Source organism: Sphingomonas cavernae, from assembly GCF_003590775.1.
GTDB classification, from domain to species: Bacteria; Pseudomonadota; Alphaproteobacteria; order Sphingomonadales; family Sphingomonadaceae; genus Sphingobium_A; species Sphingobium_A cavernae.
The window spans coordinates 627,059-853,195 of record NZ_QYUM01000003.1; the positions used below are offsets into that span (position 1 = coordinate 627,059).

The following is a 226,137-nucleotide window of genomic DNA, read 5'->3' on the forward strand; positions in this document are numbered from 1 at the left end:
GTAATATTCGATGATCGTGCGCGGGAGCTGCGTGCCTTCCTCGATGCCGAGGCGCTTGGTCAGCGAGCCCGCGGCGACGTTACGCACCACCACCTCGATCGGAACGATCTCGACCTGGCGGATGAGCTGCTCGCGCATGTTGAGGCGACGGATGAAGTGCGTGGGAATGCCGATATTGCCGAGCAGCGTGAAGATATGCTCGGAAATCCGGTTGTTGAGCACGCCCTTGCCGCTGATCGTGCCCTTCTTCTGCGCGTTGAACGCAGTGGCGTCGTCCTTGAAATACTGGATGAGCGTTCCGGGCTCAGGCCCCTCATAGAGGATCTTGGCCTTGCCCTCATAGATCTGGCGGCGGCGTGCCATCTACACATACCCCTGAAAGTCGATGCCCCGGCAGCGCAAAGATAGGGTGCGCATGCCGGGGCGGGAAGAGGGCTGCGCCTATAACCGAATCACCGGGCATAGGCAATTGATGGACTCAGGCCTGGGCAGCGGCTGCAGCATCACGCCTTGCCGATCGTCGTACCCGGAGGTCCAACCGGACAATCGACTGACTTTGTGATAGGATAGCCGCTCTGAATGCCTCGGGCGACGGGCCCAGGAGGAGCAGGAACGATGCCGAGGGCATCGCGATCCGATTTACACCGCCGTTACGGCCATTGGTTGGCGATCCTGTTGGTTGCATTGGCCGTGGTTTTCTGCGTGCCCGCTGCGGGGCAGCCGCGGGGCGGCCCCGCGATCGTGCTGCATCTCGATGGCGTGATTGGTCCGGCGAGCGCGGACTATCTCGCGCGCGCGCTGGGCAGGGCGGCCGAACGCAAGGCGCCGCTGGTGATCGTGCGGATGGACACGCCGGGCGGGCTCGACACCTCGATGCGCGCGATGATCCGCGACATTCTCGCCTCGCCTGTGCCCGTCGTGATCTATGTCAGCCCGAGCGGCGCGCGCGCGGCGAGCGCGGGCGCTTTCCTGCTCTATGCGAGCCATGTCGCGGCAATGGCGCCGGGCACCAATGTTGGCGCGGCGACCCCAGTGCAAATCGGCGGCGTGCCGACGCCCGGTGAAGAGCAGCCGAAGCCCGCGGCTGACGACAAGGCGAAGGACAAGGCCAGCACCTCGCGCAGCGCGATGGATGCCAAGGCTATCAACGATGCCGCCGCCTATATCCGCTCGCTCGCAGAGCTGCGCGGCCGCAATGCGGACTGGGCCGAAAAGGCGGTGCGTGAGGCCGCGAGCCTGTCCGCCAGTGCCGCGCTCAGGGAACGCGTGATCGATATCGAGGCGAAGAGCGTCCAGGATCTTCTCGCGCAGCTCCACGGTCGCACCGTCAGCGCTGCTGGAAACACCGTCACGCTCGCCACGCACGGCCTTGGCATAGAGGAGGTCCGGCCCGACTGGCGCACCGAATTGTTGAGCGCGATCACCAACCCCAATGTCGCGCTGATCCTGATGATGGTCGGCATTTACGGGCTGATCTTCGAGTTCATGAATCCCGGCTTTTTCGCGCCCGGCACGATCGGCGCGATCTGCCTGCTGACCGGGCTTTATGCTTTGGCTGCGCTCCCCGTGAACTTCGCAGGGCTTGCGCTCATCGCGCTCGGCATCGGGCTGCTGATCGCCGAGATGTATGTCGCCTCGTTCGGGACGCTGGGGCTGGGAGGGGTGGTTGCGATCGCACTGGGCGCGACAATCCTCATCGATACCGATGTTCCGGGCTTCCGGATCTCATGGTCTTCCATTGCCGCGATTACTGTCGCGAGCCTGCTCTTCGTGCTGTTGGTCGCGCGGCTCGCGCTGCTTTCGCGCGGCGCGCGAGTGGTGAGCGGACGCGAGGAGATGGTCGGCGTGCGCGGCGTCGTCGACGACTGGAAGGGCGGCGAAGGCCATGTGTTCGCGCATGGTGAGCGCTGGCGGGCGAGTGGCACTGCGCGGCTTGGCAAGGGGCAGGGCGTCCGCGTCACCTCTCTCGACGGGCTGACGCTCCATGTCGAGCCCGATCCACCGCCGACCGGAGGATAGCAAGATGATCCCGCAAATCGCCTTCTACCTGCCGCTGATCGTTCTATTGCTGCTGTTCCTCGCCTCCGCGATCAAGGTGCTGCGCGAATATGAGCGCGGCGTGATCTTCACACTGGGCCGCTTTACGGGGGTCAAGGGCCCCGGACTCATCCTGCTCGTGCCGATGGTCCAGCAGATGGTGCGCACCGATCTGCGCGTGGTGGTGTTCGACGTGCCGCCGCAGGACGTGATCAGCCACGACAATGTCTCCGTGCGCGTCAATGCGGTCATCTATTTCCGCATCATGGATCCCGAGCGCGCGATCATTCAGGTCGAGGATTTCCTCGGAGCGACCAGCCAGCTTGCGCAGACGACGCTGCGTTCGGTGCTCGGCAAGCATGAACTCGACACGATGCTCGCCGAGCGCGACCGGCTCAACAGCGATATCCAGGAGATACTGGATACGCGCACCGATCCCTGGGGGATCAAGGTCGCCAATGTCGAGATCAAGGATGTCGACATCAACGAGACGATGGTCCGCGCGATCGCAAGGCAAGCCGAAGCCGAACGCGAACGCCGCGCCAAGGTCATCAATGCGGAAGGGGAACAGCAGGCCGCCGCCAAGCTGCTCGAGGCGGCCGTAATCCTGTCGAAGCGCCCCGAGGCGATGCAGCTTCGCTACCTCAGCAGCCTCAATGTGATCGCCGCCGAGAAGAATTCGACGATCGTCTTCCCGTTCCCGATTGAGTTCGGGCGGTTCCTGAAAGGGCGAGGCGAGGAGGGCAAGGGGTAAGGCGCGCCGCGCCCGCCCGATGATGGTTGCGTCCCGGGCGCGTACCAACTAGGCCGTTCCTGCGTTGGCGTCAGCGGATCGGGAAGCGGCTGTGCAGAACCTCTCGGCGCGTCTGGCGCGTGGAAGTATGTGGATCAGCGCGTCGCGCGGTCTTGTCGGTGCGCTGGGCTTCCTGTCGACGATCGTGCTGGCGCGGCTGCTGTTGCCATCCGATTTCGGGCTGGTGGCACTCGGCATGACGATGCTGCTGATCCTGCAATCGTTCACCAACCTCTCGCTCGCGCAAGCGCTCGTCCATCACCGCAAACCCGACCGCGACCACTTCCACACCGCCTGGACGCTCAACATGCTGCGGGGGCTGCTGCTCGGCGGCTTGTTCGCGGCAGCGGGCCCGGCGGCGGCTGTGTTCTATGGCGATGCAAGGCTTGCCAACATCATGTACGCGCTCGCCTTCAGCATCTTCCTGAGCGGCCTCGCCAATCCACGACGGATCATGCTCCAAAAGGAGCTGATCTTCTGGCAGGACTTCGTGCTCAACGTCTCGCAGAAGCTGATCGGCGTGATCGTCGGGGTCGCGGTGGCGGTGATCTACAAAAGCTATTGGGCGCTGGTCGCGGGAACGATCGCGGGCCAGTTGGCGCAGGTGATCATCTCCTACACAGTGCTGCCCTTCCTACCGCGACCTACGCTGAAGCATGCGCGAGAACTCTGGTCGTTCTCGGCCTGGCTCGCGCTCAGTCAAGCGATCAACACGATCAACTGGCGCTTCGATCAGTTGCTGGTCGGCAAGTTTCTGGGGAGCGCGGCGCTCGGATATTACACCGTCGGTAGCAACCTCTCGACAACACCGACGCGCGAGGCGACGCTGCCGCTGACCCAGACGCTGTTTCCCGCGTTCACCAAATTCGCGCATGATCGGGAGCGCCTGCGCCGCGCCTATCAGCGCGCGCAGGCCGTCGTGACCGCGATCGCATTGCCGATGGGCGTCGGTATGGCGATGATCGCTGAACCGCTCGTGCTGCTGGCCATGGGCGAAAAATGGCTGCCCGTCGTCCCCGTGATAGAGACTCTGGCCGCAATCATCGCGGTGCAGACACTCGGGTCGCAGGTCGTGCCGCTCGGCATGTCGCTCGGTGCGACCAGGCTGCTGTTCGTCCGCGACACGCAGTCGTTCTTCGTGCGCGTACCATTGATCATGGCCGGCATGTATTTCGCGGGGCTTCAAGGCGTGATCTATGCGCGCGTGCTCACCGGCTTGATCGCGACCATGATCAACATGCGCATGGTCAGACGGCTGATCGCGCTGCCGGTCCGGGCGCAGCTCGCTGCCAATCTGCGCTGCTTCGTCGCGGTGATCGTGATGAGCGCCGCGCTTTGGGCGGTCGGGCGCTTCTTCGTGCACGATCGAAGCCCGGTCCAACTCGTAGCGGAGATCGCGGTGCTGGTGCTGGTCGGCGGTCTCAGCTATGTCGCGGCCACATTCGCGCTATGGTTGGTGGCGGGAAGACCCGATGGTCCAGAGCGCGAGATCCAGCAACTTGTCGGCACCGGGCTCAGCAAGCTATTCACCGGAACCCGGGGATGACGCGCCGCGCGATTTCATCTCGGCTCGGCGGCGCTTCGACCAGCGTGAGCCGAAAAGGCGCGTCTTTACCCGCTTGACCAGATTGAGCAGATAGTTCCACGCAATCGCGAACTGCATGGCCCGGCCCCAGGGGGCGATGCCTCCCTTCGCCTTCGAAAAGTTCAAGATGTCCTGCAACTGAAAGACCTGCATCGCATTGCGTGCGCGCAAGGAAAGGATTTGCCGGATTGTCGGCTCTCCGGCCAGCGAAGGTGGGAGTGTCAGCCCCACGGCCTTGAAGTTGAGCTTGGTCCGCACGCATTTTTCGCACCGTCCGCAATTTGCGGTCGACGATGCGTTCTGCCAGCAGACCCTCAGGTTGGCCAGGGATTCGGGCCATTCCCCGATCCCCTGAACCTTTGCGGTCCTGCCAAATCCGCTGCCATCCAGAACGATTTCGAAGTCTCGGGATGAGAGCATCGCGAAGGTGATCGGGTTCGACCCCCAGGGAAGGCCGAGATGGGCATAGTCTTCACCGGAGCCGATCAGGGCGGTGCCAAATGAGCCTTGCCAGTGGCGGAGGCAGGTCGACAGGCCCGCCCCGAATTCCATCTGCCAGACCGTTGAGGCAACGTCCCGCCAGTTGGTCCGCATCTTGACCAGCGGCACATTGACCGATGCCATCGTATCTGCAGCAGCGGCGAAAGCGTCCTCATATTGTTGCTCGTTCGCCAGCGGAATATCGAGCCCGTGGACGAACAGCGCCGCGCCCAGCTCGCGAGTGTTTCTGGACGCCTGCCCGGTAATGTGGCGCCAGATCGTAAACGAGCTGTCGACACCGCCCGAGCAGGCGGCAATCGCGAGACGAGGAAATCGAACGCCATTTGGCGTGTCGGGGCATTCAGCGTCGGCACTTATCCTTACCGCTTTGTAGAGGTCGGGCCGCCACAGCGTCCAGCAGACGACGAACTCTTCGAGACTGGCCAACAGCGACCGCGAGACCGGTCCCTCGATGTGCAAGTCCCGGCCGGCCTCCATGGCCTTGAAGATGAGGGCGGTCGCGGCGAGGTCGTGGCGTCCGAGCGGTTCCGGCAGCGCCGCCGGCGGCCCCTCAATCTCCCACCAGATCTCGGTCTGGTCGAACGAAGCAATGCGCCGCACCCGCTGCGGGGAACGCACCTCGGCAAGTCTGGCGTTGATCCTCTCCATAGGTGCGGTTCACCAGGAAGTTCGTCTGACGTTCACAAGCGGACAGAGCATCGAATCGTCGCTGCACCACGATCGCGCCAACATGCGGCATCTCTATGACGATGGAACGGGCTGTGGATCATGCACGGTATTTCCCGATGCGCTGGCCGGAAGCGGTTGATCCCGGTCAGCGGGGTGATCATATTACCCGACACCAGCCGGGTCCGTTTGATCTGCCGTCGCAACGGCCAAGGATGGTTTGGTGGTCCCCGACTTTCGACGTGCGCGGGGAAAGAGCATCTGCTTGGTCCGCTTTCCCGCATTGAGCACAACGTTCCACGCGATCGAGACCTGCACCGCGCGTGCCCAGCCGGGCAGGGCGTTTCCGCGCATTCGGCAATGGTCGACGATGTCCTGAAGCTGGTCCACCTTGACGGCGTTGCTTGCGCGCAGCGTCGCGATCTGCGTCAGCGTCGGCTCGCCTGCGAGCAAGGGCGGCAAATCCAGTCCCAGCGCGCGAAAGTTGAGCTTGGTCCGCACGCATTTTTCGCACCGCCCGCAATTCGCGCTTTCGGATGCGTTTTGCCAGCATACGCGCAGGTTGGACAGCGCTTCGGGCCAATCGCTGATCGCTTCCAGCTTGGCCGTTCGCCCGAAGCCGCCGCCGTCCCAGACCACCTCGAATTCGGGCGATGAGAGCATCGCAAAGGTGATCGGATTCGATCCCCACGGAAAGACGAGATGGGCATAGTCCTCTCCCGATCCGATCAGCGCTGAATCATATGTTCCCTGCCATTGGCGCAGGCACGACGATAGCCCCGCGCCGAAATCCATCTGCCACGTCCTTGATCCCAGCTCGCGCCAGTTGGTCCGCATCTTGACGAGCGGCAGATCGATCGAGCGTAGCGTGTCGGCGGCGCTGGCGAAGGCATCGTCGAACTCAGCCTGTCGTGCCAGGGGAATGTCGAGCCCATGGACGAAGAGCGCGGCGCCAAGCTTGCGACTGCTGCGGTTCGCGCGTGCTTTGAAATGGCGCCAGATCGTGAACGAGCCGTCGACACCTCCCGAACAGGCGGAGATCGCGGTCTGCGGATGGCTGACGCTTGGCGCGTCATCGAGTTCGGTGTCGGCGCTCACACTGACCGGGGCATAGAGATCGGGACGCCAGAGCACCCAGCAAACCACGAGTTCCTCAAGAGCCGCCAGCAGCGATCGCGAAACCGGACCCTCGATGTGCAGATTGCGCCCCGTCTCCATCGCCTTGAAAATCAGTGCGGTGGCCGCGACGTCGTGACGCACCAGCGGACCGGGAAGGACGTTCTCGGGCCCCTCGATGTCCCACCAGATACTGGAATGATCGAAATATGCGGTTCTGCGCACCATCCCGGGTGAACGGCTTTCAGTGAGCCTTACGCGCAAACTCTCCATGGCCTCAGCCTCGTCTCGACAGCCGCCGGTGTCCATAACATGAAGCAACTCGCGCGATCTGTCGAAACTTTTGCGCATGGCTGAGCAAAGTGCGGCTCGGCGCTTGCCTTCATCACCATCGGGCTTATCGCTTGGCGGCTGAACATGGGAGGACAGGCATGGCCACAGCGGCGATAGACTTGCACGATCTCGACCAGATTTTCGATGCCTTTTACGCGTCGGTCTCAGGGCCGCCCGGCGGTCAGGACTGGTCCTTGTCCGAAGCGTTGTTTCATCCCGATGCGCGCATGGTGCGCACGCGGCTCGACGAGCATGGTAAGCCGATTGCGCTCACCTTCGATCTCGACTCCTATCGCGCCAATGCTTCGGCATTGCTTGCCAATATGGCGTTCTACGAGATGGAAATCGCGCGCAAGGTCTTCCGCTTCGGCAACATAGCGCAGGTTTTCTCGGCCTATGAGGCGCGCCCCGCGCCCGACTCCACCGATCTGATCAAGCGTGGGCTCAACATGCTCCACCTCTATGACGATGGCAGTCGCTGGTGGATCATGCACTGCATCTGGGACGACGAGCGCGAGGGACTGGAACTGCCGCCCGAACTGCGCGGGCGTGGCTGACCTTCAGAAAGTCGTCGATGCGATCGCCGCCGAGATGGCGGCGGTTGAGGAGCGCGGCAAAGCTGCCGACTATATTCCGGCGCTCGCTCGTGTCGAGCCGAGTAGCTTCGGCATCGCGGTCGTCACCGCTGACGGCCGCCGCTTCATGGCGGGCGAGGCCGAGACGTCCTTTTCGATCCAGAGCATTTCCAAGGTGTTCATGCTGACGCTCGCGCTCGGCAAGCTTGGCGATGCGCTTTGGCGTCGCGTGGGGCGCGAACCCTCGGGCTCGGCGTTCAATTCGATCGTCCAGCTCGAATTCGAGCACGGCATCCCGCGCAACCCCTTCATCAATGCAGGCGCGATCGTGGTCGCCGACGCGGTGCTGGAACGCGGCCAGCCACTGAGCGTGATCGGAGAGCTGCTGCGTTTCGTGCGCTTCCTCGCCGAAGACGAAGCGGTCGAGATCGACATCGAAGTGTCCGGATCCGAGGCCGATACGGGCTTCCGCAACCTCGCGCTTGCCAATTACATGAAGGCGTTCGGCAACCTCAACAACGCCGTCCACGACGTGCTCAATGTCTATTTCAACCAGTGCGCGCTCGCGCTGAGCTGTCGCCAGCTTGCCATGGCGGGGCGTTATCTCGCCGCCGACGGCGTGCATCCCGGCACCGGGCGGCATGTTATCTCGGCCGCCCGTGCGCGCCGGATCACCGCACTCATGCTCACCTGCGGCCATTATGACGGCTCGGGCGAGTTCGCCTTCCGCGTCGGCATTCCGGGCAAATCGGGTGTCGGCGGCGGCATCCTTGGCATCGTGCCGGGCAAGGCCTCGATCGCGGTCTGGTCGCCCGGCCTCAACGAACGCGGCAATTCTCTCCTCGGCAGCCGCGCCCTCGAACGCCTCGCCGAGGCGACCGGCTGGTCTGTGTTTAACGGGGGACTGTCGGCCTAGAAGGGCCGCTCGCCGATTACGTTGCCCGTGGCTGCGTAACGGCAGACCAGATATTCGTCCTCGGCGTTTTTGGCGATCGCGCAACCGACGCTGCCGGTGTCGCGCCACATGATCTGCGTGTAATGGCCGACGTCCGCGAGGTCGCCGGTCCTGCTGTTGTTCGGGAAGGTCCCGGGTTTGAAGTTCCGCTTTTCCTCGATCCAATGGCCGACCATCGTTTCGGGCGCAAAGGCGCCGCGCGTGCCCATCCACAGGTTTTCGCCCTGGGCATCGGGATCGTCGGAGAATTCCTCGTAATGATCGAACCTGCCGCTCGCGGCCAGGTGACGTGCCCATGCCGCCGCGTCGGCGGCAAGCCCTGCGTCCCAGCGCATTGCGGGAAGTCCCTCCGTCGCGCGTTCGGCGTTGTGCGTGTAGAGTAGTCGCTGTTCAAGGCTGGGAAGCGACGCGCCGGCCAGAACACCCGCTGACGCCATCAACGCCGCGATCCGTACCCCCCGGTACAGCCTGTTTCGCCGAAACATGATTCCGTCCGTCTGTTCGCTTCAGAGCGGATCAGCATTGACGAATGTCAGTGACGAAGAGGTTTGAGGGTGTGGTGAACCCGGCGATAACTATAGCGCGCACGCCATGGGGGTGCCGGGCGGGCGATGTAAGGGGCATGCCCGCCCGGCGGGGGCGTCAGTTGGGGCGCGGCTTGTTCTCGCTGCGCTGCCATGGCGCATCGTAGAGCCGTGCGGTCAGGCGCCGGAAGACAAGCGCGGTGTCTGCGAACAGCGCTGCGGCCTGTTCGGAAAGGATGTGATGATGGTCGGCCCACAGGCGACCTTCGAATTCGTCGCGCAACATGGCTATGCTCCAATTTGCTTTGGGGTGCGGTTCGTTCTCGCACCGCCTGAATGCCCGATCGCGGGGGTGGGCGCCAACAAATGCTTGCCTCAAGTTGATAAGTTTGCCTTATGATAGAGGTCATGCGAAAACTGCCACCACTCGCCGCGGTCAGGGTGTTTGAAGCTGCTGCCCGTCATGGAAATTTCACAAAAGCCGCCGAGGAGCTCGGGATGACCCAGGCGGCGGTCAGTTATCAGGTGAAATTATTGGAAGAGCGGATCGGAACTTCGCTGTTCCACCGCGTCAAGCGCCAGGTGCTGCTGACCGAAACGGGCAAGCGCATCGCGCCGCTGATCTCGAGCGCGTTCGATGGCATCGACGACGCCTTCGCGATCGCACGCACCGACAATGAGTCGGTGTTGACGATAAGCTGTTCCAACACCTTCGCGCAGAACTGGCTCGCGCTGAGACTCGGCGCTTTCCAGATGCAGCGCCCGGGGCTCGCGGTTCGGCTTCATACCGACGATCATGTCGTCGACTTCGCGCGCGACGAGGTCGATGTGGCCATCCGCAACAGCGCCACGCCCTGGCCGGGTCTGGTCTCACATTTTCTGATGCGCGTGCCGATCGCGCCGCTCGCCAGCCCCGAATTCCTCGCCCGCCATCCGCCGGTCCGCGCGCCCGCTGACATCCTGGCGCTGCCACGGCTGTCGTCCGACGATATCTGGTGGGGGCGCTGGGCCGAGCAGACGGGCGCGGGCGCAGCGGTTGAAGCACCGCGCACCGCGCTACGGCTGGATTCGCAATTGCTCGAGGGCAACGCCGCGATCGCAGGGCATGGCGTCGCGATCCTCAATTTCGCGCTCTGGCGCAATGAGCTGCGAAGCGGCCGTCTCGTTCAGCCGCTGCCAGATCTCGCCTGGGGGCGGGGCATGTACTGGCTGGTCTATCCACCGCACAAGCGCAACGCGCCCAAGATCAAGGCTTTCCGCGCATGGATCGAGGCGGAGATGCGCGTCGACGCGGCCGATGATCTGCACGGCATCTTCACCCCGCCGGCTGACCTGGTCGCCGACGCCTGATCTGAGCATCCGGGCCGCGCCTGATGACGGCGTTTCTGCGCACGAGTGGATTGCGCGGTGACTCCAGCCTGCTATCCCAGCGCATATGGCCACTGAATTCACCGACCCGTTCGACCAGACTGTTGACCATCCTTTCGATAGCGCGCTCTCCGAACGCTATCTCGTCTACGCTCTCTCGACGATCACCGCGCGGTCTCTTCCCGATGTCCGCGACGGCTTGAAGCCCGTCCACCGCCGCCTGCTCTGGGCGATGCGGCTGCTGCGGCTCGATCCCGCTTCGGGCTACAAGAAATGCGCGCGCGTCGTCGGCGACGTGATCGGCAAATACCACCCGCATGGCGACCAGTCGGTCTATGACGCGATGGTCCGTCTCGCGCAGACCTTCTCGCTGCGCTACCCGCTCGTCGACGGACAAGGCAATTTCGGCAATATCGACGGCGATAACGCCGCCGCTTATCGCTACACCGAGGCGCGGTTGACGCCGGTTGCCATCGACCTGATGGCGGGGCTCGACGAGGGCACGGTCGACTACCGCCCGACCTATAATGGCGAGGATGAAGAGCCTGAGGTGATGCCCGGGCTCTTCCCCAATCTGCTCGCCAATGGCGCGAGCGGGATCGCGGTGGGCATGGCGACCAACATCCCTCCGCACAACGCTGCCGAACTCATCGACGCGGCGATGCTGCTGATCGACCAGCCCGCGGCCGAAAATGCGCAACTGCTCGAATATGTGAAGGGCCCCGATTTTCCCACGGGCGGCATCGTGGTCGACAGTGCGTCGGCCATTGCTGATGCCTATGCGACGGGCCGCGGCGGCTTTCGCGTGCGCTCACGTTGGGAAAAGCAGGACGAGGGCAGGGGCACCTGGGTCGCGGTCGTCACCGAGATTCCGTATCAGGTTCAGAAATCCAAGCTGATCGAGCAGATCGCGCAGCTTATCAACGACAAGAAGCTTCCGATTCTCGCCGACATTCGCGACGAATCGGACGAGGAGATCCGCATCGTCCTCGAACCGCGCAGCCGCACGGTGGAGCCTGAGATGCTGATGGAAAGCCTGTTCCGGCTGACCGAGCTCGAAACCCGCATTTCCCTCAACCTCAACGTGCTCGATGCCAGCCGCACGCCGCGTGTGATGAGCCTGAAGGACGTGCTCACCCACTGGCTCGAGCACCAGATCGATGTCCTCGTCCGCCGTTCGCAGCATCGTTTGGCGAAGATCGACGACCGCGTCGAATTGCTCGACGGCTATCTGATCGCCTATCTCAACCTCGATCGCGTCATCGAGATCATCCGCACCGAAGACGAGCCCAAGCCCGTGATGATGGCCGAATTCGGTCTGAATGACCGCCAGGCCGAGGCGATCCTCAACATGCGGCTGCGTTCTTTGCGCAGGCTCGAGGAAATGGAGATCAAGAAGGAGCGCGAGGCACTGGACGCCGAGCGCAAGACGCTCGCCGCGCTGATCGAAAGCCCCGCGCGCCAGCGCACGCATCTTAAGCGCGATCTTGGCAAGCTGCGCGAGCGCTATGGCCCCGAAACCGCGCTCGGCCGTCGTCGGACGCTGATCGAAGAAGCCGCGCCCGCGCGCGAAATCCCGCTCGAGGCGATGGTCGAGCGCGAACCGATCACCGTCATCATGTCGCAGCGCGGCTGGATCCGTGCGATGAAGGGGCATATCGACCTTTCCTCCGCCGACGCGCTCAAGTTCAAGGAAGGCGATGGCCCAGCACACGCCTTTCATGCGCAGACCACCGACAAGATCCTGCTCGCCGCCGACAATGGCCGATTCTACACGCTTGCCGCCGACAAGCTTCCGGGCGGACGCGGCTTTGGCGAACCAGTACGGCTGATGATCGACATGGAGAATGAAACCGGCATCATCGTCGTGCTGCCAGGAACGCCGGGCGGCAAGCTGTTGGTGGCGTCCTCGGATGGCCGCGGCTTCGTGGCGGCGGTCGCCGATGCGGTCGCGGAAACACGCAAGGGCAAGCAGCTCGTCAACGTCAGGCCAGGCGCGAAGCTGAAAATTGTCCGGCCAATTCCGGCGAATGCGGATTATGTCGCGGCGATCGGCGAGAATCGCAAGCTCGTGGTCTTTCCGCTGGGAGAGCTTCCCGAGATGGGCCGGGGACAGGGCGTGGCGCTTCAGCGCTACCGTGATGGCGGATTATCCGACGCAGTTGCCTTCCGATTCGAGGACGGCCTGAGCTGGGCGATGGGCGGTGAAACCGGACGGACGCGGACCGAGGCGGATTTGACACCCTGGAGGGTGGCGCGCGGCGCCGCCGGGCGGATGCCGCCGACCGGATTCCCTCGCGACAATCGGTTCGACTGACGGCGTTTTCGACCTCGATTTTACAGTAAATTTACCTTCCGCGGCGTAACCCGGTCGGCGCATGGGCGTCGCGATCGATCGAAACAGGCTCAAGCCTTCCGGAAGGGAGAGCGGGAAACCGCCTCTCACGACGCTACGCCTGTCGGTTTCCGAGCATCTTCCCGCCTTTGTCGAGGCGCGCCAGCACTACCTCGATGCCTTGCCGATTGCGGCTGCAGTCGTGGGCGTCGGGCCGCGCGGTCGCTTCGTCGAATGCAGCAACGCAGCCTTCCAGCAATTGAGCAGGCCGGTGACGGGCAAGGCACGCTCGGGCGAGACGCTGCTCGATCGCAATGCGCTGGGCGATCGGGTCTTCGAGTTTCTGATCAGTGGCGACGCGCATAGCGACTTCGACTGGCAGGATGGCGACATGATCGCTGGCCGTCATTTCGCGGTTCGGCTGGCGCGACTCGCCGAAACCGATGTCTCGGGCGCGCGCTGCATGCTGAGCTTGCTCGACCGTACCGCCGAACTGCAGACTGAACAAAACCTGCGGCGCGAAATGCTGTCCGACAGCCTGACCGGCCTGCCCAACCGTGCGGGCTTCACCGAACTGCTCGAACAGGCGTCAGCGGACCCTGAACAGCATTTTGCGGTGCTGATTGTCGACCTCGTTCGCTTCAGCCGGATCAACGAGTGTGTCGGGCCGATGGCGGGTGACGAACTCATCATCACCGTGGCGCGACGGCTGGTGCAGGCGCTGCGCGCAGGCGACAGGCTGGCGCGGATCGGTGGCGACGAATTTGGTATCCTCATCCGGATCGTCGACGGCCCGGGCGATGCGCTGCATATCGCGCGACGCGTCCAGGACGTGCTGTCGGCGCCTTTTCGCCTCACCGACCTTGAAATCCGCGTCGAATGTTCGATCGGCTGCGCGCTGATGAACGAAAGCGTGGGTGACGTTGAAAAGCTCGTCCGCCACGCCCAGTTCGCGCTCAAGCGCGCCAAGGAGACGGGAAAGACCGAAATATATCAGCCCACCGCGTTCAACATGGCGCGCAGGCGTTTCAGCCTGGAAACGGAGTTGCGTCGCGCGGTGGAGGGCAATCGGCTGCATCTCGCCTTTCAGCCACTGATCGATCTTTCAAATGACCGCGTCGCCGGTTTCGAAGCGCTCGCGCGCTGGCAGGACGAGGAACATGGCGAGATTTCGCCGACCGATTTCATCCCTGTCGCGGAGGAATCGGGGCTTATCGTGCCGCTCGGACGCTGGGCGCTCGATGCAGCGGCACGAACGCTTGCCGGCTGGGATCTGCGCGCAGGTGGGCCGCTGCCGGTCAAGGTCAGCGTCAACCTTTCCGCTATCCAGCTAGCGCGCGACGATGTCGCGTCGGCAGTAGCCTCCGCGCTCGGGAGCGCTGGTATTGAAGGTTCGCGCTTCACGCTCGAGCTCACCGAAAGCGCGGTCATCGCCGATCCCGAGCGCGCGGTGCGCGTGCTCGATGCGCTCAAGGAACTCGACACGTCGATCGCGGTCGACGATTTCGGCACGGGCTATTCCAGTCTTGCCTATCTGCAGCGCCTGCCGCTCGACATTCTCAAGATCGACCGAAGCTTCATCACGGGTATGCTCGAGGACAAGAACAAGGTCGCGATTGTCCGCGCCATCCTTTCGCTGGCCGATGCGCTCGGGCTCAAGACGACCGCCGAAGGCGTCGAATCGATCGAACTGTCGCGCACGCTTGCCGCGCTGGGGTGCGCGATGGGGCAGGGCTTTCACTATTCGGGACCGCTCGATGGCGATGCGGCCTACACCTATTTGCGCGAACGCAACGCCTGAGCCACGACATCATCGGCGATCGCCGATATGCGCGCTGCGTCGGGGAAGTCCTCGTCTATCCAGCGACGCTCTACCTCCTGCAACGCTTTCGCGACAACGGGACCCGCCACCAGCCCACGCGCCACAAGCGTGCCGCCGCCGATCGGCATCCGGGGCCGTTCCGCCGTGTTGACCAGCTTCACCTGGGCGACGATCTCGTCGGCGGGAAGTTGCGAAAGCAGCAGCCGGTCCGTCGCTGAAACCGCCCCCCAGCGATAAAGGAGTTCGCGCGGCCTGCATTCATCCGCGCCGAGCGCAATTCCGATCCGTTTGCGCTGCGCGTTCGAGAGCTTCAATCGCGCGGCGATCGCATCGGCCTTGTCCGCATTTGCGGGAACCAGCGCAATCAGTCGACGCAGCGCATCGGACGCAATGGCCGCCTCGCGCTCGTTGCTGATCAGGCTTTTTAGGCGGACAAGCGAGTCCGGTCCGATCTCGGGAATGATCGCGCTGAATATGTCGGCCTCGATCATCAGCGCGATCGTCGGCGCGGGATCGGGAAGTCCAAGCAGTTTCAACAATTCGTCAGCAATGCGCTCGCGCGAAAGCGCCATCAGATCGCGCGCGCGCGCGCGGCAGGCGGCAAGCGCCGACGTGTCGGGCGCGCCCGTGCCAAAGCGTGCATGGAAGCGGAAGAAACGCAGGATGCGCAGATGATCCTCGGCGATCCGTGTCAGCGCGTCGCCGATAAAGCGGATGCGCCCCGCGGCAAGGTCTTCGGCGCCGCCGAAATAGTCGAAGATCTCGCCGCTCGCCGGGTCGGCATAGAGCGCGTTGATCGTGAAGTCGCGCCGTGCGGCGTCCTCGCGCCAGTCATCCGAAAAGGCGACGGTGGCGCGGCGACCATCGGTCGAAACGTCGCGGCGCAGCGTCGTCACCTCGATCGGGCCGCCGGGCAGAATCGCGGTCACCGTGCCGTGGTCTATCCCCGTTGGCACCACCTTGATCCGGGCGGCGCGCATCCGCTGCATCGCCTGATCGGGGCGCATGCGCGTCGCAATGTCGACGTCCTGCACTTCGTGCCCGAGCAGCGTGTCGCGCACTGCGCCACCGACGAAACGCGCTTGGCCATCGTCCGCATCGAGCGCGTCGAGCAGTGGGACCATACCTTCACGGTGTTGCCATTGCGCGTCGGGAAGAATCAGTCCGCCCAAATGATCCTCCGCGCCAGGTTGACGATCATTGCGGCAGTCGCGCCCCAGATGCGCCGGCCCTCATAGTTGATCTCGTAATAATGCCGCTCGCGCCCCTGCCATTCGACCGCCTGTTCCATATGGTTGGCGGGTTCGAGCAGGAAGGAAAGCGGAACTTCGAACCATTCAGTTACCTCCGCCGAATTGGCCACGAGCGGAAGGTCGGGCGGCACGACGCCGATGACGGGCGTGACCTGATAGCCGGTGATCGTCCGATAACGGTCGATTGTGCCGATCACCGTCACCACATCGGGAGGCAGGGCGATTTCCTCCTCCGCCTCGCGCAGCGCCGCATCTATCGCGCCATTGTCGCCGGGATCTATCCGGCCGCCCGGAAAGGCGATCTGACCGGCATGGCTGCGCATCGTCTCGGGCCGCTGCGTCAGGATCACGCCGGGATCGGCACGATCGGTGACCGCGATCAGCACGGCTGCGGGCACCAGCACCTCGTTCGTACCGATCAGCGCGTCGCGATCGTCCCCCATCAAAAGGATCGGCGAATCGGTGTGGCCGCGCGCCAGCGCATGGCGCAGCTTTTCGGCAAGGATCATGGCGCGGGCTCCAGTGGGAAGAAGGCGCCGTTGCTCCACAGACCCGGCGGTTCGGAGCCATTGGTCAGCGCAAGATTGGCGAGTTCGTACCAGACGGACCGAGCGAGCAGCGCCTCGAGTCCACCGCGCACGCTCAGATAGGGGTGCGGGCCATCGGCCGTTGCCGCGAAGCGGACCGGATGATCGCGGCCGGCCAGGACGATATCGCCGGTGTTCAGCCGAAAGCCCAGCATTGCGTCGCGGCCTGCGCCATCGATTTTCACCTCGACTGCGACAAACGGGGCATCCTCGACTTCGATGTCGAGCTTTTCAACGGGGGTGACGAGCACATAGCCGCCATCGGGCTCGCGCCGCAAAATGCTCGAAAACAATCGCACCATCGCCGGACGGCCGATCGGTGAGCCTTGATGAAACCAGGTGCCGTCGCGCGCGATCCGCATCTCGCTGTCGCCGCAATGCGTCGGGTTCCAGCTCGCGACCGGCGGTAACCGACGTTCGTCAGCCAGCTTCGCGACCTCGGCGAGCGACAGGCGGGTGAGGTCGTCGGGGGGCGGGAGCATCGGCATGGTCGGCTTCGATTAGGCGAAGCTGCGCCCGAGCGCAAAGCGCATCATGCGGGTCGTGGCACGATCCGTCCGGTACGCGGTACGGCGCTGCCGTTCCGGGCGAGCGCGAGCAGCCGATGGCGCTCTACGGGGCCGTCGATCACCCATTCGCGCGTTTCTTCGGCGGAGAAGCCGAAGAAACGGCCATAATATTCGGGGTCGCCAATCATCATCAGCGCGGGGAAATCCCCCGTCTCCCAAGCGGCGAGCGTCGCGCGCATCAACGCCTTGCCGATCCCGCCCTGCTGAACCTCGGGCTCGACCGCGACGGGGCCCAGCATCACCAGCGGATCTACGGTGCCGTCTTCGCGCGCGATCATCACGGGCCAGCACTGAATCGAGCCGAGCAGGCCGCCATCATCACCCACAACCGCGAAACTCAGTTCCTCGATCACGTGCGTCCCCGCGCGCAACCGATAGGCGGTGCGCCCGAACCGGTCGGCTCCAAAGGCGTCGTCGAGCAATTTTTCCACCGCCACATCAGGAATGCGCTGCAGTGGCACGATCTCTGCCACAGGCTGTTCCTTTCCGAGTGCGTGATGGACCTTGGGCGCGAGGCGCTTTAGCGGTTTCGCCGCTGATGAAAAGCGCGAATCGGATGGCCGAGCGCGCGACGCGGAAGAGAGTTGATGGAAGACACGCTTCAATTGCAGGTGCTCGATCTCGAAGTGCCCGTCCTCACGGGCATCTATTCGGAGGAAACGCATCTGCCGCAGCCGCTGCGTATCTCGGTGCGTGTGGACCTCGATTGTCCCGCGCGCTTCGATCCCGACACGCCGCTGACTGCGTCCAAGAACTATATGGATCTGAAGCATGCCGCGATGACGGCGCTGCCCCAGGGCGTGCACTTCACGCTGGTCGAAGCGGTCGCCGAGCATATTTGCGACACGCTGTTCATTCAGGATGCGCGCGTGCGGCGCGTGCGCGTGGACATCGTCAAGATCGCGATCGCCGAGGGCAATGAATCGATCGGCATTTCGCTGACGAGGCACCGCAAGTGAAGCTCGCGCTGGTCACCGGCGGTTGCCACCGGGTCGGTGCCGCCATCTCGGCGCGGCTGGCCGAGGCGGGCTGGGCCATCGCACTGCACGGCCGTCACGCGGCCGAGCCCGATGCGCCGCTGCTGGCGCGGCTGGAGCGATCGGGCAGCGCGTGGCATGGCTTCGCCGCAGATCTGGCGGATCAAAACCAGCTCGCCGCGCTCGTCGGACAAGTGATCGATCACTTTGGTGCGGCGCCGACGTTGCTCGTCAACAATGCCTCGATTTTTGGCGACGACGATGTCGCCACCATGACGCTCGACACGCTAACCGCGCATTTCACCGTCAATACCGCTGCACCCGCGTTGCTCGCACGCGAGGTCGCGGCGCGCGCCGCCGAGGGCGAACCGGCGGTCATCATCAACATCCTCGACCAGCGGATCCGTCATCCCGGCGGCGATCAGGCGAGCTACACGATATCCAAGCTGGCGCTTGCGGGCGCGACCGAGATGCTTGCACGCGCGCTCGCGCCCCACGCCCGGGTTTGCGGTGTCGCGCCAGGACTGACCTTGCCCACCGACGATTATCTGCCCGCGCAAATGACGGCGATCCGGGCCGAGATGCCGCTCGGGCTACTGCCCGACCCGGACGATATTGCCGACGCCGTGCTCTATCTGGCGCGCGCGCGCGCGACCACGGGGCAGGTGATCTATGTCGACGGCGGCGCCAATCTCGCCGCGTTCGAACGCGACTTCATCTATCTGGGCGCAGAGGAAGGCTGAGCCGCGCGCGTGCGAACGCAGCGGCCAAGGCCTTCGCGGACGAGGCGATAATCGGCTTGAGCGATTTCGGCCTGTGTTGCGTCGAGCGACTCGAGATTCTGCGCGGGCAACCGGGCGGGCAGCGAACAGGCCAGGCGGTACCAGAGCAGCGTACCGGGCTGGGGCGGGCGCGCCGCCTCATCAACGATCTCGCCGAGCGCAACCGCCCAGCGTGGCGCCTGACCCGGCCGGCGCAGCACGATGACTGAAATCGGATCCCCCGTTTGCGTGCTGAGGAAGATCTGCGTCTCGCCTTCGCCCGGAAGCGTGCCTGCGGTGTGGAACGCGCCGCCGACTCCCGTAATTCTGGGCGGCGAATCGGGTGCAGTAAGCTCGGTGAGAATCGCGCGGAGCTGCGCATCCGTCGATTCGCTCCACGCCAACTGCGCGTCGGGTGCGACGAGCTGAAGGCTTCCGGCTTGTCCGGACACGGGGCGCGCAAGCAGCAAGACCCTTGATTTCTTCAGCTTTGGCGCCCGCCCGCGGGCATCGAGCGGAACGTCGGCCACATAGCTGATTTTTGCCGGACTGCCTCCGGCGCCGCGAATCAGCGCCAGCACATCGGCCTCGACATAGAAACGCGCTTTGCTGGCGGGCAGGTTGGTAGCTTGCGCGCCTTCGAGACGAATCGCATCACGGATGCGGGCATCGAGCACCACGGGCGCCGCATCGGCCAGGTCCGCCAGATCGGCATAGCTGTATTGTGGCGATGCAGCAACCGGTTGAGCGGTTGAATTTGCGGGAAAAACCGCGGCGGTAGCGGCCAACGCCGCGACAAGTTTCCATATTGTCATAAAGGCTCCATAACCCGTCTCTAGAGGCTTTGGCGACGTGTGTCTTAACCCAAGATGGAGCGCCTGTCGGGGCACTGGGGCCGGCGGGGAAACAAAGCAATTGCGTCGGCACAAGTGTGGCGATAGAGACACAGTTCTGCCTTAAGATACAATAAATCGTGGCAGAGCGGGTCACAGGCGATTCCGACGCAGGAGGTCGGAGGCGCGCTCCGCTCCGTTATGTGAATAGAGGGAGTATCGTTTCTGAATGGCTTATGCTGATAGATCGCAAGGTTCGAGCCGCACGATCGCGATCGTTATCGTCGCGCTTCTGCACGCGGTACTCGGATACGCCTTCGTCACCGGACTGGCCTATAACGTGGTCAAGAAGGCGGCTGAGGATCTGAACGTCTTCGACGTCGAGGATGAACCGCCTCCACCCGAGGAAGAGCCGCCGCCACCGCCGCCGGACAAGCCCATTGAACCACCGCCGGTCGTGTCACCTCCGCCGATCGTGCAGACCAATGTGGCTCCGCCCCCGATCATCCAGACCCAGGCAGTCGCCCCGCCGGTGTTCACCCCGGCACCCGTCGCTGCTCCGCCACCACCGCCGCCGGCTCCGCCGCGCGTCGCCAAGAAGGCCGAGCAACGTGGCGGTTCGATTTCGGACGCCGACTATCCGCCCGCAGCGGTGCGTGCGGGTGACGCCGGAACGACGACCGTGCGTTTCACGGTGGGTGCAGACGGGCGTGTCAGTGCTTGCGATGTGACAGGGTCGAGTGGCTCATCCATTCTGGACGCCGAAACCTGCAAGCTCATCCTGCGTCGCTTCCGTTACCGTCCTGCTGAAGATGCAGGTGGTGCCAAGATTGCCGAGACCAAGACCCAGCGCGTCACCTGGCGCCTGCCCAAGGATTGATCCCGGACAATTGTGCCATCCGCGTTTTTGCAGTCTTAATTTGAGAGGAAAGTAACCCCAATGTTTATTCAATTCGCAGCAGCCGCGGCCGGAGCCGCCCCCGCCGCCCACGCCGGTGAAAACCCTTACGGCCTGATGGCCGCGCTCGAGCAGGGCGGTACCATTGCATGGGCCGTGTTCCTGATCCTCTGCGCGATGTCGGTCTTCTCGTTCTACATCATGTTCACCAAGCTGTTCGAACAGCAGAAGATCATCAACCAGTCGAAGCGCGTTCGTTCGAGCTTCTGGAACAACCCCAGCCTGAAGGAAGGCGCTGCCAAGCTCGAGAAGAACTCGGCCTACAAGCAGATCGTCGACGACGGCCTCATCGCGATGGACCAGCACAACAAGCTGACCGACCCTGTCGAAGCGCATGACTGGCTCCACGGCTCGCTGCAGCGCAGCCAGAACGCGATCAACTCGAAGCTCGGCACGGGCCTCGCGTTCCTCGCGACGGTCGGCGCGACCGCACCGTTCATCGGTCTGTTCGGTACGGTTATCGGCATCTACCGCGCGCTCATCAAGATCGGTGCGTCGGGTCAGGCGTCGATCGACGTCGTCGCCGGTCCGGTCGGTGAAGCGCTGATCATGACCGCGCTCGGTCTGGCCGTCGCCGTTCCCGCGGTGCTTGCCTATAACTGGCTGCAGCGCCGCAACAAGTCGATCGCCGAAGACCTCGCTGCCTTCTCGAACGACGTACACGGCTACATGGTCTCGAACGGTGCGGTGAAGCCGGCCGTCGTTGGCCGCCCCGCCCCGGCCGCGAAGCCCGCGACCGCCACGGCTGGCGCTGCCACCAAGGCCTGATTACGGATATGGAGCGGCGGCCTGTCGGGTCGCCGTTCCGTCTTCCGATGACTTTTTCGGCGGCGCATGGCGCCATGCCGGAAGCATAGCAGGATAGGATCCGAATACATGGCAATCAGTGCTGGACCCAGTGGGGGCGATAGTGACACCCCTATGTCGGACATCAACACGACGCCGCTCGTGGATGTCATGCTGGTGCTCCTCATCATCTTCCTGATCGCGGTTCCGGTCGTGATCCAGACGGTTGACCTCAAGCTTCCCGAGGTTCGCCACGACCCGACGACCACCAAGCCGGAGAACGTCTCGCTCTCCGTCAAGGCCGGACCGGCGGGCGAATGCGAGGTTTACTGGAATCTCACCCCGGTCAGCTCGCAGGAATTGCTCGATCGTGCAGTTGCGAAGCTGAAAGCGGAGATCGACAAGAAGGGCGGTCTGGAAAACTTCACCGCAGAGGACATGCCCGAGGCGCATATCCGCGGCGACGTGAACACGCCCTACCGCTGCATTGGCGGTACGATCTTCACGATGCAGATGGCCGGTTTTTCGCGCGTTGGATTTATTTCCGAGCCGCCGGCGGGCAGCTTCGTTGCCCAGCGTCTGTAATCAGAAGAGTTTGAGGAGTTAGCTGAAATGGCAATGAGCGGCGGCAAGGACGATGGCGAGCCGATGATGGAAATGAACACGACGCCGTTGATCGACGTCATGCTCGTTCTCCTCATCATGTTCATCATCACCATCCCCATCCAGACCCATGCGGTGAAGGTCGATCTTCCGGTTGACGATCCAAATGCGCGGCAGAATCCGCCGCCGATCCAGCCGGACAAGAACAAGATCTCGATCGATCCGGCAGGGGTCATCATGTGGAACGGCAGCCCGATCGACAAGGTCACGCTGCGTCAGTATCTGGATCGCACCAAGGTCATGGAACCCGAGCCCGAGCTGCACTTCCAGCCCGATGCGCAGGCCCGTTATGACGTGGTCGATCAGGTTCTGGCGATCATCAAGAAATCCGAAGTGACCAAGATGGGTTTCGTCGGCAACGAGCAGTACCGTACCTGGTAAATTTTTGCTGGTTGAATGAAGAATTTAAGGGCGGGCCCGTTGGGTCCGCCCTTTTTCTTTGGGTGCATGCTCGGATTAGGGGCGGGCGCGCAAGCTCGCCAGCGCAGGCGTCGCCAGCCTTATGGCCCGGCTCATCCTCCCAGCAGCGTGTAGGCCAGGATCCATATGCCGTAGACCATCAGTCCCGCGAGGATGACGGCGAGCGCGACGAGGTCGGCCTGCAGATAGTCCGAACTCTTCATAAAAACTCTTTCTTCACTGTTACGCATTACGGATCGGTCTGAAGCTCCGGGAACCGTGCGCCAATTCCCGGACGCGAGCCACCGAAAAGGGTACGGCAACGCGTGCCTCGGACCGATGCGAGGCGGCCTCCAATAGACAGTGAAATGGTTAACGACTCGTTAGCAATTTGGCGCAACTCGTCGCATTGGGGCTTCCGACTGACTTGAGCCGCGTCACGACGTCAGGCGGCGAGCCCCTCGAACTGGAGCCGCGCGAGCCGGGCATAGAGTCCACCGTCGGCGCTCAGCGTGTCGTGATTGCCTTGCTCGACGATGCGGCCATGTTCCATCACGACGATGCGATCGGCGGCGCGAACGGTCGCGAGTCGGTGCGCAATGACGAGCGTGGTGCGGCCGCGCATCAGCGCATCCAGCGCCTGCTGCACGAGCCTTTCTGACTCGGCATCGAGCGCGGAGGTCGCCTCGTCGAGCAGCAGGACGGGCGCATCGCGGAGGATGGCGCGCGCGATCGCGAGCCTCTGACGCTGACCGCCTGACAGCCGCGCGCCGCCTTCGCCCATGAAGGTATCCAGACCTTGCGGCAGTCTGTGCAGGAACTCCGCGGCATTGGCGGCCTCGGCCGCGGCCCAGAGATCATCGTCGCTCGCGTCCCAGTTGCCGTAGCGCAGGTTGTCGCGCGCCGAGGCCGCGAAGATCACGGTTTCCTGAGGCACCATCGCGATCCGCTCGCGGATTTCGGCAGGATCGGCGTCGGGGAGCGCTACGCCGTCGAGGCGCACAACACCCCGGTCGGGGTCATAGAAGCGCTGGATGAGCTGAAATAACGTCGACTTGCCCGCGCCCGACGGACCGACCACCGCGACCGTCTCACCCGGCGAAACAGCCAGCGAGAAGTCCTCGAGCGCACTCGTTTCGCGCCGCGTGGGATAGTGGAATGTGACATGTTCAAAGGCGAGTTCGCCCCGCGGCGGTAGCGGAAGCGCGCGGGGCTGCGCGGGGGCGGCGATCGCGGGCTTCTCGGCAAGCAGCTCGGACAGGCGACCCGCGGCGCCCGCGCCGCGCAGCAGATCCCCATAAACCTCGGTCAACGAGCCGAAGGCGCCCGCCACAATCCCGCCGGTGAGCACAAAGGCAGCGATCGTGCCGCCGCTCATCCGCCCGGCTGCGACGTCGAGCGCGCCCTGCCACATGACCAGGGTGATCGCGCTGAAGATCAGGCCGATCACCGCTGCCGTCATGATCGCGCGGACGAGAATGCGACGGCGCGCGGTGTCGAATACGCGCTCCACGGCGGTGCTGAATCGCGTGCTCTCGCGCTGCTGTTGTCCAAACGCCTGGACGATCTTCATCGCGCCCAGTACCTCACTGACCATCGCGCCGACGTCGGCGACGCGATCCTGGCTGCTGCGCGATATCGTCCGGACGCGGCGACCCAGCACGACGATGGGCAGGATCACCACGGGGATGCCGATCAGCATCATGCCCGTCAGTTTCGCGGACAGCGTGAACAGATAGATGATGCCGCCAACCGCCATGACCAGATTGCGGAGCGCAACCGAAATGGTAGTTCCGACGAGCTGCTCGATGATCGTGGTGTCCGCGGTCAGGCGCGATGCGATCTCGGAGGGGCGATTCTCTTCGAAGAAGCTGGGCGAGAGACGCAAGAGGTTCCGCTGCACGTCGCGGCGCAGGTCTGCGACCACGCGTTCTCCAAGCCATGACACGAAATAGAAACGCAGCGCGGTCGCCATGGCCAGCACCGCGACGATCAGCAGCAGATACTGGAACCAGCGCCCGATATCGCCGCCGCCGATCGTGAAACCGCGGTCGATGATCAGCCGGAAGCTGCCGGGAATCGCTAAGGTAGCGGATGCTGCGATGAGCATCGCGAGCGCGGCCGCGACGATCCGCCACGGATAGCGGAGCGCGATCGCCCAGACCATGGAAAGGCTGCCGAGCTTGCGCCCGGTAGTGCTTGCTTGCTGCGTCTCGCTCGCCATGCGGCCGCGCCTAGCAGTTGCGTGCAAAACGCTCAATCGCATGCTTTGGTGTTTCGCATTGCAGCGAAAATGATTTAGACGGTTTTGTGACAAAGAGGATGCCCGGCACAGACACGGGAAGCAGCGGGAACACATGCTCTACAACGCTTATGAAATGCAGCGCTCGCTGCTCGCGGGCGCCAGCGCCTTTGCCAATCTTGGCGCGGAATTCCTTCAGAATCCCGTCAATCCCTTCGCCTATTTCGGCGGCGGGCCTATCGTGGCTTCAGCGCTTGACGTGTTTGCGCATGCAGCGGCTCCGCGTGGCAAACCCGCATTTGGACTTGTCCAGACTGAAATCGACGGCCGCAAGGTGGTGGTGACCGAGGAGATCGTCCTTCAAAAGCCCTTTGGCCAGTTGAAGCGCTTCGTGCGCGACGGAGTGGAGGGCGGCCCGAAGCTGCTCATCGTCGCACCGATGTCGGGGCACTATGCCACGCTGTTGCGCGGCACGGTGGAGCGTATGTTGCCGGGGCACGACGTCTACATCACCGATTGGCGCGACGCGAAGCTGGTTCCCCTGCGTGAGGGACGCTTCGATCTCGACGATTATATCGATTATATCGTCTCCTTTCTCGAACATATCGGTCCGGGCGCTCACATGCTCGCGGTGTGCCAGCCCTCAGTGCCTTGCTATGCGGCGGCCGCGCTGATGGCGAAGGACGAACATCCCTGCCGGCCGAAGACGCTGACGATGATGGGCGGCCCGATCGACACGCGAGAAGCGCCGACCGCAGTCAACAAGCTGTCGACCGAACGGCCGCATAGCTGGTTCGAACAGAATGTCATCGCAACCGTGCCGATGCACTATCCCGGTGCCGGACGCGCCGTCTATCCAGGCTTCCTGCAGCTCGCGGGCTTCATGTCGATGAATCTCGGCGATCACATGACGAGCCATTGGGAGATGTTCAAGCATCTCGTCGTGGGCGATGACGACAGCGCCGATGCAACCAAGCGGTTCTACGACGAATATCGCGCGGTCTGCGACATGACCGCCGAATTCTACCTCCAGACCGTCGATGCGGTATTTCAGCGACATCTGTTGCCGCGCGGCCAGTTCCACCATCGTGGCAAGCGCATCGATCCCGGCGCGATCAAGGACATTGCCATCCTGGCGATAGAAGGCGAGCGCGACGACATTTCGGGCGTGGGGCAGACAAAAGCGGCGCTTACGCTTGCCGAAAAGCTGCCAGCCAAATTCAAGAAATACCATCTCGCAGCGGAAGTCGGCCATTACGGCATCTTCAACGGCAGCAAGTGGCGCACCAGGATTGCGCCGGTTGTAGAGGCGTGGATCGCGAAGTTCGATTGATGTGATGCGCGGACTTCGGTTCGCAACTGCCATCAAGGCGCACCAACGCGATCGAATGGCGTGATTCATCGAGCCGTGCCCAGAAGAAAAATGACGCGCCGTGGCCAGATCTCAGGGATCGATCCTCAAAGGTCGACATTCCGTTGGCGTCGCGGCTGATCAGATTTTTCCAATAAAATGGCTTATTTTCAGCCGATATCGCTCAAATTGAGTACGATATAATAGCGCCTCATATATCGAGATTTTCCGAGGAAATTTTGAGAATATCTCGCTGCCGTTGAATATTATTTCAGAAACCTTATATTGCTTTTGCTTACGCCGTTCACGGCGAGTCTTGTTCTTCCCTTTTTGCCTGGTTTTCCGCGGTTGCGGTCACTGCATGGAAGGGAAGTTTGTGGCGCGAAGCTAGCGCTTCCTTCCGTTGGCTCCCTTGTTGGTGCGCGCCTTGGTGCGCGGCGCCGTGCTGCGTGAGCGTGTCACGTATTGCAGGCGAACACGCCTGCCAGAGGATTTATGAATACCCAAATGATCGTTTCGAGCCGACCGCGGCTCTCACCTGCCTTCGCCTCCGTCCACGCGGCACCGCCGCCGAACGGGCGAATGCTTCCCTCCCCGTTGTCGGGAAGGGAACTGAAGAAAATCGTCGCCGACTTGCTCGGCTGACACACGCGCCAGGCAACACTTCAGTTGCCTGGCTCATTATTATCGCTGCCAAGGATATCGCCCATGTCGACCCCGCCGATCCGCCCCTTCCTGATAAACAAAGACGAGGATGGCCATTTTCGGTTGACCGTGCGCGATACGCGCTACAACTCGCAAGGCTATCCGATCGTGACCGCGACGCGGCACGACGAAATGTTCAAGAGCGCGGCGGCAGCCAGGGCCTATGCGCGCGAGAACTTCGGTGCTGAGGCCGGGCAGTTTGCAGCAAAATAGGGCCAAAGCTCGAAATTGCGCCATTTTTGTGAAGTAATCAGCAAAGTTTGAGCGAATTTATGCGACAGGTCAGCGGTATCATGCTAGGCCTTAGCTATCGCGCGAGCATTGCCTGCAAGCCTTCGCGCGGCTGAGAGACGCTGCGCGCTCCCGCTTGTTCCGCCCGGAGAGCGACAGTGGAAGACCTCAATTTCTTATATTATCGCCAACAGGTCGCGCTGATGCACGCGCGTTCTGCGGACGATCCTTACAATCGCCGCGCGCAGGAAAGACTCGCGCGCGCTTATGGCGACCGCATCGCGCGGTTTCGTCGTGCGGGAAGCCGCGGCCTCGCCGCAGCCTGAACCAGCTTCCCCCCATACCGGCTGGGACCGGACGGTATGAGGGGCGATCGAGATTCCGGTTCCAGCAATCCGTTGAACCCGTCTTCGCGGCGGCACAACGGCGATACCCAAGGAAATAGCATCATGCCCATCGGCACAGTCAAATTCTTCAACACCGACAAGGGCTATGGCTTCATAGCGCCCGAGGATGGCGGCACCGACGCTTTCGTCCATATCACGGCGGTGGAAGCTGCCGGCATGCGCACGCTCGATAAGGACCAGCGCGTGTCGTATGAACTGGAAGCAGACAAGCGCGGCAAGATGTCCGCGACAAAGCTCGCATCGGCCTGAGGGAACCCCCTTTGGGGGAAGAAGGCATGCGTGTCGGGCGCGACCCCTGCGCGCATGCCTTCGTCCTACCCCGCGCCCTCGACGATTGCGGGAATAACTTATGTCGATGATGCTGCGCGCTCAATTTTGTCGCGAACAGGCCGATCAGGCGCAAGCTGACGCCGAAGCGGCCTCGCTGGACAATGTCCGGCAGCAATGTCTGCGATCCATGCAGGTCTGGCAGCGGCTCGCCGACCAGGCCGAGCGAGTCCACGCCGAACGCCTGGTTCGCGAAGAAGCCACACGCTGCTCCAAGGCAGATTAGCCGACGCCTCCAGCGCCTGATCCCGCGACGACGCTGAATGTGCGAAGGCCGGGACGCTTCCGCACCCCGGCCCGTAGTCGTATCGCACAGTAACCGGCCTTGTCGCCGGTACGGATCATAGCACTTCGAAAAGGCCCGCCGCGCCCATGCCGCCGCCGATGCACATGGTGACGACGACGTGCTTGGCGCCGCGACGCTTGCCTTCGATCAGCGCATGGCCGGTCATGCGCGCGCCCGACATGCCATAAGGGTGGCCGATCGAGATTGCGCCGCCATTGACGTTCAGCAGCTCGTTGGGGATGCCCAGCTTGTCGCGGCAATAGAGCACCTGCACCGCGAACGCCTCGTTCAGCTCCCACAGTCCGATATCGTCCATCTTGAGGTTGAAGCGCTCAAGCAGCCTGGGGATCGCGAAGACGGGACCGATGCCCATCTCGTCGGGCTCGGTGCCCGCAACCGCCATGCCGACATAACGGCCGAGCGGGGTCAGCCCCTTCTTCTCGGCGAGCTTCGCCTCCATCACCACGCTTGCCGACGAGCCGTCCGAAAGCTGGCTGGCATTGCCCGCCGTGATGTTCATGTCGGGCCCGAGCACGGGCTGTAGCGACTTCAGACCCTCGATCGTCGTATCGGCTCGGTTTCCCTCGTCCTTGGCGAGCGTGACTTCCTTGTAGGAGACTTCCTTGGTCTCCTTGTTGACGACTGCCATGTTCGCCGTCACCGGCACGATCTCGTCATCGAACTTGCCCGCGGCCTGCGCGGCTGCAGTGCGCTGCTGCGACTGCAGCGCATATTCGTCCTGCGCGTCGCGGCTGATGCCATAGCGCTTGGCCACCACCTCGGCGGTCTGGAGCATCGGCATGTAGATGTCCTTGTGCATCGCCACCAGCTCCGGGTCGGGGGCCACGCGCATCTGGGGGGTCTGGACGAGCGAGATCGATTCGACGCCGCCGCCGATGACGATATCCATGTTGTCGGTGATCACCTGCTTGGCCGCGGTAGCGATCGCCATCAGGCCCGAGGCGCACTGGCGGTCGACCGACATGCCCGCGACGGAAACGGGGAGCCCGGCGCGCAGCAGCGAAGTGCGAGCGATATTGCCCGCCTGATGCCCCTGCTGGAGCGCGGAGCCGAAGATCACGTCGTCGACCTCGGCGGGGGCTATCCCTGCGCGCTCGACCGCGGCCTTGATCGAATGGCTCGCCAGCGTGGGCGAGGGCAGGTTGTTGAACGCGCCGCGATAGGCGCGGCCGATCGGGGTGCGGGCGGTGGAAACGATGACTGCGTCACGCATTGGGGGCTCCTATATGGTTACCCTCTCCCGCACCCGCGGGAGAGGAGCGAGACTTGGCCCGGTTTTCCGGGCCTAGTCGCAGCGGTGAGGGGCATTGTTGGGAAGATAGTAAGAAGAAGACCCTCACCCAACCCTCTCCCGCGAAAGTGGGAGAGGGCTTAGATGGTCACACGAAAAACTGGCTGATCCACTCGGCGATCAGTGCGGGCTTGTCTTCGCCCTCGATCTCGACGGTGAACTCGACGGTTTGCTGGAACTGGCCGGGTCGCTTCTCTTCAATATCGAGCAGCTTGAAATGACCGCGCACGCGCTTGCCCGAGCGGACGGGCGCAAGGAAACGAACTTTGTTCCCCCCATAGTTGACGCCCATCTTTACGCCCTCCGCGCGCGGTGCGTCGGATTTTTCGAACAGCAGCGGGAAAAGCGAAAGCGTCAGGAAGCCATGCGCGATCGTGCCGCCAAAGGGCGTCAGCTTCGCCTTGTCGGGATCGATATGGATGAATTGATGATCGCCCGTCGCGTCGGCGAACTTGTCGATCATCGCCTGGTCGACCGTCACCCATTCGGAGGCGCCGATGACCTCCCCCTTTTTCGCCATCAATTCCGCAACGGGAACGTGCTTCATCCTCTTCCCTTTCATTCGCATCGGGAGCATAGGCGCGCGTAACTTTATTGCGCGCCGTAATCGCCCTGACCCGGAAAATACGGCGCTAAAAGCCGGAGAGTCAAAAGCGATGGATTCCGCAACGTCACCTTTCATTCCTGCCATGCGCGCGCTGCACCGCGCCCCCGAGCCCGAGGTTCTGGCGGCGCTGCTGAAGGACGCGACGCTCGACTCGGCCACGCGCGCCGGCGTCCTCGTTCGCGCCGGCGGGCTGCTTGCAGACCTGCGCGCCGCGCAGAATGACGGCTGGGTGAACCAGTTTCTCCAGGAGTATCGCTTGAACACCTCCGAAGGCGTTGCGCTGCTGTCGCTCGCGGAGGCGTTTCTGCGCGTGCCCGATCCGGAGACCGCGGATGCGCTGATCGCCGACAAGCTCGGCGATGCCGACTGGCGCGCGCACGCGGGCAAATCCAATTCGAAGCTCGTCAATTCGGCGACCTGGGGTCTCGTCGTGGGACGCGCGCTGGTGAGCGAGAGCGAGAAGTCGGGCGTTCTCAAGCGCCTGATCGCGCGTGCGGGCGAGCCCTTTGTCCGTCAGGCGGTGGGCGCAGCGATGCGCATGATGGGCGAGATCTTCGTCATGGGCCGCACGATCGAGGAAGCGACGAAGCGCATGGCCAAGCCCGAGAACAAGGGCTTCACCGCGAGCTTCGACATGCTCGGTGAAGCCGCGCGCACCTTCCCCGATGCCGACAACTATTTTACCGCCTATGAACAGGCGATCATCGCGGTGGGCAAGGACCCCGGGGCAGGCCATTCGATTTCGGTCAAGCTTTCGGCGCTGCACCCGCGTTACGAGGTCGCGCAATGGGAACGGTCGGTTTCTGCGCTGACCGAAATGCTCGAGGCGCTGGCGGTTTCTGCCGCGAACAAGGGCATTGCGCTCACGGTCGACGCCGAGGAATCCGAGCGGCTCGAGATGAGCCTCGACATCATCGGTGCGGTCGCGGCGCTCCCCGCGCTCAAGGGCTGGGACGGCTTCGGCATGGCGGTGCAAGCCTATTCGAAGCGCGCGCGTCCCGTGATCGCCTGGGCCAACGAGCTCGGGCGGCTGGTGAATGTCCGCCTCGTCAAGGGCGCCTATTGGGACAGCGAGATCAAGCGCACGCAGGAGGCGGGACTTTCCGATTACCCATTGTTCACGCGCAAGGCTGCGACCGACGTGTCCTATCTCGCCTGCGCGAAGGACATGCTGGCGGCGAAGAACATCCACCCCGCCTTTGCCAGCCACAATGCGCTGACTGTGGCGACGATCCTCGAATGGGCGGGCGACAGCCGCGATTTCGAGTTCCAGCGGCTCCACGGCATGGGCGAAGGGCTTTACGAGCGGCTGGTGCGCGAACAGGGCTATCACTGCCGCATATATGCGCCCGTCGGCGGCCATCGGGACCTGCTCGCCTATCTCGTGCGCCGTCTGCTCGAGAACGGCGCGAATTCAAGCTTCGTCCATCAGCTCGCCGACGAGCATCTGAGCGACGCCGAACTGCTTGCCGATCCTGCCGAGAAGATCGCGAAGGTTGGGGGCACGCGCCACCCCTCGATCCCGCTGCCCATCGACCTGTTCGGCGCGGACCGCCGGAACAGCACTGGCATCGACCTTCAGGATCCGCCGCTGCTTGAAGAGGTGGTGAAGACCGTCTCGAAGTTGCCGTTCACCCCCGGCAAGGCTGTCGCACCCGATGTTGGCGCTGCGGTCGAACGTGCGCAGGCCGCCTTTCCAGCCTGGGCTGCGACCCCGGTCGACGAACGCGCGGCGTGCCTTGAGCGTCTCGCCGATCTGCTCGAGGCACAGCGCGGCGAACTGATGGCGATCGCGGTGCAGGAAGCGAAGAAGACGATCCCCGACGCGCTTGGCGAGGTGCGCGAGGCCGTCGATTTCTGTCGCTATTATGCGGCCCGTGCGCGCGATGGGCTGATGCCCATCGAACTCCCCGGACCCACGGGTGAGCGCAATGTGCTCCGCATGGAGGGCAAGGGCGTCTGGGCGACGATCGCGCCGTGGAATTTTCCGCTCGCGATCTTCCTTGGCCAGACCGTTGCCGCGCTCGTCGCGGGAAACACCGTGATTGCCAAGCCCGCGCCGCAGACGCCCGCGATCGCTGGCTGGGCGGTTGGGCTCGCGCAGGAAGCGGGAATCCCCGACGATGCGCTGATTCTGCTTCCGGGCGGCCCCGAAGTCGGCGCCGCCATCGTCGCCGATCCGCGCGTTGCGGGCATCGCCTTCACCGGATCGACCGCGACCGCGAAGAAAATCGCGCGCAGCCTGCTCGATGACGATGCGCGACCGCTGGTGCCGCTGATCGCCGAGACGGGCGGGATCAACGCGATGATCGTCGATTCGACCGCGCTGCCCGAACAGGTCGTGCAGGACGTCGTAACCTCCGCCTTCCGCTCGGCGGGCCAGCGCTGCTCGGCGCTCCGCGTGCTGCTCTTACAGGAGGAGATCGCCGAACGGACGCTGGAAATGCTCTCGGGCGCGATGGACTCGCTCATCGTCGGTGATCCGGCCGATCCGCGTACCGATGTCGGACCTGTCATCGATGGGTCGGCCTTCACCCGGTTGATGGACTATCGCCAGACGATGCGCGCGCATTGGGTGAAGACTGTCGATGCGCCGACGGAAGGCTTCTTCGTGCCTCCGACGGTCATCCGCCTCAATGATCTGTCAGAACTCAACCAGGAATGGTTCGGCCCGCTGCTCCATGTCGCCACCTGGAAGGCGGGCGAGCTGGAGGAGACGGTTGCGCGCGTCAATGCCAAGGGTTTCGGTCTGACGATGGGGCTGCACAGCCGCATTGCGCGCGCCGCCGAGACCGTCGAGGCGCTGTCGCGCGTGGGCAATCTCTACGTCAACCGGTCGATGATCGGCGCGATTGTGGGCAGCCAGCCCTTTGGCGGCGAAGGGCTTTCGGGCACCGGCCCGAAAGCCGGCGGTCCGCACTATCTTCATCGTTTCACGGCGGAGCGCGTCACCTCGACCGACACGACCTCGGCGGGCGGCAATGCGACGCTGCTGTCGCTCGACGATATGGGAATTTGAGAGCAGGGGAGACGATAGGTTCGTATCCCGCAACGCTGTTCGCCCCACAGCTAAAACCGGCTGCTCAACCCTGCTTGGCGGCCGCCCAGAGTTCTTCGGTGGGCTTGGGCGGCGGGGCGATGGTCGCCGGGTTTGCAAAGACGATCTTCTCCTTGTCGAAGCGGCTGAGAAGCGCCATGCACGCGGCGTTGCGCGTGGCGAAGGCGGTCTCGAAATCGCCGGAGAGGACGTCGAACTGCGCCTCGAATTCGAGGCCGTTGACGCCGAAACCCGTCATCCCGCAGCGAAGGAAATGACATTTCTTCAACCCCTCGATCTCCTCGCGCGCAATGTCGGGGATTCGCGAGCAGTCATCGGCGGGTGTGGAGTAGACCACGCCGAAGGTCAGCGTGTAGCGGCGGCGATGGAGCCGCGTCATGTTGTGCAACTCCTTGTTGAGCAGGTTGGCGTTTGAGACCACGATCTCCTCGCCGCTGACGGCGCGGATCCGTGTGGTCTTGAGCCCGATCGATTCCACTGTCCCGCCCCCGGTCGAATCCCACTTGATCGCGTCGCCGCGGCGAAAAGGCTTGTCGAACAGGATCGATAGCGCGGCGAACAGATCCTCGAACACGCCTTTGGCGGCCATGCCGATCGCTATGCCGCCAATGCCCAGCCCCGCGACAAGGCCGGTAATATTGACGCCCAGATTGTCGAGCACGACGACGCCCGCGATCGCGAAAACCGCGAAGCTCACGAGCAGCCGGATGATTCCCATGGCGTTGCCGATCGCCTCGCCATGATAATCGTCGCTGCCCGCGCGGCGCTCGATCATGCCAAGCACGATTTCGCGCGCCCATACCGCGAACTGGAGCACAGCCGAGATGGTGAACAGGAATGCGATCGTGCGGAACACCAGCGGCGGCGCCTCGGCATAGCCCGCCACCAGCCGGGCGGCGACCATTACCATGAAGAAGGTGCTCGTCTTCGAAACCGCGCGGCCGACGATCGTACGCCAGCCCGTGTGATCCTCCTTGCGACACAGTCTCACGCCCACACGCCGGATGAACAGCAATCCGAAGACGATGCCGACCGCAATGCCCGAAGCGATGAGCACTTCGACGCTGTGATTGGAGATCCACGCGATGCTGTCGTCCCAGAACTGCACCAGTGTCCGGCTTGATTCCACGTCGGCAAGGATCGGCTCGGCACCGTTGGCGGTCGAAGTCATCAGCATTCCTTGTCAGGCCGCAATCGCGGATTTCGCCGATTTCGCGTGAGGACTGTCGAGCCAGTCGATCAGCCCGCGTTCGGCGCGGCTGAGATACCGGGTGGCGCGGGGGAGATGCAAGGGGAGAGGGCTCGTCTTGCCGGCGAGGTCCATCAGCGCGGGATGAACATAGGATTTTCGCGCGATAGCAGGCGTGTTGCCGAGCGCCGCGGCGACTGGCTCGAGCAATTCTGTCACGCTGATGGGCGCAGCGGTGGCATGCAACGCCTCGAAGGCAAGCACGCTCGCTCCCCAGGTACGGAAATGCTTGGCGGAGAAGTCGTCGCCCATCGCCTCGCGGATATAGGCGTTGACGTCGGTGGAGCTGACGGGTTGGGGAGTTCCGGTATCGTCGAGATACTGGAACAGATGCTGTCCCGGCAGATCTTGGCAGCGTTTGACGAAGCGTGCAAGCGACCCATCGGTCACCCTGAGCACGCGGTTCTTGCCCGATTTGGCACGATAGCTGAGATGCAGCGTCTGGCCGCGCACCTCGGCATGGCGCGTCCGAAGGGTCGTCGCGCCGAAGCTGCGATTGGCCTTTACATAGGCTTCGTTGCCGACCCTGACGCGGCCGAGATCGAGCAGCCGCACGACGGCGGCGATCGCGCGTTCCCTGACAAGCCCTCCGCGGCGCAGATCGGATTCGACGCGCGCGCGGATCAGCGGCAGCGCGCGCCCGAAATCCGCGCAGCGATCATATTTCGCGCTTTCCTGCTGCGCGCGGAAATCAGGGTGATAGCGATATTGCTTTCGCCCTTTCTGGTCATAGCCGATCGCCTGAATATGGCCGTCGGCGGACGGGCAGTACCAGGCATCATTATAGGCGGGGGGCAGTGCGATCGCATTGAGCCGGTCGATCTCGTAGCGGTCGGTAATCCGGTCGCCCTTGGGATCGAAATAGGCCCAGGCACGTCCGCGTCGACGGCGCGTGATACCGGGCAGGCTGTCATCGACATAACAGAGTTTCGGCACGCCAAATCCTTCAATCCCAATGCGATCTGAACCCGCAGCGGACGGGGTTCGTTCCGAAATGGTCAGGCGTGGGCGGCGCTTCGAGTGCCCGAAGCAAGGTGATTGAGCGCGCGCTGGGCGGGTTTTTCGACCCAGCGATACAGCAGCGCGGAAGCGAGCAACACGAGCGAGAGATAGAGCGCGAGCAGAGCCGGCGCGATCCGCGCGGGATCTTCGACGAACGCGAGCTTGAACAGGATAAAGAGCGGGAAATGCGCGAGATAGGTGGCATAGCTTATTTCGCCCAGCCAGACGAACGGACGCGCCCGAAGCGGATTGCGGCGCGCGTCGTCGCCAAAAGCAAGCAGCGCGAGCAGCGCCGCGAGCATCAGCGGTACGATGAAGGTTTCAGCCAGCCCTGCGGTCCAGCCCGCAATCGCGATCGCCAGTGCGCCGGCCGCGATCGGAGCCGCGCGCCGATCGCCGCGCCAGCGCTGCCAGAGCGCGCACAGCATCGTGCCCATGGTGAATTCGATCAGGCAGCGCCAAAGGCCTAGGCGGGGAATGTCGTCGCCGAGCCCCGGTGTGTCGATGACGCGCCAGGCCAGTCCAGCCAACGCGACGATCGCGGCAATGAGCGTTATCGACCCTGCCTTGCGCCAGTCCACACTCCACGCCAGCACAGGGAAGAGCAGATAGGCCGCGAATTCGCAACTGATCGACCATGCGGGGTGGTTCCAGCTCAGCGTGTCCGTCAGGCCCCAATTTTGCAGCATCGCGATATGCAGCGGCAGCTCGGCAAGCGGATAGGCCGTGTCGTCCGCGCGGTGCGTCGCGATCAGCGCCAGCGCGAAGGCGACCAGACCCGCGAGGATGACGATGTGGAGCGGCCAGACGCGCGCGATCCTGCGCCAGTAGAAGCGTGGCGCGGCGCTCAGCGCGCGGTCGCGCATCGCGTCTGCATAGTTGAGCCACAGCACGAAGCCCGAGAGCATGAAGAACAGGTCGACCGCCAGATAACCTTTGGCGAGAACCGCCATCACCGCCTCGGGCGCATAGCCGCCCATACCCGAACGGACATGATAAAAGACGACGAACCACGCCGCGAGCCCGCGGATGCCGGTAAGACTATCGAGCGCGGTGGGGCGGGTGTTCATGCCGCTGCCGGCGCCGGCGTGCGGCGCTGGCCCCCCATTGGCCGGAACGCCTGGTCCTTCGCTCGGCGGCCCGCATATGTGTCCAGTCCGATCTGGAGCGCGATCATCATCAGCGCGAAAGGCTGGATCGCGATCGCGATGAACAGCGCGCCGACCATGTAAATGGCCTGCCCGTTCTGCAGCGCGGTCGCCATCGACGCGATCCAGCGTTGGTCGGGATCGGCGTTGCGATAGCGGCGGCGCAGCACCTCCATCCGCCAAAGCCCGCCGAGCTGGATGGTCAGCCAGATCAACAGACCCGGATATCCCTGTTCGCCCAGCATCTCGAAATAGGCGCTGTGATACGCGCGCGCCTGATCATATTCGATCGTTCTGGTGACATCCTTCACCGCGCCGACGGTCTGCATCTCTACCTTCTCGACCCGCAGGTTGTTGCCGCGAAAGGCATCGAAGCCGCCACCCATCGGATGATCCTTGGCGTAGTCCCACGTCCATTTCCATACGGCGACGCGCGACGAGGCGGAGCTGTCGGCCTGATATTCGCCGATCGTGCCCATGCGCTGCGTGAAGCTTTGCGGGAGGAAGGGGAGCGCGAGCATGGCCGCGCCACCCATCAGCCCCAGATAGAGCAGCCGCCGCTTCGCGTCGCGCAGCAGCAGCACCGCGAGCACGCCGATGCAAACCAGCCCGGTGCGCGCCTCGGTGCCGATCGGGATCAGCAGGCACGCGAAGATAAGCGCAAAGCCGAACAGCCGCACGCGCCAGTCGGGCGGAAACACCGTCCCGAACTTCATCAGGTGAAGGATCAGCGGGATAATCGCGATCGCGATCGCCGAAATGGTGCTGCTTTCGTATAGCCCGGCATTGTTGCTGACCATCAGGTTCAGGACGCCATAGCCGCCGCCGGAACCGAGCGTCTTGATCCCGCCGACGATGATGATCGAGGCCGCGCACAGCACCATGTAGAGCGCCAGCGCCTCGATTCTGAGCCGCGTCGTCAGCGTCAATGGCAGGAAGATCGCGAAGGCCAGCGCCTTCCACACCCATTCCCATTTGAATGCCGCCTCGACGGGGAAGTCGGCGCCGATCGTCGTCATCCAGCAATAGAGAAGCAGCAGCAGCAGCAGCCCCTGCCGCGGCGCGATGCGCGCGTTGCGCTTGTCGTCGACAAGCGCCCAGGACAGCATCGCGAGCGCCGCCGCGATCATCGACACGGGCACCGAATTGAGCAGCCAATAGGTCAGCCGTTGCGGCGCGACGATATCGACATAGGCATAGGCGAGAACGAACAAGAAGGGCCGCCGGAAACCGGTCGCGAACAGCGCCATGAGGAAGGCGACGAAGACGAGATCACGCACCCGGGCCTCCACGGGGTCGGGGCGTATCGCCGTCAGCCTCATCCTCGCGATCGAGATCGGCGCGGAATATCAGCCGCCAGGCTGCGAGCAGCAGTAGTCCGTGCGTCAGCGCGAGAGAGAAATTGTCGATCACGTGCGCAGGATTAGCTGCGCCGAGTTGACGTCGCGTTAAGCCTCTTCATGGCATTGTCGAAGCGACCGGATCAAATTGGGGGACCCGAACGCGGTGCGCATCCTGCACATCCTCGATCACAGCCTGCCGCTCCACAGCGGCTATACCTTTCGTACGCGCGCCATCCTGAAGGCGCAGCTTGCGTGCGGCTGGGAGGTGGCGGGGCTTACCGGCGCCAGGCATTCCGCGCCTGTGGAAGATGACCCGGAAGAGGTTGACGGACTGCTATTCTTCCGCACGCCAAACCCGCCCCGGGGGCCGAGCCCCTTGCGCGAATGGCGCGAAATCCAGGCGCTCGCGGCGCGGCTAGAGAAGGTCGTGGGCGAATGGCAGCCGGATCAGCTTCACGTACATTCCCCCGTGCTGAATGCGCTTGCCGCGCAACGCGTCGCGCGGCGGCACGGCCTTCCTCTGGTCTATGAGATCCGCGCCTTCTGGGAGGACGCGGCGGTGGGCAACGGTACGAGCAGCGAGGGTTCGCCGCGCTATTGGCTGACGCGCCAGCTCGAGACCCGCGCGGCGACCGCCGCAGATGCCGTCGCGGTGATTTGCGAGGGGTTGCGGCACGATCTGATCGAGCGCGGGGTCGCGCCTGACAAGATCATCGTGTCACCCAACGGCGTCGATCTCGATCTGTTCGGCGATCCGCCGCCGCCCGACCTCGAGCTCAAGCGTTCGCTCGGGCTTGATGGTGCGGAGGTCGTCGGGTTCATCGGCAGCTTCTACGACTATGAAGGGCTCGATGATCTGATCGCGGCGATGCCGCTGCTCGTCACCGAGCGCCCCGCGGCGCACCTGCTGCTCGTCGGCGGCGGGCCGATGGAGGATGCATTGCGCGCACAGCGGGCGGTGTCGAGCGTGGCCGATCGCATCCATTTCGTCGGCCGCGTCCCGCATCACGAGGTCGAGCGCTATTACAGCCTGACCGATATCCTCGCCTATCCGCGAAAGGCGATGCGGCTGACTGAACTGGTGACGCCGCTGAAGCCGCTCGAGGCAATGGCGCAGCGCCGTCTGGTCGCAGCATCGGATGTCGGCGGGCACCGCGAACTGATCGAGCACGGCGTCACCGGAACGCTGTTTCCGCCCGGCGACCCCGCCGCGATGGCGGCGGCGCTCGCGGACATGTTCGCCGATCGTGCGGGCTGGGAATTCCGCCGCGAGACGGCGCGCGCGTTCGTTGAGCGCGATCGTAACTGGTCGTCAAACATTTCGCGTTATCTTCCCGTTTACCAGAAGCTCACCGGGCTCGCGCTCTGAAGGATAAGGCCATGGCATCCGTCGCGTTCAAATTGGGCAAGGCCCTGCCTGTTCCATTCCTTATGGCGGTGTTCGCGGGGTCGGCGGTGGCCACGGCCATCCTGTTCCTGCCCATCACTCTGTTAGAGACGATCGTGGTCGCGTCTGGCCTGCCCAAGCTGGTTCCTGCCGCCGCAGCGCCGCTGGGCGTCACTGCGCGCGCCCTGTGCGCCATTGGCGGGGCCGCTGTCGCGATGATGCTGACCGCGGGTGGGCTGACTATCGTTGACCGCGTAGCGCGCGCATTGCCACGCCGCGCACGGCCCGAACCGCTGGTGGTCGAGGAATTTGCGCCACGCCGCCGCGTCCTTGCGAACGTCGAGGAGACGGAGCCGCGCCGTCCGATCTTCGCCGAGAGCGATCTTGGCGGATCCTTCGACGTCCCGGCCTCCGCGGCGCTCATCGAAGCGTCCGAAGAACCCTATGAGCTTGTCGAGCCCGTCGTCGAGGAACAGGCCGATCTTCTCGATCTGTCTCCTATCGCACGCGCTATGTGGCAGGTGCCGCCGCGGCTGCCCAATATCGCGATCGAGATCGAGGACGCGCCAGCATTGGACGAAGCGGACCAGGGAGAGTTCGCAGAATTCGCGCCTCTCGAGGATGAGCCCGCCGATGCGCCGTTGTCCGAACCCGTTTCCGTATTTGGTGCGCCGACGCCTGAGGCCGAAGATCGCAACTCGCTCAGTCTGACCGAACTGCTCCACCGACTGGAAACGGGGTTGGAACGCAAGCGTCGCACGGTCGCCGCAGTTCCCGTATCCGAGCCGCGCCCGGCTGTCCGAGCCGGCTCGATCAGCGATATGGACGAGGCACTGCGCGATGCGCTGGGCACACTGCGGCGGATGAGCGCAAACAGCCGCTGACGCGGCTCAGGCCGCCTCCACCGTTAACGCCTCGATCTCGAAACATCCGGGCGTACCACCCGAAGGCACGAAGCCGATATCTGCCAGAATATGCCCGGGCAATGGCATGTCGGCTTCTCCAAGCGCAGCGCCCGCCCGACTGAGCCGGTCTCGCATATCGTCGGTGGCATCCTCGATCGCGAAACCAAACTGGTGCCGCGCCCCGGAAAATGTGGCGCTCGCCCAGCGCTCGCTACGACTTGAGCATAGCAGCAGGGCGAGCCCATGGGCGTCGAAATAGGCGCGCAGCCGACGCGAGAGTATGTCATGCGCGTCCCTCATGCGCCTGTTCCCGTATCGGTGGCGTCCATGTAGCGCACAACGCGCGCGGTCAGCCGCGCGCCCGGTTCGCGGCCATTGCGCAGATCGTGAACGAGCCGCGGGTCCCGGACCGCCTCGCGCCCGAAGCGCGTGGCAGGGATGTCGTGTCGCCGCAAATGCCTCTCGATCCGCCTGAGCAGGTGCATGCCTTGCCTCCATAAGAGAATCAGTCTGTGATGTTCTCTTTTTGTTCCGTCATTTCCTACTTGTCTAGGAATTTTCCTATCGTTAGAATGTAAATATGGATCCGGCAGAAATCCGAGCTAATCTCGAAGGGGTTATCCGCGACCGAGGAGAGGATTTTGCCTCTTTGTCGCGTATGATCGGCCGCAATCCGGCCTATATCCAGCAATTCATCAAGCGCGGCGTTCCCAAGAAGCTCGACGAGGATGACCGGCGCCTTCTCGCGGAATATTTCGGGATTGATGAGGCGATATTGGGTGGTCCGGCGCGGGGGCGTGCCTCGCCATCGAAATCGACGCTGCGCGATGCCCCCGATCTGATCCTCGTCCCCCGGCTCGACGTCGGCGCTTCGGCGGGGCCGGGCGCGCTCGGCGCGGACGACCGGGTGCGGGTCAACCTGGCATTTCAGTCGGGGTGGCTGCGTGCGCTGATCGGCGGCAATCCCACGGGGCTTTCGATGATCGCGGTCGAGGGCGATTCGATGGCGCCCACGCTTGCCGATGGTGACGAGATTCTGGTCGATCGCAGCGATGCGGTCGAACGTCTGCGTGATGGCATCTATGTGCTGCGCATCGAAGACGCGCTGATCGTCAAGCGGCTGGCGGTCAATCCGTCGGGACGGCGGTTCACGATCCGCAGCGACAATCCCGCCTATCCCGATTGGGTTGATTGCAACCCTGACAATGTGGCGGTGATCGGACGGGTCGTCTGGGCGGGGCGCAAAATCACCTAATCAGGCTCTCAAACGATCAAGGTCTAGCGGCGGCGCTTGTCCCAAAGCCATGTCGCGACCGCGATCGCGACGCCGAGGCCGACGCCGCCGAGAAATCCCATCGAAGGCTGGCCGGCGACCGCGCCGATGACGACGCCGAGAATCGCGCAAAGCGCGATGGCTGCGCCGCCCGCAAGCGGCGTGGAAGAGGGTTTCTGCGTCATGTCGACGCCCCTTGCCACGTCCCGGCGCGGCACACCAGCCGTCCCGATGCGGGGCGGATGTCCCGAAACGGCATTGGGATAATGCATCGTTGACCATCACATGGCGCGGTTCGATTGGACGCGGCCAAATGGCACGGCTCTTGATGGAGAGTTCCCACGGGTAGTTGAGCGGGGGACACTGGGAATGGCGCCATATGTCGCGGATCGGGCATGTTATGACGAGGCGGTCGGCCTGATGGCGCGCTTCGGCGACGATGCGGGGTTCGAGGCCGCTGCGCGCGCGGACGTGAGCCGCGATCGCGGCAATGTGCGCAATTTTTGCCGTTGGCGACAGATTGAACGATTGATCGTGCATCTGTCGCGAGAGGACGCTCCCGCCGTCGTTCACTGAAATCGTGATCAATCGTGGTTTTTGTGGCCTGATCGCATTCGCCATATGCCAACGGCGCTGGCGGGACCCGGAAAGTCCCGCTAACTAAGGCGCATGCGTCTCAACTTTCTGCAGCCTTGCGCCCAAGCTTCTGCGCTGGTTGCGCTTATCATGTGCGGCGAGATGCAGCCCCTCCATGCGCAGCAAGAGGTGCAGACGCAGGAGCCGATGTTCGATCCCGAGGCGCCGATGGCGGACATGCCCGATTTCGGCGTCGAATGGCCCGATCTCGAAAAAATGCCCGAGCTTTCCGAGGATGAAGCGCTCGAAACACCCGGAGCGCCCGGAACATCTGAAGTGCCCGCCGCCGTCGATATTGCCGGCGAGCGGCGTTACGGCGTGCGCGTCGACGGGCTCGACAAGATTGAATCCCATCTGATGCATGCCCGCTTCAAGGAACTCTCGACGCTCGAACAGGGAAAGGGCAAGCCCGCCAACGCCGCGCAGATCGACAGGCGTGCGCGCGAGGATGAAGAACTGCTCGAAACGTTGATGCGTTCCTCTGGCTATTACGATGCGCGCGTAGACACCAAGGTCGAGGTCGAGGCCAATGGGCATGTTCTCGTCGTCCTTACCGTCGAACCTGGAGAGGTCTATCGCTTTACGGATGTCGACGTCCGCGGCATCGATCAGGCGGGCGACAAGGCGGAGGCGCTGCGCGACGCGTTCAAGGTCACCGAGAACGATCCCGTTGATGCGGACAAGGTGCTGGCGGGCGAAGCGGCGCTGCGCCAGAAGATCGGCCGCGAGGGCTTTCCTTTTGCCAAGGTCAGCGAACCGGAAGTTGTGGTCGACCATGAGGACCGCACCGCGACGCTCGTCCTCAATGTCGAGCCCGGCGCGCCGCGCAAGTTCGGCAAGGTCACCGTCGCCAATGACGACGTGTTCAGTGCGCGCCACATCCAGCGGATCGGCCGATTCAAACCCGGCGATCCATACGACTCCGCCGACATTGACGATCTGCGTCGCGCGTTGATCGCGACGGGGCTCGTCTCCTCGGCCAAGGTTCAGCCGGTTCCCGGCGCGACTCCCGACACCGTCGACGTCGCCGTCGCGATCGAGCCCGCGCCGCCCCGGACGATCGCGGGCGAGCTTGGCTATGGCACGGGCGAGGGTGCGCGCCTCGAGGCGAGCTGGCAGCACCGCAATTTCCTCAAGCCCGAGGGCGCGGTGACGGTGCGCGGCGTCGTGGGAACGCAGGAACAACTGATCAGCGTCCAGTTCCGCCGCAACAACTTCATGAAGCGTGACCGCGTGCTCAACGCCCAGGTCGCCGCACAGCATGAGGAGCGCGACGCATATGAGGCGCGAACCTTCACGATCTCGGGCAATATCGAGCGGCAGAGCAACCTCGTCTTTCAAAAGAAATGGACCTGGTCGATCGGCGCCGAGATGCTCGCTTCCGACGAACGCGATACCGTCGGTCCCGATGCGACACCCCGCCGCCGGACCTTCTTCATCGGCGCCTTGCCCGGAACATTGGGCTATGACAGCACCGACAATCTGCTGGACCCGACCAAGGGCTTTCGTCTCAGCGGCCGCGTCTCCCCGGAACTGTCATTCCAGGATGGCACATTCGGCTATGTGAAGACGCAGATCGACGGGAGTATCTATCATCCGGTCAGCGACAGGATCGTGCTTGCCGGCAGGACGCGGCTTGGCACGATCTACGGCGTCGAAAGCGATCGGATCGCACCGTCGCGGCGCTTCTATGCAGGCGGCGGCGGGTCCGTGCGCGGCTATGGATATCAGTCGATCGGTCCACGCGACGGCAACAATGATCCGATCGGCGGCAAAAGCCTCATAGAATTCTCGCTCGAGGCGCGTGTGCGCTTCGGCAATTTCGGGGTCGTGCCCTTCGTCGATGCGGGTAACATCAGCACAGGTACGCTTCCCGATATTGGCAAATTGCGCGTCGGCGCGGGGATCGGCGCGCGCTATTACACCAGTTTCGGTCCCATTCGCATTGACGTGGGCACACCGCTCAACCCGCAGCCGGGGGACGCCAAAATCGCTGTCTATGTGTCGCTGGGGCAGGCCTTTTGATGGCGGAGGAGGCACCCCCCGTTGCGCGGCGCAATCCCATGGGACGCGCGCTGGCATGGCTGCTGGGGGGCGTCTTCACGCTGGGGCTGCTCGTGCTGGTCGCGCTTTGGGCGATCGACACGAGCCCCGGCCACCGCTTCATCATCGACCGCATCGAACGGCTGGCGCCGCAATCGGGGCTCAAGATCAGGATCGGGCGGATCGACGGATCGATCTACAACCGCGCGCGCCTGCGCGACGTGCGCGTCTATGATTCAGAAGGGTTGCTTTTCGACTCTCCCGATATCCGGCTTCACTGGACTCCGATCGCCTGGCTCAGGAACACGCTCGACATCACCAGCGCCACCGCGCCGCTCGCGACGCTGCACAAGGCGCCAAAGTTCAGGCCGCCGGAGAAGCCGGGTCCGATTTTGCCGGGCTTCGATATCCGTGTTGGCGAACTGCGCATCGACCGGCTGAGGATCGAGCCCGCGATCGCAGGCCAGCGTCGGATCGGGCGATTGGCGGGATCGGCGGACATCCGTTCGGGGCGCGCCAAGGTCAATCTCGACGCGCTCGTCGAAGGAGGCGGGGACAGCCTGAAGCTGGTTCTCGACGCCGAACCCGATCGCGACCGCTTCGACGTGGACTTCGATCTCAACACCCCCGCACGCGGCGTGTTTGCCAAATTGCTCGGTACCGACCGACCCATTCGGGCCGCGATCAAGGGTGACGGTCGGTGGAAGAGCTGGAAGGGCACCGCGCGCGTCGACATGTCGGCCAAGCGCATCGTCGATCTTGACCTGGGCGTGGACGACGGCGTTTACACGCTCGCCGGCACGCTCGTTCCCGCGGCGGTCAATCAGGGCAAGCTTGCGCGGCTGACCGCACCGCGGATCGCGGTTGCCGGGCGCGGCACGCTCGCGGAGCGTCGCCTCGATATGGAGCTGGCGCTGCGCGCGCGCGCTCTGCTGGTGAAGGCTGACGGCGTGGTCGATCTCGGCCGCTCGTCGCTCGACGACATGCGCGTGACCGCCGATCTGCTCCAGCCCAGGGCGCTGTTCCCCAACATGACGGGACGCGGCATCAAACTTCAGACGCTGTTCGATGGCCCGTTCGCCACCGCCCGCTTTGAATATCTGCTGACCGCGCCGCACGTCGCTTTTGACCAGACCGGGTTCGAGCAGGTCCGCGCCGCGGGCAAGGGCAGGTTGTCCAAATCGCCCATCACGCTTCCGGTCAGGCTCACCGCGCGCCGCGTGACGGGCGTGGGCGATGTGGCTGGCGGCATTCTCGCCAATCTTTCGGTCGACGGCATATTGAAGGTGACGGCGCAGACCGTGACCGGCGACGCGCTCCAGCTCCGTTCGGACAAGCTCCGGAGCAAGATCTCGGTCTTCCTCGATCTTGTCACGGGACGCTATGATGTCAGCCTGACGGGTCAGCTCAACCGCTACCTGATCCCGGGGCTGGGCATCGTCGACGTCAAGGCCGATTTCAAGGTCGTTCCCGGGCCAGGGGGCAAGGGCACGCGCATCGTCGGCAAGGGGCAGGCCTGGGTTCGCCGCTTCGACAACGCGTTCCTGCGCGGGTTGGCGGGCGGCTTGCCGGTCATCACCACCGCGCTCGAGCGCGGGCCCGACGGCATCCTGTACTTCCGCGGACTGAAGCTGACCGCACCCGCAATCAGCCTGACGGGCAGTGGCGTGCGCCGCCGTGACGGCACCTTCCATTTCGAGGGAAGCGGCCGACAGCGGCAATATGGCGCGTTCAAGCTGAAGCTCGATGGACAGATCGACCGGCCAAAGCTCGATATCGTGCTCGCGCGGCCGATGGATGCGCTTGGCCTCAGCGACGTCCACCTCACGCTCGATCCAACCAGGGAGGGCTTTGCCTATCAGGCGGCAGGCGGCTCGACGCTCGGGCCTTTCACCAGCAATGGCGCCATCCTGTTACCCCAGGGTCAGCCCGCAACGATCGCGATCGCAGACCTCAAGGTCTCGGGCACTACCGCCAAGGGGCAGCTCAGAAGCCTTCCGGGCGGGTTTGACGGGCGGCTCGACATTGCGGGGGGCGGGCTTTCCGGCAGCCTCGCCTTTGCGCCTGTCGGCGATGTCCAGCAAATCGTCGCGGATCTGACCGCCAGCGGCGCACGCTTCGAAGGGCCGCCGGAGATCGCGATCCGTCGTGGCCGTGTACAGGCGACGATGCTGCTCGATCCTGCCGGCACCGCGATCGACGCCGATTTCGACCTGAGAGGCTTCCGCCGCGGCACGATCCACTTGTCACGACTTCAGGGCACCGCAAAGCTCAAGGCCGGCGTGGGGCAGGTTCGCGCACTGGTCCGTGGCGCGCGCGGCCGCGCCTTCGACTTGCAGTTGGTTGCCGATATTTCAGCCGATCAATACCGCCTCACCGGTGAGGGCACGATCGACCAGCGGCCCGTCAAACTCTCGGGTCCTGCGGTGCTCACGCGCGAGGGCGATGGCTGGCGGCTTGCGCCCACCGGCGTCAGCTTCAGCGGCGGCGCGGTCAAGGTCGCAGGGCGGTTCGGCGGCGGGACCAACGAGGTCGATGCCGCGCTTGAGCGTATGCCGCTTTCGGTGCTCGACATGATTTGGCCCGACCTTGGTCTGAGTGGCGTCGCGACGGGCAAGCTCAACTACCGTCAGGAAGGCGATTCCAGCCAACCGTCGGGTCGCGCCGACCTGCGGCTGCGCGGGCTCAGTCGCTCCGGGCTCGTCCTCTCTTCCAAGCCCATCGACATGGGCGTCACCGCGGTTCTCGACGGCACCAAGCTCGCGGCGCGTGCGGTTGTCGCCAGCGATGGCAAGACAATCGGCCGCGCGCAGGCGCGGATCGCGCCGCTTGCGGGCGGGGGCGATCTGATGACGCGGCTCCAGAACGCCCCGCTCTTCGCGCAGGTGCGCTATAACGGCCCGGCGGACACGCTCTGGCGCCTGACCGGGGTCGAGATTTTCGACCTGTCCGGCCCCGTCGCGATCGGCGGCGATGTCACCGGCCGCCTCGCCGACCCCGTGATCCGCGGATCGGTGCGGACCGAGAATGCGCGGCTCGAAAGTGCGGTCACGGGCACGTTGCTGACCAATCTGAAAGCCAGTGGCCGCTTCAACGGTTCGCAACTGGTTGTCGATCAGATGAGCGCGACCGCGGGACAAGGCGGGTCGATCACCGGGCGCGGACGCTTCAACCTCGCCGCTGCCGAGGGGTTCGGTATTGATCTTGCGCTCACTGCCAAGGATGCGGTGCTGCTCAATCGCGACGATATTGGCGCGACGGTCACGGGGCCGATCACGATCCGCTCCGACGGCCGGGGTGGCGTGATTTCGGGCGATGTCGATGTCGTCAAAAGCCGTTTCGTCCTCGGCCGTGCTTCGGCGGCGCAAGCGATTCCACGCCTCAAGGTGGTCGAGCTCAACCGTGCGGGCGAGGAGATAGAACGCCCGCAGGCGGCAGTGCCCTGGCGGCTCGATATCAAGGCCAATGCGCGCAACCGGCTGGTGGTGACGGGGCTTGGTCTCGACAGCGAGTGGCGCGCCGATCTGGATATCGGCGGTACCGTCGAGGCCCCCGCAATCGTTGGCCGCGCCGACCTGGTTCGCGGCGGCTATGAATTTGCGGGACGTCGTTTCGACCTGTCACGCGGCACGATACGCTTCAGTGGCAACACACCCGTCGATCCGACGCTTGATATCCTCGCGGAGGCCAACGTCCAGGGGCTCAGCGCGACCATCCGCGTCACCGGCACCGGCCAACGCCCCGAGATCGCTTTCAGGAGCATTCCGGCGATGCCCGAGGACGAGCTGCTGTCGCGGCTATTGTTCGGCACGTCGATCACCAACCTGTCCGCGCCTGAGGCGCTCCAGCTCGCAGCCGCGGTGGCGGCGCTGCAAGGCGGGGGTGACGGGCTCAACCCGATCAACGCGGTTCGTCAGGCGGCGGGGCTCGACCGGCTGCGCATCCTTCCGGCGGATACGACGACGGGGCAGGGGACTTCGGTCGCTGCGGGCAAATATCTGACGCGTCGCACCTATGTCGAGGTGATCACCGACGGGCAGGGTTATTCGGCGACGCGCGTCGAATTCCAGATCACGCGCTGGTTGTCGATCCTTGGCGCAATCTCCACAATAGGACGCGAGAGCGTGAACGTTCGCATCTCGAAGGATTACTAAGCCAGGGCACTTTCCGGAGAAGTGGGAACCGGTTTTCCGATCAGGAAGCGCCCAAGACAGAAAGCAAGGAGCGAGTATGCGTACCCCTGAAGCCGTCTCGGCGATGTTGTGTCCCGTGTGCAAGGTTGGCCTGGCCATGAGCGACCGGCAGGGCATCGAGATTGATTACTGCCCCCAATGCCGCGGCATCTGGCTCGATCGTGGCGAACTCGACAAGATCATCGAGCGTAGCGCGGGGGATGCGGCGCCCGCGCCACAGCGCCAGGCCGCGCCGCAACAATCGCCCCCTCCCTCGCAGCAAGCGCCGTGGGGCGGGCACGACCGCTATTCGGACGACCGCTTCCATGGCGGCTATCAGGACAAGCGTCACTATAAGAAGCGTAAATCCTGGCTCGAAGAAATATTCGACTGATAAAAAAGGCGGCGGTCCATCGGGTCCGCCGCCTTATATTTTCTTCGGTTCGGACGATCAGGCGGGGATGCCGCTGATCGCCTTCACTTCCATGAAGTCCTTGAGCCCGAACAGCCCGCCTTCGCGGCCATTGCCCGATTGCTTGTAGCCGCCGAACGGAGCGCCCGGCGCGGGCCCCCAGCTATTCACCGCGACCATGCCCGCGCGCAGCTTTGGCGCGACCGCCGCGGCCTTTGCCGGATCGCCGGTGATGACTGCGGACAGGCCGTAATCGGTGTCGTTCGCGATCGCGACCGCCTCGTCGAGATCGGAATAGCTCATCACCGTGGCGACCGGTCCGAAGATCTCTTCCTGCGCGATCCGCATGTCAGGAGTGACCCCGGAGAACACGGTCGGCTTGATGTAATAGCCGCGATTGACGTTGCTGGGCAGGCCGGTGCCCCCTGTCTCAAGCGTCGCCCCCTCGTCGATCGCCGACTGGATCAGCCCCTGGATCTTCTCGAACTGCGCCTTGTTCACCACCGGTCCGATATGGCCACCCTCGGCGAGCGGATCGCCCACCTGCGTATTGTCGAACATCGCCTTGATGAGGCCCGTCGCCTCCGGCACCTGATCCTTCTGGACGAGGATACGCGTGGGCGCGATGCAGCTTTGCCCGGTGTTGACGAGCACGCCCATCGCGGTTCCCGGCAGCGTGGCGGGAAGATCGGAGCCAGGCAGGACGATGTTGGGCGATTTGCCGCCGAGTTCCTGGTGCACGCGCTTGACGGTATCCGCCGCCGCCTTGGCGACGAGGATGCCCGCGCGTGTCGAGCCGGTGAAGCTCACCATCTCGATGCCGGGGTGCGCGGAGATCGCTGCGCCCACACCCGGGCCGTCGCCCTGAACGAGGTTGAAGACGCCCGGCGGAACGCCCGCCGCGTCAAGGATCTCGGCGAAGATCGCGGCGTTGCCTGGGCATTCCTCGGAGGGCTTGAGCACCATCGTGTTGCCCGCGGCGAGTGCCGGGGCGACCTTGAGCGCGATCTGGTTAAGCGGCCAGTTCCACGGCGTGATCATGCCGACGACGCCGACGGGCTCATAGACCACGGTGTTCGCGCCGTGCTGCTCGCTGAACTGGAAATCCTTGAGCGCCGCGATCGTGCCCATGAAACCGCCGATTCCGGCGCCAACCTGCGCGCTTGACGCGAAGCTGACGGGGGCGCCCATTTCGTTCGCCATCGATTGCGCCAGATCGGGAACGCGCTTCTTGTATTCCTCGACGATGCGTCCGAGCAGCGCCAGGCGCTCTTCGCGCGTTGTCTGGCTGAACGTCTCGAACGCCTTGCGCGCAGCCTTGACCGCGGCGTCGACATCCGCCGTGGTGCCCAGCGTGATCTCGGTACAGGATTCCTCGGTCGAGGGGCTGATCACCTCATGGCGCTTGCCCCCGATACTCTCGACCCATTTTCCGTCGATATAGTGCTTGAGGTAGCTGTCCATGATGGCCTCTCCGATCTGGTATGAATGCGTTTCAATCTGAGACCTGCTGGCCGGAAATCAAGCCCGAATTCGAAATTCGACTGTTTCCTGGGGTGAACAGAAAGGCGGATAGCAAAAGGGCCCGGCGATTTCCCGCCGGGCCCCTACTGTCCGTTTCGATCGTGCGATCAGGCGGAATAGTACATGTCGTATTCGACCGGGCTGGGGGTCATTTCCCAGCGCGCGACTTCGCCCCACTTGATGTCGATATAGGCTTCGATCTGATCGCGGGTGAACACGTCGCCCTTGAGGAGGAAGTCCATGTCGGCGGTCAGCGAGTCGAGCGCCTCACGGAGCGAACCGCAGACGGTCGGAACCTCGGCCAGTTCCGCGGGCGGCAGGTCGTACAGGTTCTTGTCCATCGCCTCGCCGGGATGGATCTTGTTCTGGATGCCGTCGAGGCCCGCCATCAGCAGTGCCGCGTAGCAAAGGTACGGGTTGGCGAGAGCGTCAGGGAAGCGGAATTCGACGCGCTTCGCCTTGCTGCCCGTGCCGTACGGAATTCGGCACGATGCCGAGCGGTTGCGGCTCGAATAGGCGAGCAGCACAGGTGCTTCATAGCCCGGCACCAGACGCTTGTAGCTGTTGGTGGTCGGGTTGGTGAAGGCGTTCAATGCCTTGGCGTGCTTGATGACGCCGCCGATGAAATAGAGGCACATGTCCGAAAGACCGGCATAGCCGTCGCCCGCGAAGAGGGGCTTGCCCTTTTCCCAGATCGACATGTGCGTGTGCATGCCCGAACCATTATCTTCCTTGATCGGCTTGGGCATGAAGGTAGCGGTCTTGCCATAAGCCTGCGCGACCTGGTGCACGACATACTTGTAGATCTGCATGCGGTCGGCGGTCTCGACGAGCGTGCCGAAGGTGACGCCGAGCTCGTGCTGGCTGGCCGCAACCTCATGGTGGTGCTTGTCGCAGGGCAGGCCCATTTCGATCATGGTGCTGACCATCTCGGCGCGGATGTCGACTGCGCTGTCCACGGGTGCCACGGGGAAATAGCCGCCCTTGGCGCGCGGACGGTGGCCCAGATTGCCCGTCTCGTACTTGGTGCCGGTGTTGGTGGGCAGCTCGATGTCGTCGATCCGGTAATAGCTGGTGTTGTAGCTGTTCTCGAAACGGACGTCGTCGAACATGAAGAACTCGGCTTCGGGGCCGACATAGATGGTGTCGCCGATACCGGTGGCCTTCAGATAGGCCTCGGCGCGCTTCGAGGTCGAGCGCGGGTCGCGCGCATAGAGCTCGCCAGTGCCGGGCTCGACGATGTCGCAGAACACGATCAGCATCGGGGTTGCCGAGAAGGGATCGGTGTAAACCGCGTTCAGGTCGGGCTTCAGGATCATGTCCGACTCGTTGATCGCCTTCCAGCCCTCAATCGACGAACCGTCGAACATCAGGCCCTCGGTCAGCTCATCCTCGCCGATCACGCCCGCGCACATGGTCAGGTGCTGCCACTTGCCCTTGGGATCGGTGAAGCGAAGATCGACCCACTCGATCTCCTCGTCCTTGATTTTCTTCAGAACGTCAGCGGCAGAATTCGCCATTATATTCGCCTTCTCTATCAGAGCGCTCCGGCGAAGGCCGGAGCACAGTTTAACTCAATGGCTGGACCCTGGCTTTCGCCGGGGCACGAAACTAAATTGCGTCGGCATCCCTTTCGCCGGTGCGGATGCGCAGCGCGGTCTCGACGGGGATAACGAAGATCTTGCCGTCGCCGATGCGCCCGGTCTGCGCAGCGGCGGCGATCGCCTCCACAACACGATCGGCGAGCCCGTCCTCGACGACTACCTCGAGCTTCACCTTGGGAAGAAAGTCGACGACATATTCGGCGCCGCGATACAGTTCGGTATGCCCCTTCTGCCGCCCGAAGCCCTTGGCCTCGGTCACGGTGATGCCGGATACGCCAACCTCGTGGAGCGCCTCTTTCACTTCATCAAGCTTGAACGGCTTGATGATGGCTTCGATCTTCTTCATCGGCGCTCTTGGACCTCCCCGTGCTGAACGCTTGCCGCGCGTCTTTCAATAAGCGTGCCAGTCGGCGAGTCGCAAGAAGCTGCCGAAAACTATTTCGCAGATGCACAAAAATTGCCGAAATAAGCGGCAGCGCAATTCATTTTGCCTAAATTCTGTGCATGATTGGGCGGGGGTAGCCGCTTCGGAAAATCATGATGCGCGTATTTGCACGGCCCTGTGTCGTTAAACCGGCATCGCTCGCCGAATCCGCACGCTAGAAGGCGCAGCTTCCCGACTTTATTCTAAGGATACTCTGTGCGTTTGCTCATGCTTCCCGTCGTCGCAGCGCTTGCGGCCTGCAGCCAATCGCCCTCGGGCAACGCCTCCAGTGCCGGCGAGGGCACCAGCGCGGACGCCGCCGCCAGCCAGCCACCCATGGATGCAACCGGCGTGCCCCAGTTCCGCACCGGTCTTTGGGAGGTCACGGACTATGAATCCGACGGCACGACCGCCAAGCGGCTTCGTTGTATCGGCCAGGAGGTCGAGGAGGATCTGCGCACGATGTTCGGCACCGCTTCGACGCCGGAATGCGTCAAGACGCGCAGCAGCGGGCCGCAGGGGCTCACCGTAAAGGGGCTTTGCCGTCAGCCCGGCGGAACCGAGACCGAGGCCGAGGTCACGCTTTCGGGAAGCGCGATCGATTTCGACATGAAGCTGGGCCTCTATTCGATCGTGAACGGCAAGCGCCATGGCGACCTGTCGCAAAGCAAGGGGCGGTGGATGGGCGAGTGTCCTGCGGGCATGAAGCCAGGCGACGAGAGCGAGGCAGGTTAGGTCGATTGGACCTCGCAACGCCGGGCAGCGGGCCCAATCAACTATGAACGCACAGCGCCGCCTCCGGTGACGCGCATATCTTTGGGCAGCCGTCGCAGAACGAACCCGTGGTCCCCTTGCTGACTGGATCGGAAACCGTTCTGCGCAAACCGCGATAGGCGGGTCCGTTCCAGATCTCGGCGAGCGGCCGGTCGAAGACGTTGCCGAGCGAACGCGAATCTGCGCCGGGCGCATACTGCCTGCCTGCGCGCCGGAGGCAGCACGGCAGGACCTCGCCATCATAGCGGATGACGGTACTGCTATAGGGCCAATGGCAACGTGGCAGCAGTTGCGCGCCGAGCGGCGACCCCGTACCGGTCGCTTCGGGGTCATCGTCGACCACATTATAGAGTTCGCCCCGTGCATTCCGGTGCACCCCGCGATAGGTCATGAACTTGTCGGCGCCCGGCTCAGCGGCGATCTGCCGCACCTTTTCGAGCTCGCCCGGCGGGTGGTGTGCGAAGCGCAGATGCTGAATCTCGACGAAAGGATGTTCGAGCCCGCGTTCGCGCTTGCTCGCTTCGACCATGGCAAGATTGGACAGGACATGCGCGAGATTGCCGCGGATGCGTGTTGCGCCATAGCTTTCCTGCGTGGCGCCATCGACCGCCACGGTCAGATGGCTCAGGCCCGAATCCACGAGGCGGTCGATTCGTGCGCGCGTGAAATTATAGCTGAAGCGCGTTGTGATATGGACGGCGATGCCGGCCCGCCGCGCGATTGCGATCATCGCGTAGAGGTCGGGATGGATCAGCGATGGCGCCCGCCCTCCCATGCAGGAATGCAATCCGGGATTTCGTACATGATATGCCTTCGTGGCGGCATAACCTGATTGGGTTAGCGGCGCGTTATTTGCGGCGTTGCGGGGGCGGCGAGAGCGGGACGCGTCGCCTCGATGGCAGCAGTGTTCTTCGCCGCCCAGTTGGCCTGGTCGATGACATAGAGCCGGATCAGATCGGCCCTGGGTGCGTCGAGCACCTTGGCAAAGCTCGCCATGCCGTTGTCCTTCAGCATCCCGTCGATCACCACGCCCTTCCACGTTTCGGTATCGGCGAGCACGCCCGAATGCCGCAGGTCGGGCGTCACGCCCCCCGAAACCACGCTGTCGCCGTGGCAGACCTGGCAGAAGCGCCCATAGAGCGCCTTGCCCTGCGCTATCTGCGCGGGGTTGCCGGTGGAGGGCGGGGGCGTGAGCGTGCGTTCGCCCTGTGCGGGAAGCGCCGGAAGCACGCCCTTGCCGCCGAGCTTGAGGACGATCAGCCGTGATACATTGGGCACGCGGTTATACGCGCCGCCCGCATAGCCAGCGGTCAGCGGCCATGCGCCGCCGCGCCCGGTGGTGAAGGCGACATATTGCTCGCCCTTGACGAGGAAGGTCGATGCGCCCGCCATCACCCCCGACTGGACGGGCAGACTCCAGAGCTGCTTGCCCGTGTCGGCGGCATAGGCGCGGAACTCGCCGAGCGCGGTGCCCTGAAACACCAGATTGCCCGCGGTCGCCATCGTGCCGCCGTTCCAGGGCGTCGTATAATCGGCGCGCCATTTCTCCTTGCCCGTCACCGGATCGAAGGCGACGAGCGCGCCCTTCGTCGCGGCGATCGCGCCCTTGATGAAGGCGGCGTCGCGCGGCATCCCGCCCTCGGACATGTTGGCGCCCGTGTTGAATCCGATCGGATAGGGCGCTGCGTCCTCGGGGGTCAGCGGCGGCAGATAGGCAAAGCCGATGTCCTGCGCCGGGATATAGACCAGCCCCGTCTTCGGGCTGTAGCTCATCGGCTGCCAGCTATGCGCGCCGATCGGGGCGGGGGAAGCGAGGAACGGCTTGCCAGTCTGGTAGAAGCGCGCTGCCGGATTTTCCTTCGGCCGCCCCGTCGCCATGTCATAGCCCGTCGCCCAGTTGATGTTCTTCACGAACGGATTGGCGCCGATCAGCTTGCCGCTCACCCGATCGATCACGAAGAAGAAGCCGTTCTTCGGCGCCTGCATCAGCGCCTTTACCACCCTGTCGCCGATCTTGAGGTCGGCAAGGATGATCGGCTGCGTCGCGGTATAGTCCCAGCTTTCGCCGGGCGTTTCCTGATAATGCCAGAGATATTCGCCCGTCTCGGGCTTCAGCGCGACGATCGAGGACAGGAACAGATTGTCGCCTATCCCCTGCGACCTGACGCCGTGGTTCCACGGATTGCCGTTGCCCACGCCCAGATAAAGCTGATCGAGCTCGGCGTCATAGACGATCGCGTCCCACACGGTCCCGCCGCCGCCCGATTGCTTCCACTGGCCATCGGCAGACCAGGTTTTGGTGGCGGTCTTCAGCACTGCATCCGATGGCTCGCCATCGGGCTGCCCTTGCGCATTGGGCACCGTATAGAAACGCCACTTCTTCGCGCCATTGTTGACGTCATAGGCGGTGACATAGCCCCGCACGCCGAATTCGGCGCCGCCATTTCCGATGAGCACCATGTTCTTCACGACGCGCGGCGCGCCCGTGATGGTGTAAGGCTTTGCCGGGTCGGTGGTCTGCGTGCTCCACAGTTGCGCACCAGTGATCGCATCGAGCGCGATCAGCCGCCCGTCGATCGTCCCGACGAACAGCTTGCCCTTCCACACGGCCACGCCGCGATTGACGACGTCGCAGCATGCCTCGACACCCTTTTCCCTTGGGACTTTGGGATCATATTCCCAGAGCTTCTTTCCCGTTGCAGCGTCATAGGCGAAGACCTTGGACCATGGGCCGGTCAGGTACATCGTGCCGTCGACCACGACGGGCGTCGCTTCCTGCCCGCGCGCGTCGGGCAGATCAGCAAACCAGGCGATGCCAAGCTGTTCGACATTGCTATCGTTGATCCGGGTCAGCGGGCTGTAGCGTTGCTCGTTGTAATTATAGCCCACGGCCGGCCAGTCGCTGCCGTCGCCCCCGCTGGTCAGATAGGCCGCGTCGATCTTGGCGGCGCCGATCGGGCTCGCCTCGGTCTGATTGTTCTGCGGGGATTTCGAACACGCCGCCAGAGCGCACGCCGCAACCAAGCCGAGCCAAAGTCGCATGTTTTTCCTCCCCGATCCGATGCTTTGCGGATTCTGAGGGAGCAGTCTGCGGGAAAAACAACTCAGTGTCATCCCCGCGAAAGCGGGGATCCAGAGGAGGTTACAAGAAGAAGCTGGATCCCCGCTTTCGCGGGGATGACAGAAAGGTGGCAAGCGGGATCAATAAGGCGGGCGATCCAGGCCCTTGGGGCTCTTGGTGAAGATCTCGCAGCCGGTCTCGGTGATGCCGATCGAATGCTCGAACTGTGCCGAAAGCGTCCGGTCGCGCGTCACTGCGGTCCAGCCATCGTCGAGCATCTTCACGCCGGGCTTGCCGATGTTGATCATCGGCTCGATCGTGAAGAACATGCCGGGCTTGAGCTCGGGGCCGGTGCCCGGGCGTCCGGCGTGGACGACTTCGGGCGCATCATGAAAGAGCTGGCCCAGCCCGTGTCCGCAGAAATCACGCACCACGCCATAGCGGTGCTTTTCGGCAAAGCTCTGGATCGCGTGCGCAACGTCGCCCATCGTGTTGCCGGGCCTTGCCTGCTCGATGCCCAGCATCATGCATTCATAGGTGACGTCGACGAGCCGCTTCGCCTTGATCCCGACATCGCCGACCAGGAACATGCGGCTGGTATCCCCGTGCCAGCCATCGACGATGACGGTCACGTCGATATTGGCGATGTCGCCGTCCTTGAGCGCGCGGTCGCCCGGGATGCCGTGGCAGACGACATGGTTGAGCGAGATGCAGCAGCTATGCGTGAAGCCGCGATAGCCGAGCGTCGCGGGAATGCCGCCGCCGCGCAGCATATGCTCGCGTACGATATCGTCGAGTTCGCCCGTGGTGACGCCAGGCACGACATGCGGCACTAACGCGTCGAGCACCTCGGCCGCCAGCCGTCCTGCCTTGCGCATCCCCTCGAAACCCTCGGCGTCGTGGAGCTTGATGGCGTGGGAGCGCGTGCGCGCGCTGGCTTCGCTGGCGAGAACATATTCGGTCATGGTTGTCGATATAGTCCGGTCGCCACGATTTTGCGAGCCTGAGGAACCCCAATCCAACTCCGTCATGCCAGCGCAGGCTGGCATCTCCTTCAGAATGAGGCGCGATCCGGTTGGCAGGTGCCAGCATTCGCTGGCATGACGGGGGAGAGGTGGTGGGGTTGGCTACCGCAAAAACGGTTCCAGCGTGCTCCACTGGTCCGATACCGCCCTGCGTCCCGCCTCGATCGCGGCGCGGATCTTTGCGGGCTTGAACTCGAGCGTGTCGGAAACCTCGCGCGGCGGCTCGATGATGCGTATCGGCGAAAAGCGGTAACGCGAAAGCTGGAGGTCGATCGGCGCCAGCACGCGCGCGGCCGCGGCGCCGGTCAAACCTTCGCGGGCGAGCGCGCGCACCTGCGCCTCGCGCGCAGCGATCAGGTCATTGATCAGCATTGCATTGCCGGTATCGTTAACCGAAACCTCGGACTGGAGGATGTCGACCGCGCGCAGCCCGATTTCGATCAGGTTGCCGAAAGTGCGCGGCCGGCCGGGGACGGGTGTGGGCGAGGCGCGTACGACCAGCACCGCGCGCGGATTGAGTTCCATCGCCGCATCGAGCGGCGTGACGTTGCGGACGCCGCCATCGACCCATTGTTCGTCGCGGCCCTGCGCGTCGCGCGTCTTCAGCGGCTGGAAGAACAAGGGCATCGCCGCGCTCGCATAGACCCAGTTGGCGATCCCGGGCACGCTCTCGTTGATGCTGCGGAACTGCCCGGTGCCGAGGTTGACCACACCGAGCAGCAGCTTGCGGCCAGCGGCGGACAGCTTGGCCTCATCGGCGAACATGCGGATGCGCGCACGGATGGGCGTCGCGTCATAGATCGAATCGGCTCCCAGCAAGCCGCCGACCACGCCCAGTGGCCTCTCCTTGTAGACGTCGTCATTGCCGCGCAGCGCCAGCCATGCTGCAAGCAGGCCCGGGACGTCATCCTGCGCGCCGCCCAATGCCTGGATCGCGCCCGTCGAAACCCCCGCGAATATGTCGAAACGAACCCGGCGCTTGGTCACGAGTTCGTCGAGCACGCCCACCTGGAACGCCCCCTTGGCGCCACCGCCACTCAACACGATCGCGAGTCCGCCAGCCATTGCAGCAGCTTACAACATCACGGCTGCAAAGTCTTCTGCCCGCTTCATATCCCCGAAGCGTGATGATAGGGGAGGATGCATGATTGCAGAACGCATCTGGACCGCCGGCCTCGTCATCATCGGCGACGAGATCCTGTCGGGCCGGACGCAGGACAAAAATGTCAGCCAGATCGCGCTTTGGCTCAATCTTCAGGGAATCCGCCTCACTGAGGTCCGCATCGTGGCGGATCGGACCGAGGAGATCGTGGAGGCGGTCAACACGCTCCGCGCGCGCAACGACTATCTGTTCACCACGGGCGGGATCGGCCCGACGCATGACGACATCACCGTCGACGCGATCGCCGAGGCGCTGGGCATCGGGGTAGAGATCCATCCCAAGGCGCGCGCGGTCCTCGAAGGCTATTATGCGACGCGCGGTGGCCTCAACGAGGGCAGGCTGCGCATGGCACGCGTGCCCGCGGGCGCCGATCTGATCGAGAACCGGATGTCGGGCGCCCCGGGCATTCGCATCGGCAACGTCTTCATCATGGCGGGCGTGCCGCACATCACCGCGATGATGCTCGATGCGCTGTCGGGCACGCTTGAGGGCGGCAAGCCGCTGCTGTCGGAAACGGTTGGCTGCTGGGTACCCGAAAGCGAGGTCGCCGAACTTCTGGCGACGACCGAGAAGCGTCACGATGGTTGCCAGATCGGCAGCTATCCCTTTTTCCGCGATGGTCGCGCGGGCGCCAATTTCGTGATCCGCTCGACCGATGCCGCAGCGCTCGCGGCCTGCGCAGCCGATCTGGCGGCGACGCTAGCGCTTGTCGGACGCGATCCCGTTCCCGGCGGGATCTGACACCGCTTGGCGTGCATCCTGCTTGGCTGGGAACTGGGCGCAAATCGCGGCCATGTCGTGCGCCTCGCGGAGATCGCCGCGCGGCTGATGGCGGACGGGCATAGCGTCCATGCCGCACTCCAGAATGTCGATGGCGCAGTCGACATACTGCCTGACGGCGTCGTGCTGTGGCAGGGACCGGTCTGGCCAAGGCTGCTCGTCAACGTCTCGCGGCTGACGGGCCCGCCCGTCGCGACGATGGCCGACATATTGGCGCGGCTCGGGCTTGATCGTTCAGAGAGTCTGGCGGGCCTGATCCATGCCTGGGACTCGCTTTTGCGCGCGATCGATCCCGATATCGTCATCGCCGACTTCGCGCCCGCCTTGCTCTGCGCGGCGGCGGGCCGCGTCCCGGCTATCGCGGTTGGCACAAGCTTCGAACGCGTGCCCGGCAGTCTCGCCGCTTTCCCCAGCCTGACGGGGGAGCGGCCGGTATTTGACGAGAGCGCGCTTCTCGACGCAACCAACCACGCGCTTCGCGCCACGGGTCGCGCACCGATCGCGGCGCTGCCGCAGCTCTTCCGCGCGGATCGCTCGCTGGTGGCGTCGTTTCGCGAGATCGACGTCTACGCCGATGCCCGAACCGAAAGTCCGGTTGCGCCGTCGATCGGATCGGGCGCGCCGGCCTTGTCCGATGGCAAGGGCGAAGAGGTCTTCGTCTACGGCTTCGAGGCGATGATGGCCGACGCAGCTTTGTGGGACGGGCTTGCAAAATCGGGCCTGCCCGTTCGTGTTCACGTCCCGCGCGCCACGCCTGCGCTCAGCGAAAGGCTGACCGCGCTTGGTTTTGCGTTCGAGCCCGAACCGCTCCCTTTCGACCGGATTGCGCGCGACAGCCGCATACTCGTCTCGCATGGGGGGCACGGTTTTGTCAGCGCGGCGCTGCTTTGCGGGTTACCGCAGGTGGTGACGCATTATGATCTCGAAAAGCGCGGCTATGCCGATTGCGTGGTGAAGCTCGGGCTGGGTGGGCAGGTGCCGCTGCTCGCGATCCGCGCCGAACCCTTCGCCGAAAGCCTCAGGCGTCTTTATGCCGACGACGCGCTTGCGGCGCGCGCCCGCGCCGCCGCCCCCGGCTTCCATGCGCAGATGGACAGACTGATCGACGAAGAGGTCGCTTCGGCGGTCGCCGAACTTAGACCTTGATCGTTTCAGGTTGAATCGACCTGAAACGTGAATCAAGGTCTCAACCGTTTGAATAGAGCCTGATTCACGGCATCGGCGGAAGCACGAAGTGCTTCCACCTCAACCGATCAGGCTCTGGCCCTTGAGTTTGAGCGGCAGCCCCGCTGCCAGGAACACCGCCTCGTCCACCACCTCGGCGATGCGCTGATTGATCCGCCCCGCCACGTCGCGAAAGCGCCGTGCGAGCGCATTGTCGGGGACGATGCCGAGCCCGACCTCGTTGGACACCAGAATTACCGGACCTGCCGCCGCCGTCAGTGCATCGACAAGTCGCCCGGTTTCCTGCTCCGCATCGCGCTCGGCGAACATCAGATTTGATGCCCAGAGCGTGAGGCAGTCGACGAGGAGGACCGTGTCGGACGCCGCATGCGCACGAACGGCCTCCGCAAGCTGCAGCGGCACCTCGATCGTCGTCCAGCGCGCGCCGCGATCGGCGCGGTGACGCGCGATACGGTCGGCCATCTCCTCATCCTGCGCTTCGCACGTCGCGATATAGACGAGCTTGAGGTCGAGCGCTTCGGCGCGCGCCTGCGCATGGCGGCTCTTGCCCGATCGGGCACCGCCGAGCACGAGCAGCGTGCGGGAGGGGTGAGGCGCTGCCATATCGCGGACCGAACTCCTTTAGGGCTTGCCTGTCGCGTGGTGATCGCGAACAGGGGCGCTATGGCGCAAAGCACCATTCAGGACAACGATATCGCCGCATGGTGCGTGCATGGCGGCCGGCTGGCCGAAGCCGCTGCGGCATTTCCCGAAGCGCCCCGGCCTTGGATCGATCTGTCGACAGGGATTAACCCGCATGGGTGGGATGCTGCAAGGGCAGGCCCGATCGACTGGCGCAGCTTGCCCGAAGATGCCGCGCTGCAAGCGCTCGAAACCGCCGCCGCCGCGCATTTTGGTGCGCCCCCTGATCATGTTTGTGCGGTGCCGGGCACCGAACTCGGGTTGAGGGAGCTGGCGACGCTTGGTTTGCCCGGGCCAGTACGTCATGTCGCGCCGGGCTACGGCACGCACGCCTTCCTGGCGCGCGATGGCGCAATTATGGCCGAGGCGCTGGCGGGTGAAGCCGATCGCGGCGGCACCATAGTCCTCGCCAACCCCAACAATCCCGATGGCCGGATCTGGCGCGTTGAGACGTTGTTCGACGCCGCGTCGCGGCTGGCGGCACTGGGCGGGTTGCTGATTGTCGACGAGGCCTTCGCCGATGTCGATCCCGCGATCGGCCTGTTGCCTGTGTTGCCCGAAGATCTGCGTGCCCAGGTCATCGTTCTCCGTTCATTCGGCAAGTTTTTCGGCCTCGCCGGGCTTCGTCTCGGCTTCGTCTGCGCCGCGCCTGCGCGGCTTGCCGCATTGCGCGACCGGCTGGGGAGCTGGCCGGTATCCTCCGCTGCGATCGCGATCGGCAGTGCGGCCTACCGCGACGCTGCGTGGATCGCCGCCACGCGCACGCGCCTTCGCGAGGACGGTGCAAGGCTCGACGCGCTGCTCGTCGCGCACGGTCTTTCCGTCCGCGGCGGCTGTCCGCTGTTCCGGCTCGCCGAAACGGCTGATGCCCGCGCGCTGTTCGCAAGGCTCATACGCAATGGCATCCTGACCCGCCCCTTCGAACATGCATCCGATTGGTTGCGTCTTGGCCTTCCTGGCGACGCTGATGCCTGGGCGCGCGTAGAGACCGTATTGCGGCATGGTTGAACCCGTCGCGATCGCCGCGCTAGCGATAGAATCTGCGACGGGCTATCCCGACCCGCTTTATCGCGGCATCGGGCATCCGGTCGGCTTGTTTGCACGCATAATCAATGCGTTGGAGACGCGCTGGAACCAACCCGATCGTCCTGAGCGCCAGCGCCGCCGGCTCGGCATTGCTGCGACGATGCTTCTCGTAATAGGCGCCTTCACTGGCGCGTTGGTCCTCGAACAGATACTCTGGAGCTGGCTCGGCCAATGGGGTTGGATCGGTGTCGCGATCGCTGCGGTCCCCGGCCTCGCGCAGCGCAGCCTGCACCAGCATGTCGCGGCGGTCGCCCAGGCGCTGGCCGCGGGCGATCTCGATGCTGCGCGCCACAAGGTCGCCATGATCGTCGGCCGCGATACCGCCCAGCTCGATGAAAGCGGCATCGCGCGCGCCGGGATCGAAAGCCTGGCCGAGAGCTTCTGCGATGGCGTCGTTGCGCCGGCTTTCTGGCTGATGCTGCTCGGCCTGCCCGGACTCTATGCCTACAAGGCGATCAACACCGCCGACAGCCTGATCGGGCACAAGGAGGAGCGCTGGCGCGCCTATGGCTGGGCGGCCGCGCGGCTCGACGACATTGCCAACTGGATCCCGGCTCGACTCGCGGGCGTGCTGATCTGTCTCGCGGGACGCGGTGGCTGGAACACCATGCGCCGCGACGCGCGCCTCCACGCCTCGCCCAACGCGGGCTGGCCCGAGGCGGCGATGGCTGGCGTGCTTGATGTCAGGCTCGGCGGGCCCGTCTCCTATGACGGCGTGGCGCACGACAAGCCCTGGCTGGGTAACGGCCGCGGCGAGGTGAGCGCGGAGGACATAACCGAGGCATTGTCGGTCTATCGCCACGCCTGCCTGCTGCTTTGGGTGATTGCGGGAGCATATGCATGGGCACTTTGATGCTGCAGGGGACGGGTTCGGACGTCGGCAAGTCGGTGCTCGTCGCGGGGCTCTGTCGCGCACTCGTCAATCGCGGGCTGTCGGTGCGTCCTTTCAAGCCGCAGAACATGTCGAACAACGCGGCGGTCACCGCCGATGGCGGCGAGATCGGGCGAGCGCAGGCGACGCAGGCGCTCGCGTGCAAGGTCCCCGCTACCATCGACATAAACCCCGTCCTCCTGAAGCCGCAGGCCGATCGCACGTCGCAGCTTATCGTGCACGGCAAGGTCCGCGGCACGCTCGGCTCATCCAATTTTCGAGAGGCACGGCGCAGCCTGCTGGGCGAGGTGCTCGAAAGCTACGAACGTCTGCGGGGCCAGTGCGACATCGTCGTTGTGGAGGGCGCGGGCTCACCCGCCGAGATCAACCTGCGCGCCGGAGACATCGCCAATATGGGCTTCGCGCGCGCGGCGGACGTGCCCGTGGTGCTGATCGGCGACATCGACCGCGGCGGCGTGATCGCTGCGATTGCGGGCACGCGCGCGGTGATCGATCCCGAGGACGCCGCAATGATCCGCGGCTTCATCATCAACAAGTTCCGCGGCGACCCCGCGCTGTTCGAGGACGGCTATCGCTCGATCGAACAGCTTTCGGGGTGGCGGGGCTTCGGCGTCGTGCCCTGGCTCACGCCCGCCGCGCGACTCCCAAGCGAAGATGCGGTCATCCTCGAAAAACGATTGGCCATAGGTGAGGGGCGCGTCGTCATCGCCTGTCCGATCCTGCCGCGCATCTCCAACTTCGATGATCTCGATCCTTTGAAGCTCGAGCCGGGCGTCGAACTGGTAATGGTCCCGCCGGGCCAGCCTATCCCTGCGGAAGCGCGGCTGGTGGTTCTTCCGGGGTCCAAGGCGACGATCGCCGATCTCGCCGCGATGCGTGAACAGGGTTGGGATATCGATCTTCTTGCGCATGTTCGGCGCGGCGGGCACGTGCTCGGCATGTGTGGCGGCTACCAGATGCTGGGCAGGCAGATCGCTGATCCTCACGGCATCGAGGGCGCGTGTGGCACGGTCGCGGGGCTCGGGCTGCTCGATATTGAAACCGAGCTTACCCCTGTCAAGGCACTTCGCCACGTTGCGGGCGAGGCGCTGGGTGCGCCGTTTGACGGCTATGAAATGCATATGGGTGAGAGTAGCGGCGCGGATTGCGCGCGCCCGCTCGTTCGCTTTGCCGATGGTCGCAGCGACGGCGCGATCAGCGCGAACGGGCGCGTCGCCGGCACCTATGTTCACGGCCTGCTGTCGCAGCCCGAACAGCGCCGCGCCTGGCTTGGGCGGATCGGTGTCGAAGCGTCGGGCGCGGATTACGCGGCATCGGTCGACAGCGCGCTCGACGAGATCGCCGCCATGCTTGAGATGCATCTCGATATCGATGCGCTCATAGCAGTGTCAGGATAAGCGCGAGCAGCAGCCCCGTTTCGACAAGCTCGATTCCCGCGCCGTGGCAATCACCGCTGATGCCACCCAGCCGCAACTGCAGCCAGAATCCGAAATGCGCCATCAGCAGCGGCGCCGCGATCAGTGCGGGACAGAACACCGTGGCGCCCGCAAGGACCGCGCCCCATCCGATCAGGTCGCGCGCACGGATCGCTTTGGTAAAATGCGCGCCCAGCCCCTCCTGGAGCGGGGTCAGCCAGTGTGCCCAGGCGAGCGGCCCAATCCGCGCCGCAAAAGGGATCAGCGCGAGCGCGATCCACGCGCCCTTCTCGATCACGGCGTGGAGCAGAACGAGCTTGGCGATGAGCTGAAGCCCGATCGCGACAACGCCGAAACTGCCGATGTGCGGATCGGACATGACCGTGAGCAGTCGGGCGCGGTCGCGGTGCGCGGCACCGAGTGCATCGGTCAAATCGGCAAGCCCGTCGATGTGCAGCGCGCCCGTGATGCCCACCCAGACGATCAAACCGGCCAGTGCCCCCGTCCAGGGATCCACGCGAGCGCCCAGCCACGCTGCGCCCGCCACGATCACGCCGATGAGGACCCCGACCAGCGGAAACCAGCGCATCGACTGCGCCAGGCGTTCGATGCTGAACGCGCCCATTTGCGGCACGGGCAACCGGGTCAGGAATCCGATGGCAATGAAGAACCCCGTCATGGCCACAGTCCGATGATCTGCGCCTGACGTAGCGTGCCCGGCCATATCCGCAGCGACAGCACGGACGCATAGGGCAGATCGAACGCCCAGAGCTGTGCCTGCCCGAATCCGAACAGCACTGCCAATGTCGCGCGCATCGCGCCGCCATGCGTGACGACGAGCGTGTCTTCATGGATATCGTCGATCGCCGCGGCAATGCGCGTCGTGAGCGTGGACCAACGTTCGCCACCGGGTGGCGCGTGCATGTCGGGATCGTTCCAGAAACGTCCGAGCGCATCGCCGTCGACGTCCGCGCTCGACAGCCCGTCCCAGTCTCCGAAGTCGATTTCGCGCCAGCGCGGATCCAGCGTCACGGTCATCCCGCCGCGCCGCGCGATCGCATCGGCTGCGGCCGCGGCACGCCGGAGCGGCGAGCTCACCAGCCGCGCGAAATCGAGCTCTTCAGTCTGGTCGAGGCAGGCCGCAACGCCTTCGGCCGTCTCGGCACAATCGGTCCGCCCCAGCATCCTGCCGGTAAGCGCGGGCGCGCCATGTCGCAGGAGGTGGAGCGTAAAGCCGGTCATTGCCCCCCGGATACACCAGCCTCGGCAAAAGTCGCCATCCCCGCGTGCGCGGCCAGCGCGGACCGGACGATCTGCGCCGCCACCGCGGCGCCGCTGCCTTCGCCCAGCCGCATCGACAGGCGCAGCAGTGGTTCCAGCCGCAGCCGGTCAAGCAACGCGTGATGCCCCTGTTCCATCGAGCAATGGCCGGCGAGACAATGCTCGGTGATGGCGGCATTGGCCGCCGCCAGCGGTGCCACGGCCGCGCAGGTGATAAACCCGTCGAGAATGACGGGAACGCGCTTGAGCCGAGCGGCGAGCACTGCGCCCGCAATCGCGGCAATCTCGCGTCCACCGAGACGGCGCAGCGTCTCGAACGCGGTGTTAGGCGCGCCCGCGTGCCGCGCCAGACCGGCATCGACCACGCGCACTTTTCGTGCCAGCCCTTCGAAATCGATGCCCGTGCCGGTGCCGACCCAGTAGCGTCCCGTGCCGCCGAAGCTGCGCGCCGTGAGCGCCGCGGCGGGGGTGGTGTTGCCGATCCCCATCTCGCCGACGACGAGCAGATCCAGCCCGTCCTCGACCGCCGCCGCACCCGCCGACAGCGCTTCCAGGCATTCGGTCTCACTCATCGCGGGGCCTGTGGTGAAATCGGCGGTGGGCCGATCGAGTGCGAGCGGAACGACGGTGAGTTCGAGCCCCGCCGCGGTCGAGAGGGCGTTGATCGCGGCGCCGCCGCGCTCGAAATTGCGCACCATCTCGATCGTCACCTCGGGCGGGAAGGCGCTGACGCCGTGGTCCGTGATGCCGTGGTTGCCCGCGAAGATTGCGACGCGGCCACGCTCGATCGCCGGACGTTCCCGCGCCTGCCAGCCCGCGAAGAAGATCGCGATCTCTTCCAGCCTTCCGAGCGATCCCTCTGGTTTGGTCAATTGCGCCTGGCGCCAGGTCGCTGCCGCGGTGGCGCGCATGTCGGCCGAGGGGAGCGATGCGAGCGCGTCGTCGAAGGACTGGATGGTCGGGAAAAACGTCATGCGGCAACAAATCCTGCAGGAGGCACGCGAACGATGAAATGGCCCTTCACGCCTTCGGGCCAGAGCGCATAGGCGACCTCGCCTTCGGCGCTCGCGGCATGGAGGAGCGCATAGTCGAGCACGGCGCGCGCCGCTGCTTCATCGGGTGTGAAGCGGCCGAGCACATAGCCGATCTTGTCGGGCGCCCGGATATGCAGCGTACAGAACTGGCTGCACGCAAAGAGGCACGGCATGTCCTCGATCGCGATTCCCGCATAGCGCGGATTCGACGCGGCGACGCTTCTCAGCGCCGCCGCCATCGCTTCACCACCGGTGCGTCCCTCCGCGTCCTCCCAGGATTCCGCGGAGTGACGGCAGGTGTTGCACACCACGATCGCGGGGCCTTGGGGTACGGGCTTCAGCACCAGCGCATTCTCCTAAAAGCGTGTGCGGAGGCCCGCATAGACGCTGCGACCGAGCGTGCCATAGTTGCGCACGGTCTCATATTCCTCGTCGAACAGGTTCTCGACGCGGCCGAACAGGCTGACATTTTCGCTCAGCTCATATTCGGCGCGCAGATCGACGAGCGTATAGGCGTCGAGCACGAAGGTGTTCGATGCATTGTCATAGGACTTGCCCGACCAGCGCACTGCTACCCCCGTCGACAGCCCGAACGCCCAGTCATAGTCGGCGGTGAGGTTCGCGGTTTCGCGCGGACGGCGCGGCAACCAGTTGCCGAAATTGGGGCCGGCGACGCGGTTCTCGGCCTCGATCCAGCTATAGTTGCCCGAAAGCGTGAAGCGCGTGCCGATGCGCGCTGCTGCGGCCAGTTCGACCCCCTGCGCGTGGGTGCGCGCTGTATTGGCGTAGTAGCCGAAGCGCGAGAGCCCGGTGGCGGGATTGACGCAGAGCGGGTCGCCCGTCGTGCCGAAGCACGAGAAGAAGTCGATCTGGTTGGTCGTGTCGCGGTCGAACCAGGTCGCACCGAGCGTCAGCGCGTCGTCGAACAGATGTTGCTCGACACCCACTTCCCAGCCCTCGGCTTCTTCGGGGTTGAGTGTTGTGTTCCCGTATTCGGAGAAGAGCTGGTAGAGCGAGGGTGCCTTGAAGGCCTCGCCATAGTTCGCGCGCAGGATGGTCCCGGTCTCCAGCGCCCAGACCGCGCCCGCCTGGAACAGCGTTTCGCCGCCATAGGTCTTGTGGTCGTCATGACGCACGCCGCCGGTCAGCGTCAGGCCCGAGATGGGCTCGACCGAAAGCTGGCCGTAGAAGCTCGTGATCTCGGCCTTCCCTTGCGTCACGGGGGAGAAGGGCGGGGATTCGCTGGAGAAACGCGAGCGTTCATTTTCAGCGCCGAAGATCGCGGTCCAGCCCTGCGCGATGTCGACGGTACCCTGATATTCGATGCGCTCGTTGCGGCCCTCGGCGTCGAACGTGTGATCCGTGAATCCGCCGGGATTGTAATTGTCGCGCTTGGTGTCGGTATAGCCATAGGCGATGCGGTTGCGGAAACGGCCGTCGAACAGCGCGACGTTGAGGCCCGCATAGCCGACGAACTCCTTGGTGACGCCATATTCGGGACTGTCGGTGTTGAAGCCGTCGAACTCGTTGCGTCCGCGCGTCCAGTAGCCGCGAAGGTCGAGGCTGACATCGTCCGTAATCGTCACCGTCGCGCGGCCGTTCAGCCCGACATTGCGATAGCCGTCGGCTTCGGTGCCGGGCGCATAGGCCGAGATGCCGTCGGTGGTGAAGGTGTGGCCGCCCACGCGCCACGCGACCGGGCCGGTGATGCCGCCAACGCCGGCGCGCGCGTTCACCGTCTCGCGCGATCCCGCCTCGATGTCGGCGCTGGCTTCCAGCGGCGCGTCGGGTGTCGCAGTGACGATGTTGACCACGCCGCCGATCGCCTGGCTGCCCCACAGGATCGACTGCGGCCCGCGCAGGATTTCGATCCGGTCGATATCGCCGACGAGCAGATTGGCGAAATTATAGCCGCCGCCGGTGGAGGAGGGATCGTTGAGCTTGACGCCGTCGATGACGACGACGGTGTGATCGGTCTCGGCGCCGCGAATGCGCAGCGAGGTCGTGGTGCCATAGCCGCCGTTGCGCGAAAAGCTGATGCCGGGTGTGCGGATCAGCAACTCCGTCACGCCGATATCCTGCGACTGGTCGATCGCCTCCTTGGTCAGCACCGTGATCGACGATGCGATCTTGTCGGCCTCGGTCGGCGTCCGCGTCGCCGTAACGACAATCGCGTCGCCGGGAAGCGTGGTCGCGTCGGGCGCGGGTGCCGCAAGCGCGGGCGTCGCGGCGAGCAGGGCGGTGGTAGAGAGAAACACGGTCTTCAACATCGGTCAGGAACCCCTTTTTGACACGGTCCGCCGTGCCTCCCAAGGGAGCGATCGATGCTCTGATCCAGACGCCCGATCGCACCCGTGCAAGGCACGGCCACGATGTCGTCACTCGGGTTCTTGACCCGCCCGTACGGCGCACCCTGGCCGGACGAAGGACGACTGCGTCAGGCAGGTCTCCTGGCTCGCGGGTCAGCGCCGTTTCGCGTCGCCTTCTCGGGGGCTGGCCCCAATGGCATGTGACGCGATGGCTCGCCGCTTACAGTTGCAGGGGCAGCCGGGGTTTCGAACCCCGTTCCCTTTTCATCCCCGTTGCCGGGGAACCTGTCGCGGAGCGGCGCATAGGCGGGGGCGTGACGGGGGTCAAGTATATTGGGTTGGCGCTTGTGTTCCCACTTTTCCCTTGAATTATGAAATAAAAATGCGTGATAGTGAAGCAATGTTACGCGAAGCCCATGGGTAGTGAAGCTGGATTGACAGTGTCTAAGATCCTTGCACCAGCGCTCCCGGCGACAAGCCACCGTTACGCGTAGTGCGCCGAAGAGCATCGTCGATCGGGTGCGTGTAGGACAGCTTTTTGTGTCCCGCTGAAATGTCCGTGAAGGTTCGGGCCGCGGATCTCGAGCCGGGGCTGTCAGGCGCTGGGCTGCGGCGTCCCCCTGCAGGCGCTCGCCAACAGGGCCCGCAAGGCTGTAACGGCGTTAGCGACCTGGCCCGGGTCCATGGCCTCGAGATATCTGGCTCGATCGGCCTCGCATTTTTCTCGAATCCCCGCCTTTCCTTCGGCGTCGAATCCCGGCATCCAAGCCTCGGCTGCCTCCCACGCTCGAATATAGGCTTCGGCGCCATACCAGAGCGGGTCCATCTCTTCTTTGGTCAAGCCAAGGACTCGCATTTCCTCGACGAAATCCGGAATCATGCCGATGTGGACCACGCCGTCGACGCCCACGTCATAGCCTGGCTGGTTGGGGCGGCCGTCCCAGGGGGTAGTCGCTTTGTCGAACGGGACTCCGAGGGAAAGGGGCGAAGTGGAGGTGAAGGGATAGCTCAACCTCGGCTCGCTGGAAGATTCCGCGTAGCAGCTCCCATAGACAGGCGGCGTCTCGATGAGCAGATAGCTGAAATCGCCGCCGGTCACCGTTTGATTGGTGCGAAGGAAGCGTCCCCGGGCAAAGACGGGAACGGGCGCGCCGAAATCGGTGCCGATGCCGATGCCTGCGAAAGCCGGCTTGCCATTGATCAAGCGTCCTCCCCGCAGCTTCTCGACGAGAAACCTATAGGTCTGAATGAAGGTTTCGGTGGTTCCGCCGCATTTGTGGGGTGCCACGGTGGCGCCCTCCGGCCAGGTGATCTCGCTCACGGTACGGGTGGCCGGCGGCAGCCGCGGGGCGAAGGCTCCGCCGGTTCGGATCATCGCATCGATATCCTCTTCGCGGAGCTGCCCCTCGTTATTTTCATTACACTCCGTCCGGTCGCCGCAGGTGAACAGGCGCGTGGCGCCGGAATGGCTGGAAACAAGCGGGTAAGCGCCGGCGAGGAGGCTGTTGTCCGCAGTCCCGAGCATTTCCCGCCTCGCCTTGTACGAGACGTGATCCGCATCGATCACGGCGCCATGCGCGGCCATGACCTTCGTAAGTTCCTGGCCCTCTGGACTGAGGCCGCGCGCGTTACACTTGCCGCCGTCATAGCGAAAAAGAGTTGGGCAGGGCTGACGCGTGTTGGGAGGTCGGATTCCGGCGATGACCCGGTTCACCTCCGGTAGCTTGTCTGCAACAGTAGCGCCGGGATAGGCTCCGCTCGGATTTCCTTCAGAGTGGAGGAGGTCGATCCCGAGCGCGGTGCCGCCGGCGATGCCGTCGATATTGTGCGTGAGATAAAAGTGGCGGGCGCCCAGTTGCCAATAGCGCTCAAACAGCGCGAGCGCCTTGTGCGTGGATTGCTTCCCGAATTTGCTCAAATCCTCGTCAGCAGCGGCGTGCCCCGAGAATTGCTCCTGGGTCAGATAGCCAGAGTCGCAATTGTTGCGATAGGCCTTCTCCGTGCCGGTGTCGCTGGGCACCATCCGAACACTCGGCACCTGCGATGAGGACTCGATCCTGCAGCCGAATGCGTTCGCCGCCTCAATCCCCAGCACTACCGCGAGCTTCCCCTTCGTGATGGCATCGCGTGCCTCCTTCGGAGTCGTGACGATGCGGTACCATCCGAGGCCGGCTCCGCCAGCTTCGGTGTCGATCGCGTCTTGAAGGGCTTTCGCCGCCTGGATCTGGGCCTCGATCGCGCGGCGGTCCGACGGACAATTCTCGGTCAATCCGCCCGCTTCGCACAGAAACTCCGAGCTCACCGCGAACATGACGACGAGGCGCAGGCCATATTGCCACGCGCGCTTGAGATTGTCGGTGTCGACCCGCTGGCTGGCCTGACTCGTACCCGTGGGGTTGCAATGCCCTCGCTGGAACTGCTCGCTCGCGTCCTTGAACATGGCCAGACGCACGAGGTCCTGGACCGCCAGTGAATTGCCGAACGGCAAGGGTGGCAGGCAGGGCGCGGTTGGGTCGTTCGTGTGATTGAATGCGGTGCCGCCGAAGCCCATGAAGCCGAACTGGTGGAGGTGGTAGTCGGCGAGACCCATCAGCGGTGGGTCTTCTACCTTTGCGGTCTTTTTCTCGTCGCAGCCTGCGCAAAGTACGGCAGTCAGCAGTATGCCAACTTGCAAGCGAGATTTGAGAGACTGTCCTTTCATCCCAAACATCCCCTCTTCATCCGGAGTTGCGTTGGTCAAGAACTCGGCGTGACTATCTCATATTTGTTCGCAAGCAGCAACGACCGGGTGCGTGTAGGGCAGGCATTTTTGTTGTCGCAAACGGGCGGTGGGTTTGCGAATTCAAGCAGCGATCAGGCTGAAGCTGTTATTTCGCGCTGGCCGATGCGCGAAAATGTGCGCGGTCCCAGGTCGATCCGGATGGGCTTCAGCCGTTCCCAGAGCTGGTCCGGCTTCTCGCCGACGACGAAGACCCTGGTACTGATCAGCGGGGCCCGCTCTGCGTCCCGCACGGTAATGTGAAAGCGCGCGAGCGGCACGAAAAGGCGGGCATCGCCACTGCGAACGGGCAGGATGGCGGCGATCGGGATTAGCAGCTCGCTCGTCAGCGATACGGTGTCGCCAGGGACAAGCGAATCGAAGTGATGCTGCGGCTCGACCATTTCGCCGCCGAACAGGAGCTGTTCGCCGGGGCTGAGCGAGGCATGGGCCGAGATGATGTCGCACGCGATGCTGACCGGCCCAACGGGCGCATCGGTGACGTTCGTAAGCGACAACCGATAGGACAGCCTCGCGTTGACCAGCGCCATGCTCAAGCTCTTGGGTTCGAACACGAGATCGATCTGGCCGGACATGGTCGGTGGCTGCGAGGCGTCCGCCTGAAATATCGGCTCCGGTATTGTCTCTGCGAGCAGCGGCGCGTCTTCGGCTTGCCCTATGTCTTCGCTGTCGCCCGGGTTCCGCCTTCGACGCAGGCTGAATCCGATGCCCGCCAGTAGCAACCCCAGAAGCGTTCCGCCCAGGATCCACCAGATCCAGGATGGCGTGCGTGTTGAAACCGGCTCTGTGGTTGGGCGGACCTGCGTCGGCGCAGCGGAAGGGACTGGAGGCGGTTCGGGGGCGACCGTTTCCAGGTTTTGGTCGGACGGAGCCGGCGGCGGCAGGCCGCCCGGAGCGGCTTGCATGGCCGGTGTGCGCTCGCTCGCTGCCGTTGGGGTGGGCGAGGGGGTATCCGCCGGCCTGCCGGGCGATCCGGGAATGACAATCGCGGGGGGCGCAACCCGGGGCGCAACCTGGCGTGGAGCCGGGGACGGTGCAGGATCGGGTTGCGGCGTTGGCGTCGGGGTGCCCGCAACCGGCACCGGCAGTTCGTCGACCGGCCCGGCTACGGGAGGGGGAGGTTGAGTGTCATTGCCGGGTGCAAGCTGGAAGTCGTTGATCGATCCGGTCGATTGCGCGGGCGCCTGCGCGTGCAGCGCAAACGTCATGGTCAGCAGAACCGCCGCCTTCGTCATTCCGTGTAGAGAATTTTTTTGCCGTGCCATCGATGTTCTTGAACCGCTTGCCTGCGTAGCCTGAACCGTCAGTGAACTCCGCTGCACAAACGATGAGACGGCACCCGCACGCGACGGGGCGAGGCATCCTCCACAGGCAATGATCAGGTTGGGTCGAAAACTGACCTAAACCGTTAGATCCATCGGCACGATCAGCCGGTGCCCGTTGACCGAACCCGTCCAGGCACGCACGCCGTAGACGCGTTCGAGCAGCGCTCCGGTCAGCACGCTGTCTGCGTCACCATCGGCGGCGAGCTGTCCCTGGTCGATCAGCAGCAAGCGGTCGCAGTAGCGCGCGGCCATGGTGAGATCGTGGAGAACCGCGATGACCAGCGCGCCGGCATGGGCCTGCGCTGCGAGCAGCTCCATCACCTGGAGCTGGTGGCCGGGATCGAGCGCGGCGAGCGGTTCGTCGGCGATGAGAACATCGGCCTCGACCGCGAGTGCGCGCGCGAGCAGAACGCGGGCGCGTTCACCACCCGAGAGTTCGAGCGCATTGCGATGGGCGAGCATCGTGACGTCGGCGCATTCCATCGCGCGTTCGATCGCTTGCGTGTCTGCGGGCGTCAGCCGCGAGAAGGGCGCGAGGTGAGGGAGGCGGCCGAGCCCGACCAGCCGCTCGACGGTGAGCGGCCAATGCAGTGTCTGGCCCTGCGGGAGATAGGCGATGCGCCGCGCGATCGCGTCTCGCGACATCGTCGTCACATCGGTGCCGTCGAGCGCAATGCTGCCTCCCGTCGGCTCGACGAGATGGAGGATCGCGCGCGCCAGCGTGGATTTGCCCGCGCCGTTGGGGCCGATGATGCCGATGAGTTGCCCGCCCTTGAGTTCGGCGTCGATGCCGTGGAGCACCGCGCGCTTGCCCAGAGCAACGCGCAGATCGGAGATGGAGAGGGTCACCATAGCCGGCGCTCCCTTGCGAGATGGAAGAGGAAGACGGGGACGCCCAGAAAGGCGGTCACGACGCCGAGCTTGAGCTCGTTGGTCGTGGGGATGATGCGCACAAGGATGTCCGCCATCGCGAGCAGCGCCGCGCCGCCGAGCGCCGCGGGTAACAGCACTGCACTGGGACTGCGATCGGTCAGCGGCCGGACGAGGTGGGGCACGATCAGGCCGATGAAGCCGATCGAACCCGACACCGCGACCGCGCCGCCGACTCCGATGGCGACGCCGACGAGCAACCGCAGTCGTGTCCGTTTGAGCGACACGCCAAGCGCGCGCGCGCCGTCTTCGCCGAGGGTCAGCGCGTCGAGCGCGCGGCAGTTCCAGAGCAGCAGCGCAAGGCCAACGATCACGCAAGGCAGCGCGATCCAGACATGCTGGAACGACCGGTCCTCAAGCGCGCCAAGGAGCCAGTTGGTGATCTCCATCGCGGCGAAGGGATTGGGCGACATATTGAGCGCAAGGCTGACCCCCGAGGTCGCCAGCGTGCTGATCGCAATGCCCGCAAGGATCAGCGTCAGCGGGCTTTCCGAACGTCCCGAAAAAGCGAAGAGCGCGACCAGCGAGGCAAGCGCGCCGAGGATCGCGAACAAGGGCAGGATCGCGGCGTGAAGCTGGGCGAAGCCGAAATAGAGCGCGATCACCGCGCCCAGCGATGCGCTGGTCGATGCACCGATCACCGAGGGTTCGGCGAGCGGATTGCGCAAATAGCCCTGCAGCGCCGCGCCCGCGCCGCCCAGCATCGCGCCGACGATCAGCGCGAGCAGCATGCGCGGCAGGCGCAGCTCGAACAGAATTGTCGTGGCGATGCGATCGCCGCTGCCCGTGGCGGCAGCGATCATGCGCGACAGCGGCAGACCGGCGGGCCCGATCGCGAGCGAGATCAAGCCCGCAACCAGCGCCAGAAGCGCCAGGGTGCTGAGAAGCAGGGCGCGGTTCATGTGCACGCCCCCAATTCCTCCCCGAGCTCGGCTCGGGGAGGGGGACCATGCGAAGCATGGTGGAGGGGTATAGCTCCGTGCTTGCCCCTCCACCGCCGTTCCGGCGGTCCCCCTCCCCAAGCAAGCTTGGGGAGGAACTTGAAACTGCGCCCATTTCGCGTCACGAGGGCGCCATGTTCGAAACGATCGCCAGCTTCTTCGCCTCGGTCCTCGCGACGCTCGGCCTTGCGACCGCGCCCGCCGTTGAGACCACGCCGCGCCGCGTTGTGTCGCTCAACCTGTGCGCCGATCAGTACATTATGGCGCTCGCCGATCCCGGACAGATCACAGCGCTGACGCACAATGCGCGCGACCCCGAGATGTCGTATCAGGCGCGGCTGGCGCAGCGTTTTCCGATCAGCCGCGGCAGCGCCGAGGAGGTGCTCGCGCTTGAGCCTGACCTGATCATCGCCAGCCCCTATCAACGGCACGACACGCTCGCGCTGCTCAAGGGGCGCAACGTCGCGTTTCTCGATCTGCCGCCCGCCGAAAGCTGGCCGCAGATCGTCGAACAGGTTCGGCAGGTCGCAAAGGCGCTGGGGCATCCCGAACGCGGCCAGGCGCTGATCCGCCGCATGGAATCCGAGATGGTGGCGCCCGCGATCAGCCCGGCGCACCGCCCGGTCGCTGCCTATTACCAGCGCCGTGGCTATATGACGGGCACGGGCACGCTGGTCGACGAGATGATGCAGCGCACGGGCCTCACCAATCTTGCGGCGACGCTCGACAAGCCGTCGCTCGCCCGCCTCTCGCTCGAGGAGATGGTGGCAGCTCGTCCCGACTATCTGATCGTCGAGAGCGCGACCGAGACCGTCGCGGATCAGGGCACCGAAATGCTGCATCATGCCGCCATCGCCGATATCCCGCGCATCAGCCTGCCCCAGGCGCTGACGGTGTGCGGTGGCCCTTCCTATCCGGAGGCGGTGCGGCGGCTTCGCGAACAACTGGGCGTTCGGCGCGCCGGCTAGCCTCGGATACTTTTCTCCGTTCGTCCCGAGCGAAGTCGAGGGACGTAATGGCCCGCACGCGCGTGTCTCGACTTCGCTCGACACGAACGGGTGAGAGCCGGGAGACTCGTATTTCACCACCACTAGAACTCGATCCCCGCCTGCGCCTTGATCCCGGCGCGGAAGGGGTGCTTGACCTGCGCCATTTCGGTGACGAGATCGGCCGCCTCGATCAACGCATCGGGCGCGTTGCGGCCCGTGATCACGAAATGCGTCATCTCGAGCTTGGCGGCGATCGCCTCGAGCACCTCTTCGGTCGGCAGATAGTCGTAGCGCAGCACTATGTTGAGTTCGTCGGCGATGACGAGGCCATAGGCCGGATCGTTCAGCATCCGCTTCACTTCGTCCCAGGCGGTGCGCGCAACCTTGGTGTCGCGGGCGCGGTCCTGCGTGTCCCAGGTAAAGCCTTCGCCCATCGGCTTGAACTCGATCTGCTCCGGAAAGGCGTCGAACACCGCCTTCTCGCCCGTCTTCATCGCACCCTTGATGAACTGGACGACGCCCACCTTCATCCCGTGCCCCATCGCGCGGACGGCGAGACCGAGCGCGGCGGTGGTCTTGCCCTTGCCGGGGCCGGTGTGGACGATGACGAGACCCTTTTCGCCGGTCTTGCTGGCGACGATCTTGCGGTGCGCGGCCTGCACCTTCTTCATCTTTTCCTTGTGGCGGATTTCCGCCTCTGCATCGCTCATAGTCGGTCACTCCCTGTGCTCTGGAGCACTTCCCGGAAAAAATCAGGAACCGGTTTTTCGGCCGGGAAGTGCTCAAGCTATTTAACAGAGAGCCTTTCTTGTCCTGCGGGGCGGTTCCGCCTCGCCGGGAAAGGCTCCCGTCGCCCAGACGGAATTCCGTGCCCCGGCCAGTCCCTGGGCCAAAGCAAGAGCGACACGCACCGGCAGGTCTCCTGGCTCGCGGGTCGCTGCGTGAAGGACGCCTTCCCGGGAATGTCGACCCCAGTGGCTGCCCGTCGGGAAAACCCTTCGGACATGTCCATCGCGCTCGCCGCTTACAGTTGCAGGGACAGCCGCGGATTTACACCGCATTCCCTATTATGCCCATGACGGGCACCGACGCGTCGCGGCCGGCATATCGCAAGCGCAGCCAAAGGCAAATGCGAAAGCGTGTCGGCGCGAAAGCGTGTTGGTCGTCCGATCGGCTCCGTCCGTCGCGTGCAGCGCTCGGGAACATTGTCAGCGGACGCGCGTCGTTATTCTACTATCCGGGAAACCGAGAGAGCGTGGGATGATGAAAGTCTACAACACGACGCGTCTGGCGTTTCAGACCGCGCCGGTGAGTTTGAGCCGTTGGAAAAGCGTGAGCGCCACCTTTGAACAGGCGATCGCGGAGCTTCATGGTTTCGAGCACGAGTTTCTGGAGCCCGCGCGCCGAGCCTTCACGGCGGTGCGGGACAAATGGCCGGGCGATTCCGAAATGCGCAAGGGATCGCTGGCGCAGATGCAGATCGAGAAGGCGCGCGCAATCTTCGAGCCCGTCAAGCTCAGGCACGATCAGCTCGTGGGTGTGGTCAACGACGCCGTCGACGACATGCTGGCGACCCCCGCGCCCTCGATCGCCGCGATGACGACGAAGCTGCGCATCGCGGTGGAAGGCGAATGCAAGGGGCGTCGCAGCGCCGACGAAAATCTGCGGCTGCTGCTTTCCGATGCGCAACGCCTGAGCGGCGAGGCGACAGGCTGAGCGCGCCAGGTTTATTCCGGTTCGGATCGAGTCATAGAGTGTCGCCCCAGCGAAAGCTGGGGCCCAGACGATATCGGGGAATCGCGCACAGGGTTTCGACACCCTTCATCGACATCGCTTGGGCCCCAGCCTACGCTGGGGCGACAGCTCGTGGTCCGATGTAAATCGGAAGCAGTCTAAAGGATTTTACGGCAAGGGTGGAGCGGGTGAAGGGAATCGAACCCTCGTCGTAAGCATGGGAAGCTTCTGCTCTGCCATTGAGCTACACCCGCAAACGCCTGAAAAGCTGTTCTTACCTGCGTCGATCCCGTGGCACGCGGATAGTCCGATCATCGGAACATCGCCGGGATGTCCGGTTGATAGTGATGAGCTGCGCGCGAGGCAAGCGGTGTTGCATCGGATCGCCAGCTAGCCTGGGGATCGCCAGATAGCCTGGCCGAATACTCCGTCTGGCGTATGGCGAAGCATTTTCATTCCGTTATAGAAATGAACAGGGCCAAAGTGGGTCGCCGGTAAGGTCGTCGTGCAGCAGGCATGGCGGCCTTATTGGCGCGTGGTGCAGGATTGGCCGGCCGAGGCTGCGCCGGCTCAATTGTAGAAGATATGGGTGCCCAGTTGCACGGCGCGCGTCAGGCGACGACCCCAGGACGGCGCGACATAATTGGCATGATACCAGAGCACGTTGGATGCGATCTTCTGGACCAGATTCTTGCGCGCAATGTCCGCAATCGCGAGCGCCTTGTGCCAGGCGTCGCTGCTCTTGTCGATCGGCGGGAATTTGCCGCCCCGGATGAAGGAGAATTGCGCGGGCTGGGTTACGACGTCGCAGATCTTCGGCGGATAGCGCCCCGAGGCTGCACGATTGAGTACGACCTGCGCGACCGCCAACTGCCCCTCGAGCGGCTCGCTGCGCGCCTCGAAATAGACGGCGCCCGCGAGGCATTCCTGTTCGGCATCCTGGTTGCCGTAGTTCACGAAGGCGATCACCAGATCGCGCAGCGAAAGGCTCCGGGCGGAAGTGGCCGCGGCCGGGCGCGCGGCGGGTACTGGCGCGGGCGAGGGCGATATGGCCGGCGCGGCTTGCGTGAACGCTACCGGTGGCGGTGCAACCGGCGTTACCGACGCTGCAGCAGGAACGGCGAGCAGGGTCGAAAGGAACAGGAACGCCGCGGCACAGCCGCCGACGCGAAACGCGTTGAACATCGGGTCTCAAATCTGTGCGGTCGGCTTCGTGGGCGCGCGAACATGAGCGCCGTTGATTGCCCCCCGACTAGCGCGCGGTCCGTCTCTGACCCGCAACCTTGCGCTTGCCTAATATCGTCGAGCAGGGGAATGGGAGTCCGGCCGCAGCGAGTCAATCAAGGCGACGTTGATCAACGGCGAATGGTTAACGTGGCGGGGCGGGATGAAGCCGGCTGCAGAGACTTGTCCGGACTTTGCCCCGAATCATGGCGTGTGTGCGTGGTAGTGGGGGCGTTGGCGCTCGCTCAGGCACGAGCGCTAAGAAAAAGGGCGGCGCCAGCGGCACCGCCCTTTGACTGTTCCGTATGTCCGAGCGAATTAACGCTTCGAGAACTGGAAGCTCCGGCGGGCCTTCGCCTTGCCGTATTTCTTGCGCTCGACGGTACGGCTGTCGCGGGTCAGGAAGCCAGCCGTCTTGACCGCGCCGCGCAGCGCGGGCTCGAACTTCGAGAGCGCCTGTGCGATGCCGTGCTTGACCGCGCCGGCCTGACCCGAAAGCCCGCCGCCCTTGACGGTGCAGACGACGTCATACTGACCTTCACGGTCGGAGACGCCGAAGGGCTGGTTGATGACGAGACGCAGCGTGGGACGCGCGAAATAGACTTCCTGATCGCGGCCATTGACCGTGATCTTGCCGGTGCCGGGCTTCAGCCAGACGCGGGCGACGGCATCCTTGCGGCGGCCGGTGGCGTAAGCGCGGCCCTGCGCGTCGACTTCCTTCTCGCGCAGCGGCGCGGAGGGCTGGACGGGCGCGGCGACAAAGCCTTCAGCGGCGATCGCGGCTTCGGCCACGGTGCCCTCGGCGATTTCCTTCAGGTCGGAAAGCGATTGACGGGTATCGGACATTATGCGCCCACCTTGTTCTTGCGGTTCATGGCAGCGACGTCGAGCACGGTCGGGTTCAGACCCTCATGCGGATGCTCGGCGCCCGAATAGATGCGCAGGTTGCGCATCTGCTGGCGGCCCAGCGGGCCGCGCGGGATCATGCGCTCGACAGCCTTTTCAAGCACGCGCTCGGGGAAACGACCCTCGAGCACCTTGCCTGCGGTGATCGACTTGATGCCGCCCGCATAGCCGGTATGCTTGTAATAGACCTTGTCCTGCAGCTTCTTGCCGGTGAAGCGCACCTTGTCCGCGTTGATCACGATGACATTGTCACCGCAATCGACGTGCGGGGTGAAGCTCGTCTTGGTCTTGCCGCGGAGAACATTGGCGATGATCGACGCGAGGCGACCGACCACCAGGCCGTCGGCATCGATCAGATGCCATTTCTTTTCCACCTCAGCCGGCTTGATCGACTTGGTGGTCTTCATCAGCGCCTTCATGGTGCTTGACCTCATGCTATGAAAACAAACGAACCGCCCGTGTGACGGGGCGGTGCGAACTGCGGCCTAATGACGCGGGAGGCGCGTGAAGTCAAGCGAAACCGCGGGATTGCAAACGGGTATTATGATACCATGAAGATTATCGCGCGAGCTTTACGTCGATCCTGGCGTCGGGTTCGGCGCTGGCTGCGCGATCGACGGCGCCTACCCATTCGCGCATGCTCGAATCGAGCAGCAGACCCGTGGCGCGGTCGACGCGGAGTTCGCCTTCGCTGGTCAGGAACGCCGAGTCCGCAATCTGTTTTCGCGTGCGAATGGCGTAGGTGAGCGCGCCGGTGTCGACCGCCCTGAGCATGGCGGACGCTGACTGGCGGGCGTCGCCGCTTTCGATGGCGCCGCCCGGCGCAACGGGCGGCAGCGCATAGCCGACGAGCCGCAGCGGGCTTTCCATCAGCTTGGCGGCGCGCGCCTCGGCGGGCAATGCCGCAATTCCGGCGAGCACGCGCTCTATGTCGCGGGCGACGGCAGGGTCGAGCGTGCTGTCTGCCTTAAGCGCTTCGATCGCCGCGAGCAGCCGGCTCCACGTTCCGGCCTCGTCGAGCAGCCCGAGCGGCTTGCCATCTGTTGACAGCAGGAGCGCGATCTCGAGCCCGACAAAGGGTCGGAAGGCTGCATCGAACCGCTGGGCGATTGGAGCGGGCGCCTTTGCCGTGGCGGACTGCATGATGACTTTCATGCGGTAGCCGCCTGCGTCCCGCGTGAAGCGTACGCGCTGATCGAGCGTGAAGACGAGCGCGAGCCCCTGCCGTTGCCGCGTTTCGACGACCTCGTAGCGAATCTCGCGATCGAGCGGCGGTTGGAAGCTGGCGGCGACGGGCTGAGCGATAACGGGGCAGGGAAGCAGGGCGAGCGCCAGTGCGACAGTCCTGCGCTTCATCATCGCTATTCCCCCGTCGCTGCTTCCACCCAGTCCGAATAGCTATCCAGCGCATGCGCGATTGGCCAGACGGTTATCGCAGGCGTGTCGTAGCTGTGGAGATCGGCGATGCGCGCAACGAGCGCTTCTGCGCCCGCAGCCGAGGTCTTGAAGAGCGCGGGAATTTCTTCGGCGCTTTCGATCGCGCCTTGCCAGCGATAGATCGACCGGCAGGGCGCGAGGATGTTGACGCAGGCGGCCAGTCGTTCCCCGATCACCGTCGCGCCGATCCGTTCGGCCTCTTCCTGCGATCCGAAGACCGCATAGACGGTGACGATCGCGCTCACCCGGTCCGACGTCCCAATGTGAAGGCGGCGGCGGTGGCGGAGATCACGAGCAGCGCGCCAACCGCCTGATGCGCAGTGGCGACCATGATGTTGACCCCGGTCAGCAGCGTGGCGATGCCGAGCGCGATCTGCACGACGACGAGCATCGTGAGGTTGGCCATCGCAGCCGACATTCCAGCCTTGCGGCAGCGCAGACCGAGCACGATGAGCACGGCGCCTGTGATCCAGGCGAACCAGCGGTGTACGAACTGGACGACGATGGGGTTGTCGACGAGATTGCGCAGCCAGGGATCGAGCATCGGCGTGGCGGCGGGAAACCATTCCTCGCCCATTTTCGGCCAGCTCGAAAAGGCGAAGCCGGCGTTGAGTCCGGCGGTGAAGGCGCCCAGCAGGAGCTGGAGGAAGAGCACGGTCAGGGCAAAGGCGGCAAAGCCGGTAAGACGTGCGGGTCGTGCCTGCGGATTTCGCGCGAGTGCAGCGAGGTCGAGCCCGGTCCAGGTGAGGCCGCCCAATATGGTGAATGCGGTCAACAGATGGACCGCAAGCCGGATATGACTGACATCGGTACGCTCGACGAGGCCGGAGGACACCATCCACCAGCCTATCGCGCCCTGAAACCCGCCCAGAGCGAGCAGCGCGGTGAGGCGCGGACCATAGCCTTTCGGAATGGCGCGCTTCCACCAGAACCACAGCATCGGCAGGGCAAAGGCGAGCCCGATGATCCGGCCGAGCAGGCGATGGATATACTCCCAGAAGAAGATCTGCTTGAATTCGCTCAGGCTCATCCCCCGATTGATTTCCTGATATTCGGGGATGCGCTTGTACGCGTCGAACTCGGCTTGCCACGCCTCATGGGTGAGCGGCGGGATCGTTCCGCTGATCGGCTTCCACTCGGTGATCGACAATCCCGATTCGGTGAGGCGCGTGACGCCGCCGACAACGACGATCATGAACACGAGCGCGGCGACACAGGCGAGCCAGCGCGCCAATTTGGCCGGCTGCGGCGCCGGCGTTGCGGGACGGGCGAACGACATGGCCCGCGCCTATGCCGTGGCGCGCGCGGTGGCACAAGGGTGGCGCAGCGCTTTGCGGACGCCGATTTGGGGTTGGATACGCCGCCGCCACAATGTGCATTTGGTAAAACTGGCACTGTAATCAGCACCTGCGCGATTTGGGGATGCCCCTTTCAACACGACTTAAGGGTATTTGGGGGTGGAAGACGGGGATTCCCCCGATGGATGAGGCTTTTGGGGCTCGCTAGGCTGGCGATGACGGCTGCGGCCGTTTCACGGCAAGAGGGCGACAGTGTGAGAACGGCATCCCGCAAGCGATCGTGTCCATCGGCGGTTTTCACCACCTGCTTCGCATGGGCGCTGACGGGCGCCGTTTCATCGGCGTTCGCTCAGGAAACGCCTCCCCCCGACAAGCAGGACTTTCCACCGACGTCCGTGGCCGCAGGGCAGGCCTCGGCGCCGACACCTGGCCCCGATACACAGGCCATGCCGGCCGCGACGCCGGCCTCTCAGGTCCAGGGGCCGCCTGCCGGCGCTGAAGCGCCCACCCAACCTCACAAGAAGAAATTCTTCGATCGCTTCTTCGACGAGGAGGATGGAAAGTTCGATTTCTCCAACATCCTCGCCAAGGGCGGCTTCCTGCCAGTTCCGATCATCATTACCGAACCCGCCGTTGATGGTGGCTTCGGTCTGGCTGCAACATTCATCACCGTACCGCGCGACCATCCCAAGCGGATGACGCGTCGTGTCGTGGGGGCGATGAAGACCGGCAACGGTTCCTATGGCTATGGCTATTTCCAGTCCGGAACCGCATTCGACGGGCGGATGAGCTACAAGTTCGGCGTGGGCCGGGGCAAGGTGACGCTCGACACCTTCCCGGCCTTCGCGCCGCAAGGCATCGAATATAGCAGCAAATATGATTACGGCATTCTGGGATCGGCGCTGTGGCATTTGGGCGACGAGCGCTTTTCCATCGGACCGCTCATCGATTTCCGCAAGCTCAGCACCAAGCTCGACATTGCTGGGCTGCCCGACGATTTCGCCGATCATTTCAACAACACGCTGCACACCGGCGCACTGGGCCTGGGGTTTCACTTCGACGACCGCGACAATCCGCTCACCCCGACCAAGGGCTCGAACGCCTATATCGAAGGCAAGTTCAACCGCACGGCGTTCGGCAGCGACCGCAACTATGAGGTCTATGACGTCGAAGCCTATACCTTCGACAAGATCTCGCCCAAATTGCGCATCGGCCTGAAGCTCGAACTCGATGCCATTCGCGGCGACTTCCCGATTTTTTATGCGCCGGCGATCGACATACGCGGCGTGCAGGCGATGGAGTATCAGGGCATGAACGTCCTGAACACGGAAGTCGAAGTGACGTGGCAACTGAGCCCCCGCTGGTCGCTTCTTGCCTTTGGCGGCATGGGCGCGACGGATGCGGGCAGCTCACGGATCTATGCTGACTCGGGCACGATTTTCGGCGGTGGGGCCGGGTTCCGCTACCGCATCGCGCGAAAGCTCGGGCTCGATGCGGGGATCGATGTCGCCTACGGCCCGGGAGGCGCGACATTCTATATTCAATTCGGCCACGCCTGGTCCTTCGGGATGGACTAAAGGCCGTTGAGATTCACCGTGAGTTGATGGCAGCCTCCGTTCGGTGAGGCGCGTGATCCCGCCGACAACGACGATCATGAGCACGGTGACACAGGCGAGCCAGCGCGCCAATCTGGCCGGCTGTGACGCCGGCGTTGCGGGACGGGGTCGGGTTATCAGGCGGCCGCGCGAGTTCGGCGAAGCCAGGCGGTGGCCGGAAAGAGTTCAGGGCCCATCGGTCGAGAAGGCAGGGCCGCGGGAGAAATCGGCCGGTGGTTGTGGCTTGACGGACAGAAGCGAAGTTTCTTGGTCGTCGCCAAAGACCTCCAGGCTGTTTCCGCTGCCGGGCTGTGGCAGCGTTCCTCCATCGATCCATGCGGAATCCTGATACCGGTTGGCATAGATGGTGGTGCTGCCATATTCGCTGCTGCCGCCACTCATGTTGAACGTCACGCGAAGGTGATTGTCGTCGCCCGGTGTAAATCGAGGCGCCCCCGGCGCAGCGGGGGAACCCGATACTGCGCCGACCAAAACCAGGTCGGCGGCCAGGCTTGTGATGCCCAGATATGTGAGCTCGAGGTCGGCGCAATTAAAATTCACCGTCCCCATGCCGGGGGGATCGGATGGCCGCCACCCACCGGCCGCCCGAATGCCGACGGCAAAGCCGCTGATGGAATCTCGATATGATTTAAGGGTCAGCGTGTTGCCGTTTGTGAACGGCGCCACGAAGCTGGCAAATGGCGCGTTCGAGCCGCCATGAAGCAGCCAGCCGGTTGGCGCCGCCGCCGCTGTGCCGTCCGATTGGTACATGTTGCGGTCCGAAAAGATGACTGTTTCCGAACCGACAACCGGGTACGGCCGGCTGACCCCGCCGTTCGCATCCAGACCGCCCCCGATCATATTGCGGGACAATCGAACAATCACGCGGGCCCGCGGGGCGAAATTGATCGCAAAGACGCCCGAGCCGTTGCCCGGCGAGCGAATCACTGACCGCGTCATTTGGACGGACACGACCGCCCCTTCATGCGGCGCTGGCGGGCTCGCATCGAGCGGATTGAGAGTAAGGACAACCAGACCGCGCCCGGTGGGGCCAGCGGCCGGGCCGGTAATAAGGGCGCCAGACGAATTGGGATTGATCAGTTCGCAACGGTCGATGGTCGCCGAGATTCTGTCGTTCGTGGCGGTCGAGATCACAGCGACGAGATTCCCTTTGCGCCCGGCGACATCGCTGATGGTAAGACCCGTAATCCGCGAGCCATTGCCGAGCCTGAGGATGTCACCTTCCCAGCCCGGCGACGCCTGCAATTTGGATTGCGGCGAGCCTGGCCACCAATTGGAGGCAGCATAAATGGCTTGCATCCTGCCCTCACCCTCGAGGGTGGCGCCGTCGGGCACGACCAAGGGCTCGGTAACATTATAGTCGCCGGCCTTGACCTTGATCGTCGCGCCCTGATTGGCGGGTACGAGCGCACCTTTCAATTCAGTGTAATTTTGCACGACGATCGTGGTCATGCCCCCCTCCCAAGTAGCATCGCAGATCTCGCCTCGAACATAGCATAGTTCAAAGGCATGGCTACCCAATGAAGGCGAGCGCCCCGGTTATGCATCGATGGGCGGGTAACGCTCGAAAATGGGGAGACTATGCATATCCGCCATCCAGCCAATGCGTTCGGCGACCTGGATCTGGGCCGATGGCGGTCCAAGCGCGTCGGGATCGTCGAGCGTCGCCGACTGGATGTCGATCATGCCCGGGAAGATCGCGTCGTTGGTATAAAACAGCCCCGTTCCGCACGCCGTGCAGAAATGACGCCGGCCATCTTCGGACGAAGCGTAAATCCGGGGCTCTCCGCGCGTCACGTTTACCGCATCCGCGGCGAACAGCGCCCAGCCGACGAGTGGCGCGCCCGCCGATCGCCTGCAGTCGGTGCAATGGCACAAGGCATTATGTGCGGGCGTGCCCGACACCTGATAGCGAACCGCTCCGCAATGACAGCCACCTTCAAGCATTGCATCTCTCCCGAATCACTTGATCTCGCAGCATCATAGCGATGTCTCTGCCCGTTGATGACAGCAGCATGGTTTTGCCAAATGTTATGTTGTAACTTACAACGGTCCGTGCCAAAGGCGGTGCGTTCGAACTGGAGTCGTAAGTGGATAACCTCGTATCGCGTGCTGGATTGCTCGATCGGCTGGCCATTGGCCTGTCGGGTCTGTGCGTCGTCCACTGCATCGCGAGCGCGGTTCTGGTGGCGCTGGTTGCATCGGCGGGCGGGCTGCTGGTCGATCACCGGATCCACGAGACGGGGCTGATCATCGCGATCGGGCTCGGCATTATCGCGCTGGGCACCGGAATCTGGCGGCACGGTTTCATGATGCCGTCCGCGGTCGGCGCGCTTGGACTGGGCGTGATGGCAGGGGCGCTTACGCTGTCGCACAACGCCGGCGAGGTGATTTATACCATCCTCGGCGTCGGTATCCTCGCGCTCGGACATGATCTGAACCGTCGCGCGACGCTTTAACCGCGGCTTGCCGTGCGCGGACCAAGCGCCTAAATTCGCCTCATGGCACAGCATCATCACCACGAGCATGAAGGCATCGCACTTGCCGATGCCGCGAAGACCGCGTTCGAGAAATCGGGCGAGCAATGGACCGATATGCGCGCCAGCGTGTTCGATGCGCTTTCGGGCTTCGTCAAGCCGGCGTCGGCTTATGACATTGCGGAGGCCGTATCAAACGCGCAGGGGCGGCGGGTTGCCGCCAACAGCGTCTACAGGATCCTCGACCTGTTCGTGACCGCCAACCTCGCCCGGCGCGTTGAGAGCGTGAACGCCTATGTGGCCAACGCGCATCCCGATTGTCTGCACGATTGCATCTTCCTGGTCTGCGACAATTGCGGACAGGCGACGCATATCGACGATGACAGCCTGTCGGCGGGCGTGCGCACCGCCGCGCGCAAGGCGGGCTTTTCGCCCGAACGCCCCGTGATCGAGGTCCATGGCCGGTGTTCCGATTGCGAGTAATCAGCCGCGGCTGCACCGTTTCTGCACCGTAACCTGACCACGGTTCCGTTCGACAGTCGCGCGCGCGGACGCTAAAGCTGCGGCTTGAAAGAGGGAATATATGTCCGATTCACCCGCGACGCCGTTGCTTGATACCGTCGCCACGCCTGCCGATCTTCGCACGCTCAAGCCTGCCCAGCTTCGCCAGCTTGCGGACGAACTGCGCGCGGAAACCATTTCGGCGGTGGGCACGACGGGCGGGCACCTGGGATCCGGCCTTGGCGTCGTCGAGCTGACGACCGCGATTCACTATGTCTTCAACACACCCGACGACCGGCTGATCTGGGACGTCGGCCACCAATGCTATCCGCACAAGATCCTGACCGGGCGGCGCGACCGCATCCGCACCCTGCGTATGGGTGGCGGTCTTTCGGGTTTCACCAAGCGCTCGGAGAGCGAATTCGACCCCTTTGGCGCTGCGCACAGCTCGACCTCGATTTCCGCAGCGCTGGGCTTTGCGGTCGCCAACAAGCTGGCTGACCGGCCGGGCAAGGCGATTGCGGTGATCGGCGACGGCGCGATGTCGGCGGGCATGGCGTACGAGGCGATGAACAATGCCGAGCAGGCGGGCAACCGGCTGGTCGTCATCCTCAACGACAATGACATGTCGATCGCGCCGCCAGTGGGCGGGCTTTCAGCCTATCTGTCGCGCATCGTCTCGAGCCGCGAGTTCCTGGGGCTACGCGATCTTGCGCGCCGCGTCGCGCGCAGGCTGCCGCGGCCGCTCCACGCAGCCGCGCGCAAGACCGACGAGTTCGCGCGCGGCATGGCGATGGGCGGCACGCTCTTCGAAGAGCTGGGTTTCTATTATGTCGGCCCGATCGACGGCCACAATCTCGATCAGCTCATCCCGGTACTCGAGAATGTCCGTGATACCGAGGAGGGGCCGATCCTCGTCCATGTCGTGACGCAAAAGGGCAAGGGCTATGCGCCCGCCGAAGCCGCTGCCGACAAATATCACGGGGTCCAGAAGTTCGACGTCATCACGGGCGCGCAGGCCAAGGCGCCACCGGGACCGCCCAGCTACACCGGCGTTTTCGCCAAGGCGCTGATCGCCGAGGCAGAGCGCGACGCGACGATCTGCGCGATCACGGCGGCGATGCCCTCGGGCACCGGCCTCGACAAGTTCCAGCAAATGTTCCCGGGTCGCACGTTCGATGTGGGCATTGCAGAGCAACACGCGGTAACCTTCGCCGCAGGGCTCGCAGCACAGGGCATGCGGCCGTTCTGCGCGATCTACTCGACCTTCCTCCAGCGCGCCTATGACCAGGTGGTCCACGACGTCGCGATCCAGAACCTGCCCGTGCGTTTCGCGATCGACCGCGCCGGGCTTGTCGGCGCTGACGGATCCACGCACGCAGGGAGCTTCGACGTCACCTATCTGGCGACGCTTCCCAACTTCGTGGTGATGGCCGCGGCCGACGAGGCTGAGCTCGTCCACATGGTCCATACCTGTGCAGTCCACGACACGGGCCCGATCGCGGTGCGCTATCCGCGCGGCAACGGCACGGGCGTTGCGCTTCCGGCGACCCCCGAACGGCTCGAAATCGGCAAGGGACGCGTCGTTCGTCAGGGCAAGAAGGTCGCGATCCTGTCGCTTGGCACGCGACTGGAAGAGGCCTTGAAGGCCGCCGACCAGCTCGACGCCATGGGACTCTCCACCACCGTCGTCGACCTTCGCTTCGCCAAGCCGCTCGACGAGGCGCTGATCCGCAAGACGCTGACCAGCCATGAGGTCGCGGTGACGATCGAGGAGGGCGCGATTGGCGGGCTCGGCGCGCATGTGCTGACCTATGCCAGCGACAGCGGGCTGATCGATGCGGGTCTGAAGCTGCGGACGATGCGGTTGCCCGATGTCTTTCAGGACCAGGACAAGCCCGAGAAGCAATATGACGACGCGGGGCTCAACGCGCCCAACATCGTCGAGACGGTGCTCAAGGCGCTTCGGCATAATTCGAGCGGGGTTGTCGAGGGCGCGCGGGCTTAGCTCGAATGAAGCACCGGCGGCCGCTTAAAATCACCAGCCGCGTTTCCTCCGTTACCAATGGCTTCGTGCAGGCCATTCTGCCGGACCAGCCGCCAACGGCTGAAGAGCGGGCAATGTTGCTCGATGCTTTGGAAATGACGGAAAGGTCAGTCGAATGTGTCTATTGCGGAGACAAGGCGACTGACTGGGATCATCTTCGCCCATTGGTGGCGGGGAAGAGGCCCAGCGGTTTTCTTACCGATTATCGGAATCTTGTACCATCGTGCGGTCCATGCAATCAGTCTAAGAGCGGTCAGCCGTGGCGCGATTGGATGAGGGGAAAGGCAAGGAATTCGCCGACCTCACGCGGGATCGTCGATGTCGCGTCTCGAGAACTTCGCCTGCAGCGGTTTGAGATATGGGGTGCTGTTACTGCCATCGACCTTCCAGCTATTGCAGGTGTGGATCTATGGAATTCCTACTGGGAGAAGCTTGCGCAAATAGAGGGCATGATGCGAGATGCGCAGGCCAGTGCCACGATCATCCGCACCAAGATCCAATCGGCCTTAAATAAGGATGGTGACCCCGCTTAGGCGGCGTGGACGAATTTGATCCAAAGCCGGATGGCAGCGAGATGGACCATGCCGAGGAAACTTGAGGGCGTTTGATCGTAGCGGGTGGCGACGGCACGATTGATTTTCAGCTTGCCGAACATTCGCTCAATGCCGTTTCGCTGCCTGTAGAGCTGCCGATCGTGCTCGATCCTTTCTCGGCGATTGGAGCGCGCCGGGATGACAGCCTGTATGCTGCGGCTCGCGAGATCGGCGCGAATGGCGTTGGTGTCGTAGCCTTTGTCGGCCAGCAGAGCCGCCGGAGCGCGGTCCGGCAGGCGGATCAGCGTGTCATAGGCCGTGCAGTCGGCGGCTTCACCACCAGTCAGGTGGAAGGCGACGGGGCGTCCTCGGGCATCAGCCAGACAGTGAAGCTTACTGGTGAACCCGCCCCGCGAGCGGCCAAGAGCGCGTCGACAAGTCCCCCTTTTCCGCCCGCTGCCGAGACATGGGCGCGAAGGGTGGTGCTGTCGATGCTGTAGTGTCCGGTGTCGGCCATGATCTCGGCAAGCGTCACCGACACGGCCTCCCAGACCCCGGCCTCGCTCCAACGACGGAACCGCCGGTAGATCGTGTTCCAATTGCCGTATTTTGGCGGGACATCGCGCCAAGCAGTCCCACAGCGCAGCCGCCAGAGTATGCCGTTGACTATCGAGAGATTCTGCTCAGGCCTGCGGCCGCGCCCTCGGTTCTCTGGCTCGATCGGCAGCAGACCCTTCAGAACGCGCCATTCTGCTTCGCTCAGATCGCCCCGGCTCAAACCTGCCTCCAAAAGGCAGCCTTGAATCAACCCACACCGTCCACGTCAACCAATTCGTCCACGCCGCCTAGCCCACCCCCTCCATCACCCGCTTCACGGTCTGAGGTTCCTTGGCGTCATCGCCAGCAATATCCGTGCCGCACGCTCGGGCTGGCGGCGGCCCTGTTCCCAGTCACGGATCGATGCGAGGCTGAAGCCATAGGTTCGTGCGAACGCTTCCTGCTTGTGCGCCTTGCGGATGGCCTGCACATCGACCTCGGCGGGCACAAGGGCGACAAAGCCCTCGCGCTCACCCTGAGCTTGTCGAAGGGTATTTGTCCGAATAGGCTTCGACAAGCTCAGCCAGAGCGCGGGTGGGGGCCGAATGCCATTCTATACCTATATTCTGCGATGTTCAGACGGCAGCTACTATACCGGACATACGGATGATCTGGACGTGCGAATGGCGCAGCACAGCAACGGTGTTGGGGCCGCCTACACCGCAAAGCGCCGTCCATTGACCCTTGTTTGGGCGACGGATTGCCAGACCTGCACCAACGCGTTCGAGCTGGAACGTCAGATCAAGGGCTGGTCCCGCGCCAAGAAGGAAGCATTGATGCGGGGTGATTTCGAAGCACTGCCCGATCTGGCACGTGGCAGGACAGGACGGCTCGAACCCCAAATGCGCTCAGGCTGAGCTTGTCGACGCCCATTTTCGCTAGCTGGAGAAGAGCGATCAGGTTTGCCCCTCACTCATGTCCTTCGCTGGTATGCCCATGCGGCGCGGCGTGGCCGTGGTGGCGCAGGTATCGATCGTCGATGTCTTCGATCATCGCCCTGGCAGCCTCCTTTCCGGCCTGAAGCTCGATCAGTCGGTCGATCTTGGCCTCCATCCTGTCGTCATTCTCCTTTGACGTGGGCGATCCCACGTAGAGGAAATATGCCAGACCAACGACCTGCCAGAGCAGTTGCAGGAACTCGGACTGCCAGTTTTCGAAGGTCTCCCGCCCCATCTCCATCAGGAATGCTCGGGTTTCAGGGGACTGACCATGCTGCGTGGCCTCGTCGAGATACGCGTACCAGCCGAAAAGCCAGTGGAGCGCGAACGAGACCAGGAAAAAGCCGATCGTGATCCAGGCGTAAGCGTATTTCTTGAAGATGCCGGCGTTCATGGGGCTCTCCTTCTTGTTTGCTGTTGCGAAACGAAGCGGCGTTTGCTGCCGTTCCCTTCGACATTCGTGCCCGAAGCCCCTAGGAGCGCGGTTATGCCCAAGATCCGCGCCGATCAGATCCTCGTAGACCGCGGCCTAGCCGAGAGCCGGACGCGCGCTCAGGCGCTGATCCTGGCGGGGCTCGTATTTTCGGGCGAGCGCAAGATCGACAAGGCGGGGCAAGCGCTTCCCGATGATGCGCCGATCGAGGTGCGCGGGCGCGATCATCCCTGGGTGTCGCGGGGTGGGATCAAGCTGGCGCATGCGCTCGAACATTTCGGCTGGGATGTGGCGGATGCGGTGGCGATGGACGTGGGATCGTCGACGGGGGGCTTCACCGATGTGTTGCTGAGCAACGGCGCGGCGCGCGTCTATGCCGTAGACAGCGGGACCAACCAGCTTGCCTGGAAGCTGCGGCAGGACCCGCGTGTGATCGTGCATGAACAGACGAGCGCGCGCATCCTGACGCCTGCGCATGTTCCCGAACCGATCGACCTTTTCGTCTGCGATGCGAGCTTCATTTCCCTTTCCAAGGTGCTCGACGTGCCTCTGTCTTTTGCTGCGCCCGATGCACGGCTGATCGCGCTCATCAAGCCCCAGTTCGAGGCGGGGCGGGAGGAAGTCGGGAAGGGCGGGGTCGTTCGCGATCCCGCGGTCCATGCGCGCGTCTGCGAGGAAGTGCGCCAATGGGTGGCGGCCAAGAACTGGGATGTCGAGGGCATCGTCGAAAGCCCGATCAAGGGCCCCGAGGGCAATGTCGAATTCCTGATCGCTGCGCGACGATCGTCCGCGACAAATTGCGACAACTGAGCCGCTTGCCAATCGACCCGCCGCGCACTAGCGACGCTTGGGCTCATGCGTACCCTGTATCTCTTCCTTGCCCCCGTGGCATTGCTGGCCGGCTGCAGCAACGGCAACGGCAATGCGGGGGGCAATCGCGCCGCGCCGCTGGTAAAGGTGGAGGCGGTTTCCTCGCACCCGTTCGTCGACCGGATCGATGCGATCGGCACCGCATTCGCCAACGAGCAGGTGACGCTGGCGGCGCCCGTCACTGAAAGACTTGTCCGGGTCAATTTCACCGATGGCGGCTTCGTCCACGCGGGCCAGGTGATCGCGACGCTGGCGCAAGGACAAGAAAGCGCGCAGCTCGCGGACGCGGGCGGACGTGCGCGCGAAGCCCAGCAGCAGTTGGCGCGACTCCAGCAGCTCAAGCAGCGCGGCTTTGCGACCAACGCCGCGGTCGACGCGCAGTCGGCGCTTGCCTCCTCGGCGCGCGCGCAGGCCGCGGAAGCGCGCGCCTCGATGGGCGACCGCGTCATTCGCGCGCCCTTCTCGGGATGGGTATCGCTGCGCACCATCTCGCAGGGCGCGGTCGTGACGTCGGGTACGGCGATCGCGACTGTCAGCGACATTTCGCAGATCAAGCTCGACTTCGCGGTGCCGGAAACGCTGCTTGCGTCGATAAAGCAGGGTCAGACGATCAACGCGGTGGCCGCCGCCTGGCCCGATCGCAGCTTCAGCGGGCAGGTCCGCAGCATCGATCCGGTGATTAATCCCGCCACGCGCGCTGTTACCGTCCGCGCGGTGCTTCCCAACGCCGATCTGTCGCTCAAGCCCGGCATGTTGATGACCGTCGCGGTTGAATCCGCGGCGCGCACGTCTCCCGCAATCCCCGAGCTTGCACTGGTGGGCGAGGGCGACCGCAGCTTTGTCTATGTGCTCGGCGCCGGTGACAAGGTGAAGCGTACGCCCGTGCGCACCGGCGCGCGGCAGAACGGCATGGTCGAGGTCGTCGAAGGGCTTCAGCCCGGAACGCGCGTGGTGACCGAAGGCGTAGTCAAGCTCGCCGATGGCATGCAGGTGAGCCTCGCCGGTTCCAAGAGCGTAAAGCCCACCGCGGCGCGCAAATAGCGAAGGGCGGCGCATGCAGCTCTCCGATCTATCCGTTCGCCGCCCGGTTTTCGCTACCGTCATAGCGCTGCTGCTCTGCGTCGTCGGGGTGGTCGGCTTCTTCAGCCTTTCGGTACGAGAATATCCCGATACCGATCCGCCCGTGGTCTCGGTCGAAACCGTCTACACTGGCGCCGCTGCGAGCGTTGTCGAGACGCGGATCACGCAGGTGCTCGAGGAACAGTTGGCGGGCATCGAGGGTATCCTCGCGATCACTTCGCGTTCGCGCGATGGACAGTCGGACATCACGGTAGAGTTCAATCCCGGGCGCGACATCGATTCTGCGGCGAATGATGTTCGCGATCGTGTCAGCGCGGCGATCGAGGATCTGCCCGAAGAGGCGTTGGCGCCCGAAGTGCGCAAGGCCGACGCCGACGCGCAACCGATCTTGTTCCTCGTCTTTTCCAAGCCCGACTGGTCCCGCCTTCAGCTCAGCGACTATGTCGACCGCAACCTGGTCGATCGCTTCTCGGCAATCGACGGCGTGGCGCGCGTGTTCGTGGGTGGTGAGGCGCGGCCTTCGATGCGCATCTGGCTGAATGCCGAGCGGCTCGCTGCATTCCAGATGACTCCGGCCGATGTCGAGACCGCGCTGAGGACGCAGAATGTCGAGCTTCCTGCGGGGCGCATCGAATCGAAGGACCAGAATGTCACGTTGCGCGTCGACCGTCCTTTCGGCACGCCCGAGGAGTTCCAGCAACTCGTGATCGGCCGCGGCGCCGACGGATATCTTGTGCGCCTCAGCGATGTCGCGCGCGTCGAGCAGAATGCCGAGAACATGTACCAGCAGTTCCGGCTGAACGGACAGCCCGCGGTTGGCCTCGGCATCGTCCGCCAGTCGGGCGCGAACACGCTCGAGGTCGCCGAGCGCGCAAAGGCCGAGGCGGCGTCGCTCGATTTGCCCCAGGGCATGACTTTCAACGTCGGGTCCGACGAATCGCTCTTCATCAGCCGCGCGATCGAGCGCGTCTGGCACACGCTGGCCGAGGCGGCGGTCCTTGTCGTGCTCGTCATCTTCCTGTTTCTTGGAAGCTGGCGCGCGACGCTGATCCCGGCGGTCACCGTGCCGATCTGTCTGCTCTGCGCCTTCGCGGTGCTCTGGTTCTTCGGCTATTCGATCAACCTGCTGACGCTGCTCGCGCTGGTGCTGGCGATCGGCCTGGTGGTCGACGACGCGATCGTGGTGCTGGAAAACGTCTATCACCGGATCGAGCAGGGCGAGCCCCCGCTGGTGGCCGCCTTCAAGGGCACGCGCCAGGTCGGCTTCGCGGTGATCTCGACCACGGTCGTCGTCTGCGCGGTGTTCGTGCCCGTCATGTTCCTTGCGGGACAGACCGGGCTGTTGTTCCGCGAACTCGCAGTGGCGATGGTGGCGGCGATCGCCTTTTCGGGCTTCCTGGCGCTCAGCCTTGCGCCGATGCTCTGTTCGAAGTTGCTGCGCCATCAACAGCGCGGACGCTTCACCCAATGGGTGGACGACAATTTCCAGCGGCTCGAGGGCAGCTATGCAAAATGGCTCGACAAGGCGGTCACCAAGCCGCTGATCCCCGTTGCGCTTACCATCCTGTTCCTCGCGGCCGCGGGCGTGATGTTCACCTTCATGAAGTCCGAGCTCATCCCCGAAGAGGATGTCGGCATCGTGCAGGTGCAGGTCAGCGCGCCCGAGGGCACCGGCTTCGACACCATGGACCGCTATATGCTGCAGGCGCAGGAGACGATGCTGCCGCTGCTTCAGGAAGGCGCGGCCCGCACGGTCATCACGCGCACGCCCGGTGGTTTCGGCGCCAGCGACGATTTCAATAGCGGCACCTTCATCATCTTTCTCAAGCCTTGGGAAGACCGGCAGAAAACCACGCAGGAGGTTGCGGCCGAGGTCAACGGGAAGCTGCGCCAGCAGGCCGCCATCCGCGGCAATGTGCAGGTGCGCTCGTCGATCGGCGGGCGCGGTCAGCCGATCAACTTCGTCATTGCAGGCAACAGTTACGAGGAACTGGCGATAGCGCGCGATCGCATCCTCGCCGCCGCCGCCGAAAATCCGCGCATCATCAACCTCGATTCCGACTACAAGGAAACCAAGCCCCAGCTTCGCATCGAGGTGAACACGCAGCGCGCGGGCGACCTTGGCGTGTCGGTCGAGGATGTGAGCCAGGCGCTCCAGAGCCTGCTCGGATCGCGGCGCGTGTCGACCTATATCGACCGCGGCGAGGAATATCGCGTCATCGTACAGGCCGAGGCTGCCGGACGTTCGTCACTCGCCAACCTCGCGCAGATCCACGTGCGCAACCGCACGGGCGAACTGATCCCGCTTTCCAACCTAGTCACCACGCGCGAGACGGCGGGACCGCGCGATCTTGGCCGGTTCAACAAGATGCGCGCGATCACGCTCTCGGGCGGGCTTGCGCCGGGCTATACACTGGGTGAGGCGCTGACCTTCCTCGAACAGCAGGCCAATGCCTCGCCCGAAGTCACCGCGATCGGCTATCGCGGCCAGAGCCAGGCGTTCAAGGAGACGGGCGGCTCTATCTGGGTCGTATTCGGTCTGACGATCCTGATCGTGTTTCTGGTGCTGGCGGCGCAGTTCGAAAGCTTCGTCCATCCGATGGTGATCATCACCACCGTGCCGCTGGCGGTGGCGGGGGGCGTCGTCGGACTCGCGCTCACCGGGCAGACGATCAACCTCTACAGCCAGGTGGGCATCGTGATGCTCGTCGGACTTGCGGCCAAGAATGGCATCCTGATCGTCGAGTTCGCCAATCAGTTGCGCGACGAGGGCAAGGCGATCGCGGAATCCATACGCATGGCCGCGGCGCGGCGTCTGCGGCCGATCCTGATGACCTCGATTGCGACGGTCATGGGAGCGATGCCACTCGTCCTTGTCGGCGGAGCGGGCGCCGCGTCGCGCACCGCAATCGGCGTCGTGATCGTTTTCGGGGTTGCCATTGCCACCTTCATTACGCTTTTCCTCATTCCTATCCTGTATCAGCGGCTTGCCCGCTATACGGGCTCGCCCGAGGCGGTCGGGCGTGAACTGGACGCGGCACTTGAACGGCCCGCGCCCGCGGAATGAGGAAGGCCTGAGGGGATGACCGAACTCGCATCGCAGTCGCAATTGAGGGGATCGCTGTTTCGCTGGGCGCTGGTGACAGTGCCCGCGACGGTGCTGCTGGGCGTCCTGTCGGGCCGGCTTTCCAATTCGGGCTATGGGAATCCGTGGTTCGATGCGCTGCAAAAGCCCGACATCATGCCGCCGGGCTGGGTTTTCGGGGCGGCCTGGACGCTGCTCTACGTCCTGATGGGGCTTGCGGCGGCGGTGGTGCTCAATGCGCGCGGAGCGAATGGGCGTCCGTTGGCGATCGCGCTGTTTATCGCGCAGTTTGTCGCCAATCTGGCGTGGTCTCCGCTTTTCTTCGCTGCACATCAGGTGTCCCTGGCGCTTTGGCTGATCCTGCTGATCCTCGTCCTTGCGGTTGCGACGACGGCTGCATTCGGGCGCGTGCGCGCGATCGCTGCGTGGCTGATGGTGCCTTATCTCGCATGGCTGTGTTTCGCGTCGCTGCTCAATTGGCAGATCGATCGGCTCAATCCCGATGCCGAAACTCTTGTGCGTGGCTCCCCGAAGGCCCAGATAGCGCTCTAGCAAGGGAACCATGCCTCGATTGGAGCGCGAGTAATGCAGTCTGAGAACCGGATTTTCGACGATTTCGTCAAGTTCATCAACGGCGCCGCCGGAACCCTTGCCGGCGTAGGGCGCGAGGCCGAGGCCTCGGCGCGCGAGCGCGCAAAGGAGTGGATCGGCGGGCTCGATTTTGTCAGCCGCGACGAGTTCGAGGCGGTCAAGGCGATGGCCGCCGCCGCGCGCGACGAGGCTGATGCGCTGAGGGCGCGACTGGACAGGCTCGAAGGCAAGACGACCCCCGGAGCTGCCGCGAAGCCGGCCGTCAAAAAAGCCGCCAAGCCAAAGGCCTGAACCGAATCCTCCACAGTTTATTTGCCGGGATGCACCGTTTTGCCTTGTTTTCGCAGGCAAGCGGTTGCACCTGTTGCACCATGAATAACGGCCAGGCAGGCAGGAATGACATTGGACGAGTTTGAGGCGGCGCGCGACAGCGGTGCGCCGATCGAAATGCTCGAAGCCTATTTCACGGCGCATGGCTGGACCCATGAAAAAGTGGGCGATGACGAGATCGTCGCCACCACCGACGGAAGCTGGGCGAAATATGAACTTCGTGCGGTATGGCGCGAGGACGACCGCGTGCTCCAGTTCCTGGCACTGCCCGATATCAAGGTTGCGGTCGAGAAACGCGCCGCGATTTACGAGACGCTGGGACTGATCAACGAGCAGCTTTGGCTCGGCCATTTCGAACTCTGGTCATCGAGCGGCATCGTGCTGTTCCGGCATGCGGCGCTGCTTGACGGGCAGGAGGACTATCATCTGTCGCTCGATCAGGTCGAGCTTCTCGTCGAAACCGCGATCGACGAGTGCGAACGCTTTTATCCGGTCTTCCAGTTCGTGCTGTGGGGCGGCAAGTCGCCGCCCGAGGCGATTGCAGCCGCGCTGATCGAGACGCGCGGCGAGGCATAGCAGTCCCTCGCCGAGAAGGGCTTATGCCTTCCCACGGCACAAGTGTTATGCTTGAACAGCCATATGGGGGCTCCATCCGCATCTGCCGACAAGATCCTTGTCATCGACGAGGGCACCACGTCCACGCGCGCGATGCTGTTCGGCGCCGATGGCGTGCTGCTTGGCCAGGCGCAGGCGCCGATTACCCAGCACTATCCCGCGCCCGGCCTTGTCGAGCATGACGCCGCCGAAATCTGGGCGCTGACTCTCCGATGCGCGCGCGAGATGGTGGCCCTTGCGGGCGGGGCGGCCGCCGTGGCCTGTATCGGCATCACCAACCAGCGCGAAACCATCGTGTTCTGGGACCGGCGGACAGGCGAACCGCTCGCGCCCGCGATCGTCTGGCAGGACCGGCGCACTGCCGATCTTTGCGCCGGTTTCAAGGAGCGTGGCGAGGAACCGGGGGTTCAGGCGCGGACGGGGCTGCTGCTCGATCCCTATTTCTCCGCAAGCAAGATCGGCTGGGCGCTGGAAAACTGGCCGCAGCTTCGCGAGGCCGGTGCGCACCTCGCGGTAGGCACCGTCGAAAGCTATCTCGTCTTCCGGCTGACCGGCGGCGCGCATCTCAGCGATGCCACCAACGCCTCGCGTACCGCGCTCATGGCGATTGGCGCGAGCGGGTGGGATGACGGTCTGCTCGATCTGTTCGGCGTACCGCGCGCGATCCTGCCCGAGATTGTCGACTGCGCAGGCGCAATCGGGACGACCGACGCGGCATTGTTCGGCGCGGCAATCCCGATCACCGGAATGGCGGGCGATCAGCAGGCCGCGACGATCGGTCAGGCCTGCCTCCAACCCGGCCAGACCAAGGCCACCTACGGCACGGGCGCCTTCGTCCTTACCAATACCGGGCGACGGCTGCCACAGTCGCGCCACCGCCTGCTTTCGACGATCTGCTGGCAATTGTCGGGCGAGCGGCACTATGCACTTGAAGGATCGGTTTTCGTCGCGGGTAGCCTGATCCAGTGGCTGCGCGATGAACTGGGGCTCGTCGCAAGATCGGCTGACAGCGAGCCCCTGGCGCGTTCGGTTGCCGACAATGGCGGGGTCTATCTGGTGCCGGCGTTGTCGGGGCTCGGTGCGCCCTGGTGGGAGCCCGCGGCACGCGGCGCGATCACGGGGCTCAGTTTCGCAACGGGCCGCGCGCATATCGTGCGCGCCGCGCTCGAAGCGATGGCGCACCAGACGAGCGACCTCAAATCGGCATTCGCCGCGGACGGCGCGGACTGGCAGACGCTCAGGATCGACGGCGGCATGGTCGCAAACGACTGGATGGCGCAGGATCTGGCGGACATTCTGGCAATTCCCGTCGAACGCCCTGGCTTTGCCGAAACGACCGCGATGGGGGCGGCGATGCTCGCAGGACTGGGGGCCGGCCTGTTCGCGACGCTGGAGCAAGCGTCGGCGATGCGCGGCGCGGTGGCGCAATTCACCCCGCAAATGCCGGGTCCGGTGCGCGAAGCGCGGCTGGCAGGCTGGTCGCGCGCCGTGCGAACGGTGCTGGAAGGCGCCTGACGAGCCTGTTCTGAATCGCGCCATTGTGCCATGGTGCACCCATGCCTTTTCTCAAGTGCCTCAAGACGCTGGCGATCATTCCGGCGTTGTTCCTTGTCGCAACCGCGCCGCCTGCTGATCCGCAGAAGCGTGAGACGCTCGAATCCTTGCTTGCGCTGGATGTGGCCACGGCGAAGATCGGCTATCGGATCGTCACGGCCAATGCGGCGCTGTGCGATCAGCGAATCCCCGCGAGCGGAATGCTGCTCCACGGCATCGAGCAATATGGCGGCGAGTATCGCGAGGCGGCGGCACGCGTGTTCGGTCTGGGCGAGGCGCCCGGTGTTGCGGCGGTGCTGCCCGGCTCGCCCGCGGCCGAGGCAGGGGTCCGCGCGGGCGATGCGGTTCTGGCGATCAACGGCGAAGCGCCCGCCACGATCGCCAGCCGGCAGGGCAAGGGCGATTTCGATCGGATGGCGCTGGTGCTCGACCAGTTCGAAGGGGCTCTGGCAGCGGGGCCAGTGACGCTCGACGTCGTGCGCGACGGAGAACGGCGGACGCTGAATTTCGCGGGGCTGCCGGCCTGCGCCTCGCGTTTCCAGGTCCAGCCTTCGACCGAACTCAATGCCGCGGCGGACGGTCGCTATGTCCAGATCAGCTCGGCCTTTATCGGCTATTTTGCCAATGACGACGAATTTGCCGCGATCATGGCGCATGAGATCGCACACAATATTCTCCGTCATCGCGACCGCCTTGACGCGCAGAACATCCCGCGTGGCTTCTTCTCGAAATTCGGCAAGAACGCCGCGCGCATTCGCGAGACGGAGATAGAAGCCGACAGGTTCAGTCTGAAGCTGCTCGCCAATGCCGGTTTTCGCATGGAGGCGGCGCCCGATTTCTGGCGGCGCTTCGGCCCCGAGCATGGTTATGGGATCTTCTCCGATGCAACGCACCTGCGCTGGAAAAAGCGCGTAGCGATGCTCGAGGCCGAGATCACCGCACTGCGACAATCGGGGGCAGGCAGCGGCGCATGATTGCGACTTGCGACGCGCTCCCTATCTTGGAAGCCAGATTGTGAAAGGATTCATGATGGCCGAGGAAATTGCGACGCTCGCTGGCGGGTGCTTCTGGTGTGTCGAGGCCGTGTTCGACGATGTGATCGGGATCGCTTCGGTTGAAAGCGGCTATACGGGCGGGCAGACGGTCAGCCCCGACTACAAGCAGGTGTGCAGCGGCGACACCGGCCACGCAGAGGCGGTTCGGATCACTTTCGACCCTTCGATCGTCAGCTATGATGACCTGCTCGACATCTTTTTCCACATCCATGATCCGACGCAACTCAACCGTCAGGGAAATGACATCGGGACGCAGTATCGCTCGGCGATCTTTCCGCATTCGGCCGAACAGGAGGCGTCGGCACGCGCGGCGATCGCGCGCGCTGCGGATGACTGGGCCAAACCGATCGTAACGACGATTGAGCCGCTGGCGCGCTGGTACCCCGCCGAGGATTATCACCAGGAATATTTCGCGCGCGAGGGCTCGAAGAACCCGTATTGCATGGCGGTGGTGGCGCCCAAGCTGCAGAAGTTCCGCAAGAGCTATGCAGCGCGGTTGAAAGCCGCGGCGGCGGACGCCTGATATACGCGATTGACTTGAAAAGGGCGTATCAGCAAGTCGCCCGGCCAAATTCGTAAACAGGGGGATCATGATGAAGCGCGTGCGTAAAGCAGTGTTCCCGGTGGGTGGACTGGGAACACGATTTCTTCCCGCCACCAAGGCGATGCCGAAGGAAATGCTGCCGATCGTCGATCGGCCGCTGATCCAATATGCGGTCGACGAGGCGCGCGAGGCGGGAATCGAGCAGATCATCTTCGTCACCGGTCGCGGAAAATCGGCGATCGAAGACCATTTCGACATCGCCTATGAGCTTGAATCGACAATGGCATCGCGCGGCAAGTCGCTCGAGATTCTCGAAGAGACGCGGCTCGCGCCCGGTTCGGTGGCCTATGTTCGCCAGCAGGAGCCAATGGGGCTCGGTCACGCGGTCTGGTGCGCGCGCGACATCGTGGGTGACGAACCCTTCGCGGTGCTGCTCGCCGACGACTTCATGGTGGGTAAGCCCGGCTGCCTCAAGCAGATGATGGGCGCCTATGAACGGACGGGCGGCAACATCATCTGCGCGCAGGAAGTGCCCGAGGATCAGACGCATCTCTACGGCATCATCACGCCGGGCGCGCGCGACGGCGCGCTGACCGAAGTAAAGGGGCTCGTCGAAAAGCCCAGGCCGGGCACGGCCCCGTCCAACCTGTGCGTCATCGGCCGCTATATCCTTCAGCCCGAAGTGATGCGCGTGCTCGAACGCCAGGAAAAGGGCGCTGGCGGTGAGATACAGTTGACCGATGCGATGGCGGGTATGATCGGCGGCCAGCCCTTTCATGGCCTGACCTTTGCCGGGCGCCGGTTCGATTGCGGGGACAAGGCGGGCTATATCCATGCCAATATGGCATTGGCGGCGGAGCGCGAGGACATAGGCGCTTCGGTGCGCGCGTTCGGGGCCGAACTGTTCGGGAAATAGGGCGAGAGCTGCGCTCGTTCAGGTGGAGTCATGGCCGTGCGCGATAGGATGCGCGTACGTATCGGAGTATTGGTAATGAGATTTGCAATTCTGCTCGCCCTGCCGCTCGCGCTCGGCGGGTGCATCGCCAAGACCGCGGTCGATATCGTGACGCTACCCGTCAAAGCGGCGAGCGCCGGGGTAGATGCGGTGACGACTAGCCAGTCCGAAGCTGACGAAAAGCGCGGCCGCGAAATGCGCAAACAGGAAGAGCGCGAGGGCAAGGAAGCCCGCAAGCGTGAAAAGGAGGCGCGCAAGGCCGCCGAACGCGGCGAGCCCTATCCGTCCGAATATTCTTCCGAGCCTCAATGAAAAAATGCCCGGGCTTGCGCCCGGGCATCTCGCTGTTGTGCTGAAAAGGTCAGCCCTGCTTAGGGCTCGCAAACAGCTTGTAGACGAAGCCGCCGAGCGCGCCGCCGATAAGCGGCGCCACCCAGAACAGCCAGAGCTGCTGGATTGCCCAGCCGCCAACGACGAGCGCTGGCCCTGTGCTGCGCGCCGGATTGACCGAGGTGTTGGTGACCGGGATGCTGATGAGGTGGATCAGCGTCAGCGCCAGACCGATCGCGATCGGCGCGAAACCCGCGGGCGCTCGGCCATCGGTCGCGCCCATGATGATGAGGAGGAAGAAGAAGGTCAGCAGCACCTCGATCAGGAAACCCGAGGCCATTGCGTATTGCCCCGGAGAATGCTCGCCAAAGCCGTTGGCAGCGAGCCCGTTGACCGCGAGGTCATAGGTCGCGGTGCCGCTCGCGATGGAATAGAGCGCGAACGCCGCAGCAATCGCGCCGAGCACCTGCGCGATCACATAAGCCGGAATGTCGGCCGTGGCGAAACGTCCGCCCGCCCATAATCCTATGGTGACGGCGGGGTTGAAATGTCCGCCCGAGATATGGCCTACCGCATAGGCCATGGTGAGGACGGTCAGGCCGAACGCGAGCGCGACGCCCGCAAAGCCGATGCCAAGTTCAGGAAAGGCAGCCGCCAGCACGGCGCTGCCGCACCCGCCGAAGACAAGCCAGAATGTACCGAGAAATTCCGCGATGCCACGTTGAACGATCGTCATGTCTCGCTCCCCTTTTAGGCGCCCCGCATTGTCGGGGCGGGTAGGGAAGTGTGACTGAAAGTTGTGAAAGCGTAAAGAAGCGTCTGGAATCCCTGCAGTTCAGCGGTTCAGGCGGCCGCTCGCGCCAGTCTGTCGTTGATCGCGACGCCGAGACCTTGATTGGGAACAGGCGCGATGGCGATAGCGGTGCGGTCGCTGGCGTCGGCCTGATGGAGCAGGTCGAAGAGCCGAGCCGCCGCTTCGGCGAGATCGCCTTGCGACGAAAGATTGACGTCGCCCGCGATTGCGCCGAAGCCGATGAACCATTCGTAGGCCCGCGCCTGTGTCGCGCCGAGCCGGACGGGCTTTGCAGGCGCATAATGGCTGGCGAGCTGGCCGGGAGCCTCGATGGCGTCGCCGTCCGCCTCCCGCACCGGCAAGCCAACCAGTGACTCTATCCGTTCGGCGGTCACGGGACCGGGGCGGAGCAGCCGGATCACAGAGCCACGCGGCGCGACGATCGTTGATTCGATCCCCTGCGCGGTCGCGCCCGCGTCGAGGATCAGCGGGATGCGTCCATCAAGGCTGGCGCGCACATGTTCGGCGCGCGTCGGGCTGATCCGGCCACTGGCATTGGCCGAGGGCGCGGCGAGCGGTTTGCCGCTCACCCGAAGCAAGGCCTGCATCGCTTCATGCGCGGGACAGCGAAGTGCAATCGTGCCCAGACCCGCAGTCGCAAGCGAAGCGATTGGGGAATCGGGCCTGAGCGGCAGGACGAGTGTCAGCGGTCCCGGCCAGAAAGCCGTCGCCAGCGTCCGCGCAGTGTCGTCGAAAATCGCGATCGTTTCGGCGGCCGCGATGTCGGGGATATGGACGATCAGCGGATTGAAGCTGGGCCGGCCCTTGGCGGCATAGATTCGCGCGACCGCCTGCGGATTCGTCGCGTCGGCGGCGAGTCCGTAAACCGTTTCGGTCGGAATCGCGACCGGAATAGCCTCGCGGATCAGCGCCGCGGCCTCGTCGATCGCCGCCTTGCCGTAAGGGCGGATCACTGTCTGATAAGAGGCATTTGAGCCGGTCATGCTGTGGCGCTATAGCGCGCGCAAATTACACGCAAGGATGTTGTCCAGATGACCTATGTCGCCCCCGTTTCCGAACAGCGCTTCGTGCTCGAGCATGTCGTGAAGATCGGGGAGCTGGCGGCGACCGAGAAATATGCCGCGGCGTCGTCCGACATGGTTGACGCCATCCTCGAGGGCGCGGGGCAGTTCGCCGAGGGGGAATATGCGCCGCTCAATCGTGCCGGCGACGAGATCGGCGCGCGGTGGAAGGACGGCGTGGTCACGATGCCTGAGGGATTTCGCGCGGCCTATCAGGCGTTCGTCGAAGGGGGCTGGGGCAGCATCAACGGCCCCGAGGAATTTGGCGGGCAAGGCCTTCCCTATGCGCTGGCGACGGTGATCATGGAAGATCTGGGCTCGGCCAATATGGGCTTTTCGCTCTGCAACATGCTGACCCCCGGCGCGATCGAAGCGCTGATCGCCTATGGCACCGATGAACAGAAGGCGGCGTGGCTGCCCAGGCTCATCACCGGCGAATGGACGGGGACGATGAACCTGACTGAATCGCAGGCGGGTTCGGATGTCGGAGCACTCCGGACAACCGCGACACCGCTGGGCGATGGCGGCTTCAAGATCAAGGGCACCAAGATCTTCATCACCTTTGGCGAGCATGATCTTGCCGACAACATCGTCCACCTTGTCCTCGCGCGCACGCCCGGCGCGCCCGCGGGCACGCGCGGCATCTCGCTGTTCCTCGTCCCCAAGTTCCGGCTCGATGCCGAGGGCCGTCCGGCCGGGACCAATGATGTGCGCTGCGTGTCGATCGAGCATAAGCTCGGCATCCATGCCTCGCCGACCTGCGTGCTGAGTTTTGGCGACAATGACGATTGCATCGGCCATCTGATCGGCCCCGAGTTCGGCGGCATCGCCGCGATGTTCGTGATGATGAACAATGCCCGGCTCAATGTCGGCCTGCAGGGCGTCCAGATCGGCGAGCGCGCGACGCAACAGGCCGTATCCTACGCGCGCGAACGCATTCAGTCGGCGCGCGCGGGTGGACCTTCGCGTGACCCTGTCGCGATCATCGAGCATCCCGATGTCCGCCGCATGTTGCTGCGCATGAAGGCGCTGACGCAGGGCGCTCGCGCACTGATCTACTATGCGGCAGGGCAGGTCGACCGTGCGCATCTGGGCGACGAGGCCGCGAAGAACCGCCTCGATCTGCTCACCCCGCTCGCCAAGGCTTACGGCACCGATATTGGCTGCGAAGTCGCGTCGCTCGGCGTGCAGGTGCACGGCGGTATGGGCTTCATCGAAGAGACCGGTGCGGCGCAATATTACCGCGATATCCGCATCGCGCCGATCTATGAGGGCACCAACGGCATCCAGGCCGCCGATCTCGTGGGGCGCAAGCTGGGGCTCGATGGCGGCGCGACACTCGCGGCGCTGATCGCCGACATGCGCGCTGAGGCGCATGACGCCGGACTGCGCGCGCTGATCGATTCGGTCGAAGCGGTGGCGGGGCACCTGGCGTCGGCGAGCGCGGACGATCGCCTTGCGGCCAGCTATCCCTTCCTCACCATGCTCTCGGTCGCGGTGGCGGGCTGGTTGATGGAGCGTCAGGGCCGTGCGGCGAGCGGCGCCGAGGGCGATCCCGCTTTCCTCGCGATGAAGCAGGCGGCAGTGCGCTTCTATGTCGATCAGCTTGTGCCCGAGGCGCAGGGCCTTTTCGCTTCGGCGATGGCGGGTGCTGATCTGCTTTATGCAGTGGATGAGGCGGCGTTTGCGGCCTGAGTCCCGACTGGACCCACCACGGTCCCGCTGCCTGTCCTGAGCGCCGCCGCAGGCGGCGTCGAAGGGAGCTTGTCGAAGGGTGCGTCAGGACAGGGCTTCGAGTTTGTCCCCGGGGACAAGGCTTCGACAAGCTCAGCCTGAGCGCCTCGGTCCGGGCAGAAGCTTCTACGCGTCGATAGGGTCGAGCAGCTCGGCGGGCTCGATCCCGAGCCGTGCGATGTGCTCGCGAATCCTGGGCCAGCTCTGCGTCAGGAACTGCGCACGTTCGTCGATGCGGAGCTGTTCGACCGCGCCGCTGGCGACGAACATGCCGATACCGCGCTTGACCGCGACATAGCCCTTGTCCTGCAGGCTCTGATACGCCTTGGCGACGGTCAGCGGATTGGCGCCATGCTCGCTCGCAAAGACGCGCACCGAAGGAAGCTGATCACCCTCGGCATAGGTTCCGTCAAGAATCATCGCCGAGATCATGCCGCGAAGCCTCAGATATACCGGGCTTTCTTCACCGCCTATCACTGTCATAGGGGCATAATACACATTGGCGGAAAAAATGCCAATGCACGATTGTCATCAACTGTTGCGCCAGGTGCTGACGATCGCGTCCATATCGGGGCGGGGGCGTTCATCAAGATCGCGCGACGGCGATCCGATGAAGACGAAGCCCGCGATTCGTTCGGGCGCAGCGCCAAAGGCGTCGCGCACCGCATCGCTATAGGCGGGCCAGCCCGTCAGCCAGCCGCCGACAAAACCCATGGCGTGAACGACGTGCAGCAGGTTCATGCACACCGCGCCTGCCGAAAGCTGCTGTTCCCACAGGGGAATCTTGCTCGACTCCCTGGGGCTCGACAGCACGACCACGAGCGTCGGGGCCTGATGCGCGAACTGCTCCATCGCTTTGATCTCCAGGCGGCCAGCTTCGGGGCGCTCGGCGCGATAGGCGGCAACGATCATGTCCGAAAGCGCGTCGCGCTGCTCCGGGTCGACAATGACGAAGCGCCATGGCGAAAGCTTGCCGTGATCGGGCGTGCGCGCAGCAATCGTAAGCGCCTGATTCAATTGCGCCGCATCCGGCCCGGGTGCGACCATGTCGCGCGGCTTGCCCGAACGGCGGGTGGCGAGGAGCGAGAGCGGCGTGCTGCCGTTGTTGTACATGGGTGCGCACTATCAGTGTCACAGCCGCGCAACAATATTCTTCACACGAGCAATTTCGCCGCTAGTCTGCCCCGCAATCGCGCCGGGGCGAACCGGCCAAGATCAATTCCACGGGGAGCAACACGCTCAATGGCTAGCAATCCAATCACCGAGGCAGGCGAAAAAACCTGGTTCGGCCATCCGCCGCAGCTTGCGCGGCTGTTCACGACCGAGATGTGGGAGCGTTTCGGTTATTACGGCATGCGCGCACTGCTCGCGCTGTACCTCGCCCAATGGTTCCTGTTCGATGACTCGACGACGGGCGGCCTCTATGGCGCCTTTACCAGCCTCGTCTACCTGACCCCGCTGTTCGGCGGCCTGATCGCCGACCGGCTGCTTGGCGCGAAGCGCTCGGTCAAGCTCGGCGCGATCATCATGTGCCTCGGCTATCTGGGGCTGTGCTTCGGCGGTGAACAGGCCAAGCCCGTCTTCAACCATGCCGGGCAAAGTTACGAGGTGCAGGTTTCAAAGGATGAGACCGGCAGATCGGTCCAGTCGGTCGTCACGACCGCGGGCGCCTATGCGATCAAGGGCAATGAGGACGGCAGCGTCACGCTGCAGGGTTCGGATGGCAGCGTGCTGCCGCAGACGATCGCCAAGGGTGAATTCAAGGCTGATGCCGAACGTGATCCTTTCTGGATCTCGGTGATGCTGTTCTCGCTGTCGCTCGTCGTGGTGGGCAACGGTTTCTTCAAGCCCAATATCTCGACGATCGTCGGCACGCTCTACGCGCCGGGCGACCGTAGGCGCGATGCTGGCTTCACTATTTTCTACATGGGTATCAACCTGGGCTCGATCGGTAGTCAGATTCTGGCGCCGATCTTCGCGCAATGGTTTGGCTGGTGGGCGGGCTTCGGCCTCGTGGCGATCGGCATGGCGGTTGCGTGGAGCCTGTTCCAGTTCGATGGCGGACGTCTGAAGGGCTATGGCGAGCCGCCGGCCGATGTCGGCGAAAAGTCGCGGTTCTATGTCTATCTGGGCGTCCTGCTCGCAATCCCTGTCGCCTGGTTCCTGCTGAACAACGCGATGCTCTCGGCACAGGCAGCGCACGCCGCCGCAAGCGAAGGTACCGGCATTCTCGGCTATCTCGCGGCGCTGCCGCTGCTCGGCAAGATCCTGTTTGGGCTGTTTGTCGTCGCGGTGATCGGCATTCCGATCTGGGCGGCTCGCGTGGGTACGCGGGAGGAATTCGAGAAGATGGTCGTGGCGATCGTGCTGGTCGTGATGTCGGTCGTCTTCTGGACGCTGTTCGAGCTTGCAGGTTCGGCGCTGACGCTGTTTGCCGAACGCTCGACCGATCGCAATTTGGGCTTCGGCATCATCATGCCCGCGGGCTCGGTGCAGGCGTTCAACCCGATCTTCATCGTGATGATGGCGCCCTTCTTCGCGGGGCTCTGGGTCCGGCTCGCCAGGCGTAATGTCGAGCCCTCGATCCCGGTTAAGTTCGCGATCGCGCTCGTCCTTGTGGGGCTCGGCTTCCTGATCGTCGTGTTCGGCGCGAGCTTTGCGGACAGCCAGTTCCGTGTTGGCATCATCTGGTTGATGCTGCTCTATCTCGTCCACTCGATCGGCGAGCTCTGTCTCTCTCCCGTCGGCCTCTCGATGATCACCAAGCTGTCGATCGCGCGGATCGTGGGCATGATGATGGGCGTCTGGTTCCTCGCGACCTCGATGGCCAATTATGTCGGCGGCATGATCACCCAGTTCGCCAGCGTCGAGACCGTGGGCGGCGAGGTGACCAATCCCAAGCTGGCGCTCGACACCTATATCGACGTGTTCCAGACCATCGGCCTGTGGGCGATCGGGATCGGCATTTTCCTTTTCGTGATTTCCCCGCTTCTCAAAAGGTGGATGCATGGCGTTGTGTAAGCGTAACGTGATTGCGTTGGCGGTGGGGCTTTCGCTCGCCGCCTGCGCGAAGGGGGGGGCAGCGCCCAAATCGGCTTCGGCCGAAAAGGCACCGCCGCCCAAGGAAAATCCCTACCCCTCGACCTATAGGCCCTATCCGGGCGCGCCAACGGTGATCCGCGGCGCGACCGTGTTCGACGGAGAGGGCGCGCGCATCGAGAATGGCGTCGTTTTCTTCTCGGAGGGCAAGGTGACCGCGATCGGCGGAGCCGACACCGCTATCCCCGAAGGCGCGACCGTGATCGACGGCACCGGCAAATGGGTGACGCCCGGCATCATCGACATCCACAGCCATCTCGGCGACTATGCGTCGCCGGGCGTACAGGCGCATTCGGACGGCAACGAGGCGACGAGCCCCGTCACCGCACAGGTCTGGGCCGAGCATAGCGTCTGGCCACAGGATCCGGGTTTCAGCCGCGCGCTGGCCAATGGCGGCATCACCACGCTGCAGATCTTGCCCGGCTCCGCCAACCTGTTCGGCGGCCGGACAGTCACGCTCAAGAACGTGCCTGCGCGCACGATGCAGGGGATGAAGTTCCCCGACGCGCCTTACGGCCTGAAGATGGCGTGCGGCGAAAACCCCAAGCGCGTCTATGGCGGCCGCAACCAGCAGCCCTCCACGCGCATGGGCAATATCGCGGTCAACCGCCAGACCTGGGCCAAGGCGACCGAATACAAGAACAAGCGTGCCGCGGGCAAGGAACAGGCGCGCGACATGGCGATGGATACGCTCGCCGACGTGCTCGAGGGCAAGATCAACGTCCACAACCATTGCTACCGCGCCGACGAAATGGCGATCGTCATCGATATGGCCAAGGAGTTCGGCTACAAGGTCGCGAGCTTCCAGCACGCCGTGGAGGGCTACAAGATCGCGGACCTTCTGCGCGAAAACGACATTTGCGCTGCGATGTGGGCCGATTGGTACGGGTTCAAGATGGAATCTTATGACGCGGTCAACGAGAACATCCCGCTCGTCCACAATGCCGGCGCCTGCGCGATCGTGCATTCGGACGACGCCAACGGCATCCAGCGTCTGAATCAGGAAGCCGCCAAGGCGCTCGCCGATGGCCGGCGGATCGGCATCAATGTCAGTGATGAGATTGCATGGACCTGGCTGAGCTACAATCCGGCCAGGGCGATGGGCATCGCCGACCGCACGGGCAGCCTCAAGCCCGGCAAGATGGCGGATGTCGTGCTGTGGAACGGCAATCCCTTCAGCGTCTACACGCGCCCCGAAAAGGTGTGGATCGACGGTGCGCTGCTTTATGATGCCAATGATCCAAAGCGAAGGCCGGTGAGCGACTTCGAACTGGGCCAGCCGGGCGAAGGAGATCCGAAATGAAGCGTTCTCCGGATGCTCAAATCCGTTCGTCCCGAGCGAAGTCGAGGGAGGTTTGGCATAGCGCGGGCGTGTCTCGACTTCGCTCGACACGAACGGCATTGTTGCTGGCCGCTCTCTTTACGACCCCCGCCGCCGCCCAAACGGTCGCGATCACCGGTGGCACCGTCGCGCTTGGCGATGGGTCCGCGCCGATCGAGGGCGGCACCGTGGTGGTTCGCGATGGACGCGTCGTTGGCGCGGGCTCCGGCGTTGCAGTGCCTGCCGGCGCGCAAGTCGTCGACGCTACCGGAAAATGGGTCACCCCCGGCATTGTGGCGGGCTTTTCGCGCCTCGGCATCGTCGAAGTCGATGGCGTGGCGCCCACCAACGATGCGTCGGCAAGAAATACGCCCTGGTCGGCTGCGATCGACATCGCACCCGCCATCAACCCCCGCGCTACGCCCATCGCTATCAACCGCGCGGCTGGCGTAACGCGTGCAATCGTGTCGCCCGGATCGGCGGCAACGATGTTTGCGGGGCAGGGCGCGCTCATCGACCTTGGTGCCGACATGGACGCGGTGACCAGGGCGCGCGCCTTCCAGTTCGTCGAGTTCGGGGAAACCGGGGCGGCTGGAGCGGGCGGAAGCCGGCCTGCCGCCTTCCTGCAGTTCCGCAACGCGCTCAAGAGCGCGCAGCGCTATGCGCGCAATCCGGCGGGATATGACGGCGACAGCAAGGACGCGTTCCTTCCGACGGCCGACGCCGAAGCACTGGTGCCCGTGGTCGAGGGGCGCGTGCCGTTGCTCGTTCATGTAGAGCGCGGCGTCGACATATTGAACGTGATTGATCTGCGGCGCGAGTTTCCCGCGCTGAAGCTGGTCCTCGTCGGCGCCAGCGAGGGCTGGACGGTCGCCGGGCAGATCGCGAGCTCGGGCGTTCCGGTGATCGCGTCCGCGCTCAACGACCTGCCCGACAGTTTCGAAACTTTGGCAGCGACGCAGTCCAATATCGGCCGGATGAAGGCAGCGGGCGTCAAGGTGTCGATCGGAACGATCAATGACGATGAGGCGCGCATGGCCAAGCGTGCGACCCAATATGCAGGCAATCTGGTTGCGCTGCAGAAGGTGCCGGGCGCTGCCGGGCTCGACTGGGGTCAGGCCTTCGCCGCGATCACCTCGGGTCCCGCCGAGGCCGTTGGCTTGGGCGGCGAGATCGGATCGTTGCGTGCCGGGCGCCGCGCCGATGTCGTGATCTGGGACGGCGATCCGCTGGAGCTTGCAAGCACGCCGACGCGCGTCTGGATCGACGGGGTCGAGCAGCCGCTCGAGAACCGCCAGACCAAGCTGCGCGATCGCTACCGCACCGCCACGGACGGCGCGTTGCCAAAGGCGTACGAAAGGTGAGCGCGATGGCTTCGCTGATCGCGGCGTGCGTCGCGTTCGTGGGAAGCCATTTTCTGCTGTCGCATCCGCTGCGCGCCGGCCTTGTTCGAAGGCTCGGCGCGCAGCCATTTCTGGCACTCTATTCTGTCGTTGCGCTCGCGACTTTCGGCTGGATAATTCTGGCGGCGCGCGCGGTGCCGGTAGAGGCGCCGCTGTGGATGGCGCCGCAATGGGTGTGGTCGGTCGGTAGCGCCCTGATGCTGTTGGCGTCGATCCTGTTCGTCGGATCTCTCATCGGCAATCCTGCGCTGCCCGAAGCCCGACTGGATAAGGCACGCGAACCTCGCGGCGTTTTCGCGGTCACCCGTCACCCGATGATGTGGGGGTTCGCAATCTGGGGCGTCGTTCATATCGCGGTATGGCCGCAGCCCTCGACGATCCTCATCGCCTTGACCATGATCGTGCTCGCGCTGGGCGGATCGGCGGGGCAGGACGCAAAAAAGGCGCAGCTCATGGGCGAGCGCTGGCAGGCCTGGGTTTCGCGCACCGCCTTCGTCCCCTTTGCCGGTCCCGCTTCGGCCCGCGCGATGTGGCCGGGATGGGGCGTATTCGCGGGCGGTATCGCGCTCTGGCTGATCGCCACATGGGCGCACCCGCAATTGGGCGCGCCCGCCGTCGGAATCTGGCGCTAGCTAGATCCTGACCATCGCCATCATGCGCTCGCCATAACGTGGGCCGCTCGTGCCCCCGCGCGGAGCGGCGGCGTCGAGCGCGGCGAGGTCCTCATGATCGAGCGTGACGTCGATCGCGGCCATGCTGTCTTCCAGCGTTGCGCGGCGCTTGGAGCCCGGAATCGGCACGACATCATCCCCTTGCGCGAGCAGCCAGGCGAGCGCGACCTGTGCGGGGCTGACGCTATGCCGCCCCGCAATCACCTTCACGGCGTCGACCATCTTCAGGTTCTGGTCAAAATTCTCCTCCGAATATCGCGGATCGTTGAGGCGGTAATCGCCTTCGGGAAGATCGGTACGCGCCTTGATCTGCCCCGTCAGAAAACCACGGCCGAGCGGCGAATAAGGCACGAAGCCCATCCCAAGCGTGCGGCAAAGCGGGAGAATCTCCTCTTCGACGTCGCGTTCCCATAGTGAATATTCGGATTGCAGCGCTGCGATGGGATGGACCGTGGCGGCGCGGCGGATGGTTTCGACGCCCGCTTCCGACAGGCCGAGATGGCGGACCTTACCCTCCTTCACGAGTTCGGCCATCGCGCCGACGGTGTCTTCTATCGGAACGTCGGGGTCGACACGGTGCTGGTAGTAGAGATCGATCGTCTCGATCCCCAGCCGCCTGAGCGAACCTTCACAGGCGCGGCGAACATTGCCGGGCGACGAATCGAGGCCACGAATGCCGTCTTCGTTAAGGCGGAAGCCGAATTTCGTTGCGATCACCAGGCCATCGCGCCGCCCCTCGATCGCCTTGCCGACCAACGCTTCGTTAAGATGCGGGCCGTAGACTTCGGCGGTGTCGAAAAACGTGACTCCCAGATCAATCGCGCGGTGGATGGTCGCGACGGATTCGGCCTCGGTCGCGACGCCGTACATGTTGTTGCCGACCCCTGCCATCGGCATGCAGCCAAGGCCGAGTGCCGAAACTTCGAGGCCGTCGCCGAGTTTGCGGTATTTCATGGGGCCGTCTCCTTCAAAAGCGAATCCAAAACCCTCGCCCCCGCGCTGGCATCGCGCTATCAGCGCTAGCACCCTGTCGGTCAGGGGCATGACGCAAATTTCGGGGCAAGGCCAGCATGACGCGCAGATATTTCGGGACGGATGGCATCAGGGGACGGACGAACCAGGAGCCGATGACCGCCGAAATCGCGATGAAAGTGGGTATGGCTGCGGGAGCCCACTTCATGCGCGGCGATCACAAGCACCGCGTCGTGATCGGAAAGGACACGCGCGTTTCGGGCTATATGGTCGAATCGGCGCTGGTGGCGGGCTTCACGAGCGTCGGCATGGACGTGGTGATGGTGGGACCGATGCCAACCCCCGCGGTGGCGATGCTGACACAGTCGATGCGCGCGGATCTGGGCGTGATGATCTCGGCCAGCCATAATCCCTATGCTGACAACGGCATCAAGCTGTTCGGGCCCGACGGCTACAAGCTGTCCGATGCCGACGAGGCCGCGATCGAGGCGATGATCGAGGTCAGCCCCAGGCTGGCGCAGGGCGCGGAGATCGGCCGCGCGCGGCGCGTGGAGGATGCGCGCGGGCGCTATATCCACTTCGCCAAATCGACCTTTCCCGATCATCTCCGGCTCGACGGGCTCAAGGTGGTCGTCGATTGCGCCAATGGCGCAGCATATAATGTCGCCCCGTCGGCACTTTGGGAACTGGGTGCCGAGACGATTGCGATCGGCGTCGAGCCCAACGGCATCAACATCAACGACGCATGCGGATCGACCGCGCCTCAGGCGCTGCAGGAAACCGTGGTCGCGTCGGGCGCGCATATCGGTATTGCGCTGGATGGCGACGCGGACCGGCTGATCGTGGTCGACGAGCAGGGTGCGATCGTCGACGGCGACCAGTTGATGGCGCTGATCGGCACGATGCTGGCGAAGAAGGGACTTTTGCGCGGCGATGGCGTCGTCGCGACGGTGATGTCCAATCTGGGGCTCGAGCGCTATCTCGTCGGACAGGGGCTGTCGCTCGAGCGCACCAAGGTCGGCGACCGCTATGTGCTCGAGGCGATGCGCGCCAAGGGCTTCAACCTGGGCGGCGAGCAATCGGGGCACATCATCCTCGGCGACTATGCGACGACGGGCGACGGGCTCGTGGCGGCGCTCCAGATCCTTGCCGCGATGGTCGAGACTGGCAGGCCCGCCAGCGAGCTGCTTCACCTGTTCGACCCCGTGCCACAGCTTTTGAAGAATGTCCGCTTTTCGGGCGGCCGACCGCTCGACGATGCGCGCGTCAAGGCGGTGATCGCCGAAGCCGAGGCCGAGCTGAAGGGCAGCGGGCGACTTGTGATCCGGCCCTCGGGCACCGAGCCGCTGATCCGCGTGATGGCCGAAGGCGATAACGCGCAGCAGGTGGAAACCGTGGTCGATCGGATTTGCGAGGCAGTGGCGGAGGCGGCGTAGTGCTTGAGATGCGTCCTGATTGCGAGCGCTGCGGCGCCGACTTGCCGCCTTTGGCGGTCAACGCGACGATTTGTTCGTTTGAGTGCACGTTCTGCACGGATTGCGCGCGTGATCCGCTTGCCGGGAACTGCCCCAATTGCGGAGGCGAACTGCTGCCGCGCCCGACCCGGGCAGAACACCTACTCGAAAAATATCCGGCATCGACCATTCGCAAGTTCAAGCCGTGAGCGACATCGCGCGCGTCCTGATCATCGCAGGTTCGGATTCGGGTGGCGGCGCCGGGATTCAGGCCGACATCAAGACGGTGACCATGCTCGGCGGCCATGCGATGACCGCGATCACCGCGATCACCGCGCAGAACACGCTGGGGGTCACGGGCGTCCATCCCGTGCCAACCGAGATGGTGCTGGCGCAAATGAAGGCGGTGGTGGACGATATCGGCGTCGACGCCGTGAAGATCGGCATGATCGGATCGGCAGCGACGGCCAATGCCGTGGCCGACTTCCTGCCCGCGAGCCGCGAGGTGCCGATCGTGTTCGATCCCGTGATGGTCGCGACCAGCGGTGCGGCGCTTGCCGATGCCGAAACCATCGCCGCCTTTGGCAGGCTGATGGATATCGCGACGGTGGTGACGCCCAATCTGCCCGAGCTGGCCACGCTGGCGCAGGGTGACGATCCGGTCGCCGCCGCGCTCAGCCTCGTTTCCGCGCATGGCTGTGCGGTGCTGATCAAGGGCGGGCATGACGAGGGCCAGGCGATCGTCGATGCGCTGATCGAAGAAGACAATATGACGAGCTGGCAGGACGACCGGATCGAGTCGCGTGACAATCACGGTACCGGCTGCACGCTCGCCAGCGCGATCGCGCTGTTTTTGGCGCAGGGCCGTCCGCTCCCCGATGCGGTGAATCGCGCGCGGCGCTTCGTCCGGATCGCGATGCGCGATGCGCCGGGCATCGGCGCGGGCCACGGCCCCATGGGGCAGGGGGATGTCAGGCTGGACGTTGGCGGCGAGATGCGGCTCAACCAGATTACGGTCGGGTTTGAGGATTATGCGGCGTCGGTCGAATTCTACCGGGCACTCGGGCTCAGGCTGATCGTCGACAGTCCATCGGATTATGCGCGGTTCGAAGCGCCCGGCGGCGTCACCTTCTCGATCCACCGCGATGCCGGCCAGGTGCCGGGCGGGGCGACGGTCTATTTCGAATGCAATGATGTCGACGCCGAGGCCGCGCGGCTTAACCGCCTCGGTATTCGCTTCGATCACGGCCCGACCGACCAGCCGTGGATGTGGCGTGAGGCGCGGCTGCGCGATCCGTTCGGCAACGTAATCTGCCTTTATCGCGCGGGTGAGATGCGGCGTTATCCGCCATGGCGCGCAGCATGATCGCCGGCGTTGACGAGGCAGGGCGCGGTCCGCTCGCGGGACCGGTGGTTGCAGCGGCGGTGGTGCTGTGCCCAGGCGGCATTGCGGGGGTCGACGACAGCAAGAAGCTGACGGCGCCCCGGCGCGAGACGCTGTACGCCACAATCACCGAGCGCTGCACGGTCGGCGTCGGCATCGCCAGCGTCGAGGAAATCGACGAGCTCAATATTTTGTGGGCAACGATGCTCGCGATGACCCGCGCGGTGGAGGCGCTGGGCGGCGAGCCCGCAGAAATCCTGGTCGACGGCAATCGCTGTCCGCGCTGGCGCTATCGCTCGCGCGCGATCGTTGGTGGCGATGCGCTCGAACCCTGTATCTCTGCAGCCTCGATCGTGGCCAAGGTGGTTCGCGACCGGATGATGATCGAAGCCGACGCCGCGCATCCCGGCTATGGCTGGTCGTCCAACAAGGGCTATGGCTCGGCGGCGCACCTCGATGCGCTGAATCGGCTCGGGCCATCACCACTGCACCGCAGATCCTTCGCGCCTGTGGCTCAGGCGCGCCTCGTCTGAACTTTTTTCGCTTTGCACCGCGCTTGAGTCTTTTTGGCCACACCACAAGCGGTTGAGTCATGCTTTTCACACAAGACTCAATATGTCGTGGGGACTCTTTTCGTTCTCCCATGGTTAACGCGTTCTTGAGAAATTTTGTTAACTATAGTTCGCTTGACGCCCCCGGCGTCAGGACTCAAGGCTCCGCGCTCAAGCAACAGGGGCATGCAAATGGGTGTGATGGAACGGGTTTCGACGCGGAAAAAGGCTGTAGCCGATAGCGGCGTGCGGCTGCCGCTCGATCGGATCCTCATGGACGACTGCGTCGCGGCGATGGCCTCGCTCCCTGACAAGTCGATCGACATGATCTTTGCCGATCCGCCGTACAATCTGCAGCTTGGCGGCGATCTCCTGCGTCCCGATGGCAGTCAGGTCGACGCCGTCGATGACGACTGGGACAAGTTCGACAGCTTCGCGGCCTATGACAAGTTTACCAAAGCATGGCTGAAGGAAGCGCGCCGTATCCTCAAGGACAACGGCACGATCTGGGTGATCGGCAGCTACCACAACATCTTCCGCGTCGGCGCCGCGATCCAGGACGAGGGCTACTGGATCCTCAACGACATAGTCTGGCGCAAGTCCAACCCCATGCCCAATTTCAAGGGCACGCGCTTCACCAACGCCCACGAGACCCTGATCTGGGCGTCGAAGAGCGAGAAGGCGCGCTACACCTTCAACTATCGCGCGATGAAGACGCTCAATGACGAGCTCCAGATGCGGTCCGACTGGCTGTTCCCGATCTGCGGCGGCCAGGAGCGGCTGAAGCGCGGCGGCGTGAAGGTGCATCCGACACAGAAGCCCGAAGCGCTGCTCTACCGGATCATGCTCGCCTGCACCAAGCCGGGCGATGTCGTGCTCGACCCGTTCTTCGGCACGGGCACGACCGGGGCGGTCGCGCGGCGGCTCAAGCGCCACTGGATCGGTATCGAACGTGAGGCGAATTACATCGAAGCGGCGCAGGAGCGGATCGAGGCGGCCTTGCCGCTCGACGAATCCGCGGTCGTCACGATGCAGTCGCCCAAGGCGCAGCCCAAGGTGCCCTTCGGCGCGCTGATCGAGACGGGGATGCTGAAGCCGGGCGCGCTGTTGATGGACAGCAAGCGCCGCTGGCGCGCGACGGTTCGGGCCGATGGTTCGCTGGAGGCCGAAGGCGCGACCGGTTCGATCCACAAGCTTGGTGCGACGCTTCAGGGCGCGCCTTCTTGCAACGGCTGGACCTTCTGGCACTTTGAGGATGCGGACGGACTCAAGCCGATCGACGCACTCAGGCAGAATTACATTCTGGCCACCGAGCCGTGAGCTTCGCCGCGATCGGCCGCGACGCGAAGCTATACCTGCGCCCGGTCATGCCAGTCGACAGCCCGGTGGGGCTGGACGGGCGCGTGGCGCGGCTCGCCGGCGGGCTCAACTGGTTCGCGGGCTATGAACTGATCGCGATTGCGGACGGACGCCGCGTCTTCGCGGATGTGATCGCGGTCGAGCGGCTAGACGAGGCGATCGCCGCCTTGCCCGATGGACAGGCCGGCGCGATTGGCGCGCTCCGCCAGCGAATCGAAGGCGCACGCGCGCCACTCCAGCTCGGCGAGCGTGTGTTGCGCTTTGATCAGCCACACGTTGCGGGCATCCTCAACGTCACCCCCGACAGCTTTTCGGACGGCGGCGCTTATCACGATGATCCGGCGAGCGCGGCAGCCGCGGGTGTGGCGATGGCCGCCGAGGGAGCGGCGCTGATCGACCTTGGCGGAGAATCGACGCGGCCGGGCTCGCAACCGGTCTGGGAAGGCGACGAGGTGGCGCGCGTGGTGCCCGTGATCGAGCGCATGGCCGCGAGCGGAACCGCAATCTCGATCGATACGCGCAAGGCAGCGGTGATGGAGGCCGCGCTGGCCGCCGGCGCGCATATCGTCAACGATGTCGCCGCGTTGCTCTATGACGAGCGCGCGCTCGAGGTGGTGGCAAAGGCGGGCTGCCCCGTCGTGCTGATGCATTCGCCCGATCCCAAAAGCGGCGGGCATGGCGAGCATCGCTATGGCGACGTGCTGCTCGACGTCTATGACTGGCTCGAAGCGCGGATCGCGGCGGTTGTCGCAGGCGGCGTCGCGCGCGAGAAGATCATCGTCGATCCCGGTATCGGTTTCGGCAAATCGCTTCAGGAGAATCTGCAGCTCGTGAACGGGCTGGCGCTGCTCCATGGGCTTGGTTGCCCGATCATGCTTGGCGTCAGCCGCAAGCGGATGATCGGCGCGTTGTCGGGCGAGGCACCGGCGGACAAGCGACTGGCGGGATCGGTGATGCTGGCGGTGCGCGGGGCGGAGCTGGGCGCGCAGATCCTGCGCGTCCACGATGTTGCCGAGACGGTGCAGGCGATCCGCGTGTGGCGCGGCCTGCGCGATGCGGCGATGATGCCGCGCGGGATACTCTAGGCGCCGACGTGCATCATGGGCGCGGCGAAGCTTGCGCCGATGCCGCCGATGAAAGCGAGGCCAGCGTGACGGCGGCACTGGTTCGAGATCCATCGCATCCGCCATGATCGGTGTCGAACCGAACGCTGTTGCCCATGCGCAACGATGTGCCATGATGGCCATCGATGGGGCAAGGAGTAAGAGGATGCGGTTGCGTTCGGGGCTTGGAATGGCACTGATTTTGACGCTGGCGCCAGGGCCTGCATATGCGGACGCGGCTTCTGGGCAAGCTGCCTTTGATCGCCTGAAGGCATTGGTGGGCAATTGGAAGGGGCAAGCGTCAAATGGACGCGGCCCCGACGTCACGTTCAGGCTGATCGCGGCCGGCAGCGTACTGGTCGAGGATTGGACCACGGCCTCCGGGCGACAGTCCATGACCGTCTTTCACATGGATGGCGATGCGCTGATCGCGACACATTATTGTCCGCTCGGCAATCAACCGCGCATGGCATTGACCCCGATTAGCGAGCCCACCCGGTTCGCGTTCGATTTTCGCGACGCGACCAACTTGCGCGACCCGGCAGATGCGCATCAGCACGGCGTCGTCATAGAGTTCGGCCATCCGGATTCGATGACGTGGACCGAAACCTATGTAGCGAAGGGTGTCCCTGAAACGACGCGGATCGATTTCGTCCGTGCGGACAAGGACCGTTGATCAGGCGGCGTCGCCGATACCGAGTTCGCCGAGCTTGCGGTAGAGCGTCGAGCGGCCGATGCCGAGGCGACGGGCGACCTCGGTCATGCGGCCGCGATAATGGCCGATGGCTAGGCGGATGACGTCGGCCTCGATCTCCTCGAGCGGGCGAAGATTGCCGTCGGCGCGGTAGAGCGTGACGCCCGGGCCGTCGGTGACGGCGCTGTGCCCGTGGGTTTGCTGCGTTCGTGGCTGTGGGTTGGCGGCATATTCGGCGATCTGCGGAAAATCGGAACGGGTGAGCGCATCGCCCTCGCACAGCACAGCGGCGCGGAAGAGCGCGTTCTGGAGCTGGCGGACGTTACCCGGCCAGTCATAGCCGATGAGCAGCGACAGCGCTTCGTCGGTGATACCCAGGCTGTGAAGTCCGGGCTGCTGAGCGATGCGTGCGAGCATGTGGCGCGCGAGCGCGGGGATGTCGCCGGGTCGTTCGCGCAGAGGCGGGATCGTCACCTGGACGACGTTGAGGCGGTAATAGAGATCCTCGCGGAATCGGCCGGCATTGACCTCGTCGATCAGGCGCTTGTTGGTTGCGGCAATGACGCGGACGTCGACCTCGCGTACCGAACGGCTGCCGATCGGCTGGACCTCTCCTGATTGCAGGACGCGCAACAGCTTGACCTGCGCGTCGAGCGGAAGCTCACCGACTTCGTCGAGGAAAAGGGTGCCGCCATCGGCGTCCTGAAACTTGCCGATATGGCGATCGAACGCACCAGTAAATGAGCCTTTTTCGTGACCGAAGAGTTCGGATTCGACCAGATTTGTAGGAATCGCGCCGCAGTTGACTGCGACCATCCGGCGTTTTGCGCGCGGAGATGCGGCATGTATCGCTTCCGCAACGAGTTCCTTGCCGACGCCGCTTTCACCCTCGACCAGTACGGGCACGCGCGCGCGTGCCGCCTTGGCGGCGATGGCGAGCGCTGCGCGGAAATCGGGGGCGGAGCCGACGATCTCACCAAAGCCGAGCACCTGGTTGATCTTTTCGGTCAGGGGACGGAGTTCGCCCGTCCCGCTGCGCGTGCTGACCGCAGCGTCGAGCGCGGCGAGCAGCCGGTCGGGCGCGATCGGCTTGACGAGGAAATCGGTTGCGCCCGCGCGCATCGCGTCGACCGCGGTCGAGACCGACGTGACGGAGGTGAGCATCAATATGGGAAGCGCGGGCCGACGTTTGCGAATCTCGGCGATGAGCGTGCCCTGATCGGCGCCGGGCGCCCAGTGATCGAGGACGATCGCGTCGAGCATCATCCCGTCCTGCGTGCCAAGCATCGCTATGGCGGTTTCCGAATCGCCCGCGAAGACGGTGCGCCAGCCCGCGCGTCCCGCGATCGCCGATACCAGCCGACGCTGCGCGGGCTCGTCGTCGATAAGCATAAGCAATCTGGTGCCTTGGGGTGTCATTACCGTAGCGTCCTGTCCCGTTAGGGGACGATCTAGACCGTTCTGGGTAAATACAGGCTTAAGGCGGCCCCAAGGAAAACTGCGCTGCGCCCCCGCCATATGCGGGGTTGAGGACAGGGAAATTGCTGTCTAAGGCATGGCGGCGTTCGCAAAGGCGACGACTGGACAGCTTCAGGGGAATATAATGGCCGACAAGGGCGACATGCAGATGCACGATCAGACCTATCACGGGTTTCTGACGCTGTTGAAGGTTGGCACCGCCGCGAGCATCATTCTCGCCGCCATCGTCATCTTCGTGATCGCGAACTGATCGCCCGCATGAAGATTGCGGTGCTGGGGGAGGGCGCCGAAGGTGAGCGCCGCGTTTCGGCAACGCCCGAAACGGTCAAGAAATTCATCGGCCTTGGCGCCGAGCTGGCGGTCGAGAAAGGCGCGGGAACAGGCGCCACGATCGCGGATAGCGCATATGAGGAAGCCGGCGCGACGTTGGGCACGCGCGCTGCAGTGCTCAAGGATGCCGACATCGTCCTCGGCGTGCAGGGACCTGACCCCGCGAGCATCAAAGGCGTGAAGCCCGGCGCGTGGATCGTCGCGGGGCTCAATCCGTTCGGCGAGCGCGCACGTGTCGACGAATATGCCAAGCTGGGCGTCGAGGCGCTGGCGATGGAGTTCATGCCGCGCATCACGCGCGCGCAGTCGATGGACATATTGTCGTCGCAGTCCAACCTTGCAGGTTACAAGGCGGTGCTCGATGCCGCGGCCGAATATGGCAGGGCCTTCCCGATGATGATGACCGCGGCGGGCACGGTTTCGGCCGCGCGCGTGTTCATCATGGGCGTGGGCGTGGCGGGCCTTCAGGCGATCGCGACCGCACGACGCCTTGGTGCGCAGGTGTCGGCGACCGACGTCCGCGCGGCGACCAGGGAGCAGATCGAGAGCCTTGGCGCCAAGGCGATCTTCGTCGAGAGCGTCAAGGGCATCGAGGGCGAAGGCACGGGCGGCTATGCCACCGAGATGTCTGACGAATACAAGGCGGCGCAGGCCGAGCTGGTGTCGTCGCACATCGCCAAACAGGACATCGTGATCACCACCGCGCTGATCCCGGGGCGCACGGCACCGCGGCTGATCAGCGACGCGCAACTTAAGACAATGAAGCCCGGATCGGTGATCGTCGACCTCGCGGTCGAGCAGGGCGGCAATGTCGAGGGCGCGGTCGCGGGACAGATCGTCGAGAAGCATGGCGTGAAGATCGTGGGGCACAAGAATGTGCCGAGCCGGCTTGCGGCCGATACGTCGGCGCTGTTCTCGCGCAACCTGTTCAACTTCCTCAGCGCCTTCTGGGACAAGGATGCGGGCCGTCCGGTGCTGCCCGATGATGACGAGATCACGCAGGCGATCCGGCTGACCCAAGGCGGGAAGGTCGTGAACGCCCGGCTTCTGGATATGGCGTCCTGACCGTCCGGCATCGCCCGGAACCAAAGGAAATGGTGCAGCGATGAACACCGATGCTTGATCACAGACTGAACCTGGCGCCGCCTACGCGACGCGAGGCGGCGCTGCTCACGGTCGTGCTGTGGATCGCGGTTCTTTCGGTCGTCTCCCTGGCAGCGCTGCTGACAGGCCAGGTCCAAAGCCTGCCGGAAGCACTGTCGCTGTTCACCGGCTTCGTCACGGCGCTGTGTTTCGCGCCGATCCTCTACGGTGTCGTGCATCTGGTGTCGTCGCGGCCATTATGGCTTGCCGTACCCGTGATATTTGCCGGTCTGACGACGACGGCCGTGCTGCAGATGCTGGGCGACTATGGCGGCCAGTATCTGCTCCACCTGTCGTTCGCCGACCATCGGATGCCCGAAAGCACGCCGCAGGCGATGATGGTAACGACCGTCATCTATTGGGCGTTGAGCGCCTGCAACATGGGTTTGCTTTGGATTTCGGCGGCATCCCGCCGGATCCGGGTGAAAGAGACCGAACTCGCGCGATCGCAGGTGGCAACGCTGCAAGCACAGCTCAGCCTGCTGCGCATGCAGCTCAATCCCCATTTCATGTGCAATTCGCTCAATACCGTATCGAGCCTGATCCTCGACAGCCAGCACGCAGAGGCAAATCGCATGGTCGAACGGCTCGCCGATTTCCTGCGAGGCGTGATGGATATCGACGGCGATGAAATACGACTGAGCGACGAGCTGAAAACGATCGATTCCTATATCCACGTCGAAGCCACGCGCTTTGGCAGCCGGCTTCACGTCGCAATCGATGCAGCCGACGAGGTGATGGACGCGGCCGTTCCCAATTTCATTCTTCAGCCGTTGGTTGAAAATGCGCTCAAATATGGTGTGGAGCCCGTACCCGGCCCGGTTTCGCTTTGCGTCAAAGCGCGGCGCGACGCGCGCGAGCTTGTGCTGACGGTCGAAAACGAGTCGCAGCAGACACTGGCGACACAGGCATTGACCGGCGTTTCCCCGGGTCATGGTATTGGCCTCAACAACACCCGGGCACGGCTGCAGATGCTGTTCGGTGATCGTGGCACGCTTGAAACCCAAAGGCTCGACCGCGGCTTTCGCGCGACGATCCGGATCCCTTTCAACGCGCTGGCACCGGCGCAGGACTGCAAAACCGCCGGACGAGGGGACATGGCGATGCAGCAATAGGCGTTGCGTTCAATCATTCGGCGCGCGCAATCGGGCGGCGTCGGTTCGCCGCTTCAAGCGGTGCGATAACAGGGGCTAATCATGGACTTCATATCCATCCTGTCGATTTTCGTGCTGGCGTGTTTCGTCGGCTATTATGTGGTCTGGTCGGTGACGCCCGCGTTGCACACGCCGTTGATGGCGGTGACCAACGCGATTTCGTCGGTGATCATCGTGGGTGCGCTGATCGCGTCCGCCGCCGCGGGCTCGCCCAGCGCCAAATGGCTCGGGCTGGTTGGCGTGGCGCTGGCGAGCGTCAACATCTTCGGGGGCTTCGCGGTCACCGCGCGGATGCTCGCGATGTACAAGAAGAAGGAAAAGAAGTGATGCCTTCACCCTTCTTCGTCATTCCAGCGAAAGCTGGAATCTCTTTTTCCCCTGACATCGCGGCCAAGGCCAATGAGATTCCAGCTTTCGCTGGAATGACGGGGGTTTTGAATTGGGGGATCACCGGAAATGCATGAAGCCACTCCCGTCAACCCCTGGGTTGCGCTCGCCTATCTGATCGCGGGCGTCTGTTTCATCCTTGCGCTGCGCGGGCTTTCGAGCCCCGAGAGCAGCCGCCGTGGCAACCGCTTCGGCATGATCGGCATGGGGCTCGCGGTGGGCACCACGCTCATCACGCACGAGATCGCCAGCTTGCCGGAGATCGGCGGCGCCATCGCGATCGGCGGCGTCATCGGCTTTGTCATTGCGCGCAAGATCGCGATGACCGCGATGCCGCAGCTTGTGGCGGCGTTCCACTCGCTGGTCGGTATGGCCGCGGTGCTTGTGGCGGCGGCCGCCTATCAGAATCCGGAGGCGTTCCACATCGTCGATGCCGCGGGACAGATCTTCGCGGTCAGCCGCGTCGAAATGGGCTTGGGTATCGCGATTGGTGCGATCACCTTCTCGGGTTCGGTGATCGCGTTCCTGAAACTCAACGGTAATATGAGCGGAAAGCCCATCATGCTGCCCGCACGCCACTTCATCAATCTGGGGACGCTCGCCGCGATCCTTGGCCTGATCGGCTATTTCGTGACTGACCAGAGCCCCTGGGTGTTCTGGACCGTCACCGCGCTTTCGTTCCTGATCGGCTTCCTGCTCATCATCCCGATCGGCGGCGCGGACATGCCGGTGGTCGTCTCGATGCTCAACTCCTATTCGGGCTGGGCTGCCGCGGCGATGGGCTTCACGCTCTCCAACACCGCGATGATCATCACGGGCGCGCTGGTGGGCTCGTCGGGTGCGATCCTGTCCTACATCATGTGCCGCGCGATGAACCGCAGCTTTATCAGCGTGATCGCGGGCGGCTTCGGCGCCGAGGCAGCGATCACCGGAGGTGGCGCCGCGACCGACCGGCCGTGGAAGCGCGGTTCGGCCGAGGACGCGGCGTTCCTGATGAAGCAGGCCGAAAGCGTCATCATCATTCCCGGATACGGCATGGCGGTGGCGCAGGCGCAGCATGCGCTGCGCGAAATGGGCGACCTGCTCAAGGAAGAGGGCGTGAAGGTGAAATACGCCATCCACCCCGTCGCCGGCCGCATGCCCGGGCACATGAACGTGCTGCTGGCCGAGGCGAGCGTGCCTTATGACGAGGTGTTCGAGCTGGAGGACATCAACTCCGAATTCGCGCAGGCCGATGTCGCCTTCGTGATCGGCGCGAATGACGTGACCAATCCGGCCGCCAAGACCGACAAGACCTCGCCGATCTACGGCATGCCCGTGCTCGACGTCGAAAAGGCCAAGACCGTGCTGTTCGTGAAGCGCTCTATGGGCGGCGTCGGTTATGCCGGCGTCGACAACGAGGTCTTCTACATGGACAACACCATGATGCTCCTCGCCGACGCCAAGAAGATGGTCGAGGATATCGTGAAGTCTCTGTAACGATCCCGCTATTGTGCGGTTCGGACGCCCCGGTCGGCAGGATATGCCGGCCGGGGCGTTTGCGTTTGGCCTTGCGTCAGGACGTCTGGCGCGAGAACACTCCGAAATGGAGGAAATGGCGTCGCGGGGGCAAGGCGGGGCATGGTGAAGTATGAGAAGGGCGTGGGTGCCCACACTACTGCAGCGTGGGTTTAATTGGCATCACGTCACCGCTCATCCTGAGGAGGGGCTGAGCGAAGGCGAAGACCCGTCTCGAAGGATCCGGCAGCGTGCGTCCTTCGAGACGCCGTTTCGCCAAGCTCACCGGCTCCTCAGGATGAGCGGCATATTAAGGCACGATGCTCTAAGCTCCCCCGTTTCGGAGCGATCGGGCCTTTGACTGGTCCGCTTTGGCTGCGAAGTGCGGAACAGACGTCGAACATGGAGGGCGGGATGCAGCAGCGGGACGGGGTGGCGCACGCCGATTATGGCAAGGAACCGGCGGTGCTTGTTCTCGCCGACAATGCGCAGGCGCAGGCGACGGCCAAAGCGGCGGTGATCGCGGCGGGCGGGCGCGTGGCGGCGGCGGTTCCGCTGGGTGAGGCGTTGGCGCGGCTGGATGCGCAGGTTGCGATCGACGCGTTGATGATCGAGCTTACCGAAGATGCCGGTGCAGCGCTGGATGCGCTGCTCGACCGGGTTGAGGCGCTGGCGCGCGACGGGCGCTGCGTGACCGTGATCGCGATGCCGACGGCGTTGATCGATGTCGTTTCCGCGCGAATCGACCATGCCGATATCCATTTGCTGTGCGAACCCGATGCCATCGAGCGCGCGGCAGCGATCGGCGGCGCGCTCGCCACGCGCCGGACGTGGCTCAATGATGTCGGCAGCGAGGCCGAGACGCGGCGGCTGCAGCAACTCAGCGAGGAGGTGGGGCGGATCGCACGGACGCTGGCGTCGCTGTCGCAGGAGGCGCTGGACGCGCGCGGCCGCGATGCGATGCTGGGCGATCGTGCGCCGGCCTATCGCGCCGAGCCCGCGCCGCCGCTGGCCGCGCCAGTGATCCGCGCCGTCATTCGTGCGCGGCGGCTGCGCGACCGCTTCTTCCATGCCGAGCTTTTCGCCGATCCCGCCTGGGACATGCTGCTCGACCTGATGGCGGCCCGGATCGAGCGGGGCGAGGTCGCGGTGTCGAGCCTGTGCATCGCGGCGGCGGTGCCGCCGACCACTGCACTGAGGTGGATCCGGACGTTGACCGACGATGGTCTGCTCGTCCGGCGCGCCGATCCTGCCGACGGGCGGCGGGTATTCATCGCGCTCTCGGATAGCGCCGCGGCGGGGATGAACGGATATTTTTCGGCGCTGGCGCAAACCGGTGCAATCGCGATCTAGAGCATCGTGCGTTAAATCGGCATTGTCTCACCGCTCATCCTGAGGAGGGGCTGAGCGAAGGCGAAGACCCGTCTCGAAGGATCCGGCACCGTGCGTCCTTCGAGACGCCGTTTCGCCAAGCTCAACGGCTCCTCAGGATGAGCGGGTCTGATTTAACGCACCATGCTGTAGACCTTGAACAGACCCTGATTCACGTTCTCGGCGGAAGCGCACAGCGCTTCCACCTCAAACGATCAGGCTCCGGGGTTGCCGTGAGGCGCGCGAAGTGGCATGGGCCGCTTCCCGGAGTGCGGCATACGCACAGGGGGCGCTTAGCTCAGTTGGTAGAGCATCTCGTTTACACCGAGAGGGTCGGCGGTTCGAGCCCGTCAGCGCCCACCAGCCTTCCCCGCAGGCGACGCGGGGCGTAGCCGAGGAGAAGGCTCGCCCGGCGGCCGGATCGGGCTTCAACCAGTTTCAGAGCGTTCGCACGAGGCGGACCGCCGTCGCCATCCAGGGTGGATCGCTGATCACCTGCTGGCGCACCCCCGCGCCGAACGGCAGGATATGGAGCTTGTCTCCTTCGCGCCCGATCAGCCGGCCGAAGACGAAGCGGCCCGCGGGGCGGGGCAGCAATACATCGCGGTTGAGCGCCTCGCCGAAGCGATCGGGCGCGAGCCGCGCGCACCAGATCTGGTCGCCCGCGCGATAATCGCCGATGCCCGACTGAACGATCACCGCGACGAGATCGGGCGCTGGCTGGGGCGGCGTGACGATCGTCGCGTGGCGCGGCGCATGGACGCCGTCGGCGTCGAGGATCGCGGCGACGGGCAGGTCGGCGCGGTCGGGCAATCTCACCAGATCGGCCGCGGTGACGCCCAATGCATCAGCGATTCGGTTGAGCCAGCCCACCGAAACGGTGCGCGTGCCGGTTTCGAGACGGCCGATCGTCTGCGCGGTCGTGGGCGGATTGCAACGGCGTGCGACATCCTCGAGCGTCAGCTTCCTGGCGCGGCGCACCTCGCGAATGGCGGTGATCATGCTTGCGTTCCTAGGATTGAGATAACCGATACGGTTTCTTTCTGTCCTACATAATTGCCTTCATGGCAAGAGAGCTGCGACTCGGATCAAGGGAGCGCAGGATGGACGGAGCAAGGCGGGTGCTGGTCGAACGCATGGTGGACGAAACGGGCGCGCCTTCGCGCCGTGGTGCAGTGCGCGGCGCGCGCAGCGTGACGGTGAACCTTGCCGAATCGCCGCTCTGCTGGCTCGGCGCGCGCGGGATGATCAGTGCGCGGCAACTGGAGGCGGGCGAGCGGTTGCGCACTGACTATGAGACCGCGGCGCTGTCCCCGAGCGTCACGATGCGCTGGGACGCGTCGGCGCCAGGCAAAACGCGACGCGGGGCTCCGCAGGGAATCGACCCGACACTGGCGCAGATCGCGGCCAAGCGGCGCTTCGACGTCGCGATCGCGGCGGTCGGGCCGGGCCTGAGCGATGTGCTCTGGCGCGTGGCGTGCGCGTGCGAGGGGCTGGCGCATGCTGAAAAGGCGCTGGGCTGGCCGGCGCGCGCGGGCAAGCTGGTGCTGGCGCTCGCGCTTGACCGGCTCGCGGATCACTACGGGCTGGGTTAGGCGCCCGCGGCCGCCGCGCTTGTCCCGCGCAGGAAGCGGCCATAGGCCCAGCCGATCGCGATAAGCGCGAGGCCGAGCCCCATGAAGGACAGGATGCGCAGCACACCCTCCAGCGCGGAGGCATCGACGAGGAAGACCTTGAGCGTGACGAGCGTGAGCAGCGCGAGCCCCACGATGCGCAGGTCGTTCACACCCTTCGCGATGCCCCGCCACAGCCAGACCAGCGACAGTCCGAGCAGGCCCGCCGAATAGAGATAGTTTTCGGTTGTCGTGATCGCATCGGCAGTGAGGATCGCGCCGTGAATGCCCTGCCGGATCGCGCCCAGCACCGCGACGATCGCCAGCGCCATCGCAGCTCCGCGGAACGGGCGCTGCGGTGCGCCGAGGCGGGTGGCGAGCCAGAACCAGAAGGCTGCGAGCGCGGGGTGGAGCGTCGCCAGGTTGAGAAGCGGGATCGTACCGACCGACTGGGTGACCGCGACGGGATTGAGGATGAAAAGGTCGAACCAGAGGATGCGGAATGCGGCTAGGCCGATGAGACCGAGGCCCGCTGCACGCAACCGGGGAAGGCGCCAGAGCGCGGCGAGCCCGAGCGCGAACAGGATATGGGTCAGCACCGCGCGTTCGAGGAAGCCGAGCATCACGAAACGCGGCTCGCTGGCGATGGCGAGGGGCTGTTTGAGGAGCGCGTAGAGCGTCGCCGCAAGACCGGTCACGACGAGCGCTGCCAGCGCCAGGCGCAGTTTGGCGGCGATTGTCTCGAAGCGCATCCCGGCGAAAGCCGCAAGGATCGCAGCCGGCAGGCCGACCTCGCGGAGCAGCGCTACCAACGAGGGCAAACGGGTGAAGGGCGTGGTGTCGCCGCTGAGCGATGCGGCGAGCAGCAGGGCCATCGGAAGGAGCTGGGGCAGCATCGCGAGGAAGCTCGCTGCGAGTGGAGCGGCTTCGCCATGGATCGGTAGCAGGCGGCGCGATGGATTCAGCATGGCTGCTGCCGTGACCGCCGCCAGCAGTGGCGCGTGCCAGGGCGCGGGAACGAGCGCGAGCGGGATCGACAGCATCAATATCCACGCGGCCCAATGCAATATGGGTCGCGCCGCATGCGCGCCGATCAGCCAGGTGTGAAGCGCCAGCAGCGCTGCCGGGACCAAGGCTAGGGCGGCGATCGCATTTGCGGGCGGAATCGCGCCGGCCGCGAAGACGCTTTCGCCATAGGCGATGAGCGCGTCGGTGGCATTGGTCCAGTAACCCACCGCGAAGGGCAGCGGCGCAAGGCTGAGATTGGCCAGCGAGCCGTCACCAACGCGGCGCGCCCAGAAGGCCAGCGCCACGGCGATCGCGAGCAGAAGCGAAGCGATCCAGAGCGGCGCGATCGGTTGTGCGAGTCCGATGGCCAGCAGCAGCGCGGCGACGGCCGCACCGCCCGTCAGACCGAGATCGAAGCGGCTGTCGGGCGCGGTGCGATCGCGCCAGCGCCAACTGACCCAGCCGCAGGAAAGCGCCGCGATCGTCGCGAGCGCCGCCCAGCCGATCGGCCGCAGAAGGTCGCCCTGAAGCGTGTTGGTCAGCAGCAGCGGCATAGCTCCCGCACCGAGCGCGATGCCGGTCCATATCCGCGCATCAGGTGCGCGGCGGAGCAGCCAATGGCCGACCCCGCCGAACATCAACGTGAACAGCAGAGCGGCGAGGGGCGCGTTGACCGCGTCACCGCCGATCAGCGCGATTGCGAGCAGGACGAGCACGAGGGCGAGCGCTGCGCCCGCGCCCGGACTGAGGCGATGGTCGCGCCAGCCGAGCCAGAGCGCGGCGGCGGCGAGCAATGCGTAGAGCCCCCAGGCGAGGGGCGAGAATTCAAGCTGAGGCGCTAGCAGCATGAGCTGGACGAGACCGGTGACCAGCGGCGCCAGGCGCAGCAGCCGATTTGATGTGCCGGCCCTTGGCAAGGCGAGCGTCGCGGTGAAGGCGAGCGTCAGGACGAACAATCCCACCCAGGCCAGTTCGCCCCGGTCAGCCAGCGCCATCAGGATCAGTGGCCAGACAAAGCCGCCGCCCGTCGCCGCCAGCGCGAGCCAGAGCCAGCCGCGATGGATCGCGAGCGCGAACAGACCGGTGGTGAACAGCGCGAGATAGACGAGCAGGGGTGCTACATTCGCGGCATCGAGACCGGTGACGAGGGGTGCCGCGAAGCCGCCGACAAGGCCCATGATCGCGGTCGGCGGCCCGTGCCGCAGCGACAGCGCGAGTGCTGAAACAGTGATCGCGACCATCAGCACGAGCGCGGCAATGGTGCCGACAAGGCCGTAAAGCTCCGCCGCCATGTAGAGCGTGCCATAGAGTGTGGCGATGCCTGCGCCCGCAAGCGCCTGACCGATCCTGGGATCGTCGCGGGTGGCGCGGTGGCGGCGGCTTGCTTCGCTGGCGCTGAGCAGCGCGACACCGAAGATCGCGCCAAGGATCGATCGCACGCCCGGACCGAGCAACCCGCTTTCGATCGAATAGCGGACGAGGAAGAAGGCGGACAGGATCAGAGCTGCGCCACCGATCCAGATCGGCAGCTTGCCCCCTACGAGGTTTTCGAAGGTGGCGGCGAGGTTGAGTGGTGTGGCGCGCGCGGATTGCGGTTCGGGCGCGTAGTTGGCGGGTTGGGGCTCGGGGCTGGCCGGCCGTTCGGTCGCGGGCGCCGGCCCGGCTTCAGGCGGGGGCGGAGCGGCAACGATGCGGGCAACCGGTCTTGGCGCCTCGAAGGCCGCCGCGGGTTGGGGCTGGACGTCCGGCTGTTCGATATCGGGTGCCGACGACGCAATATATCCGCGGCTTTCGAGTTCGGCGAGCGCGCGTTCGAGCACCCTGATCCGATCGAATGCGCGCGAAAGGAGCACCGCGAAGACCACGGCCGCAACCGCAAGAACTAGCATGTGCCCGATTTCCGCTCATTGCCCCTGATCGCGACAATGTTGCATGCTTTCGACGACATGTCGCGGCGAACCTTCAGATTGCGGCGGCGACGGCTTCGGCGAAGATGCGTCCGTCATCGGGGGCGTGTTCGAGAAAGAGCTGGGGCTCGATCAGTTCGAGCTCCATCAGCAAATAGTTGCCCTGGCCATCGGCGATCAGGTCGACGCGCGCATAGAGCAGAGGCTCCTCGATCATCCCGAGAACCGCATCAGCCGCGGCGATCGCGGCTTCGGGCGGCGTGGCGGCGCGCGCGCTGCCACCATGCTGAACCTGAACGCGGAAATCGCCATCCGCGACGGTCTTGAGAATCGCGTGGCTGTAGCGGCCATCGAAGTAGAAAAGCGACCATTCGCCCTCCTGGGCGATGGCGGGCATCATTGGCTGGACGAGCATCGCGCGATCCCAGGCCAGTGCCGGATCGGATACGGCATCAAGACGATAGGTGCCGTGCGCCCCCGCGGAAACGGGCGGCTTTGCTATCAGCCGTGCTGTGCCGAAATGCGTCTCGGCCTGAGCGATGTCGGCGCGAGAAAACGCATCGAAAGCGAGCGTGGGCACGACCGGCGCACCACGCGCCGCGAGATCGAGCAGATAGCGCTTGTCAGTGTTGCGGCGCAGCACCTCTGGCGGATTGGCGAGCTGCAGTGCCGCCGCGCCATCGAGAAATGCGCTCCATTCGGCCGCGCGCGCATGATAGCCCCAGACAAGCAGGGGCAGAACGAGGTCGTGGCCGGAAAGATCACCGGGCGCGGTCCACGGCCGAAAATCCACCGTCAATCCTGCATTGACGAGTGGCGCTTCGAGCAGGTCCGCCTGCGGACGCCATGTGGTCCCGAAATGAGGGTCTGCGGGATCGGGAGCGAGGATGCATATGCGGGGCGCGCGGGTCATGGCGCGTCAATAGAAGGGAAGGGCGCCTGCACGCAACGCATCGGCTTGCGCGCAGGTGCGTTTTCGCTGGCGAGGACGCGCCCGTCACAATAAGTATCAATTAGAAACTTATACCGAGTCGAAGGAGACGATCGATGAAGCTCTATGGTTCCTCCATGTCGCCCTATGTCCGCAAGGTGCTTGCCTACGCCGCCGAGAAGGGGCTGGCGCTCGAACTCGAGATGGCGGGATTGGGGCGCGGGGGCCCGGAGTTCGAGGCGGCGAGCCCGTTTCGCAAGATGCCCGCGTTTAGCGACGGCGATTTCTCGATCTGCGATTCGACCGCGATCATCACCTATCTGGAAGCCAAATATCCTGAGCCGTCCATGATTCCCGCAGAGCCGAAATCGCGGGCGCGGACGATCTGGTTCGAGGAGTTCGCCGACACCATATTGATGGGGTGCGGCGCCAAGATGTTCTTCAACCGGTTCGTCGCCCCCAAGGTGTTGGGCCGCGAAGGTGACATGGCGGTGGCGGATGCGGCCGAACGCGACGAGCTGCCGCCGATTCTCGATTATCTTGAGAGCGTGATCCCGGAATCGGGATTTCTGATCGACGACCGGCTGACGCTGGCGGACATCTCGGTCGCGAGCCCCTTTGCCAATCTGGCGTATATCGACGTCGTGATCGACAAGGCGCGCTGGCCGAAGACGGTTGCCTATGTCGAGGCGATCCTCGCGCGCCCGAGCTTTGCCGGCTGGATCGAGAAGGAACGCGCCTTCGTCCAGGCTGCCTAGACGGAATTTTCCGCATAGTCGCTTTCATCCTATCTCCGCGCCGCGATGCCGGCGATCCTTGATCGTCGGCAAGTGGATGGCTGGGCAAAGGGGCCTCAATTGCCCCTGGGCATATCAAGGTCCCTAGCGCCTGCTGCCGCGAACTGCGCTGCGCTTAGCGAACCTTGAGGTCGGACGATCCTCCCGAGCAGCGAGCGCCCGCACGAGCAAACTGGCGTTCGAAACCAAAGGAGGCAAACATGGCGTTGCAGCGTATCACCTTGCGATTGACGGAACTCCGCTGCGTAGCCCAATCCGAGGGCAGCACTGGCTCCGAACCCTATATCTGGGCGACCTATTTCGCATTCGGTGCCGAGCCGTTGCCGTTTCAAACAGGCAATATGGCGGTGCACACCCCGGCTTATGACGCGTTCCGCACTGAATTTCCCGATGGCATGAAGGCCGGGCAGGCGGCCAACGTCCCTTCGTTCATCGCCACTGCAAGCTTCGACATGGATCTGGATTCGCAGCCAAGGCCCAAGATGATCGGCTGCATCGCGGTTCTGATGGAAGAGGATGAAACGCCTCAAAGCTCGATCGTGCTCGGCCGTATCGCCTATTCCAAGGAAATCGAGGTGCAGCTCAACGCCCTGGCGCACCGCCGCATCCAGATGCAGGATTTCGGGCCGATCACAGACGCCGAGATCAACGCGATCCGGGATGCGGTCAAATCCAAGGCCGAAGCCGCGATCGGGAGCAACCAGTCGATCTGGGACTTCTTCAGGAACCAGGACGACACGATCGGCTTTGCCTACAAGGTCTTCCAGTATCCGGTCTCGGACCCGGCGACGGATGCGGAGATCCGGTTCCAGTATTTCGATTTTCCGGAGATTACGAGCGGATCGTCCGATCGCTTCGTCCTGTCCGGCGGGCTTTCACTGGGGCCGGTTACGACGACGCCGGTTGACCGTTGCGCGGGCCCGCGCGCTGCGTTGAAGGCGAAGATGGACGAGATTGCAGGGCTGCGTAAGCGCGTGTCGCTGCTGCAGCAACAGTTGCATCGCGCGACGCCGCAGCAAAAGGCGGCGATCGTCGACCAGATTTCGGAAACCAATGCGGCGATCGATCAGGCCGAGGCGCAAATTCCTGCGCTGCAGGCCGCGCTCGATGCGTGCCAGCCAGCGAGGGGAGGCGGGCTTGTTGAGCCGCCGGTGGTGCGAGATCTTGTATAACGGCTTGGTTGAGCGCGATCCAGTCAGCGCGGTCTGACGTAAAAAGTAACCAAATCGGCAAATTATACTTGACATCGTCACGCTGATATGGCACATATGTAACACGCTGAATAATTGCGAGTCGGGCCCCGGAGATCGGGGCTGGAGACGGGCCGGGAGCTTCCCATGACAACGGGACGCTCTTTCGGCCCGTTTCATTTGGCGGAGGTGACATGGTGGAAACTGACGGATCGGGAGCGACAACGCCGCGTATTCGGCGTGATCGCTATGGCCGGTTTCAACGTTCGCCGCCGCGGGATACCGATTGGACACCCGAGAAGCGCACGATCTTCCTCGAGACGCTGGCGATGAGCTCGAACGTCACGCGTTCCGTAAAGGCCGCGGGCATGGCGCTGCCTGGGGTCTATCGACTGCGCGATCGTGACGAGGGCTTTCGGCGCGCTTGGGCCGAAGCGCTGGCTGAGGGTTATGCCCAGTTGGAGCTGGAGATGTTGCGGCGTGCGCGCTTCGGAGCGGAGAAGACGATTTTCGAAGGCCCCGAGCGCACGCAGAAGCTGGTGATTCACAGCTATGCCGACGGCTATGCGCTGCGCCTTCTGGCTCAGCACCGCGTATCGGCGAACTTGCAGCGGGCGCTCGCCTCGGGCCTGACGCCGCAAAATGCCGAAGAGCGCAGCACGGCAGAAGGGCTTGCGCAGTTGCGTGCCATGCTGGCGGAAATGCGCGAGCGCGAGGGCTGCGGAGACGATGGATGACGGCGGACATGTCGTTCGCCCAGGAACTGATGCGGCTCGACCCGGACGTGGCGGAGGCAATGCTGGCACGATGCGGGCTCGACGGTGGCATGCTGCGACACTGCTGGGATTTCTGGGCGCGACCGGCGCAGATGTCACCGCAAGGCGACTGGCGCGTCTGGCTTGTCATGGCGGGACGAGGATTCGGCAAGACGCGGGCTGGCGCCGAATGGGTGCGGGCGATGGCGCAGGCACATCCCGGCAGTCGCATCGCGCTGGTTGGGGCTACGATCGCCGACGCGCGCGCGGTGATGGTGGAGGGCACAAGCGGGCTGCTGTCGATCACGCCACCGCATGAACATCTCCTCTGGGCGCCCTCGCTCAACCGGCTGGTCTGGCGGAATGGCGCACAGGCGCGGTTGTTTTCAGCGGCCGAGCCGGAGGGGCTGCGCGGGCCCGAACACGACTTCGCCTGGGCCGACGAGATCGCCAAATGGGCGCATGGCGAGGCGACATGGAGCAATCTGATGATGACCTTGCGCAAGGGCATTCGACCGCGTGTCGTCGCGACGACGACGCCGAGACCGGTGCCGCTTGTGCGCAGGCTGATCGACGAACCGGGCGTGGTGCGCACGGGCGGACGCACACGCGACAATCGCGCCAACCTGCCACGCGCCTTTGTCGAGGGGATGGAGGCGCTCCACGGCGGTACGCGGCTGGGGCGGCAGGAGCTGGATGGCGAGCTGATCGAGGATGTCGAGGGTGCGCTGTGGACGCGTGCGATGATCGAGGCGTGCCGGGCCGCGTCCCTCGACTTCGCTCGGGACGAACGGAGCTTCTGTCGGGTGGTGATCGGGGTCGATCCACCGGCAAGCGCGACGGGCGACGCCTGTGGCATCGTGGCTGTGGCGCTGGATGGCGACGGCTATGGCCATGTCATCGAGGATGCGAGTGTCGAGCGCGCGACGCCCGAGTGCTGGGCGCGCGCGGTCGCGACGTGCGCGGCGCGGCATGGGGCGGATCGCGTGGTTGCCGAGGCGAATAATGGCGGGGCTATGGTGAAGTCGGTGCTGCTGGCGGCGGACGTGGCGCTGCCCGTGAAGCTTGTTCATGCGAGCCGCGGCAAGAGCGCGCGCGCCGAGCCGGTGGCGGCGCTCTATGAGGCAGGGCGCGTGTTCCATGCGGGCGCCTTTCCCGCGCTGGAGGACGAGATGTGCGGACTGGTGGCGGGCGGCGGTTATGATGGGCCGGGCCGCTCGCCCGACCGCGCCGACGCGCTGGTCTGGGCGCTGACAGAGCTGATGCTGGGGAAACGCAGAACGGCGCGGGTGCGTGGGTTGTGAACCCTCTCCTGTGGGAGAGGGCAGCGAGACTTAGTGAGCGTGAGCGAACCTAGTCGCAGCGGGTGTGGGGTTTCGGTGTATGGCGTTGATACATCCCAACCCCTCACCAACTCCAGCTAGGCGGCACGGCCGCCAAGCTTCTGTATCCTCTCCCTCTGGGAGAGGGAGGCTAAGAGGCTAGGCGGCGTGGACGAATTTGATCCAAAGCCGGATGGCAGCGAGATGGACCATGCCGAGGAAACTTGAGGGCGTTTGATCGTAGCGGGTGGCGACGGCACGATTGATTTTCAGCTTGCCGAACATTCGCTCAATGCCGTTTCGCTGCCTGTAGAGCTGCCGATCGTGCTCGATCCTTTCTCGGCGATTGGAGCGCGCCGGGATGACAGCCTGTATGCTGCGGCTCGCGAGATCGGCGCGAATGGCGTTGGTGTCGTAGCCTTTGTCGGCCAGCAGAGCCGCCGGAGCGCGGTCCGGCAGGCGGATCAGCGTGTCATAGGCCGTGCAGTCGGCGGCTTCACCACCAGTCAGGTGGAAGGCGACGGGGCGTCCTCGGGCATCAGCCAGACAGTGAAGCTTACTGGTGAACCCGCCCCGCGAGCGGCCAAGAGCGCGTCGACAAGTCCCCCTTTTCCGCCCGCTGCCGAGACATGGGCGCGAAGGGTGGTGCTGTCGATGCTGTAGTGTCCGGTGTCGGCCATGATCTCGGCAAGCGTCACCGACACGGCCTCCCAGACCCCGGCCTCGCTCCAACGACGGAACCGCCGGTAGATCGTGTTCCAATTGCCGTATTTTGGCGGGACATCGCGCCAAGCAGTCCCACAGCGCAGCCGCCAGAGTATGCCGTTGACTATCGAGAGATTCTGCTCAGGCCTGCGGCCGCGCCCTCGGTTCTCTGGCTCGATCGGCAGCAGACCCTTCAGAACGCGCCATTCTGCTTCGCTCAGATCGCCCCGGCTCAAACCTGCCTCCAAAAGGCAGCCTTGAATCAACCCACACCGTCCACGTCAACCAATTCGTCCACGCCGCCTAGGATGTTGCGGTGAAGAGCTCCTCTCGGATCGCTTCGAGCACGCCGCTGGTGTTGTTGAGCACGTCGGTGTTCCAGAAACGCAGCACGTGGTAGCCGGCCGCTTCGAGCGATCGGGTGCGCAGCGTGTCGGCGTCGATTTGGTCGGCGTGATGGCCACCATCGAGTTCGATGACGAGCCGCGCCTGTTCGCAAGCGAAGTCGGCGATGTGCGCGCCGATCGGATACTGGCGGCGGAACTTGAAGCCTTCGAGCTGGCGGTTGCGCAGGTGGTGCCAGAGGCGGGCTTCGGCCTCCGTTGCGGATCGGCGCAAATTTCGGGCGGCGGGCGTCAGGCGCTTTTGCGTCATCGTTCGTGGCCCCTCACCAAGTTCGGCTAGGCGGCGTAGCCGCCAAGCCTTCCTATCCTCTCCCACTGGAGAGGAGAAGATGGGGAGTTCTTGCATGAAATGGTTCGGCAGGAAGGCTGCCGGGCGCGATGGCGCTCGGCCGGCCCTGGCGCGTTCATTGTCGGGCGCGATTTCGGTGGGTGAGTGGCCGCGATCCTATGAGGCGCAGGTGCGCGAGGCGTATCTGGGGAATCCGGTGGCGCAGCGCGCGGTGCGGCTGGTCGCGGAAGCTGTCGGCGGAGCGCCGTTGTCGGCGAGCGAGGACGCGGTGCTGGCGTTGGTTTCTGCGCGATCGGCGGGGCAGGGGCTGCTCGAGGCGGTGGCGGCGCATGTGCTGCTTCACGGCAACGCCTATGTGCAGATATTGACCGACGCGGCGGGCCGACCGCGTGAACTGTTTGCGCTGCGACCCGAGCGCGTTTCGATCGAAGCCGACGCACAGGGCTGGCCCGAGGCCTTTCTCTACCGCGTGGGCGAGCGGGTGACGCGGATCGATGCGGGAAGCGTGATCCATGTGAAGGGCTTTCACCCCGCCGACGATCATTATGGTCTGGGATGCCTGGGTGCAGCGTCTGGGGCGGTGGCGATCCACAATGCGGCGACGCGGTGGAACAAGGCGCTGCTCGACAATGCGGCGAGGCCCTCGGGGGCGCTGGTCTATGATCCGGGCGACGGTGCGGCGCTGTCTGCCGCGCAGTTCGACAGGCTCAAGGCCGAGATGGAAGCGGGGTTTCAGGGCGCGACCAATGCCGGGCGGCCAATGCTGCTTGAAGGCGGGCTTAAATGGCAGGCGATGAGCCTGACGCCCGCCGACATGGACTTCGTCGGGCTGAAGGCCGCGGCCGCGCGCGAGATTGCGCTGGCGTTCGGCGTTCCGCCGATGCTGCTCGGGCTGCCGGGCGACGCCACCTATGCCAATTACCGCGAGGCCAACCGCGCGCTGTGGCGGCTTTCGGTGTTGCCGCTCGCCGAGAAGATATTGGGCGCGATCGCACAAGGATGCGCGCGCTGGTGGCCAGGCGCGTCGATCGGGGTGGATGTCGACCGGGTCACCGCGCTGGCCGAAGATCGCGAACGGCTATGGCGGCAGGTGAGCGCCGCCGATTTTCTGACGCCCGACGAGAAGCGGGCAATATTGGGACTTTGATCATGAGTGAGGCGGTGCTGGCGCAATTGATTGCGCAGGCGGAGGCGCGCGGGGGCGACCTCGTGACGCTGCGCGCGATCGCCGAGGAGGCAAGCGCGCTGGGCGCGGAGCGCGCGCTCAGGCGGCTCGGGCTCGAGGACGAAAAGGCGCGCATAGACATCGGCGAGCTGAGGCAACTGCTCTCGGCATGGCGCGATGCGAAGCGGACGGCAAGAAACGAGGTGATCGGATGGGTGGTCAGGATCGTGCTGGCGCTGGTGCTGCTGGGACTGGCGGCGAAATTGGGGCTGGTGGCGCTGGTCAGGGCGTGAGGTTTGCAGGCTATGCCGCGATTTTCGACCGGGTCGACCGGGGCGGGGACGTGGTGCGGCGCGGAGCCTTTCGGAACGCGCGGATCGGCGTGCCGCTGCTCTGGCAGCATAGCCCGAACGAACCGATCGGCGTGATCGAGCGGATTGGCGAGGACGCACACGGGCTGCGCGTGATCGGGCGGCTGACCAGCGAGACGCAGCGCGGGCGCGAGGCGGCGGCGCTGCTGAAGCAGGGCGCATTGAGCGGACTTTCCTTTGGATACCGGGTGGTGAACGGCAAACGGCGGGGGCAGGGGCGCGAACTGAGCGCGCTCGATCTCGTCGAAATCAGCCTGGTGACATTTCCGATGCAACCGCTGGCGCGGGTGCACGGGGTTGGGTGATGAGCGAGGAGACGGGCATGGATTACGAGGTGAAGACGGACGCGCTTGAGGCGAGCTTCGACGCGGTGATGGCGCAGGCAGCGATCGAGGAACTCCGCGAGGAGGTGGGCGCACTGGGCGCCAAGGTCGATGGCGCCGTGATCGCCGCGGCGCGGCCTGCGCTGGAAGGCGCCAAGGCCGAGCGCGAGCCCGCGCGGCGCGCGTTCGTTGACGGCTATCTGAGAAAGGGGATCGAGGGCGGCGTCGAGCTGAAGAGCTTTGTCGGCACTACGGGCGCCGATGGCGGCTATGCGGTGCCGCACGAGATCGACGCGGTGATCGACGCGACGCTCAAGAGCATCTCGCCGATCCGTTCGATCGCCAATGTCGTGAAGGTTGGGAGTGCGGGCTATCGCAAGCTGGTGACGCGCGGCGGCACGCCGTCGGGCTGGGTTTCGGAGACCGCGGCGCGGCCCGAGACCGATACCCCCGACTTCGCCGAGATCGCGCCGCCGATGGGCGAGCTTTACGCCAATCCCGCGGCGAGCCAGGCGATGCTCGACGACGCGGCGTTCGACGTCGAGAGCTGGCTGGCGGGTGAGGTTGCGACGGAGTTTGCCCGGGCCGAGGGCGTGGCCTTCATCTCCGGCAACGGGACGAGCAAGCCGCGGGGCTTCCTTTCGGGGACGATCACCAACGAGGCCGATGGCGTGCGTGCCTTCGGGACGCTGCAATATGTCGCGAGCGGAGCCGCGGGCGCGTTCGCGGCGTCCAATCCGCAGGACAGGCTGATCGACCTGATCCAGGCGCTGCGATCGCCCTATCGGCAGGGCGCGGTGTTCGTGATGAATTCGGCGACGCTTTCGGTGATCCGCAAGTTCAAGACCGCGGATGGGGCGTTCCTGTGGGCGCCCGGACTGGTCGAGGGGCGACCCGACACGCTGCTGGGCTATCCCGTGGTCGAGACTGAAGACATGCCCGATGTCGCGGCGAACAGCTTGTCCGTAGCGTTCGGCAACTTCAAGGCAGGGTATCTGATCGCCGAACGGAGCGAGACGCAGATTTTGCGGGATCCCTATTCGAACAAGCCGTTCGTCCACTTCTACGCGACCAAGCGTGTGGGCGGGGCAGTGACGAACAGCGAGGCGATCAAGGTGATGAAGTTCGCGGCGAGTTAAGGCGCTACGGGGGCGTCGAACGTCATTCCCCTTCGTTCGGCGCCCATCGACCCACCCCCAACTTCGCCTAGCCCGGCGCTGCCGGGTCAAGGCTTCGTAACCCCCTCCCTCGCCGGGAGGGGAGGAGGTTGCATGTCCATTTACCTGAAGGATCCGCAGGCGCGGATCGATTATGCGATCGACTGGAATCCGGGTTTTCTGGCCGGGGCGTCGATCGCCGAGAGTGCGTGGAGCGTCAGCCCCGAGGAACCCGGTGGGGTCGAGGTCGATACCGCGTCGATGCTTGGCGTCAAGACGATCGCGGTGCTGGCCGGGGGTGTGGCTGGCCAGGTCTACCGCATCGCCAATCGCGTGACGCTCTCTGACGGGCGGATCGACGAGCGGTCGATCGTGCTGCGCGCGGAACATCGCTGATGGCGGCCGGGGGGGAAGCGCCCGTGTCGATCGCCGAGGTCAAGGCGTTCCTGCGGATCGAGAACGGCGACGAGGATGCGCTGATCGCGGGGCTGATACGCAGCGCGACCGAGATGTGCGAACGCTTCACGGGTTTGGCGCTCATCGCGCGGTCGGTGGAGGAAGTTGTCCCCGCGGTGCGCGAATGGCGGCGGCTGGGGATGACGCCTGCGCGCGCGATCACGAGCCTGATCGGACTTCCCGCGGACGGCGCAAGCTTTGCGCTGCCGGTCGACGCCTATGCGGTCGACATCGATGCAAATGGCGACGGCTGGGTGAGGGTGATGCGACCGGGCGCAGCAGGGTGCGTGCGCGTCAGCTATGAGGCGGGGTTGGCAGCGGACTGGAACGGCGTGCCCGAGGCGTTGCGCCAGGGCATCGTACGGCTGGTTGCGCACCTTTTCACGCACCGTGACGGCAAGGACGACGCAGGGCCGCCCGCGGCGGTGACCGCGCTGTGGCGACCGTGGCGGCGGATGCGAATGAGCGAAGGAACGCACGATGCTTGAGCGGCTCGAGACGAGGCTGGATGCGATGGCGGTGCGCGCAAAGCAACAGGTGGCACGGCGCATGGCGGAACGGCTGGCTCAGGAATTTCCCGACATGAGGATTTCGCCCGAGCCTGACCGCGTGGTGCTGGAGGCCCGTGGGCTGCTTCGTCGGCTGTTCGTCGATGTCCGGCTGCGCTGGATCGGGGCGTTGCTGAAATGAGCGCGCAGGGGGCGGTTGAGGCCGCGCTGATGGCCGCGCTCAAGGGGCATGCTGCGCTTACCGGGGCGACGAACGGCGTGCTGCTTGCGGGCACGGGACGCGCGACGCCGCCCTATGTGCGGCTGGGCGAGAGCATCGCCGCCGATTGGGGAACCAAGGATGCGCGTGGGCGCGAGATCCGCGTGGCGGTGACGCTCGTCGACCAGGGCGAGAGCGCGGTGCGGCTGCACCGGTTGATGGCGATGGCCGAGGAGGCGATCGAAGGCATGGCGCGCGACGCGGATGGCTGGAGGCTGGCGAGCATCGCCTTCCTCCGCAGCCGCGTCATGCGCGATGCGGCGCGCGAATGGTCAGGGATGATCGAATATCGCGTACGTGCGATCGAGACGCCCCCCGGCCCCTGACGACCGGATCAGCTCGGCTTGCTGTTGGTGTCGAAATATTCGCGGTACATGATGCGGATATTCGACTGAAAGTCGCCGATTTCCTCGGAAATATACTGTTCGGCATCCTTGCGGGGCACGCCGTCCTTCACGTCATAGTCGATCGCGACCTTCTTGAGCGTGCCCTCCTTGTCCGCACAGGCAGGGGCGAGCGCTTTCTCGAAATCGTCGGGCTTCATCTTCTCTTCGAGGCTCTTGCGCAGGAACTGATCGAGGCACTGGAGATAGGCCTTGCGCGGCGGATCGCTCGGGTTCGCAGCGGCCAAGAGCATTGTGACAAGCACTATTGAAATCATGGTGAATTCCAATCCCAGAACTTGACTGCAAGGAGGGTGATACATGGCCGCGGAAAAGGGAAGTGCCTTTCTTCTGAAGGTCGGAAATGGCGCAAGTCCGCCGGTCTACGCGACCGTCGCGGGGCTGCGCACGACACAGCTTTCGATCAACGGCGAAGCCGTGGTCATCACCTCGAAGGACTCGGGTGGATGGCGCGAGCTGCTGTCGGGTGCGGGGGTGCGATCGGTGTCGGTGTCGGGCGCCGGCGTTTTCACCGGATCGGTCGCCGAACAACGGCTCAAATCCAATGCACTGACCGGCGCGATCGACGACTATGAGCTCAGCTTCGAGAGCGGCGAGCGGATGCGGGGACGGTTCCTGCTCACGCGGCTCGACTATGCCGGCGATTTCAATGGCGAGCGGAGCTACACGCTGAGCCTGGAAAGCTCGGGCGCGGTGGTTTCGCTTTGAGGCGTACCCCGGCGAAGGCCGGGGTCCAGAGTCGCTTGTTCCGAGGCTGGACCCCGGCCTTCGCCGGGGTACTCGATGGAGACGGCCCATGACCATACCAAACCCCGCGCGCGGTGAGGCGGCGATCCGGGTCCGCGGGCAGGTGCTCGTGCTTCGGCCGAGCTTTTCAGCGCTGGTGGCGGCCGAGGCCGAGTTGGGACCCTTGTTCGCACTCGTCGAACGCGCGGCCGGAGGGGCATTGTCACTGAACGAGATGGCGGCATTGTTCTGGCACTGCCTGGCGGAGCGGCCCGACGGGCTGACGCGCGAGGCGCTGGGCGAGGGGCTGGCCGAGGCTGGACTGGCCAATGTCACGCCAGCGCTCAGGACGCTGCTGCAGCAGATATTGCAGGGACGGTAACACAGCCTCTCCCCTGGGGAGAGGCCAGCGAGAGTTGGTGGCTTTGCCGCCTACTCGCAGCGGGTGAGGGGGTTGGATGGCTGACAGTCAACATCGTAGCCCCTCACCAACTGTGCCTAGGCAGCAAGCTGCCAAGGCTTCGTATCCTCTCCCCAAAGGAGAGGGGTTTGCGGAGAATGCTCTCAAACTGGCCGGCATCGCGGGCGCTCTGCTCGGCTGGCGGCCCGAGGAGTTCTGGGCGGCGACGCCCGTGGAGCTGGCGACCGTGCTGGGCGCGCTTGGGGACGAAAGCGAGGCTGCGCCGCCCGGAGCGATCGAGCGCGCCGCGCTGATGGAGATGTTTCCCGATGGATGAGGAAATTGAACGGCTGGTGGTGAGCGTACGCGCCGATACGCAGGGTTTTGCGCGTGATGTGGCCGACATGCGGGCACAGCTCGACGGACCGCTTGGCGCGGGCGCGGAGCGTGCGGGCCAGATGATCGAGAATGCGCTGATGCGCGCGGTGCGCACGGGCAAGCTCGGGTTCGAGGACCTGAAGCGCGTGGCGCTGTCGGTGATGGCGGAGATCGCGTCGAATGCGATCGGGAATGGTATCGGTGCGATGCTCGGCGGCGGTGGTCTGGCTTCGGCGGGTGCGAATATATTGTCGACATTGCTGGGCGTGCCAGGGCGCGCGACGGGCGGGCCGGTTTCGCCGGGGCGCGCCTATCTGGTGGGCGAGCGCGGGCCCGAATTGTTCGTGCCGACCTCCAGCGGCAGCGTTGCGGCGCCCGCGACGGGTGCGCGCGATGTCCGCGTGACGATCAACTTCAACGCGCCCGCGGGGAGCGACGCGCCGCAGATGCTGACGCGGTCTGCGCGGCAGGTGGCGCGCGCGGTGCGCGTAGCGCTGGCGGAGTAGCGCGCGCTCGTACCCCGGCGAAGGCCGGGGTCCAGGGGGCGGCAGATCTCGGTGTGGGTGACTCCTGGACCCCGGCTTGCGCCGGGGTACTCGTTAGAGCGGCACTGACTGCAGCGGGGAAAGCGAAACATGCCTTATTGGCTCGCGAAAAAGTGCACCGTTCAGGAGAGCGGCTGGATCAAGCGGTTCGATCCGCGGTTCTGGACGGTCAATTTCCCGCGGCCGATGATGGCGTCGGTCGTGACCACCGCCGCGGATGCCCCTTCGACAGGCTCAGGACAGGGTCTTCGCGTGGATGGGGTGTTCTATCGCACCAATGATCTGGCAGGGCTGATCTGGGAGGCGGAGGACCGGCATGATCATCCGCTGCTCGCCTATGAAACCGCGCGCGATTTTCGCGGGTGCCGGCTGCGTTTCCAATGGAAATCGTCGGGGATCATGCCGCTGGATGCGGTTCATGGGCCGACGCTGACGATCGAGGGACGCGACGCGGCGGGCGTGCCACGCGCCTGGTATGTTCGGCTGTGGAACTATGCCGAGGGCACGCCGGAAGATGCTGAGATTGTGCTCGATTTCGATGCGCTCGCCGGCGGGTTCGTGCTGCCCGACGAGGCGGATCCCGTATGGGCGGGCGATATCGATCGGCTGTTTCTCTCGCTGGTCCCACCGGGCTATGCAACGAGCGAGGCGCCGTTGCCGGCGGCGCAGGAAGCATGGGTCGAACTGACCGGGATAACCTGCGACGGACCGGGATCGGTGCTCGCGATCGGCGATGTGATGATCCCCGAACACGGCATACGAATCGCGAGCGGCTATGACGACAGCTATCACCTGACGCCCGCGCGACTGCTGCGGAACGCGCTGCAGCTCGGCTATCGCGGGGCCATCAACCACTATGTCGGGATGAGCCATTATTTCCGGCTCGAGGCGCTGTACGGCGGATATAATGTGAGCCTTGCGGGCGGGGCGCTCAGCGAGCCTTGCAAGGCGTGGCACCGGGATTTCGCGGCGCGCGCGAAGGCGCTGGGCTTCGGTCTTATCCTCTCGCTGTCGTACGAGCTGTTCAACGCGCATTGCTGGAACGACTGGAAGCAGCGCGCCGAGAATGGCGATCCTGCGCTCACGGGCTGGACGCCGCCGTCCACGCTGCTCTCGCCCGCGCATTCGGGGGCGATGGGATATTTGCAGGCGGTGGCGCGCGCATTCGTCGCAATCGCGCGCGATGCCGGGCTTGCGGTGCGCTTTCAGGTGGGTGAACCGTGGTGGTGGGTGATGCCCGACGGGCGCATCTGTCTGTATGACGACGCGGCGCGCGCGGCTTTTGGCGGCAGCCCGGTTTCGATCGCCAATGTGAAGGCGCCGATGAGCGCACCGCAAAAGGCGCTGCTCGATCAGGCGGGGGCATTGCTTGCGGCTTCCACCGCGGCGTTGTGCGCGGCCGCGAAGGCCGAGGCGCCGGGTGCGGAGACGCTGTTGCTGGTCTATCTGCCGAGCGTGCTGGATGCCCAAGCGCCCGAGGTCAGCCGGGCGAACGTCCCGCTGGGCTGGGCCAGGCCGGCTTTCGACGTGCTTCAGCTCGAGGACTATGACTGGGTTACCGGGGGCAATCGCGCCGCGACCGCGCGAGGCGTGGCTGAGGCCACGGCGCGGCTGGGCTATCCATCTGATGAACAGCATTATTTTTCGGGCTTTGTGCTGAACAGCGCGGACGTCGGGCAATGGGCCGAGATCGATGCCGCGGCGCAGGCGGCATGCGCACGCGGTGCGGCGGAAGTGTTCGTCTGGGCGCTGCCGCAGGCGATCCGCGACGGTTTTGTCCATTTTGACGAGAAGGAGGCGAGCGTGCAGGCGTTCGACGATGTGCTGTTTCCGCTGGCGCTCGGGCGCGAGGCGAGTGTCGCGCCCGCATTCTCGACCGCGATCGTGACGATGGCGTCGGGGCACGAGCAGCGCAACGCCGACTGGTCCGACGCGCGGCTGCGCTTCGATGCTGGGCCCGGTCTCCGTTCCGAGGCTGATATCGCAACGCTGATTGGCTTTTTCCGTGCACGACGTGGGGCTGCGCGGGGGTTCCGGTTTCGCGATCCATTCGATCACAGTTCCGCCGGCATGACCGGAGCGCCTGCCGCAACCGACCAGGCGATCGGCACGGGCGATGGCGCGACGACGCGCTTTTCGCTCGTGAAGCGTTATGGGGCGGGCGCGGACGCGCAGTTGCGCCCGATCACGCGACCCGTGGCTGGCAGCGTCGCGGTCGCAGTGGACGGGGCGATCGTGACGGGCTGGACGCTCGACGGTGGCGTGGTGGCGTTCGATACGCCACCTGCTGCGGGTGCAGCGATTTCCGCGGGCTATCTGTTCGACGTGCCCGTCCGCTTCGCCGAGGACCGGATCGAGGTCAATCGCGCGACCTTTCTTGCCGGTGAGGCGGCGTCGGTGCCGTTGATCGAGATCCGGGAGGACTGAGCGATGTGGCTTGATGGCGCGTTGACGACGCTTGCCTTTTGCTGGCGGCTCGAGCGGCGCGACGGGATAACGTTGGGCTTCATCAGCCATGATCGCGACCTTGTGATCGACGGGCTCACCTATCGCGCTGCGCCGGGGATGCTGCCATCGGCGATCGCTCGGAGCGACGGTTTCGAGGTCGACAGCATGGACATGACGGGCGCGCTGAGCGACGCGGCGATCAGCGCGCAGGATCTGGCGGCGGGGCGCTGGGATGGCGCGCGCGTCGCACTGTTCGCGGTTGACTGGGAGGCCCCCGACAACCGGCTGCCGCTGGCGCGCGGCGAGCTCGGCTCGGTCGAGCTGGTCGATGAGCGCTTTACCGCGGAACTGCGCGGACCGACCGCTGTGCTCGAGCGGCCGGTGGTGGAACAGACCTCGCCCGAATGTCGCGCCGAACTGGGCGATCGGCGGTGTCGCGTCGATCTCGCCGCGCGGCGCGACGTGGCGGTGGTGGTTTCAGCGGACGATGCCGAACTCGTTTTCGATCGGATCGAGCCTGTGGCCAATGCCTATGGTTATGGCGTGCTGCGCTGGATCAGCGGGGCGAATTCGGGACTGTCGGCCGCGATTCTCGCTTCGTCGGGCGCCGGCGTCACATTGCGCGAAGACCCCGCCTTTGCGGTGGCGGCGGGTGATCGCGCCGAGCTGATCCAGGGGTGCGACAAGCGCTTCGCCACGTGCGGCGAGCGCTTCGCCAACAGGCTCAATTTTCGCGGCGAGCCGCATTTGCCGGGCAATGATCTGCTCACGCGCTATCCCGGTGGGTGAGGCGATCGCGGCGGCGGCGCGTACGCTGGTCGGGGCGCGTTTTCGCTTGCATGGGCGCGAGCGCGCGACGGGGCTCGATTGCGTCGGCGTCGTCGCATGCGCCTGCGGGCGGCCCAAGGCTGCGCCGAGCGGCTATGCGCTGCGCGGCGGGCGGGCGGAGGACTTTGCTGCGATGCTGGGCGCCGCAGGACTGGCGCGCGTCGACGACGCGATGCCGGGCGATGTCGCACTGGTCGAGGCGGGGGCCTCGCAATTTCACCTGATCGTGATGACGCACACCGGCTTCGTTCACGCCGACGCAGCGTTGCGGCGCGTGGTGGAACGGCCGGGCGGCGTGCCGTGGCCGGTCATCGGCTATTGGCGGATGGGAGAGGCGTGAGATGGCGACACTGGTGCTGACCGCGGTGGGCACGATCTTCGGCGGCCCGATGGGCGCTGCGATCGGCGCGATGATCGGCCAGCAGATCGATCAGAATGTGCTCTTCAAGCCCAAGAACCGTCAGGGACCGCGGCTGGGCGATCTGGCGGTGCAGACATCGTCCTATGGCAGCCCGATTCCCGTTCTGTTCGGCACGATGCGCGTCGCCGGCACGGTGATCTGGGCGACCGACCTTCGCGAGGAGCGCACGCGCAGCGGCGGCGGAAAAGGCAGGCCGAAGGCGACGAACTACAGCTATTCTGCGAGCTTCGCGGTCGCGTTGTCGGCGCGCGCCATCATTGGCGTTCGCCGTATCTGGGCCGATGGCAAGCTGCTGCGCGGTGCGGGTGGGGACTTCAAGACGGCGACCGGATTTCGCGTCCACGCGGGCGGCGAGGGGCAGGCGGCGGATCCGCTGATCGCGGCGGCTGAAGGCATTGGCGGTACGCCCGCCTATCGCGGGATGGCCTATGCGGTGTTCGAGGATTTTCAGCTCGCCGACTATGGCAACCGCATCCCGTCGCTGACCTTCGAGGTCGAAGCCGACCCGGCGCCGGTGCCGATCTCGACGATCGCGGATGTGCTGAGCGACGGCGCGGTCGGCGGAACGCTTTCGCGCAGGCTGGGCGGTTATGCCGCGTCGGGCGACAGCGTGCGCGGCGCAATCGAGACGCTGGCGCGCGCGGCGCCGCTGTCGCTCAGCGATGCGGGCGATCGGCTGGAACTGGTTGCCGAAGATGCGCCGGTGCTGACCATCGCGGCGAGCGAACTCGGAGCCGCCGCAGGCGGTGCCGGCGCGGCAGCGCGCGACGAACGGTCGACTTCAACGCTGGTGGCGCCGGGCGAGATCGCCCTGAGCTACTACGAGCCCGCACGCGACTATCAGGCGGGACTGCACCGCGCGCGCCGTCCGGGAAACGGGCGAAGGGTTGAACGGATCGAACTGCCGGCCGCGCTCGACGCGGGCGAGGCGAAGGCCATGGCCGAAGCGAATCTGGCGCGCGGCTTGACCGGACGCGTACAGCGAACGGCCCGGCTTTCCTGGCGGCATCTCGGCATAGCGCCTTCGCAGATCGTTGCTATCGATGGCGTTCCGGGGCTGTGGCGCGTCGCCGAGGCGGAGGTCGAGCGCATGGCGGTTGCGCTCACGCTGGTTCGACATCGCGGCGGCAGCATCACCCTGATGCCACCTGCCGAGCCGGGGCGGCCCGCGCCGCAGCCCGACCTGATCCATGGACCCACGGTGATCCAAGCATTCGAGCTGCCGGAGCTTGGTGAGGCGCTGGCTAGCGCGCCGCGCATCATGACTGCGGCAGCGGGCTCCTCGGCGGGGTGGCGCGGCGCAGCATTGGCGGTGAGTCACGATGCAGGATTCAGTTGGGAAGATCGCGGTTCGACCGCTGCACCGGCGACGATGGGCGCGGCGGTGACCGCACTGGCCCCCGGCGACACGCTTTGCTTCGACGATATCGGCGCGGTCGAGATCGCGTTGCTCAATTCCGGGATGCAATTGGCGGATGCCGACGATGCGCGGCTGACCGCGGGCGCCAACCTTGCGTTGCTGGGGAACGAGCTGATCCAGTTCGGCAGCGCCGAACCGATCGGCGTGGGTCGCTATCGTCTTCGACGGCTGCTGCGCGGACGGCGTGGAACCGAGTTCGCCGTGGCGGACCATTCCCCGGGCGAACGGTTCATTCTGATCGAGCCGCAAACGCTGGCGATGATCGATATCCCTGCATCGATGATCGGCGGTGAGATGCTCACCATGGCCAGCGGCGTCGGCGACGATGTCGCCGTGCAACGCGCGGTGCCGATCATCGGGTCGTCGGTTCGTCCGCCGTCGCCGGTGGCTCTCGACGCGATACCCGATAGCGATGGCGGCTATCGCCTGACATGGATCCGGCGCAGTCGCCTCGGGTGGCGCTGGGTGGACTCGATCGATGCGCCGCTCGGCGAGGAGAAAGAACTGTACCGGATCACGGTTCTGCGTGGCGGCGCAGTGGTTCGCGTCACGGAGAGCGAAGTTTCTGAATTTGACTATCCTGCTGCTGCGATTGCTGCAGACAGCGCGGGCGAGAGTGCGGTGACGATCCTTGTGGCGCAGGTCGGAGCCTTCGCGCCGTCCTGTCCCGCGGCAATCGTGATTCCAACTGACTGAGGAGGAATGAATGACCATCTCCGCGACCGCGCGCCACGGGTTTCCCCTTTTATCGGCGGGGCAGGCGCAAAAGGAAGTGATGCACAACGAAGCCCTGCTGCTCGCGGATTTCCTGATCAACCCGGTGGCCGAAGAACTTGCCCGCGATACGCCGCCCGAGGCGCCTTTGGCGGGACAGGCCTGGATCGTGGGCGGCGCGCCGACGGGGGCATGGATCGACCGCGTCGACCAGATTGCGTGCTGGACGGTGGGTGGTTGGCGCTATGTCGCGCCTTTCGAGGGAATGCATGTCTGGCTGCGAGGCGCAGAGCTCTGGGCGGTTCGCGGCGAATCCGCATGGGCTCAAGGAGTTGCGCGTGTCTCCGAAGTCCAGGTGGCGGGGATGCGCGTACTCGGTACGCGTCAGCCCATGATCGCCGAGCCCACTGGTGGCAGCGTCGTCGACGATCAGGCGCGCGGGACGGTAACGGCGATCCTGATCGCGCTTCGCGCGCATGGATTAATTTCGGTCTGACAACAGAATTCGCGGAACAATATGCGTTGCACTGGGTTGTCTGCGGCGTGCTCAATGGCAAAGAAGTGCGACATTTTGGCCACATATCAGGCTATTTGGCGACTTGCGCGAAGACTTGGCATTGGGTAGTGAATAAACCGCTGTCCTAAGTGACAACTGAGAAAGGGGAATACTATGCGGAAGCTTGCCATAGCAATGGCACTCGCCTCCACGGCCATTGCCTCGCCCGCTCTGGCGCGAGACAATGCGTGGTACGTCGGCGTCGAGGGTGGCGCGATGCTGGTCGAGGACATGTCGCTCGACATCGGCGCAATCGACGATGCCGCAGACGTCAACCATGACTGGGGTTATGATTTCGATGGTATCATCGGTTATGACTTCGGTGGTTTCCGCGCTGAAGCCGAGATCGGCTACAAGGGTGCCTCGATCGAATCGATCCAGACCCCCGCGTTTGGCGACATCACACCTGGTGGAAAGACCACCGCGCTCAGCTTCATGGTCAACGCTCTGCTCGATTTCGGCGACGATGACGGCCTGCAAGGCTTCATCGGTGGCGGTGCGGGTATCGCGCGCGTCAAGGGTGACTGGTCGATCGACGCTCCCGGCGACTTCATTGACGATTCGGACACAGGCTTCGCATGGCAGGCGCTTGCGGGCGTCCGTGCGCCGCTCACCGACAATATCGATGTCGGCCTGAAGTATCGCTTCTTCAATGCCAGCGGTGTCGACATGGTCGACAACTTCGGCAATGATGTCAGCACGCGCTTCCGTTCGCACAGCCTTCTCGGCAGCCTGATCTTCAACTTCGGCGAGCCCGAAGCTCCTCCGCCGCCGCCTCCTCCGCCCCCGCCGCCCCCACCGCCGCCGCCGCCTCCGCCGCCGCCGGCAGTGTGCACGCCCGGGCCGTACATCGTGTTCTTCGACTGGGATAAGTCGAACATCACGCCGGAGGCCGCTTCGATCCTCGACAACGCGGTCACCGCGTACCAGGATTGCGGCAATGCGCAGGTCATGCTGGCGGGTCACGCCGACAAGTCGGGCTCTGCCCAGTACAACGTCGGTCTCTCGCAGCGTCGTAACGACTCGACTCGTGCATATCTCGAATCGAAGGGCATCCCCTCGGGTGTCATTTCGACCGAAGCGTTCGGCGAAAGCCGCCCGCGCGTCGAGACTGCCGATGGTGTCCGCGAACTGCAGAACCGTCGCGTGGAAATCACTTACGGACCCGGCTCGGGCATGTAAGTGGGCGTGGTCTTCGGGCCGCGTTTCACGACCAAATCGAGGAGGTCGGCCATTTGGCCGGCCTCCTTTTTTATTGTCTTTCTTCGGGCCAATGCTTGGTGACGTCATTCGATGATGAAGTCGCTGTGGTCAGGGCGTGCGCTTCCCAACTGCATCGACGGCCGAGCCGGCAGGATGCCGGATGAATTGGGGCGGCGCCGTCGGCTCCCGCATCATGGGCGGGCTACGCGACTACACCCGTTTAAAGCCATCGGGCGTGGGGGGCGGATCCCGAACATCATGGAACATGGCCCGCAGCAAGGTCAGTGGGAGATGAATAGGCGTTAACGGGCGGCAGTGCCGAACGATCTGCAGCGGACAAAAAAATGGCGGCCCGGAGGCCGCCATTTTCTTTTGGCTTTACGCCGTCAGCTCAGGGGCTGGCGGGTTCATCGTCGCCGTCGGCGAGGATGACGATGCCAGCGATCACCGCAGCGGCTGCGAGAACCGCGAGGATGACGCCGCCACCGGCGGCTTCGCTCTTGCGATCGACGGTCGCACCGGTGCGGACCGACTTCGAAGCAGTCGCAACCGACAGCTTCGACGCAGGGCTAGCAGCCTGGGCGAGAACCGGGGTGCTCGACACAGCGAGCGCCACGACAGCCGCCATCGAAATTTTTCCGAGACGCATAGTTAGCTCCTTACAACGTTACAGGCTCTTCCAACACTCAGGACGTCCGATGCCATACCAATGCAACCATGACAACCCTAAAACGCGATCGAATGAGGCGCTGCCGCGTTGGCTTTCGCATTTAAATCCTAACAAAAAATGACGTCGTATCGACAGCGTTCCGATCGAATCGAAGTGCTCGGCTGCGACCACCGTCCTCCAGCACCGATCTTGCTTTAGCGATTGCATTGCAGCGCATGCGCGATTTCTGATTTTACGCATCCATTTCAACTTTCTCGAAGTTAAGCTGCCAGCAATTCCACGCAAGGGGATGCACAATAGGGTCCGTGCGCCTATATGCGCGTTACGATTGATGAAACCGGCACAGACAGAAGAAATGGTATATTCCAAACTGGCGCGTTGGGCACGCACCCGCAAGGCGCCCGATCCCCGCATTCCCGATCATCAGCGCGTCTATGCCATCGGCGATATCCATGGCCGGCTGGATCTGTTCGAAGCATTGATCGAGAAGATCGACGCCGATGATGCCGCGCGGGGTGACGCCCAGACGCTCATCATCCTGCTTGGTGATCTGGTCGATCGCGGACCCGATTCGGCGGGCGTCGTCGAACGTGCGATCCGGCTTGGCGGTGCCGGCGTGCGCGTGCGCTATCTGCAGGGCAATCATGAGGAAGTGTTTCTGCGCGCCGTGCGCGGTGACGCCAGGGCGGTCAAGTTCCTGATCCGTATCGGAGGGCGCGCCACGCTGGCGAGCTACGGCATCACCGACGAGGAATATAACACGCTTGAATATGAGGATCTGGCCGCGCTTCTGGCACGGCGCGTACCTGCCGAGCACATCGCATTTCTGGAGGCGTTCGAGGATTTGATCGAGGTCGGCGACTACGCATTTGTCCATGCCGGAATCAGGCCCGGCGTAGAGCTGGAAAAGCAGAAGACCGCTGATCTGCGCTGGATCCGTGAGGAGTTCCTCAACCATCAGGGGATGCATGCGCGTGTCGTGGTGCACGGACACAGCATCAGCGAGGATGTCGAACGCCGGCCCAACCGGATTGGCGTTGATACGGGTGCGTTCGCCAGCGGGCGGCTGAGCGCGGTCGGGCTCGAAGGCGATCAGTGCTGGTGTTTGAGCACCGACTGATCGCGTTCGTGTATTCAACTCGCTAGGCCGTGGTGACATTTTAGGGATTCACGGCGACGGGGATTTGTGATTCAACGCTGGCTTTTGGAGGCTGGCGTGGAAGGCGAGGTTCTCAGGGACGATCAGTGGGAGCGGCTGCGGGATTTTGTGCCGGGCGGTCGCAAGGGGCGGCGGGGCCCCCGTAGCGACGGCCGCCGTTTTCTGGATGCGTTGCTATGGTTGGCGCGTTCGGGCGGGCGCTGGCGTGATCTGCCGGAGAAGTTCGGGCCCTATCAGACCGCCAAGCGACGCTATTATCGCTGGGTCGAGCAAGGGGTGATCGACCGGATCTTCGAGGCTGTCTCGAATGATCCCGACATCGAGTGGCTGGCGATCGATGCGACCGTGATCCGCGCTCAGGCTCAGGCCGCCGGGGCACGGGTAAAAAGGGGGGCGCTCAAGCCCAGGCTCTCGGGCGACCCCGAGGCGGGTTCGGCACCAAAATCCATGCCGTAGTCGATGCCCTTGGCTTGCCGATCCGCTTCATCCTGGGTCCCGGCCAGCAAAACGACATGGCGCCCGCCTGCGATTTGATCCGCGGAATCCCGGCTGGCAAGGTTCTGGCCGATCGTGCCTACGACGCCGACAGCTTGCACGACCTCATCTACGAGCAAGCCGGCGAGCCGGTCATCCCACCCCGCCGCCATCGCAAATTCCAGCACCGCTATGATCGCATCGCCTACAAGCAGCGCTGGGGCATCGAAGGCTTCTTCGCCAAGCTCAAGCAATGGCGCCGCATCGCAACACGCTACGACAAACTCGCCGCAAACTTCCTCGGCTTCGTCAAGCTCGCCAGCATCATGCTCTGGATCAAATGATTAAATCGTCACCACAGCCGAGAGCACTTTCCGAAAAAGTGGGAACCGGTTTTTCGATCGGGAAGTGCTCAAGATACTGAGTCAGGAGCCTTTCTTATCCGGCAAGGCGATTTCGCCTTGCCGGATAAGGCTCTAGGCGTAGCGGGGATGCCGTCGCCGGGTCGCGCCGCGGCTGATCGGGCCAGATACCACGTGTATCGTAGACGCGCTTGTCGGCGCGTTCGTCGACGGGCACCGACCTGAAGACATCATGATCGACGAGCACGACGAAGATCGGACAGCTTTCAATGGCAGTGTCGATATCGACAAGCGCCGCGCCGGTCCCGTCAAACTCGGCTGGCAGCGCGCTGGCATAGGGCTCAACTATCCGGACCCTGTCTGCGTAGCGCTGTGCAAGCGCAGCGGCGACCTTGACGGCGGGACTTTCCCGAAAATCATCGATATTGGCCTTGAAGGCGAGTCCGAGGCAGGCGATCGGGGCCTCGGGCGCTTCGTCGATCATTGCGATCGCGCGCGCGATGACGTGATCGGGCTTGCCGTCATTGACCTCGCGCGCGGTGCGGATCAGCGGGGTGTTCTCGGGGTCGCCATGGACAATGAACCATGGGTCAACCGCGATGCAGTGACCGCCGACGCCAGGTCCGGGCTGAAGGATACTCACGCGGGGATGGCGGTTGGCGAGCCGTATGACCTCCCACACATCGAGGTCGATCGTGTCAGCAACCTTTGAAAGCTCGTTGGCGAAGGCGATGTTGACGTCGCGATACGCGTTTTCGGTGAGCTTCACCATCTCGGCGGTGCGCGCGCTGGTCGTCACGCACTGGCCGCGCACAAAGCGGCGATAGAAGGTCAGCGCCTTGCGCGCGCAACGCGGCGTGATGCCGCCGATGCAGCGATCATTGTCGATCAGTTCGACAAGGATGCGGCCGGGCAGGACGCGCTCGGGGCAATAGGCGATCGCGATGTCCGCCGCCTCGCCCGTGCGGCCGGGAACGCGCAGATCGGGGCGAAGCTGGGCCAGGAGGTCGCGAACCTTTTCGGTCGTGCCCACAGGCGAAGTCGATTCGAGGATGACGGTGTCGCCCGGCTTCAGCACGGTCGCGATGGCTGTAGCTGCGTTGAGGACATAGGCGATGTTCGGCGCGTGATCCGCCTCGAATGGTGTGGGCACCGCAATCACGAACACATCGGCGGGTTCGATCTGGGTCGATGCGCGCAACAGGCCCCGCCCGACGACACCCTGCACAAGACCGTCCAGATCGACTTCTTCGATGTGGACCCTTCCGGAGCCGACCGTTTCCACAACGTCTGCGTTGACGTCCACACCGAGAACCGGGCAACCCGAACGCGCGATTACCGCGGCGGTGGGCAGGCCGATATAGCCGAGACCAAGGACAACAACTTCAGGGGTGTGCTCCGAGAGCATCGGCGACGATCCTAGCAATGCGCCGGCTGCTTTTCCCGTCCCCAAATGGATTATGGGCGCGCGCCATGGCTGACCAGGCGGCATCATCGTCCAACAGCGTAAATATTTCGGAAACAATGCGATCTTTGTCGGTGCCGATAAGTTTCGCTGTGCCGGCCGCGACCCCTTCCGGCCGCTCGGTCGTTTCGCGCATGACCAGGACGGGCTTGCCCAGCGCGGGCGCCTCCTCCTGCACACCACCGCTGTCGGTCAGCACGATATGGCAAAGCCCGAGCAGCCGCACGAAATGCGGATAATCCAGCGGATCGATCAGTGCGACATTGGGGCGGACGCTGAGGATATCGTCCATGACGCTGCGAACATTGGGGTTGGGATGGACGGGAAAGATGATCGCGACGTCGTCGCGCGCGGCGATGCTGCGGATAGCGCGCGCGATATTTTCCATAGCGCCGCCGAAATTCTCGCGCCGGTGACTGGTGACAAGGATGACGCGCTTGCCCGCGAAACGCTCCGCAACGTCGTCCAGGCCCTGCGCGAAGCGAGGCTCGCCTTCGATCCGCGTGAGCGTCGTGTGTAGCGCATCGATCACGGTGTTGCCCGTGACATGGACGGTGCCGGGCGCCACATTTTCCTTCAGCAGCGCCTCCGCGGCAGTTTGGGTCGGCGCGAAATGCTGATCGGCGATCGAGCCGACGATCTTGCGGTTCACCTCCTCGGGCCAGGGCTGGTAGATATCATGGCTGCGCAAGCCCGCCTCGACATGGCTGACGGGGATCTGGCGATAATAGGCGGCGAGCGCGCCGATCATCGCGGTCGCGGTGTCGCCCTGGACGACGACACGCGCGGGGCGCTCGCGGTCATAAACCTCGCCAAGACCCGTCAGCAGGCGTGCGCTCAGCGCGTCCAGCGATTGGCCGGGTTGCATCAGGTCGAGGTCGATGTCGGGTACAATGCCGCTGATCTCCAGCACCTGATCGAGCAGGCCGCGGTGCTGGGCGGTGACGCAGACGCGAACATCGACGTCGGATTCGGAACGCAGCGCATCGATCACGGGAAACAGCTTGATCGCTTCGGGACGTGTCCCGAATACGACGATGACCTTCTTGCTCATGCGCCGTCACGTAACGGCGCAGCTTTAAGAACCCTCTAACGCGCGTGATATTCCCTGAACCATTCGACGAAGCGCGGAATGCCGATGTCGATGGGCGTCGTGGGGGCGTAACCGAGGTCGCGCTCGATCGCGCTGATATCGGCATATGTGTCGCGGACATCGCCCGGCTGCATCGGCATCATCTCGGTGATCGCCTTTTTGCCGCAGGCTTCCTCGACCACGGAGATGAAGCGCAGCAGCTCCTCCGACCTGTGGTTGCCGATATTGTAGAGCCTGTGCGGCGCGCGGCTGCCGCCTGCTTTTTCGCCGCCATCGTCGGGCGGCGGATTGTCGTGGCAGGCGATCACCCCCGCCACGATGTCGTCGATATAGGTAAAGTCGCGGCGCATATCGCCATGGTTGAAGACCTGGATGGGCTCGCCCGCAAGGATCTTGCGCGTGAAGATCCACGGCGCCATGTCGGGTCGGCCCCAAGGGCCGTAAACGGTGAAGAAGCGCAGGCCCGTCATCGGGATCCGATAGAGATGCGCGTAGGTCTCGCTCATCAGCTCGTCGGACTTCTTGGTGGCGGCGTAGAGCGAGACGGGATGATCGACACGGTCCTCGACACGAAAGGGCAGCGCTTCGTTGTTGCCATAGACCGAGGAGGACGAGGCGTAGACGAGATGGCTCGATCCACGGCCTCGCGCCAGTTCCATCAGGTTGAGATGCCCGACGAGGTTGGATTGGATATAGGCGCGCGGGTTCTGCAGCGAATAACGGACGCCTGGCTGCGCGCCGAGATGGACGATCCGGTCGAAATCCTCGGTGGCAAGCGCCGCTTCCAGCGCTTCATGATCCGAAAAATCGACGCGTTTGAAGTTGAAACGGCCGCTGTTGAGCCGTTCGAGTTCGGCGATGCGGTCGTGCTTGAGCGTCGGATCGTAATAGTCGTTGACGCTGTCTATGCCGATCACTGAGCCGCCTCGCGCGAGCAGCGCCCGGCAGACATGGTAGCCGATGAAACCCGCGGCGCCGGTCACGAGCGTCGTCATTCGCACATTCTCCCTCCCTCCGCGGCCCATACCCGATTTTCATCAAGGCGTTTCGGGTGTTAGGGAGGGTAAACTGATCGATCACGAGGTTTGTGACCGAACGGCCCGAGCAATGCAACGAAGGAGCGCGTAATGCTGAGACGTGATGTGAGGCAATTGGGTTTGGCTGCGGCGCTCCTGGCGCTGGGGCTTTCGGGTTGCGCAGCCAATGACACCGCTGCGGAAACCCCTGCTCCGGCGGGACCGGCATCCGCCCGCGCGACGCTGCAGGGACCCACGGGCAATGCGCTGGGCAGCGCGCTGATCGAGGACACCGGCCACGGGCTGAAACTCACGGTGACGGGCACCGGCCTGCCGCAGGGGGCGCATGGCACGCATATTCACATGGTGGGTCGCTGCGACGCCCCCGATTTCGCCAGCGCGGGCTCGCACTGGAACCCGACAGGCGCGCAGCATGGTAAGGATAATCCGCAGGGCGCGCATGCAGGCGACCTTCCCAATCTGCTGATCGGCACTGACGGGCAGGGCTCTTTCACTATCGACCTGCACGGCGCGAAAATGTCCGGGCCGGGCGGTCTACTCGACGAGGATGGCGCGGCTCTGGTCGTCCACACCAATCCCGACGATCTCAAAACCGATCCGACCGGCAACAGCGGTGGACGCATCGCCTGCGGTGCATTTGTCGCCGGCTGATCGCTAGAGCACGATGCGTTAAATCGGGTTCAGTGCTCCTGCGAAAGCAGGAGCCCACTTGTCCGACCGCACAGCCGCAGCGAACATGGGCTCCGGGTCGAGCCCGGAGCACGAGTAGGGATCAGACTTAACGCGCGTCGCTCTAGACAGGCTCGCCGGCCTCGCGCGCGCGTTCGACAACGCTCGCCTCGAGCGCCGGCAGCCTGCGGCTCGCGAGCATGAACAGCGTCAGCGTCACTGGCAGGATGAACAGCACCGAGAGCATCGCGAAGCGGAGATCGCCGGTGGCGTCACTGACGAGCCCGACGACATAGGGGCCCAGTCCCAGGCCGATGATGTTGGTGCCGAGAAAGAACACAGCGGTCGCCGCCCCGCGCATGCGTGGCAGGACGAGGTCCTGCGAGGTTGCGGCGACGGGGCCCAGCCACATGATCTGAAGGAAGTTCACGAGGCCGAGCAGAACGTAAAACACTGTCAGACTGGCGGTGTGCATTTGGACCCAGAGCAGGATGCCGGCGGCGGTCGCCGCGGCGATGACGACATAGAGCCGTCCGGAGGGATGCAGCCTGCGTGCGCGGTCGGAGATCATGCCGCCGGCCACGGTGCCGAACCCGCCCGCAATCGCGAGGATCCACCCGAGCGTATAGCCCGCCTCGGGCCCGACGCCGAAGGTCTTGACCGCGTAGAGATAGAGGAAAGGGGAGAGGCCATAGCTGGCGAAGGACATCAGTCCGCCCCCCACCGACAACATTGCGAAGGTGCCGTTGCCGATCAGCCGTGCGGTGGGCCGGTCGCGCAGGCGGATCGACTGGATCCAACTGAAGCTGCAATAGGCGCCGATCGCGATCGCGGTCCATTGCACGACGTTGGTGGTGATCGCGATCCCGCCGAGCGTGGCGATCGCGGGGCGCTTCTCGGCGGGTAAAAGTCCGTCGGTCCAGGCAATAACGAGCATGGCGCCGATAACCGAAGCCGCCAGCATGGCGAGATTGCGGACGAGTTGCGGACGCGTCGCGGCGCTGCGCGCCAGTGCAATCAGCGAAAAGGGCGGGAACATTGCCGCGAATTCCTGCGCCACCGACCGGAAGGGGTGCGGATTGACCGGGGCGGCGTGCCCGTCCATCGCGCCGCGCACGGGCTCGCGGACGGTAAGGCGCATGAGCAGCGCGAGCAGCATGCCGGGGATGCCAAAGGCGAGGAAGGTCGCCTGCCAGCCCGCCAGACCGAAAGGCTGGGTATCTGGCGTAAAATGCGTGTCCCAATAGGCGATGACCGCGCCCCCGAAGATCAGTGAAGCGCCGACGCCGACATAGATTCCGCTCGAATAGAAGGCGAGCGCAGTGGCGCGCTTCTCCTTGGGAAAATAGTCCTGGAGCAGCGAATATGCGGCGGGCGACGCGCTCGCCTCGCCAATGCCGACGCCGACCCGCGCCGCGCCGAGCTGCGCGAAATTGGTCGCGAAGCCGCTGAGCGCGGTCATCCCCGACCAGAAGGTCAGACCCAGCGAGATCGTCTTCACGCGGTGCCAGCCATCCGCGAGCTTGGCGAGCGGGATGCCGAAGAGCGCGTAGAACAGCGCGAAGGCGGTGCCGAACAGAAGCCCGAGCTGGGCATCCTGTAATCCGAGATCGGCTTTCAGCGACGGAGCGAGGATGGTGATGACCTGACGGTCGAGAAAATTGAACGCGTAGATGACCATGAGCAGGCCAAGCACATAATATCGGTACAGTCCGCCACCCATCCGCCCGCTCTCCTTTATGTTTTGTTGCGGCGAGCTTACAGGGTTCGCCGGATTGGCAAAGGAGTTTCAATATGGTGTCGGTGCTGTTCGTATGTCTCGGGAATATCTGTCGTTCGCCGCTGGCGGAGGCGGCGTTCCGCGCCGAGGCCGAACGGCAGGGACTGGAAGTGGAGGTCGATTCGGCGGGCACCGGCGACTGGCATCTGGGCCATGCGCCCGACACGCGCGCGCAGGCGGTCGCGCGTCGCAACGGCATCGACATTTCCGCATATCGCGCGCGGCAGGTAGAGCCTGCGGATTTCACGCGCTATGATCACATTATCGCGCTTGACGAAAGCAATCTCGCCAATCTGCGTGCGATGAAGCCTGAAGGGGCGACCGCCGCGATCAGTCTGTTGCTCGATCATGTGGCCGGCCGCGAGGGCGATGCGGTTGCCGATCCCTATTATGGCGACGACTCAGGCTTCGATACGACCTGGGCCGATGTCGTGGCGGGTGCAAAGGGGCTTGCGCAGCGGCTCAGACCTTGATCGTTTCAGGTTGAATCAACCTGAAACGTGAATCAAGGTCTCAACCGATCAGGCTCAAGGGGTGAGCGCATAGCGCTCGACGACGTCGTAGCGCGCACCCTGATTTCCCAGTGTTGATTCGAAAAGCATGAAATGCGTGACCGTGAAGGGGTCGCTGGAAAGTCCGCCATGGCTTTCGGCGAAGCCGTCGAGGCGCCCCGTGTCGCGCCCCAGGCGCGCCAGCGTAAGATGCGGCAAATAGGCGCGCGTTTCCGGGGCCAAGCCGATCCGGGCGAGCGACTGGTCGATCTTGTTGTGGAGCAGCGTCAACTGATCATGCGGCGCGACACCGGCCCAGAGCGTGTCGGTGCGCCCCTTGCGATCGAAAGTTCCGATACCGCTGAGCATGATCTCGAACGGCTGTTGGCGGACCTGACCGAGCGCTGCAGCGACGTCGGCGGCGGTGTGACGGTCGACCTCACCGATGAAACGCAGCGTCAGATGAAGCTGGTCGTCGTCCTGCCAGCGCGCGCGCGGAACGCCGCCCATAAGACCAAGAAGATGCTGACGTATCGCGGCCGGCGGCCGGATGGCGGCGAAGAGTCGATGCATGGAAATAATTTGTAACAGAAGATCAGCGGTTAATCCCGTCCGGTTTTCCTTGAATCTATCGTGCATTCCACCGATATTACGCTCATCCGGCCCCTTGGCCGGGCAAAGGAGACGAATTCAAATGGCAAACTGGTCTGACCCCCGGACGACAGCCGCGCGGTTCCCGGCGCAAGCCGGCGTTCGCGATGCCGCATTCGATGCGGGGCTGCGGTCCTACATGCTTTCGGTCTACAACTATATGGCGTCGGGCGTGTTGCTGACGGGCGTCGTCGCGCTGCTCTTCGCCAGCTCGGGCCTTGCGCAGAGCATTATGTTCGGACCGGGAATTCTGAAATGGCTGATCATCCTGTCGCCGCTGGCGTTCGTGATGGTGATGAGCTTTGGCCTGAACCGGCTTTCGACCGGCGCGCTCCAGGCCTGCTTCTGGGCCTTCGCGACGGTGATGGGCCTGTCGATGTCGACGATCTTCCTCGTCTACACGGGCACCTCGATCGCGCAGACCTTCTTCGCGACCGCCGCGGCCTTCGCAGGGCTTAGCCTGTGGGGCTACACGACCAAGAAGGATCTGTCGGGTTTCGGCACCTTCCTGGTCATGGGTCTGGTTGGCCTGATCGTGGCATCGGTCATCAACATCTTCCTCCAGTCGGGGACGATGGCGCTGGTGATCAGCTTCGTTGGCGTGCTGCTGTTTGCTGGCCTGACCGCCTATGACACGCAGCGCATCAAGTCGATGTACGCGTATGTCGCGGGCACGGACATGATGGGCAAGACCGTGATCATGGGCGCGCTGTCGCTCTATCTCGACTTCATCAACATGTTCCAGTTCCTGCTCAGCTTCATGGGCAACCGCGAATAGTTCTTCAGGAACTTCCGAGCCGAGGCGTGGCCCGGCAGCGCAAGCTGCCGGGTCTTTTTTGTTCGTGGCGGAATGGGCATCTGGCACCAAGTACCCCGGCGCAGGCCGGGGGCCAGGAGACACAGGCACAGCACTCTGCCACTCTGGACCCCGGCTTGCGCCGGGGTACACGGTTGGATTTTTGCCGTTCAGGCGGGTTCGGGCTGCGCCGGTTGCGCGGGCATGGCTGCATCGTCGAGTTCGCTCGCGCGGACATGCGCGGGACGCGCGGCAAGGGCTGCGATATACGCCTCGAACGCGGGGCGCGTGGGCAGCGTGCCGAACTGCGTGCCCCACATGATGTGCGAGCCGACATAGACGTCGGCGGCCGAAAAGCGGTCACCCGCAACGAACTGCTTGCCGGTGACGGCGCGCTCGAGCGCGTCGACCGTATCGTCATAGCAGCCATAGCCCGCCATCATCTTCTTGTCGTCGGGCAACTCGACGCCAAGCGTCTTGTCGAGGATGGCCGCCTCGAGCGGCCCAGCGGTGAAGAACATCCAGCGATAGTAATCGCCACGATCAGCCGGCGCGGGGGCAAGTCCGGCGTCGGGAAAAGCATCGGCGAGATAGGCGCAGATTGCCGCACATTCGGTGACGACCGTGTCGCCGTGCCGGATCGCGGGCACCTTGCCCATCGGGTTGACCGCCAGATATTCGGGCGCCTTCATCGTGGTGCCATAATCGAGCACCTCGGTGCGATAGGGTGCGCCGACTTCCTCAAGCATCCAGCGCGCAATGCGGCCGCGCGACATGGGGTTGGTGTAGAAAACGAGTTCCTTCGACATGGCATCACTCCTTCGAATCACCATTGGAACATAACAGGAACAATTATCCCTGTCATGCAAGGTAGCGCGTGAAGAAGGCGAGCGTGCGATCCCAGGCGAGGTCTGCTGCAGCCTTGTTGTAGCGCGCGCTCGAGGTGTCGTTGTTGAAGGCGTGCTCGACCCCCGGATAGGTGAAGCTCTCGACGCGCTTGCCCGCCTTTTTAAGCGCTTCGGTCCAGGGTGCGCCGGTGGCGTTCACCCGGCCGTCATTGCCCGCATATTGCAACAGCAGGGGCGACTGGATCCGCACGGCTTCCGCGGGGGCGGGCGCCGGGCCGTAATAGGATACGCCAGCGTCGAGTTGCTTGCCTGCTGCGAGCGCGACCTGATTGACCATTGCGCCACCCCAGCAAAAGCCGACCGTACCCGCCTTGCCGTTGGTGTTCTCCAGCGTCTTCAATCGCTGGATCGTGGCCACGCCCTGTGCGATGACCTGCTTGTAATCGAGCTTGCCGATCATCTCGCGCGCCTTGTCCTCATCCGCCGGGGTGCCGCCCGAAGCCGAGAGGAAATCGGGCGCGACGACAAAGAAGCCCGCCAGCGCCAGCCGCCGCGCGACATCTTCGGTATGCGCGTTGAGCCCCCGATTCTCGTGGATGACCATGATCGCGCCCAGCTTGCGTGCGACGTTCGCCGGCTTTGCGAAATATCCGGTCATGGAGCCACCATCGATTTCATAGGGCCCCTTGCGCAGCACGAGGCGCTTGTCATCGGGCGGAACTATCGCGGCAACCGCGGGATCGGCCGCGATCGACAGCAGCAGCGCATTGGCCGCGGCCGCGCTTCCGGCGAGCCTGGTCAGTTCGGCCATGAAAGACCGACGGTCGAGCGTTTCGTGCGTGTAGCGATCGTAGAGCGCGATTGCCTTGGCGCGGACGGCATTGTCGATCATGCTTTCTCCCCGTGACAGCGCACCGCGCAGACGATGCGTCAGATCAGCTCGGCCGTACGCACCAGCTTCAGCAGCTCCTTCGCGCACTCTTCCGACGAGGCGGGATTTTGCCCGGTCACGAGCAGTCCGTCTATCTCGATATGTGGGGCGAAGTCCGCCGCGCTTCCGTAAAGGCCGCCGCGATCCTTCAGCTTGTCCTCGAGCAGGAAGGGGACGACCTTTTCGAGCCCAACCGCCGTTTCCTCGCTGTTGCTGAACCCGGTGACGCGCCGGCCGCTCACCAGCCATTCGCCCTTCTCGTCGCGGACGTTAACCAGCGCGGCGGGCGCATGACAAACGGCCGCCACGGGTTTGCCAGCCTTCCAGAAAGCTTCGATGAGCGCGATCGATGCGGCATTGTCGGGGAGATCCCACATCGGGCCATGGCCGCCGGGGAAGAAGATCGTATCGAAATCCTGCGCCTCGACGTCTGCGAGCTTCAGCGTGTTGGCGAGTTGCGCCTTCGCCGCCGCATCGTCGTTGAAACGGTGCGTGGCGTTGGTCTGGTTCTCGGGCGCGTCGCTTTTGGGGTCGAGGGGCGGTTGCCCTCCCGCCGGCGAGGCGAGAGTGATCTCGGCGCCAGCCTCTTTCAGCACATAATAGGGAGCGGCGAACTCTTCGAGCCAGAAGCCTGTTTTCTCACCCGTATCGCCGAGCCGGTCGTGCGATGTGAGGACGATGAGAATCTTCATGGCGGGCCCCTCGATGTGCGGGCTGCAGGGAGGAGAGCAGTCTGCGCCGGAAACGCTTCGCCGACTGGCAAGTTCCGATTTCGGCATGGGCACGGGGTGAGGGGGCGTCGTTGCGGCGATGGCCGCAAATCGCAAGGCGCTTGTCAGTTGTCGTGCGCTGCGGGATAGTCCGCGGAGTTGGTGCCGAGATTTGCCCGGAGACCGCTGGATGCTGCTCAATCGTCGAACCTGCTGCGTTGTCATCGGTCTGCTGGCGCTTGGCGCTTGCGGCCTGCGCGATGCACAAGAGAATGCGGCGAGCGTCGAGGTGCCCACCAATCAGGTGCGCAGCCACTTTATCGGGCTGCCCAATGGCGCCACAATCGCGGTCGAGCCGGGATCGGTAGGCGAGCAACTGGCGAATTACCTCGCCTCACGCGATCCGGCGCCGCGCAGTTTCGAGATCGGGGGCAAGCAGTTCGACGACTGGTCGGCGACCGCGACGCCTGCGACGCGCGCGATGGTCCCCGAACTCGTCGAATTGCTGAAATCCTATCCCGATGTCCGGCTCCGTCTCGTCGGCCACAGCGACGGCGCGGGCGATGCCAAGGCGAACCAGAAGATTTCCGAAGACCGCGCGATCACCGCCAAACAGATGCTCGTCGAGGCGGGTATTTCCGAGGACCGGATCGAGACGGAAGGCAGGGGCATGTCGCAGCCAATCGCAGACAACGCCAATGTGGAGGGACGCGCGCGCAACCGCCGCATCGAGCTGATCGTCATCGAGAAATAGCGTCGTTCGAGGTTCGCCCTATGCGAGCTGGGCGAGATTGATCCGGAAGCGGCCGCCGCCATCTCGACTGGCCCGATATCGCGCGCGATCGGCGTCGCGGTACAGCGATGTCCAATCGTCCTCCGTCGCGACTGGGCCTTCGGCGATGCCGATGCTGACCGTCACCTTGATACCCGAGGGCATGGGCGCAGTCCGCACCCGTTCCAGCAGCAGAGCCGGAGAGAATGATTCGGCGGATTGCGCGGGCAGAAGGATGGCGAACTCGATACCGCCCAGGCGCGCGACGGGCGCGTCGCGGGGCGCGAAGTGCTGAGCCGTCTCCGCGACAATGCGTAGCACCTCGTCGCCGCCGTCATGACCGATCCGGTCGTTGATCTCCTTGAAGCCGTCGATATGCAGCAGCAATAGCCGCTGGGGTACGCGCGCGCCGATGGCAGCGGCCAGAAAGGCGCGGCGATTGGCGATTCCGGTGACAGGGTCGGTTTCGGCAATCAGCCGTGCCAGCGTCTCGCTTGCTCGCGCGCTGTCGCGCTCGTCGCTGAGCAGCCTTATGCGATAGGCGATCGCAACCGCGCTCAGCAGCGCCTCTGCGCTCATCGCCATGACCGTGCTGTTGTCGATCCAGAAGGACGGCGGGAGGAGGCCGAGATTGGCGATGACCCGGATGACCGCGAAAAGGAACGGCGCTGCCCAGGCGATCAGGAAAACGGTCAGGAAGCGGCTGCGGCGGATGCGTGCAAAGGCGATCATGGGTATTGCGCAGAACAGCAATGCACCCAGCGCGAGAGAGTTTGCGGTGTCGAGCAGCGCGATCCGCCAAGGGGCGAGCGCCACCATTGCAGCCGTCGCGGCCAGGGAGGTGACGGTCGCCACGCGCGTGAGGCGGAGCACCCAGCGCGGTATGATCCGCGCCTCGAAGAAATGGCGGACAAATGCGATCGCGGCGGCGACGACGAGCGTCAGCAACCCATAGTTGATGCGCAGCCGGTCATTGTTGTCGATCGCGGGCCAGACCCAGGCAAGTGCGCCTGATGACGAGAAGGCATAGGCCATCATCGCAACCAGCATTGCGCAATAGGCGATCTGGAACCGGCGCCGCATCACCGCCCACATCATCAGATTGTAGCAAAGTAGCGCGAGGCAAAGCCCCAGAAAACCGGCATAGAGCGCGGTCAGCGCTAGATCGCGCCGCGCGGCTTCGCTTTTCGGCAGTATCTCCGGCGAAAACAGCACGCCGCGGACATTCGCTGATCCCTGGACATGCGCAACGATCGCGGTGATCGGCGCGCTGCGTACGGGAAGATCATATTGGATGAAAGCGCCCGGCCGGATACGCGGTGATGTGCTGGCAGAGGTTGACAAGACCTGCGCGGTGAAGCCGTCGGCATAGAGAATGTGCAGCCTGACCGCGTCCTGCCAAACGCTGGCCGTCCTGAGCACGAAGGGTTCCTCGGCGCTTCCGGTGACCGAAAATCCGCTGAGCAACACCCAGAAGTCGCCGCGGCCATGCCTCGTCTGGCGGGCGCCGCAATCGAGCGGCACCGATCCGCTGAGGATATCGGCTTCGGTCTGGCCGCCCGTATCCGCGCGCAGGCAGGGTGTTGGATGGATACGCGCATGATCGGGCATTGCCGCGACAGGGCTCGACAGGAGCGCGGCCAACAACACCAACATTGCCGCAAGGCCGCGGCCTAACGATGATCCGAAACGCGAATCCATGGCAACCGACGTAACATCAAATCGGTAAAAACGGGTTAACCAAAAGATCTGATGCTGAAGGTGCCCAGCCCCGTGCGCGCGAAGGGCGGGCCCGCCCTTATTTCGTTGCAACAGCCTTATTTCGCCTTGGCGGGCTCGGCCTTCTTGCCGCCCTTTTTGGGCTTTTTCGGCGCGGCGGGGGTCACCTCGAAGGCGAGCGCATCGTCCTTCATATGGACACGGACCTCGCCGCCATGGACCAGCTTGCCGAACAAGAGCTCCTCGGCGAGCGGCTGTTTGATCTTTTCCTGGATCAGGCGACCCATCGGGCGGGCGCCGTACAGCTTGTCGTAGCCCTTGGCGGTCAGCCACGCCTTGGCATCGTCGTTCAACGTGATGTGAACATTGCGATCCGCCAATTGAAGTTCGAGCTGGAGGATGAATTTCTCGACCACGCGCGAGACGACCTCGGGCGGCAGATAGCCGAACGGGACGATCGCATCGAGGCGGTTGCGGAATTCGGGGGTGAACATCTTCTTCACCGCCTCCTCGCTCGCGTCTTCCTTCGAGATGTTGCCGAAGCCGATGCCCTCGCTCGCCATGTCCGACGCGCCCGCGTTGGTCGTCATGATGAGGACGACATTGCGGAAATCTACGGTCTTGCCGTGATGGTCGGTCAGCCTGCCATGGTCCATCACCTGCAGCAGGATGTTGAACAGGTCGGGATGCGCCTTCTCGATCTCGTCGAGCAACAGTACCGAATGCGGCTGCTGGTCGACCGCGTCGGTCAGGAGGCCGCCCTGATCATAGCCGACATAGCCCGGAGGTGCGCCGATCAGCCGCGAGACCGAGTGGCGTTCCATATATTCGGACATGTCGAAGCGCTGGAGCGGGATTCCCATGATTGATGCAAGCTGACGTGCAACCTCGGTCTTGCCAACGCCCGTGGGGCCGGAGAAGAGATAGTTGCCGATCGGCTTGTCGGGATCGCGAAGTCCCGCGCGGCTGAGCTTGATCGCGGAGGACAGGGTCTCGATCGCCTTGTTCTGGCCGAACACGACGCGCTTCAGATCGGTATCGAGATTGGCGAGCGTCGCCTTGTCGTCGGTCGAAACCGATTTGGGCGGGATGCGCGCCATCGTCGCCACGACCGCCTCAATTTCCTTGGGCGTGATCGTCTTTTTCCGCTTGGAAGGCGGCACGAGCATCTGCATCGCGCCGACTTCGTCGATCACGTCGATCGCCTTGTCGGGCAGCTTGCGGTCGTTGATGTAGCGCGCGGAGAGGTCGACCGCCGCCTTGATGGCGTCGGGCGTGTACTTGACGTTGTGATGCTCCTCGAACGCTGTACGGAGCCCTGCGAGGATCTTGATCGTGTCCTCGATCGTCGGCTCGTTGACGTCGATTTTCTGGAAGCGCCGCAGCAATGCGCGGTCCTTCTCGAAGTGATTGCGGAATTCCTTGTAGGTCGTCGAGCCGATGCAGCGGATCGCGCCGCCCGACAGCGCGGGCTTGAGCAGGTTTGATGCGTCCATGGCGCCGCCCGATGTGGCGCCAGCGCCGATCACGGTGTGAATCTCATCAATGAAAAGGATCGCGTCGGGGAGCTTCTCAAGCTCGGTGACAACCGCCTTAAGCCGCTCCTCGAAATCGCCCCGGTAACGCGTGCCCGCAAGCAGTGCGCCCATATCGAGCGAGTAGATCACGGCGGGCTTGAGCACGTCGGGCACATCGCCCTCGACGATCTTGCGCGCCAGCCCTTCGGCGATCGCGGTCTTGCCGACGCCGGGATCGCCCACATAAAGCGGGTTGTTCTTCGAACGACGGCACAGGATCTGGACGGTGCGATCCACTTCGGCCGAACGCCCGATCAGCGGATCGACCTTGCCCGCCTTCGCCTTCTCGTTGAGATCGACGGTGAACTGCTTAAGCGCGCTTTCATTCTTCTGCTTGGTGTCGGCCTTCTGGTTCTTTTCCTCTTCGGCGCCCTTCACTTCACGCTGCTCCGGAATTGCGCTGCCCTTGCCGACGCCGTGGCTGATATAGCTGACGGCATCGAGGCGGCTCATGTCCTGCTGCTGCAGAAAATACACGGCATAGCTCTCGCGTTCGGAAAACAGCGCGACCAGGACGTTCGCGCCGGTGACCTCATCGCGGCCCGACGACTGGACGTGCAGGATTGCGCGCTGGACGACGCGCTGAAAACCGCTGGTGGGCGAGGGATCGGTCTCTCCCTCGACCTTCAGCGCGTCGAGCTCGCCGTCAAGATAGGTCGTCACGGCATCGCGCAATTCGCCCATCTCGACGCCGCATGCCGCCATGACCTGGCTCGCATGCTCGTCGTCGATCAACGCGAGCAGGAGATGCTCGAGCGTCGCATATTCGTGGCGGCGATTGGACGCGGCTTCGAGCGCCTTGTGGAGCGTTTTTTCGAGCGCGTTGGCGAATGACGGCATTTCAGTCTACTCCATGCGGGGCAACGGATACGCCCGTCCCCGGTTCCTTATATGTCGGAAGTGCTGAAGGGTTGATCAAGGACAGCCGCATCGCACCGGAAAATATCGCGCAGTTTGCGCGCCCCGGTGCGGCTGCGGTCATCGCTTGAACAGTGCCTCTGCGCTGGTGCGGTGGCTGGTGGCGGCTGCAATCCGCGCCTCCGCGCGCGCGATTTCGAGCTTCAGCGCTTCGATCCTCAGCGTCAGCTCCTCGATCGACAGCGGATCGAGATCCTCCTTGACGAGCATCGCAAGTGGTTCGCCCGGCCGCTTCGCAAAAAGTTCGTCCAGATCCATCGGAGAAACGTTGACCGAAACGGTTCCGCTGTCAATAAACCGCGCGGCGGCTGTTGGCCGCAGTGGGGGATTATATGTCAGCGTTGCCTGAGAAGATGATCGCGATCGACCCGTCTGAACCGGGTGGGCCCGAGGTGCTGCGGCCGGTCGAACGTGCAGTGCCGCAACCGGGGGCGGGGGAAGTGCTGGTTCGGGTCGCGGCAGCAGGCGTCAATCGCCCCGATATTCTCCAGCGGCGCGGCCTTTATCCGCCACCGCCCGGCGCGCCGACGATACCTGGGCTTGAGATCGCGGGCGAGGTCGTCGCGCTCGGCGAAGGCGTGCACGAGATACAGCCTGGCCAGGCCGTTTGCGCACTGATCGCCGGCGGAGGTTATGCAGAATATGCAGTCGCTCCCGCGGCCCAATGCCTGCCCGTGCCTCACGCGCTCACGATGATCGAGGCGGCGGCGCTGCCCGAAACGCTGTTTACCGTGTGGACCAATTTGTTCGAGCGCGCTTATGCCGTGGAGGGCGACGTCGTGCTCGTTCATGGCGGTACCAGCGGCATCGGGACAATGGCGATCACGCTCGGCAAGCTCTTCGGATTGAGAGTGATCGTCACGTGCGGATCGGACGAAAAATGTGCAGCCGCCCGTGAATTGGGCGCCGATCTGGCTATCAATTACCAGACGCAGGACTTCGTGGCCGCGGTCAACGAGTTCACCGGCGGCACCGGGTGCACAGCAGTGCTCGACATGGTCGGGGGCGATTATGTGCCGCGCAACCTCCAGTGCCTTGCGCCGGAGGGGCGGCATGTCTCGATCGCGGTGCAGCGCGGCGCGACCGCGGAGGTCAATATCGCCGCGGTGATGATGAAGCGGCTGGTTCTGACAGGCTCGACGCTGCGCGCGCGCTCGGTCGAGTTCAAGGGTCTGGTCGCCGACGAACTCGTGCGCTCGGTATGGCCATTTGTCGAGGAAGGCAGTTTGAAGCCCGTCATTGACGCCGTCTTTCCGCTTGCCGAGGCGGCCAAGGCGCATGCGCGGATGGAGGCGGGGGAGCATGTGGGGAAGATCGTTCTGACCATGGGCGTGTGATAGGTGGTCGTCCGTAGAATCTGACCCATGCCGGTGCTCCGGGCTTGACCCGGAGCCCATGTCGGAAGTGACAAGCCGGCCGGACAAAATGGGCTCCTGCTTTCGCAGGAGCACAAGCCGATTTAACCGACCGTAGCCTAACGCCTGAACAGCCGTTTGTCCCATGGCCAGCGGCTTTTCGCGAGGATGCGCGCGCTCCTCGCCGCGGGATGCAGAGGGTTGAGCAGCCAGTTGGTGCCGTCGGGGGCGATCACCGAGGGAACGCGGGCGACAGGCGTTTCCGCGGTCTTCAACCAGGTGTCGCCCCAGGCTCTGCTCTCGGCGATGTCGCGCGGCAGGCGGTTTTCGGGCCATTCGGTTGCGGCCAGGCCGTCGTCGAACGCGATGCGCATGAGCTGAAACGGCGCGGGCATGGTCTCGACCTCAAGATGGACGAGCACTTCCAGCATCGCGAGCGCGCTTGAATCGGCGGCGTAAACGATCGGGCGCCCTTTGCTGTGCCAGCGGCCGCCGACGATCGTGCCGCCAACCCCGTCGAGATCGGCATGCTCGGAAATGCGCCAGACGATCATCGCGGTGCTGCAGATTCAGGCCGAAAAGCCGTGGCGCGCCTGCATCAACACTTCCTCGACCAGCCGCGTCCCTGCGTCGCTCTTCAACAGGTCGATCGGCCGAGCGCCGTCGAAACGCTGTTTGGGCGCGTCGAGCCATGCCATCGCGCGCGCGCGATTGCCGAAGATCTGCGCGGCGGTTTGCAGCACGGTCACGAATCGCGCAAACCGATCGCTCTCCTCGGGCGTCAGCCGTTCGTCCTGTTTGAGCCTCCGGTCCAACGTACGGCGGGGGCCTACGATACGCGCCACATCGGCGATGCTGATCGCGGGATCGGCGACCAGATCGCGGACGACCTTGACCGGCAACCCGCGCGCCACGGCCTCCGCCTGTCTGAGCGGCGGCGCCTTCACGAAGCGTTCAAGCGAAAATGCAGTTGCCATATGGCCAATATAGGTAGGCCAAATTGCGAACGCAACCCGTCGCCCGTCCGGGCTTGCACGGTATCTGGTGTCACCAAAGCGTCATCCCCCGGGGATTCGAACTGTAACACGAATCCGCGAAAGCTCCCGGGCAAGGCCAATGTCCGGGGGACTTTGCATGGATACCATCAACCGCATTGCGATGGATGCCGACATCCTCGATTTCGTTGGGGCCGAGCCGCATTTCGCCGAGCGCTGCCACACCAAAAGGCGATGCTTCCGCACGATCTGGATTTCCGACATCCATCTGGGCACACGCGGCTGCAACGCCAGCATGCTCATCGATTTTCTCGACAGCACCGACAGCGAGACGATGTACCTCGTCGGCGACATCATCGACGGCTGGCGGCTGAAGAAGCGTTTCTACTGGCCCGCCGCGCATAACGACATCGTCTGGCGGATTCTCAAGCGCGCCAAGCGCGGCACGCGGATCGTGTATATCCCGGGCAACCATGACGAGATGTTCCGCCAGTTCACGGGACTGCAGTTCGGCGGGGTGGAGATCAAGCGGACCGCGATCCACAAAACGGCCGACGGCAGGCGCCTCCTCGTTCTTCACGGCGACGAGTTCGACACCATCATGCTCGCGCACCGATGGCTCGCGCATGTTGGCGACTTTGCCTACGAAACGCTCATGCGGCTCAACTATGCCGTGAACAAGGTTCGCGCCCGGCTGAACCTGCCTTACTGGTCGCTGTCCAAGCACGCCAAGCACAAGGTGAAGAACGCGGTAGAGTTTATCTCCAAGTTCGAGGAGGTGGTGGCTCACGAGGCGGGTGCACGCGGAGTCGACGGCGTGGTCTGCGGTCATATCCACACCGCCGAAATCCGCGATATCGCGGGGGTCGAATATTATAATGACGGCGACTGGGTGGAGGGATGCACCGCGTTGGTCGAGCATTTTGACGGCCGGATGGAGGTGCTCCACTGGGCCGATGAGGTCGCTGCGCGCAACGCCGCCGATATCGCGCGGATTGCCGCGTGAAGATCTGCATCGTCACCGACGCCTGGGATCCGCAGGTCAATGGCGTCGTCCGTACGCTGACGGCGGTGCGCGCCGAACTGGAAGCGGCGGGGCACGTCGTGCGCGTAGTTTCTCCCGACCTGTTTCTGTCGCTGCCATGCCCGACCTATCCCGAGATCCGTCTGGCGATGACGCGCACCGCGACCGTGGGTTCGATCATCGAGGATTTCGCGCCTGACGCGATCCATCTGGCAACCGAGGGGCCCCTCTGCGTGGCCGCGCGGCGCTGGTGCCTGAAGCGCGATTTCCCTTTCACCACCGCCTATCACACGCAGTTTCCCGATTATGTGGAGAAGCGCACGGGCATGCCGGCCGAGTGGGTGTGGCGATACATCCAGTGGTTCCATGAGCCCGCGCGAGCGGTGCTCGCCTCCACGGCCAGCATCCGCGCGACGCTCGTCGACCATGGCATAATGCAGGTGCGCCATTGGGGGCGTGGCGTCGATCTCGCATGCTTCAACCCTGACGCATCGCCGCCCGACATCTATGCGGGGCTTGCAAGACCGATCCAGCTCTATGTCGGCCGCGTTGCGGTGGAGAAGAATATCGAAGCCTTTCTCCGGACCGACGAACCCGGCACCAAGGTGGTCGTCGGCGACGGCCCTGCGTCCGCGGAACTCAAGGAGCGCTTCCCCGACGCCGTGTTCGCCGGCCCCTTGACGGGCACCATGCTCGCAGGCGCCTATGCGGCAGCCGACGTGCTTGTCTTTCCCAGTCGAACCGATACTTTCGGACTCGTAATGATCGAGGCCTTGGCCTGCGGCACGCCTGTTGCGGCTTATCCCGTAACCGGCCCCGTCGATGTTCTGACGCGCGAGACGGGGTGCATGGACCACGATCTGGCGCGCGCGATCCGGGGCGCGCTGCAATTGGGCCGCGACGATTGCGTGTTGCATGGCCGCAGTTTCACCTGGACCGAAAGCGCGCGGCAATTCCTTGACGCGCTTGCGCCGCTGGACGAGGATTTGCGCGCGGCCGCCTGAGGGCGGAGACAAGAGAAACTTGCTCTTGCGCGCCCGGATGTTTAGATCGGGTGCAATATTCCGGCCGCTCCGTGAGGGGCGGCCCTTATTTTGTCTGGAGAATTCACCGTGGCCCAGCCGCTCATGCCCCATGCGACCGCTTCGTGGCTGGTCGACAACACCGCGCTCAGCTTTGAGCAGATTGCCGAATTTTGCGGGCTCCACATTCTCGAAGTTCAGGCGATCGCCGACGACACTGCCGCCACCAAGCTTACTGGCCGCGATCCGGTTCGCGCGCACGAGCTGACGATGGACGAGATCGAAAAGGGTCAGAAGGATCCGAACTACCGGCTCGTCATGTCAAAGGGCCCCGATCAGATCCGACGCACCAAGGGACCGCGCTACACGCCCGTTTCCAAGCGCCAGGACAAGCCCGACGGCATTGCGTGGATCATCCGCAACCATCCCGAGATTTCGGATGGCGCGATCGGCAAGATCATCGGCACGACGCGCACGACGATTCAGGCGATCCGCGAGCGCAGCCACTGGAACATCGCCAACATCATTCCCAAGGATCCCGTGACGCTTGGGCTCTGCTCGCAGCGCGAGCTTGATGCGCTGGTCGCCAAGGCCGCCAAAAAGGCCGGGCTTGAAGCGCCGACCGACAGCCGGATGGAGGGCGACCGCGCCGCGCTGATCGAGGAGCTGCGCGCCGAACGCGATGCCGCAGCGCGTGACGCCGATGCCGCGCTCCACGCGGAAGAGCATGGCCCGCAGCCCACCGAGCATACCGCGGACAGCCTTTTCAAGAAGTGAGCGGCGCCTCGCCTGACGCGTCGCTGACGCAGGACGAGAGCTTCGTCGCGACGAGCCATAAGGGACTGACGCACCCGCTGGGACGGTTCGCGCCCGAGCCGGGCACGTTGCATCGGCTGGATGGCGGCGTGCGCTGGGCGCGGATCGAGCTGCCCGGCTCGCTGGGGCACATCAATTGCTGGGTGCTCGACGATGATGGCGGCGCCGCAATCGTCGATACCGGGCTCAATCTGCCGGATTGTCGCGCGAACTGGGAGGCGATCCTTGCCGGCGAGCTGGCGGGCGTCGAGATAACGCGCATTGTCTGCACGCATCTGCATCCCGATCATATCGGACTTGCCGGCTGGCTCGCAAAAAGGTTCGATGCGCGAATCTGGATGACGCGCGGCGAGTGGCTGACCGCCCAGATGCTGCGCGCCGACGCACGCGATACGGTTCCCGATGATGTCAACGCAATGCGCCACGCCGCAGGGTGGAGCGCGGCACAGATCGAAGCCGCCGCCGCCGAGGGGTGGGGACGGATGCGGTCGATCGTGCACCGCCTTCCGATGAGCTATCGCAGGATACAGGATGGCGAGACGCTCAGCTTTGGCGGAGAGACATGGCGCGTCGTCACAGGGTGCGGGCACAGCCCGGAACATGCGTGCTTGCTCAACGAACGGGCGGGCGTGCTGATTGCGGGCGATCAGGTGCTGCCGCGGATCAGTTCCAACGTGTCACTGGGCATTACCGAGCCTGAAGGCAATCCGCTGGGCGACTGGCTGGCCTCGATCGAGAAGCTGTTGGGGCTGTCTGACGATCTGCTGGTGCTGCCCGCGCATGGCGAGCCTTTTCGCGGCCTTCATGCTCGATTGAAGGCGTTGCGCGGCGAACATCTGGCGAGGCTTGACGAGCTTTGCGAGTTCCTTGTCGAGCCGCGCCGCGCGATTGATTGCTTCGGTTGCCTGTTCAGCCGCGAGATCAAGGACGATGTGCTGGCCATGGCAACCGGCGAGGCGCTCTCTCACCTCAGATATCTCGAGGTTTCGGGACGTTCCGTGCGCGAGGTTCGTGACGGAATCGCGTGGTATAGAGCGACTTGACCAACCCCTGCGCCAGCCTACACTTCTGTCAATGAGCGCGCCCTTACCGATCTGGAAAACCCATTATAACCATCCCAGCGAATGGGATCAGAGCTTCGCCCCGCTTTCTCTTCCGGCAATGCTGGAGGCGAGTGCTGCCGCGCATGGGGCCGCCGACCTGATGGACTTCATGGGGCGGCGCTACAGCTATGCCGAAACGCTCGACGCGGCCAACCGTGTCGCTTGCGGGCTCCAGGCAATGGGCATTGCCAAGGGCGACCGGGTCGGGCTCTTCCTGCCGAATGTGCCGCATTATCTGGCCGCATATTATGGCGCGCTCAAGATCGGCGCGACCGTGGTGAACTTCTCGCCGCTCTATACTGTCGACGAACTCGCGCATCAGGTCTCGGATTCGGGAACCCGTGTGCTGTTCACGCTGTCCGCCAAGGCGCTGTTGCCGACCGCGCTCAAGGTCATGGCGCATAGCGCGCTCGAGCGGGTGATCGTCGGCTCTGTCGCGGGTGTCCTGCCAATGGGCAAATCGATCCTCTACCGCCTCTTCAAGCGCGACGAGGTCGCCGAGATGCCGCATGGCGACCCGCGTGTGACCAGGTTTTCCGCGCTTGTCGACAATGACGGCGCATGTTCATGTGCGCCCATCGACCCGGTGAACGACGTCGCGCTGATCCAATATACCGGCGGCACCACGGGCACACCCAAGGGCGCGATGCTCACGCACCAGAATCTGACCGGCAACGCACGGCAGGTCGATCTGCTCGATCCCGATCCTTCGGCACCCGACAGAATAGTTGGCGTGCTGCCCTTTTTCCATGTCTTCGCAAATACCTGCGTGCTTAATCGCACGGTCCACCGGGGCGGCATGATTGCGATGCTGCCGCGCTTCGACGCCGCACAGACGCTGGCGCTGGTCCAACGCGTCAAGGCGACTGCGCTGCCCGGCGTGCCGACGATGTATCAGGCGCTGCTCGATCATCCGCGGGTCGACCGCACCGACTTTTCCAGCTTGCGCGTGTGCATATCGGGTGGCGCACCGCTGCCGGCGGAAGTGAAGGCCAGGTTCGAGGAACATACCGGCGCCAAAGTGGTCGAAGGCTATGGTCTGACCGAAAGCTCCGGCGTCGTCTCGACCAATCCGTATGAGGGGCTCAACAAGCCGGGCACGATCGGCCAGCCCATTCCCGGCACGTTGGTCAAGCTTGTCGACAAGGAAGACCCTACCAGGCCGCCGCCGCAGGGGCAGCCCGGCGAACTCGTTTTCGCGGGACCGCAGGTGATGAAGGGGTATTGGAACCGGCCCGACGCCGATGCCGACGTGTTCGTCGACGGTTTCCTGCGCACGGGCGACGTCGGCGAGATCGACGCGGATGGCTATATCCGCATCGTCGACCGGCTGAAGGATATGATAGCTGTCGGCGGCTTCAAGGTGTTCCCGAGCCAGATCGAAGCGATTCTCTATCGCAATCCCGCGGTGAAGGAAGCGCTCGTGATCGGCGTGCCCGACGCCTATCATGGCGAGATGCCGAAGGCGTTCGTCACATTATCCGAAGGCGCAGCGATGGATGGCGAGGCGTTGAAGGCATGGCTCAATCCGCAGCTCGGCAAGCATGAGCGCGTACTGGCGGTCGAGGTGCGCCTCAACCTCCCCAAGACGCTGATCGGCAAGCTGAGCCGCAAGGAGCTGGTGGCGGAGGAGAAACAGAGGGCCGCGAGCGCGTAATCGGCGGGAACTTGCGCCGCGCTGAGCTTTCACCGGCGCCTAAAAGTTGTGGCGTCGAACGCTTGACCCTTTGCTGAGCCGCCGTCACAAGCGAAAACCATGGGACAGGAACAGGATGCCTTTGCCGAGCTTTCGTTCGAGGACGCGCTGAAGCGGCTCGAGACCATCGTCTCGCGGCTGGAGAGCGGGGAAGCATCGCTTGACGAGTCGATCGGGCTCTATGCCGAGGGCGACAAGCTGCGCGCGCGCTGCGAGGCGCGATTGGCCGAAGCGCAGGCGAGAATCGAGAAGATCGGGCTCGGTCAGGATGGTCGCCCCGCCGGAACCCAACCTTTCGATGCCGGCTGACGGCACAATGACTCGAGCGTCGATCGATCTGACGCCCGCGCTGGACCAGATCGCCAGCGAGATGGATCGGCAGTTCGACCTGTTGCTCCGCGTGCCCGACGATTCGCGTCGCACGCTTTTTCAGGCGATGCGTCATGCGGCGATCGGCGGCGGCAAGCGCATGCGTCCCTTGCTGACCGTTGCAACCGCCGAAATGTTCAATGTCGACCGGCAACGCGCGCTGCGCGTGGCGACCGCGGTTGAATGCATCCACGTCTATTCGCTGATCCATGACGACCTGCCCGCGATGGACGATGACGACCTGCGCCGCGGCAAGCCGACGGTCCACAAGGCGTTTGACGAGGCGACCGCGGTATTGGCGGGCGATGCGCTCCACGCGCTGGCCTTCGAGATACTCGCTGACGAGGAAACGAGCCCCGATCCCTTCGTGCGATCCGAACTCGTCTTCGAACTGGCGCGTGCGAGCGGCCCCAGCGGGATGGCGGGTGGCCAGATGATGGACCTGGCGGCCGCACATGACAGTTTCGACCTGTCCGCGGTGACGCGGCTCCAGCAGCTCAAGACCGGCGCGCTCATCGGCGTTTCGGTCGAATCGGGGGCAATCCTTGGCCGTATCCCGCCCGAAGGGCGCATGGGTCTGCGCGGCTATGCCCGCGATATCGGGCTGGCCTTCCAGATCGCGGACGACATCCTCGACGTCGAGGGTGATGCCGACGTCGCCGGCAAGGCGCTCAACAAGGACATGGCGGCGGGCAAGGCGACCTTCCTTTCGCTGCTGGGGCTCGACCGCGCGCGAGAGCAGGCAGGGCTGCTCGTCGATCAGGCTGTCCGGCACCTGCGCGGCTTCGGCCATGAAGCAGATCTGCTGCGCGCGGTGGCGCGCTACGTCGTCGAAAGGGATCGCTGATGAGCGAGCGTATTGGCGTTTATCCGGGGACATTCGATCCGATCACGCTCGGACACATGGATATCATTCGCCGCGGCGCGAAGCTGGTCGACCGGCTGGTGGTCGGGGTGACCACCAATCCCTCCAAGGCGCCGATGTTCTCGCTGGAAGAGCGGATGCACATGGTGCAGCGCGAGGTTGCGGCGATCGGGGGCGAGATTCATGTGGTGTCGTTCAATTCACTGCTGATGGACTTTGCCGAGCGCGAGGGTGCATCGATGATCGTGCGCGGCCTGCGCGCCGTGGCCGACTTCGAATATGAGTATCAGATGGCTGGGATGAACCAGCAGCTCAACGACAGGATCGAAACGGTCTTCCTCATGGCGGACGTCTCGCTGCAGCCCATCGCTTCGCGCCTGGTGAAGGAGATCGCGTTGTTCGGGGGCAATATCTCGCGCTTCGTCCCGGCGCCTGTCGAGACCGAAGTGAGGGCACGTGTCGCAGAAATCGGGCTCAAGGGCGACTAGACCTTGATCGTTTCAGGTTGAGCTTCCGCCTCAACCGATCAGGCTTTAAGCGTTCAGGCAGCTTTCAGCCGATGGCGCTTAGTCGGCGTCACGGAATTTGGTTCTGGGGATTGGAAAGAACAGCATGAAATCGACATTTTTGGTGACGGCGCTGGCCGGACTTTTCGCGAGCCAGGCGGCAGTAGCGCAGGATCAGCGACCCTCGCCCGCGCAATTGCCGATGCCTGCGGCCGCGCCTGACCCTGCCACCGATCAGCAGAATCTCGTCAATCTTGACCTCTCATCGGGCGGCCGGGTCGTGCTCCAGCTCCGTCCCGATGTCGCGCCCAACCATGTTGCGCGCATGAAGGCGCTCATCTGCCGCGGCTTCTATGACGGCATCATCTTCCACCGCGTGATCGACGGCTTCATGGCGCAGGCGGGCGATCCGACTGGGACGGGCGAGGGTGGTTCCGATCTTCCCGACCTCAAGGCCGAGTTCAATCTGTTGCCGCATCTGCGCGGCACGGTGTCGGCTGCACGTACCAACGACCCCGATACAGCGAACAGCCAGTTCTTCATCATGCTGATGCCGCGCACGACGCTTGACCGGCGCTACACTGTTTACGGCCGGGTGATTTCGGGCATGCAGTATGTCGATGCGATCGAGAAGGGAGAACCGCCCGCGAATCCGAGCAAGATATTGAAGGCGACGCTGGCTGGCGGTTGCGCCGGTGTGCCCACCGCACCCGCACCCGTAGCGCCGGCCCCCGCACCGGCAGCGCCCGTGGCCACGCCGCCCGCGGCCGAGGCTGCGCCGCTGCCCGCCGAGCCGACGACGCCCGAGGAGCCGGCTACCCCGCCGCAATAAGATGCGCGTTGACCTGTTCGATTTCGAGTTACCGCCGGAGCGTATCGCCCTTCGGCCCGTGAGCCCGCGCGACAGTGCGCGGATGCTCGTCCTCGACGGTGGAAGCACGGCCGACTGCCACGTCAGCGACTTGCCGCAGCAGTTGCGCGCAGGTGACATGCTCGTCTTCAACGACACCCGCGTGATCCCCGCGCAGCTTGAGGGCATCCGCGGCCAGGCGCGGATCGGTGCGACACTTCACAAGCGCGAGGGACTGAGACGCTGGCGCGCCTTCATTCGCAATGCGAAGCGGCTGCGCGAGGGCGACGAGATCGATTTCGGCGCCGGCGTGTTCGCAACCGCCACCGATCGCGACGAGGATGGCAGCTTCGCGCTGGACTTTGGCGGCGATGAACCCGTTGAAGTGCTGCTCGAGCGCGCGGGCACGATGCCGTTGCCGCCCTATATCGCGGGCAAGCGCGCCACCGACGCCCAGGACCGCGAGGACTATCAGACGATGTTCGCGCGCGAAGCGGGGGCGGTTGCCGCGCCTACCGCGGCGCTGCACTTCACGCCGGGGCTGATCGCCGCGCTCGAGGCCGCGGGCGTCGAGACCGCGACGCTGACGCTGCATGTCGGTGCGGGCACCTTCTTGCCCGTCAAGGTCGAGGATACCGAGGCGCATCGGATGCATGCCGAATGGGGGCGGATCGACGCCGTGACCGCAGAACGGCTCAACGCGGTGCGTGCCGGCGGTGGCCGGCTGATAGCGGTCGGGACGACGTCGCTTCGCCTGATCGAAAGCGCCGCCGGCGAAGACGGCCTTGTACGGCCCTTCGACGGAGACACTGCGATCTTCATCACTCCCGGTTATCGGTTCAAGGCGATCGACGGGCTCATGACCAATTTCCATCTGCCGCGTTCGACGCTGTTCATGCTCGTGTCCGCGCTGATGGGGCGCGAGCGGATGCAGGCGGCCTATGCCCATGCGATCGCGAGCGGCTATCGCTTCTATTCCTATGGCGATGCCAGTTTGCTGCTGCCGGAGGAGCCATGATCCAGTTGCTGCTGCTCAGCCTGCAAGTGGCGCCTGAGGCAGCGCCGCCAAATTCCTGGATGGCAGACACTTCAACCGTCGTTGAGCTGACACTTGACGAGAAGCGATCGATCTCCGCCTGCAGGCTGGTAAAGCGAACCAATATTGCGCGTTATGATGACGAGGCATGCGAGCGCGTGCTGGCGCACCCGGATGTTGCCCCGGCTGTGAAAAATGTGCCGAAGGCGCGCAGCACGTTTCAGTTCGAGCTGGTTTCGCAGGTTCGGGTCAGGCTGCCTGAGCCAGACGCGGACGCGCTGGAGGCAGAGCATGCGTTGCGACCGCTGACCGACGGCTGGGGCTACACGCCGGGGCTGACCTGCATCGGCCCCTTGTCGCTACGTCCGGTCAGCGCCTTTCTTGGGAATAATCCGGCGATTTCCTTACGCCCTGTCACGCGCGCCGATGTCCAAGCCCAAGGGCAGGCACTGGCCAGCTACGGTCGTTCATACAACCTCCTCGCCTTTGGCGATCGACGTTTCGCTTTTCCCGACCTCTGCCGCCGGGGCGAGAACTTGGCTGCCACCGCGATCATCGGCGATTTGCCAAAAGGCTCTTCGCTTGATGACGGCAGCGTCTTCGGGGCCATCAGGCTTGGGGATCGCGCCTCGCTTGCCGCGCGGCTTCGCGCAGGGACCCAGTCTCTGGACAGGGTCGACCCCATGTTGAGACTGACGGCCGTGCAGCTCGCTGCGGCCAAAGGGCGCCTCGATATGATCCGTATCCTCACCGACGGCGGTGCAAGGCTCTTCCCGCCTCCGGGGCAAAGTGCGCCTTGGCCGATATTCGAGTTGGCGGTTCGCTTCGGTCATCGCGAGTTAGCGAACTGGCTCCTGGCGCGCGTGCCGGTCGACCCCATGATGCCGGGGAGCATGAGGGCCGTGCTCAGCGCAGACCAGAATATCGGTACCGCATTTGCGCAATCGACGCTCCATTCCATCCTAGGCCGCCAACCGGCGTTTATCACCCATGCTGCCTATGCGCCGTCGGGATCGGATTGGAAAAATGCCTCGGTCGAAACGCGTCGCGCGATTCTGACTAATGGGGCCTGGCGATCCGAATGCAGCGACTCCGCGAAGCTTCACGGTTGCATGCAAATGGCGCAGTCGCTGTTCGATAGTCCCGAGTTCCTCGATCTGTTCCTGTCAAAGGGAGCGTCGCTGGATCGGCAGGAAATCGGCAAGTTAATCGCGATTGCCGCGGGGACCCTCCGTGCCCCCGCGCTCAAGGTCCTGGTCAAATACCCGTTTGACATGACGAACATCGCCAAATTTGCACCGACACGGGGCGTCACCCTGCCCGTTCCCGAACTCGCTGCGCGGCCGAGCCTCGACGAGCAAGCGGAGGAAGAGCGACTGGCGAAAGAGAAGCGAGCCAAGGAACACGTGCGCGCGCAGCGGGATCTTGCCGAGACATTGGACGCCCTCAAGGCCGCCGGCATAGCCGTCACTTACGCGGAGCTCTTATGAAGCATGCATTAACGATGACAATCGTGACGCTTCTGCTGTCCACTGGGGTTAGTGAGGCGCGCAAGCCGCCGCCGATCGATCCAGCGCTGCTAAGCGCGCCGACGATTTCGGCGACCCCGGCGGCTGTCATGATCGCCGGGTTCGACCGCGACCAGGATACCCGCGTGACCCGCGCTGAATTCGATGCGGGGCTCGATCGCTCGTTCAAGCATGGCGACACCAACGCCGACGCACAGATTTCGCTGATCGAGCTCAGTGGCTGGGCACAAAGCTGGCTGGGTCATTCGGGGGCGTTGCCGGGGCAATATGATTTCGACCGCGACGGCGACGACCGCGTGTCGCGCGACGAGTATCGCGTCGAGTTCAACCGTCGCTTTGCAGAGATGGACAAGGACAAGGACGGCGTGTTGGTCCGTGCCGAGCTGATCACCCTGAGCAGCCCGCGTTTCCAGCCGCGCCAGCCCGAAAAGCCGCCGCAAAAGCCCAATGAGGGAAAGAAGGCCAGGTAAGGTAGGACAGCGAAGCTCGGCCGGAACAATAGTTGACATGGTCAAGTAATGGAGGCAGGGACGGTCGCATGACCGATCCTGCGATGCGCGACGCCGTGACGGCCTATCGCGCTTTCAACCGCTTCCACACCCAACTCGTCGGCGCGCTCGACCCGCATTATATGGGCAGCGACCTGACGCTGATCGAGGCACGGCTGTTCTACGAAATCCTCAACCGCGAGGCGCCGCTGGCGTCGGAATTGCAGGAGGCGCTGGGGCTCGACGCTGGCTATGCCAGCCGCATCCTCCGCCGCTTTGAAGCACAGGGCTGGATCGTGCGCGGCCGCGGCGCCGATGCACGGCAACGGCCAATCTCTCCGACTGATGCCGGCAAGCTGATGTTCGGCGCACTCGACGACCGTACGCGCGCCGAAATCGAGCTTCAGCTCGAGCCGCTGGGTGCCGCCGGACGCGCGACGCTGGTTTCGGCGCTCGACACCGCACGCGCGTTGCTCGGCGACGTCAATGCGCGCCACTGGACGCTGCGTAGCTTCCGCGCTGGCGACATGGGCATGATCGCGGGGCGGCAATCCGCGCTCTATGCCGAACATCATGGCTGGGGACGTCCGATGGAAATTCTCCAGGGCGAAGTCACGACCAGTTTCCTGCGCGATTTCAGGCAGGGTCGCGAGCAATGCTGGGTCGCCGAGCGGGCGGGTCGGATGCTGGGCTCGATCTTCTGCTGCGATTCCGGTGACAATGCCGCGCAGTTGCGTCTGCTCTATGTCGAACCCGATGCGCGCGGACTGGGGATCGGAGAGGCGCTGGTGCACGAATGCGTCGAATTCGCCCGCGCTTCGGGTTACGCAAAGATCTGGCTGTGGACACACAGCGTGCTGTTGAGCGCACGGCGCATCTATGCTGCGGTGGGCTTCGAGATCGTCTCGGTCGACATGCACGACGCCTTTGGAGAGCCCGAACAAGGCGAAACCTGGGAGATGGCGTTGGGCGGATGACGCCGCTATAGGCGCGCGGATGACCGAAGCCCCCCGTTTCCAGTTCACGATCTCCGCCATCGACGGCAAGGCGCGCACCGGCACGGTCCGGATGCAGCGCGGCGAGATTCGCACGCCTGCTTTCATGCCCGTGGGCACCGCCGCCACCGTCAAGGCGGTGAAACCTGCCGATGTGCGTGCCGCGGGCGCGGACATCATCCTCGGCAACACCTATCACCTGATGCTGCGCCCCGGCGCCGAACGCATGGCGAAGCTGGGTGGACTGCACGGCTTCATGGGCTGGGAACGCCCGATCCTGACCGACAGCGGCGGATATCAGGTGATGAGCCTGTCCGACCTGACCAAGGTCACCGAGGAAGGCGTTGCCTTTCGCAGCCATCTCGACGGTTCGAAACACATGCTCAGCCCCGAGCGCTCGATGGAGATCCAGCGGCTGCTGGGTTCAGATATCGTCATGGCCTTCGACCAGCTTGTGCCGACGACCGCGACCAGGGACAAGCAGGCCGCGGCGATGGAACGATCAATGCGCTGGGCAAGGCGTTCGCGCGAGGGCTTTGACGCGGGCGGCGAACATGCTGGCCGCGCGGCGCTGTTCGGCATCCAGCAAGGGGCGCTCGATCAAGGCTTGCGCAAGGCTTCGGCTGATGCGCTGATCGATGTCGGCTTCGACGGCTATGCCGTGGGCGGGCTCGCCGTGGGTGAGGGGCAGGCAGCGATGTTCGGGTGTCTCGACTTCGCACCCGACCAGTTGCCATTCGACAAGCCGCGCTACCTGATGGGTGTGGGGAAGCCCGACGACATCGTCGGCGCGGTCGAGCGCGGGATCGACATGTTCGATTGCGTGCTGCCGACGCGCAGCGGACGGACGGGGCAGGCCTTCACCTGGGACGGACCGATCAACATCCGCAACGCGAAACACGCGGAGGACCTCAACCCGATCGATCCGGAGTCGCCGACCGCCGGCTGGTCGCGCGCCTATCTTCATCATCTGGTCAAATCGGGCGAGATCCTGGGCGCGATGCTGATGACCGAGCACAACCTCTGGTTCTACCAGCGACTCATGCAGGAATTGCGCGCCGCAATCGCCGAAGGACGGCTCAAGGCATTCGCGAACGGTTTCAGGGCACGCTACACGGCAAGAAATACAGGCGCTTAGCGAAGGGCCTCAAGACGCGATTCCCTTAGCCTCCGCGACGTGTCAGAATTGTGACACGAGCGGGAGTGGGACAATGCCATTTGATTCGATGCCGCAGGGGAAGCCCTGGGGTGAACCTTGGTTGCCGCAGTGCAAAAGCTGCCGTCAGCCGATTGCAAATAATGAGCCGGTCGAGAATTTGCGGTTCGACAATTTTTCGGACCACAAGCTTGCGGAACTGAGCGGGGCTTATCATGCCGCTTGCGCCAAGCCCTTTATGAGCCTTGCGCGCGCGCTCAAGATGATGTCGTCGCGTCCCTTCTAGGGATTGATCCGAACGGCACACATGCGCGTCCCGTCGCGACGCGTCGCCTGACCCGTTGTCCCTTGCGAGGTAGAGGTTACGCCTCGACAAGCGTCGGCAGCGGGTGCCCTGACCTGCGCAAGAGACGTTTGAGCAGTGGCCCCGTCATGATCGTGGTCCCCACCGCCATGATGACCAACATGGTGAACACATCCTGCGGGATGAAGCCGAGGTCGAGGCCGATGTTGAGGACGATGAGTTCCATCAGCCCCCGCGTGTTCATCGACACGCCGATGGTCGCCGACTTTTCCGGCGAAAGCCCCGCGAGCCGCGAAGCCAGATAGACCGGCATGACCTTGCTTGCGACTGCTGCGAGAAAGATTGCCGCGCACCATGACCAGTCCGACAGCGAGTCAAGGCCGAAGATGTTGGTTCTGAGGCCCGTGCAGGTGAAGAAAATGGGGAGGAAGAACACCAGAATGAACTTGCCGACCTGGCGCTGCCACGTTTCGACGAATTCGCGATGCCTGTGGAACAGCAGCCCGAGCATAAACCCGCCGAAGATCGTGAATATTCCCAGCTTCTGCGTGACGATGCCCGCAGCGAAAACGGCGGCTAGGACGATTGCCACGAGTTGGGCGGGGATTTGTCCCTCGCTGATCGGCATTCGCCGCAACAGCCAATCGACGAGTGGGCGACCACCATACCAAAACCCTGCCGCGAGAATCAGCAAGCCGACGAGTTGCAGCGCCGAATTCGCCATCGAAAGCTGCGCCGATGCAAAGGCCGTGATTCCGGCGAGCAAGATCCAGCCGACCACGTCATTGGCCGCAGCGGCGGAAATAGCGATCACGCCGGTGTCGGAGCGCGTCAGCGAATATTCCCTGAGGATGCGGCCGAGCACCGGAACCGCGGTGATGGCGAGCGCGATCGCCACGAAGAGGCTATAGATCAGCGGATCTATGCCAGGCGCGAGAACGGGCGCGGTCAGTCGTCCGAGCGCAAAGCCGACGCATAGCGGTGCGAAGACGCTCGCAACCGACACGAACACCGCGGCCTTGCGGTTCTGCTGCGTGCGCAGATGGCCGAACTCGAAGTCGCTCCCGATCTGGAACATCAGAAGCACCAGCCCGATCTGGCTGAGAATCTGGACCGAAGGAGCCGCCGAGGCGTTGAAGATCGTCGCTGAAGCCTCGGGGAAAGCCGCTGTCAGGAAGGATGGCCCCAACAGCAATCCGGCGATGATCTCGCCGACAACGCGCGGCTGCCGGACCGCGGCGGCGGCGTTTCCTGCAATTCTTGCTGCCAGAATGATCACGATCAGTTGGATCAGCGTCGCAACCAGCGTTTCTTCCATCTGATGCACGGAGCTATGCATGCCCGGCCTCCCCATCGCAGCGAATCTCACGGCCGCTTGTCTAACGTTGTCAATAATCATTACACTTGGCGCTGACGACCTGCAACGGTGACGCATCGCTGTATTCGCGAATGCCGGTAGCGCTTTGCGTTTGCTCTAGTATCTCAACAGGGGGCTTTCACAGGTGAGGCAGGCGGGAATGTCGGGCAAAAAGCGTGCAACGATCGTCGATGTTGCTGAAGCCGCCGGCGTGTCGATGAAGACCGTCTCCCGCGTCTTCAACAACGAGCCCCATGTCCGCAAGGCGCTGAAGGACAAGGTGCTTCGTGCTGCAAAGGCGTTGAACTATCAGCCCAATGTCGTTGCCCAGGGATTGGTGGGCCGACGGTCCTATCTGATCGGGCTCGTCTACGAAAATCCAAGCCCCAACTATGTCGTCGAGCTTCAGCACGGAGCGCTCGACCGGCTTCATGGCGAGCGATACCGGCTGGTCGTGCTGCCGGTCGAATCCGTGGCAAATGTTGCGGGCAAAATGTTGGGGTTGCTGCGGTCCGCGGCGCTGGACGGGGTCGTCCTGACTCCCCCGGCGTCGGACCATCGCCAGATCCTCGACGAGCTGAGCGAAAGCGGGTTTCCATTCGTGCGGGTTGCCCCCACGCGCTACCCGGATATCGGCCCGAGTACCATGACCGACGACGTCGCGGCGGCGTGTGACATGACCCGCTATCTGATCGAGCTGGGGCATCGCGACATCGGGCTCATCAAGGGCGATCCGACGCACTCGGCGACCGAGGCGCGGCTGTTCGGCTTCTCCAAAGCGCTGGCGGAGGCCGGAATCGCTCCACGGCTCGACCTCATCGAGCAGGGCATGTTCACCTATGAATCGGGGATCGAGGCAGCGCGGCGTTTGCTGGACCGCAGCGATCGGCCCACGGCCATCTTCGCGCAGAACGACGACATGGCGGGGGGCGCGATCATGGCGGCGCATGAACTGGACCTCGATGTGCCACGCGATGTTTCGATCGTCGGGTTCGATGACAGCCAGATCGCCAAAGTGACCTGGCCTCGCATCACGACGGTGCATCAGCCCGTTTATGAAATGGCGCGCTCAGCCACGGACATGCTGGTCGCGATGCTGGAAAACAAGCCATATGAGAACAAGCTCGAGCATCCCTATGAGCTTGTGGTCAGGCAATCGGCGGCCGCGCCCGGAAGCTCCGGATGATCACGCGGCGCCAGGAACTGAGCTATGCAGCCGGCGATGTCGGTTTCAATCTCATCTGGCAGTCGATCGAACTCTATCTGCTGTTCTTCTACATCGAGACAGCGGGCCTGCCATTGGCGGTAGCGGCCGGCATATTCCTGCTCGGCGCCATGGTCGACTGGCTCGCGGATCCAGTCATAGGGACATTGGCCGACAGGTTCGCGGGACGCTATCCGCTGCGCGTGTGGGTGCTGCTGAGCGGACCTTTTGCGGGGGTGGCGCTGGCTTTGGCCTTTTCGGTTCCGCCGCTCGCTCCCGGCCCGCTCGCCATCTACGCCGCCGCCACACATGTCCTTCTGCGCTTTGCCTATAGTTGCGGGAACATTCCCTATGCCGCGCTGACCGCACGGATGACCGATGATCCATTTGCGCACGCCAGACTGACCGGCGTCCGGATGCAGGGAGCGGCGATTGGCGGTCTTCTGGCGGCGCTGGTCTATGCGCTCGAATCCGCGTGGAGCGAGAGTGGGACGCACCAGTTCTTCATGGGAGCGCTCGTGCTGGGAATGCTCGCGCAGCCCTGTTTCTACATGACATGGGCGGGCGTGCGCGAACAGATTGTGACGGGACGTCCGCAGTCGCCGCTATCGATCGCGGGCGAGTTCCGGACCTACCTCACGATGGTCAGCCGAAGCGCGGAGCTTCGTCGCGTGCTCGCGACGATCCTTGCCGCAGGGCTGAGCACCACGGTGACCTTCAAGTCGATCCTCTTCCTGTTCGATCGCGATATGCAACAGGGAGCATGGGGGTATTGGGCGGCGCTTCTTCCCTCCATCGCGCTGCTGACGACGGCGCCGGTCTGGGTAGCACTCTCAAGGCGCCTGGGGCGAGCGCGCTCACTCGCGATTGCCGCTGCGATCCACTGCGCGGCTCTGTTGTTAATTGCGGTCATGCCCGCGCGTGACATGGGGTCGGTGACGCTGTTGCTGGCAATCGCGATTACCGCGAGCTGCGGCATGTCGGTGATGTTCTGGGCGCTGGTGCCAGCGGCAATCCAGGATCTGGAGGCCGATCCGGGCTCGGAGCCATGCGCCGCGCGGGCATACGCATTATCGACCACCACCCGAAAGCTTGGCCAGGCCCTGGCGCCTCAGCTTATTGCGCTTAGTCTGGCGGTTACGCGCAGCGACGATGCTGCGAAGGGCGGCGGGTCCGTGATTCCCGCGCTTGTGGCCGGCGCCGCCGTGTGTCTTGTCATGATGCTGCTCTATCGCCCCGGCAGGATGCGAAGCGACAGGGGGAACGGGCCGCCCGCCGCAGCGTGAGGGCCCGCGATGCGTAATCAAGATGACGTTCTGCGCCGCAGCACAATGACCCGCCATCCGAGCTTGCTCGCCAGCGGAGAGGTTCGGCCACGCCTGTATCGCGGGCCATATCAAAGATTCTGCACATCGATACCATGACGAAACTGCTATCGTTGTCATTCAAACCTTTTTGAAATCTTGCTTCACCGCAGGCGAGACACGCGCGATGGGAGCATTTGCGCCGAAATTTTAATATAATAAACGCAATGATATAAAGCAAATATCTGGCAATATACTCCGTCGGCTCACATGTGGGCTTGACTGAATCACTGGTTATGGTAGCGATACCGCTGTTAAAAAAGTGCGCCGCAATTTGACAGCGCTGTCAGCGATCTTGAGAATCGCGTTATTGGGAGAGGGGGAGTTATGAAGACCCTGATGTCGACCTTCGCAATTTGCCGTTCGGCTTCCGTGATAGCTATTTCGACCTGCCTCGCTGCGCCATGCTTCGCGCAGGCCGAGGCGACACCCGTTGCCGACGAAGAGGAGATCATCGTCACGGGCATCCGCGCCAGCCTTGAGGCGGCAATGGATATCAAGCGCGAGTCGACGGGGGTGGTCGACGCGATCTCGGCGGAAGATATCGGCAAATTCCCCGACACCAACATCGCCGAGTCGCTGCAGCGCATTCCGGGCGTGTCGATCGACCGCGTGAACGGCGAAGGCTCGAAGGTGACGGTGCGCGGCTTCGGCCCCCAGTTCAACCTCATCACTCTCAACGGCCGCCAGCTTGCGACATCCAGCGTTGGCGTCGTGGGCGGCGACCAGGATGTTGAAAACCAGCAGCCCACCAGCCGCTCGTTCGACTTCTCGAACCTTGCGCCCGAAGGCGTTCGCACGCTTGAAGTCTACAAGACCGCCCGCACCGCACTGCCGTCCGGCGGCATCGGCGCCACCATCAACATCAGAACGCAGCGTCCGCTGGAAACTGGCGAAACGGGTCTGCGCGGCAGCGTCGGCGCCAAGGCTGTTTACGATACAAGCGTGGATGGCTTCGAGGTCACTCCCGAATTCTCCGGCATTGTCGGCTGGTCCAACGATTCAGAAACCTTCGGCGTGTCGCTGTTCGGCTCTTATCAGGATCGCAAGAGCGCGGCTCCCAGCGCAACGTCGAACGACTGGAATATCCGGACGTTCGGGGACTTTCTCAATCCGGACAACGGTTTTGTCCGCCGGGACGGTACGACGCAGATCGAGAATGCGCCGACCGATCTCAGCACGCTCGTGGCGGTGCCCAATGACAGCCGCTATCACTATTCGGAATCGCAGCGCGAACGCATCAATGGGCTGCTGACGCTGCAGTTCAAGCCGATGGAAACGCTGACGCTGACAGCCGATGCGCTTTACGCGCAGAACAAGGTCAAGGAGGAGCGCTCTGACCAGGGGAACTGGTTCAACCGCCCCTTCAACCAGGTGCGGTTTGACGACAATCCCACCGTGGCGACGACGGTTTTCCTTCAGGAAACGCTGACCGGGGTGAAGGACATCGGCTTTGAGCAGCAATATCGCGCGACCAAGTCCGATCTTTACTCCTTCGGTTTCAATGCGAATTGGGAGATCAGCGACGGTTTCACGCTGACCCTCGATGCCAACACGTCCAAGGCAAAGGACCGGCCCGATTCACCCAATGGCGCGAGCTCAACGCTGGTCGGAATTGGCGCTCCGGTCGTTTCGGCGCACTCGGTCGATTACAGCGGGGCCATCCCGGTTCAGGAATGGACGCTCAACGACGCGCTTCGCGGCAACAACAATGGCGTCCTCGACATCGGCGATTTGGGAACGCAGGTGGCGCGCACTGTCACCGCCCGTCAGGAGCATCGCATCAACCAGTTCGCCGCCGACCTGGGCTGGGAGTTCGATGGCGGCGGCCGTTTCGACCTCGGCGTGAACTATATCGACTCCAAGATGGAGAGCCAGCGCAGCCAGACGCAACAGACGCTCGGCGACTGGGGCATCAATAATGTCGGCGACGTTTCGGCGCTTGCCGGCGACCTGATCGAGCAGTTCTGCATGGCGTGCAAGTTCGATCACTACAAGCCCGGCAATGCGGCGATCGCCTTCCGCGGCAACGCGGTCGACCTTTATGAGGTGCTTTCGGCGGCGTACCTGACCGATGCCGATCCACGGGACCCCGACCTTGATGACGCTGATCCGAATACGCCGGGGCAACAAGGGCGTCCCATCGATGCTACGGCCGGCTTGGATGACGAGGTCAAGGAGAAGATCTGGGCCGGCTATGTCCAGTTCACCTGGAAGGGTGAGTTCATGGGGCGGCCGGCAGGCGTGGTCGCTGGTGTCCGCTATGAGAACACTAAGGTAACCTCCAATTCCTTGATCAGGCAGCCAGCCAGGATCGCGTGGGTTGCCGACAATGATTTCACGACAGTGCTTTCCGACGATGTCGTGCCGATTCAGGCTGAAGGTGAATATAACAACCTTCTGCCGGCAATCGACTTCCAGATCGAGCCGATGGACAATCTCCTTGCGCGCGTGTCCTACAGCCGGACGCTGGCCCGGCCCGACTATGGAAACCTGTTTGCGTCCGTGTCGGTCGATAACAACAACCCCAACCGGCCGACAGCGGCTGGTGGCGTCGCGACGGCCAACGCGGGCAATCCCAGCCTCAAGCCGCTCGTCTCGGACAATTTCGACGTGTCGCTTGAATGGTATTTCGACAAGTCCAGCTATATTTCGGCCGCATTCTTCTACAAGAAGGTGAAGAACTTCCCCGGCGCCGGCCAGGTGGAGCAAGAGCTGTTCGGTCTGCGTGACCCGAGCTCCGGCGCGGCCGGAACCCGGTCGGGCGCGGCATTGGCCGAGCTTCAGAGGCTCGGTCTCGATACCAGCGACGTGAACCTGTTCACGATGACGGCGCTTATTGTCGAGCAGGGTGGCGGCATCGATCCCACCACGGTCGCCAATGCTTCGGCCGTATTTCAGGCCAACCTGACCGGCGGCTCGCTTAACCAGACCTTTGTTGACCAGGTGCTGGGACGGACGGATGTTATTGCGAACTCCTCTGATCCCTTGTTCAACTTCTCGGTGGACACGCCCGTCAACACCGAGACCGGCAACATTCACGGCTTCGAGCTTCAGGGTCAGTATTTCTTCGGAGACAGCGGCTTCGGCATCGCCGGCTCGTACACCAATGTGAACGGCGATGTGGGCTTCGATATCGGGGCCGATCCGAACACGGACCAGTTCGCGCTGACTGGCCTTGCCAACAGCTACAATATCACCGGCATCTTCGAGAAATATGGCGTCTCGGCGCGTGTCGCCTACAACTGGCGCGACAAATATCTGAGCCGGCTCAACCGTCAGGGGAGCCGGAACCCGGTGTTTGTTGCGCCATTCGGCACGCTGGACGTGAGCGTCACCTACGATGTCACCGAAAATATCCAGGTGTCGTTCGAAGGGGTGAACCTGCTCAGCGAGCCGATCCGGACCTATGCCCGCGACAGGGACGAGTTGTGGTTCGCGCAAGAGCTGAGCCCGCGTTTCTACCTGGGGGCCCGGTACAGGTTCTGAGGCCAAGGTCGCAAAGGGGGGCAAAGGCCGCTGTGCGCAGCGGCCTTTGTCCTGCCGGAATTGAGTGAAGCGTTATATTGGTTCATCATCGCGACTGCCGGCTCCCCATTGCGTCCGATATTCGGCCGCAATCGTGGACTGGCGGCAACGTAGGACGATCAAGGCCCGGGTGCTCCGCATGACCAATATCGTGTTGCTGAACAATGTGGATCATCACGGTCTTCGCGTCGTCACGCGGCACGCCGCGCAGTTCGGGGACAGCGTCAACCAGATGCTGATCTTTCCCACCGAATATGACGAGGTTCAGCGGGAATATCCGATCCTGTTTCGCAAGGATGCGAACGGAGAGTTCCAGTCGGTCGCTCTGCTGGGTCTGGAACGCGATGAGAATCTGTTTCTCGGCGAGCATGGTTGGGAGGGGCGTTATGTTCCGGCGGTGCAGCAACGCGGTCCCTTCTCGATCGCGCTTCCCGCTGGTGACGACGCCGGCCGCGCGGAACCGATGATCCATGTCGATCTGGATGATCCGCGGATTAGCGATAAGAGCGGCGAACCGCTCTTTCTGCCCCATGGCGGAAACGCGCCGCAGCTCGAGCGCGTCGCGGCGGCGCTCCGGACGATCTATTCGGGGCTTGAAGTCAGCAAACCCATGTTCGCGGCTTTTGAGGAGGCCGGGTTGATCGAGCCGGTCCTGCTGGAAATCAAGCTCAGCGACGCCGAACAGTATAATGTGTCCAACTATTACACCATCGGCGAGGACAGGCTGGCCGCACTCGATGCGGCATGGCTTGATCGGTTGCACCGGGGGGGATTCCTGCGCTCTGCGTTCTCGGTCGTCTCGTCGCTCCGCAATGTCAGCCGGCTGATCGACATCAAGAATCGAAAGCGGGGCATTTCGGCGCCGCCTGTCGCAGCATGAGGATGATGCGTCACCCATGGCGGGCCTGATGCGCACTACTCGCGAAATAAAAGGCCTGGCGCCCGATGCCATTCCTTACGGCGAACTGCTGGAGGCGCAGGAGCCGGTGATCCTGAAGGGAGTGGTGCGCCAATGGCCACTCGTCCAAACGGGATACGAAGGCCCCGAGGCCGCGATGGATTATCTCCTGCCGTTCTACAATGGTCGCCCGATCGCGGGCTATACCGGGCGACCGGAGATCAAGGGGCGCTATTTCTATAATGACGACGTGAGCGGCCTCAATTTCGAGGGTGAGCGCGTGCCGCTCGACGAATATCTGGGACGCATCCGGGAGCATCTTCACCAGGCAGATCCGCCCTCTTTCTATATCGGCTCCACCGATGTGGACGGCCATTTGCCCGGGCTCCGCAACGAGAATGAGCTCGTGCTCGATGATCCGATGTTCGCCGCCAATCCCCCGATAGTCAGCATCTGGATCGGCAACCGCACGATTGCGTCGGCGCATCATGACATGTCGAACAACCTGGCCTGCTGCATGGTAGGCCGTCGGCGTTTCACGCTGTTCCCGCCGGAGCAGATCGCCAACCTCTATCCCGGCCCGCTGGAGCCGACACCGGGCGGTCAGGTGGTCAGCATGGTTGATTTTGGCGCCCCCGATCTCGACCGCTATCCGCGCTTCCGAGAAGCGCTTGCGGCTGCCGAGGTCGCGGAGCTCGAACCCGGTGATGCGCTCTTCTATCCCGCGATGTGGTGGCATCAGGTGGAGGCGCTCGACGCCTTCAACGTCATGATCAACTATTGGTGGAACACGTCACCGGCGTTCATGGACACACCGATGACCACGCTGCTGCACGGGCTTTTGAGCCTGCGCGATCGTCCAGAGCCCGAAAAGCGCGCCTGGCAGGCCCTGTTCGATTATTATGTCTTTGGACCTGCCGGGCGCGCCGCCGAACATCTTCCTGAACATGCGCGCGGAAATCTTGCGCCGCTGGACGAACTCAAGGCGAGGCGGTTGCGCGCCTATCTGCTCAACCGGCTCAACAGATAATGACAGGGGAGGGGTGCGTGGCAGAACAGATCGTAAGGCGCGTCGTCATTGCAGGAGGAGGGACGGCAGGCTGGATCGCGGCAGTGGCGCTGTCGAAGCAACTCGGGACGTTGCTGGACATCACGCTTGTCGAGTCCGACCAGATCAGGACCGTGGGGGTCGGCGAGTCCACGGTTCCGACCGCGCACACCTTCCATCACCTGATCGGAATCGACGAGCAGGAGTTCATGCGCGAGACCGGCTCAAGCTTCAAGCTGGGCATCAACTTCGAGAATTGGGGCGAGATCGGCGACCGTTACATCCATTCCTTTGGCACGCTCGGCAAATCGACATGGATGGCAGACTTTCATCACCTCTGGCTCCACGCGCGCGGGGAGGGGCTTGCGGGCGAGTTGGAGGACTATTGTCTTGAGTTGCAGGCGGCCGAACAGGGGAAGTTCGCCACGTCTGATCAGTTCAAGGTCAACTACGCCTATCATCTGGATGCGGGCTATTATGCGCGGTATCTGAGGCGGCTCAGCGAGGCCGCGGGCGTCCGCCGCGTCGAGGGCAAGATCGCCTCGGTCGAGCAGCATCCCCAGACGGGGTTCATCCAGTCGCTCCTCCTTGAGTCCGGCGAGCGGATCGAGGGGGACCTGTTCATCGACTGCACGGGTTTTCGCGGGCTGCTGATCGAGCAGACGCTGAAGGCGGGCTTCGAGGACTGGTCTCACTGGCTGCCCAACAACAGCGCGCTTCCGGTCCAGACGCGCTCCGTCGGGCCCGCAATGCCCTATACCAGCGCGATCGCGCACGACGCCGGCTGGCTGTGGCGGATTCCGCTCCAGCACAGGGTAGGCACGGGGCTGGTCTATTGCAGCGACTATCTCTCCGACGATGAGGCGCTCGCGAGGCTCCATCAGATGATCGAAGGTGAGATTCTGATCGAGCCATGGTCCATACGCTTCAAGGCCGGGCGTCGCCTCAAGGTCTGGGAGAAGAACTGCATCGCGCTCGGCTTGGCGAGTGGCTTCGTCGAGCCGCTGGAATCGACCAGCATTCACATGATCATGATCGCGGTGACGCGGCTTATCCAGTTGTTCCCGTTCAACGGGTGCGACGATGCGCTTCAGCGCCGGTACAACGACCTTTCGCAGAATGAGATCGAAAAAATCCGCGATTTCATTATCTTGCACTATCATCTCACCGAACGCGACGACAGCCCCTTCTGGCGCCAGGTCCGCACCATGGAAATTCCCGATACGCTTGCGCAGCGCCTCGCGCTGTTCGGGGAGAATGCGCATGCCTATCAGATCACCGAGGAACTGTTTCGAATCGATTCCTGGGTACAGGTCATGCTGGGACAGCGTCTTCGACCTGCAGGACATCACCAGCTCGGCCGGCTGATGCGTCCCGAGCAACTGCGCCAGGCATTGCTCGATCTCAAGACCAACATTGGCAAGGCCGTGGCGGGCATGCCGAGCCACCAGGATTTCCTCAACCGCTATTGCCCGGCAGCGATGGCCTGAAGCGCGCCGGGAAAGAGCCGCGCGCCTTCCGCCTCGCTCAGCACAAGGACCATTGTCGCATGAGCCCGTTGATACGGTCGCGTCGTCAGTTGCTCGGCGGCCTTGCAGCATGCGCGCTGGCCGGCCCCGCTCTCGCCAAAAAGCCGCAGCATGTCGGCGGCATCAAGCGCATGGACGCGCGACTCGACGCCATTATTGACCCGTCTCAGCCCATCGAGATTCTGTCGGAAGGCTATCGCTGGGCGGAAGGCCCGGTTTGGGTCGAGCGCGGCGGTTATCTGCTGTTCTCTGACGTGCCCGCCAATGTCGCTTATCGCTGGTCGTCGGGGCGAGGCGTCCAGCCTTTCCTGACGCCCTCGGGTTTGGCGGGCGCGATCCCGCCCGGCGTTCGCGAAGCCGGGTCCAACGGCCTTGCCATCGACGGCGCCGGTCGGCTGGTCCTGGCCGATAGCGGCACGCGCGCGATCGCCACGATTGATCTCGCGACGCGCCGGAAGATGATTCTTGTCGATCGCTATGAGGGTAAGCGTTTCAACAGCCCCAACGATCTCGCCATCGCGCGTTCGGACGCGATCTATTTCACCGATCCGCCCTATGGGCTCGACAATGGAGACGAGTCACCTTTGCGCGAATTGTCCTTCAACGGCCTCTATCGCCTCGCACCCGACGGATCGCTCGCGCTTCTCGACGGCAGTCATCGGCGGCCCAATGGCGTCGCGCTGTCACCCGATGAGCGCACGCTGTATCTCGCGTTGTCCGAAGAAAAACGCCCGGAGGTGCTTGCCTATTCGCTCGACGCGCGCGGCTTTCCTACGGGCATGCGCCGGTTCCGCGACATGCGGTCCGAGCTGAAAATGGGATGGCCAGGCCTTCCCGACGGCATCAAATGCGATCCTGCGGGCAATGTCTTTGCTACGGGTCCCGGGGGGCTGCATGTCTGTTCGCGCGAGGGGCAATTGCTCGGTATCGTCATGACCGGCAAGCCGATCGCAAATTGCGCCTTTGGCGAGGACGGTCGCTCGCTATTCCTGACATCAAGCGACATGCTCGCGCGGATCCGCCTGAAGCGCGGTCGCGGGCGCTGATCGCCTCAAGGTGCTGGCGCTGCGGTGCCACAGGGCAAGACGTCATCGGCGACCGTGCCGAGCGCGACCCGCGAAATGCTCAAATCCATCCGGCCAGCCGTCGTCAGGCGAAACGGTGCGTCCAGCCGCGCCATGTCAGCGCCCCCGCGCGCGAAGCATTTGAGGGGAATGCCCGCGGTGCGCCATTGTCCGGGCTTGATCGTGTCCGCGAAGCGCAAGGACGCGGTGCCTCCGCAATCGTTGCCGCACCGTGCGCCCAGCATGACGTCCTTCGTGGGCATGCCGTCGATGCGCATGGTGATGAGCAGCATCACATCGCCATTGGTTTCGCGCGTGACGTCCACGGGCGCATGTGTGACGAGTTCGACCGTGGCGGCGCCGTCTCCGCTCCAGACAAAGCGGCGCGCACCCTCCTGCGTCAGATGATTGACGGCAGTCACGCGCACGCGTCCGCCGGCGGCTGTGACCGGGGTGGTCGTGATCCGTGTGGTGTCGGCCTTTCCGTCGGTCACCTGGAGGGACCAGGAGGCGATCGGCAGGCCATTGTCGAAATAGAGACCCGTCGCGGCTTGATCGGCGGACACACCGGGATCTTCGGAGAGCGCGACGAGGGTTCCGCTGTCGGTCGTCTTGAGTCCATAGCCGAGCGGGAACAGGCTTGTGCCGTCCGCAGCGGCTGTACGCGGCCACGTATAGCCGAGCCGGCCCTGAAACTCATAGGCCGGGTCGCCGTCCGTCTTTCGGAACAGCATATCGGCGATGCCGCCGCCTTCGGAACCCGGCAGCCACGCAGCGACAAAGGCATTGGAGGCGTTGAGCTCGCGGTTCATCCAGAGCGGGCGCCCAGATATGAAGACCGCGACCACGGGAATGCCGTCGGCGCGCAGGCGGCGCATTGCGCCCAGTGCACGGTCGTCGCCTTTCAGGCGAAGCGATTTTATGTCTCCCTGAAATTCCGCATAGGGCGTTTCCCCGAAGACGACGATCGCCGCATCGGGCTTTTCGCGATAGCCGCCGTCGACGGACAGGGTTGCGGTGCCGCCCCCCGCTGACACCGCGTCGCTGATACCCTTCCAGATCGACGTGGCCTTGGGAAAGCGGGCATTGGTCACCCCTGTGCCTTGCCAGGTCAGCGTCCACCCGCCCGATTGCCGCCCGATATCGTCGGCTCCGTCTCCGACGACGAGAATTTTCTTGTTGCGGGCAAGCGGTAGCAGCGCGCGTTCGTTCTTGAGCAGCACAAGCGATTTGCGCACCGCTTCGCGTGCGAGCGCGCGGTGCTCGGCGCTGCCGAGGAGATCGAAGCGCCCTGACAGTGCCCGCTGCGAGGGACGACCCGCCTCGAACAGGCCGGCGCGGATCTTGACGCGGAGGATATTGGAGACAGCGTTGTCAAGGCGCGTGGTCGAAACGGTGCCGTCTTTCACCTGCGCAACAAGGCTGTTCCATAGTGGTTTCCAACTGTCGGGGGCCATATACATGTCCAGCCCCGCGTTGATCGCCTGAGGGCAACTGGCATTGGTGCAGCCGGCGACCTGCCCATGCGCATTCCAGTCGCTGATGATGAAGCCGCCAAATCCCATGCGCTTTCGCAAGACGTCGGTCAGCAGGCCCTTGTGCCCGGTCAGCTTCTCCCCGTTCCAACTGGAAAAGCTCGCCATCACGGTCTGCACCCCCGCGTCGATGGCGGCGACATAGGGTGCGCCATGGATGTCGCGCAGCGCCTCCTCGCTGATCCGGGCATCGCCCTGGTCACGCCCTTCGAAGGTGCCGCCGTCCGCGAGGAAATGCTTGGTGCTGGCAAGCACATGCGGCCCCCCAAGAATCGGGGCCTTTCCGGGTGCTCCCTGCAGCCCCTTTATGAAGCGGCCGACATAGCTGGTCACGAGCTTTGGGTCTTCGGAATAACCCTCATAGGTCCGTCCCCAGCGGACGTCCTGCGGGACGGTGACGGTGGGCGCAAAGGTCCATTCCATACCCGTTGTGCGCAGTTCCACGGCGGTTGCGGCCGCGATCCGTTCCAGAAGATCGGGATCGCGTGCCGCGCCCAGCCCGATATTGTGCGGAAATATGGTGGCGCCGACGATGTTGCTGTGTCCATGCACCGCATCGGTGCCCCAGATAATGGGTATCGCGGCTCGTCCGCCCGTCTTGTCGACCGAGGCATCGTAGAACGCGTCGGCCAGTGCGAGCCATTTTTCGGCGGGCGCGAACTCGTCGCCGCCGGGCGCGGAATTGCCGCCGTTAAGGATCGAGCCGAGATGGTAACGCCGAACGTCGTCGGGGGTGACGCTGGCAATATCGGCCTGCACGACCTGACCGACCTTTTCCTCGAGCGTCATCATTGCGAGTAGCGCCGCAATGCGCGCCTCGAGCGCGGGATCCGGCTGATAGGGCCAATGCGGCCGCGGCCAGATTTCGGGATGAACTATGGGCGCTGGCCCGGTCTGCCCGTTTGCCGATGCGACTGTTGCGACGGCAAGGACGGCTGTCACGGCGAAGACAGAGGCGAGGGGCGCGGCTCGGAATGCCAAAGTTCTTTTCCTCTCCAGCAGATGCGCGCCGCTGACGGCGCTATCATCGAACGCGTCATCTTTGACAACGTTGCCAATGAAGAGTCAACTTATCTATTGCTTGAAATTGCGCGGTTTCGTCCTGGGTGCTGCTGAGGTCTCGCTACAAAACAAGCGCGGCGAGCGCGCCGCGTTCGAACAGCCTGTTCAGATGCATGGATAGAATGTCGCGCAGACGGCCGTCGGCGGCCAGCGAGGGCGGAAAGATCGCTTCGATCGAGAGCAGCGCGTCGACCTGATCGCGAGGTGTGGAGAGGCCAACCAATCGGCCGGCGGTCACCTCGGCGAGCGGATCGTCGACGGCGAAGTCTGTGCCCGCATCGTCACGCCCGACCTGCCAGCGCATCCATGCCGCCACCGCGAGCGCGAGGCGATCGATCGATTGGCCGCGCTCGAGCCGCGCCGCGATTGGGGCCAGAAGCCGCTGCGGCAGCTTCTGCGAACCATCCATCGCGATCTGGTGCGTCCGATGCTGAAGCGCGGGGTTGGCGAAGCGCGCCATCAGCGCCTCGCGATATGCGGCAATGTCGAGCTCCGGCGGTGGCGAAAGCGTCGTTTCGGCCTCGTTCCACAGCGCCTCGACAAAGGCGCGACCTTCAGGGCGGGCGACGAACTGATCGACGAACGCGATCCCCGCGAGGCCGCCGAGATAGGCGATACCCGAATGCGCGCCGTTGAGCAGCCGCAGCTTCGCTTCCTCCCAGGGCGCGACTGTCGCAGTGAGCTGGACGCCGAGCGCTTCGAAATCGGGGCGGGGACCACTGAACCAGTCCTCGATGACCCATTGCGTGAAAGGCTCGGCCTTGACCATTGCACGATCCTCGTCTCCGAGCCGCTGAGCGAGCGCAACGCGCTCATCCTCGGTGGTAGCGGGCACGATCCGATCGATCATCGTCTGCGGAAAGGCGATCGCTGTCTCGATCCATCGCGCGAGGTCAGGATCATGCCGCCGGGTGACGCCGAGCACCGCCGCCCGCAACCGCTGGCCATTATGCGGCAGGTTGTCGCACGAAATGATCGTGAGCGGGTCCAGCCCGCGTTCGCGCCTCAGCGCCAGCCCTGCAACAAGAAAACCGGGCGCGGTGCGTGGCACCGCGAGCGACGCGAGGTCAGCCGCAAGATCGGCGTCGCTCTCGATCAGCCCGCCCGTTGCGGGATCGAGCTTATAGCCCTTTTCCGTGATGGTGAGCGTGACGATATGCGTGTCGGGGCTGGCGAGCGCTTCGATGACCGCGACAGGATCGTTCGGCGCCACAAGCACGTCGCCTACCGCGCCGATCACGCGAACCGACTGGCTCGCGCCGTCGCGCACGACAAGGCTGTAGAGTCCGTCTTGCGGGTTCATCTGCTCGGCCACGTCGGGCGACCGAAGCGAAACACCGCGCACGCCCCAGCGCATATCGCCCCGTCGCGCCGCATCATCGAAATAGACGGCCTGGTGCGCGCGGTGAAAAGCGCCGATGCCGAAATGCACCACGCCATATTTGAGTAATGCGCGGTCATAGCCGGGACGCTCGACATCGGCGGGAAGCGCATCGAGCGTGCTGTTCGCGAGGCGGCTCACAGCTTGTACGCCTGCTTTGCCAGCGAATAGCTCAGGGCGTGTGCGACTTCGTGCGCCTCGTCCTCTTCGAGCCTGTGCTCGGCGACGAGCTTAGCGAGGAAGCCGCAATCCATGCGGCGCGCGACGTCATGACGCGCAGGGATCGACAGAAAGGCGCGCGTGTCGTCGTTGAAACCGACGGTGTTATAGAACCCCGCGGTCTCGGTTGCCTGTTCGCGGAATCGGCGCATGCCTTCGGGGCTGTCGTGAAACCACCAGGGCGGGCCGAGACGGAGCGCGGGATAATGGCCGGCAAGCGGCGCAAGTTCGCGGCTGTAGCTCGTCTCGTCCAGTGTGAAGAGGATGATCGTCAGGTCTCGCTCGTTGCCGAAACGGTCGAGCAGCGGTTTCAGGGCCTCGACATAGCCGGTGAGGATCGGAATATCAGCGCCCTTGTCGCGCCCGAAGCGCGCCAGCACCGAGGGATTGTGGCTGCGGTGAACGCCGGGATGGATCTGCATGACCATGCCGTCCTCAAGGCTCATCCGCGCCATCTCGATCAGCATGTGTCCACGGAACAGCTCGGCCTCGGAGGGCGAGGCAAGGCCGCCCAGCACGCTGGCGTAGAGCGCCTCGATCTCGGCGCGCGGCAGATCGGCGGTGAAGGCCGAGGGATGGCCGTGATCGGTCGAGGTCGCGCCAGCCTCGCGGAAATATGCGCGGCGATTCTCGTGCGCGCGAAGATAGCCCGCAAAGGTCGATATGTCCTCGCGCGCCACCTCGCAGAAGCGGTGGAGATTGTCGAGGAAGCCCGCGTGCTCGGGGTCCATCACCGGATCGGGGCGGTAAGCTGTGACGACGCGGCCGCTCCAGCCGCTTTCCCGGATTGCGCGGTGGTGATCGAGTGGGTCGAGCGGGCTTTCGGTCGTGGCAATCACCTCGATGCCGAAGCGCTCGAACAGCGCGCGCGGGCGAAAAGCGTCGGTCGCGAGCGCGGCGTCGATCGTGTCGTAATATAGATCGGCGGTTTCGGATGAGAGGCGTACCTTCAATCCGAATACCTCGGCGAACACCCAGTCGAGCCAAAGCCGCGACGGTGTTCCGCGGAACAGATGATAATGCCCCGCGAAACACCGCCAGATCTTGCGCGGATCCTGCTCGGTTTCGCCGCCATCGATCGTCGGGATGCCGAGCGCCTCGAGCGGCACGCCCTGGCTGTAGAGCATGCGGAAGACATAATGATCGGGGACGATCAGCAGCTCGGATGGGTTGGCGAAGGGCTGGTTGTAAGCGAACCAGGCCGGATCGGTATGACCGTGCGGGCTGACGATCGGCAGATCCTTGATGCCATTGTAAAGCCGCCGCGCGATGTCGCGGGTACCGGTGTCAGCGGGGAAAAGCCGATCAGGATGCAGATAGAGCCTGGTCATGCCGGCGTAGGAGCTCCATTTTCGCGCATGGGCGCCCGCTCGAGACGTGGCACCAGCACCTGGATGATGGTCAGCGCGATCAAATATCCGAACGCGGCGTAGGTGACGATTGGCACATAGCTGCCCGCGAGCTCCAGCGTCCAGCCCGTCGCCTGCGCCATCAGGATGCCGCCTATCGACCCCGCCGCACCGCCGATGCCCGCGACCGTTGCCACTGCGCGGCGCGGGTACATGTCGGAGATCAGCGTGAAAATATTGGACGAGAAGGCCTGGTGCCCCGCGGTGGCAAGGCCGATAATCAGCACGGCAACGCCGGGATTGGGCGCGTCCACGACGAACAGCAGCGGCAAGGCGCAACAGGCGGCAATCAGCAGCGTGACCTTGCGCGCGGGATTCACCGCCCAGCCGCGCTTGATGAGATGGCTCGAAAGCCATCCGCCCGCGATCGAGCCGACATCGGCAAGCAGATAGACCCCGATCAGTGCCGGCCCGATCGTGGCGAGAATGCCGCTGTCTCCCTTGGGGAACAGCTCCATGCCCTGCGTCTTGGCGAGGAAGTCCGGCAGCCAGAACAGGAAGAGATACCAGACGGGATCGGTGAAGAACTTGCCGGCCGCGAACGCCCAGGTCTGACGATGGCGCAGGGCCTCCCGCCAGGTCAGCTTCGGCCCCGCCGCGTCCTCGCCATCCTGCTCGATATAGGCGCGCTCGGCGGCCGACAGGCGCGGATGCTCCTCGGGCGGCCGATAGAGCTTCAGCCAGGCAAAGAGGAGGACGAAGCCGAGCGCGCCGGTCGCCACGAAGGCCGCGCGCCAGCCATAAATGGCAGCAACCCAAAGACCGACGATGGGCGTCATCAGGACGCCGACATTGGCGCCCGCATTGAGAATGCCGACACCCAATGCGCGTTCCTTGCGCGGGAACCACTCGGCGACCGATTTGACCGCGCCGGGATAGGCGCCCGCCTCGGCAAAACCGAGGCCAATGCGAGCCAGGACGAAATGGAGAACGGTGTGCGCCGCACCATGCAGCGCTGCCGCGAGGCTCCACAGGCAAATCGTGATTGCAAGGCCAAGGCGCGTCCCCACGCGGTCGAGCAGCCGCCCGACGACGAGCAGTCCAATCGCGTAGCTCGCCTGGAAGGCCGTCACGATGTTGCCGTAATCGACCTCGCTCCAACCCAGGTCATCCTCGATGATCGGCTTCAGGACGCCGATGACCTGCCGGTCGACATAGTTGATCGTGATGACGAAGAAGAGCAGCGCGCAGATCGCCCAGCGAAAGCGGCCGCCCGCCGGCTGCGTCCCGGCTTCCCGGGCGGCCGCCGCCATGTCGCTCTCTCCGCTCACCAGTGCCACATCGAGCCGTCTTCGAGACGGTTTACCGGCAGATAGGCGCGCTTGTATTCGTATTTTGCGGCGAGATCCTCGTCGATCTCGACGCCGAGTCCCGGCGCATCGCCGGGATGCATCATACCGTCGGCGAAGCTGTAGGCATGTGGGAAAACCGCGTCGGTTTCGGCCGTGTGCCGCATATATTCCTGGACCCCGAAATTGGAGACCGAGAGATCGAAATGGAGCGCGGCCGCCATGCATATGGGCGACAGGTCGGTCGCGCCATGACAGCCGGTGCGGACATTGTAGAGGTCGGCGAAGCCCGCGATGCGCCTCAGATGCGTGATCCCGCCCGCATGGACCACGGTCGCGCGGATATAGTCGATCAACTGTTCCTCGATGAGCTGCTTGCAGTCCCAGATCGAGTTGAAGATCTCGCCGACCGCGAGCGGGCTGGTGGTGTGCTGGCGGATCAGGCGGAAATTGGCCTGGTTCTCGGCGGGCGTCGCGTCCTCCAGCCAGAAGGGGCGGTAAGGCTCCAGATCCTTGCCCAGCCGGCCAGCCTCGATCGGGGTCAGCCGGTGGTGGATGTCGTGGAGCAGATGGACATCCCAGCCCAACGCCTCACGCGCCTTTTCAAAGAGTGGCGGCACCGAGCGGAGATACTTCTCGCTCGACCAGAGATTTTCGGTGGGCAGGTCGGCATCGGCAGGTTCGTAGAAATAGCGGTCCTTCGAAACGCCATAGGTGGATGCGAGACCGGGCACGCCCGACTGAAGCCGGATCGCCTTGTAACCCTGCTGCTGATAGTGAAGCGCGTTCTCTACCGTTTCCTCGATCGTCTTGCCATTGGCATGGCCATAGACCATCACCCCGTCACGGCACGCGCCGCCGAGGAGCTGGTAGACGGGCAGCCCGGCGATCTTGCCCTTGATGTCCCAGAGCGCGGTGTCGACCGCGGCAATCGCCGACATCGTCACGGGGCCGCGCCGCCAATAGGCGCCCTTGTAGAGATACTGCCAGATATCCTCGATCCGGTGCGCATCGCGGCCGATCAGGCAGGGGATGACATGATCGGTGAGGTAGCTTGCGACCGAAAGCTCGCGCCCGTTGAGCGTGGCGTCGCCAAGACCGTAGACGTCGTCGTCGGTCTCGATCTTCAAGGTGACGAAGTTGCGGCCGGGGCAGGTGACGATGACTTTGGCTGACGTAATCCTTGGCATATTGCGGTATCCGGTTAAGCGGTGATGGTGAGCGTCGTGGTCTTGAGATCGACCGAATTGGGACCGGCCATGATGTCGAAATCGCCGGGTTCGACGACGCGTTTCATACTGCTGTCCCACATGTGGAAGGCGTCGGGGCCGAGCGTGAAGCGAACGGTTCGCCGCTCTCCCGGCTTCAACGTGACGCGCTCAAAGCCCTTCAGCTCCTTGAGCGGACGGGTGATCGAGGCGATGCGGTCGCGCACATAGAGCTGGACGACCTCGTCACCCGCGCGGTCGCCGGCATTGCGGACCTCGACCGACACAGTGACGCTGTCGTCCCTGCCCATCCGCGTGGCGGAAAGGCGGGGCGCGCTTAACTCGAAGCGCGTGTAGCTGAGCCCGTGGCCGAACGGAAAGAGCGGGTCGGTCGTGTCGAACAGATAGCCGCGGCGCGCGCTGGGCTTTGCATTATAGAAGATCGGGATCTGCCCCGCGTGGCGCGGCACCGAGACGGGCAGCTTGCCGCCGGGATTGACATGGCCGAACAGGATATCGGCCATAGCGGTCCCGCCTTCCTGGCCGGGATACCACGCCTCCAGCAGCGCATTGGCGCGCTCGGCGACGATGGGCCAGGAAGGCGGGCGCCCGTTGACCGCGACCACGACAACGGGCTTACCCAGCGCGAACAGCGCGCTTGCAAGTTCATTCTGTTCACCGACCAGATCGAGGCTGGTGCGATCGCCGAGATGGTTCCTGGCGAACGCCTCGCGGCTCGTTTGCTCGGTGTCGCCAATCGCGAGAATGACGATCTCGGCGGTTTTCGCGACCGCGACGGCTTCGGCGATGAGCTGGCGATTTTTGATGGGATCGGCGAGCAGCACTTCGTCGGCCGAACGGTCCTCGCTCTGCGTGATGAAGACGCCCTGCGCGTGGAGAACCTCCGCCTTGCCCGCGAGCTTGGCCTTGATCGCGTCGAGCAGGGTGACCGACTGGCGCGGAAAGCTCGAATAGCCGCCCAGCCGCGTGATCGCGGCATTGGGACCGATCACGGCGACGCGCTTGTGTGCGCCCGCTGCGAGTGGAAGCACCCCGTCATTCTTGAGTAGCACCATCGAGCGATGCGCGGCCTTCAGCGCGAGCGCGCGCGCCTCGGCATTGCCCGTGATCGCGTCCGAACGCGCGAAATCGGCATAGGGCCGTTCGAACAGGCCCGCGCGGAATTTGAGCGTCAGCATGCGGCGCACCGCCGCGTCGATCATGGCCTCGCTGACCTTGCCCGCACGCACCGAGTCGGCGAGCGTGCGAAAGGCGACGCCGTCGGGGAGGTCCGAGTCCACCCCCGCCTGCAGCGCGCGGATCGCAGCGGCGGGGATGTCGGGCTCGACATGGTGGAGCGTCGAAAGCTCGTCGATCGCGAAATAGTCGCTGACCACCGCGCCCTTAAAGCCCCATTCGCCGCGCAGCACGTCGGTGATCAGCCATTTGTTGGCGTGAGAGGGCACACCGTCGATCTCGTTATAGGAGGGCATGACCGCCGCGACGCTCGTCCGGCGGACGATCTGCTCGAACGGCGGGAAGAAGTTTTCGCGCAGATCGCGTTCGGAAAGTTGCGCGGGGGCGACATTGACCCCGCTCTCGGGCTGGCCGTGTCCGGTCATGTGCTTCAGCGTCGCGAAGACCTTGTCGGGCGCCAGCGTCTCCCCCTTGCCTTGCAGCCCTTCGACCGCCGCCACGCCCATTTCGGCGACCAGATAGGGATCCTCGCCGAAGGTCTCCTCGATCCGGCCCCAGCGCGGATCGCGCACGATGTCCACGACGGGAGAAAGCGCCAGATGCACGCCGCGCGAACGCACCTCGCGCGCGATCACGCTGCTGACGTCGCGCATCAGGCCGGTGTCGAAGCTGCTCGCCAGCGCGATCGCCTGCGGGAACATGGTGGCGTCGGTCGCCATATAGCCGTGCAGCGCCTCCTCATGGAACAGCACGGGGATGCCGAGACGAGTCTCGGTAACCGCGTGGCGCTGGACCGCATTGACGAAGTCGACGGTGTCCTTGGGGCTGCGCCAGCGCGCGCCCGTGCCGCCGGCGGGGCCGATCCCGGCCGGCGTCGCGCCGCGGCGGTCCGACGGGCGGCCCACCTGACCGAAGCCATGGGGATAGGCGGCCCTGGCCTTGGCGGGATTGAAGGCAAGCTCGTCCATGATATCGCGCTTGGTTGCCCATAACGTGATGATCTGCGCGACCTTTTCGTCGAGCGTCATGCGGTCGAGCAGATCCTCGACGCGCGCCGCGACCGGAGCCTTGGCATCCTTGTAAAGCGGACGGCCCTGCGCGAATGCAAAAGGCCCGAACGCCACCGTACCCGTGGCCAGCGCGGTGACGAGCCCCAGCGTTCTCAGGACATCGCGACGGGAAGCAGACGCCACCACCGCCTCAACCTGCAACGGTCAGCGTGACGGTCTTCAGATCGACCGAATTGGGACCGACCATGATATCGAACTCGCCGGGTTCGACGACGCGTTCCATCTTGTCGTTCCACATGCGGAAAGCCCGCTCGTCGAGCGTGAAGGTGAGCGTGCGGCTTTCACCCGGTTTCAGCGTCACGCGCTGGAAGCCCTTGAGCTCCTTGAGCGGGCGCGTGACCGAACTCACCTTGTCGCGGATGTAGAGCTGGACGATCTCATCGCCGACACGCTGGCCGGTGTTGCGGACCGCAACCGAGACGTTGACCGTGCCCTTGGGCGCGATCCGCTCCTGCGACAGTTGCGGCGCGCCGATATCGAAGGTCGTGTAGCTGAGGCCGTGGCCAAAGGCGAACAGCGGATCGGTCGTGTCGAAGAGATAGCCGCGGCGCGCGCTCGGCTTGGCATTGTAGAACATGGGAAGCTGGCCGACCGAGCGCGGGATGGTGAGCGTCAGCTTGCCGCCCGGATTGACGTCGCCGAACAAAATGTCGGCCACCGCATTCCCGCCCTGTTCGCCGAGATACCATCCCTCGATCAGTGCATTGGCCTGTTCGGCGATCTTGACTGTCGAGGCGGGACGGCCGTTGATCAGGATCACCGTGATCGGCTTGCCCAGCGCCTTCAGCGCGTCGAACAGCTCCTGTTGCTCGCCGACAAGATCCAGGCTGGGGCGGTCGCCGAGATGCGACTTGGCCCAGCCTTCGCGGCTTGTCTGCTCGGTATCGCCCAGGGTGAGAATGATCTGGTCGACGCCCTTGGCGGCTTCCACCGCTTCGGCGATCAGCCGGCGGTTTTCCGCGGGGTCGCTGAGCTTGACCTCATCGGCCCACCAGTCGTCATTCTCGGTGATCTTCACGCCCTGCGCGAAGACGATGTCGGCATTCTTGCCGACCTTCGCCTTAATCCCCTCAAGGATTGATATCTTGACGGGGGGCTCGCCATAATAGCCGCCAAGGCGCGCGACCGCTGCACTTGGCCCGATCACTGCGATCCTTGGCTTCGCGCTCCCCGCCTTCGGCTTGGCGAGCGGCAGCGTGCCGTCATTCTTCAAGAGGATGATCGCCCGCTGCGCGGCCTTGAGCGCCAGCGCGCGCGCTTCCGTGTTGTTGGTGACCGCCTTGGCCTCATCAATGTCGGCAAAGGGGTTTTCGAACAGACTCGCGCGGAACTTCAGCGTCAGCATCTTGCGCGTCGCGTCGTCGATGCGCGCCTCGGATACGCGGCCCTCGCGCACAGCCTTGGCCAGTGACGCGAAGGAGAGCCCGTCGGGCATGTCGGAATCGACGCCCGCGTTGAGCGACATCACCGCCGCATCCTCAAGATTGGCCGCGACCTTGTGCAGGTTCATGAGGTCGTCGATCGCCGAATAGTCGGAGATGATCGCGCCCTTGAAGCCCCATTCGCCGCGCAGCACATCGGTCAGCAGCCATTTGTTCGCGTGGGAGGGAACGCCGTCGATCTCGTTGTACGAGGGCATTACCGCGCTGATCTTCGTCCGGCGCACCACCTCCTCGAAGGGCGGGAAGAAATTCTCGCGCAGCGTGCGCTCGGAAATCTGCGCGGGGCCGACATTGGTGCCGCTTTCGGGCTGTCCGTGCCCGGTCAGGTGCTTCAACGTGGCGAACACCTTGCCGGGGGCCAGATTGTCGCTGTTGCCTTGCAATCCCTCGACCGCGGCCACGCCCATTTCGCCCGCCAGATAGGGATCTTCGCCAAAGGTTTCCTCGATCCGGCCCCAGCGTGGATCGCGCGCAACGTCGACCACCGGCGACAGGACCAGATGCACGCCGCGCGCGCGAATTTCACGCGCGATGACGGCATTGATCTCGCGCATCAGCTCGGGATCCCAGGTGGAGGCGAGACCGATCGCCTGCGGAAAGCTCGTGGCGCCTTTCGCGGCAAATCCGTGTAGCCCCTCCTCATGGAACAGCAGCGGTATCCCAAGCCGCGTCTTCTCGATCGCCCAGTGCTGGAGCGCATTGGCGATCTTCACCGATTGTTCGGCCGTATGCCGCGGGACAACCCGCGGGCTGAAGGCGCCCTTCACATCCGACGGCCGCGTGAACTGGCCGAGCCCATGCGGATAGCGCGCGGACATCTTTGCGGGATCGAACTGGAGATTGGCGTCGAGCACCTCGGGCTTGCCCTGCCAGACCGCCAGGAGTTGCGCGACCTTCTCTTCGAGCGTCATGCGTTTGAGCAGGTCGTCGACGCGCGCTTCCACCGGCGCGCGCGCATTCTTGTAGAGGGGCGCTGCCGAACCCGATTGGGCAGCCGCGGGTGCTATGCCGAGAGGCAATGATGCGATGGCCAGCGCGGCGGCGGCGATTCCCGGATAACGAACGAGCGCGGTCAAACGCATGAAGCCTCCCTCTCCCGGGCGGCGAGCGCCCGTTTCAAAACATCTTTGCGATGTTCTCTATTGATAGCGCTAACATGATATGCTCTTCATGGGCTTGTCAATGCCCGTCGAGACGGGAGGTGCACGCCGGCAACCGGTGGCGTCGTTGGAGAGGGACGATATGTTTCGCACGCTGTTTCATGGATTGCTGGCGCTTGCGCTGCTCGGTCTGGCCGGCGCTGCGCGCGCTGAGGACGGCTACGATCTCTGGCTGCGCTATCGCCCGATCGAGGCGGAATGGCAGGCGCGCTATCGCCCCGTCGCCGCATCGATCGTCGTCGCGGGCGATTCGCCGACGATGCGAATCGCCTCGGCCGAACTGAAGCGGGGACTGGACGGTTTGCTGGGCGGCGCAGTGGCTGAGGACCAGCCAGCAGGCGCGGGCGCGATCCTTGTCGGCACGCCCGAGGAATCCCCGATGATCGACGCGCTCGGCTTGCCGTTGGAGAGCATGGGACGTGAAGGCTATCTGATCCGAAGCATCCGCATCGGTGGCAAGCCGATGACGGTGATCGCAGCCAACGACGATGTAGGCGCATTGTACGGCGCATTCCATTTCCTCCGCCTCATCCAGACCCGCCAGCCGATCGAGGCGCTGGACATTCGCTCGACCCCCAAGGTGCAACTCCGACTGCTCAATCACTGGGACAATCTCGATCGCAGCGTCGAGCGCGGCTATGCGGGCCAGTCGATCTGGGACTGGTGGAAGCTGCCGGACTTCAAGGACCCGCGCTACACCGACTATGCCCGCGCCAACGCCTCGATCGGGATCAATGGCACCGTCCTCAACAATGTGAACGCCAAGGCGGACAGCCTGACCGCGCCGTGGATCGGCAAGGCGGCGGCGCTGGCCGACATATTCCGTCCGTACGGCATCCGCGTCTATCTTTCGGCGCGTTTCTCTGCACCGATCGAGATTGGCGGACTCAAGACCGCTGACCCGCTCGATCCGCAGGTTCGCGCATGGTGGAAAGCGAAGGCCGACGAGATCTATCGGGCAATCCCCGACTTCGGCGGCTTCCTCGTCAAGGCAAACTCCGAAGGCCAGCCGGGCCCGCAGGATTACAAACGCACCCATGCAGACGGCGCCAACATGCTCGCCGAAGCGGTCGCGCCGCACGGCGGCGTCGTGATGTGGCGCGCCTTTGTCTACAGCCACGAAACGCCCGATGATCGCGCCAAGCAGGCCTATAACGAATTCAAGCCCTTTGATGGGCGGTTCGCCGACAATGTGATCGTGCAGGTCAAGAACGGCGCGATCGACTTCCAGCCGCGCGAACCTTTTCATCCGCTGTTCGGCGCCATGCCGAAGACGCCGCTGATGATGGAGTTCCAGATCACCAAGGAGTATCTGGGCTTCGCGACGCACCTTGCCTATCTGGGGACGTTGTTCGAGGAAACGCTTGCCGCCGATACCCGCGCCAAGGGCGAAGGCTCGACCGTGGCGAAGGTGATCGACGGCAGCCTGCACGGCTACAGGCTGACTGGCATGGCGGGGGTCGCCAATATCGGGAGCGACCGCAACTGGTCGGGATCGCATTTCGATCAGGCCAACTGGTACGCCTTTGGCCGTATGGCCTGGAACCCGGACATGAAGGCCCGCCCCATCGCCGAGGAGTGGGCGCGCATGACCTTCTCCAATCAGCAGGGCTTCGTGTCGCCTGCGGTGGACATGATGATGGGCTCGCGTGAGATCGTCGTCGATTACATGACGCCGCTGGGGCTGCATCACCTGATGGCATCGGGACACCATTATGGACCTGGCCCCTGGGTCGATGATCTCGAGCGTGCCGACTGGAACCCGGTCTATTATCACCGCGCCGACGCCGCGGGCATCGGTTTCGACCGGACGAAGGCGGGCAGCGATGCGGTCTCGCAATATGCGCCGCCCGTCGCGCGGATGTTCGGCGACATCGATACGGTGCCCGAGCGCGACCTGCTCTGGTTCCACCATGTCGGCTGGGATCGCCGCATGGCCTCCGGGCGCACGCTATGGGACGAACTGGTCGCGCGTTATGGACGCGGCGTGCGGGGCGTCGAGTCGATGCAGCGCGACTGGACGCGTTTGGCGCCGTTCGTCGATGCCGAACGTCATCGCGAGGTTGCGACCTTTCTCGCTATCCAGCGCCACGAGGCCAAATGGTGGCGCGATGCAAGCATCGCCTATTTCCAGACCATCTCGAAACGCCCCTTGCCCGCCGGCGAGGCGCCGCCGGAGCATCCGCTGTCATGGTATCGAGCGCTTAACTTTCCCTTTGCTCCGGGGCATTAAGTTAGCGCAAACAAACGCGCGTATCAGCCATAAATAACGATATTGACATTGCCATGCAAGCTCGATAGCCCTTGTAATGTGACCGCTAACATAAGCGGATACCCAATAACAACGACTGTTCAGCAGTCGAACAGGAGGGGAAGGAACGATGACCAAGGGACAATTGCGCCCGCGCGCCGGCCGCTGGGGATTGCTCGCCGCCACGATGCTCGCAACGAGCATGGCTTCAGCAGCATTTGCGCAGACCGAAGCACCGGGCCAGGACGTGCCGCAGGCCGCGCCCGCGGAAGACGAAATCATCGTCACGGGCTTTCGCAAGAGCCTTCAGGAATCGGCGGATCTGAAGCGTGACTCGGTTGGATTCATCGACGCTATCTCGGCAGAGGACATCGGCAAATTCCCCGACACCAATATCGCTGAATCGTTCAACCGCATTCCCGGCATCACCATCACGCGCGAGATCACGGGCGAGGGTGTCCAGGTTGCGATCCGCGGCCTTGGCACCAACTTTACCAAGGTGCTGCTCAACGGCGCGCCCGTCGCGGTTTCCTCGACCGGCCGCACCGACGCGCAGAGCACCAATCGCGAGGTCGATCTCGACCTGTTCCCGACCGAGCTGTTCAGTTCGCTCACCGTTATCAAGACCTCGATGGCGAGCATGCTCGAGGGCGGCGCCGCAGGCACCGTCAACATGCGCAGCGCACGGCCGTTCGACAATCCGGGCAAGCATCTGACCTATTCGCTGCAGGGCACCAAGAACAGCAATGCCGATAGCTGGGGCTATCGCGGTTCGCTGATCGGGAGCGCCACCTTCGGCGATTTCGGCATCCTCGCGGGCGCCGCTTACGTGAAGAACAAGGTGCGCGTCACTGGCTTCGAGACGATCGGGTGGACCAATCCCAATCTCAGCGCCGCCCAATGCGGCGCCACCAGCGGCTGCAACTCGACGGGCGGCGGCAACTGGACCATTCCCGGAACCGTACCCGCCAATGCCGGCAACGGTCTGACGACCGGGGCGACAATCGACCGGGCGTTCCTGCTTGCCAACAATCCGGGCCTGACGATCCAGCAGATCGACAATGCGATCATCCCGCGCCTCGGGCGCCCGTCCGACGAGTTCGGGTCCAAGGAGCGGCTGAGCGCCATTGTCAGCCTCGAATACCGGCCCGCTGATTCGCTGCGCTTCTATGTGGACTCGATGTACGGACGTAAGGAGAATGATCTCGAACGCATCGATATGAACTGGGTCGGCCGCAACGGTGCGTCGATCCCGCTCAACATGAAGGTCGATCGCACCGATTGCGCCGCGGGCTGCGTCGTCACCGAGGGCACCTTCGCGAACGCGCAATGGTTTCTGGAATACCGCCCCTTCATCGAAGATGTCGAATTCTGGGGCGTGAACCCGGGGTTTGAATGGGATATTTCGGACAAGTTCAAGCTCGATATTTCGGGTAACTGGACCGAAAGCAAATTCCATCGTGAATCGCCGTCGGTGCTCGTCTCCACCGTGCTGGGCTCCGGAGTCACCGTCGACTATCTCAACAGCGGTTCGGTCCCGACGATCTCAACCAACATCGACCTCAACAATCCCGCCAATTTTGGCTGGAACGCTGGCAGCCGCGTCAATATTCAGGACGAAAGGCGCAAGACGGAAACCAAGGGCGTGCGCGGCAACCTCACTTATGGGGATGAAGAACTGAACCTTCGCGTTGGCGGTGCCTATGACGACATCTCACGCAGGATTCGCGCGTTCGACAACAGCCAAGCCTGGCAGAACGCAGTGTGCGGCAACAACCCCAACGTCTTCTTGCCCAATCCCAACACTCAACCGCAATGCCGCGGACTCAATGCGCCGGGCGGAGCCGCGGCGGGTGATCCGACCTATCCATTGCTGGGCAGCGGCTTCAGCGCGGGTATGGGGCCGCTCGTCTACCAGGGCTCGTTGATCCCGACCGCAGCGCTGCCGTCTTATTTGCGGGCGGGGCCGAGCGGTTTCGTCACGGTCGACTGGGACCGTTTCAAGGCCGACACCAATTACGATGCGTTCCATGACGGGGCTCCCGAAGTGGGCGCGGCTAACACCGGCGCGAGCGGCGGATTTGTCCGCGAAAAGACGACCGGTGCCTATATGGAGGTCAACGGGAATACCGACCTTGGCGGGAATGCACTGCGCTGGAATATCGGCCTGCGCTACGTTCATACCGATCAGACGATCGGCGGAAACGTATCGATCCCCGATCCGCGCAACTCGCGCGATCCCGACGGCGCGGGGCCGCTGCCAGCGGCCTGCCCGGGTGGCGGCAACCTTACGCCGCCCAATCCGCGGGACGGTTCCTGCTTCCCGAACATCGTGAACTTTGCCACGACCAACAACACATATGACAACTGGCTGCCATCGGCGACGGTGTCGTACAATGTGTCGGAGAACGCGCTGGTCCGCTTTGCGCTTTCGAAGACGATGACTCGCCCCGATCCCAACGCGATGCTGCCAGGCCTGAATTTCAGCACTCCGTCGGCGGACGTCGGCACAGTCGGCAACTCGGCGCTGAAGCCCTTCATTTCGAAGAATATCGACTTCGGCTTCGAATATTATACCGGTGGCCCCGGCTATGTGAGCGTGGCCGCATTCCGCAAGAGCGTTACGGGCTTCACGGTTCCCGGAACGGCGACGGTGCCGTTCACCGATCTTGCGCAATATGGCGTGACCTTCGACACGCTGACACCCGCGCAGCAGACCGCGATCAACGCGCGTGGCGGGCCTAATGTGGCGACGGTGGTGCTCCAGCAGCAGGTCAACGCCAGCGGCTCGCTTACCGTCAATGGCCTGGAGTTTGGCTGGGTCCAGCCGCTCGACTTCCTGTTGAGCGAGTACGGCATGGACGGCTTCGGCTTCACCGCGAACCTGACGATCATCGATCAGAAGGGTAAGGGGGCCGCACCCGCGGTGGCGCTCGGCGTGGCGCCATACACGTGGAATGCCACGGCCTATTACGAGAACCACGGCATCAGCGCGCGGATCTCGATGACCCATGCCGATGGTTCGCAGGTGTCGGGTCTCAACCAGAACGGCATCCCCAGCGCCGCGCTGTTCTCGGACGACTATGAACAGTGGGATTTCTCGTCGAGCTTCGATCTTTCGGAGATACTGGACAGCGAATGGGCGCCTGAACTGACCTTCGATGTGGTCAACATCTTTGATGCCGACCAGCGCACCTACTTCCAGTTCCCCAATGCCACATTCACCCGGTACAAGCCGGGCACGCAGTTCATGGTCGGCCTCCGCGGCCGGTTCTGAAGGCCATATTTCTCTGGCTGAAATCATGGGAGCGGACCATGCTTCGGGATGGTTCCGCTCCTACTTTTTGCAAGCACACAATATTGTAGTAGTGGCCCGATAACAGTTCGGAGATCCGCGTGGAGCTAAAGCCCAACAGACGCCAGCGAGGCGCTTCGACGATCCATGACGTCGCGCGCCGGGCGGGGGTATCTCCGATGACCGTTTCACGCGTCATCAACGGCGAAAAGAACGTCAAGCCGTCGACCCGCGAGCTGGTCGAGACCGCGATCCGCGAACTCAACTATGCGCCCAACCCTGCAGCGCGCAGCCTTGCCAGCGCCGACCTGATCCGTATCGGCCTGCTCTACAGCAATCCGAGCGCCGCCTATCTGAGCGAGTTTCTCGTCGGCGGGCTCGATCAGTGCAGCCGCAACAATGTCCAGCTCGTCGTCGCGAAATGCGAACCCGGAACCGACGAGGAAGTGGTGGCCGAGAGGCTGATCGCAAGTGGTATCGACGGAATCATCTTGCCTCCCCCCTTGTGCGACGCGACCGCGGTCATCGAGATTTTGGCGCGCGCGCACACTCCTGCGGTGGCGGTCGCGACCGGGAAACCGGCGGATACCGTTTCAGCGGTGAGCATCGACGATCGCAAGGCCGCGATGCAAATGACGCAGCACCTGATCGCGCTCGGCCATCAGCGCATCGGCTTCATTATCGGTCACCCGAACCAGACCGCGAGCGCGCGGCGGCTCGATGGTTATCGCACCGCGCTCGCCCAGGCGGGCATTGCCGAGACGGAAGAGCTGATTACGCAGGGCTTTTTCACCTATCGCTCGGGGCTCGACGCCGCAGAACAATTGCTGCGGCTGACCGATCCGCCATCCGCCATATTCGCGAGCAATGACGACATGGCTGCGGCCAGCGTGGCCGTCGCGCATCGTCACGGGCTCGATGTCCCCGGGGACATCACGGTTTGCGGTTTCGACGATACCGCGCTCGCCACGACGATCTGGCCCGAACTCACCACGATCCACCAACCGATCACCGACATGTCGCGCGCCGCCGTCGACATGCTGATCGAGGAGATTCGCCGCAGGCGGACCAAGCAAAAGGAGCGCCATCCGCACACGCTTCTCGACTTCACGTTGGTGCGGCGTCAGTCGGACGCGGCGCCGCGGCGCCGTCCGCCCACATCGCGCGCGAGGCTTGACAAGGCGCGCTGAAGCGCCATGGTAGCGTTACCATAAAAAGCGTCCGGCGCGCCGCCGGAGTGTGGAGGATTGCATGGAAGCCCGCAGCCCCGCGCGTTCCTTCCGGTCGCGTGACTGGTTCGCCGATCCGGCCCGCAGCGACATGACCGCGCTCTATCTGGAGCGCTTCATGAACTATGGCATCACGCCCGTGGAGCTTCGTTCAGGGCGACCTATCATCGGTATTGCGCAGACGGGAAGCGACCTGTCTCCCTGCAACCGCATCCATCTGGAACTTGCGCGACGCGTGCGCGACGGAATCCGCGATGCCGGCGGCATCGCGATGGAATATCCGGTCCACCCGATCTTCGAGAATTGCCGTCGGCCGACCGCGGCGCTCGACCGGAACCTTTCCTATCTGGGGCAGGTCGAGATCATGCACGGCTATCCCATCGACGCCGTTGTGCTGACCACCGGCTGCGACAAGACGACGCCCGCGGGCATCATGGCGGCCACCACCGTCGATATCCCCGCGATCGTGCTTTCGGGCGGACCGATGCTCGACGGCTGGCACGAAGGCGATCTCGTGGGCTCAGGCACCGTCATCTGGCGCAGCCGGCGCAAGTTGGCTGCGGGGGAGATCACCGAGGAAGAATTCCTCGATGCCGCCTGTGCGTCGGCCCCGTCCGCCGGGCATTGCAATACCATGGGCACGGCTTCGACGATGAACGCGATTGCTGAGGCGCTGGGATTGTCGCTCCCCGGCTGCGCGGCGATCCCTGCGCCCTATCGCGAGCGCGGCCAGATCGCCTATGAGACGGGCCGCCGCATCGTCGAGATGGCTTATGAAGACCTGCGGCCCTCGAAGATCCTGACGCGGCAGGCATTTCTCAATGCGATTGCGGTCACGACCGCTATTGGCGGCTCGAGCAACGCCCAGCCGCATATCGTCGCGATGGCGCGCCACGCGGGACTGGAGATCAGGCCCGAGGACTGGATGGGGGCCTATGACCTGCCGCTGCTGGTCAACATGCAACCCGCAGGCAAGTATCTCGGCGAACGATTCCATCGCGCAGGCGGCGTGCCCGCTGTGATGTGGGAGCTGCTTGAGAAGGCCAGGATCGACGGCGGCTGCCTGACCGTCACCGGCCGGAGCATCTCTGAAAATGTCGCGGAGCGCGAGGCGTGCGACCGCGAGGTGATCCTCCCCTATGATGCACCACTGCGCGAGCGCGCCGGCTTCCTCGTCCTCAAGGGCAACTTGTTCGATTGTGCGATTATGAAGACCAGCGTGATCTCGGAAGAGTTTCGCACGCGCTATCTTTCGGTGGCCGGGCGCGAAGGGGTCTTCGAGGGCCGGGCGATCGTCTTCGACGGGTCGGACGATTATCACCACCGGATCAATGATCCCGCGCTCGACATCGACGAGAATTGTATATTGGTCATCCGCGGATCAGGGCCGCTGGGCTGGCCGGGCTCCGCCGAGGTCGTCAACATGCAACCGCCCGATACGCTGATCCGCCGGGGCATCATGAGCCTGCCGACCCTCGGCGACGGACGCCAGTCGGGCACGTCGGACAGTCCCTCGATCCTCAACGCATCGCCCGAAAGCGCGGCGGGCGGCGGGCTGGCCTGGCTGGCTACGGATGACATCATCCGCATCGACCTTAACACCGGTCGCTGTGATGCGCTGGTGGCGGAGGACGAGATCGCGCGCCGTCGCGCCGAGCCGCCACCGCCCGTGCCAGCGAGCCAGACGCCGTGGGAAGAGATCTACCGCGAGAAGACGGGACAACTCGCCGACGGCGCGGTGCTCGAAATGGCGCTCAAATATCGGGCGACATCCGAGCGGACGCCGCGGCACAACCATTGATGCGCTGGCTTTTCGCTGCCTCTACAGGCGTTCGACGGCGATCCGCATCGACACTGTGCCACACTCACCCGGTCGCAGCATCGGCATCTCCTCTTCCGGACGGTTGAGCGCATCGGGCATGTGGTTGACGGGTTCGACGCAGAAATAGTCGCAGTTCGGCGGGATAAAGACATGAAGCCAGTCGAGCCCGGCGGAGGCGGTCATCCTGATGGTCATGCCCGCGTCGGTGATGTCCAGGCTACGCTCCCACGCTTCATGGCAATGATCGACCAGCGTCTCACGGCGGACGCGCGGGCGCGATCGCCAATCGGCGAAATGGTCGGGCGCTGCTCGGTGCGTCGGCAGGCAATCGTCATCCGCCAACCAGACAGCGCCAAGCGCTGCGCGCAGCCGCGTGTGATCGCTGAGTGGGAATGCGGGATGAAAACCAAGGCCGGCGGGCATCGCCGTGTCGTCGAGATTTTCAAGCGACAGGGTGAAGTCGACGCCGTCGTCGCCCAATGTGATCCGCTGTTCCGCCCGGTAGCGCCAGGGCCATGCCGGGCCGCCGTCATGCTCGTGCCGCATCAAGACGCTGACGGGGTCCTGATCGACGACATCCCACTGCGCCTGCCATCCGACGCCGTGAAGCGCGTGCGGATGGGATCCGAAGTTGAGCGGGACGCGCACCTCTCGTCCTTCCAGCACGAATCGTCCCCGCGCAATGCGATTGGCGTAGGGCAGAAGCGGAAAGCATGCGCTGTCGAGCACATTGTCGATAGCCGCATCGCAGGCGCGCAGAACGCTATGCCCGCGGTAGTGCAATCCGGTCACAGCGCCACCCAGTTCCGGCTTCAACGCAATCGCCCATGGACCCGCTGACACTGTCGTGATTACCCTCATTGGGCGATGGGAAGCTCAAATGGTCCGACTGGCAGCCCCGAGCCGTCGTACAGATTGCAGACCGGACTGTCGGCCCAGCAGAAGCGTACGCGTTCGGCCGGCCCGCCGCGCGCGTCAAGAGTCACGCTGTCGCCCACCGCACCGGCATCGACGAAACGGCAGGTGCGCGCCGCGGCGTCGCACAACTCGAAACCAATGGGCCGCGCCGCGCTGTAGCTGACGAGCGCTCGTTCGACTTCGCCAAAGCGCACGATCACGCCTTCAGCAGCGCGCGTCGCAGAGAGTGGCCTTGGCCCCGATGGCGACAAAGCGGCTTCACCGTAGATCAGATGGCGCGCGGCGCGCGCGAGGCGGCGCGCGAGTTCCTGCTTGTTGGCAGGGTGAATATCGGTGCGCTCGCCGATATCGATCGTAACCGCAAGCGCGGCATTGCCGTCCGCCTCGACCGCCCGGCGTTGCGCCTCGCGCAGCCGGGCCGAACTGCTATCGGCGGGCGCTGCCGTCGCGGCGCCATAGCCGGCGATCTGAACGATCAGGAAGGGAAGGTCCGCACCGAAGCGCTGGCGCCAGTCGCGCATCAGGCCAGCCAGGCGAACGGCATAGCTGTCCGCGCGCTCCACATCGCTTTCGCCCTGATACCAGAGCGCGCCCTTGAACGCATATTGGCCGAGCGGTGCGATCATCGCATTGCCGATCGTCGAAAGTCCGCCGGTCGCCTCCCATGGCGTCCGCGGCGGATAGCCAGTCGCGGTCGGCACGGCGCGATAAAACCAGCCGGTGTCGAGGGGGAGGGCCGTACCGTCGGCGAGGTGCAGCGCACGCTTGCCGGCGGGACCTGTCATGCCGCCCGTGCCATAGGTGTCCAGCACGTTCACCGTGATGCTGTTCTCGCCCGGGCGGAGGAGGCCGGCGGGCAGCGCGTACTCGCGGTCGGCGCCGGGAGCGGACGTGTTGCCGATCGGCTGCCCGTTGACGAAGCTCTGGTCGACATCCTCGATACTGCCCAACCTCAGCGTCGCGCCACCCGCAGCCTGGGCGGCGGTCAGCATCACGCTCGTGCGATACCAGAGCATTCCGTTGAAGCTGCCGAGACCGGCGTCCGGCCAGTTTTCCCACGGGGTGAAGGCGGGAACGGGTTTCCACATGCCGTCGACCGGCGTGCTCCAGGGCTCGGCGCCTGGTGCGTCGCCACTGCGCGCGCGCCACCATTTTTGCCACAGCGCGCCCCAGCGGGCGTTGCCGCGCTCTGGATCGGCCCGGTAGTCAGCGAGTACCGAGAGCGGCTCCTCAAGCCCCTCGATGCGGCGAAGCGCGGCCTCGTCCATCCAGCTCGAAATCGCCGAACCGCCCCAGGACGCGTTGACCAGTCCCATCGGGACCTTGACGGTCTTCCGCAACTCGCTCGCGAAGAAGTAACAGGCGGCGGAGAATTCGGGAACGGTTGCGGGCGAGGTGAGCTGCCATGATACCGGCCGCTTGAACCCGTCGATCGGAACGAGGCTTGTGTCGTTGGGCACGGTCATCATGCGGATATCGGAATCGGACGCGCCAGCGATTTCGACGCGTGAATCGAGCGCGCGGTGGACCTGCAACACCATGTTGGACTGGCCCGAGCAGAGCCAGACATCGCCGATCAGAATGTCGTCCAGCTTTTGTTCGGCGCCCCCGGCGGTGCGGACCGTGAGGCGGTAGGGACCACCCGCCTTCATGGCGGGAAGGCTCGCGCGCCATTTTCCGTCGGCGCCTGCACGCGCTGTGGTTCGACTTTCGCCAAGCGCGATCGACAATCGCTCGCCCGGTGCAGCCTGGCCCCACAGCGCGACCGGTTTGTCGCGTTGGAGAACGGCGCGATCCTGGAAGGGATCGGCGAGCAGTCTGGGCGGGCTCGCCGCCGCCGTGGATGCGATCGGAAACGCCACCGCGACGGCGAGTATCGCCAGCCTCATCCAGCCATTTCCTCCAGTTCGAGCCCGCGGGTCTCGTGAACCATTGCGCGCACGAAGAAGAAGGAGACGAGCGCCGAGAGCGCATAGAAGCCGTAGGTTACGACCAGTCCGATCGATGCGGCGAGCGCGGGGAAGCTCACGCTGATCCCGAAATTCGCGATCCACTGCGCGAAGCCCGCGACCGCGAGGCCCGAGCCGCGGATCTGGTTGGGGAACATCTCGCCAAGCATCACCCACATCACCGGGCCCCAGCTCAGGTTGAAGAAGATGACGTAGAGATTGGCGGCGATCAGCGCGACCGTGCCCGTCTGGTCCGAAAGCTTGAGGCCCCCGTCGACCAGCGCGCCGGTAGAGAAGCAGATCGCCATCACACCCAGCGTTACCGCCATCCCCGCCGATCCGATCAGCAGCAGCGGCTTGCGCCCGATCTTGTCGATCACGAGCACGGTGAACAGGCAGGCGAGAATCGAGAGCGAGCCCGAAAGGATGTTGATCAGCAGCGCGTCATTCTCGCTGAAGCCCACCGACTGCCACAGCACCGCACCATAGTAGAACACGATGTTGATGCCCACGAGCTGCTGGAAAACGGCAAGCCCGATGCCTGCCCAGACGATCTTGCGCACCTTGCCCGTCGACTTGTCGACAAGGTCCGAGAGCTGGGGGCGGTGGTGGTCGGCGGCGAGCGAGCCTTCGATCTCTTTCACCTTACGCGCGGCCTCGTCTGCGCCGAACAGACGCGTCAGAACAAGCGCCGCACGCTCCTTCTGCCCTTTTGCGACCAGGTAGCGGGGGCTTTCGGGGATGAAGAGCAGCGCGATGAAATAGACCGCGGCGGGGATCGCCTGCATCCAGAACATCCAGCGCCAGGCGGGATAGTCGAGCCACAGAATCGCCTGCGATCCGCCTGCCGAGGCTGCGAGCGCATAATTGGCCACGAACGCGCCGGTAAGACCGGTAATGATCATGATCTGCTGAATGCTCGACAGGCGGCCGCGGATGTTCGCGGGCGTCACCTCGCTGATATAAACGGGGGAGAGCACGCTCGCCGCACCCACGCCAAGCCCGCCGATGAAGCGCGCGATGATGAAGATCGCCGAAGAGCCCGCCGCGCCGGCACCGAGCGCGCTGAGCAGGAAGAGGACGGCGGCGATCATCATCACGCTGCGCCGACCGATCATATCGGCAAGTCGCCCCGCCACGAAGGCACCAAAGGCGCAGCCGATGAGGATCGCACCGACATTGAAGCCCGTACCGAGCTTGCTGAGATCGAACGCCTTTTCCAGCCCGTCCTGCGTGCCGTTGATGACGCCGCTGTCGTAGCCGAACATGAATCCGCCGATGGTGGCGACCGCGACAATGGCCGCGATGAACGCGATGTTCACCTGACCCGTTGTATTTCTATCCATCCTTGTCGGCTCCCTCCCGTTGTGCGCGCCATGGTTTTTTGTCTGGGCGCTTTGATTGCTTTTCAGTGTCCGATTGATATCGCTGTCATAGCCAGGCCCGGCACGTCAACTCCGAACGAAAAAAGGTCCCCGGCATGGGGTTGCTCGATCAGTGCTGCGGGCGAAAGACCCTTGCGCGCAGTGGTTGTGTAGGCCGTGCGAAGATCATCGCCGCCAAAGGCGACTTTGGTCACATTGGCGACGGGAAAGCGGATAAATTCGAGCAATTCGCCTGCGGGCGAATAGCGCCGTACGCCCCAGCCTCCGAACAGAGCGATCCAGAGACATCCCTCGCTATCCACTGTCGGCCCGTCGGGATAGCCGTCGTCCGGTGCGATGCGGGCAAATATTCGATGGCCCTTCAAGCTTCCGTCAGGGGCGACATCGAATGCGTGGATCGTACGCGCGAGCGTATCGACATGATAAAGGGTCGCGCCGTCAGGCGAGAAAGCCGGGCCATTGGTGATGGTGACCGGCGCAATGTCGGCGCGCGCAAGAGCTCCGCGATCGAGGCGGTAGACCTGTCCCGTGGGCGCAGCTTCCTTGTCGTCCATACTGCCGAACCACAGGCGCCCGGCTTGATCGACGGTCGCGTCATTGAGGCGGTTGTCCGGCACATCGGGCTCGACCTCGATTATCAAGTCGAACGTGCCGCCCAGCGGGTCGAAGCGGTGCAGGCCCGTATCCAGGCCCGTCATCAGCGTGCCGTCGTCTACGGGCAGGATCCAGCCGGGTTGCGCTGGCGCGGCCCAGCTCTCAAGCGCATCCGTCGCCGGGTTGAACCGATGAACCTGCGCGCGCTTGATATCGACGAACCAGAGCATACGGTCGGCAACCGACCAGCATGGGCCCTCGCCGAGCATGGCGCCCACACTGCAAACCACTGCAGGTGCGCCGCGCATCATCGTCAACGCCAGCCGGCGTCGACGAAATATTCGTGCCCGGTACACATCCGCGCATCGTCCGAAGCGAGGAAAAGCACGAGCGCCGCCACGTCGGCGGGCTCGATGCGCGCTTCAAGGCATTGCGCCGCCACAATCTCGGCCTCGCCCTCGGGCGTGTACCATTTCATCTGGCGCGGGGTCTTCACATTGCCGGGAACGATCGTGTTGACGCGGATATTGTCGCGTCCCAGATCACGAGCAAGCGAGCGCGTCAGCCCCTCAATTCCCGCCTTGGCGGTCTGGTAAAGCACCAGATCGGCGAGCGCGAGGTGCCAGCTTATCGAACCGAAGTTGAGGATGACGCCACCGCCAGCCCGCTTCATCGAAGGGATCACCGCCTGCGCCGCGAAGAACAGGTGCCGCAGATTCACAGCAATCCGTTCGTCCCAATATTCAGGGGTCACATCGGCGATGGCATGGCGGTCATCGTTGGCGGCGTTGTTTATCAGCACATCAATGCCGCCTAGATTTTCTTCGATCCTGGCGATGGTCGCACGCAGCGCCGCGACGTCGGTCAGGTC

214 protein-coding genes, 2 tRNA genes, 2 pseudogenes and 2 riboswitches (2 of these 220 only partly in view) are annotated in these 226,137 nt (G+C 64.2%); of the genes and pseudogenes, 127 read left to right on the plus strand and 91 right to left on the minus strand.

The genetic code is table 11. The annotated features are described in order from the left end of the window. On the minus strand, positions 1-363 hold the start of the coding sequence (purC, locus tag D3876_RS10640; protein WP_119762039.1) for a phosphoribosylaminoimidazolesuccinocarboxamide synthase. Its footprint begins 417 nt before the window's first position; only the first 363 of its 780 coding nucleotides appear in the window; its start codon is at positions 361-363; the stop codon falls past the left edge of the window. A gap of 312 nt (positions 364-675) precedes the next feature. On the opposite strand from purC, the gene D3876_RS10645 reads away from it, so the two are divergent. The 3 genes from D3876_RS10645 (at position 676) to D3876_RS10655 (ending at position 4,376) form a co-directional block, all read left to right on the plus strand. After that, on the plus strand, positions 676-2,019 hold the full coding sequence (locus tag D3876_RS10645; protein ID WP_238475327.1) for an NfeD family protein: 1,344 nt from the start codon (positions 676-678) through the stop codon (positions 2,017-2,019). A 4-nt stretch (positions 2,020-2,023) separates the two neighbouring features. Beyond that, entirely contained in the window at positions 2,024-2,791 is a 768-nt protein-coding gene (locus D3876_RS10650) for a slipin family protein (protein WP_119762043.1), read from the plus strand. Positions 2,792-2,882: 91 nt separating this feature from the next. Then, positions 2,883-4,376 carry a lipopolysaccharide biosynthesis protein gene (locus D3876_RS10655; RefSeq protein ID WP_119762044.1) on the plus strand — a complete coding sequence of 498 codons (1,494 nt, stop codon included), beginning with the start codon at positions 2,883-2,885 and terminating at the stop codon, positions 4,374-4,376. Here the strand turns inward: D3876_RS10655 and D3876_RS10660 are convergent. After that, positions 4,353-5,564, minus strand: a complete 1,212-nt coding sequence (locus tag D3876_RS10660) for a hypothetical protein (protein WP_119762046.1) — start codon at positions 5,562-5,564, stop codon at positions 4,353-4,355. The two genes, D3876_RS10655 and D3876_RS10660, sit on opposite strands and share 24 nt — an antisense overlap. 183 nt (positions 5,565-5,747) lie before the next feature. Further along, positions 5,748-6,971: a hypothetical protein gene (locus D3876_RS10665; protein WP_147417641.1), complete on the minus strand. Its 1,224-nt coding sequence runs from the start codon at positions 6,969-6,971 to the stop codon at positions 5,748-5,750. Between the two features lie 158 nt (positions 6,972-7,129). On the opposite strand from D3876_RS10665, the gene D3876_RS10670 reads away from it, so the two are divergent. Both D3876_RS10670 and D3876_RS10675 read left to right on the plus strand, forming a co-directional pair. After that, positions 7,130-7,588 (plus strand): hypothetical protein, encoded by a 459-nt coding sequence (locus tag D3876_RS10670; RefSeq protein ID WP_119762049.1) that lies wholly within the window; start codon positions 7,130-7,132, stop codon positions 7,586-7,588. Beyond that, entirely contained in the window at positions 7,581-8,522 is a 942-nt protein-coding gene (locus tag D3876_RS10675; protein WP_274378981.1) for a glutaminase, read from the plus strand. Before D3876_RS10670 ends, D3876_RS10675 begins: the two co-directional genes overlap by 8 nt. Here D3876_RS10675 and D3876_RS10680 read toward each other — a convergent pair. Together D3876_RS10680 and D3876_RS20490 are read right to left on the minus strand one after the other, a co-directional pair. Beyond that, positions 8,519-9,046: a CAP domain-containing protein gene (locus D3876_RS10680; protein ID WP_119762053.1), complete on the minus strand. Its 528-nt coding sequence runs from the start codon at positions 9,044-9,046 to the stop codon at positions 8,519-8,521. The two genes, D3876_RS10675 and D3876_RS10680, sit on opposite strands and share 4 nt — an antisense overlap. A 157-nt stretch (positions 9,047-9,203) precedes the next feature. Then, complete coding sequence (locus tag D3876_RS20490) at positions 9,204-9,371, minus strand: hypothetical protein (protein WP_182911979.1); 168 nt, start codon at positions 9,369-9,371, stop codon at positions 9,204-9,206. A 122-nt stretch (positions 9,372-9,493) separates the two neighbouring features. Here D3876_RS20490 and D3876_RS10685 point away from each other — a divergent pair, with 122 nt between their 5' ends. From D3876_RS10685 to D3876_RS10695, 3 genes are all read left to right on the plus strand, one after another. Continuing rightward, on the plus strand, positions 9,494-10,435 hold the full coding sequence (locus tag D3876_RS10685; protein WP_119763725.1) for a LysR substrate-binding domain-containing protein: 942 nt from the start codon (positions 9,494-9,496) through the stop codon (positions 10,433-10,435). Positions 10,436-10,520: 85 nt separating this feature from the next. Continuing rightward, entirely contained in the window at positions 10,521-12,770 is a 2,250-nt protein-coding gene (gene parC / locus D3876_RS10690) for a DNA topoisomerase IV subunit A (RefSeq protein WP_119762054.1), read from the plus strand. A 61-nt stretch (positions 12,771-12,831) separates the two neighbouring features. After that, on the plus strand, positions 12,832-14,589 hold the full coding sequence (locus tag D3876_RS10695) for a putative bifunctional diguanylate cyclase/phosphodiesterase (RefSeq protein ID WP_119762056.1): 1,758 nt from the start codon (positions 12,832-12,834) through the stop codon (positions 14,587-14,589). On the opposite strand, the gene D3876_RS10700 is transcribed toward D3876_RS10695, so the two are convergent. Genes D3876_RS10700 through D3876_RS10715 form a run of 4 tightly spaced genes read right to left on the minus strand, consistent with a single transcriptional unit; the run spans position 14,565 to position 17,492 of the window. Beyond that, positions 14,565-15,734: a CCA tRNA nucleotidyltransferase gene (locus tag D3876_RS10700; RefSeq protein ID WP_119762058.1), complete on the minus strand. Its 1,170-nt coding sequence runs from the start codon at positions 15,732-15,734 to the stop codon at positions 14,565-14,567. The two genes, D3876_RS10695 and D3876_RS10700, sit on opposite strands and share 25 nt — an antisense overlap. Positions 15,735-15,769: 35 nt before the next feature. Then, positions 15,770-16,372: a CoA pyrophosphatase gene (locus D3876_RS10705; protein WP_119762059.1), complete on the minus strand. Its 603-nt coding sequence runs from the start codon at positions 16,370-16,372 to the stop codon at positions 15,770-15,772. Further along, a complete protein-coding gene (locus D3876_RS10710; RefSeq protein ID WP_119762061.1) occupies positions 16,369-16,938 on the minus strand; it encodes a DUF1285 domain-containing protein in 570 nt (189 codons plus the stop codon). Before D3876_RS10710 ends, D3876_RS10705 begins: the two co-directional genes overlap by 4 nt. 44 nt (positions 16,939-16,982) lie before the next feature. Beyond that, positions 16,983-17,492, minus strand: a complete 510-nt coding sequence (locus tag D3876_RS10715; RefSeq protein WP_119763727.1) for a GNAT family N-acetyltransferase — start codon at positions 17,490-17,492, stop codon at positions 16,983-16,985. A gap of 114 nt (positions 17,493-17,606) precedes the next feature. On the opposite strand from D3876_RS10715, the gene D3876_RS10720 reads away from it, so the two are divergent. Together D3876_RS10720 and D3876_RS10725 are read left to right on the plus strand one after the other, a co-directional pair. Beyond that, positions 17,607-17,978 (plus strand): dihydroneopterin aldolase, encoded by a 372-nt coding sequence (locus D3876_RS10720; protein WP_119762063.1) that lies wholly within the window; start codon positions 17,607-17,609, stop codon positions 17,976-17,978. After that, complete coding sequence (locus tag D3876_RS10725) at positions 17,975-18,739, plus strand: SDR family oxidoreductase (RefSeq protein WP_119762065.1); 765 nt, start codon at positions 17,975-17,977, stop codon at positions 18,737-18,739. The genes D3876_RS10720 and D3876_RS10725 overlap by 4 nt, the downstream gene beginning before the upstream one ends. On the opposite strand, the gene D3876_RS10730 is transcribed toward D3876_RS10725, so the two are convergent. Next, positions 18,715-19,572: a hypothetical protein gene (locus tag D3876_RS10730; RefSeq protein ID WP_238475328.1), complete on the minus strand. Its 858-nt coding sequence runs from the start codon at positions 19,570-19,572 to the stop codon at positions 18,715-18,717. The two genes, D3876_RS10725 and D3876_RS10730, sit on opposite strands and share 25 nt — an antisense overlap. A gap of 247 nt (positions 19,573-19,819) precedes the next feature. Between D3876_RS10730 and D3876_RS10735 the strand changes: the two genes are divergently transcribed. The 4 genes from D3876_RS10735 to D3876_RS10750 all read left to right on the plus strand — a co-directional run bounded on the left by D3876_RS10735 (position 19,820) and on the right by D3876_RS10750 (position 22,378). Continuing rightward, on the plus strand, positions 19,820-20,470 hold the full coding sequence (locus tag D3876_RS10735) for an energy transducer TonB (RefSeq protein WP_119762067.1): 651 nt from the start codon (positions 19,820-19,822) through the stop codon (positions 20,468-20,470). Between the two features lie 60 nt (positions 20,471-20,530). Next, a complete protein-coding gene (locus tag D3876_RS10740; protein WP_119762068.1) occupies positions 20,531-21,316 on the plus strand; it encodes a MotA/TolQ/ExbB proton channel family protein in 786 nt (261 codons plus the stop codon). Positions 21,317-21,424: 108 nt separating this feature from the next. After that, on the plus strand, positions 21,425-21,919 hold the full coding sequence (locus tag D3876_RS10745) for an ExbD/TolR family protein (protein ID WP_119762070.1): 495 nt from the start codon (positions 21,425-21,427) through the stop codon (positions 21,917-21,919). A gap of 27 nt (positions 21,920-21,946) precedes the next feature. Beyond that, positions 21,947-22,378 (plus strand): ExbD/TolR family protein, encoded by a 432-nt coding sequence (locus tag D3876_RS10750; protein ID WP_119762072.1) that lies wholly within the window; start codon positions 21,947-21,949, stop codon positions 22,376-22,378. 463 nt (positions 22,379-22,841) lie between these two features. On the opposite strand, the gene D3876_RS10755 is transcribed toward D3876_RS10750, so the two are convergent. Beyond that, the gene (locus tag D3876_RS10755) at positions 22,842-24,620 is read right to left on the minus strand and encodes an ABC transporter transmembrane domain-containing protein (protein ID WP_119762073.1); all 1,779 of its coding nucleotides are present in this window, start codon (positions 24,618-24,620) and stop codon (positions 22,842-22,844) included. Between the two features lie 133 nt (positions 24,621-24,753). Between D3876_RS10755 and D3876_RS10760 the strand changes: the two genes are divergently transcribed. From D3876_RS10760 to D3876_RS10775, 5 genes are all read left to right on the plus strand, one after another. Then, positions 24,754-25,971, plus strand: coding sequence for a polyhydroxyalkanoate depolymerase (locus D3876_RS10760; RefSeq protein ID WP_119762075.1), 1,218 nt, complete (start codon positions 24,754-24,756; stop codon positions 25,969-25,971). A 726-nt stretch (positions 25,972-26,697) separates the two neighbouring features. Beyond that, entirely contained in the window at positions 26,698-26,907 is a 210-nt protein-coding gene (locus D3876_RS10765) for a hypothetical protein (protein ID WP_119762077.1), read from the plus strand. A 176-nt stretch (positions 26,908-27,083) separates the two neighbouring features. After that, positions 27,084-27,251 (plus strand): hypothetical protein, encoded by a 168-nt coding sequence (locus D3876_RS20495; protein ID WP_182911980.1) that lies wholly within the window; start codon positions 27,084-27,086, stop codon positions 27,249-27,251. 123 nt (positions 27,252-27,374) lie between these two features. Further along, entirely contained in the window at positions 27,375-27,581 is a 207-nt protein-coding gene (locus tag D3876_RS10770) for a cold-shock protein (protein WP_119762079.1), read from the plus strand. Between the two features lie 100 nt (positions 27,582-27,681). Beyond that, a complete protein-coding gene (locus D3876_RS10775; RefSeq protein ID WP_238475329.1) occupies positions 27,682-27,885 on the plus strand; it encodes a hypothetical protein in 204 nt (67 codons plus the stop codon). A 115-nt stretch (positions 27,886-28,000) separates the two neighbouring features. On the opposite strand, the gene D3876_RS10780 is transcribed toward D3876_RS10775, so the two are convergent. Both D3876_RS10780 and D3876_RS10785 read right to left on the minus strand, forming a co-directional pair. Continuing rightward, positions 28,001-29,179 (minus strand): acetyl-CoA C-acyltransferase, encoded by a 1,179-nt coding sequence (locus D3876_RS10780; RefSeq protein WP_119762080.1) that lies wholly within the window; start codon positions 29,177-29,179, stop codon positions 28,001-28,003. Between the two features lie 166 nt (positions 29,180-29,345). Further along, on the minus strand, positions 29,346-29,804 hold the full coding sequence (locus tag D3876_RS10785; protein ID WP_119762082.1) for a MaoC family dehydratase: 459 nt from the start codon (positions 29,802-29,804) through the stop codon (positions 29,346-29,348). Positions 29,805-29,946: 142 nt separating this feature from the next. Here D3876_RS10785 and D3876_RS10790 point away from each other — a divergent pair, with 142 nt between their 5' ends. Further along, the gene (locus D3876_RS10790) at positions 29,947-32,883 is read left to right on the plus strand and encodes an L-glutamate gamma-semialdehyde dehydrogenase (protein WP_119762084.1); all 2,937 of its coding nucleotides are present in this window, start codon (positions 29,947-29,949) and stop codon (positions 32,881-32,883) included. A gap of 64 nt (positions 32,884-32,947) precedes the next feature. On the opposite strand, the gene D3876_RS10795 is transcribed toward D3876_RS10790, so the two are convergent. The 4 genes from D3876_RS10795 to D3876_RS10810 form a co-directional block, all read right to left on the minus strand. Next, positions 32,948-34,093: a mechanosensitive ion channel family protein gene (locus D3876_RS10795; RefSeq protein WP_182911981.1), complete on the minus strand. Its 1,146-nt coding sequence runs from the start codon at positions 34,091-34,093 to the stop codon at positions 32,948-32,950. Positions 34,094-34,105: 12 nt separating this feature from the next. Next, positions 34,106-35,107, minus strand: coding sequence for a DNA topoisomerase IB (locus tag D3876_RS10800; RefSeq protein ID WP_119762087.1), 1,002 nt, complete (start codon positions 35,105-35,107; stop codon positions 34,106-34,108). 62 nt (positions 35,108-35,169) lie between these two features. Beyond that, a complete protein-coding gene (locus D3876_RS10805) occupies positions 35,170-36,243 on the minus strand; it encodes an acyltransferase family protein (RefSeq protein WP_119762089.1) in 1,074 nt (357 codons plus the stop codon). Next, the gene (locus tag D3876_RS10810; RefSeq protein ID WP_119763733.1) at positions 36,240-37,601 is read right to left on the minus strand and encodes a putative O-glycosylation ligase, exosortase A system-associated; all 1,362 of its coding nucleotides are present in this window, start codon (positions 37,599-37,601) and stop codon (positions 36,240-36,242) included. The genes D3876_RS10805 and D3876_RS10810 overlap by 4 nt, the downstream gene beginning before the upstream one ends. Positions 37,602-37,827: 226 nt before the next feature. Here D3876_RS10810 and D3876_RS10815 point away from each other — a divergent pair, with 226 nt between their 5' ends. Next, entirely contained in the window at positions 37,828-39,033 is a 1,206-nt protein-coding gene (locus D3876_RS10815; protein ID WP_119762090.1) for a TIGR04063 family PEP-CTERM/XrtA system glycosyltransferase, read from the plus strand. 11 nt (positions 39,034-39,044) lie between these two features. Continuing rightward, entirely contained in the window at positions 39,045-39,935 is an 891-nt protein-coding gene (locus D3876_RS10820) for a hypothetical protein (RefSeq protein WP_147417642.1), read from the plus strand. 6 nt (positions 39,936-39,941) lie between these two features. Here the strand turns inward: D3876_RS10820 and D3876_RS10825 are convergent, their stop codons facing one another. Next, positions 39,942-40,256, minus strand: a complete 315-nt coding sequence (locus D3876_RS10825) for a hypothetical protein (protein ID WP_119762094.1) — start codon at positions 40,254-40,256, stop codon at positions 39,942-39,944. Next, complete coding sequence (locus D3876_RS10830) at positions 40,253-40,441, minus strand: hypothetical protein (protein ID WP_119762095.1); 189 nt, start codon at positions 40,439-40,441, stop codon at positions 40,253-40,255. Before D3876_RS10830 ends, D3876_RS10825 begins: the two co-directional genes overlap by 4 nt. A 95-nt stretch (positions 40,442-40,536) precedes the next feature. On the opposite strand from D3876_RS10830, the gene D3876_RS10835 reads away from it, so the two are divergent. Beyond that, positions 40,537-41,211 (plus strand): S24 family peptidase, encoded by a 675-nt coding sequence (locus tag D3876_RS10835; protein ID WP_119762097.1) that lies wholly within the window; start codon positions 40,537-40,539, stop codon positions 41,209-41,211. 23 nt (positions 41,212-41,234) lie between these two features. Here the strand turns inward: D3876_RS10835 and D3876_RS10840 are convergent, their stop codons facing one another. Beyond that, entirely contained in the window at positions 41,235-41,414 is a 180-nt protein-coding gene (locus tag D3876_RS10840; RefSeq protein WP_119763735.1) for a hypothetical protein, read from the minus strand. A gap of 184 nt (positions 41,415-41,598) precedes the next feature. Between D3876_RS10840 and D3876_RS10845 the strand changes: the two genes are divergently transcribed. The 4 genes from D3876_RS10845 (at position 41,599) to D3876_RS10860 (ending at position 48,474) form a co-directional block, all read left to right on the plus strand. Continuing rightward, positions 41,599-41,805 carry a hypothetical protein gene (locus tag D3876_RS10845; RefSeq protein ID WP_119762099.1) on the plus strand — a complete coding sequence of 69 codons (207 nt, stop codon included), beginning with the start codon at positions 41,599-41,601 and terminating at the stop codon, positions 41,803-41,805. 162 nt (positions 41,806-41,967) lie between these two features. Beyond that, positions 41,968-43,890, plus strand: a complete 1,923-nt coding sequence (locus tag D3876_RS10850) for an autotransporter assembly complex protein TamA (RefSeq protein WP_238475331.1) — start codon at positions 41,968-41,970, stop codon at positions 43,888-43,890. A 38-nt stretch (positions 43,891-43,928) separates the two neighbouring features. Continuing rightward, complete coding sequence (locus D3876_RS10855; protein ID WP_238475332.1) at positions 43,929-48,062, plus strand: translocation/assembly module TamB domain-containing protein; 4,134 nt, start codon at positions 43,929-43,931, stop codon at positions 48,060-48,062. Between the two features lie 76 nt (positions 48,063-48,138). Continuing rightward, positions 48,139-48,474 (plus strand): TFIIB-type zinc ribbon-containing protein, encoded by a 336-nt coding sequence (locus tag D3876_RS10860; protein WP_119762104.1) that lies wholly within the window; start codon positions 48,139-48,141, stop codon positions 48,472-48,474. Positions 48,475-48,531: 57 nt separating this feature from the next. Here D3876_RS10860 and D3876_RS10865 read toward each other — a convergent pair whose 3' ends face one another. The 3 genes from D3876_RS10865 to D3876_RS10875 form a co-directional block, all read right to left on the minus strand. Then, positions 48,532-49,956 (minus strand): aldehyde dehydrogenase family protein, encoded by a 1,425-nt coding sequence (locus D3876_RS10865; RefSeq protein ID WP_119762106.1) that lies wholly within the window; start codon positions 49,954-49,956, stop codon positions 48,532-48,534. A gap of 167 nt (positions 49,957-50,123) precedes the next feature. Further along, the gene (gene glnA / locus D3876_RS10870) at positions 50,124-51,536 is read right to left on the minus strand and encodes a type I glutamate--ammonia ligase (RefSeq protein WP_119762108.1); all 1,413 of its coding nucleotides are present in this window, start codon (positions 51,534-51,536) and stop codon (positions 50,124-50,126) included. 91 nt (positions 51,537-51,627) lie between these two features. Beyond that, positions 51,628-51,966 (minus strand): P-II family nitrogen regulator, encoded by a 339-nt coding sequence (locus tag D3876_RS10875; RefSeq protein WP_119762110.1) that lies wholly within the window; start codon positions 51,964-51,966, stop codon positions 51,628-51,630. A gap of 294 nt (positions 51,967-52,260) precedes the next feature. Here D3876_RS10875 and D3876_RS10880 point away from each other — a divergent pair, with 294 nt between their 5' ends. After that, positions 52,261-52,779, plus strand: a complete 519-nt coding sequence (locus D3876_RS10880) for a DUF3617 domain-containing protein (RefSeq protein WP_147417643.1) — start codon at positions 52,261-52,263, stop codon at positions 52,777-52,779. 37 nt (positions 52,780-52,816) lie between these two features. On the opposite strand, the gene D3876_RS10885 is transcribed toward D3876_RS10880, so the two are convergent. From D3876_RS10885 to D3876_RS10900, 4 genes are all read right to left on the minus strand, one after another. Further along, complete coding sequence (locus D3876_RS10885) at positions 52,817-53,593, minus strand: radical SAM/SPASM domain-containing protein (protein ID WP_119762113.1); 777 nt, start codon at positions 53,591-53,593, stop codon at positions 52,817-52,819. Positions 53,594-53,655: 62 nt separating this feature from the next. Beyond that, on the minus strand, positions 53,656-55,860 hold the full coding sequence (locus tag D3876_RS10890) for a PQQ-dependent dehydrogenase, methanol/ethanol family (RefSeq protein WP_119762115.1): 2,205 nt from the start codon (positions 55,858-55,860) through the stop codon (positions 53,656-53,658). Between the two features lie 159 nt (positions 55,861-56,019). Beyond that, the gene (gene map / locus D3876_RS10895; protein WP_119762116.1) at positions 56,020-56,844 is read right to left on the minus strand and encodes a type I methionyl aminopeptidase; all 825 of its coding nucleotides are present in this window, start codon (positions 56,842-56,844) and stop codon (positions 56,020-56,022) included. Between the two features lie 162 nt (positions 56,845-57,006). Then, positions 57,007-57,969: a patatin-like phospholipase family protein gene (locus D3876_RS10900; RefSeq protein WP_119762118.1), complete on the minus strand. Its 963-nt coding sequence runs from the start codon at positions 57,967-57,969 to the stop codon at positions 57,007-57,009. Positions 57,970-58,048: 79 nt separating this feature from the next. On the opposite strand from D3876_RS10900, the gene D3876_RS10905 reads away from it, so the two are divergent. Both D3876_RS10905 and D3876_RS10910 read left to right on the plus strand, forming a co-directional pair. After that, positions 58,049-58,807, plus strand: coding sequence for a competence/damage-inducible protein A (locus tag D3876_RS10905; protein WP_420801955.1), 759 nt, complete (start codon positions 58,049-58,051; stop codon positions 58,805-58,807). A gap of 6 nt (positions 58,808-58,813) precedes the next feature. After that, positions 58,814-59,992 (plus strand): glycosyltransferase family protein, encoded by a 1,179-nt coding sequence (locus tag D3876_RS10910; protein WP_119762119.1) that lies wholly within the window; start codon positions 58,814-58,816, stop codon positions 59,990-59,992. Positions 59,993-60,091: 99 nt separating this feature from the next. Here D3876_RS10910 and cobU read toward each other — a convergent pair whose 3' ends face one another. Next, positions 60,092-60,634, minus strand: coding sequence for a bifunctional adenosylcobinamide kinase/adenosylcobinamide-phosphate guanylyltransferase (gene cobU, locus D3876_RS10915; RefSeq protein ID WP_119762121.1), 543 nt, complete (start codon positions 60,632-60,634; stop codon positions 60,092-60,094). A gap of 60 nt (positions 60,635-60,694) precedes the next feature. Between cobU and cobD the strand changes: the two genes are divergently transcribed. The 3 genes from cobD to D3876_RS10930 are packed head-to-tail and all read left to right on the plus strand — an operon-like array spanning position 60,695 to position 64,087. Continuing rightward, positions 60,695-61,720, plus strand: a complete 1,026-nt coding sequence (gene cobD, locus D3876_RS10920; RefSeq protein WP_119762122.1) for a threonine-phosphate decarboxylase CobD — start codon at positions 60,695-60,697, stop codon at positions 61,718-61,720. Continuing rightward, complete coding sequence (gene cbiB / locus D3876_RS10925) at positions 61,713-62,651, plus strand: adenosylcobinamide-phosphate synthase CbiB (RefSeq protein ID WP_119762124.1); 939 nt, start codon at positions 61,713-61,715, stop codon at positions 62,649-62,651. The genes cobD and cbiB overlap by 8 nt, the downstream gene beginning before the upstream one ends. After that, positions 62,639-64,087 carry a cobyric acid synthase gene (locus D3876_RS10930; protein WP_119762126.1) on the plus strand — a complete coding sequence of 483 codons (1,449 nt, stop codon included), beginning with the start codon at positions 62,639-62,641 and terminating at the stop codon, positions 64,085-64,087. The genes cbiB and D3876_RS10930 overlap by 13 nt, the downstream gene beginning before the upstream one ends. Here the strand turns inward: D3876_RS10930 and cobS are convergent. The 9 genes from cobS to D3876_RS10975 all read right to left on the minus strand — a co-directional run bounded on the left by cobS (position 64,068) and on the right by D3876_RS10975 (position 74,665). Further along, entirely contained in the window at positions 64,068-64,784 is a 717-nt protein-coding gene (gene cobS, locus D3876_RS10935; protein ID WP_119762128.1) for an adenosylcobinamide-GDP ribazoletransferase, read from the minus strand. The two genes, D3876_RS10930 and cobS, sit on opposite strands and share 20 nt — an antisense overlap. Then, on the minus strand, positions 64,781-65,347 hold the full coding sequence (locus D3876_RS10940) for a histidine phosphatase family protein (protein WP_119762129.1): 567 nt from the start codon (positions 65,345-65,347) through the stop codon (positions 64,781-64,783). The genes cobS and D3876_RS10940 overlap by 4 nt, the downstream gene beginning before the upstream one ends. Further along, entirely contained in the window at positions 65,344-66,360 is a 1,017-nt protein-coding gene (gene cobT / locus D3876_RS10945) for a nicotinate-nucleotide--dimethylbenzimidazole phosphoribosyltransferase (RefSeq protein ID WP_119762131.1), read from the minus strand. The genes D3876_RS10940 and cobT overlap by 4 nt, the downstream gene beginning before the upstream one ends. Beyond that, on the minus strand, positions 66,357-66,764 hold the full coding sequence (locus tag D3876_RS10950) for a DUF1636 domain-containing protein (protein ID WP_119762133.1): 408 nt from the start codon (positions 66,762-66,764) through the stop codon (positions 66,357-66,359). The genes cobT and D3876_RS10950 overlap by 4 nt, the downstream gene beginning before the upstream one ends. Positions 66,765-66,776: 12 nt before the next feature. Continuing rightward, a complete protein-coding gene (locus tag D3876_RS10955) occupies positions 66,777-68,690 on the minus strand; it encodes a TonB-dependent receptor plug domain-containing protein (protein WP_119762135.1) in 1,914 nt (637 codons plus the stop codon). 153 nt (positions 68,691-68,843) lie between these two features. Then, positions 68,844-69,033, minus strand: a riboswitch (cobalamin riboswitch). Positions 69,034-69,324: 291 nt separating this feature from the next. Then, positions 69,325-71,469 (minus strand): amidohydrolase family protein, encoded by a 2,145-nt coding sequence (locus D3876_RS10960; RefSeq protein WP_182911982.1) that lies wholly within the window; start codon positions 71,467-71,469, stop codon positions 69,325-69,327. A gap of 113 nt (positions 71,470-71,582) precedes the next feature. Next, positions 71,583-72,743 (minus strand): hypothetical protein, encoded by a 1,161-nt coding sequence (locus tag D3876_RS20255; protein WP_147417645.1) that lies wholly within the window; start codon positions 72,741-72,743, stop codon positions 71,583-71,585. A 165-nt stretch (positions 72,744-72,908) separates the two neighbouring features. Beyond that, positions 72,909-73,685, minus strand: coding sequence for an ABC transporter ATP-binding protein (locus tag D3876_RS10970; RefSeq protein WP_119762140.1), 777 nt, complete (start codon positions 73,683-73,685; stop codon positions 72,909-72,911). Continuing rightward, the gene (locus D3876_RS10975; protein ID WP_119762142.1) at positions 73,679-74,665 is read right to left on the minus strand and encodes a FecCD family ABC transporter permease; all 987 of its coding nucleotides are present in this window, start codon (positions 74,663-74,665) and stop codon (positions 73,679-73,681) included. The genes D3876_RS10970 and D3876_RS10975 overlap by 7 nt, the downstream gene beginning before the upstream one ends. A gap of 173 nt (positions 74,666-74,838) precedes the next feature. On the opposite strand from D3876_RS10975, the gene D3876_RS10980 reads away from it, so the two are divergent. Next, on the plus strand, positions 74,839-75,672 hold the full coding sequence (locus tag D3876_RS10980; RefSeq protein WP_119762143.1) for an ABC transporter substrate-binding protein: 834 nt from the start codon (positions 74,839-74,841) through the stop codon (positions 75,670-75,672). Between the two features lie 122 nt (positions 75,673-75,794). Here the strand turns inward: D3876_RS10980 and cobO are convergent, their stop codons facing one another. Beyond that, complete coding sequence (gene cobO / locus D3876_RS10990; RefSeq protein WP_119762145.1) at positions 75,795-76,403, minus strand: cob(I)yrinic acid a,c-diamide adenosyltransferase; 609 nt, start codon at positions 76,401-76,403, stop codon at positions 75,795-75,797. A gap of 185 nt (positions 76,404-76,588) precedes the next feature. Further along, positions 76,589-76,798, minus strand: a riboswitch (cobalamin riboswitch). Positions 76,799-76,953: 155 nt separating this feature from the next. On the opposite strand from cobO, the gene D3876_RS10995 reads away from it, so the two are divergent. Beyond that, positions 76,954-77,409 (plus strand): hypothetical protein, encoded by a 456-nt coding sequence (locus D3876_RS10995; RefSeq protein ID WP_119762147.1) that lies wholly within the window; start codon positions 76,954-76,956, stop codon positions 77,407-77,409. A gap of 198 nt (positions 77,410-77,607) precedes the next feature. Here D3876_RS10995 and D3876_RS11000 read toward each other — a convergent pair. The 7 genes from D3876_RS11000 to D3876_RS11030 all read right to left on the minus strand — a co-directional run bounded on the left by D3876_RS11000 (position 77,608) and on the right by D3876_RS11030 (position 82,273). Next, a tRNA-Gly gene (locus tag D3876_RS11000) sits at positions 77,608-77,681 on the minus strand. Positions 77,682-77,997: 316 nt separating this feature from the next. After that, positions 77,998-78,612, minus strand: a complete 615-nt coding sequence (locus D3876_RS11005; RefSeq protein WP_119762148.1) for a cell wall hydrolase — start codon at positions 78,610-78,612, stop codon at positions 77,998-78,000. 357 nt (positions 78,613-78,969) lie between these two features. Then, positions 78,970-79,497, minus strand: coding sequence for a 30S ribosomal protein S9 (rpsI, locus tag D3876_RS11010; protein WP_119762150.1), 528 nt, complete (start codon positions 79,495-79,497; stop codon positions 78,970-78,972). Continuing rightward, positions 79,497-79,976, minus strand: a complete 480-nt coding sequence (rplM, locus tag D3876_RS11015) for a 50S ribosomal protein L13 (RefSeq protein ID WP_119762152.1) — start codon at positions 79,974-79,976, stop codon at positions 79,497-79,499. Before rplM ends, rpsI begins: the two co-directional genes overlap by 1 nt. Before the next feature lie 139 nt (positions 79,977-80,115). Next, positions 80,116-80,913 (minus strand): hypothetical protein, encoded by a 798-nt coding sequence (locus D3876_RS11020; protein ID WP_147417646.1) that lies wholly within the window; start codon positions 80,911-80,913, stop codon positions 80,116-80,118. Between the two features lie 5 nt (positions 80,914-80,918). Continuing rightward, positions 80,919-81,239: a divalent-cation tolerance protein CutA gene (gene cutA, locus D3876_RS11025; RefSeq protein ID WP_119762155.1), complete on the minus strand. Its 321-nt coding sequence runs from the start codon at positions 81,237-81,239 to the stop codon at positions 80,919-80,921. Next, positions 81,236-82,273, minus strand: coding sequence for a COX15/CtaA family protein (locus D3876_RS11030; RefSeq protein ID WP_182911983.1), 1,038 nt, complete (start codon positions 82,271-82,273; stop codon positions 81,236-81,238). Before D3876_RS11030 ends, cutA begins: the two co-directional genes overlap by 4 nt. A gap of 39 nt (positions 82,274-82,312) precedes the next feature. Here D3876_RS11030 and D3876_RS11035 point away from each other — a divergent pair, with 39 nt between their 5' ends. Next, positions 82,313-83,869: a hypothetical protein gene (locus D3876_RS11035; protein ID WP_182911984.1), complete on the plus strand. Its 1,557-nt coding sequence runs from the start codon at positions 82,313-82,315 to the stop codon at positions 83,867-83,869. 204 nt (positions 83,870-84,073) lie between these two features. On the opposite strand, the gene D3876_RS11045 is transcribed toward D3876_RS11035, so the two are convergent. Then, the gene (locus tag D3876_RS11045; protein WP_119762156.1) at positions 84,074-85,360 is read right to left on the minus strand and encodes a hypothetical protein; all 1,287 of its coding nucleotides are present in this window, start codon (positions 85,358-85,360) and stop codon (positions 84,074-84,076) included. 87 nt (positions 85,361-85,447) lie between these two features. Then, entirely contained in the window at positions 85,448-85,855 is a 408-nt protein-coding gene (locus D3876_RS11050) for a GFA family protein (RefSeq protein WP_119762158.1), read from the minus strand. A 143-nt stretch (positions 85,856-85,998) separates the two neighbouring features. Here D3876_RS11050 and D3876_RS11055 point away from each other — a divergent pair, with 143 nt between their 5' ends. The 4 genes from D3876_RS11055 (at position 85,999) to D3876_RS20260 (ending at position 89,466) form a co-directional block, all read left to right on the plus strand. Then, a complete protein-coding gene (locus D3876_RS11055; RefSeq protein ID WP_119762159.1) occupies positions 85,999-86,367 on the plus strand; it encodes a MerC domain-containing protein in 369 nt (122 codons plus the stop codon). A gap of 42 nt (positions 86,368-86,409) precedes the next feature. After that, positions 86,410-86,868, plus strand: coding sequence for a Fur family transcriptional regulator (locus D3876_RS11060; RefSeq protein ID WP_119762161.1), 459 nt, complete (start codon positions 86,410-86,412; stop codon positions 86,866-86,868). Between the two features lie 100 nt (positions 86,869-86,968). Next, positions 86,969-88,894, plus strand: a complete 1,926-nt coding sequence (dxs, locus tag D3876_RS11065) for a 1-deoxy-D-xylulose-5-phosphate synthase (RefSeq protein WP_119762162.1) — start codon at positions 86,969-86,971, stop codon at positions 88,892-88,894. Between the two features lie 5 nt (positions 88,895-88,899). Then, on the plus strand, positions 88,900-89,466 hold the full coding sequence (locus D3876_RS20260) for an HNH endonuclease signature motif containing protein (RefSeq protein WP_147417647.1): 567 nt from the start codon (positions 88,900-88,902) through the stop codon (positions 89,464-89,466). On the opposite strand, the gene D3876_RS11075 is transcribed toward D3876_RS20260, so the two are convergent. The 3 genes and pseudogenes from D3876_RS11075 to D3876_RS11080 all read right to left on the minus strand — a co-directional run bounded on the left by D3876_RS11075 (position 89,463) and on the right by D3876_RS11080 (position 90,580). After that, a complete protein-coding gene (locus D3876_RS11075; protein WP_338014295.1) occupies positions 89,463-90,095 on the minus strand; it encodes an IS5 family transposase in 633 nt (210 codons plus the stop codon). The genes D3876_RS20260 and D3876_RS11075 overlap by 4 nt on opposite strands. Next, positions 90,065-90,274: pseudogene (locus D3876_RS20825) on the minus strand (transposase); the annotation flags it as partial. The pseudogene D3876_RS20825 and the gene D3876_RS11075, both read right to left, overlap by 31 nt. A gap of 63 nt (positions 90,275-90,337) precedes the next feature. Further along, a complete protein-coding gene (locus D3876_RS11080; RefSeq protein ID WP_220475455.1) occupies positions 90,338-90,580 on the minus strand; it encodes a helix-turn-helix domain-containing protein in 243 nt (80 codons plus the stop codon). A gap of 28 nt (positions 90,581-90,608) precedes the next feature. On the opposite strand from D3876_RS11080, the gene D3876_RS11085 reads away from it, so the two are divergent. Continuing rightward, the gene (locus D3876_RS11085) at positions 90,609-90,920 is read left to right on the plus strand and encodes a GIY-YIG nuclease family protein (protein ID WP_119762166.1); all 312 of its coding nucleotides are present in this window, start codon (positions 90,609-90,611) and stop codon (positions 90,918-90,920) included. A gap of 52 nt (positions 90,921-90,972) precedes the next feature. Here D3876_RS11085 and D3876_RS11090 read toward each other — a convergent pair whose 3' ends face one another. Then, positions 90,973-91,395: a DUF6766 family protein gene (locus D3876_RS11090; RefSeq protein ID WP_119762168.1), complete on the minus strand. Its 423-nt coding sequence runs from the start codon at positions 91,393-91,395 to the stop codon at positions 90,973-90,975. Between the two features lie 93 nt (positions 91,396-91,488). Here D3876_RS11090 and D3876_RS11095 point away from each other — a divergent pair, with 93 nt between their 5' ends. The 11 genes from D3876_RS11095 (at position 91,489) to D3876_RS11145 (ending at position 102,425) form a co-directional block, all read left to right on the plus strand. Next, a complete protein-coding gene (locus tag D3876_RS11095) occupies positions 91,489-92,244 on the plus strand; it encodes a TlyA family RNA methyltransferase (protein ID WP_119762170.1) in 756 nt (251 codons plus the stop codon). Positions 92,245-92,289: 45 nt separating this feature from the next. Further along, positions 92,290-93,345: an efflux RND transporter periplasmic adaptor subunit gene (locus D3876_RS11100; RefSeq protein ID WP_119762172.1), complete on the plus strand. Its 1,056-nt coding sequence runs from the start codon at positions 92,290-92,292 to the stop codon at positions 93,343-93,345. Between the two features lie 13 nt (positions 93,346-93,358). Continuing rightward, the gene (locus D3876_RS11105) at positions 93,359-96,451 is read left to right on the plus strand and encodes an efflux RND transporter permease subunit (RefSeq protein WP_119762174.1); all 3,093 of its coding nucleotides are present in this window, start codon (positions 93,359-93,361) and stop codon (positions 96,449-96,451) included. A gap of 15 nt (positions 96,452-96,466) precedes the next feature. Continuing rightward, positions 96,467-97,021, plus strand: coding sequence for a TspO/MBR family protein (locus D3876_RS11110; RefSeq protein WP_119762176.1), 555 nt, complete (start codon positions 96,467-96,469; stop codon positions 97,019-97,021). Between the two features lie 33 nt (positions 97,022-97,054). After that, positions 97,055-97,351, plus strand: coding sequence for an accessory factor UbiK family protein (locus D3876_RS11115; protein ID WP_119762178.1), 297 nt, complete (start codon positions 97,055-97,057; stop codon positions 97,349-97,351). Positions 97,352-97,456: 105 nt separating this feature from the next. Next, positions 97,457-97,966 carry a type III secretion system chaperone family protein gene (locus D3876_RS11120; RefSeq protein WP_119762180.1) on the plus strand — a complete coding sequence of 170 codons (510 nt, stop codon included), beginning with the start codon at positions 97,457-97,459 and terminating at the stop codon, positions 97,964-97,966. Positions 97,967-98,029: 63 nt separating this feature from the next. Continuing rightward, positions 98,030-99,520, plus strand: a complete 1,491-nt coding sequence (gene glpK / locus D3876_RS11125) for a glycerol kinase GlpK (protein ID WP_119762182.1) — start codon at positions 98,030-98,032, stop codon at positions 99,518-99,520. Between the two features lie 41 nt (positions 99,521-99,561). Beyond that, on the plus strand, positions 99,562-100,533 hold the full coding sequence (locus D3876_RS11130) for a M48 family metallopeptidase (RefSeq protein WP_119762184.1): 972 nt from the start codon (positions 99,562-99,564) through the stop codon (positions 100,531-100,533). 55 nt (positions 100,534-100,588) lie between these two features. Continuing rightward, positions 100,589-101,137: a peptide-methionine (S)-S-oxide reductase MsrA gene (gene msrA / locus D3876_RS11135; protein ID WP_119763741.1), complete on the plus strand. Its 549-nt coding sequence runs from the start codon at positions 100,589-100,591 to the stop codon at positions 101,135-101,137. Positions 101,138-101,207: 70 nt separating this feature from the next. After that, complete coding sequence (galU, locus tag D3876_RS11140; protein ID WP_420801956.1) at positions 101,208-102,074, plus strand: UTP--glucose-1-phosphate uridylyltransferase GalU; 867 nt, start codon at positions 101,208-101,210, stop codon at positions 102,072-102,074. Positions 102,075-102,149: 75 nt separating this feature from the next. Then, the gene (locus tag D3876_RS11145; protein WP_119762188.1) at positions 102,150-102,425 is read left to right on the plus strand and encodes a hypothetical protein; all 276 of its coding nucleotides are present in this window, start codon (positions 102,150-102,152) and stop codon (positions 102,423-102,425) included. 49 nt (positions 102,426-102,474) lie between these two features. On the opposite strand, the gene aqpZ is transcribed toward D3876_RS11145, so the two are convergent. Both aqpZ and D3876_RS11155 read right to left on the minus strand, forming a co-directional pair. Beyond that, a complete protein-coding gene (aqpZ, locus tag D3876_RS11150) occupies positions 102,475-103,179 on the minus strand; it encodes an aquaporin Z (RefSeq protein ID WP_119762190.1) in 705 nt (234 codons plus the stop codon). Between the two features lie 107 nt (positions 103,180-103,286). Then, a complete protein-coding gene (locus D3876_RS11155) occupies positions 103,287-104,240 on the minus strand; it encodes an L-threonylcarbamoyladenylate synthase (RefSeq protein ID WP_119762192.1) in 954 nt (317 codons plus the stop codon). 48 nt (positions 104,241-104,288) lie between these two features. Between D3876_RS11155 and D3876_RS11160 the strand changes: the two genes are divergently transcribed. Then, positions 104,289-106,013: an acyl-CoA dehydrogenase gene (locus D3876_RS11160; RefSeq protein ID WP_119762194.1), complete on the plus strand. Its 1,725-nt coding sequence runs from the start codon at positions 104,289-104,291 to the stop codon at positions 106,011-106,013. Positions 106,014-106,178: 165 nt separating this feature from the next. Here D3876_RS11160 and D3876_RS11165 read toward each other — a convergent pair whose 3' ends face one another. After that, positions 106,179-106,535, minus strand: coding sequence for a GntR family transcriptional regulator (locus tag D3876_RS11165; protein ID WP_119762196.1), 357 nt, complete (start codon positions 106,533-106,535; stop codon positions 106,179-106,181). Positions 106,536-106,583: 48 nt separating this feature from the next. Then, positions 106,584-107,165, minus strand: coding sequence for a nitroreductase family protein (locus D3876_RS11170; protein ID WP_119762198.1), 582 nt, complete (start codon positions 107,163-107,165; stop codon positions 106,584-106,586). A gap of 129 nt (positions 107,166-107,294) precedes the next feature. Between D3876_RS11170 and D3876_RS11175 the strand changes: the two genes are divergently transcribed. The 4 genes from D3876_RS11175 (at position 107,295) to D3876_RS11190 (ending at position 112,507) form a co-directional block, all read left to right on the plus strand. Next, entirely contained in the window at positions 107,295-109,073 is a 1,779-nt protein-coding gene (locus D3876_RS11175) for a peptide MFS transporter (RefSeq protein ID WP_119762200.1), read from the plus strand. Continuing rightward, positions 109,060-110,454 carry an amidohydrolase gene (locus D3876_RS11180; protein WP_119762202.1) on the plus strand — a complete coding sequence of 465 codons (1,395 nt, stop codon included), beginning with the start codon at positions 109,060-109,062 and terminating at the stop codon, positions 110,452-110,454. The genes D3876_RS11175 and D3876_RS11180 overlap by 14 nt, the downstream gene beginning before the upstream one ends. A 101-nt stretch (positions 110,455-110,555) precedes the next feature. Beyond that, the gene (locus D3876_RS11185; RefSeq protein WP_420801957.1) at positions 110,556-111,836 is read left to right on the plus strand and encodes an amidohydrolase family protein; all 1,281 of its coding nucleotides are present in this window, start codon (positions 110,556-110,558) and stop codon (positions 111,834-111,836) included. Positions 111,837-111,841: 5 nt separating this feature from the next. Continuing rightward, a complete protein-coding gene (locus D3876_RS11190; protein ID WP_119762206.1) occupies positions 111,842-112,507 on the plus strand; it encodes an NnrU family protein in 666 nt (221 codons plus the stop codon). Here the strand turns inward: D3876_RS11190 and D3876_RS11195 are convergent, their stop codons facing one another. Next, positions 112,508-113,500: an aldo/keto reductase gene (locus tag D3876_RS11195; protein ID WP_119762208.1), complete on the minus strand. Its 993-nt coding sequence runs from the start codon at positions 113,498-113,500 to the stop codon at positions 112,508-112,510. It abuts the gene before it with no gap. 116 nt (positions 113,501-113,616) lie between these two features. Here D3876_RS11195 and glmM point away from each other — a divergent pair, with 116 nt between their 5' ends. The 7 genes from glmM (at position 113,617) to D3876_RS11230 (ending at position 120,045) form a co-directional block, all read left to right on the plus strand. Beyond that, positions 113,617-114,954 (plus strand): phosphoglucosamine mutase, encoded by a 1,338-nt coding sequence (gene glmM, locus D3876_RS11200; RefSeq protein WP_119762210.1) that lies wholly within the window; start codon positions 113,617-113,619, stop codon positions 114,952-114,954. Further along, positions 114,954-115,181, plus strand: coding sequence for a DUF1272 domain-containing protein (locus tag D3876_RS11205; protein ID WP_119762212.1), 228 nt, complete (start codon positions 114,954-114,956; stop codon positions 115,179-115,181). The genes glmM and D3876_RS11205 overlap by 1 nt, the downstream gene beginning before the upstream one ends. Continuing rightward, on the plus strand, positions 115,178-116,338 hold the full coding sequence (thiD, locus tag D3876_RS11210; protein ID WP_238475333.1) for a bifunctional hydroxymethylpyrimidine kinase/phosphomethylpyrimidine kinase: 1,161 nt from the start codon (positions 115,178-115,180) through the stop codon (positions 116,336-116,338). The genes D3876_RS11205 and thiD overlap by 4 nt, the downstream gene beginning before the upstream one ends. Beyond that, complete coding sequence (locus D3876_RS11215) at positions 116,335-116,889, plus strand: ribonuclease HII (RefSeq protein WP_119763743.1); 555 nt, start codon at positions 116,335-116,337, stop codon at positions 116,887-116,889. Before thiD ends, D3876_RS11215 begins: the two co-directional genes overlap by 4 nt. A gap of 210 nt (positions 116,890-117,099) precedes the next feature. Continuing rightward, positions 117,100-118,227, plus strand: a complete 1,128-nt coding sequence (locus D3876_RS11220) for a site-specific DNA-methyltransferase (protein WP_119762214.1) — start codon at positions 117,100-117,102, stop codon at positions 118,225-118,227. A gap of 47 nt (positions 118,228-118,274) precedes the next feature. Next, positions 118,275-119,351, plus strand: a complete 1,077-nt coding sequence (gene folP / locus D3876_RS11225; RefSeq protein ID WP_119763745.1) for a dihydropteroate synthase — start codon at positions 118,275-118,277, stop codon at positions 119,349-119,351. 103 nt (positions 119,352-119,454) lie between these two features. Further along, positions 119,455-120,045: a hypothetical protein gene (locus tag D3876_RS11230; RefSeq protein ID WP_147417648.1), complete on the plus strand. Its 591-nt coding sequence runs from the start codon at positions 119,455-119,457 to the stop codon at positions 120,043-120,045. Here the strand turns inward: D3876_RS11230 and D3876_RS11235 are convergent, their stop codons facing one another. After that, a complete protein-coding gene (locus D3876_RS11235) occupies positions 120,046-121,482 on the minus strand; it encodes a sigma-54-dependent transcriptional regulator (RefSeq protein ID WP_119762217.1) in 1,437 nt (478 codons plus the stop codon). Between the two features lie 184 nt (positions 121,483-121,666). Here D3876_RS11235 and D3876_RS11240 point away from each other — a divergent pair, with 184 nt between their 5' ends. The 8 genes from D3876_RS11240 (at position 121,667) to D3876_RS11270 (ending at position 127,787) form a co-directional block, all read left to right on the plus strand. Continuing rightward, on the plus strand, positions 121,667-121,792 hold the full coding sequence (locus D3876_RS11240) for an aa3-type cytochrome c oxidase subunit IV (protein WP_119763747.1): 126 nt from the start codon (positions 121,667-121,669) through the stop codon (positions 121,790-121,792). Between the two features lie 8 nt (positions 121,793-121,800). Next, positions 121,801-122,937: an NAD(P) transhydrogenase subunit alpha gene (locus D3876_RS11245; protein WP_119762219.1), complete on the plus strand. Its 1,137-nt coding sequence runs from the start codon at positions 121,801-121,803 to the stop codon at positions 122,935-122,937. A gap of 50 nt (positions 122,938-122,987) precedes the next feature. Beyond that, positions 122,988-124,130 carry a sensor histidine kinase gene (locus tag D3876_RS11250; protein WP_119762221.1) on the plus strand — a complete coding sequence of 381 codons (1,143 nt, stop codon included), beginning with the start codon at positions 122,988-122,990 and terminating at the stop codon, positions 124,128-124,130. An 81-nt stretch (positions 124,131-124,211) separates the two neighbouring features. Then, positions 124,212-124,496 carry an NAD(P) transhydrogenase subunit alpha part 2 gene (locus tag D3876_RS11255; protein WP_119762223.1) on the plus strand — a complete coding sequence of 95 codons (285 nt, stop codon included), beginning with the start codon at positions 124,212-124,214 and terminating at the stop codon, positions 124,494-124,496. Next, on the plus strand, positions 124,496-124,633 hold the full coding sequence (locus D3876_RS20500; RefSeq protein ID WP_182911985.1) for a hypothetical protein: 138 nt from the start codon (positions 124,496-124,498) through the stop codon (positions 124,631-124,633). The genes D3876_RS11255 and D3876_RS20500 overlap by 1 nt, the downstream gene beginning before the upstream one ends. Then, the gene (locus D3876_RS11260) at positions 124,626-126,035 is read left to right on the plus strand and encodes an NAD(P)(+) transhydrogenase (Re/Si-specific) subunit beta (RefSeq protein ID WP_119762224.1); all 1,410 of its coding nucleotides are present in this window, start codon (positions 124,626-124,628) and stop codon (positions 126,033-126,035) included. The genes D3876_RS20500 and D3876_RS11260 overlap by 8 nt, the downstream gene beginning before the upstream one ends. A 432-nt stretch (positions 126,036-126,467) precedes the next feature. Next, positions 126,468-127,406, plus strand: coding sequence for a helix-turn-helix domain-containing protein (locus D3876_RS11265; RefSeq protein WP_182911986.1), 939 nt, complete (start codon positions 126,468-126,470; stop codon positions 127,404-127,406). A 305-nt stretch (positions 127,407-127,711) separates the two neighbouring features. After that, positions 127,712-127,787: transfer RNA gene (locus tag D3876_RS11270), tRNA-Val, on the plus strand. Positions 127,788-127,862: 75 nt separating this feature from the next. Here D3876_RS11270 and D3876_RS11275 read toward each other — a convergent pair. Next, positions 127,863-128,426 carry a helix-turn-helix domain-containing protein gene (locus D3876_RS11275; protein WP_119762228.1) on the minus strand — a complete coding sequence of 188 codons (564 nt, stop codon included), beginning with the start codon at positions 128,424-128,426 and terminating at the stop codon, positions 127,863-127,865. Positions 128,427-128,527: 101 nt separating this feature from the next. Here D3876_RS11275 and D3876_RS11280 point away from each other — a divergent pair, with 101 nt between their 5' ends. After that, positions 128,528-129,019, plus strand: coding sequence for a DUF6456 domain-containing protein (locus D3876_RS11280; protein ID WP_220475456.1), 492 nt, complete (start codon positions 128,528-128,530; stop codon positions 129,017-129,019). On the opposite strand, the gene D3876_RS11285 is transcribed toward D3876_RS11280, so the two are convergent. Beyond that, the gene (locus D3876_RS11285; RefSeq protein ID WP_119762230.1) at positions 129,016-131,934 is read right to left on the minus strand and encodes a DUF2339 domain-containing protein; all 2,919 of its coding nucleotides are present in this window, start codon (positions 131,932-131,934) and stop codon (positions 129,016-129,018) included. The genes D3876_RS11280 and D3876_RS11285 overlap by 4 nt on opposite strands. Before the next feature lie 73 nt (positions 131,935-132,007). Then, entirely contained in the window at positions 132,008-132,865 is an 858-nt protein-coding gene (locus D3876_RS11290) for an ATP-grasp domain-containing protein (RefSeq protein ID WP_119762232.1), read from the minus strand. 134 nt (positions 132,866-132,999) lie between these two features. On the opposite strand from D3876_RS11290, the gene D3876_RS11295 reads away from it, so the two are divergent. The 4 genes from D3876_RS11295 (at position 133,000) to D3876_RS11310 (ending at position 136,929) form a co-directional block, all read left to right on the plus strand. After that, the gene (locus tag D3876_RS11295) at positions 133,000-133,641 is read left to right on the plus strand and encodes a glutathione S-transferase family protein (protein WP_119762234.1); all 642 of its coding nucleotides are present in this window, start codon (positions 133,000-133,002) and stop codon (positions 133,639-133,641) included. A 239-nt stretch (positions 133,642-133,880) separates the two neighbouring features. Further along, positions 133,881-134,852, plus strand: a complete 972-nt coding sequence (locus D3876_RS11300; protein ID WP_119762236.1) for a hypothetical protein — start codon at positions 133,881-133,883, stop codon at positions 134,850-134,852. A 212-nt stretch (positions 134,853-135,064) separates the two neighbouring features. Continuing rightward, the gene (locus D3876_RS11305; protein WP_119762238.1) at positions 135,065-135,607 is read left to right on the plus strand and encodes a hypothetical protein; all 543 of its coding nucleotides are present in this window, start codon (positions 135,065-135,067) and stop codon (positions 135,605-135,607) included. Positions 135,608-135,666: 59 nt separating this feature from the next. Then, the gene (locus D3876_RS11310; protein ID WP_238475401.1) at positions 135,667-136,929 is read left to right on the plus strand and encodes a DNA-packaging protein; all 1,263 of its coding nucleotides are present in this window, start codon (positions 135,667-135,669) and stop codon (positions 136,927-136,929) included. A 177-nt stretch (positions 136,930-137,106) separates the two neighbouring features. Here the strand turns inward: D3876_RS11310 and D3876_RS11315 are convergent, their stop codons facing one another. The 3 genes and pseudogenes from D3876_RS11315 to D3876_RS11320 form a co-directional block, all read right to left on the minus strand. Then, entirely contained in the window at positions 137,107-137,739 is a 633-nt protein-coding gene (locus tag D3876_RS11315) for an IS5 family transposase (RefSeq protein WP_338014295.1), read from the minus strand. Continuing rightward, a pseudogene (locus D3876_RS20830) lies at positions 137,709-137,918 on the minus strand (transposase); the annotation flags it as partial. The pseudogene D3876_RS20830 and the gene D3876_RS11315, both read right to left, overlap by 31 nt. A 37-nt stretch (positions 137,919-137,955) precedes the next feature. Continuing rightward, a complete protein-coding gene (locus D3876_RS11320) occupies positions 137,956-138,306 on the minus strand; it encodes an endonuclease domain-containing protein (RefSeq protein WP_119762242.1) in 351 nt (116 codons plus the stop codon). Positions 138,307-138,400: 94 nt separating this feature from the next. Between D3876_RS11320 and D3876_RS11325 the strand changes: the two genes are divergently transcribed. The 8 genes from D3876_RS11325 (at position 138,401) to D3876_RS11360 (ending at position 142,911) form a co-directional block, all read left to right on the plus strand. Further along, on the plus strand, positions 138,401-139,492 hold the full coding sequence (locus tag D3876_RS11325) for a phage portal protein (protein WP_119762244.1): 1,092 nt from the start codon (positions 138,401-138,403) through the stop codon (positions 139,490-139,492). A gap of 2 nt (positions 139,493-139,494) precedes the next feature. After that, the gene (locus D3876_RS11330) at positions 139,495-139,803 is read left to right on the plus strand and encodes a DUF6127 family protein (RefSeq protein WP_119762246.1); all 309 of its coding nucleotides are present in this window, start codon (positions 139,495-139,497) and stop codon (positions 139,801-139,803) included. Further along, positions 139,800-140,186, plus strand: a complete 387-nt coding sequence (locus D3876_RS11335) for an HK97 family phage prohead protease (protein WP_238475334.1) — start codon at positions 139,800-139,802, stop codon at positions 140,184-140,186. Before D3876_RS11330 ends, D3876_RS11335 begins: the two co-directional genes overlap by 4 nt. Further along, a complete protein-coding gene (locus tag D3876_RS11340) occupies positions 140,186-141,343 on the plus strand; it encodes a phage major capsid protein (protein ID WP_238475335.1) in 1,158 nt (385 codons plus the stop codon). The genes D3876_RS11335 and D3876_RS11340 overlap by 1 nt, the downstream gene beginning before the upstream one ends. Positions 141,344-141,475: 132 nt before the next feature. Then, positions 141,476-141,757, plus strand: coding sequence for a phage fiber-tail adaptor protein (locus tag D3876_RS11345; protein ID WP_119762250.1), 282 nt, complete (start codon positions 141,476-141,478; stop codon positions 141,755-141,757). Beyond that, positions 141,757-142,305, plus strand: a complete 549-nt coding sequence (locus D3876_RS11350) for a head-tail connector protein (RefSeq protein ID WP_119762252.1) — start codon at positions 141,757-141,759, stop codon at positions 142,303-142,305. Before D3876_RS11345 ends, D3876_RS11350 begins: the two co-directional genes overlap by 1 nt. Beyond that, complete coding sequence (locus D3876_RS11355; RefSeq protein ID WP_119762254.1) at positions 142,298-142,507, plus strand: hypothetical protein; 210 nt, start codon at positions 142,298-142,300, stop codon at positions 142,505-142,507. Before D3876_RS11350 ends, D3876_RS11355 begins: the two co-directional genes overlap by 8 nt. Continuing rightward, entirely contained in the window at positions 142,504-142,911 is a 408-nt protein-coding gene (locus D3876_RS11360) for a DUF3168 domain-containing protein (protein WP_119762256.1), read from the plus strand. Before D3876_RS11355 ends, D3876_RS11360 begins: the two co-directional genes overlap by 4 nt. 8 nt (positions 142,912-142,919) lie before the next feature. Here the strand turns inward: D3876_RS11360 and D3876_RS11365 are convergent, their stop codons facing one another. Beyond that, complete coding sequence (locus D3876_RS11365) at positions 142,920-143,246, minus strand: hypothetical protein (protein WP_147417650.1); 327 nt, start codon at positions 143,244-143,246, stop codon at positions 142,920-142,922. Between the two features lie 43 nt (positions 143,247-143,289). Between D3876_RS11365 and D3876_RS11370 the strand changes: the two genes are divergently transcribed. From D3876_RS11370 to D3876_RS11415, 10 genes are all read left to right on the plus strand, one after another. After that, positions 143,290-143,697, plus strand: coding sequence for a phage tail tube protein (locus D3876_RS11370; protein ID WP_119762260.1), 408 nt, complete (start codon positions 143,290-143,292; stop codon positions 143,695-143,697). 88 nt (positions 143,698-143,785) lie between these two features. Continuing rightward, a complete protein-coding gene (locus tag D3876_RS11375; RefSeq protein WP_119762262.1) occupies positions 143,786-144,097 on the plus strand; it encodes a gene transfer agent family protein in 312 nt (103 codons plus the stop codon). Between the two features lie 76 nt (positions 144,098-144,173). Then, on the plus strand, positions 144,174-144,452 hold the full coding sequence (locus D3876_RS21240; RefSeq protein WP_119762264.1) for a phage tail assembly chaperone: 279 nt from the start codon (positions 144,174-144,176) through the stop codon (positions 144,450-144,452). Then, on the plus strand, positions 144,445-144,999 hold the full coding sequence (locus D3876_RS11385; RefSeq protein ID WP_119762266.1) for a tail tape measure protein: 555 nt from the start codon (positions 144,445-144,447) through the stop codon (positions 144,997-144,999). The genes D3876_RS21240 and D3876_RS11385 overlap by 8 nt, the downstream gene beginning before the upstream one ends. A gap of 129 nt (positions 145,000-145,128) precedes the next feature. Beyond that, positions 145,129-147,465 carry a DUF2460 domain-containing protein gene (locus D3876_RS11390; protein WP_119762268.1) on the plus strand — a complete coding sequence of 779 codons (2,337 nt, stop codon included), beginning with the start codon at positions 145,129-145,131 and terminating at the stop codon, positions 147,463-147,465. 3 nt (positions 147,466-147,468) lie between these two features. Continuing rightward, positions 147,469-148,275, plus strand: coding sequence for a DUF2163 domain-containing protein (locus D3876_RS11395; RefSeq protein WP_119762270.1), 807 nt, complete (start codon positions 147,469-147,471; stop codon positions 148,273-148,275). Then, positions 148,268-148,654 (plus strand): peptidoglycan endopeptidase, encoded by a 387-nt coding sequence (locus tag D3876_RS11400; protein ID WP_238475336.1) that lies wholly within the window; start codon positions 148,268-148,270, stop codon positions 148,652-148,654. Before D3876_RS11395 ends, D3876_RS11400 begins: the two co-directional genes overlap by 8 nt. Position 148,655: 1 nt before the next feature. Then, positions 148,656-150,851, plus strand: a complete 2,196-nt coding sequence (locus D3876_RS11405; RefSeq protein WP_119762274.1) for a phage tail protein — start codon at positions 148,656-148,658, stop codon at positions 150,849-150,851. Between the two features lie 10 nt (positions 150,852-150,861). Beyond that, positions 150,862-151,365 (plus strand): DUF2793 domain-containing protein, encoded by a 504-nt coding sequence (locus D3876_RS11410; RefSeq protein WP_119762276.1) that lies wholly within the window; start codon positions 150,862-150,864, stop codon positions 151,363-151,365. A gap of 174 nt (positions 151,366-151,539) precedes the next feature. Further along, positions 151,540-152,607 (plus strand): OmpA family protein, encoded by a 1,068-nt coding sequence (locus D3876_RS11415; protein WP_182911987.1) that lies wholly within the window; start codon positions 151,540-151,542, stop codon positions 152,605-152,607. Between the two features lie 412 nt (positions 152,608-153,019). Here D3876_RS11415 and D3876_RS11420 read toward each other — a convergent pair whose 3' ends face one another. After that, positions 153,020-153,277: a hypothetical protein gene (locus tag D3876_RS11420; RefSeq protein WP_119762280.1), complete on the minus strand. Its 258-nt coding sequence runs from the start codon at positions 153,275-153,277 to the stop codon at positions 153,020-153,022. A gap of 376 nt (positions 153,278-153,653) precedes the next feature. On the opposite strand from D3876_RS11420, the gene D3876_RS11425 reads away from it, so the two are divergent. Together D3876_RS11425 and D3876_RS11430 are read left to right on the plus strand one after the other, a co-directional pair. Continuing rightward, complete coding sequence (locus tag D3876_RS11425) at positions 153,654-154,418, plus strand: metallophosphoesterase (RefSeq protein ID WP_119762282.1); 765 nt, start codon at positions 153,654-153,656, stop codon at positions 154,416-154,418. Between the two features lie 96 nt (positions 154,419-154,514). Then, positions 154,515-155,275, plus strand: a protein-coding gene (locus tag D3876_RS11430; protein ID WP_119763753.1) for an IS5 family transposase whose coding sequence is annotated in 2 segments (ribosomal slippage) — positions 154,515-154,839 and positions 154,839-155,275 — 762 coding nt in all. Because the reading frame shifts where the segments join, the coding sequence is not laid out codon by codon here. A gap of 94 nt (positions 155,276-155,369) precedes the next feature. Here the strand turns inward: D3876_RS11430 and wecC are convergent. From wecC to D3876_RS11445, 3 genes are read right to left on the minus strand one after another with little or no spacing between them, the layout of a single operon-like run. Continuing rightward, positions 155,370-156,701, minus strand: a complete 1,332-nt coding sequence (gene wecC / locus D3876_RS11435; protein ID WP_119762283.1) for a UDP-N-acetyl-D-mannosamine dehydrogenase — start codon at positions 156,699-156,701, stop codon at positions 155,370-155,372. Then, positions 156,679-157,812 carry a non-hydrolyzing UDP-N-acetylglucosamine 2-epimerase gene (gene wecB / locus D3876_RS11440; protein ID WP_119762285.1) on the minus strand — a complete coding sequence of 378 codons (1,134 nt, stop codon included), beginning with the start codon at positions 157,810-157,812 and terminating at the stop codon, positions 156,679-156,681. Before wecB ends, wecC begins: the two co-directional genes overlap by 23 nt. Before the next feature lie 35 nt (positions 157,813-157,847). After that, the gene (locus D3876_RS11445; RefSeq protein WP_119762287.1) at positions 157,848-158,846 is read right to left on the minus strand and encodes an NAD-dependent epimerase/dehydratase family protein; all 999 of its coding nucleotides are present in this window, start codon (positions 158,844-158,846) and stop codon (positions 157,848-157,850) included. 132 nt (positions 158,847-158,978) lie between these two features. On the opposite strand from D3876_RS11445, the gene D3876_RS11450 reads away from it, so the two are divergent. Beyond that, the gene (locus D3876_RS11450; protein WP_119762289.1) at positions 158,979-159,539 is read left to right on the plus strand and encodes a superoxide dismutase family protein; all 561 of its coding nucleotides are present in this window, start codon (positions 158,979-158,981) and stop codon (positions 159,537-159,539) included. A 142-nt stretch (positions 159,540-159,681) separates the two neighbouring features. Here D3876_RS11450 and D3876_RS11455 read toward each other — a convergent pair whose 3' ends face one another. Further along, positions 159,682-161,280, minus strand: a complete 1,599-nt coding sequence (locus D3876_RS11455) for a spinster family MFS transporter (RefSeq protein WP_119762291.1) — start codon at positions 161,278-161,280, stop codon at positions 159,682-159,684. A gap of 71 nt (positions 161,281-161,351) precedes the next feature. Here D3876_RS11455 and D3876_RS11460 point away from each other — a divergent pair, with 71 nt between their 5' ends. After that, the gene (locus D3876_RS11460; RefSeq protein WP_119762293.1) at positions 161,352-161,810 is read left to right on the plus strand and encodes a low molecular weight protein-tyrosine-phosphatase; all 459 of its coding nucleotides are present in this window, start codon (positions 161,352-161,354) and stop codon (positions 161,808-161,810) included. A 54-nt stretch (positions 161,811-161,864) separates the two neighbouring features. On the opposite strand, the gene thpR is transcribed toward D3876_RS11460, so the two are convergent. Beyond that, on the minus strand, positions 161,865-162,401 hold the full coding sequence (gene thpR, locus D3876_RS11465; protein WP_119762295.1) for an RNA 2',3'-cyclic phosphodiesterase: 537 nt from the start codon (positions 162,399-162,401) through the stop codon (positions 161,865-161,867). 121 nt (positions 162,402-162,522) lie between these two features. Here thpR and D3876_RS11470 point away from each other — a divergent pair, with 121 nt between their 5' ends. Beyond that, entirely contained in the window at positions 162,523-163,257 is a 735-nt protein-coding gene (locus D3876_RS11470; RefSeq protein WP_119762297.1) for a Bax inhibitor-1/YccA family protein, read from the plus strand. Positions 163,258-163,445: 188 nt separating this feature from the next. Here the strand turns inward: D3876_RS11470 and D3876_RS11475 are convergent, their stop codons facing one another. Genes D3876_RS11475 through D3876_RS11485 form a run of 3 tightly spaced genes read right to left on the minus strand, consistent with a single transcriptional unit; the run spans position 163,446 to position 165,746 of the window. Beyond that, a complete protein-coding gene (locus D3876_RS11475) occupies positions 163,446-164,084 on the minus strand; it encodes a glutathione S-transferase family protein (RefSeq protein ID WP_119762299.1) in 639 nt (212 codons plus the stop codon). Between the two features lie 52 nt (positions 164,085-164,136). Continuing rightward, positions 164,137-165,015, minus strand: coding sequence for a dienelactone hydrolase family protein (locus D3876_RS11480; protein ID WP_119762301.1), 879 nt, complete (start codon positions 165,013-165,015; stop codon positions 164,137-164,139). Between the two features lie 38 nt (positions 165,016-165,053). Next, positions 165,054-165,746, minus strand: a complete 693-nt coding sequence (locus tag D3876_RS11485; protein ID WP_119762303.1) for a type 1 glutamine amidotransferase domain-containing protein — start codon at positions 165,744-165,746, stop codon at positions 165,054-165,056. 208 nt (positions 165,747-165,954) lie between these two features. On the opposite strand from D3876_RS11485, the gene D3876_RS11490 reads away from it, so the two are divergent. Beyond that, positions 165,955-166,518 carry an OmpA family protein gene (locus D3876_RS11490; RefSeq protein ID WP_182911988.1) on the plus strand — a complete coding sequence of 188 codons (564 nt, stop codon included), beginning with the start codon at positions 165,955-165,957 and terminating at the stop codon, positions 166,516-166,518. 18 nt (positions 166,519-166,536) lie between these two features. Here the strand turns inward: D3876_RS11490 and D3876_RS11495 are convergent, their stop codons facing one another. From D3876_RS11495 to D3876_RS11505, 3 genes are all read right to left on the minus strand, one after another. Then, a complete protein-coding gene (locus tag D3876_RS11495) occupies positions 166,537-168,192 on the minus strand; it encodes a sensor domain-containing diguanylate cyclase (RefSeq protein WP_182911989.1) in 1,656 nt (551 codons plus the stop codon). Positions 168,193-168,353: 161 nt separating this feature from the next. After that, on the minus strand, positions 168,354-170,672 hold the full coding sequence (gene clpA, locus D3876_RS11500; RefSeq protein WP_119762309.1) for an ATP-dependent Clp protease ATP-binding subunit ClpA: 2,319 nt from the start codon (positions 170,670-170,672) through the stop codon (positions 168,354-168,356). A 138-nt stretch (positions 170,673-170,810) separates the two neighbouring features. Further along, positions 170,811-171,008 (minus strand): DUF1192 family protein, encoded by a 198-nt coding sequence (locus tag D3876_RS11505; RefSeq protein WP_119762311.1) that lies wholly within the window; start codon positions 171,006-171,008, stop codon positions 170,811-170,813. Between the two features lie 74 nt (positions 171,009-171,082). On the opposite strand from D3876_RS11505, the gene D3876_RS11510 reads away from it, so the two are divergent. After that, a complete protein-coding gene (locus D3876_RS11510) occupies positions 171,083-172,087 on the plus strand; it encodes an NAD(P)H-quinone oxidoreductase (RefSeq protein ID WP_182911990.1) in 1,005 nt (334 codons plus the stop codon). Between the two features lie 137 nt (positions 172,088-172,224). Here the strand turns inward: D3876_RS11510 and D3876_RS11515 are convergent, their stop codons facing one another. Together D3876_RS11515 and parS are read right to left on the minus strand one after the other, a co-directional pair. Further along, positions 172,225-172,659, minus strand: coding sequence for an RES family NAD+ phosphorylase (locus D3876_RS11515; RefSeq protein ID WP_119762315.1), 435 nt, complete (start codon positions 172,657-172,659; stop codon positions 172,225-172,227). A gap of 15 nt (positions 172,660-172,674) precedes the next feature. Further along, positions 172,675-173,082 carry a type II RES/Xre toxin-antitoxin system antitoxin gene (parS, locus tag D3876_RS11520; protein ID WP_119762317.1) on the minus strand — a complete coding sequence of 136 codons (408 nt, stop codon included), beginning with the start codon at positions 173,080-173,082 and terminating at the stop codon, positions 172,675-172,677. A gap of 157 nt (positions 173,083-173,239) precedes the next feature. Between parS and D3876_RS11525 the strand changes: the two genes are divergently transcribed. The 14 genes from D3876_RS11525 (at position 173,240) to tgt (ending at position 186,537) form a co-directional block, all read left to right on the plus strand. Then, entirely contained in the window at positions 173,240-174,106 is an 867-nt protein-coding gene (locus D3876_RS11525; protein WP_119762319.1) for a UDP-2,3-diacylglucosamine diphosphatase, read from the plus strand. After that, the gene (locus D3876_RS11530; RefSeq protein ID WP_119762321.1) at positions 174,103-175,128 is read left to right on the plus strand and encodes a glycosyltransferase family 4 protein; all 1,026 of its coding nucleotides are present in this window, start codon (positions 174,103-174,105) and stop codon (positions 175,126-175,128) included. Before D3876_RS11525 ends, D3876_RS11530 begins: the two co-directional genes overlap by 4 nt. 108 nt (positions 175,129-175,236) lie before the next feature. Beyond that, positions 175,237-175,923: a DUF1013 domain-containing protein gene (locus D3876_RS11535; RefSeq protein ID WP_119762323.1), complete on the plus strand. Its 687-nt coding sequence runs from the start codon at positions 175,237-175,239 to the stop codon at positions 175,921-175,923. After that, entirely contained in the window at positions 175,920-177,005 is a 1,086-nt protein-coding gene (locus D3876_RS11540; protein WP_119762325.1) for an MBL fold metallo-hydrolase, read from the plus strand. The genes D3876_RS11535 and D3876_RS11540 overlap by 4 nt, the downstream gene beginning before the upstream one ends. A gap of 31 nt (positions 177,006-177,036) precedes the next feature. Beyond that, the gene (locus tag D3876_RS11545) at positions 177,037-178,722 is read left to right on the plus strand and encodes a long-chain-fatty-acid--CoA ligase (RefSeq protein WP_119762327.1); all 1,686 of its coding nucleotides are present in this window, start codon (positions 177,037-177,039) and stop codon (positions 178,720-178,722) included. A gap of 99 nt (positions 178,723-178,821) precedes the next feature. Further along, on the plus strand, positions 178,822-179,070 hold the full coding sequence (locus D3876_RS11550; RefSeq protein WP_119762329.1) for an exodeoxyribonuclease VII small subunit: 249 nt from the start codon (positions 178,822-178,824) through the stop codon (positions 179,068-179,070). Positions 179,071-179,077: 7 nt separating this feature from the next. Continuing rightward, on the plus strand, positions 179,078-179,977 hold the full coding sequence (locus tag D3876_RS11555; RefSeq protein ID WP_119763755.1) for a polyprenyl synthetase family protein: 900 nt from the start codon (positions 179,078-179,080) through the stop codon (positions 179,975-179,977). Beyond that, positions 179,977-180,483, plus strand: a complete 507-nt coding sequence (gene coaD, locus D3876_RS11560; RefSeq protein WP_119762331.1) for a pantetheine-phosphate adenylyltransferase — start codon at positions 179,977-179,979, stop codon at positions 180,481-180,483. Before D3876_RS11555 ends, coaD begins: the two co-directional genes overlap by 1 nt. A 124-nt stretch (positions 180,484-180,607) precedes the next feature. After that, complete coding sequence (locus D3876_RS11565) at positions 180,608-181,333, plus strand: peptidylprolyl isomerase (protein WP_119762333.1); 726 nt, start codon at positions 180,608-180,610, stop codon at positions 181,331-181,333. A 1-nt stretch (position 181,334) separates the two neighbouring features. Next, positions 181,335-182,369, plus strand: coding sequence for a tRNA preQ1(34) S-adenosylmethionine ribosyltransferase-isomerase QueA (queA, locus tag D3876_RS11570; protein ID WP_119762334.1), 1,035 nt, complete (start codon positions 181,335-181,337; stop codon positions 182,367-182,369). After that, entirely contained in the window at positions 182,366-183,877 is a 1,512-nt protein-coding gene (locus tag D3876_RS11575) for an ankyrin repeat domain-containing protein (RefSeq protein ID WP_119762336.1), read from the plus strand. The genes queA and D3876_RS11575 overlap by 4 nt, the downstream gene beginning before the upstream one ends. Further along, complete coding sequence (locus tag D3876_RS11580; protein WP_147417651.1) at positions 183,874-184,386, plus strand: EF-hand domain-containing protein; 513 nt, start codon at positions 183,874-183,876, stop codon at positions 184,384-184,386. Before D3876_RS11575 ends, D3876_RS11580 begins: the two co-directional genes overlap by 4 nt. 68 nt (positions 184,387-184,454) lie before the next feature. After that, on the plus strand, positions 184,455-185,381 hold the full coding sequence (locus D3876_RS11585; protein ID WP_238475337.1) for a bifunctional helix-turn-helix transcriptional regulator/GNAT family N-acetyltransferase: 927 nt from the start codon (positions 184,455-184,457) through the stop codon (positions 185,379-185,381). A gap of 19 nt (positions 185,382-185,400) precedes the next feature. Next, complete coding sequence (gene tgt, locus D3876_RS11590) at positions 185,401-186,537, plus strand: tRNA guanosine(34) transglycosylase Tgt (protein ID WP_119762340.1); 1,137 nt, start codon at positions 185,401-185,403, stop codon at positions 186,535-186,537. Between the two features lie 380 nt (positions 186,538-186,917). Here the strand turns inward: tgt and D3876_RS11600 are convergent, their stop codons facing one another. After that, complete coding sequence (locus D3876_RS11600) at positions 186,918-188,198, minus strand: cation:proton antiporter (RefSeq protein WP_119762344.1); 1,281 nt, start codon at positions 188,196-188,198, stop codon at positions 186,918-186,920. Between the two features lie 178 nt (positions 188,199-188,376). Between D3876_RS11600 and D3876_RS11605 the strand changes: the two genes are divergently transcribed. The 7 genes from D3876_RS11605 (at position 188,377) to D3876_RS11635 (ending at position 198,833) form a co-directional block, all read left to right on the plus strand. After that, positions 188,377-189,402 (plus strand): LacI family DNA-binding transcriptional regulator, encoded by a 1,026-nt coding sequence (locus D3876_RS11605; protein WP_119762346.1) that lies wholly within the window; start codon positions 188,377-188,379, stop codon positions 189,400-189,402. Continuing rightward, a complete protein-coding gene (locus D3876_RS11610; protein ID WP_119762348.1) occupies positions 189,399-190,706 on the plus strand; it encodes an MFS transporter in 1,308 nt (435 codons plus the stop codon). The genes D3876_RS11605 and D3876_RS11610 overlap by 4 nt, the downstream gene beginning before the upstream one ends. A 405-nt stretch (positions 190,707-191,111) precedes the next feature. Next, positions 191,112-194,273, plus strand: coding sequence for a TonB-dependent receptor (locus tag D3876_RS11615; protein WP_220475457.1), 3,162 nt, complete (start codon positions 191,112-191,114; stop codon positions 194,271-194,273). 178 nt (positions 194,274-194,451) lie between these two features. Further along, positions 194,452-195,192: a SapC family protein gene (locus D3876_RS11620; RefSeq protein ID WP_119762350.1), complete on the plus strand. Its 741-nt coding sequence runs from the start codon at positions 194,452-194,454 to the stop codon at positions 195,190-195,192. A 28-nt stretch (positions 195,193-195,220) separates the two neighbouring features. Further along, positions 195,221-196,240 carry a cupin-like domain-containing protein gene (locus D3876_RS11625; RefSeq protein WP_238475338.1) on the plus strand — a complete coding sequence of 340 codons (1,020 nt, stop codon included), beginning with the start codon at positions 195,221-195,223 and terminating at the stop codon, positions 196,238-196,240. Continuing rightward, complete coding sequence (locus tag D3876_RS11630; RefSeq protein WP_220475458.1) at positions 196,240-197,748, plus strand: tryptophan halogenase family protein; 1,509 nt, start codon at positions 196,240-196,242, stop codon at positions 197,746-197,748. The genes D3876_RS11625 and D3876_RS11630 overlap by 1 nt, the downstream gene beginning before the upstream one ends. 59 nt (positions 197,749-197,807) lie before the next feature. Beyond that, entirely contained in the window at positions 197,808-198,833 is a 1,026-nt protein-coding gene (locus tag D3876_RS11635) for an SMP-30/gluconolactonase/LRE family protein (RefSeq protein ID WP_119763761.1), read from the plus strand. Between the two features lie 5 nt (positions 198,834-198,838). Here D3876_RS11635 and D3876_RS11640 read toward each other — a convergent pair whose 3' ends face one another. From D3876_RS11640 to D3876_RS11670, 7 genes are all read right to left on the minus strand, one after another. Then, the gene (locus D3876_RS11640; RefSeq protein ID WP_220475459.1) at positions 198,839-201,367 is read right to left on the minus strand and encodes a glycoside hydrolase family 3 protein; all 2,529 of its coding nucleotides are present in this window, start codon (positions 201,365-201,367) and stop codon (positions 198,839-198,841) included. A gap of 142 nt (positions 201,368-201,509) precedes the next feature. Beyond that, positions 201,510-202,970: a mannitol dehydrogenase family protein gene (locus D3876_RS11645; RefSeq protein ID WP_119762358.1), complete on the minus strand. Its 1,461-nt coding sequence runs from the start codon at positions 202,968-202,970 to the stop codon at positions 201,510-201,512. After that, a complete protein-coding gene (uxaC, locus tag D3876_RS11650) occupies positions 202,967-204,379 on the minus strand; it encodes a glucuronate isomerase (protein ID WP_119762360.1) in 1,413 nt (470 codons plus the stop codon). The genes D3876_RS11645 and uxaC overlap by 4 nt, the downstream gene beginning before the upstream one ends. Beyond that, entirely contained in the window at positions 204,376-205,710 is a 1,335-nt protein-coding gene (locus tag D3876_RS11655; RefSeq protein ID WP_119763763.1) for an MFS transporter, read from the minus strand. The genes uxaC and D3876_RS11655 overlap by 4 nt, the downstream gene beginning before the upstream one ends. Before the next feature lie 14 nt (positions 205,711-205,724). After that, entirely contained in the window at positions 205,725-206,936 is a 1,212-nt protein-coding gene (manD, locus tag D3876_RS11660) for a D-mannonate dehydratase ManD (protein ID WP_119762362.1), read from the minus strand. Between the two features lie 14 nt (positions 206,937-206,950). After that, positions 206,951-209,290: a glycoside hydrolase family 3 N-terminal domain-containing protein gene (locus D3876_RS11665; protein ID WP_420801967.1), complete on the minus strand. Its 2,340-nt coding sequence runs from the start codon at positions 209,288-209,290 to the stop codon at positions 206,951-206,953. A 61-nt stretch (positions 209,291-209,351) separates the two neighbouring features. Further along, positions 209,352-211,745 (minus strand): glycoside hydrolase family 3 N-terminal domain-containing protein, encoded by a 2,394-nt coding sequence (locus D3876_RS11670; protein WP_119762364.1) that lies wholly within the window; start codon positions 211,743-211,745, stop codon positions 209,352-209,354. A 160-nt stretch (positions 211,746-211,905) separates the two neighbouring features. Between D3876_RS11670 and D3876_RS11675 the strand changes: the two genes are divergently transcribed. From D3876_RS11675 to D3876_RS11690, 4 genes are all read left to right on the plus strand, one after another. Further along, positions 211,906-214,056, plus strand: coding sequence for an alpha-glucuronidase family glycosyl hydrolase (locus tag D3876_RS11675; protein ID WP_119763767.1), 2,151 nt, complete (start codon positions 211,906-211,908; stop codon positions 214,054-214,056). A 148-nt stretch (positions 214,057-214,204) separates the two neighbouring features. Further along, positions 214,205-217,351 (plus strand): TonB-dependent receptor, encoded by a 3,147-nt coding sequence (locus tag D3876_RS11680; RefSeq protein ID WP_119762366.1) that lies wholly within the window; start codon positions 214,205-214,207, stop codon positions 217,349-217,351. A gap of 119 nt (positions 217,352-217,470) precedes the next feature. Continuing rightward, positions 217,471-218,559, plus strand: a complete 1,089-nt coding sequence (locus D3876_RS11685; protein ID WP_119762368.1) for a LacI family DNA-binding transcriptional regulator — start codon at positions 217,471-217,473, stop codon at positions 218,557-218,559. Between the two features lie 61 nt (positions 218,560-218,620). After that, the gene (locus D3876_RS11690) at positions 218,621-220,399 is read left to right on the plus strand and encodes an IlvD/Edd family dehydratase (protein ID WP_119762370.1); all 1,779 of its coding nucleotides are present in this window, start codon (positions 218,621-218,623) and stop codon (positions 220,397-220,399) included. Between the two features lie 21 nt (positions 220,400-220,420). Here D3876_RS11690 and D3876_RS11695 read toward each other — a convergent pair whose 3' ends face one another. The 5 genes from D3876_RS11695 to xylB all read right to left on the minus strand — a co-directional run. Next, positions 220,421-221,236 (minus strand): aldose 1-epimerase, encoded by an 816-nt coding sequence (locus D3876_RS11695; protein WP_182911991.1) that lies wholly within the window; start codon positions 221,234-221,236, stop codon positions 220,421-220,423. Between the two features lie 41 nt (positions 221,237-221,277). Then, on the minus strand, positions 221,278-223,227 hold the full coding sequence (locus tag D3876_RS11700) for a sialate O-acetylesterase (protein WP_119762374.1): 1,950 nt from the start codon (positions 223,225-223,227) through the stop codon (positions 221,278-221,280). Then, on the minus strand, positions 223,224-224,633 hold the full coding sequence (locus D3876_RS11705; protein WP_119762376.1) for a sugar porter family MFS transporter: 1,410 nt from the start codon (positions 224,631-224,633) through the stop codon (positions 223,224-223,226). Before D3876_RS11705 ends, D3876_RS11700 begins: the two co-directional genes overlap by 4 nt. 62 nt (positions 224,634-224,695) lie before the next feature. Beyond that, a complete protein-coding gene (locus tag D3876_RS11710) occupies positions 224,696-225,577 on the minus strand; it encodes an SMP-30/gluconolactonase/LRE family protein (protein ID WP_119762378.1) in 882 nt (293 codons plus the stop codon). 2 nt (positions 225,578-225,579) lie between these two features. Next, positions 225,580-226,137: the 3' portion of a D-xylose 1-dehydrogenase gene (gene xylB / locus D3876_RS11715; RefSeq protein ID WP_420801958.1), read on the minus strand. The gene runs 228 nt beyond the window's last position; only the last 558 of its 786 coding nucleotides appear in the window; its start codon lies beyond the right edge, outside the window; it ends in the stop codon at positions 225,580-225,582.

What these genes read in the sequence shown, in the direction of transcription:
- D3876_RS10650 (WP_119762043.1), top strand. Translation starts at nt 2,024, where the DNA reads ATGATCCCGCAAATCGCCTTCTACCTGCCGCTGATCGTTCTATTGCTG.
- D3876_RS10660 (WP_119762046.1), bottom strand. Translation starts at nt 5,564, where the DNA reads ATGGAGAGGATCAACGCCAGACTTGCCGAGGTGCGTTCCCCGCAGCGG.
- D3876_RS10665 (WP_147417641.1), bottom strand. Translation starts at nt 6,971, where the DNA reads ATGGAGAGTTTGCGCGTAAGGCTCACTGAAAGCCGTTCACCCGGGATG.
- D3876_RS10670 (WP_119762049.1), top strand. Translation starts at nt 7,130, where the DNA reads ATGGCCACAGCGGCGATAGACTTGCACGATCTCGACCAGATTTTCGAT.
- D3876_RS10680 (WP_119762053.1), bottom strand. Translation starts at nt 9,046, where the DNA reads ATGTTTCGGCGAAACAGGCTGTACCGGGGGGTACGGATCGCGGCGTTG.
- D3876_RS20490 (WP_182911979.1), bottom strand. Translation starts at nt 9,371, where the DNA reads ATGTTGCGCGACGAATTCGAAGGTCGCCTGTGGGCCGACCATCATCAC.
- D3876_RS10685 (WP_119763725.1), top strand. Translation starts at nt 9,494, where the DNA reads ATGCGAAAACTGCCACCACTCGCCGCGGTCAGGGTGTTTGAAGCTGCT.
- parC (WP_119762054.1), top strand. Translation starts at nt 10,521, where the DNA reads ATGGCCACTGAATTCACCGACCCGTTCGACCAGACTGTTGACCATCCT.
- D3876_RS10695 (WP_119762056.1), top strand. Translation starts at nt 12,832, where the DNA reads ATGGGCGTCGCGATCGATCGAAACAGGCTCAAGCCTTCCGGAAGGGAG.
- D3876_RS10700 (WP_119762058.1), bottom strand. Translation starts at nt 15,734, where the DNA reads ATGGTCCCACTGCTCGACGCGCTCGATGCGGACGATGGCCAAGCGCGT.
- D3876_RS10705 (WP_119762059.1), bottom strand. Translation starts at nt 16,372, where the DNA reads ATGATCCTTGCCGAAAAGCTGCGCCATGCGCTGGCGCGCGGCCACACC.
- D3876_RS10710 (WP_119762061.1), bottom strand. Translation starts at nt 16,938, where the DNA reads ATGCCGATGCTCCCGCCCCCCGACGACCTCACCCGCCTGTCGCTCGCC.
- D3876_RS10720 (WP_119762063.1), top strand. Translation starts at nt 17,607, where the DNA reads ATGGAAGACACGCTTCAATTGCAGGTGCTCGATCTCGAAGTGCCCGTC.
- D3876_RS10730 (WP_238475328.1), bottom strand. Translation starts at nt 19,572, where the DNA reads ATGACAATATGGAAACTTGTCGCGGCGTTGGCCGCTACCGCCGCGGTT.
- D3876_RS10735 (WP_119762067.1), top strand. Translation starts at nt 19,820, where the DNA reads ATGGCTTATGCTGATAGATCGCAAGGTTCGAGCCGCACGATCGCGATC.
- D3876_RS10740 (WP_119762068.1), top strand. Translation starts at nt 20,531, where the DNA reads ATGTTTATTCAATTCGCAGCAGCCGCGGCCGGAGCCGCCCCCGCCGCC.
- D3876_RS10745 (WP_119762070.1), top strand. Translation starts at nt 21,425, where the DNA reads ATGGCAATCAGTGCTGGACCCAGTGGGGGCGATAGTGACACCCCTATG.
- D3876_RS10750 (WP_119762072.1), top strand. Translation starts at nt 21,947, where the DNA reads ATGGCAATGAGCGGCGGCAAGGACGATGGCGAGCCGATGATGGAAATG.
- D3876_RS10755 (WP_119762073.1), bottom strand. Translation starts at nt 24,620, where the DNA reads ATGGCGAGCGAGACGCAGCAAGCAAGCACTACCGGGCGCAAGCTCGGC.
- D3876_RS10760 (WP_119762075.1), top strand. Translation starts at nt 24,754, where the DNA reads ATGCTCTACAACGCTTATGAAATGCAGCGCTCGCTGCTCGCGGGCGCC.
- D3876_RS10765 (WP_119762077.1), top strand. Translation starts at nt 26,698, where the DNA reads ATGTCGACCCCGCCGATCCGCCCCTTCCTGATAAACAAAGACGAGGAT.
- D3876_RS10770 (WP_119762079.1), top strand. Translation starts at nt 27,375, where the DNA reads ATGCCCATCGGCACAGTCAAATTCTTCAACACCGACAAGGGCTATGGC.
- D3876_RS10775 (WP_238475329.1), top strand. Translation starts at nt 27,682, where the DNA reads ATGTCGATGATGCTGCGCGCTCAATTTTGTCGCGAACAGGCCGATCAG.
- D3876_RS10780 (WP_119762080.1), bottom strand. Translation starts at nt 29,179, where the DNA reads ATGCGTGACGCAGTCATCGTTTCCACCGCCCGCACCCCGATCGGCCGC.
- D3876_RS10785 (WP_119762082.1), bottom strand. Translation starts at nt 29,804, where the DNA reads ATGAAGCACGTTCCCGTTGCGGAATTGATGGCGAAAAAGGGGGAGGTC.
- D3876_RS10790 (WP_119762084.1), top strand. Translation starts at nt 29,947, where the DNA reads ATGCGCGCGCTGCACCGCGCCCCCGAGCCCGAGGTTCTGGCGGCGCTG.
- D3876_RS10795 (WP_182911981.1), bottom strand. Translation starts at nt 34,093, where the DNA reads ATGACTTCGACCGCCAACGGTGCCGAGCCGATCCTTGCCGACGTGGAA.
- D3876_RS10805 (WP_119762089.1), bottom strand. Translation starts at nt 36,243, where the DNA reads ATGAACACCCGCCCCACCGCGCTCGATAGTCTTACCGGCATCCGCGGG.
- D3876_RS10820 (WP_147417642.1), top strand. Translation starts at nt 39,045, where the DNA reads ATGGCATCCGTCGCGTTCAAATTGGGCAAGGCCCTGCCTGTTCCATTC.
- D3876_RS10825 (WP_119762094.1), bottom strand. Translation starts at nt 40,256, where the DNA reads ATGAGGGACGCGCATGACATACTCTCGCGTCGGCTGCGCGCCTATTTC.
- D3876_RS10830 (WP_119762095.1), bottom strand. Translation starts at nt 40,441, where the DNA reads ATGCACCTGCTCAGGCGGATCGAGAGGCATTTGCGGCGACACGACATC.
- D3876_RS10835 (WP_119762097.1), top strand. Translation starts at nt 40,537, where the DNA reads ATGGATCCGGCAGAAATCCGAGCTAATCTCGAAGGGGTTATCCGCGAC.
- D3876_RS10840 (WP_119763735.1), bottom strand. Translation starts at nt 41,414, where the DNA reads ATGACGCAGAAACCCTCTTCCACGCCGCTTGCGGGCGGCGCAGCCATC.
- D3876_RS10845 (WP_119762099.1), top strand. Translation starts at nt 41,599, where the DNA reads ATGGCGCCATATGTCGCGGATCGGGCATGTTATGACGAGGCGGTCGGC.
- D3876_RS10850 (WP_238475331.1), top strand. Translation starts at nt 41,968, where the DNA reads ATGCAGCCCCTCCATGCGCAGCAAGAGGTGCAGACGCAGGAGCCGATG.
- D3876_RS10855 (WP_238475332.1), top strand. Translation starts at nt 43,929, where the DNA reads ATGGGACGCGCGCTGGCATGGCTGCTGGGGGGCGTCTTCACGCTGGGG.
- D3876_RS10860 (WP_119762104.1), top strand. Translation starts at nt 48,139, where the DNA reads ATGCGTACCCCTGAAGCCGTCTCGGCGATGTTGTGTCCCGTGTGCAAG.
- D3876_RS10865 (WP_119762106.1), bottom strand. Translation starts at nt 49,956, where the DNA reads ATGGACAGCTACCTCAAGCACTATATCGACGGAAAATGGGTCGAGAGT.
- glnA (WP_119762108.1), bottom strand. Translation starts at nt 51,536, where the DNA reads ATGGCGAATTCTGCCGCTGACGTTCTGAAGAAAATCAAGGACGAGGAG.
- D3876_RS10875 (WP_119762110.1), bottom strand. Translation starts at nt 51,966, where the DNA reads ATGAAGAAGATCGAAGCCATCATCAAGCCGTTCAAGCTTGATGAAGTG.
- D3876_RS10885 (WP_119762113.1), bottom strand. Translation starts at nt 53,593, where the DNA reads ATGGGAGGGCGGGCGCCATCGCTGATCCATCCCGACCTCTACGCGATG.
- D3876_RS10890 (WP_119762115.1), bottom strand. Translation starts at nt 55,860, where the DNA reads ATGCGACTTTGGCTCGGCTTGGTTGCGGCGTGCGCTCTGGCGGCGTGT.
- map (WP_119762116.1), bottom strand. Translation starts at nt 56,844, where the DNA reads ATGACCGAATATGTTCTCGCCAGCGAAGCCAGCGCGCGCACGCGCTCC.
- D3876_RS10900 (WP_119762118.1), bottom strand. Translation starts at nt 57,969, where the DNA reads ATGGCTGGCGGACTCGCGATCGTGTTGAGTGGCGGTGGCGCCAAGGGG.
- D3876_RS10905 (WP_420801955.1), top strand. Translation starts at nt 58,049, where the DNA reads ATGATTGCAGAACGCATCTGGACCGCCGGCCTCGTCATCATCGGCGAC.
- cobU (WP_119762121.1), bottom strand. Translation starts at nt 60,634, where the DNA reads ATGGCAGCGCCTCACCCCTCCCGCACGCTGCTCGTGCTCGGCGGTGCC.
- cobD (WP_119762122.1), top strand. Translation starts at nt 60,695, where the DNA reads ATGGCGCAAAGCACCATTCAGGACAACGATATCGCCGCATGGTGCGTG.
- cbiB (WP_119762124.1), top strand. Translation starts at nt 61,713, where the DNA reads ATGGTTGAACCCGTCGCGATCGCCGCGCTAGCGATAGAATCTGCGACG.
- D3876_RS10930 (WP_119762126.1), top strand. Translation starts at nt 62,639, where the DNA reads ATGGGCACTTTGATGCTGCAGGGGACGGGTTCGGACGTCGGCAAGTCG.
- cobS (WP_119762128.1), bottom strand. Translation starts at nt 64,784, where the DNA reads ATGACGGGGTTCTTCATTGCCATCGGATTCCTGACCCGGTTGCCCGTG.
- D3876_RS10940 (WP_119762129.1), bottom strand. Translation starts at nt 65,347, where the DNA reads ATGACCGGCTTTACGCTCCACCTCCTGCGACATGGCGCGCCCGCGCTT.
- cobT (WP_119762131.1), bottom strand. Translation starts at nt 66,360, where the DNA reads ATGACGTTTTTCCCGACCATCCAGTCCTTCGACGACGCGCTCGCATCG.
- D3876_RS10955 (WP_119762135.1), bottom strand. Translation starts at nt 68,690, where the DNA reads ATGTTGAAGACCGTGTTTCTCTCTACCACCGCCCTGCTCGCCGCGACG.
- D3876_RS20255 (WP_147417645.1), bottom strand. Translation starts at nt 72,743, where the DNA reads ATGACGAAGGCGGCGGTTCTGCTGACCATGACGTTTGCGCTGCACGCG.
- D3876_RS10970 (WP_119762140.1), bottom strand. Translation starts at nt 73,685, where the DNA reads ATGGTGACCCTCTCCATCTCCGATCTGCGCGTTGCTCTGGGCAAGCGC.
- D3876_RS10975 (WP_119762142.1), bottom strand. Translation starts at nt 74,665, where the DNA reads ATGAACCGCGCCCTGCTTCTCAGCACCCTGGCGCTTCTGGCGCTGGTT.
- D3876_RS10980 (WP_119762143.1), top strand. Translation starts at nt 74,839, where the DNA reads ATGTTCGAAACGATCGCCAGCTTCTTCGCCTCGGTCCTCGCGACGCTC.
- cobO (WP_119762145.1), bottom strand. Translation starts at nt 76,403, where the DNA reads ATGAGCGATGCAGAGGCGGAAATCCGCCACAAGGAAAAGATGAAGAAG.
- D3876_RS10995 (WP_119762147.1), top strand. Translation starts at nt 76,954, where the DNA reads ATGATGAAAGTCTACAACACGACGCGTCTGGCGTTTCAGACCGCGCCG.
- D3876_RS11005 (WP_119762148.1), bottom strand. Translation starts at nt 78,612, where the DNA reads ATGTTCAACGCGTTTCGCGTCGGCGGCTGTGCCGCGGCGTTCCTGTTC.
- rpsI (WP_119762150.1), bottom strand. Translation starts at nt 79,497, where the DNA reads ATGTCCGATACCCGTCAATCGCTTTCCGACCTGAAGGAAATCGCCGAG.
- rplM (WP_119762152.1), bottom strand. Translation starts at nt 79,976, where the DNA reads ATGAAGGCGCTGATGAAGACCACCAAGTCGATCAAGCCGGCTGAGGTG.
- D3876_RS11020 (WP_147417646.1), bottom strand. Translation starts at nt 80,913, where the DNA reads ATGAAGCGCAGGACTGTCGCACTGGCGCTCGCCCTGCTTCCCTGCCCC.
- D3876_RS11030 (WP_182911983.1), bottom strand. Translation starts at nt 82,273, where the DNA reads ATGTCGTTCGCCCGTCCCGCAACGCCGGCGCCGCAGCCGGCCAAATTG.
- D3876_RS11045 (WP_119762156.1), bottom strand. Translation starts at nt 85,360, where the DNA reads ATGACCACGATCGTCGTGCAAAATTACACTGAATTGAAAGGTGCGCTC.
- D3876_RS11050 (WP_119762158.1), bottom strand. Translation starts at nt 85,855, where the DNA reads ATGCTTGAAGGTGGCTGTCATTGCGGAGCGGTTCGCTATCAGGTGTCG.
- D3876_RS11060 (WP_119762161.1), top strand. Translation starts at nt 86,410, where the DNA reads ATGGCACAGCATCATCACCACGAGCATGAAGGCATCGCACTTGCCGAT.
- dxs (WP_119762162.1), top strand. Translation starts at nt 86,969, where the DNA reads ATGTCCGATTCACCCGCGACGCCGTTGCTTGATACCGTCGCCACGCCT.
- D3876_RS20260 (WP_147417647.1), top strand. Translation starts at nt 88,900, where the DNA reads ATGAAGCACCGGCGGCCGCTTAAAATCACCAGCCGCGTTTCCTCCGTT.
- D3876_RS11085 (WP_119762166.1), top strand. Translation starts at nt 90,609, where the DNA reads ATGCCATTCTATACCTATATTCTGCGATGTTCAGACGGCAGCTACTAT.
- D3876_RS11090 (WP_119762168.1), bottom strand. Translation starts at nt 91,395, where the DNA reads ATGAACGCCGGCATCTTCAAGAAATACGCTTACGCCTGGATCACGATC.
- D3876_RS11095 (WP_119762170.1), top strand. Translation starts at nt 91,489, where the DNA reads ATGCCCAAGATCCGCGCCGATCAGATCCTCGTAGACCGCGGCCTAGCC.
- D3876_RS11100 (WP_119762172.1), top strand. Translation starts at nt 92,290, where the DNA reads ATGCGTACCCTGTATCTCTTCCTTGCCCCCGTGGCATTGCTGGCCGGC.
- D3876_RS11105 (WP_119762174.1), top strand. Translation starts at nt 93,359, where the DNA reads ATGCAGCTCTCCGATCTATCCGTTCGCCGCCCGGTTTTCGCTACCGTC.
- D3876_RS11110 (WP_119762176.1), top strand. Translation starts at nt 96,467, where the DNA reads ATGACCGAACTCGCATCGCAGTCGCAATTGAGGGGATCGCTGTTTCGC.
- D3876_RS11115 (WP_119762178.1), top strand. Translation starts at nt 97,055, where the DNA reads ATGCAGTCTGAGAACCGGATTTTCGACGATTTCGTCAAGTTCATCAAC.
- D3876_RS11120 (WP_119762180.1), top strand. Translation starts at nt 97,457, where the DNA reads ATGACATTGGACGAGTTTGAGGCGGCGCGCGACAGCGGTGCGCCGATC.
- glpK (WP_119762182.1), top strand. Translation starts at nt 98,030, where the DNA reads ATGGGGGCTCCATCCGCATCTGCCGACAAGATCCTTGTCATCGACGAG.
- D3876_RS11130 (WP_119762184.1), top strand. Translation starts at nt 99,562, where the DNA reads ATGCCTTTTCTCAAGTGCCTCAAGACGCTGGCGATCATTCCGGCGTTG.
- msrA (WP_119763741.1), top strand. Translation starts at nt 100,589, where the DNA reads ATGGCCGAGGAAATTGCGACGCTCGCTGGCGGGTGCTTCTGGTGTGTC.
- galU (WP_420801956.1), top strand. Translation starts at nt 101,208, where the DNA reads ATGAAGCGCGTGCGTAAAGCAGTGTTCCCGGTGGGTGGACTGGGAACA.
- D3876_RS11145 (WP_119762188.1), top strand. Translation starts at nt 102,150, where the DNA reads ATGAGATTTGCAATTCTGCTCGCCCTGCCGCTCGCGCTCGGCGGGTGC.
- aqpZ (WP_119762190.1), bottom strand. Translation starts at nt 103,179, where the DNA reads ATGACGATCGTTCAACGTGGCATCGCGGAATTTCTCGGTACATTCTGG.
- D3876_RS11155 (WP_119762192.1), bottom strand. Translation starts at nt 104,240, where the DNA reads ATGACCGGCTCAAATGCCTCTTATCAGACAGTGATCCGCCCTTACGGC.
- D3876_RS11160 (WP_119762194.1), top strand. Translation starts at nt 104,289, where the DNA reads ATGACCTATGTCGCCCCCGTTTCCGAACAGCGCTTCGTGCTCGAGCAT.
- D3876_RS11165 (WP_119762196.1), bottom strand. Translation starts at nt 106,535, where the DNA reads ATGACAGTGATAGGCGGTGAAGAAAGCCCGGTATATCTGAGGCTTCGC.
- D3876_RS11170 (WP_119762198.1), bottom strand. Translation starts at nt 107,165, where the DNA reads ATGTACAACAACGGCAGCACGCCGCTCTCGCTCCTCGCCACCCGCCGT.
- D3876_RS11175 (WP_119762200.1), top strand. Translation starts at nt 107,295, where the DNA reads ATGGCTAGCAATCCAATCACCGAGGCAGGCGAAAAAACCTGGTTCGGC.
- D3876_RS11180 (WP_119762202.1), top strand. Translation starts at nt 109,060, where the DNA reads ATGGCGTTGTGTAAGCGTAACGTGATTGCGTTGGCGGTGGGGCTTTCG.
- D3876_RS11190 (WP_119762206.1), top strand. Translation starts at nt 111,842, where the DNA reads ATGGCTTCGCTGATCGCGGCGTGCGTCGCGTTCGTGGGAAGCCATTTT.
- D3876_RS11195 (WP_119762208.1), bottom strand. Translation starts at nt 113,500, where the DNA reads ATGAAATACCGCAAACTCGGCGACGGCCTCGAAGTTTCGGCACTCGGC.
- glmM (WP_119762210.1), top strand. Translation starts at nt 113,617, where the DNA reads ATGACGCGCAGATATTTCGGGACGGATGGCATCAGGGGACGGACGAAC.
- D3876_RS11215 (WP_119763743.1), top strand. Translation starts at nt 116,335, where the DNA reads ATGATCGCCGGCGTTGACGAGGCAGGGCGCGGTCCGCTCGCGGGACCG.
- D3876_RS11220 (WP_119762214.1), top strand. Translation starts at nt 117,100, where the DNA reads ATGGGTGTGATGGAACGGGTTTCGACGCGGAAAAAGGCTGTAGCCGAT.
- folP (WP_119763745.1), top strand. Translation starts at nt 118,275, where the DNA reads ATGCCAGTCGACAGCCCGGTGGGGCTGGACGGGCGCGTGGCGCGGCTC.
- D3876_RS11230 (WP_147417648.1), top strand. Translation starts at nt 119,455, where the DNA reads ATGATCGGTGTCGAACCGAACGCTGTTGCCCATGCGCAACGATGTGCC.
- D3876_RS11235 (WP_119762217.1), bottom strand. Translation starts at nt 121,482, where the DNA reads ATGACACCCCAAGGCACCAGATTGCTTATGCTTATCGACGACGAGCCC.
- D3876_RS11240 (WP_119763747.1), top strand. Translation starts at nt 121,667, where the DNA reads ATGGCCGACAAGGGCGACATGCAGATGCACGATCAGACCTATCACGGG.
- D3876_RS11245 (WP_119762219.1), top strand. Translation starts at nt 121,801, where the DNA reads ATGAAGATTGCGGTGCTGGGGGAGGGCGCCGAAGGTGAGCGCCGCGTT.
- D3876_RS11250 (WP_119762221.1), top strand. Translation starts at nt 122,988, where the DNA reads ATGCTTGATCACAGACTGAACCTGGCGCCGCCTACGCGACGCGAGGCG.
- D3876_RS11255 (WP_119762223.1), top strand. Translation starts at nt 124,212, where the DNA reads ATGGACTTCATATCCATCCTGTCGATTTTCGTGCTGGCGTGTTTCGTC.
- D3876_RS20500 (WP_182911985.1), top strand. Translation starts at nt 124,496, where the DNA reads ATGCCTTCACCCTTCTTCGTCATTCCAGCGAAAGCTGGAATCTCTTTT.
- D3876_RS11260 (WP_119762224.1), top strand. Translation starts at nt 124,626, where the DNA reads ATGCATGAAGCCACTCCCGTCAACCCCTGGGTTGCGCTCGCCTATCTG.
- D3876_RS11265 (WP_182911986.1), top strand. Translation starts at nt 126,468, where the DNA reads ATGCAGCAGCGGGACGGGGTGGCGCACGCCGATTATGGCAAGGAACCG.
- D3876_RS11275 (WP_119762228.1), bottom strand. Translation starts at nt 128,426, where the DNA reads ATGATCACCGCCATTCGCGAGGTGCGCCGCGCCAGGAAGCTGACGCTC.
- D3876_RS11280 (WP_220475456.1), top strand. Translation starts at nt 128,528, where the DNA reads ATGGACGGAGCAAGGCGGGTGCTGGTCGAACGCATGGTGGACGAAACG.
- D3876_RS11285 (WP_119762230.1), bottom strand. Translation starts at nt 131,934, where the DNA reads ATGCTAGTTCTTGCGGTTGCGGCCGTGGTCTTCGCGGTGCTCCTTTCG.
- D3876_RS11290 (WP_119762232.1), bottom strand. Translation starts at nt 132,865, where the DNA reads ATGACCCGCGCGCCCCGCATATGCATCCTCGCTCCCGATCCCGCAGAC.
- D3876_RS11295 (WP_119762234.1), top strand. Translation starts at nt 133,000, where the DNA reads ATGAAGCTCTATGGTTCCTCCATGTCGCCCTATGTCCGCAAGGTGCTT.
- D3876_RS11300 (WP_119762236.1), top strand. Translation starts at nt 133,881, where the DNA reads ATGGCGTTGCAGCGTATCACCTTGCGATTGACGGAACTCCGCTGCGTA.
- D3876_RS11305 (WP_119762238.1), top strand. Translation starts at nt 135,065, where the DNA reads ATGGTGGAAACTGACGGATCGGGAGCGACAACGCCGCGTATTCGGCGT.
- D3876_RS11310 (WP_238475401.1), top strand. Translation starts at nt 135,667, where the DNA reads ATGCTGGCACGATGCGGGCTCGACGGTGGCATGCTGCGACACTGCTGG.
- D3876_RS11320 (WP_119762242.1), bottom strand. Translation starts at nt 138,306, where the DNA reads ATGACGCAAAAGCGCCTGACGCCCGCCGCCCGAAATTTGCGCCGATCC.
- D3876_RS11325 (WP_119762244.1), top strand. Translation starts at nt 138,401, where the DNA reads ATGAAATGGTTCGGCAGGAAGGCTGCCGGGCGCGATGGCGCTCGGCCG.
- D3876_RS11330 (WP_119762246.1), top strand. Translation starts at nt 139,495, where the DNA reads ATGAGTGAGGCGGTGCTGGCGCAATTGATTGCGCAGGCGGAGGCGCGC.
- D3876_RS11340 (WP_238475335.1), top strand. Translation starts at nt 140,186, where the DNA reads ATGAGCGAGGAGACGGGCATGGATTACGAGGTGAAGACGGACGCGCTT.
- D3876_RS11345 (WP_119762250.1), top strand. Translation starts at nt 141,476, where the DNA reads ATGTCCATTTACCTGAAGGATCCGCAGGCGCGGATCGATTATGCGATC.
- D3876_RS11350 (WP_119762252.1), top strand. Translation starts at nt 141,757, where the DNA reads ATGGCGGCCGGGGGGGAAGCGCCCGTGTCGATCGCCGAGGTCAAGGCG.
- D3876_RS11355 (WP_119762254.1), top strand. Translation starts at nt 142,298, where the DNA reads ATGCTTGAGCGGCTCGAGACGAGGCTGGATGCGATGGCGGTGCGCGCA.
- D3876_RS11360 (WP_119762256.1), top strand. Translation starts at nt 142,504, where the DNA reads ATGAGCGCGCAGGGGGCGGTTGAGGCCGCGCTGATGGCCGCGCTCAAG.
- D3876_RS11365 (WP_147417650.1), bottom strand. Translation starts at nt 143,246, where the DNA reads ATGATTTCAATAGTGCTTGTCACAATGCTCTTGGCCGCTGCGAACCCG.
- D3876_RS11370 (WP_119762260.1), top strand. Translation starts at nt 143,290, where the DNA reads ATGGCCGCGGAAAAGGGAAGTGCCTTTCTTCTGAAGGTCGGAAATGGC.
- D3876_RS11375 (WP_119762262.1), top strand. Translation starts at nt 143,786, where the DNA reads ATGACCATACCAAACCCCGCGCGCGGTGAGGCGGCGATCCGGGTCCGC.
- D3876_RS21240 (WP_119762264.1), top strand. Translation starts at nt 144,174, where the DNA reads ATGGCTGACAGTCAACATCGTAGCCCCTCACCAACTGTGCCTAGGCAG.
- D3876_RS11385 (WP_119762266.1), top strand. Translation starts at nt 144,445, where the DNA reads ATGGATGAGGAAATTGAACGGCTGGTGGTGAGCGTACGCGCCGATACG.
- D3876_RS11390 (WP_119762268.1), top strand. Translation starts at nt 145,129, where the DNA reads ATGCCTTATTGGCTCGCGAAAAAGTGCACCGTTCAGGAGAGCGGCTGG.
- D3876_RS11395 (WP_119762270.1), top strand. Translation starts at nt 147,469, where the DNA reads ATGTGGCTTGATGGCGCGTTGACGACGCTTGCCTTTTGCTGGCGGCTC.
- D3876_RS11405 (WP_119762274.1), top strand. Translation starts at nt 148,656, where the DNA reads ATGGCGACACTGGTGCTGACCGCGGTGGGCACGATCTTCGGCGGCCCG.
- D3876_RS11410 (WP_119762276.1), top strand. Translation starts at nt 150,862, where the DNA reads ATGACCATCTCCGCGACCGCGCGCCACGGGTTTCCCCTTTTATCGGCG.
- D3876_RS11415 (WP_182911987.1), top strand. Translation starts at nt 151,540, where the DNA reads ATGCGGAAGCTTGCCATAGCAATGGCACTCGCCTCCACGGCCATTGCC.
- D3876_RS11420 (WP_119762280.1), bottom strand. Translation starts at nt 153,277, where the DNA reads ATGCGTCTCGGAAAAATTTCGATGGCGGCTGTCGTGGCGCTCGCTGTG.
- D3876_RS11425 (WP_119762282.1), top strand. Translation starts at nt 153,654, where the DNA reads ATGGTATATTCCAAACTGGCGCGTTGGGCACGCACCCGCAAGGCGCCC.
- wecC (WP_119762283.1), bottom strand. Translation starts at nt 156,701, where the DNA reads ATGCTCTCGGAGCACACCCCTGAAGTTGTTGTCCTTGGTCTCGGCTAT.
- wecB (WP_119762285.1), bottom strand. Translation starts at nt 157,812, where the DNA reads ATGAGCAAGAAGGTCATCGTCGTATTCGGGACACGTCCCGAAGCGATC.
- D3876_RS11445 (WP_119762287.1), bottom strand. Translation starts at nt 158,846, where the DNA reads ATGACGACGCTCGTGACCGGCGCCGCGGGTTTCATCGGCTACCATGTC.
- D3876_RS11450 (WP_119762289.1), top strand. Translation starts at nt 158,979, where the DNA reads ATGCTGAGACGTGATGTGAGGCAATTGGGTTTGGCTGCGGCGCTCCTG.
- D3876_RS11455 (WP_119762291.1), bottom strand. Translation starts at nt 161,280, where the DNA reads ATGGGTGGCGGACTGTACCGATATTATGTGCTTGGCCTGCTCATGGTC.
- D3876_RS11460 (WP_119762293.1), top strand. Translation starts at nt 161,352, where the DNA reads ATGGTGTCGGTGCTGTTCGTATGTCTCGGGAATATCTGTCGTTCGCCG.
- thpR (WP_119762295.1), bottom strand. Translation starts at nt 162,401, where the DNA reads ATGCATCGACTCTTCGCCGCCATCCGGCCGCCGGCCGCGATACGTCAG.
- D3876_RS11470 (WP_119762297.1), top strand. Translation starts at nt 162,523, where the DNA reads ATGGCAAACTGGTCTGACCCCCGGACGACAGCCGCGCGGTTCCCGGCG.
- D3876_RS11475 (WP_119762299.1), bottom strand. Translation starts at nt 164,084, where the DNA reads ATGTCGAAGGAACTCGTTTTCTACACCAACCCCATGTCGCGCGGCCGC.
- D3876_RS11480 (WP_119762301.1), bottom strand. Translation starts at nt 165,015, where the DNA reads ATGATCGACAATGCCGTCCGCGCCAAGGCAATCGCGCTCTACGATCGC.
- D3876_RS11485 (WP_119762303.1), bottom strand. Translation starts at nt 165,746, where the DNA reads ATGAAGATTCTCATCGTCCTCACATCGCACGACCGGCTCGGCGATACG.
- D3876_RS11490 (WP_182911988.1), top strand. Translation starts at nt 165,955, where the DNA reads ATGCTGCTCAATCGTCGAACCTGCTGCGTTGTCATCGGTCTGCTGGCG.
- D3876_RS11495 (WP_182911989.1), bottom strand. Translation starts at nt 168,192, where the DNA reads ATGTTGGTGTTGTTGGCCGCGCTCCTGTCGAGCCCTGTCGCGGCAATG.
- clpA (WP_119762309.1), bottom strand. Translation starts at nt 170,672, where the DNA reads ATGCCGTCATTCGCCAACGCGCTCGAAAAAACGCTCCACAAGGCGCTC.
- D3876_RS11505 (WP_119762311.1), bottom strand. Translation starts at nt 171,008, where the DNA reads ATGGATCTGGACGAACTTTTTGCGAAGCGGCCGGGCGAACCACTTGCG.
- D3876_RS11510 (WP_182911990.1), top strand. Translation starts at nt 171,083, where the DNA reads ATGTCAGCGTTGCCTGAGAAGATGATCGCGATCGACCCGTCTGAACCG.
- D3876_RS11515 (WP_119762315.1), bottom strand. Translation starts at nt 172,659, where the DNA reads ATGATCGTCTGGCGCATTTCCGAGCATGCCGATCTCGACGGGGTTGGC.
- parS (WP_119762317.1), bottom strand. Translation starts at nt 173,082, where the DNA reads ATGGCAACTGCATTTTCGCTTGAACGCTTCGTGAAGGCGCCGCCGCTC.
- D3876_RS11525 (WP_119762319.1), top strand. Translation starts at nt 173,240, where the DNA reads ATGGATACCATCAACCGCATTGCGATGGATGCCGACATCCTCGATTTC.
- D3876_RS11545 (WP_119762327.1), top strand. Translation starts at nt 177,037, where the DNA reads ATGAGCGCGCCCTTACCGATCTGGAAAACCCATTATAACCATCCCAGC.
- D3876_RS11550 (WP_119762329.1), top strand. Translation starts at nt 178,822, where the DNA reads ATGGGACAGGAACAGGATGCCTTTGCCGAGCTTTCGTTCGAGGACGCG.
- D3876_RS11555 (WP_119763755.1), top strand. Translation starts at nt 179,078, where the DNA reads ATGACTCGAGCGTCGATCGATCTGACGCCCGCGCTGGACCAGATCGCC.
- coaD (WP_119762331.1), top strand. Translation starts at nt 179,977, where the DNA reads ATGAGCGAGCGTATTGGCGTTTATCCGGGGACATTCGATCCGATCACG.
- D3876_RS11565 (WP_119762333.1), top strand. Translation starts at nt 180,608, where the DNA reads ATGAAATCGACATTTTTGGTGACGGCGCTGGCCGGACTTTTCGCGAGC.
- queA (WP_119762334.1), top strand. Translation starts at nt 181,335, where the DNA reads ATGCGCGTTGACCTGTTCGATTTCGAGTTACCGCCGGAGCGTATCGCC.
- D3876_RS11575 (WP_119762336.1), top strand. Translation starts at nt 182,366, where the DNA reads ATGATCCAGTTGCTGCTGCTCAGCCTGCAAGTGGCGCCTGAGGCAGCG.
- D3876_RS11580 (WP_147417651.1), top strand. Translation starts at nt 183,874, where the DNA reads ATGAAGCATGCATTAACGATGACAATCGTGACGCTTCTGCTGTCCACT.
- D3876_RS11585 (WP_238475337.1), top strand. Translation starts at nt 184,455, where the DNA reads ATGACCGATCCTGCGATGCGCGACGCCGTGACGGCCTATCGCGCTTTC.
- tgt (WP_119762340.1), top strand. Translation starts at nt 185,401, where the DNA reads ATGACCGAAGCCCCCCGTTTCCAGTTCACGATCTCCGCCATCGACGGC.
- D3876_RS11600 (WP_119762344.1), bottom strand. Translation starts at nt 188,198, where the DNA reads ATGCATAGCTCCGTGCATCAGATGGAAGAAACGCTGGTTGCGACGCTG.
- D3876_RS11605 (WP_119762346.1), top strand. Translation starts at nt 188,377, where the DNA reads ATGTCGGGCAAAAAGCGTGCAACGATCGTCGATGTTGCTGAAGCCGCC.
- D3876_RS11610 (WP_119762348.1), top strand. Translation starts at nt 189,399, where the DNA reads ATGATCACGCGGCGCCAGGAACTGAGCTATGCAGCCGGCGATGTCGGT.
- D3876_RS11615 (WP_220475457.1), top strand. Translation starts at nt 191,112, where the DNA reads ATGAAGACCCTGATGTCGACCTTCGCAATTTGCCGTTCGGCTTCCGTG.
- D3876_RS11620 (WP_119762350.1), top strand. Translation starts at nt 194,452, where the DNA reads ATGACCAATATCGTGTTGCTGAACAATGTGGATCATCACGGTCTTCGC.
- D3876_RS11625 (WP_238475338.1), top strand. Translation starts at nt 195,221, where the DNA reads ATGCGCACTACTCGCGAAATAAAAGGCCTGGCGCCCGATGCCATTCCT.
- D3876_RS11630 (WP_220475458.1), top strand. Translation starts at nt 196,240, where the DNA reads ATGACAGGGGAGGGGTGCGTGGCAGAACAGATCGTAAGGCGCGTCGTC.
- D3876_RS11635 (WP_119763761.1), top strand. Translation starts at nt 197,808, where the DNA reads ATGAGCCCGTTGATACGGTCGCGTCGTCAGTTGCTCGGCGGCCTTGCA.
- uxaC (WP_119762360.1), bottom strand. Translation starts at nt 204,379, where the DNA reads ATGACCAGGCTCTATCTGCATCCTGATCGGCTTTTCCCCGCTGACACC.
- D3876_RS11655 (WP_119763763.1), bottom strand. Translation starts at nt 205,710, where the DNA reads ATGGCGGCGGCCGCCCGGGAAGCCGGGACGCAGCCGGCGGGCGGCCGC.
- manD (WP_119762362.1), bottom strand. Translation starts at nt 206,936, where the DNA reads ATGCCAAGGATTACGTCAGCCAAAGTCATCGTCACCTGCCCCGGCCGC.
- D3876_RS11670 (WP_119762364.1), bottom strand. Translation starts at nt 211,745, where the DNA reads ATGCGTTTGACCGCGCTCGTTCGTTATCCGGGAATCGCCGCCGCCGCG.
- D3876_RS11675 (WP_119763767.1), top strand. Translation starts at nt 211,906, where the DNA reads ATGTTTCGCACGCTGTTTCATGGATTGCTGGCGCTTGCGCTGCTCGGT.
- D3876_RS11680 (WP_119762366.1), top strand. Translation starts at nt 214,205, where the DNA reads ATGACCAAGGGACAATTGCGCCCGCGCGCCGGCCGCTGGGGATTGCTC.
- D3876_RS11690 (WP_119762370.1), top strand. Translation starts at nt 218,621, where the DNA reads ATGGAAGCCCGCAGCCCCGCGCGTTCCTTCCGGTCGCGTGACTGGTTC.
- D3876_RS11700 (WP_119762374.1), bottom strand. Translation starts at nt 223,227, where the DNA reads ATGAGGCTGGCGATACTCGCCGTCGCGGTGGCGTTTCCGATCGCATCC.
- D3876_RS11705 (WP_119762376.1), bottom strand. Translation starts at nt 224,633, where the DNA reads ATGGATAGAAATACAACGGGTCAGGTGAACATCGCGTTCATCGCGGCC.
- D3876_RS11710 (WP_119762378.1), bottom strand. Translation starts at nt 225,577, where the DNA reads ATGATGCGCGGCGCACCTGCAGTGGTTTGCAGTGTGGGCGCCATGCTC.